Annotated in this window: 180 protein-coding genes, 5 tRNA genes and 1 pseudogene (1 of these 186 cut by a window edge); 117 read left to right on the top strand and 69 right to left on the bottom strand. The window is 67.0% G+C overall.

The annotated features are described in order from the left end of the window. Both BZF57_RS06660 and BZF57_RS06655 read left to right on the top strand, forming a co-directional pair. Positions 1-1,213 (top strand): annotated as a pseudogene (locus tag BZF57_RS06660) (IS3 family transposase); the annotation flags it as partial. 276 nt (positions 1,214-1,489) lie between these two features. Beyond that, positions 1,490-4,435 (top strand): DUF4082 domain-containing protein, encoded by a 2,946-nt coding sequence (locus BZF57_RS06655; protein ID WP_086735897.1) that lies wholly within the window; start codon positions 1,490-1,492, stop codon positions 4,433-4,435. Positions 4,436-4,560: 125 nt separating this feature from the next. Here BZF57_RS06655 and virB11 read toward each other — a convergent pair whose 3' ends face one another. The 8 genes from virB11 to BZF57_RS06615 are packed head-to-tail and all read right to left on the bottom strand — an operon-like array spanning position 4,561 to position 12,371. Then, positions 4,561-5,553, bottom strand: a complete 993-nt coding sequence (gene virB11 / locus BZF57_RS06650) for a P-type DNA transfer ATPase VirB11 (protein ID WP_086735895.1) — start codon at positions 5,551-5,553, stop codon at positions 4,561-4,563. Further along, complete coding sequence (locus BZF57_RS06645) at positions 5,550-6,620, bottom strand: TraB/TrbI/VirB10 family type IV secretion system protein (protein ID WP_240505877.1); 1,071 nt, start codon at positions 6,618-6,620, stop codon at positions 5,550-5,552. The genes virB11 and BZF57_RS06645 overlap by 4 nt, the downstream gene beginning before the upstream one ends. Beyond that, a complete protein-coding gene (locus BZF57_RS06640) occupies positions 6,617-7,297 on the bottom strand; it encodes a TrbG/VirB9 family P-type conjugative transfer protein (protein WP_240505876.1) in 681 nt (226 codons plus the stop codon). Before BZF57_RS06640 ends, BZF57_RS06645 begins: the two co-directional genes overlap by 4 nt. Then, a complete protein-coding gene (locus BZF57_RS06635) occupies positions 7,294-8,130 on the bottom strand; it encodes a VirB8 family type IV secretion system protein (RefSeq protein WP_086735893.1) in 837 nt (278 codons plus the stop codon). Before BZF57_RS06635 ends, BZF57_RS06640 begins: the two co-directional genes overlap by 4 nt. Positions 8,131-8,133: 3 nt before the next feature. Continuing rightward, positions 8,134-9,402 (bottom strand): TrbL/VirB6 family protein, encoded by a 1,269-nt coding sequence (locus tag BZF57_RS06630; protein ID WP_086735891.1) that lies wholly within the window; start codon positions 9,400-9,402, stop codon positions 8,134-8,136. Continuing rightward, complete coding sequence (locus tag BZF57_RS06625) at positions 9,402-11,792, bottom strand: VirB4 family type IV secretion/conjugal transfer ATPase (protein ID WP_086735889.1); 2,391 nt, start codon at positions 11,790-11,792, stop codon at positions 9,402-9,404. The genes BZF57_RS06630 and BZF57_RS06625 overlap by 1 nt, the downstream gene beginning before the upstream one ends. Next, positions 11,771-12,055: a VirB3 family type IV secretion system protein gene (locus BZF57_RS06620; RefSeq protein ID WP_086735887.1), complete on the bottom strand. Its 285-nt coding sequence runs from the start codon at positions 12,053-12,055 to the stop codon at positions 11,771-11,773. The genes BZF57_RS06625 and BZF57_RS06620 overlap by 22 nt, the downstream gene beginning before the upstream one ends. Before the next feature lies 1 nt (position 12,056). Next, positions 12,057-12,371 carry a TrbC/VirB2 family protein gene (locus BZF57_RS06615; protein WP_206073217.1) on the bottom strand — a complete coding sequence of 105 codons (315 nt, stop codon included), beginning with the start codon at positions 12,369-12,371 and terminating at the stop codon, positions 12,057-12,059. A 267-nt stretch (positions 12,372-12,638) separates the two neighbouring features. Here BZF57_RS06615 and BZF57_RS06610 point away from each other — a divergent pair, with 267 nt between their 5' ends. After that, the gene (locus tag BZF57_RS06610; protein WP_086735883.1) at positions 12,639-13,658 is read left to right on the top strand and encodes a helix-turn-helix domain-containing protein; all 1,020 of its coding nucleotides are present in this window, start codon (positions 12,639-12,641) and stop codon (positions 13,656-13,658) included. Between the two features lie 168 nt (positions 13,659-13,826). Further along, a complete protein-coding gene (locus BZF57_RS06605; RefSeq protein WP_086735881.1) occupies positions 13,827-15,785 on the top strand; it encodes a PKD domain-containing protein in 1,959 nt (652 codons plus the stop codon). A 100-nt stretch (positions 15,786-15,885) separates the two neighbouring features. Here the strand turns inward: BZF57_RS06605 and BZF57_RS06600 are convergent, their stop codons facing one another. Beyond that, complete coding sequence (locus tag BZF57_RS06600) at positions 15,886-16,521, bottom strand: TetR/AcrR family transcriptional regulator (RefSeq protein WP_086735880.1); 636 nt, start codon at positions 16,519-16,521, stop codon at positions 15,886-15,888. Between the two features lie 140 nt (positions 16,522-16,661). After that, positions 16,662-17,594, bottom strand: coding sequence for a LysR family transcriptional regulator (locus BZF57_RS06595; RefSeq protein ID WP_086735878.1), 933 nt, complete (start codon positions 17,592-17,594; stop codon positions 16,662-16,664). Positions 17,595-17,720: 126 nt separating this feature from the next. On the opposite strand from BZF57_RS06595, the gene BZF57_RS06590 reads away from it, so the two are divergent. The 6 genes from BZF57_RS06590 (at position 17,721) to BZF57_RS21780 (ending at position 21,119) form a co-directional block, all read left to right on the top strand. After that, entirely contained in the window at positions 17,721-18,272 is a 552-nt protein-coding gene (locus tag BZF57_RS06590) for a carboxymuconolactone decarboxylase family protein (RefSeq protein ID WP_086735876.1), read from the top strand. Between the two features lie 135 nt (positions 18,273-18,407). After that, on the top strand, positions 18,408-19,277 hold the full coding sequence (locus BZF57_RS06585) for an alpha/beta fold hydrolase (RefSeq protein WP_240505875.1): 870 nt from the start codon (positions 18,408-18,410) through the stop codon (positions 19,275-19,277). Positions 19,278-19,351: 74 nt separating this feature from the next. Further along, positions 19,352-19,753: a DUF427 domain-containing protein gene (locus BZF57_RS06580; protein ID WP_086735871.1), complete on the top strand. Its 402-nt coding sequence runs from the start codon at positions 19,352-19,354 to the stop codon at positions 19,751-19,753. Next, entirely contained in the window at positions 19,746-20,354 is a 609-nt protein-coding gene (locus BZF57_RS06575) for a pyridoxamine 5'-phosphate oxidase family protein (protein WP_086735869.1), read from the top strand. Before BZF57_RS06580 ends, BZF57_RS06575 begins: the two co-directional genes overlap by 8 nt. Continuing rightward, positions 20,351-20,815 carry a nuclear transport factor 2 family protein gene (locus BZF57_RS06570; protein WP_086735867.1) on the top strand — a complete coding sequence of 155 codons (465 nt, stop codon included), beginning with the start codon at positions 20,351-20,353 and terminating at the stop codon, positions 20,813-20,815. Before BZF57_RS06575 ends, BZF57_RS06570 begins: the two co-directional genes overlap by 4 nt. 58 nt (positions 20,816-20,873) lie before the next feature. Further along, positions 20,874-21,119 (top strand): TauD/TfdA family dioxygenase, encoded by a 246-nt coding sequence (locus BZF57_RS21780; RefSeq protein WP_143738394.1) that lies wholly within the window; start codon positions 20,874-20,876, stop codon positions 21,117-21,119. Here the strand turns inward: BZF57_RS21780 and BZF57_RS06560 are convergent. Both BZF57_RS06560 and BZF57_RS06555 read right to left on the bottom strand, forming a co-directional pair. Further along, positions 21,116-21,787, bottom strand: coding sequence for a response regulator (locus BZF57_RS06560; RefSeq protein WP_086735863.1), 672 nt, complete (start codon positions 21,785-21,787; stop codon positions 21,116-21,118). The genes BZF57_RS21780 and BZF57_RS06560 overlap by 4 nt on opposite strands. Positions 21,788-21,859: 72 nt before the next feature. After that, positions 21,860-23,767, bottom strand: a complete 1,908-nt coding sequence (locus BZF57_RS06555) for a sensor histidine kinase (RefSeq protein WP_086735860.1) — start codon at positions 23,765-23,767, stop codon at positions 21,860-21,862. Positions 23,768-23,980: 213 nt separating this feature from the next. Between BZF57_RS06555 and BZF57_RS06550 the strand changes: the two genes are divergently transcribed. From BZF57_RS06550 to BZF57_RS06540, 3 genes are all read left to right on the top strand, one after another. Beyond that, on the top strand, positions 23,981-24,298 hold the full coding sequence (locus tag BZF57_RS06550) for a hypothetical protein (RefSeq protein ID WP_086735858.1): 318 nt from the start codon (positions 23,981-23,983) through the stop codon (positions 24,296-24,298). Between the two features lie 46 nt (positions 24,299-24,344). Next, on the top strand, positions 24,345-25,178 hold the full coding sequence (locus BZF57_RS06545) for a hypothetical protein (RefSeq protein ID WP_086735856.1): 834 nt from the start codon (positions 24,345-24,347) through the stop codon (positions 25,176-25,178). Positions 25,179-25,333: 155 nt separating this feature from the next. Continuing rightward, positions 25,334-25,765 carry a copper resistance protein CopC gene (locus BZF57_RS06540; protein ID WP_086735854.1) on the top strand — a complete coding sequence of 144 codons (432 nt, stop codon included), beginning with the start codon at positions 25,334-25,336 and terminating at the stop codon, positions 25,763-25,765. A gap of 20 nt (positions 25,766-25,785) precedes the next feature. Here the strand turns inward: BZF57_RS06540 and BZF57_RS06535 are convergent, their stop codons facing one another. The 3 genes from BZF57_RS06535 to BZF57_RS06525 form a co-directional block, all read right to left on the bottom strand. Beyond that, positions 25,786-26,760: a winged helix-turn-helix transcriptional regulator gene (locus BZF57_RS06535; RefSeq protein ID WP_086735852.1), complete on the bottom strand. Its 975-nt coding sequence runs from the start codon at positions 26,758-26,760 to the stop codon at positions 25,786-25,788. A gap of 10 nt (positions 26,761-26,770) precedes the next feature. Further along, complete coding sequence (locus BZF57_RS06530; RefSeq protein ID WP_086735850.1) at positions 26,771-27,667, bottom strand: DUF1295 domain-containing protein; 897 nt, start codon at positions 27,665-27,667, stop codon at positions 26,771-26,773. 130 nt (positions 27,668-27,797) lie between these two features. Then, positions 27,798-29,252 carry a carotenoid oxygenase family protein gene (locus BZF57_RS06525; RefSeq protein WP_086735848.1) on the bottom strand — a complete coding sequence of 485 codons (1,455 nt, stop codon included), beginning with the start codon at positions 29,250-29,252 and terminating at the stop codon, positions 27,798-27,800. A gap of 137 nt (positions 29,253-29,389) precedes the next feature. Here BZF57_RS06525 and BZF57_RS06520 point away from each other — a divergent pair, with 137 nt between their 5' ends. From BZF57_RS06520 to BZF57_RS06510, 3 genes are all read left to right on the top strand, one after another. Continuing rightward, positions 29,390-30,304: an aminotransferase class IV gene (locus tag BZF57_RS06520; protein WP_086735846.1), complete on the top strand. Its 915-nt coding sequence runs from the start codon at positions 29,390-29,392 to the stop codon at positions 30,302-30,304. Next, on the top strand, positions 30,301-31,050 hold the full coding sequence (locus tag BZF57_RS06515; RefSeq protein ID WP_206073204.1) for a sulfotransferase-like domain-containing protein: 750 nt from the start codon (positions 30,301-30,303) through the stop codon (positions 31,048-31,050). Before BZF57_RS06520 ends, BZF57_RS06515 begins: the two co-directional genes overlap by 4 nt. 88 nt (positions 31,051-31,138) lie before the next feature. After that, a complete protein-coding gene (locus tag BZF57_RS06510) occupies positions 31,139-32,986 on the top strand; it encodes a hypothetical protein (protein ID WP_143738384.1) in 1,848 nt (615 codons plus the stop codon). A gap of 9 nt (positions 32,987-32,995) precedes the next feature. On the opposite strand, the gene BZF57_RS06505 is transcribed toward BZF57_RS06510, so the two are convergent. From BZF57_RS06505 to BZF57_RS06490, 4 genes are all read right to left on the bottom strand, one after another. Continuing rightward, positions 32,996-38,509: an AAA domain-containing protein gene (locus tag BZF57_RS06505; protein WP_240505874.1), complete on the bottom strand. Its 5,514-nt coding sequence runs from the start codon at positions 38,507-38,509 to the stop codon at positions 32,996-32,998. Beyond that, positions 38,506-39,687, bottom strand: a complete 1,182-nt coding sequence (locus tag BZF57_RS06500) for a M48 family metalloprotease (RefSeq protein ID WP_086735842.1) — start codon at positions 39,685-39,687, stop codon at positions 38,506-38,508. Before BZF57_RS06500 ends, BZF57_RS06505 begins: the two co-directional genes overlap by 4 nt. Positions 39,688-39,793: 106 nt before the next feature. Continuing rightward, positions 39,794-41,587, bottom strand: coding sequence for a DEAD/DEAH box helicase (locus BZF57_RS06495; protein WP_086735840.1), 1,794 nt, complete (start codon positions 41,585-41,587; stop codon positions 39,794-39,796). 274 nt (positions 41,588-41,861) lie between these two features. Continuing rightward, on the bottom strand, positions 41,862-42,824 hold the full coding sequence (locus BZF57_RS06490) for a threonine ammonia-lyase (protein ID WP_086735838.1): 963 nt from the start codon (positions 42,822-42,824) through the stop codon (positions 41,862-41,864). Positions 42,825-42,946: 122 nt separating this feature from the next. Between BZF57_RS06490 and BZF57_RS06485 the strand changes: the two genes are divergently transcribed. The 5 genes from BZF57_RS06485 to BZF57_RS06465 are packed head-to-tail and all read left to right on the top strand — an operon-like array spanning position 42,947 to position 47,213. Then, positions 42,947-44,173: a saccharopine dehydrogenase family protein gene (locus tag BZF57_RS06485; protein ID WP_086735836.1), complete on the top strand. Its 1,227-nt coding sequence runs from the start codon at positions 42,947-42,949 to the stop codon at positions 44,171-44,173. After that, positions 44,163-44,708: an O-acetyl-ADP-ribose deacetylase gene (locus BZF57_RS06480; protein WP_276206600.1), complete on the top strand. Its 546-nt coding sequence runs from the start codon at positions 44,163-44,165 to the stop codon at positions 44,706-44,708. The genes BZF57_RS06485 and BZF57_RS06480 overlap by 11 nt, the downstream gene beginning before the upstream one ends. Before the next feature lie 20 nt (positions 44,709-44,728). Then, a complete protein-coding gene (locus BZF57_RS06475; RefSeq protein ID WP_240505873.1) occupies positions 44,729-45,673 on the top strand; it encodes a peptidyl-alpha-hydroxyglycine alpha-amidating lyase family protein in 945 nt (314 codons plus the stop codon). After that, entirely contained in the window at positions 45,670-46,020 is a 351-nt protein-coding gene (locus tag BZF57_RS06470) for a DMT family protein (protein WP_086735830.1), read from the top strand. The genes BZF57_RS06475 and BZF57_RS06470 overlap by 4 nt, the downstream gene beginning before the upstream one ends. Then, on the top strand, positions 46,020-47,213 hold the full coding sequence (locus BZF57_RS06465) for a carboxynorspermidine decarboxylase (RefSeq protein WP_086735828.1): 1,194 nt from the start codon (positions 46,020-46,022) through the stop codon (positions 47,211-47,213). The genes BZF57_RS06470 and BZF57_RS06465 overlap by 1 nt, the downstream gene beginning before the upstream one ends. On the opposite strand, the gene BZF57_RS06460 is transcribed toward BZF57_RS06465, so the two are convergent. Continuing rightward, complete coding sequence (locus tag BZF57_RS06460) at positions 47,210-48,193, bottom strand: DUF3137 domain-containing protein (RefSeq protein ID WP_086735826.1); 984 nt, start codon at positions 48,191-48,193, stop codon at positions 47,210-47,212. The genes BZF57_RS06465 and BZF57_RS06460 overlap by 4 nt on opposite strands. A gap of 67 nt (positions 48,194-48,260) precedes the next feature. Here BZF57_RS06460 and BZF57_RS06455 point away from each other — a divergent pair, with 67 nt between their 5' ends. From BZF57_RS06455 to BZF57_RS06440, 4 genes are all read left to right on the top strand, one after another. Further along, the gene (locus tag BZF57_RS06455; RefSeq protein WP_206073203.1) at positions 48,261-48,800 is read left to right on the top strand and encodes a LemA family protein; all 540 of its coding nucleotides are present in this window, start codon (positions 48,261-48,263) and stop codon (positions 48,798-48,800) included. A gap of 228 nt (positions 48,801-49,028) precedes the next feature. Further along, entirely contained in the window at positions 49,029-50,234 is a 1,206-nt protein-coding gene (locus tag BZF57_RS06450) for a type III PLP-dependent enzyme (protein WP_086735822.1), read from the top strand. Between the two features lie 128 nt (positions 50,235-50,362). Further along, positions 50,363-51,412 carry a phosphotransferase family protein gene (locus BZF57_RS06445; RefSeq protein ID WP_086735820.1) on the top strand — a complete coding sequence of 350 codons (1,050 nt, stop codon included), beginning with the start codon at positions 50,363-50,365 and terminating at the stop codon, positions 51,410-51,412. 4 nt (positions 51,413-51,416) lie between these two features. Beyond that, a complete protein-coding gene (locus BZF57_RS06440) occupies positions 51,417-52,490 on the top strand; it encodes an Rv3169 family protein (RefSeq protein WP_086735818.1) in 1,074 nt (357 codons plus the stop codon). Between the two features lie 21 nt (positions 52,491-52,511). Here the strand turns inward: BZF57_RS06440 and BZF57_RS06435 are convergent, their stop codons facing one another. The 6 genes from BZF57_RS06435 to BZF57_RS06410 form a co-directional block, all read right to left on the bottom strand. Continuing rightward, positions 52,512-53,030 carry a pyridoxamine 5'-phosphate oxidase family protein gene (locus BZF57_RS06435; protein WP_086735815.1) on the bottom strand — a complete coding sequence of 173 codons (519 nt, stop codon included), beginning with the start codon at positions 53,028-53,030 and terminating at the stop codon, positions 52,512-52,514. A 56-nt stretch (positions 53,031-53,086) separates the two neighbouring features. Beyond that, positions 53,087-54,268, bottom strand: a complete 1,182-nt coding sequence (locus tag BZF57_RS06430; protein ID WP_086735813.1) for an acetyl-CoA C-acyltransferase — start codon at positions 54,266-54,268, stop codon at positions 53,087-53,089. Positions 54,269-54,292: 24 nt separating this feature from the next. Beyond that, positions 54,293-54,832, bottom strand: coding sequence for a carboxymuconolactone decarboxylase family protein (locus BZF57_RS06425; RefSeq protein WP_206073202.1), 540 nt, complete (start codon positions 54,830-54,832; stop codon positions 54,293-54,295). Between the two features lie 5 nt (positions 54,833-54,837). Continuing rightward, the gene (locus BZF57_RS06420) at positions 54,838-55,287 is read right to left on the bottom strand and encodes a MaoC family dehydratase (RefSeq protein ID WP_086735810.1); all 450 of its coding nucleotides are present in this window, start codon (positions 55,285-55,287) and stop codon (positions 54,838-54,840) included. A 112-nt stretch (positions 55,288-55,399) separates the two neighbouring features. After that, on the bottom strand, positions 55,400-56,782 hold the full coding sequence (locus BZF57_RS06415) for a DUF5935 domain-containing protein (RefSeq protein ID WP_086735808.1): 1,383 nt from the start codon (positions 56,780-56,782) through the stop codon (positions 55,400-55,402). After that, a complete protein-coding gene (locus tag BZF57_RS06410; RefSeq protein ID WP_086735806.1) occupies positions 56,775-56,990 on the bottom strand; it encodes a hypothetical protein in 216 nt (71 codons plus the stop codon). Before BZF57_RS06410 ends, BZF57_RS06415 begins: the two co-directional genes overlap by 8 nt. 91 nt (positions 56,991-57,081) lie before the next feature. On the opposite strand from BZF57_RS06410, the gene BZF57_RS06405 reads away from it, so the two are divergent. From BZF57_RS06405 to BZF57_RS06390, 4 genes are all read left to right on the top strand, one after another. Then, positions 57,082-58,335, top strand: coding sequence for a TIGR04063 family PEP-CTERM/XrtA system glycosyltransferase (locus tag BZF57_RS06405; protein ID WP_086735804.1), 1,254 nt, complete (start codon positions 57,082-57,084; stop codon positions 58,333-58,335). Between the two features lie 7 nt (positions 58,336-58,342). Next, positions 58,343-59,377 carry a hypothetical protein gene (locus BZF57_RS06400; protein ID WP_086735802.1) on the top strand — a complete coding sequence of 345 codons (1,035 nt, stop codon included), beginning with the start codon at positions 58,343-58,345 and terminating at the stop codon, positions 59,375-59,377. 276 nt (positions 59,378-59,653) lie between these two features. Continuing rightward, entirely contained in the window at positions 59,654-64,294 is a 4,641-nt protein-coding gene (gene gltB, locus BZF57_RS06395) for a glutamate synthase large subunit (protein WP_086735800.1), read from the top strand. A 110-nt stretch (positions 64,295-64,404) separates the two neighbouring features. Then, positions 64,405-65,841: a glutamate synthase subunit beta gene (locus BZF57_RS06390; RefSeq protein WP_086735798.1), complete on the top strand. Its 1,437-nt coding sequence runs from the start codon at positions 64,405-64,407 to the stop codon at positions 65,839-65,841. 45 nt (positions 65,842-65,886) lie between these two features. Here BZF57_RS06390 and BZF57_RS06385 read toward each other — a convergent pair whose 3' ends face one another. The 4 genes from BZF57_RS06385 to BZF57_RS06370 are packed head-to-tail and all read right to left on the bottom strand — an operon-like array spanning position 65,887 to position 69,322. Then, positions 65,887-66,270: a copper resistance protein CopC gene (locus BZF57_RS06385; RefSeq protein ID WP_086735796.1), complete on the bottom strand. Its 384-nt coding sequence runs from the start codon at positions 66,268-66,270 to the stop codon at positions 65,887-65,889. Between the two features lie 41 nt (positions 66,271-66,311). Continuing rightward, positions 66,312-67,193 carry a copper resistance protein B gene (locus BZF57_RS06380; protein ID WP_240505871.1) on the bottom strand — a complete coding sequence of 294 codons (882 nt, stop codon included), beginning with the start codon at positions 67,191-67,193 and terminating at the stop codon, positions 66,312-66,314. Further along, the gene (locus BZF57_RS06375; RefSeq protein WP_086736016.1) at positions 67,190-68,887 is read right to left on the bottom strand and encodes a copper resistance system multicopper oxidase; all 1,698 of its coding nucleotides are present in this window, start codon (positions 68,885-68,887) and stop codon (positions 67,190-67,192) included. Before BZF57_RS06375 ends, BZF57_RS06380 begins: the two co-directional genes overlap by 4 nt. A 12-nt stretch (positions 68,888-68,899) precedes the next feature. Then, on the bottom strand, positions 68,900-69,322 hold the full coding sequence (locus tag BZF57_RS06370) for a MerR family transcriptional regulator (protein WP_086735794.1): 423 nt from the start codon (positions 69,320-69,322) through the stop codon (positions 68,900-68,902). Positions 69,323-69,400: 78 nt separating this feature from the next. Between BZF57_RS06370 and BZF57_RS06365 the strand changes: the two genes are divergently transcribed. The 3 genes from BZF57_RS06365 to BZF57_RS06355 all read left to right on the top strand — a co-directional run bounded on the left by BZF57_RS06365 (position 69,401) and on the right by BZF57_RS06355 (position 71,499). Then, positions 69,401-70,150 (top strand): glutaredoxin family protein, encoded by a 750-nt coding sequence (locus tag BZF57_RS06365; RefSeq protein ID WP_086735792.1) that lies wholly within the window; start codon positions 69,401-69,403, stop codon positions 70,148-70,150. A gap of 54 nt (positions 70,151-70,204) precedes the next feature. Then, positions 70,205-70,528, top strand: coding sequence for a YnfA family protein (locus BZF57_RS06360; RefSeq protein ID WP_086735790.1), 324 nt, complete (start codon positions 70,205-70,207; stop codon positions 70,526-70,528). Between the two features lie 86 nt (positions 70,529-70,614). Further along, entirely contained in the window at positions 70,615-71,499 is an 885-nt protein-coding gene (locus BZF57_RS06355) for a DUF5694 domain-containing protein (protein ID WP_086735788.1), read from the top strand. A gap of 3 nt (positions 71,500-71,502) precedes the next feature. Here the strand turns inward: BZF57_RS06355 and BZF57_RS06350 are convergent, their stop codons facing one another. Next, a complete protein-coding gene (locus tag BZF57_RS06350) occupies positions 71,503-72,177 on the bottom strand; it encodes a nitroreductase (RefSeq protein WP_086735786.1) in 675 nt (224 codons plus the stop codon). A 61-nt stretch (positions 72,178-72,238) separates the two neighbouring features. On the opposite strand from BZF57_RS06350, the gene BZF57_RS20595 reads away from it, so the two are divergent. Then, a complete protein-coding gene (locus BZF57_RS20595; RefSeq protein WP_143738382.1) occupies positions 72,239-72,670 on the top strand; it encodes a hypothetical protein in 432 nt (143 codons plus the stop codon). Positions 72,671-72,673: 3 nt separating this feature from the next. Here BZF57_RS20595 and hemA read toward each other — a convergent pair whose 3' ends face one another. Both hemA and murI read right to left on the bottom strand, forming a co-directional pair. Beyond that, positions 72,674-73,894 (bottom strand): 5-aminolevulinate synthase, encoded by a 1,221-nt coding sequence (gene hemA, locus BZF57_RS06345; protein ID WP_086735784.1) that lies wholly within the window; start codon positions 73,892-73,894, stop codon positions 72,674-72,676. A 177-nt stretch (positions 73,895-74,071) separates the two neighbouring features. Next, positions 74,072-74,875 carry a glutamate racemase gene (murI, locus tag BZF57_RS06340; protein ID WP_086735782.1) on the bottom strand — a complete coding sequence of 268 codons (804 nt, stop codon included), beginning with the start codon at positions 74,873-74,875 and terminating at the stop codon, positions 74,072-74,074. A gap of 111 nt (positions 74,876-74,986) precedes the next feature. Here murI and plsY point away from each other — a divergent pair, with 111 nt between their 5' ends. The 5 genes from plsY to BZF57_RS21720 all read left to right on the top strand — a co-directional run bounded on the left by plsY (position 74,987) and on the right by BZF57_RS21720 (position 80,455). Continuing rightward, on the top strand, positions 74,987-75,574 hold the full coding sequence (gene plsY, locus BZF57_RS06335) for a glycerol-3-phosphate 1-O-acyltransferase PlsY (protein WP_086735780.1): 588 nt from the start codon (positions 74,987-74,989) through the stop codon (positions 75,572-75,574). A 16-nt stretch (positions 75,575-75,590) separates the two neighbouring features. Continuing rightward, complete coding sequence (dprA, locus tag BZF57_RS06330) at positions 75,591-76,727, top strand: DNA-processing protein DprA (RefSeq protein ID WP_086735778.1); 1,137 nt, start codon at positions 75,591-75,593, stop codon at positions 76,725-76,727. A gap of 118 nt (positions 76,728-76,845) precedes the next feature. Next, positions 76,846-79,416 carry a type I DNA topoisomerase gene (gene topA / locus BZF57_RS06325; protein WP_086735776.1) on the top strand — a complete coding sequence of 857 codons (2,571 nt, stop codon included), beginning with the start codon at positions 76,846-76,848 and terminating at the stop codon, positions 79,414-79,416. A 98-nt stretch (positions 79,417-79,514) separates the two neighbouring features. Beyond that, the gene (locus tag BZF57_RS21590) at positions 79,515-79,811 is read left to right on the top strand and encodes a hypothetical protein (protein ID WP_240505870.1); all 297 of its coding nucleotides are present in this window, start codon (positions 79,515-79,517) and stop codon (positions 79,809-79,811) included. 2 nt (positions 79,812-79,813) lie between these two features. Next, positions 79,814-80,455 (top strand): response regulator, encoded by a 642-nt coding sequence (locus BZF57_RS21720; RefSeq protein WP_276206599.1) that lies wholly within the window; start codon positions 79,814-79,816, stop codon positions 80,453-80,455. Positions 80,456-80,689: 234 nt separating this feature from the next. On the opposite strand, the gene BZF57_RS06310 is transcribed toward BZF57_RS21720, so the two are convergent. Then, a complete protein-coding gene (locus BZF57_RS06310; protein WP_143738380.1) occupies positions 80,690-81,001 on the bottom strand; it encodes a hypothetical protein in 312 nt (103 codons plus the stop codon). Between the two features lie 481 nt (positions 81,002-81,482). Between BZF57_RS06310 and BZF57_RS20585 the strand changes: the two genes are divergently transcribed. Next, a complete protein-coding gene (locus BZF57_RS20585) occupies positions 81,483-82,277 on the top strand; it encodes a hypothetical protein (RefSeq protein ID WP_143738378.1) in 795 nt (264 codons plus the stop codon). Between the two features lie 12 nt (positions 82,278-82,289). Here the strand turns inward: BZF57_RS20585 and era are convergent, their stop codons facing one another. The 3 genes from era to lepB all read right to left on the bottom strand — a co-directional run bounded on the left by era (position 82,290) and on the right by lepB (position 84,894). Further along, positions 82,290-83,225, bottom strand: a complete 936-nt coding sequence (gene era, locus BZF57_RS06305; protein WP_086736012.1) for a GTPase Era — start codon at positions 83,223-83,225, stop codon at positions 82,290-82,292. Between the two features lie 146 nt (positions 83,226-83,371). Then, positions 83,372-84,055, bottom strand: coding sequence for a ribonuclease III (gene rnc, locus BZF57_RS06300; RefSeq protein ID WP_086735771.1), 684 nt, complete (start codon positions 84,053-84,055; stop codon positions 83,372-83,374). Then, complete coding sequence (gene lepB / locus BZF57_RS06295; RefSeq protein WP_086735769.1) at positions 84,052-84,894, bottom strand: signal peptidase I; 843 nt, start codon at positions 84,892-84,894, stop codon at positions 84,052-84,054. Before lepB ends, rnc begins: the two co-directional genes overlap by 4 nt. A gap of 49 nt (positions 84,895-84,943) precedes the next feature. Between lepB and pgi the strand changes: the two genes are divergently transcribed. The 7 genes from pgi (at position 84,944) to BZF57_RS06260 (ending at position 92,702) form a co-directional block, all read left to right on the top strand. After that, the gene (gene pgi / locus BZF57_RS06290; RefSeq protein ID WP_086735767.1) at positions 84,944-86,494 is read left to right on the top strand and encodes a glucose-6-phosphate isomerase; all 1,551 of its coding nucleotides are present in this window, start codon (positions 84,944-84,946) and stop codon (positions 86,492-86,494) included. Positions 86,495-86,694: 200 nt separating this feature from the next. After that, positions 86,695-87,090: a hypothetical protein gene (locus BZF57_RS06285; RefSeq protein WP_086735766.1), complete on the top strand. Its 396-nt coding sequence runs from the start codon at positions 86,695-86,697 to the stop codon at positions 87,088-87,090. Positions 87,091-87,151: 61 nt separating this feature from the next. Next, a complete protein-coding gene (locus BZF57_RS06280; protein WP_143738376.1) occupies positions 87,152-87,559 on the top strand; it encodes a hypothetical protein in 408 nt (135 codons plus the stop codon). A gap of 236 nt (positions 87,560-87,795) precedes the next feature. After that, positions 87,796-89,400, top strand: coding sequence for a DEAD/DEAH box helicase (locus tag BZF57_RS06275; protein WP_086735762.1), 1,605 nt, complete (start codon positions 87,796-87,798; stop codon positions 89,398-89,400). 142 nt (positions 89,401-89,542) lie between these two features. Beyond that, on the top strand, positions 89,543-90,895 hold the full coding sequence (gene gorA, locus BZF57_RS06270; RefSeq protein WP_086736010.1) for a glutathione-disulfide reductase: 1,353 nt from the start codon (positions 89,543-89,545) through the stop codon (positions 90,893-90,895). A 62-nt stretch (positions 90,896-90,957) separates the two neighbouring features. Beyond that, entirely contained in the window at positions 90,958-91,980 is a 1,023-nt protein-coding gene (locus BZF57_RS06265) for an NAD-dependent epimerase/dehydratase family protein (RefSeq protein ID WP_086735760.1), read from the top strand. After that, entirely contained in the window at positions 91,980-92,702 is a 723-nt protein-coding gene (locus BZF57_RS06260; protein ID WP_086735758.1) for an SDR family oxidoreductase, read from the top strand. The genes BZF57_RS06265 and BZF57_RS06260 overlap by 1 nt, the downstream gene beginning before the upstream one ends. Here the strand turns inward: BZF57_RS06260 and BZF57_RS06255 are convergent. Continuing rightward, positions 92,699-93,805, bottom strand: a complete 1,107-nt coding sequence (locus BZF57_RS06255) for an NAD(P)/FAD-dependent oxidoreductase (protein WP_086735756.1) — start codon at positions 93,803-93,805, stop codon at positions 92,699-92,701. The two genes, BZF57_RS06260 and BZF57_RS06255, sit on opposite strands and share 4 nt — an antisense overlap. A 95-nt stretch (positions 93,806-93,900) precedes the next feature. On the opposite strand from BZF57_RS06255, the gene BZF57_RS06250 reads away from it, so the two are divergent. The 11 genes from BZF57_RS06250 (at position 93,901) to BZF57_RS06200 (ending at position 105,614) form a co-directional block, all read left to right on the top strand. Beyond that, entirely contained in the window at positions 93,901-95,433 is a 1,533-nt protein-coding gene (locus tag BZF57_RS06250) for an acyl-CoA carboxylase subunit beta (RefSeq protein WP_086735754.1), read from the top strand. A 103-nt stretch (positions 95,434-95,536) separates the two neighbouring features. After that, positions 95,537-95,767 (top strand): hypothetical protein, encoded by a 231-nt coding sequence (locus BZF57_RS06245; protein ID WP_086735753.1) that lies wholly within the window; start codon positions 95,537-95,539, stop codon positions 95,765-95,767. 4 nt (positions 95,768-95,771) lie between these two features. Then, positions 95,772-96,224 (top strand): methylmalonyl-CoA epimerase, encoded by a 453-nt coding sequence (gene mce, locus BZF57_RS06240; protein WP_086735751.1) that lies wholly within the window; start codon positions 95,772-95,774, stop codon positions 96,222-96,224. 104 nt (positions 96,225-96,328) lie between these two features. Next, positions 96,329-97,114, top strand: a complete 786-nt coding sequence (locus BZF57_RS06235; protein ID WP_086735749.1) for an enoyl-CoA hydratase-related protein — start codon at positions 96,329-96,331, stop codon at positions 97,112-97,114. A 105-nt stretch (positions 97,115-97,219) separates the two neighbouring features. Next, the gene (scpA, locus tag BZF57_RS06230; protein ID WP_086735747.1) at positions 97,220-99,373 is read left to right on the top strand and encodes a methylmalonyl-CoA mutase; all 2,154 of its coding nucleotides are present in this window, start codon (positions 97,220-97,222) and stop codon (positions 99,371-99,373) included. 128 nt (positions 99,374-99,501) lie between these two features. After that, positions 99,502-100,002 carry a lysozyme inhibitor LprI family protein gene (locus BZF57_RS06225; protein WP_086735745.1) on the top strand — a complete coding sequence of 167 codons (501 nt, stop codon included), beginning with the start codon at positions 99,502-99,504 and terminating at the stop codon, positions 100,000-100,002. Then, a complete protein-coding gene (bioB, locus tag BZF57_RS06220; RefSeq protein ID WP_086735743.1) occupies positions 99,989-101,023 on the top strand; it encodes a biotin synthase BioB in 1,035 nt (344 codons plus the stop codon). The genes BZF57_RS06225 and bioB overlap by 14 nt, the downstream gene beginning before the upstream one ends. 107 nt (positions 101,024-101,130) lie before the next feature. Next, positions 101,131-101,973, top strand: a complete 843-nt coding sequence (locus BZF57_RS06215; RefSeq protein ID WP_086735742.1) for an alpha/beta hydrolase — start codon at positions 101,131-101,133, stop codon at positions 101,971-101,973. A gap of 76 nt (positions 101,974-102,049) precedes the next feature. Continuing rightward, positions 102,050-102,703 carry a CPBP family glutamic-type intramembrane protease gene (locus BZF57_RS06210; protein ID WP_086735740.1) on the top strand — a complete coding sequence of 218 codons (654 nt, stop codon included), beginning with the start codon at positions 102,050-102,052 and terminating at the stop codon, positions 102,701-102,703. An 89-nt stretch (positions 102,704-102,792) separates the two neighbouring features. Beyond that, positions 102,793-104,847: an acetyl-CoA carboxylase biotin carboxylase subunit gene (locus BZF57_RS06205; RefSeq protein ID WP_086735738.1), complete on the top strand. Its 2,055-nt coding sequence runs from the start codon at positions 102,793-102,795 to the stop codon at positions 104,845-104,847. Between the two features lie 485 nt (positions 104,848-105,332). After that, a complete protein-coding gene (locus BZF57_RS06200) occupies positions 105,333-105,614 on the top strand; it encodes a hypothetical protein (RefSeq protein WP_086735736.1) in 282 nt (93 codons plus the stop codon). 10 nt (positions 105,615-105,624) lie between these two features. Here BZF57_RS06200 and BZF57_RS06195 read toward each other — a convergent pair whose 3' ends face one another. From BZF57_RS06195 to BZF57_RS06180, 4 genes are read right to left on the bottom strand one after another with little or no spacing between them, the layout of a single operon-like run. Then, a complete protein-coding gene (locus tag BZF57_RS06195) occupies positions 105,625-106,095 on the bottom strand; it encodes a GNAT family N-acetyltransferase (protein ID WP_086735734.1) in 471 nt (156 codons plus the stop codon). Between the two features lie 2 nt (positions 106,096-106,097). After that, positions 106,098-106,868: a cyclase family protein gene (locus BZF57_RS06190; RefSeq protein ID WP_086735732.1), complete on the bottom strand. Its 771-nt coding sequence runs from the start codon at positions 106,866-106,868 to the stop codon at positions 106,098-106,100. Continuing rightward, positions 106,865-107,983, bottom strand: a complete 1,119-nt coding sequence (aroB, locus tag BZF57_RS06185; protein ID WP_086735731.1) for a 3-dehydroquinate synthase — start codon at positions 107,981-107,983, stop codon at positions 106,865-106,867. Before aroB ends, BZF57_RS06190 begins: the two co-directional genes overlap by 4 nt. Beyond that, positions 107,974-108,543, bottom strand: a complete 570-nt coding sequence (locus BZF57_RS06180; protein ID WP_086735728.1) for a shikimate kinase — start codon at positions 108,541-108,543, stop codon at positions 107,974-107,976. Before BZF57_RS06180 ends, aroB begins: the two co-directional genes overlap by 10 nt. 38 nt (positions 108,544-108,581) lie before the next feature. Here BZF57_RS06180 and BZF57_RS06175 point away from each other — a divergent pair, with 38 nt between their 5' ends. From BZF57_RS06175 to BZF57_RS06155, 5 genes are all read left to right on the top strand, one after another. Beyond that, on the top strand, positions 108,582-108,776 hold the full coding sequence (locus BZF57_RS06175; protein ID WP_086735726.1) for a hypothetical protein: 195 nt from the start codon (positions 108,582-108,584) through the stop codon (positions 108,774-108,776). Beyond that, entirely contained in the window at positions 108,773-110,689 is a 1,917-nt protein-coding gene (locus BZF57_RS06170) for a hypothetical protein (protein ID WP_086735724.1), read from the top strand. Before BZF57_RS06175 ends, BZF57_RS06170 begins: the two co-directional genes overlap by 4 nt. Further along, the gene (locus tag BZF57_RS06165; RefSeq protein ID WP_086735722.1) at positions 110,689-111,579 is read left to right on the top strand and encodes a tyrosine recombinase; all 891 of its coding nucleotides are present in this window, start codon (positions 110,689-110,691) and stop codon (positions 111,577-111,579) included. Before BZF57_RS06170 ends, BZF57_RS06165 begins: the two co-directional genes overlap by 1 nt. A gap of 9 nt (positions 111,580-111,588) precedes the next feature. Then, positions 111,589-112,533, top strand: coding sequence for an acetyl-CoA carboxylase carboxyltransferase subunit alpha (locus BZF57_RS06160; RefSeq protein WP_086735720.1), 945 nt, complete (start codon positions 111,589-111,591; stop codon positions 112,531-112,533). Between the two features lie 103 nt (positions 112,534-112,636). Further along, on the top strand, positions 112,637-114,109 hold the full coding sequence (locus BZF57_RS06155) for a M48 family metalloprotease (RefSeq protein ID WP_086735718.1): 1,473 nt from the start codon (positions 112,637-112,639) through the stop codon (positions 114,107-114,109). A gap of 95 nt (positions 114,110-114,204) precedes the next feature. Here BZF57_RS06155 and BZF57_RS06150 read toward each other — a convergent pair whose 3' ends face one another. The 3 genes from BZF57_RS06150 to BZF57_RS06140 form a co-directional block, all read right to left on the bottom strand. After that, positions 114,205-114,381: a Flp family type IVb pilin gene (locus BZF57_RS06150; protein WP_086735716.1), complete on the bottom strand. Its 177-nt coding sequence runs from the start codon at positions 114,379-114,381 to the stop codon at positions 114,205-114,207. A 228-nt stretch (positions 114,382-114,609) separates the two neighbouring features. After that, the gene (locus tag BZF57_RS06145; RefSeq protein WP_086735714.1) at positions 114,610-114,786 is read right to left on the bottom strand and encodes a Flp family type IVb pilin; all 177 of its coding nucleotides are present in this window, start codon (positions 114,784-114,786) and stop codon (positions 114,610-114,612) included. 116 nt (positions 114,787-114,902) lie between these two features. Then, entirely contained in the window at positions 114,903-115,070 is a 168-nt protein-coding gene (locus tag BZF57_RS06140; protein ID WP_240505868.1) for a Flp family type IVb pilin, read from the bottom strand. A 114-nt stretch (positions 115,071-115,184) separates the two neighbouring features. On the opposite strand from BZF57_RS06140, the gene BZF57_RS06135 reads away from it, so the two are divergent. Continuing rightward, a complete protein-coding gene (locus tag BZF57_RS06135; protein ID WP_240505867.1) occupies positions 115,185-115,601 on the top strand; it encodes a (deoxy)nucleoside triphosphate pyrophosphohydrolase in 417 nt (138 codons plus the stop codon). A gap of 55 nt (positions 115,602-115,656) precedes the next feature. Continuing rightward, positions 115,657-115,733, top strand: a tRNA-Arg gene (locus BZF57_RS06130). A gap of 178 nt (positions 115,734-115,911) precedes the next feature. Here BZF57_RS06130 and BZF57_RS06125 read toward each other — a convergent pair. Further along, positions 115,912-116,313 (bottom strand): metallopeptidase family protein, encoded by a 402-nt coding sequence (locus BZF57_RS06125; RefSeq protein WP_240505866.1) that lies wholly within the window; start codon positions 116,311-116,313, stop codon positions 115,912-115,914. Positions 116,314-116,502: 189 nt separating this feature from the next. Here BZF57_RS06125 and folE point away from each other — a divergent pair, with 189 nt between their 5' ends. The 4 genes from folE to BZF57_RS06105 all read left to right on the top strand — a co-directional run bounded on the left by folE (position 116,503) and on the right by BZF57_RS06105 (position 119,045). After that, complete coding sequence (gene folE / locus BZF57_RS06120; RefSeq protein WP_086735708.1) at positions 116,503-117,129, top strand: GTP cyclohydrolase I FolE; 627 nt, start codon at positions 116,503-116,505, stop codon at positions 117,127-117,129. Between the two features lie 139 nt (positions 117,130-117,268). After that, positions 117,269-117,715, top strand: coding sequence for a hypothetical protein (locus BZF57_RS06115; RefSeq protein ID WP_086735706.1), 447 nt, complete (start codon positions 117,269-117,271; stop codon positions 117,713-117,715). Between the two features lie 139 nt (positions 117,716-117,854). Then, entirely contained in the window at positions 117,855-118,343 is a 489-nt protein-coding gene (locus BZF57_RS06110) for a c-type cytochrome (RefSeq protein ID WP_162290955.1), read from the top strand. After that, positions 118,344-119,045: a cytochrome b/b6 domain-containing protein gene (locus BZF57_RS06105; protein WP_240505865.1), complete on the top strand. Its 702-nt coding sequence runs from the start codon at positions 118,344-118,346 to the stop codon at positions 119,043-119,045. On the opposite strand, the gene BZF57_RS06100 is transcribed toward BZF57_RS06105, so the two are convergent. Together BZF57_RS06100 and BZF57_RS06095 are read right to left on the bottom strand one after the other, a co-directional pair. Further along, positions 119,038-119,445 (bottom strand): hypothetical protein, encoded by a 408-nt coding sequence (locus BZF57_RS06100; RefSeq protein ID WP_086735702.1) that lies wholly within the window; start codon positions 119,443-119,445, stop codon positions 119,038-119,040. The genes BZF57_RS06105 and BZF57_RS06100 overlap by 8 nt on opposite strands. A gap of 93 nt (positions 119,446-119,538) precedes the next feature. Further along, positions 119,539-120,018, bottom strand: coding sequence for a peroxiredoxin (locus BZF57_RS06095; protein ID WP_086735700.1), 480 nt, complete (start codon positions 120,016-120,018; stop codon positions 119,539-119,541). Positions 120,019-120,203: 185 nt separating this feature from the next. Between BZF57_RS06095 and ahcY the strand changes: the two genes are divergently transcribed. From ahcY to trxA, 8 genes are all read left to right on the top strand, one after another. Further along, positions 120,204-121,628, top strand: coding sequence for an adenosylhomocysteinase (gene ahcY / locus BZF57_RS06090; RefSeq protein ID WP_143738372.1), 1,425 nt, complete (start codon positions 120,204-120,206; stop codon positions 121,626-121,628). A gap of 101 nt (positions 121,629-121,729) precedes the next feature. Next, positions 121,730-124,090 carry a PAS domain-containing sensor histidine kinase gene (locus BZF57_RS06085; protein WP_086735696.1) on the top strand — a complete coding sequence of 787 codons (2,361 nt, stop codon included), beginning with the start codon at positions 121,730-121,732 and terminating at the stop codon, positions 124,088-124,090. Further along, positions 124,087-124,551 (top strand): tRNA (adenosine(37)-N6)-threonylcarbamoyltransferase complex ATPase subunit type 1 TsaE, encoded by a 465-nt coding sequence (tsaE, locus tag BZF57_RS06080; RefSeq protein ID WP_086735694.1) that lies wholly within the window; start codon positions 124,087-124,089, stop codon positions 124,549-124,551. The genes BZF57_RS06085 and tsaE overlap by 4 nt, the downstream gene beginning before the upstream one ends. Next, complete coding sequence (locus BZF57_RS06075; RefSeq protein WP_086735692.1) at positions 124,548-125,534, top strand: aminoglycoside phosphotransferase family protein; 987 nt, start codon at positions 124,548-124,550, stop codon at positions 125,532-125,534. The genes tsaE and BZF57_RS06075 overlap by 4 nt, the downstream gene beginning before the upstream one ends. 2 nt (positions 125,535-125,536) lie before the next feature. Next, entirely contained in the window at positions 125,537-126,247 is a 711-nt protein-coding gene (locus BZF57_RS06070) for a nucleotidyltransferase family protein (RefSeq protein ID WP_086735690.1), read from the top strand. Continuing rightward, on the top strand, positions 126,240-129,272 hold the full coding sequence (gene addB / locus BZF57_RS06065; RefSeq protein ID WP_086735688.1) for a double-strand break repair protein AddB: 3,033 nt from the start codon (positions 126,240-126,242) through the stop codon (positions 129,270-129,272). Before BZF57_RS06070 ends, addB begins: the two co-directional genes overlap by 8 nt. Further along, positions 129,269-132,796: a double-strand break repair helicase AddA gene (addA, locus tag BZF57_RS06060; RefSeq protein WP_086735686.1), complete on the top strand. Its 3,528-nt coding sequence runs from the start codon at positions 129,269-129,271 to the stop codon at positions 132,794-132,796. Before addB ends, addA begins: the two co-directional genes overlap by 4 nt. A gap of 68 nt (positions 132,797-132,864) precedes the next feature. Next, positions 132,865-133,185 (top strand): thioredoxin, encoded by a 321-nt coding sequence (trxA, locus tag BZF57_RS06055; protein ID WP_086735684.1) that lies wholly within the window; start codon positions 132,865-132,867, stop codon positions 133,183-133,185. 53 nt (positions 133,186-133,238) lie between these two features. Here trxA and BZF57_RS06050 read toward each other — a convergent pair whose 3' ends face one another. Then, positions 133,239-134,033, bottom strand: a complete 795-nt coding sequence (locus BZF57_RS06050; RefSeq protein ID WP_240505864.1) for an inositol monophosphatase family protein — start codon at positions 134,031-134,033, stop codon at positions 133,239-133,241. Next, entirely contained in the window at positions 134,030-135,271 is a 1,242-nt protein-coding gene (gene argJ / locus BZF57_RS06045; protein WP_086735682.1) for a bifunctional glutamate N-acetyltransferase/amino-acid acetyltransferase ArgJ, read from the bottom strand. Before argJ ends, BZF57_RS06050 begins: the two co-directional genes overlap by 4 nt. Before the next feature lie 250 nt (positions 135,272-135,521). On the opposite strand from argJ, the gene BZF57_RS06040 reads away from it, so the two are divergent. From BZF57_RS06040 to BZF57_RS06025, 4 genes are all read left to right on the top strand, one after another. After that, positions 135,522-136,043: an energy transducer TonB gene (locus tag BZF57_RS06040; protein WP_162290954.1), complete on the top strand. Its 522-nt coding sequence runs from the start codon at positions 135,522-135,524 to the stop codon at positions 136,041-136,043. A 67-nt stretch (positions 136,044-136,110) separates the two neighbouring features. After that, positions 136,111-136,386 carry a hypothetical protein gene (locus BZF57_RS06035; RefSeq protein WP_086735678.1) on the top strand — a complete coding sequence of 92 codons (276 nt, stop codon included), beginning with the start codon at positions 136,111-136,113 and terminating at the stop codon, positions 136,384-136,386. 125 nt (positions 136,387-136,511) lie between these two features. Beyond that, positions 136,512-139,268, top strand: coding sequence for a preprotein translocase subunit SecA (gene secA / locus BZF57_RS06030; protein ID WP_086735676.1), 2,757 nt, complete (start codon positions 136,512-136,514; stop codon positions 139,266-139,268). Positions 139,269-139,290: 22 nt separating this feature from the next. Then, a complete protein-coding gene (locus tag BZF57_RS06025; protein WP_086735674.1) occupies positions 139,291-140,046 on the top strand; it encodes a sulfite exporter TauE/SafE family protein in 756 nt (251 codons plus the stop codon). On the opposite strand, the gene BZF57_RS06020 is transcribed toward BZF57_RS06025, so the two are convergent. The 3 genes from BZF57_RS06020 to BZF57_RS06010 form a co-directional block, all read right to left on the bottom strand. Then, positions 140,043-140,984 (bottom strand): YeeE/YedE thiosulfate transporter family protein, encoded by a 942-nt coding sequence (locus BZF57_RS06020; RefSeq protein ID WP_086735671.1) that lies wholly within the window; start codon positions 140,982-140,984, stop codon positions 140,043-140,045. The two genes, BZF57_RS06025 and BZF57_RS06020, sit on opposite strands and share 4 nt — an antisense overlap. Positions 140,985-141,089: 105 nt before the next feature. After that, a tRNA-Asn gene (locus BZF57_RS06015) sits at positions 141,090-141,164 on the bottom strand. 146 nt (positions 141,165-141,310) lie between these two features. Next, positions 141,311-142,105: an NAD kinase gene (locus BZF57_RS06010; RefSeq protein ID WP_086735669.1), complete on the bottom strand. Its 795-nt coding sequence runs from the start codon at positions 142,103-142,105 to the stop codon at positions 141,311-141,313. A 177-nt stretch (positions 142,106-142,282) separates the two neighbouring features. Between BZF57_RS06010 and BZF57_RS06005 the strand changes: the two genes are divergently transcribed. Next, positions 142,283-143,095, top strand: a complete 813-nt coding sequence (locus BZF57_RS06005) for an EAL domain-containing protein (protein ID WP_240505863.1) — start codon at positions 142,283-142,285, stop codon at positions 143,093-143,095. A 49-nt stretch (positions 143,096-143,144) separates the two neighbouring features. Here BZF57_RS06005 and BZF57_RS06000 read toward each other — a convergent pair whose 3' ends face one another. From BZF57_RS06000 to BZF57_RS05990, 3 genes are all read right to left on the bottom strand, one after another. Then, positions 143,145-145,541, bottom strand: coding sequence for a TonB-dependent receptor (locus BZF57_RS06000; RefSeq protein ID WP_206073216.1), 2,397 nt, complete (start codon positions 145,539-145,541; stop codon positions 143,145-143,147). A gap of 187 nt (positions 145,542-145,728) precedes the next feature. Then, positions 145,729-149,229 (bottom strand): transcription-repair coupling factor, encoded by a 3,501-nt coding sequence (gene mfd, locus BZF57_RS05995; RefSeq protein WP_086735664.1) that lies wholly within the window; start codon positions 149,227-149,229, stop codon positions 145,729-145,731. Between the two features lie 161 nt (positions 149,230-149,390). After that, complete coding sequence (locus BZF57_RS05990) at positions 149,391-149,669, bottom strand: FAD assembly factor SdhE (protein ID WP_086735662.1); 279 nt, start codon at positions 149,667-149,669, stop codon at positions 149,391-149,393. A gap of 73 nt (positions 149,670-149,742) precedes the next feature. Here BZF57_RS05990 and recG point away from each other — a divergent pair, with 73 nt between their 5' ends. Next, positions 149,743-151,818: an ATP-dependent DNA helicase RecG gene (gene recG / locus BZF57_RS05985; protein WP_086735660.1), complete on the top strand. Its 2,076-nt coding sequence runs from the start codon at positions 149,743-149,745 to the stop codon at positions 151,816-151,818. A 6-nt stretch (positions 151,819-151,824) separates the two neighbouring features. Here the strand turns inward: recG and BZF57_RS05980 are convergent, their stop codons facing one another. From BZF57_RS05980 to BZF57_RS05970, 3 genes are all read right to left on the bottom strand, one after another. After that, entirely contained in the window at positions 151,825-152,328 is a 504-nt protein-coding gene (locus tag BZF57_RS05980; protein WP_086735657.1) for a low molecular weight protein-tyrosine-phosphatase, read from the bottom strand. A 164-nt stretch (positions 152,329-152,492) separates the two neighbouring features. Continuing rightward, positions 152,493-153,878, bottom strand: coding sequence for an ABC1 kinase family protein (locus BZF57_RS05975; protein WP_086735655.1), 1,386 nt, complete (start codon positions 153,876-153,878; stop codon positions 152,493-152,495). Between the two features lie 66 nt (positions 153,879-153,944). Then, complete coding sequence (locus BZF57_RS05970) at positions 153,945-154,718, bottom strand: SDR family NAD(P)-dependent oxidoreductase (protein WP_086735653.1); 774 nt, start codon at positions 154,716-154,718, stop codon at positions 153,945-153,947. A gap of 92 nt (positions 154,719-154,810) precedes the next feature. Between BZF57_RS05970 and BZF57_RS05965 the strand changes: the two genes are divergently transcribed. Further along, positions 154,811-155,287 carry a DUF3429 domain-containing protein gene (locus BZF57_RS05965; RefSeq protein ID WP_086735651.1) on the top strand — a complete coding sequence of 159 codons (477 nt, stop codon included), beginning with the start codon at positions 154,811-154,813 and terminating at the stop codon, positions 155,285-155,287. 121 nt (positions 155,288-155,408) lie between these two features. After that, complete coding sequence (locus tag BZF57_RS05960; RefSeq protein ID WP_086735649.1) at positions 155,409-157,742, top strand: EAL domain-containing protein; 2,334 nt, start codon at positions 155,409-155,411, stop codon at positions 157,740-157,742. 316 nt (positions 157,743-158,058) lie between these two features. Here the strand turns inward: BZF57_RS05960 and BZF57_RS05955 are convergent, their stop codons facing one another. Further along, on the bottom strand, positions 158,059-159,138 hold the full coding sequence (locus BZF57_RS05955; RefSeq protein WP_086735647.1) for an AraC family transcriptional regulator: 1,080 nt from the start codon (positions 159,136-159,138) through the stop codon (positions 158,059-158,061). Positions 159,139-159,418: 280 nt separating this feature from the next. On the opposite strand from BZF57_RS05955, the gene BZF57_RS05950 reads away from it, so the two are divergent. The 9 genes from BZF57_RS05950 to BZF57_RS05910 all read left to right on the top strand — a co-directional run bounded on the left by BZF57_RS05950 (position 159,419) and on the right by BZF57_RS05910 (position 170,546). After that, the gene (locus tag BZF57_RS05950; RefSeq protein WP_086735646.1) at positions 159,419-161,053 is read left to right on the top strand and encodes a TldD/PmbA family protein; all 1,635 of its coding nucleotides are present in this window, start codon (positions 159,419-159,421) and stop codon (positions 161,051-161,053) included. Positions 161,054-161,074: 21 nt separating this feature from the next. After that, on the top strand, positions 161,075-162,406 hold the full coding sequence (locus BZF57_RS05945) for a TldD/PmbA family protein (RefSeq protein ID WP_086735644.1): 1,332 nt from the start codon (positions 161,075-161,077) through the stop codon (positions 162,404-162,406). A 28-nt stretch (positions 162,407-162,434) separates the two neighbouring features. Beyond that, positions 162,435-163,166, top strand: a complete 732-nt coding sequence (locus BZF57_RS05940) for a DUF4159 domain-containing protein (protein ID WP_086735642.1) — start codon at positions 162,435-162,437, stop codon at positions 163,164-163,166. A 13-nt stretch (positions 163,167-163,179) separates the two neighbouring features. Beyond that, on the top strand, positions 163,180-164,187 hold the full coding sequence (locus BZF57_RS05935; protein ID WP_086735640.1) for an AAA family ATPase: 1,008 nt from the start codon (positions 163,180-163,182) through the stop codon (positions 164,185-164,187). A gap of 3 nt (positions 164,188-164,190) precedes the next feature. Next, the gene (locus BZF57_RS05930) at positions 164,191-165,087 is read left to right on the top strand and encodes a DUF58 domain-containing protein (protein ID WP_086735638.1); all 897 of its coding nucleotides are present in this window, start codon (positions 164,191-164,193) and stop codon (positions 165,085-165,087) included. Beyond that, complete coding sequence (locus tag BZF57_RS05925) at positions 165,084-166,226, top strand: BatA domain-containing protein (protein WP_086735636.1); 1,143 nt, start codon at positions 165,084-165,086, stop codon at positions 166,224-166,226. Before BZF57_RS05930 ends, BZF57_RS05925 begins: the two co-directional genes overlap by 4 nt. Further along, positions 166,223-168,337 (top strand): DUF4175 family protein, encoded by a 2,115-nt coding sequence (locus tag BZF57_RS05920; RefSeq protein WP_086735634.1) that lies wholly within the window; start codon positions 166,223-166,225, stop codon positions 168,335-168,337. The genes BZF57_RS05925 and BZF57_RS05920 overlap by 4 nt, the downstream gene beginning before the upstream one ends. Then, positions 168,337-170,139, top strand: a complete 1,803-nt coding sequence (locus tag BZF57_RS05915; protein WP_086735632.1) for a hypothetical protein — start codon at positions 168,337-168,339, stop codon at positions 170,137-170,139. Before BZF57_RS05920 ends, BZF57_RS05915 begins: the two co-directional genes overlap by 1 nt. Before the next feature lie 173 nt (positions 170,140-170,312). Further along, positions 170,313-170,546: a hypothetical protein gene (locus BZF57_RS05910; protein WP_143738370.1), complete on the top strand. Its 234-nt coding sequence runs from the start codon at positions 170,313-170,315 to the stop codon at positions 170,544-170,546. 177 nt (positions 170,547-170,723) lie between these two features. On the opposite strand, the gene BZF57_RS05905 is transcribed toward BZF57_RS05910, so the two are convergent. Then, positions 170,724-170,800: transfer RNA gene (locus BZF57_RS05905), tRNA-Pro, on the bottom strand. Between the two features lie 111 nt (positions 170,801-170,911). Between BZF57_RS05905 and thyA the strand changes: the two genes are divergently transcribed. From thyA to BZF57_RS05875, 6 genes are all read left to right on the top strand, one after another. Continuing rightward, positions 170,912-171,880, top strand: a complete 969-nt coding sequence (gene thyA, locus BZF57_RS05900; protein WP_086735626.1) for a thymidylate synthase — start codon at positions 170,912-170,914, stop codon at positions 171,878-171,880. A 115-nt stretch (positions 171,881-171,995) separates the two neighbouring features. Continuing rightward, the gene (locus BZF57_RS05895; protein WP_086735623.1) at positions 171,996-173,291 is read left to right on the top strand and encodes a thiamine pyrophosphate-dependent enzyme; all 1,296 of its coding nucleotides are present in this window, start codon (positions 171,996-171,998) and stop codon (positions 173,289-173,291) included. Then, positions 173,288-174,355, top strand: a complete 1,068-nt coding sequence (locus tag BZF57_RS05890; protein ID WP_206073200.1) for an alpha-ketoacid dehydrogenase subunit beta — start codon at positions 173,288-173,290, stop codon at positions 174,353-174,355. Before BZF57_RS05895 ends, BZF57_RS05890 begins: the two co-directional genes overlap by 4 nt. Positions 174,356-174,362: 7 nt before the next feature. Further along, entirely contained in the window at positions 174,363-175,652 is a 1,290-nt protein-coding gene (locus BZF57_RS05885) for a dihydrolipoamide acetyltransferase family protein (RefSeq protein WP_086735621.1), read from the top strand. A gap of 33 nt (positions 175,653-175,685) precedes the next feature. Then, entirely contained in the window at positions 175,686-176,252 is a 567-nt protein-coding gene (locus tag BZF57_RS05880; protein ID WP_086735618.1) for a YdeI/OmpD-associated family protein, read from the top strand. Between the two features lie 119 nt (positions 176,253-176,371). Next, positions 176,372-176,448: transfer RNA gene (locus BZF57_RS05875), tRNA-Asp, on the top strand. Between the two features lie 79 nt (positions 176,449-176,527). Here the strand turns inward: BZF57_RS05875 and BZF57_RS05870 are convergent. From BZF57_RS05870 to BZF57_RS05855, 4 genes are all read right to left on the bottom strand, one after another. Further along, entirely contained in the window at positions 176,528-176,752 is a 225-nt protein-coding gene (locus BZF57_RS05870; RefSeq protein WP_086735616.1) for a DUF2842 domain-containing protein, read from the bottom strand. Continuing rightward, positions 176,752-177,330 (bottom strand): 5-formyltetrahydrofolate cyclo-ligase, encoded by a 579-nt coding sequence (locus BZF57_RS05865; protein WP_086735613.1) that lies wholly within the window; start codon positions 177,328-177,330, stop codon positions 176,752-176,754. Before BZF57_RS05865 ends, BZF57_RS05870 begins: the two co-directional genes overlap by 1 nt. Before the next feature lie 426 nt (positions 177,331-177,756). Continuing rightward, complete coding sequence (locus tag BZF57_RS05860; protein WP_086735611.1) at positions 177,757-178,248, bottom strand: cell division protein ZapA; 492 nt, start codon at positions 178,246-178,248, stop codon at positions 177,757-177,759. Further along, complete coding sequence (locus BZF57_RS05855; RefSeq protein ID WP_086735609.1) at positions 178,248-178,463, bottom strand: hypothetical protein; 216 nt, start codon at positions 178,461-178,463, stop codon at positions 178,248-178,250. The genes BZF57_RS05860 and BZF57_RS05855 overlap by 1 nt, the downstream gene beginning before the upstream one ends. Before the next feature lie 203 nt (positions 178,464-178,666). On the opposite strand from BZF57_RS05855, the gene tkt reads away from it, so the two are divergent. The 6 genes from tkt to BZF57_RS05825 all read left to right on the top strand — a co-directional run bounded on the left by tkt (position 178,667) and on the right by BZF57_RS05825 (position 184,919). After that, positions 178,667-180,664 carry a transketolase gene (gene tkt, locus BZF57_RS05850; protein WP_086735607.1) on the top strand — a complete coding sequence of 666 codons (1,998 nt, stop codon included), beginning with the start codon at positions 178,667-178,669 and terminating at the stop codon, positions 180,662-180,664. 15 nt (positions 180,665-180,679) lie between these two features. Continuing rightward, complete coding sequence (gene gap / locus BZF57_RS05845; protein WP_086735605.1) at positions 180,680-181,687, top strand: type I glyceraldehyde-3-phosphate dehydrogenase; 1,008 nt, start codon at positions 180,680-180,682, stop codon at positions 181,685-181,687. A 133-nt stretch (positions 181,688-181,820) separates the two neighbouring features. After that, entirely contained in the window at positions 181,821-183,026 is a 1,206-nt protein-coding gene (locus BZF57_RS05840; RefSeq protein WP_086735998.1) for a phosphoglycerate kinase, read from the top strand. Between the two features lie 3 nt (positions 183,027-183,029). Beyond that, positions 183,030-183,455, top strand: a complete 426-nt coding sequence (locus tag BZF57_RS05835) for a DUF4440 domain-containing protein (protein ID WP_086735603.1) — start codon at positions 183,030-183,032, stop codon at positions 183,453-183,455. A gap of 2 nt (positions 183,456-183,457) precedes the next feature. Beyond that, positions 183,458-183,910, top strand: coding sequence for a PaaI family thioesterase (locus BZF57_RS05830; protein ID WP_086735601.1), 453 nt, complete (start codon positions 183,458-183,460; stop codon positions 183,908-183,910). 124 nt (positions 183,911-184,034) lie between these two features. Beyond that, complete coding sequence (locus BZF57_RS05825) at positions 184,035-184,919, top strand: fructose bisphosphate aldolase (protein ID WP_086735599.1); 885 nt, start codon at positions 184,035-184,037, stop codon at positions 184,917-184,919. A 13-nt stretch (positions 184,920-184,932) separates the two neighbouring features. Here BZF57_RS05825 and BZF57_RS05820 read toward each other — a convergent pair whose 3' ends face one another. Beyond that, positions 184,933-185,352, bottom strand: a complete 420-nt coding sequence (locus BZF57_RS05820; RefSeq protein WP_143738368.1) for a hypothetical protein — start codon at positions 185,350-185,352, stop codon at positions 184,933-184,935. 79 nt (positions 185,353-185,431) lie between these two features. Here BZF57_RS05820 and thiE point away from each other — a divergent pair, with 79 nt between their 5' ends. Beyond that, positions 185,432-186,070, top strand: coding sequence for a thiamine phosphate synthase (gene thiE, locus BZF57_RS05815; protein WP_086735595.1), 639 nt, complete (start codon positions 185,432-185,434; stop codon positions 186,068-186,070). After that, complete coding sequence (locus BZF57_RS05810) at positions 186,067-186,642, top strand: YdcF family protein (protein ID WP_086735593.1); 576 nt, start codon at positions 186,067-186,069, stop codon at positions 186,640-186,642. Before thiE ends, BZF57_RS05810 begins: the two co-directional genes overlap by 4 nt. 126 nt (positions 186,643-186,768) lie before the next feature. Here the strand turns inward: BZF57_RS05810 and BZF57_RS05805 are convergent, their stop codons facing one another. After that, positions 186,769-187,203, bottom strand: coding sequence for a hypothetical protein (locus tag BZF57_RS05805; RefSeq protein ID WP_086735591.1), 435 nt, complete (start codon positions 187,201-187,203; stop codon positions 186,769-186,771). Between the two features lie 187 nt (positions 187,204-187,390). Between BZF57_RS05805 and efp the strand changes: the two genes are divergently transcribed. From efp to BZF57_RS05780, 5 genes are all read left to right on the top strand, one after another. Next, on the top strand, positions 187,391-187,954 hold the full coding sequence (efp, locus tag BZF57_RS05800; protein ID WP_017664074.1) for an elongation factor P: 564 nt from the start codon (positions 187,391-187,393) through the stop codon (positions 187,952-187,954). A 13-nt stretch (positions 187,955-187,967) separates the two neighbouring features. After that, on the top strand, positions 187,968-188,786 hold the full coding sequence (locus BZF57_RS05795) for an inositol monophosphatase family protein (RefSeq protein ID WP_086735589.1): 819 nt from the start codon (positions 187,968-187,970) through the stop codon (positions 188,784-188,786). Positions 188,787-189,008: 222 nt separating this feature from the next. Beyond that, positions 189,009-189,093: transfer RNA gene (locus BZF57_RS05790), tRNA-Leu, on the top strand. A 101-nt stretch (positions 189,094-189,194) separates the two neighbouring features. Continuing rightward, the gene (locus BZF57_RS05785; protein ID WP_338029840.1) at positions 189,195-190,946 is read left to right on the top strand and encodes an SLC13 family permease; all 1,752 of its coding nucleotides are present in this window, start codon (positions 189,195-189,197) and stop codon (positions 190,944-190,946) included. 23 nt (positions 190,947-190,969) lie between these two features. Then, the gene (locus tag BZF57_RS05780; RefSeq protein ID WP_086735587.1) at positions 190,970-192,289 is read left to right on the top strand and encodes an amidohydrolase; all 1,320 of its coding nucleotides are present in this window, start codon (positions 190,970-190,972) and stop codon (positions 192,287-192,289) included. 108 nt (positions 192,290-192,397) lie between these two features. On the opposite strand, the gene BZF57_RS05775 is transcribed toward BZF57_RS05780, so the two are convergent. Both BZF57_RS05775 and BZF57_RS05770 read right to left on the bottom strand, forming a co-directional pair. Then, positions 192,398-192,583 (bottom strand): hypothetical protein, encoded by a 186-nt coding sequence (locus tag BZF57_RS05775; protein WP_086735585.1) that lies wholly within the window; start codon positions 192,581-192,583, stop codon positions 192,398-192,400. Positions 192,584-192,692: 109 nt separating this feature from the next. Next, on the bottom strand, positions 192,693-194,291 hold the full coding sequence (locus tag BZF57_RS05770) for an isocitrate lyase (RefSeq protein ID WP_086735583.1): 1,599 nt from the start codon (positions 194,289-194,291) through the stop codon (positions 192,693-192,695). Between the two features lie 178 nt (positions 194,292-194,469). On the opposite strand from BZF57_RS05770, the gene BZF57_RS05765 reads away from it, so the two are divergent. The 5 genes from BZF57_RS05765 to BZF57_RS05745 all read left to right on the top strand — a co-directional run. Then, positions 194,470-195,819: a helix-turn-helix domain-containing protein gene (locus BZF57_RS05765; RefSeq protein ID WP_086735581.1), complete on the top strand. Its 1,350-nt coding sequence runs from the start codon at positions 194,470-194,472 to the stop codon at positions 195,817-195,819. Positions 195,820-195,947: 128 nt separating this feature from the next. Then, on the top strand, positions 195,948-197,333 hold the full coding sequence (locus BZF57_RS05760) for a TIGR03013 family XrtA/PEP-CTERM system glycosyltransferase (protein WP_086735579.1): 1,386 nt from the start codon (positions 195,948-195,950) through the stop codon (positions 197,331-197,333). Further along, complete coding sequence (gene prsK / locus BZF57_RS05755) at positions 197,312-199,456, top strand: XrtA/PEP-CTERM system histidine kinase PrsK (protein WP_086735577.1); 2,145 nt, start codon at positions 197,312-197,314, stop codon at positions 199,454-199,456. The genes BZF57_RS05760 and prsK overlap by 22 nt, the downstream gene beginning before the upstream one ends. After that, entirely contained in the window at positions 199,456-200,820 is a 1,365-nt protein-coding gene (gene prsR, locus BZF57_RS05750) for a PEP-CTERM-box response regulator transcription factor (protein ID WP_086735575.1), read from the top strand. Before prsK ends, prsR begins: the two co-directional genes overlap by 1 nt. Beyond that, positions 200,804-201,083: the start of a tetratricopeptide repeat protein gene (locus BZF57_RS05745; RefSeq protein WP_143738366.1), read on the top strand. It continues 1,208 nt past the right edge of the window; 280 of the gene's 1,488 nt are visible here — the first part of the coding sequence; its start codon is at positions 200,804-200,806; its stop codon lies beyond the right edge, outside the window. The genes prsR and BZF57_RS05745 overlap by 17 nt, the downstream gene beginning before the upstream one ends.

Raw genomic sequence — 201,083 nt, 5'->3', positions numbered from 1 at the left:
CAGAGCTGTGCCGCAAGGAAGGCATCGCCCAGAGCCTGTATTACACTTGGTCGAAGGAGTTTATGGAAGCAGGTAAGCGCCGGTTGGCCGGTGATACCGCCCGTGCCGCGACCACTGGCGAGGTGCAGGATCTGCGCCGCGAAGCCCGCGCCCTGAAGGAATGCGTGGCCGACCTGACGCTGGAAAACCGTTTGCTCAAAAAAAGCATGATCGCGGATGGGGGCGACGAAGAATGAGGTATCCCGCATCCGAGAAGCTCGAGATCATCAGGATCGTCGAGCAGTCCCACCTGCCTGCCAAGCGAACGCTGGACCAACTCGGCATCGCCCGGCGGACGTTCTACCGCTGGTATGACCGCTACCTCGCAGGCGGCCCGGAGGCGTTGGCGGATCGGCCATCGGCTCCAGGCCGGGTGTGGAACCGGATCGCGCCCGAGGTGCAGGACCAGATCGTCGAAATGGCGCTGGAGCAGTCCGAGCTGTCACCGCGCGAACTGGCGGTGCGATTTACCGATGAGCGCCAATACTTTGTGTCCGAAGCTACGGTTTACCGCCTGCTCAAGGCCCACGATCTGATCACCAGCCCGGCATACGTCGTGGTGAAAGCGGCTGATGCGTTCCATACCAAGACGACCCGGCCGAACGAGATGTGGCAGACCGATTTTACCTACTTCAAGATCATCGGGTGGGGCTGGATGTATCTCTCCACCGTGCTCGACGACTTCTCGCGCTACATCATCGCCTGGAAGTTGTGCACCAACATGCGGGCCGAGGATGTGACCGACACGCTGGATGTAGCGTTGGTCGCATCCGGATGCGACAGCGCCACGGTGTTGCACAAGCCCCGGCTGCTCAGCGACAATGGTCCCAGCTACATCGCGGGCGAACTGGCTGAATACATCGAGGCCAACAAGATGAGCCACGTGCGCGGCGCCCCGATGCACCCCCAGACCCAGGGCAAGATCGAGCGCTGGCACCAGACCCTTAAAAACCGCATCCTGCTCGAGAACTACTTCCTGCCCGGCGACCTTGAGGCCCAGATCGAGACCTTCGTCGAGCACTACAACCACCGCCGATACCACGAGAGCCTAAACAACGTGACGCCCGCAGACGCCTACTTCGGCAGGGCACCAGCCATCATCAAACAACGCGAAAGGATCAAGCGACAGACCATTGAACATCGGCGCTTGCAACACCGTAAGCTCGCCGCCTAAAACCCAACAACAGACGAGGCCCGCACTCCGCTAATTTACGCCGCGACCTGTGCCAAATGTTCTGACGACGGACAGTTCTGAAAAATACTACATTCTATCAGAAGTTATATATAATAAAGTAAATAATATATTTTTCGATAATTGACCATTTCTAAACCATTTATAAAATATTCGATATCTTGCTACAATTTTCGTTTACCGCGTTCCTGTGATTGATCCGGTCTTGGCGACATTGTTACCCCTCGGGCCATCAAACCATCGCACGAGGAACAGGTAATGAAGAAAGCGCTTCTCTTGCTGCTGGCATCGGTGGCAACGCCAGCTGTCGCGCAGAGCTGCCCCGGTCAGTATTCCGATCTTTCGGCGCCGGTTGCGCTGCTCGACGGGCAAACGCCGGCCAATCCGGACGCGACCGACAACCAGCCCTACGAACTCGGGACGCTCGTGCAAGCCCAGACCGACGGGGTCATCACGCACCTGCGCTTCTTCCGGGCCACTTCGGAGCCGGGATCGCACATCGGTCGGGTCTGGTCGGCAGACACCGGGGAGGAACTCGCGCAGGTCGAGTTTTACCGTGAAAGTCCCGCCGGCTGGCAGATCGCGACCTTGCGCACCCCTGTAGTCCTGCGGGCAGGGCAGCGGGTGATCATTTCGGTCAACAGCAACGGCTACTTCCCGATCAGCCCTGGCGCCTTCGCACAGCCGATCACGCGAGGGGGCCTGATCGGTCTCAACGGTCTGTTCGGGCCGCAAGGGGCCGCGCCCTCCTCGAGCTACAACCAGTCGAGCTACTTCGTCGACGCCGTGTTCCGTGCCGGAACGGCCGCTGGCACCACGCAAGCGGGCGCTGGAAGCGAGCTATGCGTGACCAACCCGACCGGCGCCGTCGAATTGTCCAGCTTGTTCGCCGATCTGCAACCGGCCAATCCCGACGCGACCGACAACAAGCCCTATGAGCTCGGCACGGTCGTGACCCCTACCTCGGATGGGCAGGTCACCCAGGTCCGCTTCTACAAGGCCGCTTCTGAAACCGGCGCGCATATCGGACGCATCTGGTCGGCAACGACAGGGGCGCAGCTGGCCCAGGTCGCCTTCCAGAACGAGACGGCATCCGGATGGCAGGTGGCGACGCTCGATACCCCGCTCGAATTGCGGGCAGGCGACCGCATCGTCGTTTCAGTCAACAGCAACAGCCACTTCCCGATCAGCGTCGGCGGCCTGTCCGCGCCGCTGGCACGCGGCTATCTCGCAACGCCCAGCGACGGGGTGCCGAGCCTGTTCGGGCCTCCGGGCGCCTTACCCACCAACAGCTTCGAGAACTCGAACTATTTCGTGGACCTCGTCTACCGGGCTGAATCTACCCTGTTCGGCAACCGCGAGCCGACGCTCAGCAACGCTTCGGACAATGGCGCCAGTTACGAGCTCGGCCTGCGTTTCGTCCCCCAGCGCGACGGGATGATCACCGGCTTCCGCTACTGGAATTCGCCGAACGATACCGGCACGCACCGCGCGACCTTGTGGAGCAGCACGGGCGAGCAGTTGCTCACCACGGAATTCGCGGCCGAAACGGGCGAAGGGTGGAAGGCGCTGCGGCTCGCCACGCCTTTCGCAGTTACCGCGGGGCAGACCTACGTGCTCTCCGTCAACGCCAACGGGTTTTTCCCGATCACCTACAACGTCTTCAACAACGATCCGGTGACCTCGACCTGGCTTGCTGCACCCAACGACGGGCAGAACGGTCTTTATGGCGATGTCGGCCAGTTCCCGACCTCCACCTATGCGGCCAGCAATTACTTCCGTGACGTGATCTTCCGTCCGGGCAGCACGGCGACCCCGCCCGCGCCGATCAGCAATGCGGTCACGCCCACGCCGACGCTACCCCCCTCGGGCTCGACCGAGCCATGGGTGGTGCGCGGCTATCTCGGATGGATCCGCGACCTCGCCAGCCGTCCTTCGGCAGCCGACGTGCGCTGGCCGGATATCTCGATCGATGACGAATTGATCGCCGACTATGACCGGGCGGGTGACTTCCTCGTCAAGCACGGCGGAACGTCGATCCAGATCTGGGGGCTCGCAGCGGGCGGCACCGCCGGATCGCCCGGCTATGCGGTCGATGTCGAGAACACCGTCAGCCCGCAGCGCCGCGCGCAGCTGCGCCAGATCATCGACGGCCTCCATGCCAAGGGGCTCAAGGTCGTCGCGGGGATGGGCGGCATGTCGTGGGGCTTCGACCAGATCGTGCAGGCCAACCCGTCGATCCGGTGTTCCAACAGCCCCTATCTCGCCAACCCGCGGGTCGAACTGGCGTGGACCTACCAGAACCGGATCATCGACTATCTGATGAGCTTCGGGGTCGACGGCATCACCGTTCAACCGGCCGATCAGGGCGTCTGCGCCGAGGGCAATCCCAATGGGCAGAGCGAAGTCCAGTATCACGCTGCCATCGTCGAGCGTATCGGGGCCTATATCCGCAGCAGATACCCCAACGCGATCATCGGCAGCGCGAATTACGGCGCTGGCTTCGGCAATGGCTCTGACTTGCCCTACGTCCAGCAGTTCGCCCGCAATGTCGATTACATCGTCGATGTCAATGACACCGCCCTGCAGTCGGGCAGCGGATACCGCCAGCGCCTGACGGCTGCGATCGCGCCGACATTGCTCGGGCAGCAGGCCGATCCGGGGCCGATCGCGCCGGTCCATTTCGACCGCCTCTCGTGGTTCCTGCCGACCTTCCAGCGCACCATCAACAACCTGAAGCGGCTCTATGCCGACGGCGGGCGCGCGGCGGAGAACTTCATGCGCATGCTGGCGAACCCCGGCGACGAGGTAAGCGTGGCCATGATCCTGCAATACGAGCGCAATCCGGCGAGCGATCTCAACGCGAACCTGACGGCCTTCCTGCAAGAGACCTATGCCCCGGTCGACGCCGTGGCGCTCGAGGAGCTGCGGACACTCTTCGTCGATGCAGAGAACGCCTACTTCAACAACGCCTATTCGGAGAACTCGCTGGTCGAGGCCTATTACAACTTCTATGACCGCGGGCGGCCCTATCTGCGCGACAACATGTCGGCGCAGGGCCGGGCCAACTACCGGGCGGCGCTGGTCAGCCTGATTGCCCGGGCGCAGGCGCTTCAGGGCCGGGTGGGCAATTCGGCGAAGGTGGCGGACATCATCACCTGCATGCGTGCGGTGATCGCCCAAATCGACGAACTCCCGCGCTGAGTGCGGTGCATACTCCTGCGATGGGCCGCGGCCCTTCGCAGGAGATTTCATTCTGACAAGCAACGGCGCGGGCGGCACGGCTGCTCGCGCCTTTGCCGTTATGACGATAGCTGCAGATCGGGAGATCAGCCTGCCTGCGGCACCATGATCTCGGTAATGGCGCGCTTGCCGTCGCTGCGGCCGAGCTGGACGAAGATGTCGACCGCGCCGCGCACGTAATCGACGATGTCCTGCTTGTGCAGCTGGGTCCCGGATTGCAGCACTAGAAGCGCCAGTTGCTCGATCGCGCCGGCGGGGCTGTTGGCGTGGATGGTGCTCAGGGATCCGGGGTGGCCGGTGTTGATCGCCCGCAGGAAAGTGTAGGCCTCTACCCCACGCAACTCCCCGAGGATGATCCTGTCTGGCCGCATCCTGAGGGTTGCCTGAAGCAGGTCCTCCTGCGTCACCCGTGCCTCGCCCAGCTCGCCGCGCGTGGCGACGAGGCCGACCGCGTTGGCGTGGGCAAGTTGCAGCTCGGGGGTGTCCTCGATGATGAGTAGCCGCTCATCTGCGGGGATTTCTTTCATCAGCGCGTTGAGAAAGGTGGTCTTGCCGGTCGATGTGCCGCCTGAGACCATGATGGTCCGGCGCGCGCGGACGGCTTCGGCGAGATAGGCGTCGATCCCGTCGCCAGCAGGGGGCGGTGCGAGGCCGTCTCGCGATCCCTCGCCCACCCGCGCCTTCGCAAAGGCACCGCTTGCGGCATAATCCGCGAGCGTCAGGTCGGCGACGACATGCTTGCGGATGGCGATCGCCATCGTACCGCGCGTGGCGGGCGGGGCGACGATCTGGACGCGCGAACCGTCGGGCAGGCTCGCCGAGAGCAGCGGATGAGCGCGGCTGATCCCCTGATGGCTCACCGCCGCGATCTGGCGCGCGAGCCGCCAGAGCCTGGCTTCGGTGAGATCGGTGCACGCATGCCGCTCGATCCCGCCGCCGACGGTCTCGCACCACAATTCGCCCGGGCAGTTGATGTAGATGTCGGTCACATCGGTGCGCGACAGGATCGGCAGAAGCGGGCCGAGATAGGCGTCGAGATAGCGCGGCTCATCGACTGCGAAGTCGGAGGCGTCGCTCATTCGCGCGGCACCGTACCGCCGAAATCGAGGTCACGCGCCACGAAGATCGCGATCTCGGCCCCCTGTTTGACCTTGATCGTCGGGCTGGGATTGGCGTTGGGCAGCAGGGACTGGCCGACATTGGCAGCCTGGGCAGGGATGCCGACATAGACTGATCCCGAACGCGGCTGGGAGGCGAGGTTGACCCCTACCGTCAGCGCCGATTGCAGCACCGCATTGGCAAAGCGTTCGAAGAAATGCGTGTTCACCCGGCCCGCGACCCCGGCGCTGCCCAGCGCGTCGGCGGCTGGCGACCCGATCCGGATTGCCACGCCGTCGGGCCGGATGAGGCGCGTCCAGGTCACCAGCACCCGGCGCTGGCCCGGCGCAACGTCGGACTGATACTCCCCGATCAACCGGCTGCCGCGCGGGATCAGGATGCGGCTGCCGTCGAAACTGCGGGCATCGCGTGATACGATGGCACGGGCGAGACCGGGCTTGCTGCTGTCGATGGGCGTTTCGAGGACGGCGGCGATCAGGGTTCCCTGCGGCACTAGCGAACCGCGGTTGCGGATCAGGGTGGCGCGCACGGCGGTATCGTCACTCGCGCTGCCTGCGCTGCCAGCTGTCCCCGCAGCGCCCGGCTCGGCCGGGGTCAGATCGACGACCAGCGCTGGTTCGCTGCTGGCGGTCTGAACGCGCAGCGGCGGCGGAGCGACCGGCGGAACGGGAGGGAGAAAGGCGGGTGCCAAGGGGCGATAGACCGGCTGGGGCGCGTCCACCGGCCTGCCCGGGAGCCGGATGATCCGCTCGACGATTGTCGGCTCGGGCGACGGCGGTGCGGGCGGCAGGGCGAGGGGCGGGGCGGCGGCAAAGGCTCCGGCATCGGCCTCCGCCGGGCGCGTGGCACCGGGATCAAGGCGAGCCTCGCGACGGGCGTCGAGCATCCAGAACAGCAGCGCGCCCGAACAGGCCAAGCCAAACAGCGCGACGCCGATCGGCACGCCCTTGCGCGGCAGGGTCACAGCAGGACTGACGGTATCGAAGAGCGCGAGGCCCTCGCGCGGATCATCCGGAGACGCGGTCATTCACCCTCCTTCCTGCGCGCGACCGCCACCGCCTTGCCGAGCCGGAACACAAATCGCTCGGCGATGCCTTCGACGACATAGACCCCGTCGCGCACGATGCCGTTGACGATCTCTTCCTTGCCCCGGGCATTGACCTTGTAGACGGCAGGCATGGTCACGTCCGGCTCCCATACGATCGAGGTGAAGGTGCCGTCATCGGACATGGCCGAGGGCCACAGCGACTTCTCCCCTCCGAGGGCGTAGACCGTGATATTCGGCTCGACCACGACGTCGGGCGCGCGGTCGATCCCCGGATAGCGGAAGCTGACGGTGAACGGCAGATCGGGCTCGAGCCCGTCGGCCGGTACCAGGCGAAAATTGTAGCGCCGCACCTCGGTGATCACGGTCATGTTCGTGGTCACGCCGGGCTGCACCGGCTTGACGAACAGGTGATCGGCGCGGCGGTTGGGCATGGCCTGCCATGCGGCGCTGTTGCCGACCGCGACATTCTCGATCCGCTCGTCGGGGGAGAACTGGATCGTCACGGTATAGCCCGTAGCGACCCGCAGGGTGACGAGCTGGTCGGCGTCATAATCGACGGTCTGGATGTGCGGGTCACCGGGGCCCGGCCGCGGCAGGACATCGGCCGATGCCGAGACTGGCGCCAGCAGCAGGGCGACTATCAGCAAGCGCATCATGAGCCGCTCCCCGGCCCCTTGGTGCTGCCCGGCCCGGTGCTCGGGACCGGCCTGCCTGGCGCGGTCTTTGAGAGGACGCTGGCCGCCGGGCTCGCTACCGCCGGAGCGCGCGTTGCCGCCGGAGCTGGCACCAGCGCCTCGGCTTGCGCTTCGACCTCGGCCGATACGGCCTCTTGGTCGCGGCGATACTTCACCACCTGGAAGCCCAGCGGATTGATCAGCCGGTCCTCGATCGCCATCGGCGCGCCCGAATAGCGGTAGCGTATCACCGCGACATAAGCGGCGACCGGCCCGCCCGCCTGCTGCCCCTGGTCGATGCGCCGGGTTTCGAACCGGACCATCGCGACCCCCGGATCGGTCAGCGACACGCTGCGCACCGTGACGTTCACCGTGCTCGTGCGGGGGAGCCGGTTGAGCGGACTCTGCGGGTTGCTCGCCGGCATCAGCGCAAGGTAATCTCGCCGCGCGGAGTCGGCCGACCATAGCGCGACCTTGCGGTAATTGCCCTTGACGCCCGAAATCTCGAAGCCCTCGCGGGCGATGACATATTGCGCCAGCAGCGACTGGGTGAGCGCCTCGTCAGCCTGGATATTCCCGGCCTTGTCGCCCTCGATCGCCTGCACATAGCCCGTGTTGCGGTCGACCAGCAGGGTGTAGGGCACGACCGTTTTCAACGGGGCGAGCGCGAACAGCGCCAGCGCCTCGACCACCGCGACGCCGGTTGCGACGCCGGCCACGATCCACGCGACGCGCCGCGAGTTCCGAAGGCTCGCCTGCCGGTCATCGGCCCAGCGCGTGGCGCGCGCGTAGTAGGTGTCGGTTCCTTCGGTCATGTCCTATCCTGCTGCATCCCGGCGCTGAATGCTGGCAGCGCGGCGCGACCCGGCCGTGCGCCGATGGCTCTGGCCGAGGCGTTCGATGATCACCGGGCCGCTTGACGTCTGCACCGCATCCGCTGTCGCGGCAGGCCGGGCCCGCGTCGCCTGAGGGTTGCCGTCGGCCGTCTGTTCGCGCAGCAACTGGGCGTTGATCGCGTCGGCCAGCGCGACAGCGCGCGGGCGCTCGTCAGCCGCCGATGTGCCGCCTGCCGGTGCCGACGCGGTCTGGAGTTCGGAGGTCTCCCGGCGCCCCGAAGCTTCCGTGACCTGCCGCAGCGCGACAGCCACGGCGTCGGGAATGCGGAACCCTGCTGCAACCCTGGCCGCCGCCAGCACTGCCGCCAGCAGCACCAGCGCGAAGAGCCATGTGGTGACCAGCAACTGCCCCGGCATCGGACCCGCCTCGGCCGCATCGGGCCGGGCGGCGGCGGCAGCGAATGCAGCGATCTGCGGTTCGAGGATCGCGAGCTCGAGCGCGATTGTCGCGCCGGTTGCCAGCGTTCCGAGCATGGTTCCGGCTAGCGCCCGCACCCACCCTTCGAGCAACCCGCGCCACCCCGCGAATAGCAGGCATGCGACAAAGATCGGCCCGAGCGCCAGCATGATCCCGGCGATGATGCGGAAGGACAGTGTCGCCGCCAGCGTCGAGACGAGAAGCACGCCGCCCGCGCGGGACAGAGAGTTTTCAGCGCTGTCGTCGTTCTTGTTGCCGTGATCGGGCGCGGGCTGGAGCCCCGGGCCCTGCGCTGCGCCTGGCCCGGTCGGCGCCGCTACGGGACTCGTCGCGGCACCGGCGGGTGGCTTGGGCCGGGACAAGGTCTCCAGCCGATCCTGCGCGGTCTGGACGCGCGCGATCAGATCGGGTGCCTCGCCGCCCAGGCCTCCGGGCGCGAGAATGCGCCCCGCCAGGTCGGATGGCCCCTCGATCACGAGGTTGTAGACCAGCACCTGATAGGCCGGCCACTGGCTCGACAAAGCGATGACGAAGCCGATCTTGACCATCGCTAGCACCGCCTCGCGCAGGGTCAGCATATGGCCGAAGGCGAGCCGATAGCCGACAAGCGCGACGAAGATCACCAGCAGACCGGTGATGGTCAGCCCCGCCGCCGATCCGGTGCCGAGTGCGCGCCAGCCTTCCTCGCCGAGCGCCCGGGCGTGGCAGTCCACGAAACTGGTCAGGCCGGTGGCATAGGGGCCGAGCGGGTCGAAGGCGGGGCAGGCTGGCATCAGACCGCCTTCACCAGTTCGGGCATCCACGCCTCCGGATCATCGCCGGTCCGCTGCCGGATCTCGTCGAGCAGCCGAACGGTGCGTTCGCGACCCGACAGGATCGTCAGGATGTCGCCCTCGCCCGAGAGGTTGAGCCGCGCGACCACACTGTCGTTGCCGTGCTTGATCAGGAAGGCATGGGCGCTGTCGGGCAAGGCGCGCACCAGCTCGAATTCATGCGGTGTCAGCCCGAAGCCATCGATGTAATCTTCCGCCCGCGCCTTGGGATTGGCCATGAAGATCTGCGTCGCGGCCTGTTCGACGATGGTCGAGGCGATGCGGCTGGACAGGGCATCCTCGGCGCTTTGGGTGGCGAAGCCGACGATCCCGTTGCGCTTGCGGATGGTCTTTTCCCAGTCCTTGATGCGCTCGACGAACACGTCGTCGTCGAGCGCCTTCCACCCTTCGTCGATGACGATGATCGAGGGCGTCCCGTCGAGCCGCTCCTCGACCCGGTGGAACAGATACATCATCGCCGGCGTGCGCAGATCGGGCGTGTCGAGGATGCGCGTCATGTCGAAGCCGATGGTGGCCGCCGTCAGATCGATGCGATCCTCGCTGTTGTCGAACAGCCATGCGTGCGCCCCGTCGCCCCACCACGGGCGCAGCCGCGACCACAGGTCGCCCGGGTGCGGTCGGCTCTGTCCGCGGAAAAGGTCGACGAAATGCCGGAGGCGGCGGAAGGCGGGGTCGGCCTCGAAATTCGCGTCGACCGCGTCCTTGATCAGCGCCAGTTCCTCGGTCGATACTGCGACGCCGCCGGCGCTCGCGAGGCGGGTGACCCATGCGATCAGGAACTGCCGGTTGTCGGGGGTGTCGCCAAGCAACAGCGGATTGAGCCCCGCCCCGACCCCCGGTCGCAGCACATCGTAACGTCCGCCGATCGCCCTGATGAACAGCTCCGCCCCGCGATCCTTGTCGAAGAAGACGATGCGTGGATCGAACTTGCGGGACTGGGCGAGCAGGAAGTTGAGCACCACCGTCTTGCCCGATCCCGAGGGGCCGATCACGGTGAAATTGCCAAGATCGCCTTGGTGGAAGTTGAAATGGTATGGTCCCGCCGCGGTGGTTTCGAGCACGGTGACCGCCGGGCCCCAATGGTTGCCTGCCGCGCGTCCGATGGGGAAGTTGTGGCCGCTGGCGAGGCTTGCGAAGTTCCGGGTGGAGACCAGCGCACGGCGCGCGATATAGGGGAAATTGCCCGGGAACTGTGCCCAGAACGCAGGCTCCAGCCCCATCTCCTCGCGCACGGCGATGGCGCCGAGATCGGAGAGCGCGGCCTGCAATTCGGCAACGGCATCATTGACCGCCTCGGGCGCCGCGGCGCGCACCATAACCGTCATGTGGTGCTCGCCGAACGCCGCACGCCCGGCGGCCAGATCGTCCTTTGCGTTGGTGAGATCGTTGCGCAGGCTGATCGCTTCGTCGTCGGCCGCCCGCATCCGCCTGATCGCAAGGTTCATCCGCCCGAGCCCGCTCTGCCGGTCCACGAAGGCGAAGGATTGGCTCAGCACCATCTCGAAGGGCAGCCGCAAGAGATCGTCGAGCATCCCCGGCGTGGTGTGCCCCGGATAATCCTTGATCGAGACGATCGCGGCAAAATCGCGCGGGGTGGCACCGGCCGGACCAAGTTCCAGCATGTCCTGCCCGAAGGTCACCCTGCGATAGGGGAGATACTCGCCCACGTCCGCCTCGGGCAGGCGCACCGGTCGCAACTCGCCGTTGTAGAGCGACGAGAGGAACTCGAGCGGTTCGGAGCAGTGGCCGTGCGGGGTCTCGTAGGTGGAGAGGATCCGCGCGCTGTAGCTGCCGAGCGAGGCGAGCAGCTGTTCGCTGGCGGCATCGAGCGCGCGGCGCTCGGCGGCAAGGGCAGCGGCCCGTTCGCGCGCGCCGGACCCACGCTGCGCAAGATTGGCCAGCCTTTCGGCAAGGCCCGTGCGCCCCGGCAAAGGGCGGCGGACAATCGTGAGGAACAGCTCGTTGGTGTAGAGCGCCTTGGTCTCCAGCCGCCGGCGCCAGGCCTCGTCGAGCTCGCGCGAGAAGGGATCCGGAAACTGCGCATCCAGCAGCGGCTCCACCCGGCGGCGCACGACGTGGTGGTAGATTGCGAAGCGCGGCGATCCGATCGCCTGAAGCATCGCATCGCGCAGGGACTTGCGATAGTTGAGCTCGGCGGTGTCGGCGGTCTCGAATAGCAGACCGCCCAGGTGAAGCACCTGGCACAGCATCCCGTTGCGCAGCAGGACGGTGCGGTCGTCGATCTGCGCGGCATAGGGCAGCCGGCTGCCGGCCGTCTCCTCGCGCGCGAAGAACTGCGGATCCTGGCTCAGGCGCGGTACGAGTTGCATTGCCAGACAGCATGGTTGCGCACTCGCGGGCAGCGCGACACCTTCACGAACCACACGTCGAAGAAAGCCGGTTCCTTGAGGCACGCGAGATAGCCGATCGCGTGGATCATCAATGCGAACAGCAGCACCCACGGGCTTTTGAAGATGAGGAATAGCTCGGTCGACAGGACGCCGTTGATGACAAAAAAGCCGTAGGTGACGCCCGCGAACATTTGCGGGCGGGCGAGGGCCACGAACAGCTGATCTCGCTCCAGACTCTGCATCTTAACCGCCCAGCGAGGCTGCGGACTGGATGCCCCCGACGATGCTGGCCGCACCGAACAGGATGAAGCAGCCGATGATCACCGTCGCGCCGTAGCGCCAGTTCATCCTGCCGGTGAGCATCAGGAAGCCGACGCTGGCCACCGCCATCACGGCGACCACGGTGGCTACGGTTCCGAGCAGTGTCCCCTCGAGCCACTGCACCGCACCAAGGATCGGCCCGGAACCGGCCGGATCGGCAAATGACTGCGCATGTGCCGCGGAGGACGAACCCGACAGAACCGCCATAGCTGGCAGGTGCCGCAATCCTTGTCGCATCATGTCCCGCAAATCCTTCCAGTTCAATCTCGCGAGCCTGCCGTGCGCGAGGCCATCCTCGTTGCCAGCACTTCTGGGCGCGTATTTCGAAAAATCCTCGGGACGACCTTTAGTCAACGGACAGGCGTGCCCCGGGATCGAAAGGTCTAGGTGGTCCGCGTTGGTTAACGGCTTGGCAACCTATACTACAATGAGGAAAGAAAGTGTTCTGATTTTTCGGAGAAAAAGTATTTTCGTTACTTAAGTAACGTAATTCGCTCATCAAGAATGTCGCAAAAAATCACAAGCAAATCTTCGTTTGTATGTCGAATTTTCGAAAAACTATCGGATCTGCAGGAGGCAGGAAAACTCCGGAATAGTGAGGGTGGTTGGTTTGCAATGAGAGGAATTGGCGAGCCGCAGCGGTTCGATACCGGACTTCAAAGCATCGACTGCGTGGTCTACCGGCACGTGCCCGACAGCTTGTCGCTCGCGCCCCGCCATGGCGACATCACACTCTATCGCATTCTCGACTACGGCACCGCGCCGACCACGCAGGCGGATCGGCCTGCCGACGAGCACGATCTCCTGCTCCTGACCCGCGGGTCGGGTCAGCCGAACAGGGGAAAACTGGCAGGGACGCCGTTCTGCACCGCCGGCAATCGTGATCTGCGCGTGTCGTTTGTGCCGCAGGGCGCCGATGCCACTATCGAGTTCGGGACCAGCGCGAAGAGCATCAACGTCCTGTTCCCCAAGGGTTGTCTGGGGAGCCTGATCGGCGACCGCCTCCCGGGACCGACGGTACCGAGGGTGTTCGAGGACAACATTTTTCTGATCGGCCTCATCGGCGTGCTCGAGATCGAGCTGTTCCGGCCCGGTATCGTGGCGGACATGGTTCTCGAGCAGGCGATGCGCAGTATCGCGCTGATCCTCTCGAACATCGATCGCTACGGATTCAATCCGCAGTCAAACCGGATCACGATCGCCCCGGCTCGGCTCAAGCGGGTGCTCGACTTCATCGAAGAGCACTTGTCCCAGCCGCTGACGATCAGCATGCTGGCCGAGGTTGCCGGGCTTTCCATGTTCCATTTCTCGAGGGCCTTCAATCAGGCGACCGGGATGAGCCCTTACCGGTACGTCCGTGATCGGCGTCTCTATCTCGCCCAGCGACTTCTGATGGGTCACGATCATTCGCTGCGCGAAGTTGCCCTTGCCTGCGGCTTCCCGCGCCCCTCGCACTTCAGCAGCCTGTTTGCCCAAGCACGGGGCCTTGCTCCCAGCGAGTTTCGCAAGAGGTTTGCGCTCTAGGCAATGCGCGCCGGATCACGGTGCCGATGGTCATCGCGAGGCAAAGCCAGTTCCAAATTCTTGCGCAAAGCGATGTCTTAACCAATGCAGGAAAGGACCGGTTAAGCGTCGAATCATCACACTCTGCCCATCAAATGATAAAAAAATCATAGAGATAGGGGCAATTGAATGATCGGGACGCCAAAGCCATTTCGGCACTATTTCCTCCTCATGAGCGGGACAGCTCTGATTGCCGGATGCGGCGGGGGAGAGGAAAGCGGTCCGACCGTCGCCAACGCCAACGTCAATGCCGGTCCTGATGTGGCGATCGCCTTGCCAGACACCCGTACGGCACTCGCCGGCACCGCATCTGGCGGCACGATCCGCTGGAGCCAGGTGAGCGGTCCCTCGATCGTTGCGTTCCGCGATGCATCGAGCCCGGCAACCGCTGTCGCGATGGATAAGGCGGGTACCTATGTACTCCGGCTCAGCGTGACCGATGCGGCCGGCAAGACCATCGGATCGGACGATGTCTCCGTGACCGTCAATCCTAACCCCGTACAAATCGGCACCAACTCGACCCCGCTCGATCACCTCAAATCGTTCCCGCGCCCAGCGCTGAGGACTGGCAATACGATGTTGCCGCTCAGCCTGGCGAGCTGCGCGGTGTCATCCGACACGCGCGTTGAGCTGATGAAACACTGGGCCTATGGTGGACAGGTAAATGAAGGTACAAATTACGGTGAAGACAAAGTCTTTGCCGAGCTGCGAGCCAACCCCGGAAAGTATCCTTCGATTTATGACCAATCAAGTCTTTATGGTGTGTTCGATAATTATCAAGGGCAACGTCCCGACTATCCGACGCTCCCCCCGGAAACCTATATTCGCGATGCACAAGGGAACATAATTTTACGCGGCGGCCGCGTGACTGTCAGCCCTATCGCTCCTGACTCCGCTCTCGTCGCCGTAGGCAATTACATCGGCACCAATGCGCGCAGGCTTGAGCGCGATACTGGCCAGAAGTTTACGCTGATGAACAATGGCGGCGAAGCCGGATTCTGGATTCCCGGCGATAACGACGTGAAGGTTTTGTGGGGAATCGACCCACGCGTGACCGCCGCGATGCGCGCGGCTGGCTTCAATCCGGACAATTATGATGACTGGCACCGTTTCGCGAGCCGCCAGAAGGCGCGGCAGGAGCGGATTGTCAAGGAAACCGCCTATGCCAGTCTCCAGCTTGGCCGCCCGGTCGCCTACAGCTGGTATCAGGAAAGCTTCGGCGGCGAGCGAGGCCGCTGGTCGGGATGGAAAGGCTATAACTTCCTTTGGGACGAATTCATCGTCAACGGCAAGCCGGTCGTGTCCGATTATGCGTCACCCGAGATGTATTTCGCGCATGGAAACAAGGGCTGGACTGGATTTCTCGACTTCAACGTGCCGTGGGATGCACTAACCATCCAACTCCGCAACATCGGAGGGATGCGGACGCTGGGGCAAAGCCTCATCTATCCGTGGGTAAGCCAGGGATGGGAAGGAAGCGGCATTTCCGATGACGATACTTTCATCGGGGCAATGAAGGCGCTCTACACTGCGGGTGCGATAGGCGCGGTCTCAGGATACTTTGTCTGCGAGGGTGCACCCTTTCTGGCGATGGCCAAGAACAACCCAGTCGGCACGCAGGTGCCCGTCCAGATCCGGGGCATGGTCAACCTCGCCAAGGTCCATGCACTCTTTACCTTTCTCGAGCCCTTCCTGCGCAATGGCGATCTCCTGCCTGGGGACGGAAACCATCCCTACGACGGGTTCGACATCACCACACCGGCGATGGAGTTCAATCCAGTGGGTGAGGCAACACCACCTGCCGAATACTGGATCCCGCAGACTCGCCTCAATCGCACCGCGCGGGTGCTGGCGCGCAAGATGCGCAATGCCGATCGCTGGTTGGTCACGGCCTGGGCCAATACGGGGGAGGACCGCGATGTGAAGGTGACCATCGACCCCAAGCTCGGCCAGCTCACCCTGCGCGCACGCAAGGCCGGTTCGGTCTACATCGTCGAGCTTGAAGGCACGCAGGTAAAGCAGACGCTGGTGGACACCGACGGGATGAATCCCACGCGGAATCTGTTTCCGGACCAAGGGCCGTTATAGCTCCTTCGGGATTTGCCTAGGGACGGCTGTCAAACAAATGACGGCGCGCAGAATCCGCTTCTGTTCGAGCCGGCCTCAAGTGAATGACAGCAGATCACCTTTACCCCCTGTCGGCGGTGGTGTCGTCACGATGGGCGTTAGTGATCATTGCGATGCATGCATCGAGCGTGGCGAGCAAATCGCTGCGCTTGAAGCCGGCGCGTGCACGCAACGCCGCTGCGTAAATCGCATCATTGAAGATCGTGCCGAGAACCTGTGGAGGCAATGCTGATCGAAAATCCTCTTCTTCCATTGCCTTCCTGAAGCGAGCGGCAAACAGTTCGCCACTGCGCTCCATTGCAAGGCGCAGCTCCTCTCGAACATCCTGATCGGTCTTGGCTTCCACCACGGCGGTGGCAACCAGAAGGCAGCCGCGGGGATCGGAACCGCCGCCGACAAAATTGTCGATGGCACCGATCGCGGCCTGCTGTAGCGCGGTAGCAAGGTCGGAGTGGTTCAGACGCTCCTGCATCTTGGCAAAGCCCTCATCGTCATACTGGCGAAGTACGGCTAAGTAGAGCGCGAGCTTGTTGCCGAAGCCCGCATAGAGGCTGGGCTTGCTTATTCCCATAGCCTCGCAAAGCGCTTCGACAGATGTCGCGGAATAGCCAAGCTCCCAGAAGACCTTGCGTGCGGCCCCCAATGCCGTGTCGCGGTTGTACTCGCGCGGACGCCCCCGTGATCGTTTTTCTGCCATGCCTTTCCAAATCCCCTCGTGGCGCGAGAGTTTTTATACCGTTTGGCATAAAAATAAAGCCAGAGGGCGTCTACATTGCGGAAAGTCTGTGGCCGTCGGCAAATGCCCGCGGAACAGCGCAAGCGCGGTTTGGATCGGGTTCAAGCTTCAGATTGCGTCGCGTTGGTTATCTGCTCGATCTCGCCGAGGGTCGCAGCAAGGCGCGGGGCGGCAAAATCGAGAAACGCGCGGCGCTTCAGCGGTTGTACCCGCTGCGACTGGTGGACGAGGCTGACGGGGATCGGTTCACCCTCCCATTTGCGCAGGATCGTCCGCACCTCGCCGCGTGCCACCGCGCCTGCGGCCTGATAGGAAAGCAACCGTGCGATCCCGAGCCCGGCCGCCGCTCCTTCGATCACGGCCTCTGCCGTGTTGACCGACAGGCGGGGCCGGATCGGCACGGTCTGCGCCGATGGGCCCGTGCCTATGGTCCAGCTGCGATAGGTCTGTAGCCCCTCGAATGCGATGCAATCATGGTTGGCGAGATCCCGCGGCTCGGCGGGCATCCCTGCACGCGCAAGGTAGGCCGGGCTGGCGCACAGGACCCAGCGGATCTGGCCCGCTGTCCTGGCGATCAGATCGCTGTCGGGGAGCTTTCCGATCCGCACCGCGACATCGACATGCGCCTCGACCATGTCGATGACGGAGTCCGACAGGATCAGCCGGACGCTGACCTGCGGGTATGCGGCCAGAAACGCATGCACAATCGGTGCGACGTGGAGGCGGCCGAACAGGATCGGTGCGGTGACGACGAGTTCGCCCCGCGGTTCGCGATACTCGCCTGACGCCGCTCTCTCGGCCTCGCCAAGTTCCTCGATGATGCGCCGCGCGCTGACGACGAAGGCCTCTCCCGCTTCAGTCAGGATCAGCTTGCGGGCAGTGCGCACCAGCAACTGAGCGCCAAGATGCGCTTCAAGGTCCGAGACGCGGCGGCTGACCGTCGGCAGCGGTGTTCGCAGGCTACGCGAGGCGGCCGACAGGCTGCCGCCATCCACGGCGGCGAGCAGGGTGCGGATTGCTTCTAACCGGTCCAATTATGTTTCCATTTTCCGGAAGCCTACCTTCCGACTTTAGCGACTACTCCCGCAAATTGAAATATATCACTTTCGCCTTCGCCAGACGCCCACCTCAACCCCTGTCCGGCCAAAGGAACCCGTACGATGACTCGAATTGCCATCCCCGCCACCGTCGCCGATGCCCCCGAAGCATCGCGCCCGCTGCTCGATGCTGTCGCAAATCAGCTCGGCTCCGTCCCCAACCTGTTCCGCGCGGTTGCCGTCAGCCCGCAGGCGCTCGAAGGTCAGCTTGCGCTCGCCGGTGCGCTGGGCAAGGGCAGTCTGCCCGCTGCCACCCGCCAGCGCATCGCCCTCGCGGTCGCCGAGGTGAACGGGTGCGATTACTGCCTTTCGGCGCACACCTATCTCGCCCGCAATCTCACCAAGCTCGACGATGCCGAAATCACTGCCAACCGCAGCGGCGCTTCGAACGATCCCAAGGCCGATGCCGCCGTCCGCTTCGCCGCCACCGTGGCGCGCGAGCGCGGCCGCGTGAGTGATGCTGACTTCGCGGCGGTGAGGATCGCCGGATATTCGGACGCGCAGATCATCGAGATCGTCCAGCACGTGGCTCTCAACGTCTGGACCAACTTCTTCAACAACGCCTTCCAGACCGAGATCGACTTCCCGGTCGTGACCGCGCGCCGCGCGGCGTGACGCAAACCCAAGGACTTCGCCATGACCAAAATTCGCTTTTCGGCGGCCGCCACGTTTGCAGCAGCCGCGCTCTCTACACTGATGCCCCTGCATGCCGTTCCGGCAGCTGCGGCAGCTCCCGAACGGAACCATGCCATGACCCAGAATGCCTTCCCTGAAACCTACCACAGCGTGACCGTCAACGGCCGCCAGGTCTTCTACCGCGAGGCCGGCGACCCGGCCAAGCCGACGATCATCCTGCTTCACGGCTTCCCGACCTCAAGCTTCATGTTCCGCGGGCTCATCCCGCAGCTTGCAGACCGCTTCCACGTCATCGCCCCCGACTACATCGGGTTCGGCCAGTCGGACGCGCCCTCGGCCACCGAGTTCGCCTACACCTTCGACAACCTCACCGCGCACGTGACCGCTCTGATCGATCAGCTGGGGCTCAAGTCCTATGTTCTTTACATGCAGGATTTCGGCGGCCCGGTGGGTTTCCGCATCTTTGCCCAGCGCCCCGATGCGGTGAAGGGCTTCGTGATCCAGAACACCAACGCCTATATCGAGGGCGTGGGCGAGCCCGCCAAGCAGGTCTTCCTGCCGCTGTGGGAAAAGCGCACGCCCGAGAGCGAAGCCGGCGCGCGCACCTTGCTCGCCGCGGCAACCACGAAGTTCCAGTACACGGTCGGTGCCAAGAACGAGGCGGCGATCAGCCCCGACAACTGGACCCATGACCAGGCGCTGCTCGACCGCCCCGGTACCGATGCCTACGTCCTCGACCTGCTCGACGACTACAAGACGAACGTCGCGGCCTATGACAGCTGGCATGCCGCGTTCCGCAAGTATCAGCCCAAGACGCTGATCGTGTGGGGCAAGAACGATCCGTTCTTCACCCCTGCGGGCGCGGAAGCCTTCAAGCGCGACATCCCGCAAGCAAGGCTCGTGTGGCTCGATAGCGGCCACTTCGTCCTCGACGAGAACGCCGCAACCGTCGCTGCCGAAATCAAGGCAAGCTTCACCAACTGACCCTTCGGCGCTTGCCCGGGTGCCGTCTCCGGCCCCGGGCAAGCATCCCTGAAATCCATCACAGGAACGCCGCCATGGCCAAAACCTACCTGATCACCGGTGCGAGCGAAGGCATCGGCCTTGAAATCGCCCGTCAGGCCGCCACCCGCGGGCGTGCCGCGCAGGCTGGCACCATACTTGCCGAAAGCGACACGGCGTTGATCGTCGAGGAACAGGACCATGCACAGGTGGTTTACTTCCCGCCCTCCGATCTACGGCCGGGCGCGCTAGTGGCTGTGAGCGTGCCCGAGACCTTCTGCCCCTACAAGGGCATGGCACGCCACTGGGCAAGCGCCGCGGCGCCGGGCGTGCCCATCGCATGGAGCTATGATACGCCCTATGCCGAGGTCGCGGGCATCGCAAGTCATGTGGCCTTCTATCCGCACGCGGTTACAGTCGTTCCGTTGGGCGCTGCTGGGGAGATGATCGATGCCTGATCCCAACAGCGACATCGCCTTTACCCCTACCGTCAAGGCGATTCAGACCGAGCGCGGCTCGCGCGCTTCCTATGCCCGGATGGAGGAGCTGGGCGGTTTCCGAACCGCCATCGACGAACGGCTCATGGCTATGCTCGCCAAGGCGAACTCGGCCTATCTCGGCACCGCTACAGCCGAGGGCCAGCCCTATATCCAGCATCGCGGCGGCCCCCGCGGCTTCATCCGGGTGCTGGGTGAGCGCACGCTTGGCTTCGCGGACTATTCCGGCAATCGCCAGTACATTTCGACCGGGAACCTCGCCGACAATCCCAAGGCCTTCCTGTTCCTGATGGATTACGCCCGCAAGGCGCGCATCAAGGTCTGGGGCAGGGCGCGCTACAGCGACGATCCGGCGGTTTTCGCGCAGCTGATGCCCGATGGCTACAACGCCCGGCCCGAGGCTGCGCTGCTCTTCGACATCGAGGCCTGGGACATCAACTGCCCGCAGCACATCCCTCAAAAATTCGACGCCGACGAGGTTGTCGCAGCGCTCGCCGAGCGCGATGACGAGATCGCACGTCTCAAGGCCGACATCGCCCGACTGAAAGGAATTGAAACATGAGCCGCCCCCCGCTTCCGCCCTTCACCGACGCCACCGCTGCCGAGAAGGCGCGATTGGCCGAGGACGCGTGGAACAGCCGCGATCCGGCGCGCGTGGCGCTTGCCTACACGCCCAAGAGCCAGTGGCGCAACCGCGCCGAATTCATCACTGGTCGCGCTGAAATCGAGGCATTCCTGACCCGCAAATGGGCGCGCGAGCTCGACTACCGGCTGATCAAGGAGGTATGGGCGCACGCTGGAAACCGCATCGCGGTGCGCTTCGCCTACGAATATCGTGACGACAGCGGCAACTGGTTCCGCGCCTACGGCAACGAGAACTGGCAGTTCGATGCCGATGGGCTGATGGAACGCCGCATCGCCAGCATCAACGAACACCCAATCCCCGGTTCGGAGCGCAAGTTTCATTGGCCACTCGGTCGGCGTCCGGACGATCATCCAGGTTTGTGCGAGTTGAACCTTTGAACCGGACAAGCGCCCGTCAACTATCGGTACACGCGCGAGTTAACCTCGCTAAGCGGTCATCCATGCCGCATCGCTGCGCCACAAGGTGATCTTCTTCCGCGATCAGCACCTCTCGCCCGAAAGCCGTGGGCGCCTCGCCTGGCTGTTCGGCGAGCTCGAGACCCATCCGCTGCGTCCGAGCGCGCCCGGCTATCCACTCTGGATGTTCGTATTGCGGCTTTGCTGGCTCTTGGCTTGGGGATGCTGCTGGCTCAGGGATGAGGGGCCATTGCGCAAGGGTCGGCCGATCGACAGCGCCCTCTAGCCGCGGAAGGCCTCGCGGATGGCCTCGCTGCGCGAATTGACCTCGAGCTTGCGGTAGATCGCCTTGACGTGCGTGCCGACCGTGTGGGGCGAAATGCCGAGGACGCGCGCGGCTTCCTTGTAGCTTTTGCCTTCCGCAAAGGCGCGCAGCAGCTCGGTCTCGCGCTGCGTGAGGCGGTCGTCGGCCTCGCCTGCCGGAGCGGCCGGAGCAGCGGGCGCGGAGCCGCGCAACAGATCGAGCAGATAGACCGCCGCTGCTGGGCTCACCGGTGCACCGCCATCGAGCGTGATCGCGATGCCATCGAGGATCTGCTGCGGGGCGCTGTCCTTCAGAAGGTAGCCATCGGCTCCGGCGGACAGCGCCTTCACCACCGTCTCGCGGTCTCCGAAGGAACTGATGATCAGCACCCTCGCCGTGCAGCCCGCCTTGATCTCCGGCACCAGATCATAGCCGTTGCCGTCGGGTAGGCCGATATCCATCAGGAACAGGTCGGGCTGCAAGGCGATCAACCCGCGTCCCGTGGCGAGATCGGGGGCCATGGCGATCACGTCATAGCCTTCGGACATCGCCATGATCTGCATGAAGTAGCGTCGCACCGCGGGCTCATCCTCGATGATCGCGATGCGGACGGGGGCAGGGCCGGGAGCAGGTGGCGCGGAGTCGTTCATAGGGGGAGGGCTAACATCCGGGGCCCGCGCCGCCTATCCCATGACGGGCGGGCAGATATGGGATGCGCCGGTTCATTCCGCCGCCAATGCTGCGGGCTGGAGCAGGGCGAGCGTCACGCGCGTGCCCTTGCCGGGTTCCGATACCAGAGCATAGTCCGCCCCCACACCCCGCGCGCGGGCGCGCATGTTGGCAAGCCCGCGCCCTGCATCGGCTTCGCCCGCGCCGCCCTTGCCATCATCGGCAATCGCGACTTCTATCGCGCCATCGCTGCGTGCGGCGATCTCGACCGTGATCGCCGTGCCGCCCGAGTGCCTCAGCGCATTGGTCACCGCTTCCTGCATGATGCGGAACACCTGCAGGACATCGCGCGGGCCGAGGCTGGTCGGGGGCAGGCTTTCGGGCTGGCTCCAGCGGAACGCGAAACCCGCGCTCTCCACCCGCGGCTGGATCCGCGTGCGGAAGGTGGCGAGCGCGGCGTCGAGGCTTTCGCCGACCGAGTCCATCGAATCCACCATCAGGCGCATCTCGTCGATCACGCCTTGCAGGCCTTCTGCCACCTTGGGCGGATCGGCCTCGCCCAGCCGCGCGGTCAGCATCATCGTCATCAGCTGGCTGCCGAGCCCGTCATGCAGATCACGCATGATCCGCCTGCGTTCCTCGTCATGCGCCTGCGCGCGCACGAGAGCCTGTTCGCGCAGCGCCGCCTCGGCCAGTTCGGCCTCGCGCTGGGTTACCTTGGCCTGCAGCATGGCGTTGAGGGCGCCCTGCGACTGGAACAGCCGGAAATTGCGGGCGAGAAACGCAGCTGTCATCGCCAGCAGCAGGATCGCCGCGCTGTTGAGCAGGTTGCCGCTGCCCACAACCCCATCGGGATACCATTCGGAAATCGAATCGAAAACCAGCGCGGTTGCCATGACAGTAAGCAGCACGCTTTCGATGACCCGGTTCTCGGGCGCGGTGGCAAAGTGCCAGACCAGCCGCGCCATCACCAGCACCGCCGCGGCCATGAGATACCAGCCCCATATCTCGGCGGGCCGGTCGTAGCCCTCCGGCATGGCGACGGCGTAGATATGGAACGCGATCACCGCCACGGTCACCGCATAGACTGCGACCGCTCCGGGCTGAAGCCAGCGCAGCGGCCGCGCCGTCCAGCTGTCGACGAAACACGCGAGGGCGGTCGGCACGAACAAGTAGATCGCGAAAAACGCGAGCATCCGCCCCGCGCCGCTGAGCGGGGGGCTCGTCCACAAGGTGTAGATCATATAGGCGACAAAGCCGGCCGCGAGCGCGCTGAGCCAGGCGGAAAAGCGCCAGTCGTCCGAACGGAAGGTCATGATCGCCGCCAGCAGCCCGAGCATGCCCAGCACGGCGGCACACAGCGCATAGTATTCGTTCATGAAGAACAGGCGCTTGGCGCTGTAGGCTTCGAGCGCGTCATAATCGGCAATGATCGGGGGGTAGATGTCGGTGTAGGGAAACCCGTCGCGCACGGTGATGTAGTGCAGCTCGTTCATCCCGGGCCGCAGCACGCCCGCCGGGATGCGGGTGAGGAAGGTGCGCTGCCCGTCGAAGGTGACCGCGCCCGGTTCCACCGTCCCGCGCGCGAACAGGGTCGATCCGTTGACCGCGAGGCGGTAGTTGTCGACCTGCAGGGTGGATATGATGCCGAGCCCGTGGGCCGGCACGGTGTCGACCGCGAACTGCATCTTGACGCTGAAGATCGCGGGCTTGCAGCAATCGGTAAAGGGCAGTTCGACCGGCTTGTGGGGGGCTCTGGCAGCGGCCGCGAAGTCGGGCGTATCGAGCGGGGCGATCGCGGTGCTGGCGATGGCCAGCGGTGCCGGAGCGGCCGAACGGTCGGCACCGGTCAGGGGTTCGATCAGCAGCCAGTATGCCAGCTGCACCGCAATCAGCCCGGCCACGAAAACGGCAAGCTGCCGCCAATGCAGGCGCAGCCCGGTATGCTCTTCCCCGATCATGATTACCCCCTGTTATCCATGGCGATTGCCGCAATCCCGATGGTTTGGAAAGAGCCCCGCCGGCAATTTGCCACAGCGATTAGGCGCCATGGAATTGCCCATGTCCGGCGCCTCCGCATCCCATGATATGGGAGACACGGCGCGTGGGATGCCGCGCCGCGCGCCGCGCTCCTACTCCTGCTGCCACCGAATACCGGGCAACAGGAGGAAACCATGACCACCACCAACACCCGCAGCCGGCTGCTGATCGCCGGCACGTTGAGCCTTGCCAACCTCGCGCTGGTCGGCAGCCTGGCGCTGGCCGGCTTCGCCAGCCCGGCACAGGCGCAGGGCCAGAACCGCGAAGCCATCGTCAAGACCAGCAAGGCCGCCCCGTGCCCCTCGGGCTGGCGCACGCCCGATGGCGACACCAGCCGGTGCGAGCCGATGGGCACCATCGCGCCCAAGGTCTACGCCAAGAAGGAAAAGGAAACCTGCGCGGACGGCTACTACGAAGTCTACCGCGTGTGGTGTTCGACCAGGAAGCCCTGATCTGGCCCCGACCCGATTATTCGCGACCTTTCTGGAGTTTCGCACCATGAAGATGTTCACCACCCTTGCCGCCGGTGCGGCGATGGCGCTCACGGCCATTCCCTTTGCCAGCCCCGCGCTAGCGCAGGGAACGGTCGGGCCGATCACCCGCGTCGGCAGCGCCTGTCCGTCCGGCTACAGCCAGGGCAGTCCGGCTGCGCGCGCCACACCCAACCCCAATATCTGCTATCCCGGCAGCGATGCCCCGGCAGTCTATGTCAAGAATGGACCGTGCGCATCGGGCTATCGGTCGGACTTCGGCTATTGCACCGACAAGCCCGACGGCGCGGTCTACACCCCGCCCACCTATGGTTCGATCAAGAAGGCGAACCGGATGGATCGCTGTCCGGTCGGCTACTGGACTGACCAGAACGACATCACCTCCTGCGTCAGCCCCTATCAGGACAAGGCCCCTGCCTCGCGCCTGAAGAAGGGTACCGCCTGCGCGGCAGACGAGGTCGACGAATGGGGCGTCTACTGCACCTCGCGGCTCCACAAGCTGTCGCGCTCGGAGGCCGAGAACACCGCAGTGGCCGATGTGAACAACCTCTATGTCCTGTCCAATGGCGGCACCTCGCCGCAGGGCGCCGACTATGAGAACACCCCCGGGATCGTGGCCCTGTTCTCCGCAGCGAGCGCACCGCAGGCTAGCGGTCAAGCGTCTACCGCGGCCTCCGGCGATCAGGCTGCGGCCACCACCCAGACCGCGCAGTGCCCCACGGGCAACGGCTCGGCGACGGGCGCGGCGATCGGCGGTGCGGTCGGCGGCGAGGCCGGGGCGGCGCTGGGCGGAATGCTCGGCGGGCTCGGCAAGAAGAAGAAAAAGGCCGCCGGCTGCTGACAGCCGCGTCAGGAACTTGACCGGTCGCCGCATCTGACAGGCGGCGACCGGAACAGGTCCATGGGGCCCATTGCGACCCGTGCCCCGTGCGACACTTGCGGGAGCGCAGCAGAACGCGCGCTCCCGCCTTTTCCCGCCTGCAAAGGACACCCGCCATGCACATCATCCGCCTGCTGGCAGCCGCATTTGTAACCGCGCTGGTCGCCGCTCCCGCCTTGGCCGAACTGCCCGCGCCCGAACTGGTGGCCACCTTCCCGCCCGACCAGGCCAAGATCGAAGCCCCGCTTGGCGAGATCACGCTGATCTTCAAGGCCGAGGCCGATCTGGTATCCGTTGCCGTCATCACGCCGGACCAGCGCCGTCTGGTGCTGCATGACGCGATGGAAGGCGGCGAGGAGCGCAAGGGGGATGTCTTCGTCCTCAGCCTGCCCGAAGCCGTCAGCCTGCCCGGCACCTATCTGATCGACATCAGCGCCTCGGTGACGGATCTCACCGACAGCACGGCATCCTCGACCAGCACATACACGAGCTTCACCATTGCCGATGCCCCGGCCGGGGAGGAGGCGTCTCCCTCCGACGCCGGGTGAGCGAACGGTTCCGGATTGTGTCAGCCGGGCGCCGCTTCCACTGGCGCATGCCCCCGCACAAGCTGCACGGTGCCGACCGTCAATTCACCCTCGCACGCACCGCAGCCCGCCACCAGTTCGAGCGCGCCGCCGCAGGGGCGGTGCTTCAGAAGCACGGGCGGCCCATTGGCCGACCCGAAATGTCGATCCCCCCAGAGTTGGAGCATCAGCAGGATCGGCAGATAATCGAGCGACTTGGCAGTGGGGTAATAGCCGTAGCGGTCGGGCCGGGTCTGGTAGCGCCGCGCTTTCAGCATCCCGCGCTCGACCAGCCAGCCGAGCCGGTCGGAGAGGATGTTCGATGCCATCGCACTGTCGGCCTGGATCTCGTCGAACCTGTGGAGCCCGGTGAAGACCGAACGCAGCGCAAGGCCCGACCAGCGGTCGCCGAGGATCTCGGCCGCTTCCACGAACAGCATCGCGCTCTCGGCGATAACCGTGCGGTCGCGCTGCTGGCGGCGGCGGGTGTGATGCGGAACGATCCAGCCGAGGCCCGGGCCTTCCTGCCAGTCGATGTCCTCGGCCCGCACAGCCCCGCCGCAACTCCGGCAGCGCGGCACGGGCGTCGTTTCATGGCCGCAGGCGCTGTGCGTGATGCCGATTGCGAGGGCATGGCGGCGCGATGACCATTTGCGTTCCCAGAACAGCAGCATCATCGTCACCGGGAACAGGTCGATGCCCTTCTGTTCGAGCACGAATTCGTGCCGCACGGGACGCTCGCAATAGACCGACCGGCGGATGTAGCCCTGGGACTCGAGCGATTTGAGCCGCCCCGATATCAGCGGACGTGTCAGCGATGTGCGCGTGCAGATCGCCTCGAAGCGGTTGTCGCCCAGCCAGATCGCCTCGAGGATCAGGAGCGTGGGGAAGTCGCCCAGTTCCTCCAGCGCACGCCAGATCGAGCAGCTGCGGATCAGGCCCGGTTGCGGTGCGGTGCGGGTGAACGGCTGGGGCATGGCGGCACGATCAGGCCGACGGGATGGGCTTCGGGGGGCGGGGGATCAGCACAGATGTCCGCGCGCGGTAGGCGCGGTAGGCCGGATCATCGCCCCACTTCGCCTCGCCCGCGGCGTCGAGCAGATTGATCCCGCTGACCCGCGTCAGCAGGAGGAAGATCAGCAGCGGGGACAGGAACACGACAAAGGACGAACCCGACAACAGCGGCAGGGCCATGATCGCCATGCCGGTCCACATCATGATCTCCCCGAAATAGTTGGGGTGTTGCGACCATGACCACAGGCCGGTGGTAATGAAGCGGCCGCGATTGGCAGGGTCGGCGCGGAAGACAGCCTTCTGCCGGTCGGCGATCACCTCGATCGCGAAGGCGCCTGCCCAGATGGCCGCACCCGCCCAGAAGAACAGGTCGAGCGGCACGCGGTCGCGCGCGGAGATGATGACGATCGCGGCCGAAGCGGTGACGATCGCCCACACGGCCTGCAAGGTCCATGTGACGAGGAAACGCGGCGGATTGGTCTTGATCGCGTCGAACCGCCCGTCGATCCCGCCGGCCGCTCCGATCCGGCGGAACAGGAACAGCCCGAGGCGCGACGTCCACACGGTCACCATCGCAGCGGCAACCATAGCCCGCACGTCGAGCGGGGCGGACAGGATGCAGGCGAGCGTGATGATCGAGAGGAAGGTGAACGACCCCATCAGGTCGTAATATTTCTCCGTCCGCGCGATGGCCGCCGGGACGAAGGCGATCCAGTTCACCGCAAAAGCAAGGGCGGCACAGATAACGGAGACGGGGTAGCCGAAGGCCGACTTGCCGCCCTGCCCGGCGAGCCAGGCAAATCCGAGACCGATCCCCGCAGCAACCACGGTTATCGTCAGGCCTTTGGCCACCCGGCCGGAAGTCGTCATGTTCTTGTCCCTGTCACGAAGCTGCAATCCTGCGTGCCTGTCGCGGAAGCGTGATCCCCGCAAGCCCGGTTACGGCGGATTTCCTCATCGCGATGCAATCGCGGGGTTACCGGGTATGACGGCGGCCGCCCTAGAGCTCCGAGGCATCCGCCCAGGTGGCGTGCGTTCCGCTGCAGATGCGATGCGGCAGGATGATGCGGCACACCGGCTCTCGTTCGAGGTGCGCGGCATCGAAGACCACGCATTCGGAGCGGTCGAGCACCATGTCGGTCACGAAGCTCACCAGATAGCCGTCATCCTCGGCCGTGGCGCCCTTGCGGGGCACGAAGGGTGCTTCCGATCCGAAGCGGCCCTCGCCGAACATCACCTTTTGCGCGTTGCGCTGCTTCAGGTCGTGCTTGACCAGGCCGTTGAACAGGAACCAGCCCTTCTCTCCATGGGCGCTGTAAACATAGCGGTGCTCGCGGCCATAGTAGCGCGGGTTGATATTGCCGAACTCGACGTGCTCTTCATCGCACACGCGCTCCTCCAGCGTCTCGCCGGTCTTGAGATTGAAGCGGTAGCGATGGAGATGCGGGCGCAGCGAATGCAGATCGAGCCCCGCGCCGATGAGCTTGTAGCTGTCGGGCATGTTCTCGATCGGCGGGGGGAAGGGGTTCTTCTGGTGATAGCCCTCGAGCACCACCTCGTCCCCGTCTTCCCAGCAATTGGTCCAGTGCAGCACATAGGTCGGCTCGGCCTCGAACCACATGATGTCCTCGGGCGATCCATAGCGCGGCAGCACCGCGAAGCGCGTCTTCATGCTCCGGTCGAATTGCGGAATGAAGAAGCCGTTTTCGAGCGCTGCGGGAATGGGGAAGAGCGGAAAATCGTTGAGGATCGAATAGTTGTCGGAAATCGCCATGTCATGCGGCAGGCGCGTGCCCGGCAGGTCAATCGGAATGTAGTGCTTCAGGACATTGTCCGGCCCGACCACGCCGTAATGCATGTGCGGGGCCTTGTCGCCGTAGTTGAAGAACATCAGCTCGCCGGTCTTGTGATCCAGCTTGGGGTGGGCCGAAAGGCCTTCGGGCGGCGTCCAGGGTTCGATGCCCAGCGTGTCGAGGCTGGCGGGATCGAGCAGGTAGCCGTCACCGCACTGCCAGAAGGTCGAGAGGATCTTGCCCCCGCGCACCAGAACGTCGGTCGAGGAACTGTCGCGCATATGCGAGCCGATCCCGATGCCGGGGCGCTTGGACTTGACCGGCTGCTCGGTGAAGCCCGCCCATAGCGCCCGGCCGGCTTCGGCTTCGGCCTCGAAGCCCTTGGTGCGGATGAAGCGGTTCTTGTATTCCGCCTTCCCGTTCGAGAACTGCATCATGTGGAGCATCCCGTCGCCATCGAAGGGGTGATAGCGGCCGATGGGCCGGTGCACCGGGTTCTCGGTGTTGCGCACGTAGATGCCGTCGAGATCCTCCGGGATCGTCCCGATCACCTCCATGTCGTCCGCATCATACTCGTCGTAGTTCGGGGTCCAGGCACCGTTGAGATAGGGGTGGTCGTTTGGTTCGATCGTCGAGGTGATGCGGTTGACCAAGCGAGCCATGACGTGCCTCCAGTGAGTAAATTTATGCAACCGATAGCTTGCATAAGTTTACTGTCAAGCGGGCCAAGGCGCGCCGGGTTGTTCGCCGCGCGATTGTCCGATAGGCCCGGCCAAGGAACGCGCGAGAGAGGGCAGGCATGGCGGGCAGTCAGGACTTCACCCCGGATTCCCGGAACAGCGCCTTAATGGTGCTGCTCGACGGTGCGCTCGTCCCGGCGGAGCAAGCGCAAGTCTCGCTGTTCGATGCCGGCTTCGGGCTGGGGGACGGGGTCTGGGAAGGGCTGCGCCTGCACAAGGGCGCGCTGCTGTTTCTCGAGGCGCATCTGGACCGGCTCTATCGCGGGGCGGCGGCGCTGCGCATCGATATCGGGATGACCCGCGAGGCCTTGAGTGCCAGCCTCCACGATCTGCTGCGCGCCAATAGCATGGAGGACGGCGCGCATCTGCGGCTGATGGTGACGCGGGGGCGCAAGTCGACGATCAACCAGGATCCCCGCTTCGCTCTGGGTCCGCCCACGATCGCGGTCACGGCCGAGTTCAAGCGGCGCTCCGCCGAGGCGCGTCCGCTCGCGCTGGCGATGTCGACGATCCGGACATCGCCGCCCGAGATCTTCGACATGCATCTCAACACCCACAGCCGCGTCAACTACATCCGCGCGCTGCTCGATGTGATCGACACGGGAGCCGACGAGGCGATCATGCTGGACCATCGCGGCTTCGTGGCCAGCTGCAATGCGACCAACCTCTTCTGGGTGAAGGGCGGGACGGTCTTCACCTCGCGCGACGACTTCTGCTTCAACGGGATCACGCGGGGCAACGTCATCGCCCTGTGCCGCGAGGGCGTCGCCCCGTTGCAGCAGGGCGATTGGGCACCCGAGCACCTGCTCGCCGCGGACGAGGTCTTCGTGACCGGCACGATGGGCGGGATCACGCCCGCCGGCGCCATCGATGGCCGCGCTCTGCCGTCGACACCCGGGCCCGTGACGATCGCTCTTACGCAGGCCTATGAAGCGCTCAAGGATGCCTATGCGAAGGAGCACGCAGCACGATGACGATCCGGATCGCCATGTGGTCAGGCCCGCGCAACCTCTCGACCGCGATGATGCGCGCCTTCGAGAACCGCGCGGATTGCGTGGTCAGCGACGAGCCGTTCTATGCCGCCTATCTGGCCGAGACCGGGCTCGATCACCCGATGCGGGACGAGGTGCTCCGGTCGCAGCCGACCGATTGGCGCGATGTCGCCGCGCACCTGGCCGGTCCGCCACCGGGGAGCGGAGGCGGGGTCGGGGATGCGCCGGTCTGGTATCAGAAGCACATGACCCATCACATGCTGCCGGGCTTCGGTCTCGACTGGATGGGGGGTTTCCGCCACGCTTTCCTGATCCGCGCGCCGGCCCGCGTGCTCGCCTCCTATGTCGCCAAGCGCGTGGAGGTGGCCCTGTCCGACATCGGCCTCGTGCGTCAGGTGGAATTGTTCGACCGGTTTGCCGATAACGCCGGCGAAGCCCCGCCGGTGGTCGATAGTGACGCGCTGCTGCGCGATCCCGCAGCCGTGCTGGGCAAGCTGTGCGCCGCACTGCGGATCCCCTTCGACAGCGCCATGCTGAGCTGGCCCAAGGGACGCAGGGGCAGCGACGGCGTGTGGGCCCCGGCGTGGTACGCCTCGGTTGAGCAGAGCACCGGCTTTTCGCCGCCTGCGGCTGCCGGATTGCCGTCGCTGCCCGACCACCTCCAGCGCATCGCGGACGAGGCGCTTCCTTACTACGAGCGTCTCGCGGCCCACCGGATCACGGCCTGACTGACCGCCTTCATGGCTTTTCAATCCCTTCGCACTAGGTCTTTGGTTCTAAAGCCATCGCGTGTGGGGGTAGCGGCCAATGAGTTTCATGGGATCGGGGTTTGGCAGGTTCCGGCAGAACGCCGGTTTTGGACGCAAGACTGCGGGGCAAACGCCCGCACCCTCGGCCCCGTCCGCACCCGCCGCCCCGCCGCTGCGCGAGCGGCTGTTCGGACGCGGCCAGCCCGGTGCTTCCTCGGATAACTCCCCCTTTGCGCGGCATATGCGTGCGGTCGAGACCGAGCTGGCCTCGCGCCACGGCTACGAATCCTACCGCGCGACCAAGCACATGGCTGCGCTCTCGCCCGAGGAACGCGCCGAGTTGCTGGTCGATCTGGTGGGGCGCAACGGTGTCTACGGCTGGGTTCGCGAAAGCTCGCTCGAAACGACCTCGGCCTATAACGGCTACAGCACCGTGTGGGGCCACGAGATCGCGGTGGACAAGGAACACCTGCCCGCGCTGCTGCGCCACCTGCTCGACTGCCCGACCTATCGCAAGGAGTCCTATTCCGAGCACCAGCTCGGCAAGCTGCTGAAGCTGATCGGCGAGGCGATCAGGCAGGGCGGCTACCTCACCAGCGGCGATTGCGAGGCGATCGGCGCGATGGCGGCGGATATCCGCGCCACTGGCTCCTATCGCAAGGCGAACACCAAGAAGATGATCCAGCGCGCCGAGCGGCTGGAAAAGCTCGCGGGGGTCGAGGTCAGCGGCACCGAGCTGCTGATGCAGCGATGCGAGGGGGCGGAGAACCCGCACGCGATCGAGCCGCGCGAGCGCCCCAATGCGCAGTTCTGGGCCGATCTGCTGGCCGAGGTGACCACCGCGCTCGACCAGATCCGGCGCGAGACCAAGGGCGGCACCCGGGCGGCCTGGGCCAGCTCCGAAGCCGCCTTCGCCGCCGAATGGCCCGCCTGCGGCAGCGTGGAGCCGAGCCTGCAACGCTGGAAGGCGGGCGGGCAGCCGGTCGATTCCCTCAAGGCCGACAACGGCAAGCGCAACGGCTGGGCCGACCCTGCGGCCTATCGCCGCCTGCCGCAGATGCTTCCTCTGGCCGAGGCGCATTCGCGCTACCGCTGGAAGAGCGACCAGATTCCGGGGCTCGACGTGCTGGCTGATCTCGAGAACCCGGCGTGGACCGCGCTGGTCGAACATCTCATCACCCAGCGCCGCGCCCCGCGCGCGGTGAAGTCGTGGCAGAAAGAGGCGCTGGCGCTGTGCAAGCCTATCGGCATCGGCGAGGTCGAGGCGCGGCTGCACGACTGGCTGGCGCTGTTCCACAGTCCTGTGCTCGGACGGCAGGGCTTTACCGACACGGTCAATGGCGAGCGCTTTGCCGCCGCTATCGACCGGCTGGAGAAGAAGCACCCCGATTGGCCGCAGGCCCACGCCCACGATATCCGCGCGCTCGGCCGCGCGGTGGCGATCTGCGTCGCAAGCGGTGGCGATCACGGTCTGTGCGCCGATTTCCAGCCGCGGCTCGTGCGACTCGACGATCACATGTACAAGAACCGTAGCGCCACGACGGGCGTTCTGGGGCTGAGCAATCCCTCGTACAAGCACGAGAATGGCCACAGCACCTACGAGACCATGTCCTCGTGGATGCGCCTCAGCGTGGAGAACGAGGAGTTCCTGCGCGGTGCCCTGTGGCTGGTCGCGCTGATGCCCGACCGCGCGCGGGCGATCACCGCGCTGGAGCTCACCGCACTAAGCGCGGCGACCTATTGCTGGACCGGCGACGAGGGAATGCGCTCCAAGATCATCGCCAACGCCGCCATTGCGACGCTGATCGACCTCGACGGCCCCGATATCGACGCCGCCGTGCTGCGCCTGTCGAAGGGTGTCGAGCACCAGACGGTGCGCGCGCCCTTGATGGAATACCTTAACCGCGCCGCTTGAGGCGACCCGTCAGCTGACTTCCTCGTAGCCCTTGCGGGTCTTCTCGAGCGTCAGCTTGGTCGCCTCGCGCCGCGCGCGCTCAGCATCCTCGTAGCTCTTGACCACGCGCTGGCCCTTGGTGCCGACACGGCCGAATTCGACCACCAGATCGGTGCCGAACACGCCCACGCGCCAGAACTTGTTGGAGCTGCCCGCGACGAGGCGGAATTCGGTCATGCCTTCGGTGGACGCGGCTTCCGGCTCGGCGGGGGCAGGGGCGTCCTCCGCCACCGGCTGCTCGTCGGCGAAGGGTTGCACCACGCCCGGTGCCGAGGTTGCCGCGACGATCCCCGTGCCCGCCAGCGGATCGGGGTCGGCCAGATCCCAGCTCGAGCGCGCCAGCTCCTGCTCGATCCGTTCCACCACGCCCGCACGGTTGCGCAGCCAGCTGCTGACCGGCACGTCGAGCACCCGCCACCCGAAGGCGCGCAGGATCACCGGGCGGAACACGAAACGCTCCTCGATCGCACTCGCGCCGGTCCCGGCCCGGTCGAGCAGCACCGCGAGGCGATAGCCGCCGCCTGCCGGATCGACGATCGCGAGGTCGCAGCGGAAGCTCGCCCCGCCGACATGCTCGTGCACCTCGTGCCCGCGCGCCCGCAATGCCTCGGCGATGGCGCTGCGCACCGGATCGGGGGGCAGCTGTACATCGAAAGTGCGTGCGGCATCGGGGTTGAGCGTCGCCAGCACCGCCTGCGCCTTGTCCTGCGCGCCCGCGGACTGCGCCTCGGCATAGGCGAGGAAGCTGCGCAGCGCGCGGGCGCCGTCGTTGTGGACGTTGGTGATCGCCTCGGGCGGGATCGAGCTGACGATCCCCATATGCCGCTTGGCGCGGCTGAAGATCACGTTGAGGCGCTTTTCGCCCCCGCGCTGGTTGATCGGGCCGAAATTCATCACCATCCGCCCGTCGGGGCCGGGGGCGTAGCACACGCTCATCAGGATGATGTCGCGCTCGTCGCCCTGCACGTTTTCGAGATTCTTGACGAACAGCCCGGTGAACTGCCCGTCCTCCTCGCGCTCGATCTCGCGGGTGAGTGCCACGGAGAACGCCTCGTCCTCGGCGGCGAGCCGTTCGAGCGCGTCCTCGATCTCGGATTGCTGGGCTTCGGAGAAGGCGACGATGCCGATGCTGAGGCCGGTCTGGCGGCGCAGCAGCTCGCGCACCACGCCCGCGATGTAGCGCGCCTCGGGCAGGTTCGCGCGGCGTTCGTAGACGCCGTCGGCCATGCGGTGTGTGGTGATCGGCGCGGCGAGCAGGCTGTCGGCCCCGGCGATCCATGCCGCGTCATCGTCCGATACCAGCGGTCGGTCCGTCGCTGCCGGACGCAGCAGCAAACGGTCGGGGATCGTCACCAGCTCGCCCGCGTAGAAGGCGGCGTTGGAGAAGCTGATCAGCGCTTCGAACCGGCTGCGATAGTGCCAGGCGAGCAGTGTCGCAGGCAGGTTGCGCGCGGCTTGCGAAAGCAGGCTGTCGGCATCGAGCACGATCGCGATCCGCTCGCCATCCTCTTCGGCGAGGACTTCCATCTCCTCGTCGGTCTGCGAAGTGCTGAAGAAGCTGGTGGGCGGCAGCTGCATCTCGTCGCCCACGATCACCACCTGCCGCGCGCGGCACAGGGCAGGGACGGCGTCTTCGGTCGGCACCTGGCTCGCCTCGTCGAAGATCACCACGTCGAACAGGTCGGGCTGGAGCGGCAGGGTGTCCGAGACCGAGAGCGGGCTCATCAGCCACACGGGCTTCAAGTCGTTGACCACCCGCCCGCTGTCGGCGCTCGCCAGCTCGCGGATCGACTTGTAGCGCATGGTCTTGCCGAACTCGTGCTCAAGCTCGCGGCGGCCATTGGCGTAGATGCGCTTCAATTCGCGGCCTGCCGTGTCGAGCTGGGTGACCGAGGTTTCCGAGATGCGCACATTGTCGCGGAACTGGCGGTGGAGCGTCGCCCGGATCGCGGCGGCGTTCTGGTCGCGCAGCAACTCGCGCGCGGCGGCGGCACGGCGGGAGAGGCCGATCATCCGGTCGATATCGAAGCGGCGGATATCCGGATGCGCGCGCTCGCGGCCCGCGATCTCCTCGTCGACGATCAGCGCCTCGATCGCCGAAAGCGACATCGGCAGGCGGGTGAGGGTGGCCGCCACGGCACGAGGCGCCGCGTGGACCGGCGTGAGGTGGGGGAGAAGGTCAGGCAGATCCTCGAGGCTTTCGCGCAGATCGCGCAGGGTCTCGCCGATCTCGTCGAGGGTGAAGAATTCGGGCTGGTCGAGCAAGGCTGCGCACTGGTCGGCAAGCGCGTCCATCGCCGCTGCGCCTTGCGCGATCCGGGCGAGGAGCGTCTGGCCTTCGGCCGTGCGCGCCAGCTCCAGCATCCGCGCGCTCGGGCGGGCCGGGGTGCTGGCGACAAGCTGCGCGCGCAGCGCGAGCATGGCGGGCAGATCGGGCGTGCCGAGCCGCTGGGCGAGCGCGGTGCGGGCGGTCTCGAGGTTGCCGCGCGCCTGATGCAGCGCGGCCAGCTGTTCGAGCACGGCGGTGATCTTGGGCCGGACCGCATGGCCCGCGAAGTCGTAACGCGCCTGCACCGTCGCCTTCAGCGTCCGCCAAGCGCCGCTGAACACCGCGAGGAACGAACCTTCCTTGGCGCGCGCCAGTTCCAGCGCGGCGGCGGTGTCGGCGGGGCTGAGCGGATCGTGCCAGCCCTTCGCATCCTTCTCCGCCGCAGCCTGCGCGGCTTCGAGCGTGGCGATGGCGGCAAGATCGGTCTGCAAGGCGAGGGTCTCGGGCGAAACCGGATCGAGCAGCCCGGGCGAGCGGGCAAGGCCGGTCTCGACCAGCATTCCGGCCAGCAGCGCCGCCTCGCTCGCTTCGCCGAGCAGCGTGTCGCCCGATAGCGGCGTTGCCTCGTCCGCCAGCAGCGGGTCGAGCCGCTGGAGCAGCGCCTCGATCGCGCCGAGCGCAGCCTCGACCTCGGAATAGGGCCGCTCGCGCAGCAGCACGTCTGCACGCAGGCGGGCGAAGGGGTGCGAGGCGAGGTTGGGCGCTCCCGCAAGCTCGCGGAAGGCGCGGAAGGCGCGGGCGGCCATGTCGCGCTGGCTGTCCCATTGCGCGAGCGAGGGCAGGGCTTCGCGCGCGGCGGCGCCCATGCCCTGCGGTGGAGGCGGGAGCGCGGCAGCCCGGCGCACCAGATCGCGCAGGGGCAGCGCACCGCTCGCCGCATCGGCCGCGCCCACGGCGGCCTCGAACGCGGCGATCTGCTTCAGATGCTCGCTCAGCGCCGCCACGGTCTGCGCGCGGGCGGCCTGGGCATCGGCGAGGCCATCGGGCGTGCGGCCCCAGCGCTCGTAATGGTCGGCCAGATCGGCGATGAACGCCTTCTTGTCGTCCTGCGCGTCGTGGATGATCGTCGCAAGGCCATCGAGCCCCGCCTGCCCCAGACGGTGATACACCACGTCGAGCGCCGCGCGCTTCTCGCACACGAACAGCACGCGTTTGCCTTGCCCGGCATAGTCGGCGATCAGGTTGGTGATGGTCTGCGATTTGCCCGTGCCCGGCGGGCCCTGGATGATGTAGCTGCGACCCGTGCGCGCAAAGGCGACCGCCTGGTCCTGCGTCGCATCGCTCGCCACCACGCCCCACTGCTCGGCGGGCGGGATCGGCGGCGGCGCTTCCTCGACGAAAGGCCGCGGCTCGATCGAGAAGACCTGATCGAAGGCGGGCTGCACCTCGGGCGTGTCGATCAGCGCGTTGTAATCGCGCACCAGCGACATCTTCTTGTAGTTGAAGTTGGCGAGGGTGACGCAGGTGCAGTCGATCTCCCAACTGTACTTGTGTCCCTCGCCGCCGGCCTTGCCATAGGCCTGGCTCTCGGTCTCGGCGACCATCAGCTCGCGCTTGGGGGTGTAGCCCCCGCCGGTGGCGATGCGCTGCGGCAGCGGATCGGGCTTCACGAATTTCTCGAACAGGGCGAGGCCGAGCGGGCGGTAATCGTCGCGCGCATAGCTGAATTCGGCCTTGGCGCTGATCGTCTCGCGCGCGCCGGGGCGGCGGCGGTTGAACTTGTTCACGCGGGCGACCGCGCGCTGGAGGATCAGGCGGATCGCCGGACGCTCCTGCAACTCCAGCCGCACGCCGGGCTCGCTCTGGTGGATCTGGCGGCGGATCACCTCGTGCACCGCCTCGATCGGGGTCTGGGCAAGATCGACCGTCTCGGGCAGCTCGATCGCATAGAGCTGGCGCAGCATGTGGCGTAGCGCCGGGTTGAACTCGGCGACGGTCTCCGGGCAGCTCATCACATACTGGTCGCGCACGCCCTTGCGCTTGGTCACCTCGACCGGCAGCCACAGAAGGGGCGAACTGATGCGCTCCTCGGGGGCTTCCCTCAGGTTGTGCCAGTGGAGGAAGGCGACCGTCAGGCGCAAGCTGGAGAAGCCGTATTCGTTCCTGTTGCGGCGGTTTTCCTGGATGATCCGGTCGATCTGCGAGGGGATCTGCGGCTGGTCCTCGAACCGGAGCCAGCGGTTGAGCGGGACCGACTTGCCCCCCAGCACGTCCTTGGTGAAGGCGCCCTTCCACGTGCACAGCGCATCGGCGCGCACGCTTTCGATGCGCATCACGATCGGGATGCTGGCATCGGTGAAATTGATCGAGCTCTGCGTCGGGCGGAAGTGGATCAGGCGGTTGCGGCGCGAGAGGTCGAACAGGCGGTCGCGCAGGTGGCTGAGCACCGCGGTGCGCCGTCCGGGCACGCCGGTCGCCTCGGCCAGCACCCGCTCGACATCGATGCTGGTCGGCTGGTCGCGCCAGGTATCGAGCCGCTGGGCGAGTTCGGCGACATCCTTGGCGCGCTCGTGACGGTTGAGCTGCGTCGCCTCGAGGATCAGCGAGGCGAGCACCGGATGCAGGCGCGGGGCGATGGCGAACAGGTTGTCGCGGTTCATCGAGAAGCGCTGGAGATCCTTGGCGTCCTCGACATCGATCCCGCAGGCCAGCGCGGCCATGACCATGCCGAGCTGGAACACGTCGGTGATCTCGTCATGGTGGCCGAGCACGGTCTCCCAGCTGCGCAGGCCGGTGATGAAGGCGGGATGTTTGGGCTCGGGCGCATCGCCGTCGAGCACCATCAGATCGTCGACCTTGGTGCCGAGCTCCTCGTCCTGCGTGACGCGGTAATTGCCCACCAGCTTGAGCGCGCTCGAGACCTGCGGCTGCACCGCGTGGATCGCCTTGAGATTGCCGCGCGGGGGCACGCCGGCGGGATTGGCGAGGGCAAGCTGCCCGTCCTCGTTCTCGATCACGCTGTCGAGCCCGATCTGCGCGACGCGGCCCTGGGCGTGGAGGCCCGCCACCTCGCGCATCAGGCCGAGCATGGCGTGGACGAGATCGTCGGGCGTCAGGCGGTTGCCGTCGGCCAGCACCGCGCGCAGCAGGCGGGCAGGTGCAGGTGCGGCGGGCGCGGAGGGGAGGCCGGTCTCGTCGTGCATTTCGCTGCTCATGCTGCCTTCGCCGCCTGTGCCACCAGCCGGTCGGCGCGGGCCTTGGTCCATTTGAGATCGCGCCGCAGCGCCGCATTCAGCCGCTCGCTCGCGCCCATCGCCGCGGCGATCTTGGCGGCGGCGAGCATGCTCGCCTCGGTCGCGTCGGGATCGGCCATGGCAAGGTCGAACATCAGCGCGATGAAATAGTCGCGGGTGGCATCGTCGATCCGCTCGACGCCGATCTCGGCGAGGTCGAGCGGGGCCTCGGCGCTGCACCCGAAATCGGGAAAGACCGCACGCAGCTGGGTGTCGATCTCCTCGCTGGCAACCGCCAGTTCGGCCATGAACCGCGCGAGGAAGCCGCGGGTCATATCCGTAAGACGGCTCTGGCCGAGCAGGTCGAGCGCCTCGATCGAGAGCGGGCCTTGCAGCTGCTTTTCAAGCCATGCGGGCAGATCGGGATCATCGGCCCACCACAGCTGGAGCGCGCGGGCCCGCAGGTATGCCTCGGGATGCGACATCCCGCGCGATTTGCCGCTGGAAGCCTCCACCTCCTGCGCCTGGCGCAGATAGGCCTCGGGATCGACATTGGTGAGACCCGTCATCACCTTGACCAGCACCGCCACCGCCGGCCCCGGAGAGCCCGCCGCGATCGCCGCGCCGCGATCGGCGAAGAGCTCGGTGTTCAGGCTGAAGAGCCGCGCGGTCTCGCTGTGCGAGGGGCGCGCGTCGGGATAGGACAGGGCGTGGTCGAACACGCGCGAGGCGCGGTAATAGGCGCGCTCGTCCATCGACCACAGCAGGTAGTGCGACAGCTCGTGCCCCATCAGCGCGAGCAGCTCGTCGGGCGAGAGCTTCTCGAGGATCGGGCCGAAGAACACCAGGTGGATCTCGCCCGGCACATGGACGAGCGAGGCGTTCATCGTGCCGTCGTTCGCCTGATAGAGCGTCACCGGCGCCGCGATCCCGAGGCGTTCCATCGCGGTGTGGCAGGCCTCGAACACCGCGGGGTGGCCCTGCGGTTCGAGACGGTAGGTGTCGCGCAGCATCGCCTCGCGCACTTCGGCCACCTCCGGCGCGACCAGATCCGAGGCCGACCACTCCCACGCGTGCCGCTCGGCGCGCTTGAGATAGGCGATCACGTCCTGATGGTAGGCGAGCGGGGCGAGCGCCCTTGCGGGCAGGCTGTCGGACATCGGGTGGGCACTCGGTCGGAGGTGGAGCGACGCGGCCTATCACCGCACCGCTTAAGACCGTGTAACTTCGTGACTAACCCGAGTTCAAGTGCCCCTTTGCCCCCCCTCAGGGCTGCTTGAACTTGCGCTTGTGCTTGTGGTGGGCAGGCTTGCTCGGTTTCTGGCCCGGTTTCTGGCCGGGCTTGGGACCCGCGCCGGGCTTGGCGAAGCCGCGTGCGGGCGGCTTGGCCTTGACGAAGGCGTTGTCGGCGCTGCTGCGCGAGGGGCGGCGCTGGCGGTTGGTGCGTGCCGCCTCGCGCGGGCCGGCGTCGGAGCGCTCGATGTGAACCACTTCCTCGTCACCCTGCGCCTCGGCCGTGCGCGCGGCGGAGGCCGCATACTTGTCGGCGATGGCGCGGGGAATCTGGAAGTAGGTCTCGGCCTGCCCGATGCGGATCGCGCCGATCTCGTTACGGGTGATGTGCCCGCGGCGGCAGATCAGGGGCAGCAGCCAGCGCGGGTCGGCCCCGACGCTGCGGCCGATGTCCATGCGGAACCACACGGTGTCCTCGAAGCCGGGGCGGTGGCGTTCCTTCTGCGCTTCGCTGGTGTTGGCGGCGATTTCCTCAGGCTCGGGCATCCGCGCGCGGTGCGCCTGGACGAGCATCGCGGCGATATCCTCGGGGCTGCGTTCCTCGAGCAGCTGGTGGGCAAGCTCGCGATCGGCTTCGTCGAATTCGGTCGGGGCGAGCAGCTTGCCCAGCAGGCGCTCGCGGTCGCGGTGGGCGATCATTTCGCGGTCGGGCACGTCCTGCCACTCGGCATTGATCCGCGCGCGGTTCAGCATCGCATCGACCCGCCGGCGGGCGGAGAAGGGCACGATCAGCACCGCGATCCCCTTGCGCCCTGCGCGCCCGGTGCGGCCCGAGCGGTGCTGCAGGGTCTCGACATCGCGGGGGATTTCAACATGAACGACCAGGCTCAGCGTCGGCAGGTCGATCCCGCGCGCGGCGACATCGGTGGCGACGCAGACCCGGGCGCGGCCATCGCGCAGGGCCTGAAGTGCCTGATTACGCTCGGATTGCGAATGTTCGCCCGAGAGCGCCACGACCGCAAAGCCGCGCTCCTGCAGGGTCGCGTGCAGGTGCCGCACCTTCTCGCGCGTGGCGCAGAACAGGATTGCGGTTTCCGCCTCGTGGAAGCGCAGCAGGTTGACCACCGCATTCTCGACCTCGGGCGGGGAGACGGTGACCGCCTGATAGGCGATATCGCCATGCCCGCGGTCGCCTTCGGAGATGGTGGCGATGCGCAGCGCCTCGTGCTGGTAGCGCCGGGCGAGGGCTTCGATCGGGCGCGGCATTGTGGCCGAAAACAACAGGGTACGGCGCGTTTCTGGCGTCGCGTCGAGGATCGCTTCAAGCTCTTCGCGGAAGCCCATGTCGAGCATTTCGTCCGCCTCGTCGAGCACCGCAACGGCGAGCTGCGAGAGATCGAGCGCCCCGCGCTCGAAGTGGTCGCGCAACCGGCCCGGGGTGCCGACCACGATGGCGGGGCCGGAGTGGAGCACCTTGCGCTCGGCCGAGGGGTTCATGCCGCCGACACAGGTCGCCACGCGGGCGCCGGTGCGCTGGTAGAGCCATTCGAGCTCGCGGCTGACCTGCAGGGCGAGCTCGCGGGTGGGGGTGATGACGAGCGCGCGCGGCGCTTCGACGAAGCCGATTTTCCCTTCCGAACCAAGCAGTTCCGGCACCATCGCAAGGCCGAAGGCAACCGTCTTGCCCGAGCCGGTCTGGGCCGAGACGACCAGATCGCGCCCCGCCGCTTCGGGACGCAGCACCTCGGCCTGGACGGGGGTGGCAGCGGCATAGCCGCGCTCGGCAAGGGCGGCTTCGATGGTGGCGGGCAGGGCGGGGAATGTCATGGGGAGGCAAACTCGTCGGGAACGGCGCAAGAGGCCCGTTGCGGTAGGCGCGGCTGTTCCGGGTAATAAGAGGCGAAAAGCCGACAAGGCCCGCCTGTGCGAGGGCGCCCCATACGCGCATTCCGCGTTTTTGGCGCGCGAAAACTTCGCAGATGCGAAATTCGCCGTGTTTCACGTGAAACCCTGTCGCTAACCCTCCGCGAACAGGGGTCTGGACGGGTCTGGCGGGGGTCTGGAGGGGGTCTGGCGGGCGCTGGCGCGCGGCGAGAGCCTGTCAGGACGCCCCTGCGATCGTCGCCGCGAAGGCCGCCGGATCGGCATTGCCGCCGGTGAGCATGATCACCGTGTCCGCATCCACCGGCACCTTGCCCGCCAGCGCCGCCGCCAGCGCCGCCGCGCCGCCGGGTTCGACCACCAGCCGCAGGTTGGCAAAGGCAAAGCGCTGCGCCGCGCGCACCTCCTCGTCGGTGACGGTCACGCCCGGCTCTGACCGGCCACGCAGCACCGCGAGGTTGATCGGCTTGGTGACATTGGGCTGGAGCGCGTCGCAGATCGTCTTGGGCGCATCGGGCGCGGCATGGACAAGCTCGCCCGCGGCCAGCGCCTGCCCGACCATGTCCCAGCCCACCGGCTCGACCGGATGGACCGCGCTCTCCGGCGCCCCGAGCGAAAGCCCGGCGGTCAGCCCGCCGCCCCCGCAGCAGGCGACAATGCGCGAAGGCGCATGGCCGAGCTGCGCGGCGATCTCGATCGCGGCGCTGCCCTGTCCCTCGATCACCCAAGGATCGCCGAAAGCGTGCACCAGCGTGCCGCCGTTCTGCGCAATCAGCCCGGCGGCCACCGCATCGCGGTCCTCTCCGGGGCGTTGATAGAGCACCACTTCGGCCCCCAAAGCCTTCGTGTTCGCCAGTTTCACCTCGGGCGCATCATGCGGCATGACGATGGTCGCGCGGATGCCGAGCCGCCGCGCGCTCCACGCCACACCCTGCGCATGGTTGCCCGATGACACCGCGACCACGCCGCCCGCGCGCTCTTCCGGCGTCAGGTTCGACAGCCGCCACCACGCGCCCCTGATCTTGAACGAGCCGATAGGTTGCAGGTTGTCCGCCTTCACCCACGCGCGCACCCCGCCGATCTCGACGGGGAGCAGCGGGGTCGGCGGAAGGATCGCGGCCACGGCCCGCGCAGCAGCGCGCACCCCCTCGGCGGTCGGCATTTGCATTTCAGTCTGGATCATTTGTCCCGTCGGCTGCGTTGGATGTTTGTCGGTTGCATTGCCCCGTCCCGAAAACCGGTTCCCACTTTTCGGGGCAATGCTCTAAGGCGCGCGCAAGATTCGCATTACGAAAGGTTCTGATCATGTCGGCAGCAAAGTCCAGCACCGTCCTTGTCATTGGTGCGGGCGGGGTCAGCTCGGTCTGCGTCCACAAGATGGCGTTCAACCCGGACATCTTCCCCGAAATCCACCTCGCCAGCCGCACCAAATCGAAGTGCGACGCCATCGCCAAGAGCGTCAAGGAACGCTGCGGGCGCGATATCGCCACCTACGAGATCGACGCCGAGGAAGTCCCGGCGATGGTCAACCTGATCCGCAAGACCGGGGCGGGCCTCGTGGTCAACCTCGCGCTGCCCTATCAGGACCTGCCGATCATGGACGCCTGCCTCGAAGCGGGCGTCGATTACCTCGACACCGCCAATTACGAACCCAAGGACGAGGCGAAGTTCGAGTACAAATGGCAGTGGGCCTACCAGGAGCGCTACAAGGACGCTGGCCTGATGGCGCTGCTGGGTTCGGGCTTCGATCCGGGCGTCACCAGCGTCTTCACCATGTGGCTCAAGAAGCACAAGCTGAAGACCATCCGCCAGCTCGACATCCTCGATTGCAACGGCGGCGATCATGGCCAGCACTTCGCGACCAACTTCAACCCCGAAATCAACATCCGCGAAGTGACCGCCCCGGCGCGTCACTGGGAAAACGGGGAGTGGGTGGAGACGCCCGCCATGTCGAACAAGGTCGCCTTCGACTTCGAAGCCGTCGGGCCGAAGAACATGTACCTGATGTATCACGAGGAGCTGGAAAGCCTCGCCAAGTTCGTCCCCGAGCTCGAGCGCGCGCGCTTCTGGATGACCTTCGGCGACCAGTACATCACGCACCTCACCGTGCTCCAGAACGTCGGCATGACGAGCATCGAGCCGGTGCGTTATCAGGGGAAGGACATCATCCCCCTGCAATTCCTCGCCGCGGTGCTCCCCAAGCCCGAGACGTTGGGCGAGACCACCAAGGGCAACACCAACATCGGCGTGATCGCGACCGGCGAGGCCTTGGATGGCTCGGGTGAGAAGACGTTCTACATCAAGAACATCTGTTCGCACGAAGCGGCCTATGAGGAGACCGGCAATCAGGCCGTGAGCTACACCACCGGCGTGCCTGCGATGATCGGCGCGGCGATGATGGTGAAGGGCGATTGGCAGGGCGAGGGCGTGTTCAACATCGAACAGCTCGACCCCGATCCCTTCATGGCGATGCTCAACGCACACGGCCTGCCGTGGACCGTGGAGGAGCTGCCGGGGCCGGTTGGGTTCTGACGCCTTGCTGATCGGCTCCACCACGATCGAGGTCGTCACCGGCAACATCGTGACGATGCCCTTCGATGCCATCGTCAACGCCGCCAATTCGTCGCTGCTGGGCGGGGGCGGGGTGGACGGCGCGATCCACCGCGCGGCGGGGCCGGACCTTGTCCATGAGTGCCGCCTCTTGGGCGGATGCAAGACCGGGCAGGCCAAGGTCACCAAGGGCTACCGCCTGCCCGCGCGCCACATCATCCACACGGTCGGTCCGGTATGGCGCGGCGGCACCAATGGCGAGCCGGATCAGCTCGCAAGCTGCTATCGGGAAGCGCTGACCCGCGCCCGTGAGATCGGCGCGCGCAGCATCGGCTTTCCGGCGATCTCGACCGGCATCTACGGCTATCCGCTTGCCGCGGCGGCCGACGTGGCTGTTGCAACCGTTGTCGCCGAAATGCGCGCGCACCCGGCGGATTTTGACCGGATCGCGCTGGTCTGTTTCAATGCGGAGGCAGCGTCGGCTTTCGGCGCGGCGCTGGAGAGCGGGGCATGTTGAAGACAAAGCGGGCGGGTTTCATGGGCGCCGCCATCCTGCTCGCGCTCGCCGCCTGCAATCCCGCGCCGCCGCCGCGTGAGGAGGTGCCCAAGCTCGCCGTCGATGCCGGGTGGCCGACCATCCCGGCGGGCGCCAAGTTCGGGGAGGTCAGCGCCGTCGACGTGGACGGTGAGGGCAACGTCTGGGTGCTCCACCGCGCCGGGCGCAAGTGGGCCGAGCCCTTTCCCAAGGAGCCGATCCCCGAGCCCACCGTGTTCAAGTTCTCGCCCGAGGGCAAGCTGCTGGCGGAATGGGGGGCGGGGGTGTTCGTCATGCCGCACGGCATCTCGATCGCACCGGATGGCAAGGTCTGGATCACCGATGTGGCGCGCGAGCAGGTGATGCGCTTCTCCCCCGAAGGCGCGCTCGAGCTGACGCTGGGCGAGCAGGGGGTGACGAGGCAGGACGCCAGCCATTTCGGCCGTCCCGCCGACGTCGCCTTCCTGCCCGGCCGCGTGCTGGTCGCCGACGGCTATGTGAACACCCGCGTCGCCGAGTTCGCCCCCGACGGCGCATTCCTCCGCGACTGGGGCGACTTCAAGGTCGCGCACGCGGTCGCGGTGGACGACCGGCACATCTACGTCGCCGACCGCGAGCATGCGCGGATCGCGGTCTACGACCATGGGGGCAAGGAGGTCGCCAGCTGGCCTTCGCCTGCGGGCAATCACACCTACGCGATCAAGCCCCTGGGCGGCGGGCGGCTGCTTGCGGTCGAGGGCCGCGACGGGGCCGACCGCAACGGCGCGATCCTGCGCATCTACAGTGCGGACGGGAAGGTCGAGGCCTCCTTCGACATCGGCCTGCCCGGCGAGGACGCGAGCCTCGGGCACGACCTGGCGCTCGACGGCAAGGGCCATGCCTATGTCACCGACGTCAATGGCGGGCGCGTGGTGCGCGTGACCCTGCCGACGGGAGCCGCCAAGTGAGCCTCGCCGCGCTCTGGCCGATCCTGCTGCTGGCCGGGTCGAGCATCGTGATGAACGTCGCGTGGTATTACCACCTCAAGCAGCCCTCGCTCGGGATGCTGGCGGCGATCGGCCTTGCCTGGGGGATCGCGCTGCTGGAATATTGCCTTGCCGTGCCCGCCAACCGCATCGGTATCGCGCATTATTCGCTGCCCGAGTTGAAGACCATGCAGGAGGTCCTATCTCTCGCGGCCTTCGTTCTGGTGGCGTGGGCGCTGTTCGGCGAGACGCCGACGGTGAGCCAGATTCTCGGTTTCGCCCTCATCGCCGGGGGCGCCTACATGATTTTCAGGAGTCCTTTCGGCTGATGCAGACCAAGGCCGGTGATCCCGGGGCCTTTGCCCATTTCGACCTGTCGCGCGTCGACAGCCCCGCTTTCGTGGTCGATGCCGCACGCCTGCGCGCCAATTGCCGGGTGCTCGCCGCCGTGCGCGATGCCGCCGCAGCCGATGGCGCGGACATCAGGGTGTTCGCGGCGCTCAAGGCCTTCTCGATGTGGTCGGCCGCGCCGATCATCGGCGAGTATCTCGACGGCGTCTCCACCAGCGGCCTGTGGGAAGCGCGCCTCGCGAGCGAGTTCTACGACGGCGAGATCGCGACCTATTCCGCCGCCTTCAAGCCCGAGGAGATCGAGGAGATCTGCCGCCTCTCCGACCACGTGATCTTCAACTCGCCCTACCAGCACCAGCGCGCCCGGCTGATCCTCGAACAGGCGGCGGCGAACGGCGCGCCGGTCAGCGTGGGCCTGCGCATCAACCCGCAGGTAGCGACCGGCGAGGTCGCGAAATATGACCCCTCGGCCCCCGGCTCGCGCCTCGGCTTCCCGCTCGACCAGCTCACCGAGGAGCACATGGAGGGGGTCGAGGGGATCCACTTCCACAATCTGTGCGAACAGGATTTCGAGCCGCTGAAGGCCACGTGGGACCGCGTGTTCGACGTGATCGAGCCCTATTTCGGCCAGCTCAAGTGGATCAACATGGGCGGCGGGCACCACATCACCCGCGCCGATTACCAGCGCGAGGAGCTGGTCGAATTCCTGCGCGACGCGGCCGAGGACACCGGCTGCCAGATCATCCTCGAACCCGGCGAGGCGGTGGCGCTCGATGCGGGGATTCTGGTCGGCACGCTGCTCGACACCCATTTCAACGAAATGCCGGTGGGCATCACCGACATCTCGGCCACCTGCCACATGCCCGACGTGCTCGAGGCGCCCTACCGTCCGGCGATGCTCGGCGAACTGACCGACGAGGCCATGATCCCGATCCGCCTCGGCGGGCCCTCGTGCCTCGCGGGTGACGTGATCGGCGACTACCGCCTCCCCGTCGCGGCCGAGCCGGGGGCGCGTTTCGCCTTTCTCGATCAGGCGCATTATTCGATGGTCAAGACCAACACCTTCAACGGCGTCGCTCTGCCGTCGATCTGGATGTGGGACTCCGAGACCGACGCGCTCGATTGCATCAAGCGCTTCGACTACGAAGACTTCCGCGACCGGCTGAGCTAGAGATCGACCCGCGACTGCGGCCCGGGTTCGATCACCCGCCCGCGCTCGTTCTGGTTGATCGCGAGCGCCAGGCCCGCCAGCGCGCCGAACTGGCGCTGGGCGCGTTCGGCCTTCTCGCGGTCGGCGGCGGCGTCCATCCCGCCGCTTTCGAACAGGTTGCCCGCCTCGATCGCGATGATCACCTCGCCGCCGATGAACAGCGCCCGCAGCTCGCGCGCCTCGAACGCATCCTCGAGCCGCAGCAGGTGTTCGACATAGGAGGGGTGGACCAGCACCCGCGCCTCGACCTGATCGTCGGAATAGAGCGCGAAGGTTTCGGCAAAGGCGGGGTGGACCTGATCCACGCGGTCGAGCCGGTGGCCCTCGAAGCTCACGTGATCGCTCGCCCCGCCAAGGCCCAGCCACTTTCTGTGCTTGCCCGCGCGTTCGAGCAGGGTGGTCGAATGGAACGGGCGGCCGAAGCCCATGCGGATGATCGGGCCGCGGAACACCGTCACCCAGCGGCGGTTCTTGCCCGACCCGCGCTCCTCCTCGAGATGCGCCTCGTAGAGATCGAAGCCGTGCCCCTCGAGCGTGCCGTACCAGCGGTCCTCGAAGTCCGAACGGTCGTATGAAGGCAGCAGGCCATAGGTGCGCGCGGCCTCGAACTCGGTGCCGGGTTCGACCTCGGGGGAATAGGCAAGGCCGTAGCTGGCGGCGATGGCGGAATTGATGCCGACCTTGATCGCCTGCGTCGCGGCCGAGATCGGGCGGTAGCCCCACCAGATGCCGCCCGCGACCCCGCCCAGCGACACGATCGGCGCGATCGGGGTTTCGGCGGCGGGGCTGAACCACAGGAAGGCGAGCAGCGGCATGAGGATCGCCGCGCACCACACCCAGCGGCTGGTCGCCTGCTTCTTTGCGCTCTCGCGCATTTCATTCTGGCCGGCCAGCCAGTCGGCCAGACCACCGGTCATCAGGCCATCAATGTCGGTGCGCATTGCCTCTCCCGCGCGATTCTTTAACCAGTGTGAGCACAAATATCCGGCTCAGGTAAAGGGGATGCATATGGTTTGGGTGCTTGTGGTGTTCGTCGGGGTGGCGCTGCTGGTGGTGATCGGGATCTACAACCGGCTGGTCGGCCTCAGGCAGAGCGTGCGGCAGGGCGTCGCCGATATCGACGCGCAGCTGCGCCAGCGGCACGACCTCATTCCCAATCTGGTCGAGACGGTGAAGGGCTATGCCACCCACGAATCCGAGACACTCGAAGCGGTGATCGCGGCGCGCAATGCAGCGGCGCGCGGGCAGGGAGGCGAGGCGCAGCTGCGCGGTGCGCTCGACAACCTGCTGGCGCTGGGCGAGGCCTATCCCGACCTCAAGGCTTCGGCCAACTTCCAGTCGCTCCAGGGCGAGCTTGCCGATGTCGAGGACAAGCTGGCCGCCGCGCGCCGGGCGCTGAATGCGGCAGTCGCCCGCTTCAATGCCGCGCGCGAATCCTTCCCGGCGGTGCTGTTTGCGAACATGCTCGGATTCGCCGAGGCCGATTTCCACCGGCTCGACGCGAGCGAGCAGGGAACGGTCGATCAGGTGCCGCGCATCGGCTTCTGATTCCGGCTGCGAATGGGGCGGAAAACCGCGTGTTTTCCGTCACATTCCTGTCGTCTTTTCAGGGGTGTCTTCGAAAAGTAACATTTCGCCCGCGCGGGGTGCATTTTTCGTTTGCATTCCCCCCCCAAAGCCCTATCTGCGCGCTTCCGCTGCCCCAAGGGGACTTCCAAACCGCAAGGCAGCTTGTCGTTTTATGGTTCAACAGAGCCGTTTTGGGGGTCCCTTGAGTTGCACATCTATCCTGACGCACTGGCTGTAGTCCGCGACCTCCGTCCGGACGAACCCGTCATCCTCAACCGCCCGCACGCCGCGCGGCGCGCCGCCCGTTTCTTCGTCGAGAAGTTTCCGGGCAAGGTGCTCTATGCGGTCAAGGCCAACCCCGCGCCGGACCTCATCCAGGTCCTGTGGGATTCGGGCGTGACCCATTTCGATGTCGCCTCGATCACCGAGGTCCGGCTGGTGCGCGGCATCCTGCCGCAGGCCGTGCTGTGCTTCATGCATCCGGTGAAGACCCCCGCGGCGATCAGCGAAGCCTATTTCGAGCACGGCGTGCGCACCTTCAGCCTCGACACCTACGAGGAGCTGGAGAAGATCATCGACGCCTGCCGCAACCGCGCGACGGGCGAGGCCCCGCGCGACCTGCGTCTGTGCGTGCGCCTGCGCGTGTCGAGCGAGTATTCGGAGCTGTCGCTGGCCAGCAAGTTCGGCTGCGACCTGATCGAAGCGCCGCAGCTGCTCCAGCAGGCCCGCCAGCATTGCGACTGGCTGGGCGTGTGCTTCCATGTCGGCAGCCAGGCGATGACGCCGTTCGCCTTCGTGCAGGCGCTGGACCGCACCCGTGCGGCGATTGCCGAGGCTTCGGTCGTGATCGACATGATCGACGTGGGCGGGGGCTTCCCGAGCGCCTATCCGGGGCTCGAGCCGCCGCCGATGGAAGATTACTTCGCGATCATCGCCAAGCACTTCGAAAGCCTGCCGATCGCCTACAATGCCGAGCTGTGGTGCGAACCCGGCCGCGCGCTGTCGGCCGAGTATTCCTCGATGATCGTGCAGGTGAACAAGCGCCGCGGCGAGGAGCTCTACATCAATGATGGTGCCTATGGCGCTCTCTACGATGCGGCCCATGTCGCATGGCGCTTCCCCGTGCGCGCGCTCGAGGACGACCTGATCGAGGAGGAGGCGGATTTCGCCTTCTACGGCCCGACCTGTGACGATGCGGACTACATGAAGGGGCCCTTCGCGCTCCCCGCCGACATCCAGGCCGGTGACTATATCGAGATCGGGATGCTCGGCGCTTACGGCGCGGCGATGAAGACCGGCTTCAACGGCTACGGCAACGCGGTCGCTGTGACCGTGCAGGACGAGCCGATGATGAGCCTGTTCAACGGCACCCGCGTGCGCGAGGCGACCGACAACGTCGTCAGCTTGCGCTGATCCAGCTATCGCCGCTCTGCCTGTGACGGGCAGGGCGGCGCTTGCTGCTCTCCTCCATTCCCCTCCCTCTCAATAAGGCCGTTGCCCGCACGGGCGGCGCTGCTACGTTCGTGTGCGGAGAGGGACACATGGACGGATTTCCGGCGCATCCGGATACAATCACCGATGACTGGTGGCAGGCGGTTCTCGGCCGCGTGCCGGACGCGTGGCGCTGGGAGCCGATCGGCACCGGGCAAGTGGGCGATTCGGTGCGCTTCACGCTGGATTTTGGCGAGGAGACGGTAACGCTCGCGGGCAAGTTCGCCGCCGCCGATCCCACCAGCCGCGCGACCGCCGCGATGCTCGGGCTCTATGCCAAGGAGGTGCGCTTCTACCGCGATATCGCGCCGCAGCTCCCGGTCCGCACGCCGCGCACCCACGTCGCCGAGATCGCCGAGGACGGCGCGAGCTTCGTGCTGCTGTTCGAGGACCTCGGCCCGGCGCGGGGCGGCAACCAGCTGGCGGGCTGCACCCTCGCCGAGGCGCGGCTGGTGGTCGAGCAGGCCGCCGCGCTCCATGCGCCGGGGTGGCGCAATGAAGCGATCCTCGGGCTCGACTGGCTCCAGCCCAATCCCGCCGCCAATGCCCAGGTGAAGGCACTCTATCCGCAGGCGCAGGCGATCTTCCGCGAGCGCTATGCGGGCGTGCTCGAACCCGAATTCATGGCGCTGTGCGAGGAGCTGGCGGCAATCACCGCTGCCACCGACCGCCAGCATGACGCGCCCGTCAGCCTCGTCCACGGCGACTTCCGGCTGGACAATGTGCTGTTCGATATCAGGGGCGGGGCGGAACCCATTGCGGTGCTCGACTGGCAGACGCTCACAATCGGCAACGGCCTCACCGATATCGGCTACTTCCTCGGCTGCGGGATCGGCGACACGCTGCGACGCGAGGCCGAGAGCGAACTGCTCGATCTCTACTGCGCCGCCATGACCGCCCGCGGCGTGCCGCTGACGCGGGAGGCGATCTGGGACGACTATGTCCTCGGCGCGCTCCACGGGGTCTCGACCGCGGTGTTCAGCAGCGCCTTCGTGGTGCGCACCGAGCGGGGCGACGCGAACTTCCTGTCGATGGCGCGCGGGGCCTGCGCGCTCGCGCACCAGCACAGCAGCCTCGACCTTCTGAAGCGCAAAGGATGACCCGATGGCCTTGAGCAGGGGTGACGATTACCCGATCCACCAGACCCCCGATTCGGTCGCCTATTCCGGCACCGACCGCAATTTCTACGACCGCTATTTCTTCAACGGCTATGCGCCCGATGGCAGCAGCTTCTTTGCGGTGGCCTTCGGGGTCTATCCGAATCTCGACGTCGCCGACGCGCATTTTTGCGTCGTGCGTGATGGCGTCCAGCACTGCCTCCACGCCAGTCGCCGGCTCGGCATGGAGCGGATGGAGCTATCCTGCGGCCCCGTCCGGATCGAGGTGCTGGAGCCGCTCCAGCGCCTGCGGGTGGTGGTCGAGGGGGAGGGCATCGCCGCCGACCTCACCTTCACGGGCCGCGCCTTTCCCATTGAGGAGCCGCGCTTCACCTGGCGCGTGGGGCCGCGCACGGTGATGGACTACACCCGCCTCACCCAGAACGGGCATTACGAGGGCTGGATCGAGGTCGACGGGGGGCGCGAGGTGCTCCCCGCAGGCAGCGCCGGCACTCGCGACCGCAGCTGGGGCGTGCGGCCCATCGGCGCGGCCGATCCGCAGTTTGCGGGCAAGACGGTGCCGCAGTTCTTCTGGCAGTGGACGCCGGTGAACCTGCCGGGCCGCAGCCTGTTCTTCCATTTGAACGCCCATGCCGATGGCACGCCGTGGAACACCCGCGCGGTGATCGCGCCCGACGGGGCGGGGGCGGACGGCTTCCACGACGATCACGCGCCAGTGATGGCAACGCAGCTCGCAGACGGCACCCGCTGGCCCGCATCGGGCGAATTGCAGGCGGGGGGCGAGACCTTCCGCCTCACGCCGCTTGCGCGCTTCCAGATGCGCGGACTGGGCTATACCTCGCCCAAGTGGGGCCACGGGCTCGATCACGGGCTGCTCGAGGTCGAGCGCGAGACCATCGACCTTGCGACAATCGATCCCGCGCGGCCCGACAACCTGCACGTGCAGATGCTCTGCCGCGTCGAGGGACCGGGGGGTGAAAGCGGCCTCGGCGTGTTCGAACAACTCGCCATCGGCGACTATGCACCGCTTGGCCTTACGGGGATGACGGGGCGGGAGTGAACCTCCCGCCCGCGCGCGCTCTTACAGCCGCACCTCGGCGACCTTGTCCTTGTAGTCCTGCTTGGGATCGATCCCGATCAGCATCTTGATCCCGGCCACCAGCGAGGAGGCGTCGATCCAGATCTCGGCATCCTCGGGGTCGAGCCGGATGAGGGCGATCTTGGGATCGTCCTTGCCCTCGTACCATGCCGCGACAAAGCGGTTCCACAGCCGGTCGATGGTCGCGCGGTCGCGGGTGGTGGAGAGGTTGCCGTGGACCGTCGCCCAGACATCGTGGCCCTTGCTCACGAAATGCGCCATCGCGCGGGGGCTGGCATCGCCCAGTTCCTGCTGCTGGACCTGCCGGTAGAGCTGGTTGTCGGTCGCGGTGAAGAACCACACGGGCCCGCGATACTCGTCACCGTCAAACAGTTCGTCTTCCAGCTGCGCGGTCATCGGACGGGCGTGGCCGTCCTCGCCCTCGGCCAGGCCGAGGAACATCGTCATGTCGCTTTTGAGCGCTTTCCAGAACTTCGAACGGATTTCCGCGTCGGTCGCCATGCCTGTCTCCTGTGCTTGGGGACAGGCGCTAGCGCCGACGCGGAAAAAAGTTCCGCTTAGAAGACCTCGAAGAGACCAGCCGCGCCCATGCCGCCACCAACGCACATGGTGACGACCACATACTTGGCGCCGCGGCGCTTGCCTTCGATCAGCGCGTGGCCGGTGCAGCGCGCGCCGGTCATGCCATAGGGGTGGCCGATCGAGATCGAGCCGCCGCTGACGTTGAGGATGTCATTGTCGATGCCGAGCTGGTCGCGGCAGTACAGCACCTGCACCGCGAAGGCCTCGTTCAGTTCCCACAGGCCGATGTCGTCCATCTTGAGGCCGGTCTGCTTGAGCAGCTTCGGGATCGCGAAGACGGGGCCGATGCCCATTTCGTCAGGCTCGGTGCCCGCGACCGCCATGCCGACATAGCGGCCGAGCGGCTGTAGACCGCGCTGTTCGGCGAGCTTGGCTTCCATCAGCACCGCGGCCGAGGAACCGTCCGACAGCTGCGAGGCGTTGCCCGCGGTGATGTTCATGCCCGGGCCCATCACCGGGTTGAGGCTCTGGAGGCCTTCGAGCGTGGTCTCGGGGCGGTTGCCTTCGTCCTTGGTGACGGTGATTTCGCGCTGCGAGACTTCCTTCGTCTCCTTGTCGACCACGTTCATGGTCACGGTGACGGGGACGATTTCCGCGTCCAGACGGCCCTCAGCCTGCGCCTGCGCGGTGCGCATCTGCGACTGGTAGGCGTATTCGTCCTGCGCCTCGCGGCTGATGTTGTAGCGCTTGGCCACGGTCTCGGCGGTGCCGAGCATCGGCATGTAGACGTCCTTGTGCATCGCAATCAGCGAGCGGTCGGGCGAGACGCGCATCTCGGGGGTCTGGACCATCGAGATCGAGTCCTGACCGCCGCCGACGACGATATCCATGTTGTCGACGATGATCTGCTTGGCGGCTGTGGCAATCGCCATCAGGCCCGAGGAGCACTGGCGGTCGATGGTCTGGGCCGAAACGCCCACGGGGCAGCCGGCGCGCAGCGCGACCTGACGGCCGATATTGCCAGCCTGTGTCCCTTGCGTGAGGACCGCGCCCCAGACGACGTCGTCGATCTGGCCGGCTTCGATCCCGGCACGCTCGATCGCGGGCGCAAGGCTCAGCGCGCCGAGCGTGGCGCCGGGGGTGGCGTTGAAAGCGCCCTTGTAGGCGCGCCCGATGGGCGTGCGGGCGGTGGAGACGATAACGGCGTCACGTGCCATGTTGGGTATCCTTGTTGAAAGAAGTCAGTCGGGGAACCGTGCCGCCCCGTCTTCGAGCGGCAGGTCGAGCGCGCCGCAGATCAGCGACACGCCGTGATAGAAAGCGACAAGTTGCACCACTTCGAGCACTTCTTCTTCCGAGAAGTGCGCCCGAAGGTCAGCCCATTGAGCCTCAGACAGGCGTTTGTGGTCGAGCAGGGCGTCGACCCCGGCGATCAGTGCCGCTTCGCTCGCGGTCCATACCGGATCGGCGGCGGTGCCGTGCACCAGAGCGCGTTGCTGCGCTTCGTCGATCCCGGCCTTCTCCGCAAAGCCGCGGATGTGGACGCCGTATTCGTACTCGCAGCCGCAGCGCGCCGTGGTCCGGTCGATAACCAGCTCGCGGTCACGCAGGGACAGCGGGCCACGGTCGAGCATCGAGCCGGCGGTGAACTTCCCCCACGCCCGCTCGTGCTTGGCGAGGGTGGTGAACAGCTTCAGCGGCGGCGCGCCGCGCATGAGCACGGCCATCGCCCGGGCGAAAGGCTCGGGGTAAGGCTCGGCGAGGGGTTCGATGCGGGCCACGGGGCTCACACGAAGTATTGCGTGATCCACTCGCACATCAGGGCGGGCTTGTCCTCGCCTTCGATCTCGATGGTGATCTCGCAGGTCTGCTGCCACTGGCCGGGGCGCTTCTCGACCATTTCGGTGAGCTTCCAGACGCCGCGGATGCGCTTGCCGGCGCGGACCGGGGCGATGAAGCGCGTCTTGTTGCCGCCGTAGTTCACGCCCATCTTCACGCCGTCGATGCGCGGCGCGCCGCCGTTGGCGCCGAGATAGGGGATCATCGACAAGGTCAGGAAGCCGTGGGCGATGGTCCCGCCGAAGGGGGTCATCTTGGCCATCTCTTCGTTGACGTGGATGAACTGGTGGTCACCGGTCGCCTCGGCGAACTGGTTGATGCGCTCCTGGCTCATCTCCACCCATTCGCTGGTGCCGATCACTTCGCCAACCTTGGCGGCCAAATCCTGCGGGTTCATCGGGCTCCTCCTTTGTGTGTCGGGCGGCACGATCCGGGTGCCGCCTGCCTCGTTGCGCCGCGTGTCATGGCGCAACACAAGGGGGAGCGCAACGCTCCGAAGAAATGGCGCGCTATGCCGCTACGGCACCGCGCACCTGACCCGTGATCGCCTCGCGCCGCGCGGTGCTGCGATCGAGCAGCGAGCGGGCCGAATCGATCCGCAGGCAATAGGTGTGGAGCCCGATCTGGAGGCCGACCAGCATCAGCATCACCGGCTGATAGGCGATCCCCTGGAACAGCGCGCCAACGAGGTAGATGATCGCCCCCATCTGCAAGGCCGCGGCGAGCGGGGCGATCCAGCGGGTCGCCTCGTCCTCTTCCTTCTTCCAGCGCCGCTGGAGGCGCTCCATCTGCCACAGCCCGATGAAATGGAGAGAGAGCCACATGATCAGCCCCGGCCAGCCCTGCTCGCCGAGCATCTCGAACACCGAGGAATGGAACGCGCGGCCCTTGTCCTCGACCTCCTGGTAGGTGACCGTGGTGGTGTTCCCCGCCGTCTGCTTGACCGGCATGACATAAGCAAAGCGGTTGGAGCGGTAGGCATCGAACCCGCCGCCGAAGGGCTTTTCGGCGACGTAGTTGAGCGTCCATTCCCACACCGCCACGCGGGTCGAGGCGCTCTCGTCGCCGCCCGGCTGGGCGATGGTCGACATGCGGTTGTAGTAGGACTGCGGCAGGAAGGGCAGGGCGGTGAGGCCCAGCACCGCCGCGCCCGCGACGAACAGGAAGCGCCGCTTGGTGTAACGCAGCATCAGCCCCGCGAGCGCGGCGATGCACAGCAGGCCCGTGCGCGCCTCGGTGCCGATGGGGACGAGCAGGCAGGCGAAGGTCAGCGCCACCGCGAACACCGTCACCGTCCAGTGCGGCCGAAAGATCGTGCCGTGCCGCACGAACCACCACAGCATCGGGATCAGCCCGATCGCGACCGTGGCGAGGGTCGAGCTTTCGTAGATGCCGCTGTTGTCGTTCACGAAGAACTTGAGGTTCTGGTAGCCCCCGCCGCCGAGGATCGTCTTCATCCCCGTCCCGATCACGATCGTCGCGACCGACAGCAGCAGCACCAGCGCCAGCCCCTCGATCCGCGCGCGGGTGGTGAGGGTGAGCGGCAGGAAGATCGCGAAGAGCAGCGCCTTCCACACCCAGTCCCACTTGGTCTGGGCCTCGACCGGGAAATCGGCGTGGCCGGTGGTCCACCAGCAATAGACGAGCAGCGCCAGCATCAGCCCCTGCCGCAGGGTGAAGCGCGCCCCCTCCTTGCGGTCGAGGGCGAGCCAGCCGCCGAAGGCTGCGGCAAAGGCGATCAGCGAGACCGGGATGGTGGTGATCAGCGTAAAGCCGATCCGTTGCGGCGCGAGAATGTCGATATAGACATAGAGCAGCACCCACAGGAACGAGCGCCTGAGGCCGAGTACCAGCACATAGCCGATGAAGGCGAGGAGAACGAGATCAAGCACGCGCGTCGGTGCCGTCGGTCTGGCCATCCGCCCGCTCGCGGCGGGCCGCGTTGCGTCCGGCGACGCTGGTGGCCTTGCGATTGCTTGTCGTCTCGGCCTTGATCTCTTCGATCAGCGGATCGGTATCGAGCCCAGCGCGCATCACCAAGCGCAGCAGGGCAATGGCCAGAAGGCCATGTCCAAGAGCAAGCGCGAAGTAATCGATCATGGGGCGGGCGGCTTTCGGGGGCGGTGGGCTGCCAGCTTTACCCGCAGGCAGTTGACGCGGCGTTAAGCACGCCTGCGATAGGCAAGCGGCCATGACCCGCGTTCTCCACGTTCTCGACCACTCGCTGCCGCTCCACAGCGGCTACACCTTCCGCACCCGCGCGATCCTGAAGGCGCAGGAAGGGCACGGGGTGGAAGTGCGCGGGATCACCGGGCAGCGGCACAATCTCGAGGCGGCGGTGACGGGGCCGCGCGAAGAGGCCGACGGCCTGATCTTTCACCGCACCCCCGGCGTTCCCTCAGGCCCGCCGCCCTTGCGCGAGATGGGCGAGATCGAGGCGCTGACCGCCGCGATCATCCGGCTCGCCGACGAATGGCGTCCCGACATCATCCACGCCCATTCGCCCGCTCTGTGCGGCGCGGCGGCGCAGCGTGCGGCGCGCGCGCTCGGCGTGCCCTTCGTCTACGAGATCCGCGCCTTCTGGGAGGATGCGGCGGTCGGCAACCTGACGGGGACCGAGGGCAGCCTCAAATACCGCCTCACCCGCGCGCTCGAAACCCGCGTCGCCAAGGGAGCGGATGCGCTGTTCACCATCTGCCACGGCCTCAAGGACGATCTGGTCGCGCGCGGCATTCCTGCGGGGCGTGTCAATGTGATGCCCAACGGGGTCGACCTGTCGCTGTTCGGCGATCCCCCGCCGCGCGACGAGGCGCTTGCCGTAGAACTCGGCATCGCCCCCGGCGCGCCGGTGATCGGCTATATCGGCAGCTTCTATGCCTATGAAGGCGTCGACGATCTGATCGCGGCCATGCCGCTGCTGCGCCAGTCGCACCCCGAGGCGCGGCTGCTGCTCGTGGGAGCCGGGCCGATGGACGAGCCCTGGCGCGCCGCCGCCGCGCGCCTGCCTGAGCCCGAGGCCGTGATCTTTACCGGCCGCGTGCCGCACACGGCGGTCGAGCGCTACTATTCGCTGGTCGACGTGCTCGCCTATCCGAGGAAGGCCCAGCGCCTGACCGATCTGGTCACGCCCCTGAAGCCCCTCGAAGCGATGGCGCAGCGCCGGCTGGTCGCGGCCTCCAGCGTCGGCGGGCACCGCGAGCTCATCACCGACGGCGAGACCGGCACGCTGTTCGCGCCCGACGATCCCGCCGCCTGCGCCGCCGCGCTCGCGCGCCTGCTCGACAATCGCGACGGTTGGGAGGCGATGAAGGCGCGCGGTGTGGCCCATGTGCGCACCCGCCATGACTGGGCCGAAAATGCGCGCAATTATCTTCCTGTTTACCATCTCTTGCTAGCCCCGGGTAACGACGCCAGCGCGCATCGCGCGGCACAGATAACGGGGTAAACGTCGCATGAAATCGGGGCAGAAGGGTCTCTCGCAGCAGCGCAAGCGCAAGAGGGGCCGCAGTCCGGCGCGCGCGCCGCTTTCTGCCCACCGTGCTTTCGCGCCGCTGCTCGGGACATGGGGCGCAGCCCTCGGCGCCGGTGTGGTGATGGTGCTGCCCTCGTCGCTGGTTACCGAAGCGATGGACGGCACCCTGATCGGCACCTGGGGCGCGGGCGGGCAGATCTTCCTTGCCGCGACCGCCGCGAGCGTGCTGGGCGGCTCGCTTTACGCCTTGGCTTCGGGAATGAGCCGCCGCGCGCGCCGCAACAACAGCACGCCTTCGGTGGTAGAATTCGCGGTGCGGCAGGTGACGCCGATCAATCCGGCGCGCGATCTCGGCAGCCGCAGCCTCGACGAACCGCTCGAGGCCATGCCTTTCAGCACCCCCGCCTGGCGCGACGCCGATCTCGACACGCCGCGCCGCGCGCCCGAACCGCGTCCTGCACGGCAGGAGCCGGTGCGGCATTCTGAGCCTGTGGCGGAGACCGTCGCCGAAGCCGAAGTCGCTCCGGCACCGGTTGAGCTCGATCTGGCAGACTTCGCCGAGCTTCCCGGCCGCAATGCCGTTTGGGTGGACGAGACGCCCGCTCCCGAGCCTGCTCCCGCGTCCGAGCCCGTCGCTGCAACGCCTGCGCAGCCCGATCCGGTCGCCGATATGCGCGCCCGCCGTCTGCGCGCTGTCACCCCGCCGCCGCCCGCGCCGGGCACGGCGGCGCTGGCCCGCCTGCGCGCCACGCCTGCGAGCGAGCTGAGCCTCGTCGAGATGGTCGAGCGCTTCGCCGGCGCGCTTCACGAACACCGCGAGATGCCCGCGGGCCACGCGCCCAATCCGGCCGAACTCGCCGCCCGCGAAGCCGCGCTGGCCGAAGCGCTGCGCGCGCTCGCTGCTCTCAGCGGGGGCACGACCGCCGCGGCCCGCCGTCCCTCGCGTGAGGATCCGCTGCGCGCCGCGCTCGCCCAGCTCCAGCCGCGCCGCGAAATGCAGCACGGCCACGCCTAGGCGCGCGTGCGCGCAAAAGCTGCAACGGTTGGGGCCGCTGCATGCATCACGCGCAATCAACCTAAAGTCTGAATAGGTCTGCGAGAAATATTCCTTCACGCGGAGCCCTTGCCAAACCCGCTTCCTGTCGGCATGAGGGGCCCGAAAACGGGCCGGTGAAACCCCCAAAGGGGTGATCCAGCCCGCGTGACCTGCCCAAGGCGTGTTCCCTGCATGAGCGATCATGCAATCAAGGGTTCGCGCCTGTCGGCATCTGACAGAACGGACTTTTTGCCAATGGGATACCCCTCCTCCCAGGGTCTCTATGACCCCGCCAACGAACATGACGCCTGCGGCGTCGGCATGGTTGCGCACATCAAGGGAGAGAAAAGCCACGCGATCATCGCGCAGGCGCTGGAGATTCTCGAGAAGCTCGACCATCGCGGTGCGGTGGGCGCTGACCCGCTGCTGGGCGATGGCGCGGGGATTCTGATCCAGATTCCCGATCCGCTGATTCGCCGCTGGGCCGAGGCTGAAGGCCACGATCTGCCGCAGCCGGGCGAATACGCCGTCGGCATGTGCTTCCTCCCGCAGGACGAGCGCGCGCGCGCCTTCGTCAAGGAGCGGATGGAGGCCTTCACCGCCAAGGAAGGCCAGCGCTTCATCGGCTGGCGCGACGTGCCGACCACGCCCGCCGGTCTCGGTGCGGCGGTGATCGCCTCGATGCCGGTGATCGAGATGGCGGTGATCGGCCGCGGCGCGAACTGCCCCGATCAGGACGCCTTCGAGCGCAAGCTGCTCACGATCCGCAAGCAAGTGCAGAACCCGCTCGCCCAGCTTGCCGAAAAGCACGGTCTGCCCGGCGTGACCGAGACCTATATTCCCTCGTTCTCGACCCGCACGGTGGTCTACAAGGGGCTGCTTCTGGCGACGCAGGTCGGCTCGTTCTACGATGACCTGCGCGATCCGGCCTGCGTCTCGGCGCTTGGCCTCGTCCACCAGCGTTTCTCGACCAACACCTTCCCGAGCTGGCGGCTCGCGCACCCGTTCCGCTTCATCGCCCACAATGGCGAGATCAACACGGTGCGCGGCAACGTCAACTGGATGAACGCCCGCCGCCGCACGATGGAAAGCGAGCTGCTCGGGCCGGATCTCGACAAGATGTGGCCGATCATCCCCCATGGGCAATCGGACACGGCCTGTCTTGATAACGCCTTGGAACTGCTGATCGCAGGCGGATATTCCCTCGCCCATGCGATGATGATCCTCATCCCCGAAGCCTGGGCCGGCAACGCGCTGATGACGCCTGAACGGCGCGCCTTCTACGAATATCATGCCGCGCTGATGGAGCCGTGGGACGGCCCGGCGTCGGTGTGCTTCACCGATGGCCGCCAGATCGGCGCGACGCTCGACCGCAACGGACTTCGTCCCGCGCGCTTCTGCGTCACCAAGGACGACATCGTCTGCCTCGCCTCGGAAAGCGGCGTGCTGCCCTTTGCCGAGGCCGACATCGTGAGGAAGTGGCGCTTGCAGCCGGGCAAGATGCTGCTGATCGACCTCGAACAGGGCCGCATCATCGAGGATGACGAGCTCAAGGCCGATCTCGCCAATGCGCACCCCTATGCCGAGTGGCTGCATCAGGCGCAGTACAAGCTCGAGGACATCACCGACGTAGTGCCCGAACTCGCGGCGATCCCGGCCGAGGACGGCACGCTGCTCCAGCGCCAGCAGGCTTTCGGTTACACGCAGGAAGACATCACCCGCTTCCTCGAGCCGATGGCGGTGGATGGTGACGATCCCATCGGTTCGATGGGCACCGACACGCCGATTGCCGTGCTGTCGGACCGTGCGCGGCTGCTCTACGATTACTTCAAGCAGAACTTCGCGCAGGTCACCAACCCGCCGATCGATCCGATCCGCGAGGAACTGGTGATGAGCCTCACCAGCATGATCGGCCCGCGCCCGAACCTGCTGGGCCGCGACGCGGGGACGCACAAGCGCCTCGAGGTCGACCAGCCTATCCTGACGAACGAGGATCTTGCCAAGATCCGTTCGGTGGAGGAAGCGCTCGATGGCGCTTTCCGCTGTGCCACGATCGACATCACCTGGGATGCCAAGAGCGGGGCTGAAGGCCTTGAAATGGCGCTCAAGGAAATGTGCTGGGCGGCGACCGAAGCCGTGCTTCAGGACCACAACATCCTTGTCCTCAGCGACCGCGGCCAGTCCGAAACCCGCGTGCCGATGCCAGCGTTGCTGGCGACAGCGGCGGTGCATCACCACCTCGTGCGGCAGGGCCTGAGGATGCAGACCGGCCTCGTGGTCGAAACCGGCGAAGCGCGCGAGGTGCATCACTTCTGCGTGCTGGCGGGCTACGGCGCGGAGGCGATCAACCCCTACCTCGCCTTCGAGACGATCGAGGCCCTGCGCGCCAAGCGCCACCCGGAGCTGCCCGCCACCAAGGTGCAGCAGAACTTCATCAAGGGCGTGGGCAAGGGCATCCGCAAGGTCATGTCCAAGATGGGCATTTCGACCTACCAGTCCTATTGCGGCGCGCAGATTTTCGATGCGGTGGGGCTCTCTAGCGCCTTCGTCGAGAAGTACTTCACCGGCACCGCCACCACCATCGAAGGCATCGGCCTTGCCGAAGTCGCCGAGGAAGCGCTGCGCCGTCACGGGCAGGCCTACGGGGACAACCCGCTCTATGACGGGATGCTCGATGTGGGCGGGATCTACCAGTACCGCCTGCGCGGCGAGGAGCACGCCTGGACCCCGCAGAACGTCGCCCAGTTGCAGCACGCGGTGCGCGGCAATGATCCGAAGAATTACGAGGAATTCGCCAAGTCGATCAACGAGCAGTCCGAGCGCCTGCTGACGATCCGCGGCCTGCTCGAATTCAAGAAGGCCGACAAGCCGATCCCTCTCGACGAGGTGGAACCCGCCTCGGAAATCGTGAAGCGCTTCTCGACCGGCGCGATGAGCCTCGGCTCGATCAGCCACGAAGCGCACTCGACCATGGCGATCGCGATGAACCGCATCGGCGGGCGCTCGAACACGGGCGAAGGCGGGGAGGAGCCGTTCCGCTTCAAGCCGCTCGCCAACGGGGATTCGATGCGCAGTCGCATCAAGCAGGTCGCGAGCGGCCGCTTCGGCGTCACCACCGAATATCTCGTCAATTCGGACGACATCCAGATCAAGATGGCGCAGGGCGCGAAGCCAGGCGAGGGCGGTCAGCTGCCCGGGCACAAGGTCGACAAGCGCATCGGCGCGGTGCGGCACTCGACCCCGGGCGTGGGCCTGATCTCGCCGCCGCCGCACCACGACATCTATTCGATCGAAGACCTCGCGCAGCTGATCCACGACTTGAAGAACGTGAACCCGGTCGCGCGGATTTCAGTGAAGCTGGTGTCCGAAGTGGGCGTCGGCACGGTCGCGGCGGGCGTTTCCAAGGCGCGCGCGGACCACGTGACGATCGCGGGCTATGACGGGGGCACGGGCGCTTCGCCGCTGACCTCGCTGACGCACGCCGGATCGCCGTGGGAGATCGGGCTTGCCGAGACCCAGCAGACGCTGCTGCTCAACGATCTGCGTGCGCGGATCGCGGTGCAGGTCGACGGCGGGCTCCGGACCGGCCGCGACGTTGCCATCGGCGCGCTGCTGGGTGCGGACGAGTTCGGCTTTGCCACCGCCCCGCTGATCGCTGCGGGCTGCATCATGATGAGGAAGTGCCACCTCAACACCTGCCCCGTCGGCGTCGCCACGCAGGACCCGGTGCTGCGCGCGCGCTTCACCGGCCAGCCCGAGCACGTGGTCAACTACATGTTCTTCGTCGCCGAGGAACTGCGCCAGATCATGGCCGAGATGGGCTTCCGCACCGTCGCCGAGATGGTCGGCCGAGTCGACCGGCTCGACACGCGCCGGATGGAACGCCACTGGAAGGCGCGCGGGGTCGACCTGTCGCGCATCCTCCACCAGGTGCCCCTGAAGGACGGGGCCTCGCTCCGCCAGATCGGCACGCAGGACCACGGGCTCGAAGGCGCGCTCGACAACAAGCTGATCGCCGATTGCCGCACGGCGATCGACACGAAGCAGCCGGTGCAGCTCGAATACGAGGTGCGTAATGTCAACCGCACGGTCGGCGCAATGCTCTCGGGCGAGATCGCCAAGGCGCACGGGCACGAGGGCCTGCCGACCGACACGATCCGCATTAACCTGACGGGCGTGGCCGGACAGAGCTTCGGCGCATGGCTGGCCCACGGCGTGACGCTCGATCTGGTCGGCGATGCCAACGACTATGTCGGCAAGGGTCTCTCGGGCGGCCGCATCATCGTGCGCCAGCCCGCCGATGCCCCGCGCGCCGCGCAGGATAACATCATCGTCGGCAACACCGTCATGTACGGCGCGATTGCGGGCGAGGCCTATTTCAACGGCGTCGCGGGCGAGCGTTTCGCGGTCCGCAACTCGGGCGCCATTGCGGTGGTCGAGGGCACCGGGGATCACGGCTGCGAATACATGACCGGCGGCGTCGTCGTCGTGCTCGGCAAGACCGGGCGCAACTTCGCGGCGGGCATGAGCGGCGGGGTCGCCTATGTCTATGACCCCGACGGCGCCTTCACCGACCTCGTCAACCACGCGCAGGTCGATCTGCTGCCGATCGCGGCAGGGCCGGATGCCGAGGAAGGGACGGGCCGCCCGTCACAGCGTCCGCGCTCGGTCAACGACTTCGGCATGGGCGACATGCTGCGCCACGATGCCGAGCGGCTGCGCATCCTTGTCGAGCGGCACCAGCTCCACACTGGCTCCAAGCTGGCGGGCGAATTGCTCGCTGACTGGGACGCGGCGCTCGCCAAGTTCGTCAAGGTGATGCCGCGCGACTATGCGGCAGCGCTCAGGAAGCTCGAAGCGGAACGGCTCGAGGCCGAAAGCGTCGCAGCGGAATAAGGTGTTCCCACCCCCAACCCCTCCCGCAAGCGGGAGGGGAGCGAGACTTGGCGGCGCAGCCGCCTAGTCGCAGCGGGGTGGGCCTACGGAACATGAGAAGGTAACGACAAGTGGGCAAGGAAACCGGATTTCTCGAGCTGGACCGCCGCGAGCGGGATTATCTCGACCCGAAAGAGCGCCTGAAGAACTACCGCGAATTTGTCATCCAGCCGGATGATGCGACGCTGACGGGCCAGGCCTCGCGCTGCATGAATTGCGGCATTCCCTACTGCCATAACGGCTGTCCGGTGAACAACATGATCCCGGACTGGAACCACCTGGTCTACGAGGCGGACTGGAAGCGCGCGCTGGCGATGCTCCACTCCACCAACAACTTCCCAGAATTCACCGGCCGCATCTGCCCCGCGCCCTGCGAGGCGGCCTGCACGCTCAACATCATCGACCAGCCGGTCACCATCAAGTCGATCGAATGCGCCATCGTCGACCGCGGGTGGAAGGAAGGCTGGATCACGCCGCAGGTGCCTGCGAAGAAGACCGGCAAGTCGGTCGCGGTGGTGGGCTCGGGCCCGGCAGGCCTCGCCTGCGCCCAGCAGCTCGCGCGCGCGGGTCATTCGGTGACGGTGTTCGAGAAGAGCGACCGCGTCGGCGGGCTGCTGCGTTACGGCATCCCCGACTTCAAGATGGAAAAGCACCTCATCAACCGCCGCTGCGTGCAGATGGAGGCCGAGGGCGTCACGTTCAAAACCTCCAAGGAAGTCGGCGTCGACATCTCCTTCGCCTCGCTGCAGGAGAATTTCGACGCGGTGGTGCTGGCCGGCGGCGCGGAAGATGCGCGTTCGCTCCAGATCCCTGGCGCGGAAATGCCCGGCGTGCGGCTGGCGATGGAGTTCCTCACCCAGCAGAACAAGCGCGTCGCGGGTGACGACGAGCTGCGCGCCGCCCCGCGCGGCTCCTTGCTCGCGACTGGCAAGCACGTGGTCGTGCTCGGCGGCGGCGACACCGGCTCGGACTGCGTGGGCACCTCGAACCGGCAGGGTGCGCTCAGCGTTACCCAGCTCGAGATCATGCCCAAGCCGCCCGAGAAGGAAGACAAGGCGCTGACCTGGCCCGACTGGCCGATGAAGCTGCGCACCTCGTCCTCGCACCAGGAAGGCGTCGAGCGCGACTGGGCGGTCCTGGCCAAGCGCGTGATCGGCGATGGTGAGGCGGTGACCGGGCTCGAATGCGTGCGCGTCGAGTGGGTCGGCGGCCAGATGCAGGAAATCGCGGGCAGCGAATTCACGATTCCCGCCGATCTGATCCTGCTGGCGATGGGCTTCGTCGGGCCGAAAAAAGCCGGCCTGCTCGAACAGGCGGGGGTCGAGCTGACTGCGCGCGGCAATGTCGATGCGGACACCAACAGCTACGCCACCAGCGCTCCGGGCGTGTTCGCCTGCGGCGACATGCGGCGCGGGCAGAGCCTTGTCGTCTGGGCGATCCGCGAGGGCCGTCAGGCCGCGCGCGCGGTCGACGAGGCGCTGATGGGCGTCTCGGAACTCCCGCGCTGAATCAGAAGGCCGCGCCGACGAGCGTCGGGCGCGGCCTTCCGGTTGTTACTTCACGTCGAACTTGACCGTGCCGGCCATCGGGTGGCCGTCGCTCGCGGTGGCCTTCCAGCGCACCTCGTAGGTGCCGGCGGGCAGCGGCTTGGCGAGGCTCAGCGTCAGGGTCTTGCCATCGGCCGAGAAGGCGGGGGTGAAGTTCCGGATCGGCATCTCGCCGTGGTTCGGCATGCCCGGCATCGCGGTCATGATGATCGCGGCGCTGGTCTTGGCCTTGTCGACCGACTGGCTGAAGGTGAGGGTGACGGTCTTCGTCCCCTTGGCCGCCGCCGCACCGGCCGCGGGGGTCGAGGCGGTCAGCTGGACATGGGCCGAAAGCGCCGCAGGGGTGAGCGCGGCGAGGGCGAGGGCGGCGATGAGGGCAGGGGTACGCATGGGGGTTCGTATATCCTTCGTGTGGTCGGGGTTTGGGGTTGTCAGAACCAGAAGCGGATGCCGGCGACGAGGCTGGTGACGGAAGGGTCTTCGCCGCGCAAGCGCGCAAAGTCCGCGCCCTGTCCGATCCGCCATGATTGCTCGATGCCGATATAAGGCGCGAACTCGCGGGCGATCTCGTAGCGCAGCCTCACGCCAGCCTCGATCTGGTCGATGCCTGCGCCGATGCCAAGAGCGGGAATGTCCTGGCCTGCCAGATTGGCCTCGACGCGCGGCTGGAGGATCAGGCGCTGGGTGATGCGCTGGTCGATCTCGGCCTCGATCCGCGCGGTGACATCGCCGCGGGTGCTGAGGAACAGCGCCGCGTCCACCTCGAACATGTAAGGCGCAAGGCCCTGGATGCCGATCACGGCGTGGGTGGTATCGGCTCCTGCGAAATCGTGGCGGATACCGGCCTGCAAGTCCCAGAAGGGCCGGATCGCGGCGGAATAGAGCGCCTGCACCTCGCCATCCTCGGGCTTGCCACCCCATTCGCCTTCGCCCTCGGACTTGACCCAGAGGCGGCGCGTCGGCGTGCCGTACCAGCCCTGCACATCCCACAGATAGCCGTCGCGCCCCTCGCGAATGTGCGTCTCCAGCCGCTCGGCCTGGAGCCACAGCAGCGGGAAATCGCCGTGCATTTTCCTGAGATCCTCGCGCGAGGCGGCCATTGCTTCGGCGCCCCAGATCGCGTCGGCCGCGCGCGGCGGGCCGCTGCCGGCTTCGGGTGGGGGCGGGGTCTCCATCTCGGGGCCGGGGGAGACGGGGGCGTCCGGCTCGGCCGCCATATCGCCCATGTCGTGCCCCGCGTGGCCTGCGTGGCTTTCCTGCGCGGCGAGCGGCGCGGCGGCGGCGAGCGCGATCACGGGGAGGAGCGGCTTCACGCCTCCGGCCCCATCACCGTCACGGTCTGCATCATCCCGCCGTGCATGTGGTAGAGTAGGTGGCAGTGGAACGCCCAGTCGCCCGGCGCATCCGCCGTCAGATCGAACGTCGCGCTCGCACCCGGCTGCACGATCACCACGCTCTTGCGCGGCTGGTGCGCCGGCGCCTCGCCGTTCACCAGCGTGAAGAACATCCCGTGCAGGTGGATCGGGTGCGCCATCATGGTGTTGTTGACGAGCTTCACCCGCACCCGCTCCTTGTGGGCGAAGCGCAGCGGCTTGTCGGTGACGGCGGAGTACATCTCCCCGTCGAAGGACCACATGTAGCGCTCCATGTTGCCGGTGAGGTGGAGCTCGAGCAGGCGCGAGGGCTCGCGGGTGTCGGTGTTCGGCTCGAGCGCCGCCAACATGCGGTAGTTGAGCACACGGTGCTCCACATCGCGCAGGCCGAGGCCGGGATCGCCGAGCTTGTCGACCGGCTGCATCGCAACCATGTCGATGCCGGGGCCGACCTTCACATCGGGCGGCAGCAGCAGCGTGTCGCGCATCTTCATGCCCTCCATGCTGTGCGAGCCGCCGTCCCCGTGGTTCATGCCCATGTCGCCCATGTCGAGCAGCGGGGGCTTGCGCGGCGGCGGGATCGCGGCGCGCGCGCCGGGGCGGCTCGCCAGCGTCGCTATCGCCATGCCGGAGCGGTCCATGCTCTCCGCGACGATCGTATAGGCATCGGCGGTGGGCCGGATGATCACGTCATAGGTCTCGGCGGTGCCGATCTGGAACTCGTCGACCTCCACGGGGGCCACGTTCTGCCCGTCCGAGGCGATCACCGTCATCGGCAGGCCGGGAATGCGCAGATTGAAGAAGGTCATCGCCGAGCCGTTGATGACGCGCAGCCGGATGCGCTCGCCGGGGTTGAACGCGAACTCCATCCCCTCCTTCGGCCCGCGGCCGTTGGCGAGATAGGTGTAGGTCGAGCCGGTCACATCGGCGATGTCGGTCGCGGGCATGCGCATTTCCGCCCACATCCGCCGGTCCGCCGCCGAGAGCGGGTAGTCGTCAGCCCAGGCGGTCTGCTGGTAGTTGAAGTAGCCTTCGCCCTTCCTCAGCCGGTCCATGATCCGGTGGGGATGGAGCGGGGTGAACTCGCTCAGCAGCAGGATGTAGTCGCGGTCATAGTCCGCCGGCTCCGCGCCTGCCGGGTCGATCACCAGCGGGCCGTAATGCCCCTGCTGCTCCTGAAGGCCCGAATGCGAGTGATACCAGTAGGTGCCCGACTGCTTGATCGGGAATTCGTAGGAGAAGGTCTGCCCCGGCCTGATGCCCGGAAAGCTGATGCCCGGCACCCCGTCCATGTGGAACGGCACGAGGAGACCGTGCCAGTGGATCGAGGTATCCTCCGACAGGTGGTTGGTGACATTCAGGCGGACATTCTGGCCTTCCTTCAGCCGGATCAGCGGCCCCGGCACCGATCCGTTGACTGCCACCCCGTGCCCCTTGCGCCCCTGCACCACGCGCGGGCCATGCCCGACGGCAAGGTCGATCACCGTGCCCGACACCTGGTCGAAGCCCACACGGATCATCGCGCCGCCCTTCATCGCGTGGAGCGAATGGCCCTGCGCCCAGGCGGGCACGGCCGCCAGACCGGCCGCAGCACCGGCAGCGCGGACGAAGCCGCGGCGGGAGATATCGGACATGCTCATGTCACCCTATACGCGGCGCTTGCCGGCGGGGTTGCCAACATGGATGGTTTTCGCCGGAATGCTGAAGGCGCCAAGGATCGGGCAGGGGCCGTCCTCGCCGTGGGCGCATTCCCTCACGAGGGTCTTGAGCGCCGAACGCATCGTCTTCAGCGTCGCGATCTTCTCGTCGATCGCAGCGATCCGCGCCTCGGCGAGCGCGCGGGCGGCGGTGCGGTCGTCATGGTCGAGGCCAAGGAGGGTGGCGATCTCCTCGAGCGTGAAGCCCGCGGTCTGCGCCGCGCGGATCGAGAGCAGGCGTTCGAGATCGCCCTCGGTGTAACGCCGCGCACCCTCGCCTCGCGGCGGCTCGGGCAGCAGCCCGCGGCGCTGGTAGAAGCGGATCGTCTCGACCGATACGCCGCCTTTGCGGGCCAGATCACCGATTTTCATTTTGACCTCTTGAAACCGTACCACAGTACGGGACTTATATACGGGCCATCCGATGAACTTCAAGGGAACAAAATCGCGATGAGCAACGACCCCCGCACCGCCGTCCTCCACCGCATGGTGATGCCCGGCCACACCTGCCCCTATGGCCTCAAGGCGCGCCACCTGCTGCGCTCGCGCGGCTATGCGGTCGAGGACCACCACCTCACGACGCGCGAAGAGACCGACCGCTTCAAGGCCGAACTCGGCGTCGCCACCACGCCGCAGACCTTCATCGATGGCGTGCGGATTGGCGGCTATGACGACCTGCGCCGCTATTTCGGCCTGAAAGTGGCCGATCCGAACGCCACAACCTACCGCCCCGTGATCGCGCTCTTCGCCATGACCGCGCTGATGGCGATGGCGGCGGGCTATGCGGTCGACGGCACCGCGATCAGCATCCGCGCGGGCGAATGGTTCGTCGCCTTCTCGATGTGCGCGCTGGCGCTGCTCAAGCTCCAGGATGTCGAGAAATTCGCGACGATGTTCCTGAACTACGACCTGCTCGCGCGGCGCTGGGTGCCTTACGGGCGGATCTATCCCTTCGCCGAAGGGCTGGCGGGCGTGCTGATGGTTGCGGGCGCGCTTCGCTGGCTGTCGGTCCCGATCGCGCTGTTCATCGGCAGCATCGGCGCGGCGAGCGTGTTCAAGGCGGTCTATATCGACAAGCGCGAGCTCAAATGCGCCTGCGTTGGCGGCAGCAGCAACGTGCCCCTAGGCTTCGTCTCGCTCACCGAGAACGTGATGATGGTCGCGATGGCCGTGTGGATGATCGCCAAGCCGGGGATGTAGCGGGAGAGCGGCGGACGTGGCTCCGGTTCCCGCATCCTGCTAGGAGGGCAGGGCATGAGCCTTGCCCTCTACTTCCTTGCCGCAGTGGCCGAGATCGGCGGTTGCTTCGCTTTCTGGGCCTGGGCGCGCGACGACCGCTCGCCGCTGTGGCTGGTGCCCGGGCTGGCGAGCCTCGCGCTCTTCGCCTTCCTCCTCACCCGCGTCGAAAGTGCCCACGCGGGCCGTGCCTTTGCCGCCTATGGCGGCGTCTACATCGCCGCAAGCCTCGGCTGGATGTGGGCGGTGGAGGGCGCGCGGCCCGACCGGTGGGATATCATCGGCGGCGCAATGTGCCTCGCCGGCGCGGGGATGATCCTGTGGGGACCGCGCGGAGTGTAAGAGGATAGTGCAGACGGGCTCTGCCGGAAATTGTTTTCCCCCTTTGTGGTGTGTTAATGCAATAATGCACCAGTGGAGGGTGAAGCATGAAATTTCTGAAAACACTGGTCGGGATCGCAGCGCTGCTCGCCGCGCCTGTGCTGGCTCAAGAGCCGCCCCGACCGCAAGGCCCCTCCGACCGCACAGCCGCGCCGGTCCAGGTCATGATCCTGGGCATGTATCATTTCGCCAATCCCGGCCGCGATCTGGCCAATATGGACGTTGATGATGTGCTCGCCGCAAGGCGGCAGGCCGAGATTGCCGCTGTGGTGAACAGTCTTGCTGCGTGGGCTCCAACGAAGATCGCCGTAGAAGACGAGGCTGCGACGCCGTCGCTCGCCTTGCCCGACTTCGCAGAGACCGACACCCTGCTGAAGACGTCACGCAGCGAGAGCATCCAGATCGGCTTCCGTCTCGCGCGCCTGCTCGGCCATCATGCTGTTTACGGCTATGACGAGAGAGGGGGAGAGGGCGAGCCGGACTACTTCCCGCTCGATAAAGTCCAGGCCTTTGCCGAGGCGAACGGCATGGCCGATGAGCTTGCCGCGATTTTCGCCGAAGTCGAAGCCATGACGAGCGAGCAAAACGCACGGCTGGGCACCCAGTCGATCGCTGTGTCGCTCTTCGACCACAACGATGGCAAGGCCCTGGCGCTGTTGCACGACAGGATCTACTACGGCCTTCTCCGCTTCGGCGACGGCACCGTGCAACCCGGTGCAGAGCTCAATGCCTATTGGTACATGCGCAACGCGAAAATGTTCGCGAAGATCGTAATGGTTGCCAAGCCCGGCGACCGCGTTCTCGTCATTGCTGGCAGCGGTCACGCCACGTGGCTGAGGCACTTCGCACAACACACACCGGGCTTCGAGCTTGTCGAAACGATGCCCTATCTTGAACGCGCGGCCGAGCGTTCGCGGGCCGCTACGCCCTAGCCCTCAGTCGAACCCCACGAACCGCGCCGCCTCGCTCACCTCGCGGCGGGTGATCTTGACCGGGTTGGCGGGGAAATCGGGGTCGGGCCAGCCGAGCGCGACGGCCTTCATGATCACCTGATCCTCGGGGATGCCGGCGTGTTCGCGCACCACGGGGCTTTGCATGATCCCTTGCGAGTTGATCACGCAGCCCAGGCCCTTGCTCCACGCGGCATTGACCAGCGCCGTGGTGACGGCGCCGCAATCGAACACCGTGTCGTCGGCGTCGGAGAGCGCCTTGTCATAGGTGATGATGACGCAGACCGGCGCGTCGAACTGGCGGAAGCCGCGCAGCACCCAGTCCTGCCGCGCTGCCTTGTCATCGCGACCGATGCCCATCGCCTCGAATAGCTGGATCGCGCAGCCGACCTGCCGGTCGCGGTGGACACCCTCGAACGGGCGGCCCTTGCGGAACTCGCGGCTGTCGGGCTCGCCTGCAAGGATGCGCTCGGTATTACCCTTGCGGATGCGGTCGAGCGGCTCGCCGGTGATGACGTGGAAGTGATAGGGCTGGGTGTTCATCGACGAGGGCGAGCGCATCGCCATCGTCAGGATTTCCTCGATCAGTGCGCGTGGCACAGGCTGGTCGAGATAGCCGCGAATAGAACGGCGGCTGAGAACCACTTCTTCATATGTCATGGGAGTTGCCTTTTAAGTATAAAGACACATAATTGGGCGCGGAATAGCGAGAGGGGTGCGAATGTTCGAAATTCTGTCAATTTTGGGATCATTGGCATCAATTGCATCCTTGGCACAGCAAATCGGGCTGTCTGCCACTTCGGATGGAAGACCGGACGTATCGGATTTCATTCGGCGAGTTCGCGCCAGCCTCACGCCCGCACAGCGAAATGCCCTCTCAATCAAGGGCGCCGACGAAATCGTCGGTGTGCTTATTATTGACCCGGGTCTCCTAAAAGAAATCAGAAAGCAAATTGAAGGTTGTATCGAAAGATACAAGAAGGCCATGAGCCACCCGAGTCAGGCCGAAAGAAGCGTCGCTGACACACGTGCGGAACGGTGTGTTTGTGAATTCCTCAATAAGATCAAACGCCGGAATGATGGGGAGCTTCCTGCCGGCCAATTCAGGGACTGGTGGAAGTCATATCGCTGCGTTGACGATTACGAATACTGAAATTTAGGCAGCCTCCGCCAGCCCCAGCTCCAGCCGGTCCCAGATTTCGACCAGCGCCGCGGTCAGCTCGTCCATCATCTCTTCGGTGTGGTGCGGGCCGGGGGTGAAGCGCAGGCGCTCGGTGCCGCGGGGGACAGTGGGGAAGTTGATCGGCTGCACATAGACGCCGTATTCGGCGAGCAGGATGTCGCTGATCTTCTTGGCGCGCACCGGATCGCCGACCATCAGCGGGACGATGTGGGTGACAGAGTCCATCACCGGCAGGCCCGCCTCGGCGAACTTGAGCTTGAGCATCGCGGCGGCGCGCTGCTGGGCGTTGCGCTCGACGCTGCTCTCCTTGAGGTGCCGCACCGAGGCGAGCACGCCTGCGACCAGCACGGGCGAGAGCGAGGTCGTGAAGATGAAGCCCGGCGCGTAGGAGCGGATGCAGTCGACGACCTTGGCCGAAGCCGCGATATAGCCGCCCATCACGCCGAAGGCCTTGCCGAGCGTGCCTTCGATGATGTCGATCCGATGCGCCGCACCGTCACGCTCCGAAATCCCGCCGCCGCGCGCGCCGTACATGCCGACCGCGTGGACCTCGTCGATATAGGTGAGCGCGTTGTACTTTTCGGCAAGGTCGCAGATCGCGTGGATCGGGGCGACGTCGCCGTCCATCGAATAGACGCTCTCGAAGGCAATCAGCTTGGGCGTGTCGATATCGACGCTCGCCAGCAGTTCCTCGAGGTGGGCCACGTCATTGTGGCGGAAGACCTTCTTCTCGCAGCCCGAATTGCGGATGCCGGCGATCATGCTGGCGTGGTTCAGCTCGTCCGAGAAGATCACGCAGCCCGGCAGCAGCTTCGCCAGCGTCGAGAGCGTCGCGTCGTTCGAGACATAGCCCGAGGTGAACAGCAGCGCGGTATCCTTGCCGTGGAGGTCGGCCAGCTCGCGCTCGAGCTCGACATGGAGGTGCGTGTTGCCGCCGATGTTGCGGGTGCCGCCCGAGCCTGCGCCGACGTCGTGGAGCGCGGCTTCCATCGCACCGATCACCTTGTCGTGCTGGCCCATGCACAGGTAGTCGTTTGAGCACCACACCGTGATGGGCTTGGGGCCGTTGTGCCCGTGGAAGCAGCGCGCGTTGGGATAGGCGCCCTTGTTGCGCATGATGTCGATGAAGACGCGGTAACGGCCTTCCTCGTGCAGACGGTCGATCGCGGAATCGAAGATCTGGTCGTAGTTCACTCGCGTCTCGCTGCTCTCGCGGCCGCCATCTGGGAGGGCGGGCACGGGTTCCTGCCTGGGATCTTTTGTCCGGCCATAACGCCCGAAAGGGCGGTTGGTTTCGGCGCTATTTAAGGGCCGCGCAGCGCTTTTGCTATCCCGATCTTTGCGAGCGTTTCGCAAGGGGTGGTGCGGGAATCAGAACGCCTCGGCCGCTCCGAAACCGCGGGCGGCGAGCACGGGCTCGAGGCCGTCGGCACCGGAGATCGGCCCGGTGACCACGAAGCGGTTCGGGCCGGAGGAGGGCGCGAAGCTCTGCCCTTCGAGAAGGTGCGCGATCCGCCGCGCGATCCCTGCCGCACCGTCGACCTGCCGCACGTCCGCGCCGAAAGCCTGCGCCAGCTCCTCGGACAGCAGCGGGAAGTGGGTGCAGGCGAGCACCAGCGTGTCGATGTTCTCGCCACCCGCCATCGCGGTCAGGCGATCGCGGACGTCGGCGATCAGCGCGGGATCGACCGGCTGGCCCCGAAGCTTCGCCTCGGCCGCCTGCACCAGCCCCGGCGCGGCGACCCGCAGCAGGCGCTTGCCCTGCGCAAACTGCGCCTCGAGATCGTCGACATAGCGCTGGCGGATCGTCGCCTCGGTGCCGACGAGACCGATCGTGCCGGTCTGCGTCAGCGCCGCGGCGGGCTTGATTGCGGGGACGGTGCCGACCACCGGAATCTCCAGCACATCGCGCACCATGCCCAATGCGATGGTGGAAGCGGTGTTGCAGGCGATGCAGGCGAGCCGCGGCTGCCAGCGCTCCGCCATGCGGCCCAGAAGCCCTGCGACCCGCGCGGCGATCTGCGCCTCGGTCTTGGTGCCATAGGGCAGGCCCGCGAGGTCGGCGGCATAGATGACAGGCGCATCCGGCAGCACGGCGCGCAGGGCGTCATAGACCGTGAGGCCCCCGACACCGGAGTCGAACAGCAGGATGGGGGAGGAAGGGGCGTCCGACAAAAAACCTCCGTTCGGGCTGAGCTTGTCGAAGCCCTGTCTTTCTTTTGGCTTACTGCGCGCTAGAAGAAGTGCGGCCCTTCGACAAGCTCAGGGCGAACGGGATGGGAATTGATGAACGCTGTTTTCGCCGCCCTATTGGGCTTTGCCTTGGGCTCGATCCCCTTCGGCCTGATCCTCACCCGCGCGGCGGGGCTGGGAGATGTGAGGAAGATCGGCAGCGGCTCCATCGGGGCGACCAATGTGCTGCGCACCGGCAACAAGGGCCTCGCGGCGGCGACCGTGCTGCTCGATGCGGCCAAGGCGGTGATCCCGGTGCTGGTGGCCAAGGCCGTGTGGCCCGGCACGGAAGGGATCGCGGCCGTCGCGGCGGTGGCGGGGCACTGCTTCACCCCCTGGCTCGCCTTCAAGGGCGGCAAGGGCTTTGCGAGCGCCGCCGGAGCCCTCGGTGCGCTGGCGTGGCCCGCGATGCTCGCCTGCGCCGCGATCTGGGGGGCGACGCTGTTCCTGAGCCGGATTTCGAGCGTCTCCTCGCTCGTCAGCGTGATCGCCGCACCGGTGGTGGCCTGGGCGCTAGGCTATCCGCAGGTCATCGCACCGCTGCTCGCCATCGCCGCGATCGTCATCGTCCAGCACCGCGCCAATATCGGCCGCCTGATGCGGGGGGAGGAGCCGAAGGTCGGCTCCTCGGGCAAGACCTGATGCGGGGCCGCATCTGATGGAGAGCACAGGGTCGCAGCCAACGCTCTCTCAACAAGAGGCCTTCGCGCGCATCCGCCTGTTGCGCTCGCCCAATATCGGTCCGGTCAGCTACCGGCAGCTGCTGGCGCGGTTCGGGAGCGCAGGCGCGGCGCTCGACGCGCTGCCCGATCTCGCCAGCCGCGGCGGGCGCGCCTACCGCCCCGCCAGCGCGGAGAGCATCGAGCGCGAGGTGCTGGCCCTGCGCAAGGCGGGCGGGCGTTACCTGTTCCACGACCAGCCCGATTACCCCGCGCTGCTGGGCGAGCTCGACTCCGCCCCGCCGATCCTCACCTGCCGCGGCAACCTTGCACTGGCCAGCGCGCCCTGCGTCGCCCTTGTTGGCGCGCGCAACGCGAGCGCTGCTGCGGTGAAGCTGGCGCGCGATTTCGCTGCCGCCCTGGACGAGGCAGGCTTCACCGTCGTCTCGGGGCTGGCGCGCGGCATCGACGGCGCGGCGCACGAGGGCGCCTTTCCGCAGACCATCGGCGTGATCGCGAGCGGGATCGACATCGCCTATCCGCCGCAGCACGCCGCGCTTCAGGAGCGGATCGCGCAGGAGGCCCTGCTGATCGCCGAACAGCCCCCCGGCACCGAACCGCGCGGACGGCACTTCCCTTCGAGGAACCGCATCATCGCCGGGCTCGCCAGCGGCACGCTGGTGGTCGAGGCCGCGCCGCAATCGGGCTCGCTGATCACCGCGCGGCTGGCGGGCGAGGCGGGGCGCGAGGTGATGGCGATCCCCGGCTCCCCGCTCGATGCGCGCGCTTCGGGCTGCAACCAGCTGATCCGCGAGGGCGCGGTGCTGGTGCAATCGCCCGACGAGGTGGCCGAGCTGCTCCAGAGCTTCACCGGCGCACCGCGCTCGCGCTTCCGGGTGGCCGACGGACCGAGCGACTTCGACTATGCCGAACTCGCCCGGCTCGACTGGGGCGAGGCCCGCGCCGATCTCAGCCACGATATCGCGAGCCTCCTCACCACCGCACCCATCGGCATCGACGAGCTGATCCGCCAGTCCGGCGCCAGCGCGGCCGAGGTCCACATGGCGCTGCTCGAACTGGAGCTGGCCGGCGATCTGGTGCGCGAGGCCGACGGCGACGTGCGGCGGGCGGGGTAATCCCCCGTCATCCCGGACTTGATCCGGGGCAGGGGCACGGCACAACCCCCTTGACGCTTTCGCCGCTGCGGCCCCACCCTCGCGCGTACACACACGTAAGGGACCTCTCTCTCAGCCCATGCAGCTCGTCATCGTCGAATCCCCCGCCAAGGCCAAAACCATCGAGAAGTATCTGGGCAAGGACTACAAGGTCCTCGCCTCCTACGGCCATGTGCGCGATCTGCCGCCCAAGGACGGCAGTGTGAAGCCGGAGGACGATTTCGCGATGGAGTGGGAACTCTACCGCGACAAGCAGAGCCGCTTCAAAGAGATTGCCGACGCCGCCAAGTCTGCGACCCGCCTCGTGCTGGCGACCGACCCCGACCGTGAGGGCGAGGCGATCAGCTGGCACGTGCAGGAGCTGCTGGCCAAGCGCAAGGCGTTGCCCAAGCAGGTCGACCGCGTCACCTTCAACGCGATCACCAAGACCGCGGTGACCGAGGCGATGGCGAAGCCCCGCGAATTGGACCAGCCGCTGATCGACGCCTATCTGGCGCGCCGCGCGCTCGATTACCTGTTCGGCTTCACCCTCTCGCCGGTACTGTGGCGCAAGCTCCCCGGTGCCAAGAGCGCGGGCCGCGTACAATCGGTGGCGCTGCGCCTGATCGTCGAGCGCGAGCGCGAGATCGAGGCGTTCCGTGCGGAGGAATACTGGAGCGTGCTGGCGAAGATGCAGCACGACGGGACGGATTTCGACGCGCGCCTCGTCAAGTTCAAGGGCGTGAAGCTGGAGCGCCTCAGCCTCGGCAATCAGGGGATTGCGCTGGAGGCCAAGGCCGCGGTCGAGGCCGGTCGCTTCACGGTCGAGGGTGTCGAGACCAAGCCGGTCAAGCGCAACCCCGCGCCGCCGTTCACGACCTCGACCCTGCAACAGGAAGCCGCACGCAAACTCGGCTTCTCGGCGCAGCACACGATGCGGCTGGCGCAGAGCCTCTACGAGGCGGGTGCGATCACCTATATGCGGACCGACGGGGTGCAGATGGACCCGGGCGCGATCATGGCGCTGCGCGATGCCATCGCCGCGCGCTACGACAGCGCTTATCTGCCCGAAAAGCCGCGCTTCTACAGCACCAAGGCCAAGAACGCGCAGGAAGCGCACGAGGCGATCCGCCCGACCGATTTCACCCGCGAGCGGGCAGGGACGGGCGACGAGGCCAAGCTCTACGACCTCATCTTCAAGCGCGCGATGGCGAGCCAGATGGCGACCGCGCAATTGGAGCGCACCACCGTCACCCTGCGCGATGCCACGGGCCAGCACGAGCTGCGCGCCACGGGGCAGGTGATCCGCTTCCCCGGCTTCCTCGCGGTCTATCAGGAAGGCCTCGACGACAGCGAGGACGAGGATGGCGGCCTGCTCCCGCAGATGAAGGCGGGCGATTGCCCCGCCAAGCGCAGCGTCGAGGCGACCCAGCACTTCACCCAGCCGCCGCCGCGTTTCTCGGAAGCGAGCCTTGTGAAGCGGCTGGAAGAGCTCGGCATCGGGCGGCCTTCGACCTATGCCTCGACCATCCAGACCCTGCGCGACCGCGCCTATGTCCGGATGGAGAAGAACCGCTTCTTCGCGGAAGAAAGCGGCCGCCTGCTGACCGCCTTCCTTGAACGCTTCTTCCCGACCTATGTCGCCTATGACTTCACGGCCGGCATGGAGGACGAGCTCGACGTCGTCTCCGACGGGCGCGAGGAATACAAGGCGCTGCTCGCCCGCTTCTGGAAGGACTTCAAGCCCAAGGCCGACGAGGTGATGGAGAAGATGCCCTCGGAAGTGACCGAGGCGCTGGACGAATATCTCTCCGACTTCCTCTTCCCCCCCAAGGACGACGGCAGCGACCCGCGCGCCTGCCCGCTGTGCGCCACGGAAGGGCGCTCTGGCGGCAGGCTCTCGCTGAGGGGCGGGCGCTTCGGGGCCTTCGTCGCCTGCGCCAACTATCCGACATGCAAATACACCCGCCGCTTCGCCCAGCCGGGCGGCGAGGGCGAGGGCGGGGGCGAGGACGGCATCCTCGGCCAGCACCCCGAAACCGGCGAGAACATCCTGCGCAAGACCGGCCGCTTCGGCCCCTACGTGGAGATGGGCGAGGGCAAGGAGGCCAAGCGCGCCAGCATCCCCAAGGACTTGGACGATTTCGGGCTCGACTGGGCGGTGAAGCTGCTCGACCTTCCCCGCATCATCGGCGCGCATCCCGACACCGGTCTCGAAATCGAGGCGAATATCGGGCGTTACGGGCCTTACCTCAGGCATGACGGCAAGTACGGCAAGCTGACCAATACCCGCGAGGTGTTCGAGGTCGGCATGAACCGCGCGGTCGATATCCTCGCCCAGGCCGCCAATCGCGGGGCCGGCGGCGGCGCGGCGCGGGGCAAGGCGGAAGCCATCGCCAGCCTCGGCGCGCATCCGGTCAGCGGGGGCGAGATCAAGGTCATGCCGGGGCGCTATGGCCCCTATGTCACCGACGGCACCACCAACGCCACGATCCCGCGCGACATGAAGCCCGAGGACGTGACCCAGGCGCTCGCCATCGAGCTGATCGACGCGCGCGCTGCGAAAGGCCCGCCTGCCAAGGGCAAGGCCAAGAAGAAGGCCGCCCCCAAGAAAGCCGCCGCCAAGAAGAAGGCTCCGGCCAAGAAGAAGGCCGCTTCTGCGACGAAATGAGGCGCGGGGGGCTGCAAAACGCCCCCCGAACCGCCGCCGCGTTGACCAAACATAAAGCATTTGCCCGATAGAACCGGCGCCAGACAAAGGGCTGCGCCGTGATCGAAATCGAAGTCCAGAACGAAACCCATCAGACCCAGAGCCGGATCCGCTTCGCCGCGGTCCCCCGCATCGGCGAAGGCCTGCGCCTGCGCGAGCCGGACGGCATGTGGGCGAGCTACGACGTCCTCGACGTGTGGTACCAGAAGGCCGAATTCGGCGATGTCTGGATGCCCTATCTCCATGTCCGCGTGACCCCGGGCGAGGTGATCGGCACGATCGAATCCGATCCCTATTCCGATGATTACGCGGCACAGGCCTACGAACAGAACTACGCCGTAGGCGGGGGGCGCTAGACATGCAGAACCTGATCAAGCGCCACACGGGCCCCGCCCGTCGCACCCCGATGGAGGGCAAGACCCTCGCCGAAAAGCTCGCCCAGAACGAGAAGGCACTCGAAGCCGGGCTCGCCGCTGCCGAGGAAGACGCCGCGCGCGCCGCTGCGGCTGCTGCTGCCGCGCCGAAGCCGGCGGCTGCACCCGCCAGCGTCGAGCCTGACGAGACCGCCGCGATCGTCGCCGCCGCCAAGGCGATGCGCGACCGCTATCCCGGCCGCGAGGCCCAGCCCGCGCCGGCGCGCACCTGCCTCATCGTCGACGACAGCCGCGTGATCCGCAAGGTCTCGAGCAAGATCGCGATCAGCCTCGGCTATGTGCCGATCGAGGCGGAGAACGGCGAGGAAGCGCTCGCGCGCTGCAAGAAATCCATGCCCGATCTGGTGCTGACCGACTGGAACATGCCCGAAATGGACGGGATAGAGTTCGTCACCAAGCTGCGCTCGATCCCCACGCCCAAGGAGCCGGTGGTGGTGTTCTGCACCTCGAACGGCGAGGCCAAGGACATCCACGACGGCATCGCCGCAGGCGCGGACGACTACATCGTTAAGCCCTTCGACGAGGCGGCACTGAAGGCGAAGCTGGAGAAGCTGGGGCGGGGGTGATCGTCTCAACCCCTTCGCCCCGTGCCTGACACGGGGGCTCGGCTAGCTTCCATTCCGATGTAGCCGCAAGCAAGCGGGGTCTCGGGTCAAGCCCGGGACGGAGTCACTCGTCATTGCGAGGAGCGCAGCGACGAAGCAATCCATCGCCTGCCGCGCGAGCCGGAAACACCGGTCAATGGATCGCCGCGGCCCCGTGGGCCTCGCGATGACGGGCAAGGGCGGCGGCGCGGCGCGTCAGCGGACGGTCACATCCTCCGCAAACAGCACCAACGGCGCGTGGTGGTGGGCCGTCACGGCGCCGAAAGCTCCCCCGTGTACCGTCACCGTCCGGCGTACGGAGTGGCGTAGTCTCTCCAGCACCTCGGGGCTGTGGGAACTGACTTGCACCCGGTCGAACATTGCCGTGCCGTCGATGAATTCCCCGTCATCGGCGCAGACCGGGCTCGCCAGTTCGAGGATCAGCGCCACTTCGGGGGCATCACCCTTGGCGGTGCTCTCGTAATTCGGTGGCCCCGCGAAGACCTGGCGGGTGAGCCTGCCCGACAAGGTAGCCTTGGCCTCGGCGCCGCGTAGATCGAGGCACTGCTGCTGCGACTGTGATTGCGCCGTGCCTCCGCCCCCGATGAGGACAGCGGTGAATATGAGGAGGAGCGGGGTGCGGATCACAAAAAGATTTTCTCACGTTTCTCGCGCATTTTCAAAGCCGATCGGCGCAGCAGGGAAAGTCGAATTGCCAAGCGTTTCCTGACCTGCCGCGCCAGCCGGAATACCGATCAATGGATCGCCGTGGCCCTGCGGGCCTCGCGATGACGAAACTAGCGGCGGGGAGAAGCAGGGCGGAGGGTGGTTATCTCGACCCGTCGCCCCGCGCCCGACACGGGGCTTGGATGTTTGCTTTCTTTGTGATCGCCAAGGTAGCTAAAGTTAGCCCCATGCCTTTCGAAGCTCTAGCAAATTTCTTTGAAAAAAGCAGAAATTTCCAAACTATCTATACAGGGCCATCCTGAAAATTGCGAGCGTTTCTCTTTTGCAAGCGCTTGCGCAGGCATTTTCTGGAGCTAGTCTATCGATTATTGAAATGGGGGTGCACGTGATTGACTCTTGGGCGAGCGTTTTTAAGAAGTGGGTGGAAAAAGCGCCGTGGCAAGCGGTAATGGGCCTCGTGGTCCTGCTTTTGCTTGGGGTAATTGCCATCATCGTCACGGCACAGCCTTGTTCAAATCTAAACATACTTGGCCTGGCGCTCGACCAGACTAAGCAAGCTGCATGTTCATCAAAGGACGATGGAACGGCCAGCCCCTTGGCGCCAGCTACAGCTGAAACCAAGACTGGTGACGCTCCGGAGGTGGGCGTAAATCCAGCGCCACCCTCACCGGCGCTGTCTTTCGATGTGTCTTTTGAGGCAAAGGGTCGTGAAGACTTCAGAAAACGGCATGAGCTAAACATTGTGGAATTTGAAAGTGCGACATTATCTCAGACACCGGAGAACACATTCGGTTTCGCATACAGTGGATCGTTTGCTACCGTATGGAAGGATGATTTGGAATCTTTGACTGTCAGAGAAACCGCACGGTCAGTATACTTTGAAATTCAAAAAAGAGGCGGTGGCTCACTGTATATAGTTGGATTTATGCGCGGTGATAGTGCCAAAGAGTTAATCAGAAATGGATTTCCAAATAAGTTAATTAGACTTTATAGTGAAAGATATAAAGATAGTGACGCGATTGTCGCTGTTCCTATAAAAATGATAAAATCAGTGGGGCAATCTACTATCGATGTAAGTAGAGAGAAATACATTCCAGTTCTTGATTTGGGATTCTGAGGTCTGGATTTATCACCGCACCCAGTCCAGCCCGATTTCCTCGAACACTTCCTTGTCCTCGGCCCAGTTCTCCAGCACCTTGACGTGAAGATACAAGTGCACCTTCACGCCAAGCACCTCCATCAGTTCCGCCCTTGCCGCGGCGCCGATCGCCTTGATCTTCGAGCCGCCCTTGCCGAGCACGATCGCGCGCTGGTTGTCGCGGGTGACGACGATCTGCTGGTGGATTTCCACGCTGCCATCGGGGCGCACCTCGTATTTCTCGGGGCGCACGGCGCTGTCGTAGGGCAGTTCCTCGTGGAGCTGCTGGTAGAGCTGTTCGCGGGTGATCTCGGCGGCGAGCAGGCGTTCGGAGGCGTCGGAGACCTGGTCTTCGGGATACATCCACTCGCCCTCGGGCATCATCGCGGCCAGATGGTCCTTCAACTCGCCAACGCCTTCGCCGGTGAGGGCCGAGATGAAGAACACCTCGGAGAAGTCCACCTTGCCGGTGAGCTCCTGCGCCAGCACCAGCAGCGGCTCCTTCTTGGCGCGGTCGACCTTGTTGAGGACGAGGATCTTGCGCTCCGGGCGGGCGGCCAGGGTTTCGAGCAGGGGCTCGAGCTCGTGGCGGCGCTGCTTGATCGGGTCGACCATCAACAGCACGGCATCGGCGGCCTCGGCGCCCTCCCACGCGGCGCTCACCATCGCGCGGTCGAGGCGGCGGCGGGGGGCGAAGATGCCGGGGGTGTCGACGAGGATCATCTGGGTCGGCGCGCCCTCCAGTTCATGCAGGGCAATGCCGAGCATCCGCGCGCGGGTGGTCTGCGCCTTGGCGCTGGTGATCGCGACCTTCTGGCCGACGAGGGCGTTCACAAGGGTCGACTTGCCGGCATTGGGCGCGCCGAGCACGGCAACGACGCCGCAGCGGGTGGCGGGGGAGGGGGCGGAGCTTTCGGTTTCGGTCATGCGCGGGGCCATAGCCGTTCGGGCCGCGCTTGTCGAAGGCCAGCGCGGGCCAGACCCCGCCTAGACCCCTGCCAGACCCCCTCTAGACCCCTGTCAGACCCGCCTTGTGTGGCGTTTCACGTGAAACAATCGCCTCTGCGGGCCGGTCAGCCGAAGCGTTCGATGAAGGCCTTGGCGGCGAGCCTTTCGGCCTCGCCCTTGCTGGTCGCGGTCGCCTCGGCGCTGCCGACGTTGCGGATCGTGACGCGGACGGTGAAGCGCGCGGCATGGTCGGGGCCGGAGCGGTCGATCACTTCGTAGAGCGGGGTCGCCCGGCGATTGCCCGCAGCCCATTCCTGCAGCGCGCTCTTGGGGTGCTTGGCCTTGCCGACATCGCCCTCGAGCTCCTTGGCCCAGAGGCGGTAAATGAGGGCCTGCGCGGCATCGAAGCCATGTTCGATGAAGCAGGCGCCTATCAGCGCCTCCATCACGTCGCCGAGGATCTTGTCGCTGTCCGCCCCGCCATCGTCGCGCGCCTGCTTGCCGAGCCGGATATGCTCGGGAAGGCCGATTGCGCGGGCGATCCGGGCGCAGGTCGCGCCGCTGACGAGGGCGTTAAGTCGCTGGGAAAGCTTGCCTTCGGGCGCGTCGCCGGCGCGAAACAGCCAGGCCGCGACCGACAGGCCGAGCACCCGGTCGCCGAGGAATTCGAGCCGCTGGTAATCGGCCACCTCCGCGCCCGATCCGTTGAAGCTGCCGTGGGTCAGCGCTTCGAGCCAGGGGGCATCGCCCGCGGGCCGGAAGCCCTGCGCATCGAGCCAGGCACGCGCTTCGGGGGCGAGGGCGGTCACAGGCTGTCCCCGATCCGGTCCCAGCGCGCGGCGGCAAACCACGAGACGGGGTTGAGCCAGTCCGCGCTGCCATCGGTCGACCACACGATAAAGCTCGCGCGGCCCACCAGCAGGTCTTGCGAGACGAAGCCCACGCCCTGCTCGGCCTCGGCCGGAAAGCGGCTGTCGAGCGAGCTGTCGCGGTTGTCGCCCATCACGAACAGCGTGCCGGGGGGCACGGTCTGCTCGGCATAGCCATCTGCCGGCGTCAGGCCGAAATCGAGCACGGTGTAGGAGCGGCCATTGGGCAAGGTCTCGCGGAAGGCCTTGTAACGGCACGCCTCGCGCCCGCCGCCATCGGGGATCAGCACGGCATCGCCGCCCCAGGCGCAGCCGGTGTTCTCCGACAGCGGAACCAGCACGTCGGCCACCGGCACCCGCGGCACGCGCTTGCCGTTCAGCACCAGCTGCCCGCCGACCACCGCGATCCGGTCGCCCGGCAGGCCGATCACCCGCTTGATATAGTCGCGCCCGTCGACCGGGTGCTTGAAGATGACGATGTCCCCGCGCTCCGGCGTCGAGGCGAGCAGGCGCCCGCCGGGCAGGGCGAGGTCGAAAGGCAGCGAATGGCGCGAGAAGCCGTAGGGCCACTTGGCGGCGAGCAGGTAGTCGCCGTTCATCAGCCGCGGCAGCATGCTCTCCGAAGGGATAGAGAAAGGCGAGAATACGAATACCCGGAAGGCCAGCACCACCGCCAACAGCTTGACGAGGAACCAGACGAAGCTACCCCAGCCATCGCCCGAGCGGGCACCGGCTGCGACGGAAGGCGCGTCGCCGAGCGATTGGGTCTTTGCATCCATCGCCCATGCCCTTACCCGCACCGGCACAGTTGCGCAAAGGGGAACGGTAATGGGCGGAGTTACGGGCGGATCGACAGCGGCAGCTTGGGCGGCCTTGCGCGGATTGCCGCACCCGACGCTCGCCGAACTGTTCGCGGGCGACGCGGATCGCCCCGCAGCGCTCACCCGCCGGATCGCCTGGCCCGTCGAACCGGGCAGCGAGGCCGAGACCGGGATGCTGGTCGACTTCTCCAAGACCCATCTGGGCGATGAGGCGCTCGCCGCGTTCGAGGCGCTGACCGAGGCGGCGGGCTTTGCGGCCGCGCGCGATGCGCTGTTCGGCGGCGGGATCGTCAATCCCACCGAGGGCCGCGCCGCCACCCACGGCGCGCTGCGCGGCAGCGGCACCGAGGCGCAGGTCGAGGAGGCCGAGGCCCTGCTCGCCCGCATGGGCATGCTGGTCGAGGCGATCCACGAGGGCGCGCTGGGCGATATCAGGCACTGCATCGCGATCGGCATCGGTGGCTCGGCGCTCGGCCCGGCGCTCGCCATCGACGCGCTGACCCGTGACCTTGCGCTGGTCGATGTCCACGTGGTCTCGAACATCGACGGGCTCGCCCTCGAAGCCGCCTTCCGCGCCTGCGACCCCGCAACGACGCTGATCGCGCTCGCCTCCAAGACATTCACCACCACCGAGACCATGACCAACGCGGCGAGCGCCTTGAAGTGGCTCGCCGACAACGGCGTAGAGGACCCGGGCGGGCGCGTGGTCGCGCTCACCGCCGCGCCCGACAAGGCGGTCGAATGGGGCGTTGACGAGACCCGCATCCTGCCTTTCCCCGAAAGCGTGGGCGGGCGCTATTCGCTGTTCTCCAGCATCGGCTTTCCGGTGGCGCTCGGGATCGGGATGGACGAGTTCCGCCAGATGCTCGCGGGCGCCAAGGCGGTGGACGACCATTTCCGTGCAACCGAGGGCCGCGCCAACGCGCCGCTGCTCGCGGCCTATGCCGACCAGTATTACACCCGCCTGCGCGGTTGCCAGACCCGCGCGGTCTTTGCCTATGACGAGCGGCTGAAGCTGCTGCCCGACTATCTCCAGCAGCTCGAAATGGAATCGAACGGCAAGAGCGTGACCGCCCATGGCGCGCCGGTCGACGGGCCGACTGCGGCGGTGACCTGGGGCGGGGTGGGGACCGACGCGCAGCATGCGGTGTTCCAGCTGCTCCACCAGGGCACGCATCTCATTCCGGTCGATTTCATCGCCAGTATCGCGCCGGGCGACGATCTCGATCCGGCGCATCACCGCATCCTGCTGATGAACTGCCTCGCGCAAGGCGCGGCGCTGATGGCGGGCAAGACCTCGGACGATCCGTCGCGCGCCTATCCGGGCGACCGGCCCTCGACCACCTTCCTCGTCGAGGATTGCGATGCGGCGGCGCTCGGCGCGCTGATCGCCTTCCACGAACACCGCACCTTCGCCAATGCCGTGCTGATGGGCATCAACCCCTTCGACCAGTTCGGGGTCGAGCTCGGCAAGGCGATCGCCAAGCAGATCGAGAGCGGGAAGGGCGACTTCGATCCGAGCACAAAGGCGTTGATGGCGGCGGCGGGGCTCGCCTGAGGCAGCGAGTAATTTCTGTCGGGCCGCCGAACCTTTCGTTCGCGGCCCCGCACGAAGATTGCGGAGCGTCGTGCGCCCCGGCAAGATTGCGGCAATTTGCGCAGCCCGTCGCGTTCGAATTGCGCAGACGGCATTAACCCTTTAGGCGGGAGATCGACCGGCACGAGCCGGTCTCCGTTCCCCCGCACCAAGGCCTGCCGATGAAATCCGCGCTGCTTCTGTCCGCTCTCGCCAGCCTCGCGGTGCTTGCCGCGCCCGCATGGGCCGACGGTCAGGAAGAGAACGCCGCGCCGCAGGGCGCCGCAAGGCCGGCGCGTCTGATTGCCTTCACCGGCGAACAGGAACTCCTCAAGGAATCCTCGCGCCTCAGGGTCTGGCGCAGCGATCTCGATTACACGCTCGCGGTCGATCCCGCCGGCCGCCCGACGCATTGCGAGCTCACCGTGAAGTTCAGGATGAGCTACGTGAACGATCGCCTGTGCAGCGTATTGCTGCGCACCCACAGCTTCGAGCCTGCCCACGATGCAAGCGGCACGGCGATCGAGGGCACCTATGCGGGGCACCTCAACTATCTGGAAATGCGCGCAAAGGGTTGACGCGTCCCGTCGGTTCTGGGACGTCTTCGGCGTCCTTGGATCGCAGCAGGGGGATCGCCCGATGGGTCGTTTGCACTACCGTCTCGCAGCACTCGTCGCTTTGGCTGTCACCGCCCCGGTCGCGGGCGCGCAGGATAGCGAGCCGGCGGCCGATCCTGCCACGATCCAGCGCCCCACCGCACCGCGGCTGATTGCCTTCGAAGGGCTGCGCGAACTCACCGGCGTCGCCGCGCGTGTCGGGATGCTGTCGCAGCGGCTCGACTATACGCTCGAGATCGGAGCGGATGGCGTGCCCACCGGCTGCACCCTCTCGCGCAAGTTCAGAAGCGCGCTCGTCGCCAAGCAGTTCTGTGAGGTGCTGATGCGCCGTTCGCGGTTCGAACCGGCGCGCGATGCGTGGGGAACGGCGGTCACCGGGAGCTATGTCGGGCGCATCACCTTCGACATGCCGATCAAGCCGGACCGATAATCCTTTGACATTTCGCCCCGCATCCCCCATCTGCGCCCCATCGAAGCGCGCAAGCCATGCGTGAAGCGGCGGAATTCTGAAAGCATCCGCCCCGGCCGCGCCTCGGTTCTACCCCCAAGACTTCCCTTTTCACGCGGGCGGTTTCAACCCCCGCGCCGCGCGTGGCGTGCCTCGTGGACGTTTGTCGTCCGGCACGATCCAGCGCGCGTCGCAGATTATATGCGAGTACGCACAACATGAACACTTTCGCTGACCTCGGGCTGTCGCAGCCCGTGCTCCAGGCCCTCGACATGAAGGGCTATAACACCCCCACCCCGATCCAGCAGCAGGCGATCCCGCCCGTGCTGAAGGGCCGCGACCTGCTCGGCATCGCGCAGACCGGCACCGGCAAGACGGCGGCCTTCATGCTCCCCAGCATCGACCGCCTGCGCGAGGCCGACAAGCCGATCCCGTTCAAGTCCTGCCGTATGCTGGTGCTGGCGCCCACCCGCGAGCTCGCGGTGCAGATCGCCGACAGCGCCAAGGATTACGGCGCGCTTGCCGGGCTGAAGGTGCAGTGCATCGTCGGCGGCACTTCGGTGGGCAAGGACCGCAACAAGCTCCACCGCGGCACCGACATTCTGGTCGCGACCCCGGGCCGCCTGCTCGACCTCGTCGACCAGAAGGCGTTCAACCTTGCCGGTATCGAGATCCTCGTTCTCGACGAGGCCGACCAGATGCTTGACCTCGGCTTCATCCACGCGCTGAGGAAGATCCGCGAACTGGCCCCCAAGGAGCGCCAGACGCTGTTCTTCAGCGCCACCATGCCCAAGGCGATCAAGGAGCTGGTGAGCGGCTATTGCAACAATCCCGTGCAGGTCTCGGTGACGCCCGAGAGCACCACGGCCGAACGCATCGACCAGTATCTCTTCATGGTGCAGCAGGACGAGAAGCTCTCGCTGCTCCAGATGATCCTCCAGCGCCGCCACCAGGTGCCGGGGGAGTTCGAGCGCATCCTGATCTTCACCCGCACCAAGCACGGCGCCGACCGCGTGGTGAAGAAGCTCAGCCAGAGCGGGATCGAAGCCAACGCGATCCACGGCAACAAGTCGCAGCCGCAGCGCCAGCGCGCGCTCGACGAGTTCCGCAAGGCGCGGGTGCCGATCCTGATCGCGACCGACGTTGCCGCGCGCGGGATCGACATTCCGGGCGTGAGCCACGTCATCAATTACGAGCTGCCCAACGTGCCGGAACAGTACGTCCACCGCATCGGCCGCACCGCGCGCGCGGGGCGTGACGGGATCGCGATCGCCTTCTGTGCCGAGGACGAGCGCGCTTACCTCAAGGACATCCGCAAGACGACGGGCGCCGAGCTCGAGCGTCTGCCGCTCCCGGATAACTTCCGCGCGGTGGTCGAGGGCGAAGGGCCGGAGAAGCCCGCGCCGCGCCAGCCGATGAAGCGGGTGCAGCCGCGTCCGCTCGGCCAGCGCAAGCCGCAGGGCGAGCAGCGCCGCGAAGGCGGCGAGCGTCGCCCGCAGCAGGGCGACCAGCGCCGCGCTGCCGGTGGTCCCCAGGGCGAGCGTCGCCCGCAGGGTGATCGCCGTGCGCCGCAAGGCGACCAGCGCCGGGCCGAGGGTGCCCATTCGGGCGAACGCCGTCCGCAGCAGGGCGGCAAGCCCGCTCATAGCGGCAATGGCGGTGGCGGGCGTCCGCAGGGCGGCAACGGCGGCGGCCAGCGCCACGGCGGTCAGGGCCGTCCGCAAGGGCAGGGCGCAGGTGGCGGCAATGGCGGGGGCGGCAACCGCAACCGCGGACGCCGCGGCGGGGGCGGCGGTGGCCGTCCGCGCGCTGCGCAGGGCTGAGCCCGGCACGACAATCGGAACACGAAAAAGCGGGGGCGCAAATCCCCGCTTTTTTGTCTGAAATCAGGCTTTGCGGGTGCGCAAGCTTGCCGCTGGCCCTGCGCGCCGCCATATGCTTGCCGCCACGGACGGGAGCAGAGCGATGTCAGCCGAATACGATTATGACCTCTTCACCATCGGCGCAGGCTCGGGCGGGGTCCGCGCCAGCCGCGTCGCCGCAGCGCACGGTGCGCGCGTGGCGGTGGCCGAGGAATACCGCGTCGGCGGCACCTGCGTGATCCGCGGCTGCGTTCCCAAGAAGATGCTCGTCTACGGCGCCCACTTCGCCGAAGACCTTGAGGACGCCAAGAGCTTCGGCTGGACGATCGAGGGCAAGCGCTTCGACTGGAAGACCCTGCGCGATCACGTGCAGAACGATGTGACCCGGCTCGAGGGGCTCTACGGCCAGACGCTCGGCAACCACAAGGTCACGATCTACAACGAACGCGCGACCATCACCGGCGACCATGAGATCACGCTGGCGAGCGGCAAGACCGTCACCGCCAAATATATCCTCGTCGCCACTGGCGCGCGCCCGCACGTGCCCGAATTTCCGGGCAGCGAGCATGTCATCACCTCGAACGAGGCTTTCCACCTCGACGAGCTGCCGCGCCGCATCCTGATCGCGGGCGGGGGCTATATCGCCAACGAATTCGCCGGCATCTTCAACGAATTCGGCAGCAAGGTGACGATCGCCAACCGCTCGGACACGATCCTGCGCTCCTACGACGCGTCCCTGCGCGACCGGCTGCTCCAGATCTCGATGGTGAAGGGCATCAGCTTCCTGTTCCACGCCGAGTTCGAGCGGATCGACAGGCAGGCCGATGGCTCGCTGCTCGTGAGCCTGACCGGGCAGGAGCCGTGCGAATATGACGCGGTTATGGTCGCCACCGGCCGCGTGCCGAATGTCGAGGGGCTGGGGCTGGAAACCATCGGGGTCGAGCTTGGCCGCAAGGGCGAGATCGTGGTCGATGCCTTCAGCAAGACCAATGTCGACTATGTCTATGCCGTGGGGGACGTCACCGACCGGGTGCAGCTCACGCCCGTGGCGATCCGCGAAGGCCAGGCCTTTGCCGACTCTGTGTTCGGCCCGGGCGAGCCCTATGCGGTCGATCATTCCTGCGTGCCCTCTGCCGTGTTCAGCCACCCGCCCATCGCCGCGGTCGGCCTGACCGAGGGCGAGGCGCGCAACCAGCTTGGCAATATCAAGGTCTACCAGTCGGACTTCCGCCCGATGAAGAACGTGGTGGCGGGCCGCAACGAGCGCAGCCTCTACAAGATGATCGTCGATGCTGCGAACGACCGGATCGTCGGCATCCACATGATCGGGCCGGATTCGCCCGAAATCATGCAGGCCGCCGCGATCGCGGTGAAGGCGGGGCTGACGAAGGCGGACTTCGACGCGACGGTCGCGATCCACCCGACGATGGCCGAGGAGCTGGTGCTCTTCAAATAAGTTGCAATCTGAAACGTATCTGCTATGATCGCATGACATTCCGCAAGAAGGGGAGGGGACGCATGGCAGGCACGGTCCTGGTAACGGGGGCGACCGGCTACATCGCCGGAGAGCTGATCCGGCAATTGCTGGCAAAGGGCTGGACGGTGCACGGCACGGTCCGCAATGTGGCGAAGTCCGAGAGCGGCCTGCGCGCGCGGCTCGGCAATCCAACGGCAGAACGCTTCAAGCTGTTCGAAGCCGAGCTCATGTCGGACAAGGGCTGGGCCGAGGCGAGCGATGGCTGCACCCATGTCGCCCACGTTGCCTCGCCGATCCCGGCACAGGCCCCCAAGCATGAGGACGACCTGATCATCCCCGCGCGCGAGGGCACCCTGCGTGCGCTGCGCTTCGCCAAGGCGGCGGGGGTCACGCGCTTTGTCCAGACCTCCTCGACCGCCGCGGTGGTCTACGGCGTCGATCGCGGCGAATACACCTTCGATGAAAGCCGCTGGACGAACATCGACCATCCCGACGCATACCCCTACGTCAAATCCAAGACCCTCGCCGAGCGCGCCGCGCGCGAATGGGTGGCGGAAGAAGGGGGCGATATGGAGTTCGTCTCGGTCAACCCCGGCATGGTGCTCGGCCCGGTCGACAGCGGGGACTTCTCCGCCTCGGTCGAGCTGGTGCAGCAATTGCTGTCGGGCGCGATGCCGATGGCGCCCAATCTCGGCTTCCCGATCGTCGACGTGCGCGACATCGCCGCGCTGCATGTGCTGGCCTTGGAGACCCCAGGCCTTCCGGGCGAGCGCTTCCTGGGTGCGGGGCCGTTCCTCTCGGCGCTTGAGGTCGCGGCAATCCTGCGCGCGCGGCTGGGGGACAAGGCGCGCAAGGCCCCGACCCGGCCCATGCCCGATTGGGTGGTCAATATCCTCGCCCTGTTCAACGCCGAGGTGCGCGGTATCAAGACCGAGATCGGCAAGGTGCGCCACGTCAATGCGGGCCACGCGAAAGAGCGGCTCGGCTGGACCATGCGCCCGGTCGAGGACACGATTGCCGAATGCGGCGAGAGCCTCATCGCACATGGAGTGGTGAAAGTCTGATGGATGTAAACGGCAAGACGGTTCTGCTGACCGGCGGCAGCGCCGGCATCGGCCGCGAGATCGCGCGGCAATTGCAGGCCAAGGGCGCCATCGTGATCCTCACCGGGCGCGATCCTGCACGACTGGCCGCGATGCGGGGCGAGGGCTTCGAGGTGATCGAGGCCGATCTGTCGAACGCCGCCGGTGTCGATGCGCTGGTGGCGGCGTTGGGCGATCGCTCGATCGACATTCTCATCAACAATGCAGGCCTCGGCGTGCCGCATGACGTGCGCAATGCGATGCCCGATCCCGACGCGGCGGACGGCTGCCTCTACGCCAATCTCTCCGCGCCCGTGCGCCTGATCACCGCCTTGCTGCCGCGCCTGCGCGCGCGCCCCGAAGCGGCGATCATCAATGTGACGAGCGGCCTCGCGATTGCGCCCAACACCGCAAGCTCGGTCTATTGCGCGAGCAAGGCGGGGCTGCGCAGCTTCACGCTGGCCCTGCGCGCGCAGCTTGCGGGCGAGCCGATCCACGTGATCGAGGCCCTCCCGCCGGTGGTCGACACCCAGATGACCGCCGACCGCAAGACGAAGAAGCTGCCCCCGCAGGAATGCGCCCGCCAGATCATCGCCGCTCTGGAGAAGGGCCACGACGAGGCCAATGTCGGCATGGTGAAGGTGCTGCGAGCGGTCTATTCGATCTCGCCCGCCTTCGCGCGCAGCGTGATGCGGCGGTTCTAGGCTCCCAGCCTTGCCGGGCTGAACATCGCGAACGAAAGCCCCGCCGCCCCAGCATCCTCGGGGAAGGGCTGGCCGAGCACCGCCGCCGCCGCGATGCGCGAGAGGGCGGGGGCGGTCTGGAAGCCCGCGCCGCCTTGTCCTGCGCACCAGACAAAGCCGGGCACATCGGCAGCCGCGCCGATCACCGGCAGTTCGTCGGCCACGAAGCTGCGCAGGCCCGCCCAGCTGTGGCTGATCCGGCGGATGGGGAGGGTGGTCGCCTGCTCCACTCGGTCGGCAGCGATCGCCTTGTCGAGCTCCTCGGCCGCGGCATCGCAGGGCTTGGACGGGGTCTGGTCCATCGACGAGGCGAGCAATTGCCCGCGCCCCTCGGGGAGCAGGTAGAAGCCTTCGCCGACGGTCTTGGTGAAGGGCCAGGCGTGGACGTCCTCACCCTCGGGCGCAGGGAAGGAGATGACCGTGCGGCGGCGCGGCTCGATCCCCACGGGGCGCACGCCCGCCAGCTGTGCGATCACGTCCGCCCATGCCCCCGCCGCATTGACGAGGAGCGGGGCGGTGAAACTGCCGGCCGGGGTCTCCACCCGCCACGCCGCCCCCTCGCGCGCGATGGATTGCACCCGCGCGCCCGTCACCACCGCGCCGCCGCCTGCGCGCACCCCGGCCACGCAGGCCTGCAGCATCGCGTGGGTATCGAGCTTCAGCGAGCTGTGATCGATCAGCACCGCCGCGCAGGCCTCGGGCTTCAGCACCGGCACCAGCCCGCGCGCCTCCTCCGGCCCGGCGCGGCTGTAGTCGCAAGCGTAGTGGCGATGCACATCCTCCAGCGCATCGAGCGCCGCGATTTCGCCCGCCGAGGCTATATGGAGCGCCGCGTGGACCGAGCCATGCGCCGCCAGCTCCGCCATGCTCAGTGCGGTCAGGTCGCGCACCGGCACATTGCCGAGCCCGTAATGCGCAAAGGCGACCGAGCGGCCCGAGGCATGGTATCCCGGCGCGCTCTCGCCCTCCAGCACCACCACCTTCGCATGGGCCGCGAGCCGCGCCGCAAGGCTCAGCCCCGCGATCCCGCCGCCGATCACCACCACGTCCGCGCTCTGCATCATCGCCCTCGCACCCACCGCCACTTTTGCCACGTTGACGCTTGGCGCAGGCTAAGGCAACGCGTTGCGACAAGAGACCGGTTTAGAGAGGAACCTGCGTGTCCGCCAACATCGCCGAAATGGAACGCCGCCGCGAAGCTGCCCGGATGGGCGGCGGGGCCAAGCGCATCGAAGCCCAGCACGCCAAGGGCAAGCTGACCGCGCGCGAACGGCTCGACGTGCTGCTCGACGAGGGGAGCTTCGAGGAAGTCGACGCCTATGTCGAACATGACTGTGTCGACTTCGGGATGCAGGACCAGAAGATCCCCGGCGACGGGGTGGTGACGGGCAGCGGCACCATTAATGGCCGGTTGGTCTACGTGTTCTCGCAGGACTTCACCGTCTTTGGCGGCTCGCTCTCCAAGCGCCATGCCGAGAAGATCTGCAAGGTGATGGACACTGCGATGAAAGTGGGCGCGCCCGTCATCGGCCTCAACGATTCGGGCGGGGCGCGCATCCAGGAGGGCGTGGCGAGCCTCGGCGGCTATGCCGAGGTGTTCCAGCGCAATGTGCTGGCAAGCGGCGTCGTCCCCCAGATCAGCCTCATCATGGGGCCCTGCGCGGGCGGTGCGGTCTACTCGCCTGCCATGACCGACTTCATCTTTATGGTGAAGGACAGCTCCTACATGTTCGTCACCGGCCCCGATGTGGTGAAGACCGTCACCAACGAGGTCGTGACGCAGGAGGAGCTGGGCGGGGCGATCACCCACACCACCAAGACCTCGGTTGCCGACCTCGCCTACGAAAACGATGTCGAGGCGCTGCTCGCCACCCGCCGCTTCTTCGACTTCCTGCCGCTCTCGAACCGTGAGGAAGGGCCGACGCTCCCCACCAGCGACCCGTGGGACCGGCTGGAGATGAGCCTCGACACGCTGATCCCCGACAACGCCAACCAGCCCTATGACATGCACGAGGTCATCACCAAGGTGCTGGACGAGGGCGATTTCTTCGAGATCCAGCCGGCGCATGCGGGCAACATCATCTGCGGTTTCGGCCGCGTCGAGGGCCGCACCGTGGGCGTGGTGGCGAACCAGCCGATGGTGCTCGCCGGCGTACTCGACATCAATTCCTCGAAGAAAGCCGCACGCTTCGTGCGCTTCTGCGATGCCTTCGAGATCCCGATCGTCACCTTCGTCGACGTCCCCGGCTTCCTCCCCGGCACCGCGCAGGAACTTGGCGGGATCATCAAGCACGGCGCGAAGCTGCTTTTCGCCTATGCCGAGGCGACCGTGCCCAAGATCACCGTCATCACCCGCAAGGCTTACGGCGGGGCCTATGACGTGATGGCCTCCAAGCACCTGCGCGGCGATTTGAACTATGCGTGGCCCACGGCGGAAATCGCGGTGATGGGCGCGAAGGGCGCGGTGGAGATCATCTTCCGTCAGGAAAAGGACGACCTCGCCAAGATCGCCGAGCGGACCAAGGAATACGAAGACCGCTTCGCCAATCCCTTCGTGGCGGCACAGCGCGGCTATATCGACGAGGTGATCTACCCGCACTCGACCCGCAAGCGGATCGCGCTGGGGCTAAGGAAGCTGCGGACGAAGCAGTTGGAGAACCCGTGGAAGAAGCATGATAATATTCCGCTGTGAAACGGAGTTGCTAACCATCGTCACCCTGAACTTGTTTCAGGGTCTATACCGCCGCAAGCACCGGCGGAGCGGGCCGCAGAATGGATGCTGAAACAAGTTCAGCATGACGGTTTCAGAGAGAAGGGATGCCACGGTGGAGTATTGGTTTCTTGTGCCCTTCATGCTCCTCACTGCGATCGATGGCTGGTTCAACCTGAATGAGCAGCCTGACCTCATTCAAAGATTGTCGCGTCGTCTCGATCCGACCAATCCAGAAAGGCTTCGACGCCCGTTTGGCTTGGCGCTCATGCTGCTCTCGATCGCAGCCTTGATCGTGATTGTTTTGGAGCATTGATCAAATGAAACTCGGCCGTCTCAACCACATCGGGGTCGCCACGCCCTCCATCGCGGACTCGATCGCGTTCTACCGCGACGTCATGGGCGCGACGAAGATCCACACGCCCTTCGATCTCGAGGAGCAGGGCGTGAAGGTCTGCTTCGTCGATACGCCCGGGGCGGACGGGGCGCTGAACGGCACCCAGATCGAGCTGATCGAGCCGCTGGGGGAGAACTCCACCCTCGCGGGCTTCATCGCCAAGAACCCGCTCGGGGGCCAGCATCACCTGTGCTTCGAGGTGCCCGACATCGCCGAGGCGCGCTCGGAATTCGAGAGCCTCGGCAAGCGCATCCTCGGCCCCACGCGCATCGGCGCGCACGGCACCCCTATCTTTTTCGTCCATCCCAAGGACATGGGCGGCATGCTTACCGAGATCATGGAGACGCCCAAAGAGGGCACGCACTGGTCGAATTGAACGGCTTGTCATTCCCGCGAAAGCGGGAAACCAGAGCGGCACGCAGTGCCTTTGGCCCTGGGTCCCCGCTTTCGCGGGGATGACAGAACTGGAGAGAGAGAAGAATGTCCTACGAAACCATCCGCGTCACCCGCGAAGGCCCGCTGCTCGTCATCACCCTCAACCGCCCCGAGCGGCTCAACGCGATGCCGCCGCAGATGGCGGACGAGCTGGGACAGGCGTTCTATGACCTCGGCGACGCGCGCGCGGTGCTCATCACGGGTGAGGGCAAGGGCTTTTGCTCGGGCGCGGACCTTTCGGCGCGCGGCGATGGCTCGGCGCTGGGCGGCAAGGGCGGGAGCCACGAGGCGCTGATCAACCACTACAACCCCGCCATCAGCCAGGTGGTGCGCGCGAGCGTGCCGGTGATCTGCGCGGTCAATGGCCCGGCGGCGGGGGTGGGGTGCTCGCTCGCGCTGGCGGCGGACTTCACGATTGCCGCCAAGAGCGCATACTTCCTACAGGCCTTCGTCAATATCGGCCTCGTGCCCGATGGCGGATCGACCTGGCTGCTCACCCGCGCCATCGGCCGCGCGCGCGCCACGCGGATGATGATGCTGGGCGAGAAGATCAGCGGCACGCAGGCCGAGGAATGGGGCCTCGTCTACAAGTGCGTCGAGGACGCCGACCTGATGACCGAGGCCCGCGCGCTCGCCGAGAAGCTCGCCAACGGCCCGACCGTCGCCTACGCGACGATGAAGCGCAATATCGCCACGGCGCTCGATCAGAACCTGCAGATGGTGCTGCTCGCCGAGGCCGAGGGCCAGCGCATCGCCGGCGCGACCAAGGACGCTATGGAGGGCGGCATGGCCTTCCTCCAGAAGCGCAAGGCGGAATTCAAGGGGGAGTAGGAGGCTCGTCATCCCCGCGTGAGGCGGGGATCCAGCTCCTTCTCCCGCGCGTTACCCGACCAAGCTGGACCCCGCCTTCGCGGGGGTGACAATCTAGGCATAGATATGACCCAAAAACCCACCCTCTCCGACTGGAACGCCCTCGCCGCCAAGGAAGTGAAAGGCCGCGACCTCACCTGGCACACGCCCGAAGGTTTCGCGATCAAGCCGCTCTATACGGCGGAAGATCACGCGGGCTTCGACCCGGGCCTGCCCGGCTTTGCGCCCTTCACGCGCGGGGTGAAGGCGAGCATGTATGCCGGCCGCCCCTGGACGATCCGGCAATATGCGGGCTTCTCCACCGCGGAGGAATCGAACGCCTTCTACCGCCGCAACCTCGCGATGGGGCAGAAGGGCCTGTCGGTCGCCTTCGACCTTGCCACCCACCGCGGCTATGACAGCGATCACCCGCGCGTCGTCGGCGATGTCGGCAAGGCGGGGGTGGCGATCGACACGGTCGCGGACATGGAGATCCTGTTCGACCAGATCCCCTTGGATTCCATGAGCGTCTCGATGACGATGAACGGCGCGGTGATCCCGGTGCTCGCCTTCTTTATCGTCGCCGCCGAACGTCAGGGCGTGTCGCAGGAAAAGCTCGACGGGACCATCCAGAACGACATTTTGAAGGAGTTCATGGTCCGCAACACCTATATCTACCCGCCCGAGCCTTCGATGCGGATCATCTCGGACATCATCGCCTATACCTCGGCCAACATGCCGAAATTCAACTCGATTTCGATCAGCGGCTACCACATGCACGAGGCCGGGGCGACGGCGGTGCAGGAACTCGCATTCACCATCGCCGACGGCAAGGAATACGCCACCCGCGCGATGGCAGCGGGGCTGGATATCGACGCTTTCGCGGGCCGCCTCAGCTTCTTCTTCGGCATCGGCATGAACTTCTTCATGGAGATCGCCAAGCTGCGCGCCGCGCGCACCTTGTGGTGGCGGGTGATGGACGGGCTGGGCGCGAAGGACGAACGCTCCAAGATGCTGCGCACCCACTGCCAGACCTCGGGCGTGAGCTTGCAGGAGCAGGACCCCTACAACAACGTTATCCGCACCACGGTGGAAGCGATGGCGGCGGTGCTCGGCGGCACGCAGTCGCTCCACACCAACGCGCTCGACGAGGCGATCGCGCTCCCCACCGATTTCTCGGCGCGGATCGCCCGCAACACCCAGCTGGTGCTGCAGGAGGAAAGCGGCATCACCGCGGTCGTCGATCCGCTCGGCGGCTCGCATTACATCGAGGCGCTGACCAAGACCCTCGTGGACGATGCCTGGGCGCTGATCGAGGAAGTCGATGCCGCAGGCGGCATGACCGCCTTCGTCGCCACCGGCGCGCCCAAGGCCGCGATCGAGCGGGCGGCGGCGGAGAAGCAGACCAAGGTCGACAAGGGCGAGACGGTGATCGTCGGCGTCAACAAGTATCGCAAGGAGAGCGAGGACGCGCTCGAGACGCTGGAGGTCGACAACCAGAAAGTGCGCGCAGGGCAAATCGCCCGCCTCGCCAAGGTGCGTGAGGGCCGTAACGAAGCGGCCTGCCGCGCGGCGCTGGCGGCGCTGACCGAGGGCTGCTCGTCGGGCGCGAACCTGCTCGCGCTCGCCGTGGAAGCCGCGCGGCACGATGCGACCCTCGGGGAAATCTCCTCGGCGATGGAAGAGGTCTTCGGCCGCCACGACGCCACCCCCGCACCGGTCACGGGCGTCTACAAGAGCGCCTACGAATTCGACCGCCGCTGGGCGCAGGTAACCGACGGCGTCGAGGCCGTGGGCCGCCGCCTGGGCCGCAAGCCCCGCATCATGATCGCCAAGATGGGGCAAGACGGCCACGACCGCGGCGCCAACGTGATCGCCAGCGCCTTCGGCGACATGGGCTTCGAGGTGATCTCCGGCCCGCTGTTCCAGACCCCTGAGGAAAGCGCCAAAATGGCGCTGGCGCACGATGTCGACGTGGTCGGCGCCTCCAGCCTCGCCGCGGGCCACAAGACCCTGATCCCCGAACTGATCCGCCTCCTGCGCGAAGCCGGTCGCGGCGACATCAAGGTCACCGCCGGCGGCGTCATCCCCCCGCAGGATTACGACTTCCTGCGCGAGGCAGGGGTGCAGGGGATCTACGGCCCGGGCAGCAATGTGGTGGAGTGCGCGGCGGATATCCTCGTGCTGCTGGGCCACAACATGCCGCCGCTGGGTGAGGGGCTGGACGAGGCGGCGGAGTAAGGTCTAATCCCTCGTCATTGCGAGCGCAGCGAAGCAATCCAGCTTCGAACGGTGCACCAAGAGCGAACGGCAGTCGCTGGATTGCCGCGTCGCCTGCGGCTCGTCGCAATCACGAAAGGGAGCCAGTAATGCGTGATGGCTACCTGCTGCTGATCACTGCCAGCCTGTTGTTTGCAAGTTGTGCGCGTGAAGAACGCGAGCCGGTCAGCCTTGAAACCGCTGTCCGCGCTGCAACGACCACTCCGTATGGAGAATCAGAAGACTGCGCCGACACACCCGACAATGTCTCCTACCGGGAGTGCTTCACGCAGCTGGCGGTTGCGGTGCGGGCAGAGGTCGACACCGAGCTGGCCAAGGCCCGAAAACTGGTCGAGGCGGCAGATGAGGAATACAGCCATTATCAGCCGGAATCCTTGACGGCTGACGATAAGACGCAGCTCGCGCGCCATCTCGTCATGTCGCAAGAGAATTGGTTGCGTTATGTGGATGGACAGTGCGAACTCGAAGCCACCGCCGCGCGTGGCGGAAGCGGAACGGATACGCTCAGACAGAAATGCCTCTTGCGTCTCGCGCGCCTGCGGCTAGCCGAATTGCGCGGCGCCGAGGCGCTGATTGATGGAAACAGGTAGGAAGAAGCTTTTGACTCACACGCCCCGCACCGACTGGACCCGCACTGAAATCGCAGCCCTTTTCGACCTCCCGTTCACCGAGCTGCTGTTCCAGGCCGCCAGCGTCCACCGCGAATATCACCCCGCGACCGAAGTCCAGCTGTGCACGCTGCTCTCGATCAAGACCGGCGGGTGCACGGAGGATTGCGGCTATTGCTCGCAGTCGGTGAAGGCTGACAGCGGCGTCGAGGCCACCAAGCTGATGGACGTCCAGGCCGTGCTCCAGCGCGCGGCGCAGGCGAAGGATGCGGGCTCGCAGCGCTTCTGCATGGGCGCGGCGTGGCGCAATCCCAAGGACCGCGACATGCCCGCGATCGTGGAGATCGTGAAGGGCGTCCGCGCCATGGGCCTTGAAACCTGCATGACGCTGGGGATGCTCGAGCCGCATCAGGCCGCAATGCTCGCCGAGGCGGGGCTCGATTACTACAACCACAATATCGACAGCTCGCCCGAATATTACGAGCGCGTCATCTCCACCCGCGATTTCCAGTGCCGGCTCGATACCCTCGATCACGTCCGCAAGGCGGGGATCAACGTGTGCTCCGGCGGGATCGTCGGCATGGGCGAGACGCGCGAGGACCGGGTGGGCTTCGTCCACACCCTCGCCACCCTGCCGCAGCACCCCGAGAGCGTGCCGGTCAATGCGCTGGTGCCGGTCAAGGGCACGGTGCTGGGCAACATGCTCGCCGACACGCCGCTCGCCAAGATCGACGATATCGAGTTCGTCCGCACCGTCGCGGTCGCCCGCATCACCATGCCGCGCTCGATGGTGCGGCTCTCGGCGGGGCGCGAATCGATGAGCGAGGCGACGCAGGCGCTGTGCTTCCTTGCGGGCGCGAATTCGATCTTCACCGGCGACAAGCTGCTCACCGCCCCCAACGCCGGCGACGACAAGGACGGCGCGCTGTTCGCCAAGCTCGGCCTCACCGCGCTGAAGGGCGAGGAGCCCGCGCGTGCGTTCAAGAGCGCGGTGGAGGCATAATTTCCGTTCGCCCTGAGCTTGTCGAAGGGCCGTCTTTCTCTCAGTCTGGTGCCGGAAGGAAGAAAGACAGTGCTTCGACAGGCTCAGCACGAAGGGGTTTATAGCTGATGCCGTTCACAATATTCGCAGCCGCCGCGCTCGCCGCGGCTGCTTCTGCGCCCGCTGCCGAACCCCAGCCGCTCGTCATCGGCCAGACCGTGACGCTCGAAGCGCTCGGCCAGAGCCGCGAGGTCAATGTCGTCCTGCCGCCCGACTATGACAAAGACCCCGCCAAGCGCTGGCCGGTGATCTACCAGCTCGACGGAGCGCTGCGCCAAGACCTGATGATGGGCACTGGCTTGATGCGCTGGGGCGCGCTGTGGGGGCGGAGCGCGGATGCGATACTTGTGGGGATCGAGACGAGGGACCGCCAGCGCGAACTGCTCCCGCCCACCGGCGATGCCAAGGAGCGGGAACGCTATCCCACCGCGGGCGAGAGCGCGCTTTTCCGCGAGTGGCTCGCAGACACGGTCAAGCCGCTGATCGAAGCCCGCTACCGCACCGATGGCCGCGCATTCCTTGTGGGCGAGAGCGCCGCGGGGCACTTCGTGGTCGAGACGTGGGCGACATCGCCCGGCCTCTTCACCGGCTACGCCGCGATCAGCCCGAGCCTGCAATGGGATTTCGAGGCGTTGAGCCGCAAGCCCTTGGATGCGGGCCCGCGCCCCCCGCTCTACATCAGCCTCGCCGACGAGGGCGGCGCGACCGAGAGCGGCATGATGCGCCTCCTCGCCGCGCTCCCCGCCAGCCAGCCCTATTGCTTCTCCGACCGCCGCACCGAGCTCCACCACGCCACCGCGCTCCACGGCCTCTTTCCCGAGGCGCTGCAATATCTGCTCCCCACCAAGGCCGATTGGCTGGAGGAATACGGCATGGTGCTCAGGTGCGAGAAGCGGGGCGGAGAGGGATAGCTGCGGCGGGGGCCATCGCCGCTCGACAAGGCACGCCCGTGATCCCATAACCCTCTGCAAATAGGAGAGCTTCGGGATGATCGCAGCATTCGTGGCACTGGGCGGGGCGGCGCTGGTGGTAGCCTTGAAGGCGCGGGGCGTGTTCGGCGAGGGCCTGGCTGCGCGAGTGCGGGCTGCCGCGGGGCTGTGGCTGGTCGCTGCCGCCGGGTTCTGGCTGGCGCTGGAGCAACCTGGTTTCGACACGGCGCGGATCGGCCTTACCACCTTCGGCTGGAGGCAAGCGGGGCTGGGGGTGCTGTTCGGCGTCCTCGGCATCGCGACCATGCCGCTCTACATCCTCGCTGCCCGCAAGCTGGGCGGGGCCGCGCACAATGCCGAGGCGCTCGCGACCATCGCGGCCGCGCCCTTGCCGCAGCGCCTGTTCCTGCTGGCGACCGCCGGGATCATCGAAGAGGTGATCTTCCGCGCCGTCGGCATCGGAGCGCTGATCGCGGCGGGCTGGCCCCACGCGCTCGCCGCGGCGGTGCCGCTGGCGGTGTTCGTGGTGCTGCACAAGTCGTCCTGGGGCGCGGTGCATCTGATCTTCGTCGCGGTGGCAGGAGGGTTGATGACCGCCGCCTTCCTGCTCGGAGGGCTGTGGTCGGCGATTGTCGCGCATCTGATCGTCGACGCGCCGATGTTGCTCGCGGGCAAGGCGATGGCGCGCCGCGGCACGCCCGCGCGCGCCTGAGGCCCGCACCAAATCCGCTAGCTTGCTTGCCGCGCAATCCCTCGGCATAGCCGTAGCCAAGAAATGCCCCCTGGAGAGAGGCCCACACCTTGTTTGCGAAAATCCTGATTGCCAACCGCGGCGAGATCGCCTGCCGGGTTATCACCACCGCGCGGAAGATGGGGATCAAGACCGTTGCGGTCTATTCCGATGCAGACGCCCGCGCGCCCTTTGTGGCGATGGCCGACGAGGCGGTGCATATCGGGCCGTCGCCTGCAGCCGAATCCTATCTGATCGCCGACAAGATCATCGCCGCCTGCAAGCAGACCGGGGCGGAAGCCGTACACCCCGGATACGGGTTCCTCTCCGAGCGCACCTCCTTTGCCGAGGCGCTGGCGAAGGAAGGCATTGCCTTCATCGGCCCGCCGGTGGGCGCGATTGCCGCGATGGGGGACAAGATCGAATCCAAAAAGCTCGCCAAGGAAGCGGGCGTCAATGTCGTCCCCGGCTTTGTCGGCGAGATCGAGGATACCGAGCACGCAGTGCGCATCTCCAACGAGATCGGCTATCCGGTGATGATGAAGGCCTCGGCTGGCGGCGGGGGCAAGGGGATGCGCCTTGCCTATAACGAGGCCGATGTGCGCGAGGGCTTTGAAAGCGTGAAGCGCGAGGGGCTCAACAGCTTCGGCGATGACCGCGTCTTCATCGAGAAGTTCATCCTGAACCCGCGCCACATCGAGATCCAGATCCTCGGCGACCAGCACGGCAACATCCTCTACTTGAACGAGCGCGAATGCTCGATCCAGCGCCGCCACCAGAAGGTGGTCGAGGAAGCGCCGTCGCCCTTCGTCACGCCCAAGATGAGGAAGGCGATGGGCGAGCAGTGCGTCGCTCTGGCGCGCGCGGTGGGATACTACTCTGCGGGCACGGTCGAGCTGATCGTCAGCGGCGCGGACCCGACGGGGGAGAGCTTCTTCTTCCTCGAAATGAACACCCGGCTTCAGGTCGAACACCCCGTCACCGAAGCGATCACCGGCATCGACCTGGTCGAGCAGATGATCCGCGTGGCGGCGGGCGAGAAGCTCAGCCTGACGCAGGACGATATCGGGATCGACGGCTGGGCGATCGAAAACCGCGTCTATGCCGAAGACCCCTATCGCGGCTTCCTGCCCTCCACCGGGCGGCTGGTGCACTATCAGCCGCCGGCCGCGGGCTGGGTCGAGGACGAGACCGTGGCGGGCAAGCCCCGGCGCGGGGTCGCCAAGGGCACCGGCTCGGTGCGCGTCGATGACGGCGTCTACGAGGGCGGCGAGGTTTCGCGCTTCTACGACCCGATGATCGCCAAGCTGATCACCTGGGCGCCCACGCGCGACGAGGCGGCGGATTTGCAGATCGAGGCGCTCGACAAGTTCCGCATCAAGGGGCTCGGCCACAATGTCGATTTCCTCAGCGCGATCATGCAGCACCCGCGCTTCCGTTCGGGCGAACTGACCACGGGCTTCATCGCCGAGGAATATCCCGAGGGCTTCCACGGCGCTGCCAGCACCGAGGATTTCCGCCGCATCCTTGCCGCCGTTTGCGCAGGCAACGAGTTCACACTGCAAAGCCGCGCGCGCCGGATCACCGGCCAGCTCGATACGCCCCAGCCTGTCACTAGCGAATGGCTGGTGAAGCTGGGTGACGAGCGGTTCCACGTGCAGCTGGGCGAAGGCCACGCGCTGGTCGATGGCGTGCGGGTCGACGGCACCTGCAACTGGCTGCCGGGCATGGTGCAGGCCGAGGCGACGGCCGCGGTCGCCGGCGGGGCCGAGCAGCGCTTCGGCCTGATCGTCGAGCGCATCGGCAACCAGTGGAAGGTGACCACGCGCGGCGCGGCGCACACCGCGCTGGTGATCCCGAAGCGTCTGGCGCGGCACGAATCGCTGATGCTCGAGAAGGTGCCGCCCGATCTCTCGCGCCTCTTGATCTGCCCGATGCCCGGGATGCTGGTGAAGCTCCACGTGGCCGAGGGCGAGACCGTGCAGCCCGGCCAGCCGCTCGCCACCGTCGAGGCGATGAAGATGGAGAACATCCTGCGCGCCGAAAAGGAGGGCGTGATCGCCAAGATCAACGCCGCCGAGGGCGAGAGCCTAGCGGTGGACGCGGTGATCCTCGAACTGGAGTGATCGGGTGAAGCTGCGTCCAACCGGGCGCAGCGGCGCGATGTTGGATCGGGGCGGGGCCGGGCTGGCGCGATGTCGGAATTGGCCTCGGCAATTCCGACACGGCATTGCCGCGCGGGCGGGTGAGCGAGATTCTGGTGCGTCCCAGATGGCTTCCAGACCCCGCCAGACCCCCCTTAGCCTCGTCAAGACCCCCTCTTGACCGCTTTCGGCGCGGTCCAGATGCCTGTGTAAAGCACCGAATATGCCTACATCGGCGCAGTAGGCGCCCCCAAGGCCGACGCCGGTTTTCGCGTCTGACCGAAGCAAAACTGCGCCGTTCGGCAAGATCGTTCCAAAATCTGTTGTAGTTTTGCGTCAGATTAGTGATTTCAGACGGAAAATTGCAGCGCGCTCTGTCCTACAACCCCCTTCGTGAGAAACTCTGTCCTTGCCGAGTCGCGGTATTTCCCGCGCGAGGGATTGAATCTCAGTGGGAGGATTTGATCATGGCACATACGGGTACCGGGTTTTTTGACCGGAAGGGCCACTTCTTCAAGACGGCGCGCGATGCGACGGTGAGCGATCTGGCGGCATTGCTGGGGCAGATCGGCGAGGGTGAGAGCCTTGCGCCGGGGATTGCCTATATGCTGCTCGAACGGCGCGCCGAGATCGAGCGGCTGTTCGCCGAGCATGATGCCATGCTCGAAGAGGAAGCGGCGATGAAGGCGGCGCGCGGCACGGAGGCGCGCGACAATATCGCCAAGCTGCCGAGCCGTCCGGCGCATTGAGGCTGGCGGACTAGTCCAGTGCCAGATGCAGGCACTGGTTGAAGTCGGTCAGCACGTAGTCGGCAAAGGCGGGGCCGTTGGCGAAGCCCCGGCGGCGGTAGAGCGCCAGCGCGGGCTCGAAGGCGGGGCCGCTACCGGTCTCGAGGCTGAGTGTGGCGAGGCCCAGCGCGCGGGCGTGAGTGATGATGGTTTCAAGCAGGGCGGCGGCAATGCCCTGTCGCAGGAAATCCGGATGCGTGCGCATCGATTTGATTTCGCCGGAATTTTCGTCAAGCCGCTTGAGCGCGCCGATCGCTGCGACCCGCTCGCCGACATAGGCCGCCCAGACCGTCACCCCCTCGGCCCGAAGCCCGCTGAGGTCGAGCGCGAAGCTCAGTCCGGGGGGCGAGCCTTCCAGCATGGCTTGCTGGTGGAATGAAATAAGCTCTTTAATTTGCCTGTGTTCAAGATCGGCAATGGCGATCCGGGGCGAGGCGGGCATGGTCATTCCTCCACCATCGCCACCGCGCGGATCCACCCTGCGCTGGCGCGCTCGATCTTGACCGGGAAGCAGCTGACGGTGAAGCCGAAGGGCGGCAGGCTTGCGAGATTGGCAAGCTTTTCAATCTGGTAGTAGGGCCGGATGCGCCCGGCCTTGTGACCCTCCCAGATGATCGCCGGATCGCGGGTCTCGGCCCAGCGCCGCGCGGTGTGGCTGAAGGGCGCGTCCCAGCTCCAGGCGTCGGTGCCGACCACCTCGATCCCCTGTTCCGTCAGCCACAAGGTCGCCTCCGCGCCGAGGCCGACGCCCTGATCGGTGAAGCCCTCGGTCCCGTAGATCGCGCCCGATTGAACCAGAACGATATCAAGCGGTTGCAGCGTGTAACCGATGCGTGCGAGTTCCGCCTGTACCTCGGCCGCGCTGACGACATGGCCGTGAGGGAGGTGGCTGAAATCGAGTTTCACGCCGGGCCGGAAGAAGCGGTCGAGCGGGGCCTCGTCGATGCTGGGGGCGGGGGAGGCGCCGCTGTCGGTGGTCGAATGGAAGTGCCACGGCGCGTCCATGTGGGTGCCGTTATGCGTTGATAACTCGACGAATTCCACCGCCCAGCCTTCGCCATCGGGCAGGTCCTCTTGGCTAAGGCCGGGGAAGAACATCGCGATCTGCTCCCACGTGTTTTCGTGGGTCATGTAGGTGACCTTGGGCCGCATCACCTCGGGATCGGAGATCACATCATTGGTGATCGGGATCGAGAGGTCGATGAAGCGGGTCATCCAGCCAGTTCTCCGTCAAGAAATGCCGCGATATCAGCCAGATCGACGTCGCGGGCCACGTATGCCTCGCCCAGCTGCCGCAGCAGCAGGAAGGGCAGAGTGCGCCCTTCGGCCTTCTTGTCGTGCCTCATGTGATCGACCAGCGCGGCCCCGTCGCAGGTGAGCGCCAGGGAGGGGAGCGAGGCGGGCAGCCCCGCCGCGCCAATCGCGCCCTCGGCCCGCGCGGCATCCGCAGCAGAAATCTCCCCCCGGCGGGCGGAGTATTTCGCCGCCAGCACCATGCCCAGCGCCACCGCCTCGCCATGCAGCAGGCGGTCGGAAAAGCCGGTCTCGGCCTCCAGCGCATGGCCGAAGGTGTGCCCGAGATTGAGCAGCGCGCGCAGGTCTTCCGTCTCGCGCTCGTCTGCGGCGACGATCCGCGCCTTCATCGCGATGCTGGTGGCAATGGCATGTTCGAGCGCGGCAGGTTCGCGCGCCAAGACCTTGTTTCCGTTGGCTTCGAGCCACGCGAAGAAGGCGGCATCGCCGAGCAGCCCGTATTTCAGCACCTCGGCAAAGCCGGCGCGCATCTCGCGGTCCGGCAGGGTCGCGAGCACCAGCGGATCGATCAGGACCAGCGAAGGCTGATGGAACGCGCCGATCAGGTTCTTGCCCGCGCGGGTGTTGATCGCGGTCTTCCCGCCGACCGAGGAATCGACCTGCGCCAGCAGGGTCGTCGGCAGCTGCACGAAGCCGCAGCCGCGCTTCACCACCGAGCAGGCAAAGCCGACAAGATCGCCCACCACGCCCCCGCCGAGCGCGAAGACATGGTCCTTGCGGGTGACGCCGAGCGCCAGCAGCCAGTCGCACAGCTGTTCGAGCACGGCCCAGGACTTGGCGTCCTCTCCCGGCGCGACGACGAACCACTCGGCGGCAAGCCCGTGCGCGGCGAGATGCGCGTCGATCCCGGAGGCAAACAGGCGGTGAGTGTTGGTATCGGCGACGAAGGGCACGGGGCGGCCCGCGCCATAGCCCTTCTGAAAAGGCGCGGCGGCTTCGGCGAGGCGGGCGAGCAGCCCCTCCTCGATCACCACCTCATAGGCGCGCCCGGCCAGCGCGACGGGAATTACAGCCATTGGTCAATCGCCTCGATGATCGCGCGGGCGGTGTCGGCGTGGGGGCCGTTCTCGCTGACGACGCGGATATGCGCCTCGCCGTAGAAGGGTGCGCGCTCCCGCGCCAGCCGGGTGAGGATCTCGCGCGGGTCGCCCTGCTTCAGAAGCGGGCGGTTGGCGCGGCGCGAGGTGCGCTCGACCAGCGTGTCGATATCGCAATCGATCCACACCGCGATGCCCTTTTCCAGCACCGCGGCGCGGGTCTGCGGATCGACGAAAGCCCCGCCGCCGGTGGCGATCACGCCGTGGCCCTCGTCGATCAGGCGGGCGATCACGCGGCGCTCGCCATCGCGGAAATGGGCCTCGCCGAAGGTTTCGAAGATCTCGGGGATCGAGCGCTGGGCGGCCTCGACGATGGCCTCGTCGGCATCGACGAAATCGCGGCCGATCAGGTGCGCGAGCTTCCGGCCCACGGTCGACTTGCCGACCCCCATCAGCCCCACCAGCACCACCGGACGGGTGATGCGCGCGGCGATGGCGGCAAGATCGCGATCAGGAGGGGAGGGGCACGCGGCGGACATTGCCGCAAGGCCTATAGATGGGCTAGGGCACGCGCAATATGGCAAACTCGCGGCGTCAGCGTCTCTCCCCCACCGGCCTCGAACAGGCGCCCGCGCCGCGCCTGAGGCCGCGCTGGCCGTGGGTGGCGGGTGCGGTGGCGGCGGTGCTGCTGGCGCTCGCGTGGTTCGACGGGGGCGAGGAGGCGCTGCATCCGATCGCACAGGACGTCGCCCTGCCGGAGCAGGCGCAATGAGCGGCAAGCGGTTCGGCTTCGGGGCGAGCGTCATCGCCATCGGCCTTGTCGGCGCGCTGGGCGGGGCGGGGCTGAGCGGCTTCGTCGCCGCGCAGGGCAAGCCCGAATCGCTGCTGCCGCCGGGCTTCGACGATCCCGCCCCCGCGCCAACCCCGCGCCAGAACCCCGCGCCCGGACAGCGCCCGCCTGTAGCATCGGCCCCCGGTGCGCCCTTGCCGCCGCCAGGAGCGGCGCCTGTGCCCGGCGCACCAGTCGATCCCTCGGCCCTGCCGCAGCTCCCCCCGATCACCCGTGACGATCTCGCGCGGTTGCCGAGCCTCGAGAAGCTCGAGAACATGTCGACCGAAGAGCTCGACGCGCTGCTCGGCCTCAAGCCCAAGAGCGACATTCCCCCCGGCGCGCAGCGGGCGCTGACCCGTGTCGGCGTGCTGGCGGTGGACGAGGGCGGGCTGCCGCCGATGGCGCTCGCCAACCAGTCGGACAAGCTGGTTCGCGCGGTGCTGGCGGGCACCAATGGCCCGATGGTCTCGCGCTGGGGCCACATCCTCATGCGCCGCGCATTGGCGAGCCGCCTCGCTGCGCCGCTGGGCATGGACCCGATCGAATTCGCCGCCCTGCGCGTGGGCGTGCTCAACCGCATGGGCGAATTCGCCATCGCCCGCGCGGTGGTGCAGGATATCGACACCGCCAACTGGTCGCCTGCGCTGACGCAGGAGGCGCTGAACGCCTATCTCGCGAGCGGCGACATCACCGGGGCCTGTCCCGCCGTGCGCCTCCAGGGCTCGCAGCGCGAGGATGGCGAGTGGCAGATGTGGCAGGCGATCTGCAACGCCTATGCGGGCGAAAGCGCACTGGCCGCGACCCAGCTTGACCGCGCGCTGTTCCGCGGGGTGGCGCCGCGGGTCGACGTGCTGCTGGCGCGGCGCTTTGCCGGCGCGGCGGGGCGCGGGCAACGCGGCGTCAATGTCGAGTGGAACGGGGTCACCGATCTCAACCACTGGCGCTTCGGCCTTGCGAGCGCGCTCGGCGAGCCGCTGCCCGATGGTCTGCTCGATGCCGCGATGAAGGACCGCGGCGGGGCCTATTACGCCCGCTCCGCCGCGCTGCTGCCGATGCTGCCCGCGGCGGCCCGCGCGCCCTTCTCGGGCCGTGCGGCGCGCGAGGGGATCCTCTCGGCCGATGCGATGGTCGATCTCTATGCCGAGGTCTATGCCGATCCGGCCGCCAAGGGTGATCCCCAGACCCATGCCGCAGCCCTGCGCGAAGCCTATCTCGCGACCGACCCTGCTGCCCGCATCGCCGCCATGCAGCGCCTGTGGGCGGATGGCGCGAAGCTCGGCGGCGGGGACGGCTACGGCGCGCGGGTCCTGACCGCCTATGCCGCCGCGCGCATTCCGGCGAGCGAGGCCCATGCCGATGCCGCGGGCGATCTGATTGCAGCGATGCTGGCCGCAGGCCTCGACCGCAATGCCGGGCGCTGGTCGAACCTCGTCGAGGAAGGCTCGCTGGGCTGGGCGCTGATCACGCTGTCGGCGGGCAGCGGCAATGCGGTCTCGCAAGGCGCAGTCGAGAGCTTCATGGGCGACGACAACAGCGAGGGCAGCCGCAAGTCGGCCTTCCTCGTCGCCGGCCTCGCCGGGATCGGACGGCTCGATCAGGGCGATGCGTCCTCGCTCGCGGGCGATCTCGATTTCGATCTCGCGCGCCAGACCCGCTGGACCGCCGCGATCTCGCGCGCGGCCGAGGTGGGCAATCCGGCGCTGGTGGTGTTCCTGGCCGGGCTGGGGATGCAGGGATCGAGCTGGAAGCAGATGACGCCGCTGCATCTCTATCACATCACATCGGCGCTGACCCGCGTGGGGATGGTCGCCGAGGCCCGCATGATCGCCGCCGAGGCGGTGGCGCGCGGGTAATGTCCGCCGCGACCGAGGCGTTCCTCGCGATGCTCGCGGCGGAACGCGGGGCGGCTGCCAATACCCTTGCAGCCTACCGCCGCGACCTTGCTCAGGCCGAGGAAGCCATAGGCGATCTTGCCGCGGCCGACCGCGATGCCGTCGGCAGCCTTGCGGGCGAGTGGTCGAGCCTTGCTCCCGCCAGCGTGGCGCGGAAAGCGTCGGCCCTGCGGCAGTTCTTCGGCTTTGCCATCGACGAGGGCTGGCGGGGCGACGATCCTTCCGGCGCGCTGCCTGCCCCGCGCACCCGCCGCCCGCTCCCCAAGGTCATGGGGCACGACCAGATCGCTAAGCTGTTCGCCCGCGCCGAGGAGGAGGCATCGGGCGAAGACCCTGCGGCGGTGCGTCTGCTGGCGCTGATCGAGCTGCTTTACGGATCGGGCCTGCGCGCTAGCGAGCTGGTCAGCCTGCCGCTCTCCGCCGTGCCGCGCGATGCGCCGTTCATCACCGTGACGGGGAAGGGCGGGGCAAGCCGCCTCGTCCCCGTCGGCACCCGCGCCTTGGAAGCGCTGGGCCGCTGGCTCGCTGTGCGTCCGCAGGAACCTGCTTCGCGCTACCTTTTCCCCTCGCGCGGGAAAGAGCCCTTCCTCAGCCGCGTGCGCTTGTTCCAGCTGCTCAAGGAACTGGCGGCGCGAGCGGGGCTCGATCCTGCCGCGATCAGCCCTCACGTACTGCGCCACGCTTTTGCCACGCACCTGCTCGAAGGCGGCGCGGATCTGCGCGTGCTTCAGACCCTGCTCGGCCATGCGGACATTTCGACCACCCAGATCTACACCCATGTCGATGCCGCAAGGCTGGTTGCCCTCGTCAATTCCCGTCACCCGCTTGCAACACGGGCAACATCCGACTAGCCCCGCGCAATGATTTCCTACCTCGATTTCGAGAAGCCCGTCGCCGCGCTGGAAGAGCGCATCGCCCAGCTGCGCAGTGTCAACGCGCTGCATGACGTCGATGTCGCGAGCGAGATCGGCCGGCTCGAGAGCAAGAGCGCCGAGCTGCTTGCCAGCACCTATGCCTCGCTTTCGCCCTGGCAGAAGACGCAGGTCGCGCGGCACCCGCAAAGGCCGCATTTCCGCGATTATGTGGCGCACGCCTTTACCGATTTCATGCCGCTGGGCGGTGACCGGCTCTATGCCGATGACCTTGCGATCATGGGCGGCTTTGCGCGCCTGAACGGCCGCCGGGTCATGCTGATCGGGCACGAGAAGGGCCACGACACCAAGACGCGCATCGCCCACAATTTCGGAATGGGCAAGCCCGAGGGCTATCGCAAGGCGATCCGCCTGATGGAGCTGGCGAGCCGATTCGGCCTGCCGGTGGTGACGCTGGTCGATACCTCGGGCGCCTTTCCGGGGATCGAGGCGGAGGAGCGCGGCCAGGCCGAAGCCATCGCCCGCGCGACCGAGGCCTGTCTCGCCATCGGCGTGCCGATGGTCGCCGCGATCGTGGGCGAGGGCGGTTCGGGCGGCGCGGTCGCGCTCGCCTCGGCCAACAGGGTGCTGATGATGGAGCACGCGGTCTATTCGGTGATCAGCCCCGAAGGCTGTGCCTCGATCCTGTGGCGCACCTCGGAAAAGGCGCCCGAGGCGGCGCAGGCGATGAAGGTGACGGCGCAGGATCTGAAGCGCATCAACGTGATCGACCGCATCGTGAAGGAACCCGTTGGCGGCGCGCACCGCGATCCGGCAGGGGCCGCGAAGATGCTCGGCGCAGCGCTGGGCGAAGAGCTCGACGCGATGGCCGGCAAGAGCGCCGACCAACTGGTCGCCGCGCGCGAAGCCCGCTTCCTCGCCATCGGCGGTTGAGCGGCCATCCCAAGTTAAGGTTCCGTTTGCCACGTCCCTGATGCATGAAGCTTGGCCGGCAAGCCGCGAAACGCGGACCGGGACAGGCGGAAAGGGACTGAATATGGCACGATTTTCTCGCAAGGCGCTGATGTTCGGCGCGGCATCTCTGACGCTCGCCGGATGCATGACGGCCGGGGCCGCGATTCCCACGGCATCGACTCCGATCACCCCTGCCGAAGCCCAGCAGGGTGCGCAGGCGCACCCGCAGCTGCTCGCCGAATTTGGCGGCGCGATGAGCGGCTCGCAGGCGACCTATGTCGAACAGGTCGGCAAGAACATCGCGGTGCAATCGGGCCTCGGCAACGCGCGCGAGAGTTTTACCGTCAGCCTGCTCAACTCACCGGTGAACAACGCTTTCGCCATTCCCGGCGGCTATATCTACACCACCCGCCAGCTGGTCTCGCTGATGAACAACGAGGCGGAGCTCGCCGCCGTGCTCGGCCACGAGGTCGGCCATGTCGCCGCGCGCCATTCGCAGCGGCGCCAGAAGGCGGCGACCAAGAACACGATCATCGGCGGGGGCCTCGCGATTCTCTCCGGGCTGCTGCTGGGCGATTCGGGGCTGGGGCAGACGCTCTCGCGCGGGTTCCTGCAGGGCTCGCAGCTGCTGACGCTCAAGTTCTCGCGCAAGCAGGAGCTTCAGGCCGATGATCTGGGCATCCAGTATCTCGGCAAGGCCGGTTATGACCGCCGCGCGATGGGAACGGTGCTGGCAAGCCTTGCCGCGCAGAACAGCCTCGACGCGCGCCTTTCGGGGCAGAACGCGAGCGTGCCCGAATGGGCCTCGACCCACCCCGATCCGGCAAGCCGCGTCCAGAGCGCGCTTGCCAAGGCCGGCACCGCGACAGGCGGCCTGACCAATCGCGACACCTTCCTCACCCGGATCGACGGGCTGCGCTATGGTGACGATCCGGCGCAGGGCCTGATCGAGGGCAGCAACTTCATCCATCCCGAACTGATGCTGACATTCGCCGCGCCTCAGGGCTTCTACATGGTCAACGGCACCAAGGCAGTGTCGATCCAGGGGCAGGGCGGCCAGGCGCAGATGACGAGCGCGGCCTATGGCGGCAATCTCGAGACCTATGTCCGGCAGCAGTTCACGGCACTCGGCGGGCAGAACAGCACGCTCGCGCCGCAGACGATCGAGCGGACGACGGTGAACGGGCTGCCGGCGGTCTATGGCACGGCGCGGGTCAACAACGGCAACACGCAGGTCGATCTGGTGGTCTTCGCCTATGAGTTCGCGCGTGACCGGGCCTACCACTTCATCGTGATGGCCCCGGCAGGCCGCGCGGCGACTTTCAATCCGATGTTCCAGTCGATGCGGCGAATCACCCAGACCGAGGCCAATGCGGTGGTTCCGCGCAAGCTGCAGGTGGTGACCGTGGCGCGCGGCGATACCGTGGCGAGCCTCGCACGGCGGATGGCCTATGACACGGCGCAGGAAGATCGCTTCCGGGTGCTCAACGCGCTCGGCAGCGGCGATACGGTGACGCCGGGCCAGAAGGTCAAGCTTGTGGTGCGCGCGCGCTGAACCTCTCGCCGGGCGTCTCCGGCGCTTCGAAGCACAAAAGAAAACGGCGGGGATCGCTCCCCGCCGTTCGCTTTTTTTGGCTGAGGTGCCGCGGATTACGCGCCGGCGCCCGGAGCCATCTTGTCGTTGACGTTCTGGAAGGTACCCGAGAGGGTGCCGCCCAGCGAGGTCATGGCGGTGATGGCGGCGACGGCGATCAGAGCGGCGATCAGGCCGTATTCGATGGCGGTGGCGCCCTGTTCGTCGCGGACGAGGTTCTTGAAGAAGGTCATGTCTAGTCTCCTGAATGGGTATTGTGGACCCGATGCCCCCCGGTCGCGGTGGACTATCCTTGTGCTAAACCGGCACAGGTTGATAATTTCCTAAAGCGGGACGAAAAGTCTCGTCGTCTGCGAATTTTTGCAGATATTACTCCTGCCGCGCCATCGCCGCGGGCGGCGGACAAAGAAAAACGGCGGGGATTGCTCCCCGCCGTCTTCTTTTCGCTTTCGCGGCGAGGCTTACGCGCCGGCGCCCGGAGCCATCTTGTTGTTGACGTTCTGGAAGGTGCCCGAGAGGGTGCCGCCCAGCGAGGTCATGGCGGTGATCGCGGCAACGGCGATCAGAGCGGCGATCAGGCCGTATTCGATGGCGGTGGCGCCCTGTTCGTCACGGACGAGGTTCTTGAAAAAGGTCATGTCTGGTCTCCTGGTTGGTCTTCGGTACCCGTGCCCCCCTAGTCACGGCGGGCTGTCTGTTTGTTACGTTGCTAACTATTGATAAGTCCCTAACGATGTAAAAGTTTTTTACTTCGTCAATTCGTCATTGCTGCAACGCTTTCACTCTCGACCCGATTCCACATCTGGATGGTGGTGCCCGCCACATCCTGAAGGGCAACCGACATCACAAGCGCGATGAGGGCGAGGATCAGTCCGTATTCGATAGCGGTCGCTCCCGACTGGTCGCCGACGAGCTTCTTCATGAATGTCGACAACATCGGGGAACCCCCTAATCCCTGCGAACTGACAGGCACAGAATCACCCCTGCGGGTTAAGAAAAGGTTGAGATCGGCATCAGGGATGGAAAGAAAACCGACATGACGACAACATGGATGTCGGTGGTGGCCGCGGCGCTGCATCGCGATGACGGGCGCTGGCTGATGCATCGCCGTCCCGAGGGCAAGCACCACGCAGGACTGTGGGAGTTCCCCGGCGGCAAAGTTGAACCTTCTGAAATGCCGAGAGATTCGCTGATGCGCGAGCTTGGCGAGGAGCTCGGCATCAGCTGCGAGGCGACTGACCTTGTGCCTTGCGGATTTGCCGAAAGTGACAGCAATTCCAACGCGCGGCCGCTTGTCATCCTGCTTTACACGCTCGCTTCCTGGGAGGGCGCGCCGCAGGCGCTGGAAGGCGGCGCGATCGGATGGTTCACGCCGGCCGAGGCGCTGACGCTCCCGAAGCCTCCGCTCGATGTCGAACTCGCCGCACGGCTCTTCGCAAATATCGAGATTTAGGGCCAACCCCCCTTGCCAAGCCTGAACGACCCCCCTAAAGGCCCCCCCACAGCGCGCACCCGTAGCTCAGCTGGATAGAGCACCAGACTACGAATCTGGGGGTCAGAGGTTCGAATCCTTTCGGGTGCGCCAACAAGGCCCGTCGCCACACCAGTGGCGGCGGGCCTTGTTGGTTCTACCCAGGAAGGTTCGGGCCCGTTCGGAATCGGAGCGATGAAGCCGCCCAGCGGCGGCGCAATCCTTTCGGCTGCCGCGCGTCAGGCTCTACCCTTTCGTCCGGCCCGAGGCTCAACGGACCCCGCGCCCGGTCTCAATCCTCGACGCTGTCCTCGAGCGCGTGCATGTCGTCATCCGACAGGCCGAAGTGGTGCCCGGCCTCGTGGATCACCACGTGCCGCACCAGTGCTCCGAAGGTCACGCCGGTTTCCTCCATCTCGGCCAGCAGGGGCTGGCGGAAAAGCGTGATGACAGGGGGCAGCCCCTCGCTGTCCCACTGCGACCTTTCCGTCAGCGCGACACCTTCATAGAGTCCCGTCAGTTCCCACGGATCCTCGATCCCGAGCGAATCGAGCTGTTCGTCGGTCGCGAATTCCTCCACCCGCAGCACGACGCCCGCCAGTTCGCGGCGGAACACTTCGGGCAGCTTCGCCAGCACCGCGGCGGCGGCAGCTTCGAATTCGGCAGCACTCGGCTCGTGCATGGCGATTTTCATCCTTTCGCCCGGCAAGGGGGTGAATTGCGGGAAATCCCTATTACATCTGCATAGGTGGGGACGGCATCCATCCGGCGCAATTGGCGTATCTTTCGAGGAACGCCTGCGATGGTGGATGGTTGACGTCACTCGGGATCGACAGGCGAGGGGGCTCCGCAAGAGCCGATGAACGAGAAAGACACGACACCCATGAATTACATCTCCGCCCACGATCATGACGACGAGTTCGATCCGGAAAACCCGCTCGGCAAGCCCGAGGTGCCCGAGAACGTGCAAGCCGCGATCCGCACGCTGATCGAATGGGCGGGCGATGATCCGGCGCGCGAAGGGCTGCTCGATACCCCCAAGCGGGTCGGACGCGCGTGGCTCGAGTATTGCGAAGGCTACCGCGAGGATCCCTCGATCCACCTGACCCGCCAGTTCAGCGAGGTCGGCGGCTATGACGAGATCGTGCTGCTGAAGGACATTCCCTTCCAGTCGCACTGCGAACACCACATGGCCCCGATCATCGGCAAGGCGGCGATCGCCTATCTGCCGCGCAACAAGGTGGTCGGCATCTCCAAGCTCGCGCGCGTGCTGCACGGCTATGCGCGCCGCCTCCAGATCCAGGAGCGCCTTACCGCTGAGGTTGCCCAGTGCATCTGGGACCATCTCGATCCGCACGGCGTTGCGGTCGTGATCGAGGCGCAGCATGGCTGTATGACCGGGCGCGGGGTCAAGACCCCGGGGGTGGGCATGATCACCAGCCGCATCCTCGGCTGCTTCCTCGACAATGACAGCAGCCGCAAGGAAGTCATGAGCCTGATGGGCTACTGACCTGCAGCAAACGGCAGATTGAGCGCGCACACCTGCGCTTGAGAAAAACGCAATCTCCCCTGCTTGGAGGCGGCTCCATGCGATGATATCTTGCATCATCGACGGCCAAAAAGGCCGCGACCAAGCAGGAGAGACCATCATGATGAAACGTGCCCTCATAGGGGCGGTGCTGGCCGGGTGCATTGCCTCGCCTGCGTTCGCGCTCGAGCATGAAGTGGTGATCGACCATGTCTCCGGCCCGATTGCGGCCGATTACACCGGAGCCGTCACGGTCGAGACCCGCCAGACCGGCACGGTTGGCGTTGCGGGGCGTCCGAGCACGCTGCGCTGCGAATGGACCGCCAGCCTTACCGTCGAACGGACGGCCAAGCTGGGCGAGACGGTGAGCTCGCGCCGCACGCTCACCAGCGAGGACGTAGCCAGCGGCTCGCGTCCGGGCTGGTGCGAGACCCAGACCAAGGCGATCGACAAGCTGGTCGAGGCGCGGCGTGAGAGCTTCCGCGGCGCGATGCTCGCCATGGTCGAGCAGGACCGCGCGGCGCTGCTCGCCGAGGCCGACAGCTCGGCGGCAGGCAACCGCGGCTGATCTTCGATCAGGCTGAAACCGATGGCGGGGCGTCTCTCCCAGCTGAGGGCGCCCCGTTTTCGCGTTTGCTGTCAGCGACAAAGCGGCTTAGCCTCGCTGCCGGGATCAGCCTTGAAGGGCCCTTACGAGGAGAATGCCGATGTCGCGCCTGCCAGCCCCCCGCCTTCTGCTTTCCGCGATGCTAGTCTGCGGGCTTGCCGCCTGTTCCGGCGGTGACAGCGCGCCTACCAAGGAGCCGCCGCCGATCATCAAGGAGCGGCAGGCCAACTTCAAGGCGATCGGCGGAGCGTTCAAGGCCGTGCGCGGCGAGCTCGAGAGCGATGCTCCCGATTTCGCGCTGATCGCGGCCAAGGCGAACGACATCAACGCGCGCGCGCAGCAGATTCCGAATCATTTCCCCGCGCTCACCAGCACCGAGGACGACTACGATACCGAGGCGCTGCCCGCGATCTGGAAGAAGCCCGAGGAATTCAAGGCCGCAGCCGCCAAGCTCGCCGACGAGAGCGCGAAGCTGGCGACCCTTGCGGGCGGGGGCGACAAGGAAGCGGTCGGCGCACAGGCGATGGCGATGGGCGGCGCGTGCAAGGGCTGCCACGACCAGTTCCGGTTCGATGACGAGAAGAAATAGGTGAGTGACACTCAGCCGCCGCTGGCGGCACGCTATCGCGCGACACCGCCCGACGTCAGCGTATGGGACCCGCTGCTGCGGCTCACCCACTGGAGCTTTCCGCTGCTGATCCCGGCCTTGTGGTGGACGGCGGAGAACCACAAATACGCGCTGCACAAGCGCCTCGGGCTCGTGCTGCTTGGACTGCTGGTGTTCCGCCTCTTGTGGGGTTTCTTCGGCCCTGAGACTGCGCGCTTTGCGCAATTCGTGAAGGGACCGAAGGCGGTGCTGGCCTATCTGCGTGGCGACCGGAGCGCAGGGCCGGCTGTCGGTCATTCCCCGCTCGGCGGGTGGAGCACGCTTGTTCTGCTGCTTGCCATGCTGGCGCAGGTCAGCCTTGGCCTGTTTGCGGGCGATCCCTTTGACGGCGCGACCGGTCCCTTGAACGGACTGGTCGGCGCGCGCCTCGCCGACACGATCACCGAACTGCACGAGACGCTGTTCTGGGCCATCGCCGGGCTGATCGGGCTGCATCTCGCCGCGATCTGCTTCTATGCGGCCAAGGGCGATGATCTCCTGAGCCCGATGGTGGGCGGGGCGATCCCGCCGGCGGAAGGCGTCACCGGGATCGGGCCGACGCCTTGGGTGAGGGGGGTGCTCGCCTGCGGCCTCGCAGCCGGGCTGGCGCTTTGGGTCGCCTATGGCGCGCCGCCGATCAGTTGACGGGCGGCACCTCGACGGGATCGGTCGGGAGGGCACTGTATCTAGGGTGAACCATGATGATCACCTCCTCCAGCCGGCCCGCGTCGTCGCGCTCGAAGGTGGCTTGCAGGGTCTGCGTCACGGTCGCGCCGTCGCCGAATTTTGCAATCACCACGATGTCGCACTCGGGCCAGTGATCTGAATGATAGGCGCAAGTGGCGCTTGCGATCCGTACCAGACTTGCAGACTCGCCGGTGCGACCGGCAAAGCGCGCCACTCTCGCACCCCAGTCCCACCAGTTATCCGCTGCATAGGCGGCGATCTCGTCGGTGTCCGGCAGGGGTATGGCGGGATAGGGATCGGCCTGTGCCGCCGGTTCGGCGGCGGTCAGGGCGAGGGGAAGAACAAGGAACTGCATCATGGCCCTTTGCCTCCTGCATCAGCCCCTTTGTCAGCGCCTTCCGGCGCCGCTGCCTCCCCATCCTTTCGGGACGGGGAGGGCTTGGCTCAACGCCTAGAGCTGACCGAGCATATGCTCCGCGCTCGAGACGCGGAAGTCGCCCGGTTCCTCGACGTTGAGCTGCTCGACCACGCCGTCGTTGATCACCATCGAGAAGCGCTGGCCGCGGGTGCCCATGCCGAAGCCCGAGCCGTCCATCGTCAGGCCGACCGCCTTGACGAAATCGGCATTGCCGTCGGCGAGCATGGTGATCGCGTCCGAACCCTGCGCCTTGTTCCAAGCGCCCATCACGAAGGCATCGTTGACCGCGGTCCCGACGATCTCGTCGACGCCCTTGGCCTTGAGGTCCTCGGCCTTCTCGACGAAGCCCGGCAGGTGCTTGGCCGAGCAGGTCGGGGTGAAGGCACCGGGAACCGAGAACAGCGCGACGCGCTTGCCGGCGAAATATTCGGAGGACTTGACCGCCTGCGGGCCTTCCGGGGTGGCCTTGACCAGGGTGACTTCGGGGATCTTGTCGCCAACGGAGATCGTCATTGTGGATGCATCCTCTCTTGGGGGTGTGTGCCGAGGCTCTCTATATCGGGGACGGTCAGGGGGCAACAAATAGACATATAAAGATAAGTTTATATTTGCCCTGAAGGCGATGTGCCGCTAGGGAGCCAGCGATAAGCAGACCGCTCGCCCCCGCGAGCGCGTTTCTGCGTTTAGGAGACAACATAATGGCCACCCTCGCTGCCGCCCCGACCCACGAATACGTCATCAAGGACATCGCGCTTGCCCGCTTCGGCCGCGACGAGATCCAGATCGCCGAAACCGAGATGCCCGGCCTGATGGCCCTGCGCGAGGAATATGGCGCGTCGCAGCCCCTGAAGGGCGCGCGCATCACAGGCTCGCTCCACATGACGATCCAGACCGCGGTGCTGATCGAGACCCTCGTGGCGCTGGGTGCCGAAGTCCGATGGGCGACCTGCAACATCTTCTCCACCCAGGACCACGCCGCCGCCGCCATCGCCGAGCGCGGCATTCCCGTGTTCGCCATCAAGGGCGAGACGCTGGGCGAATACTGGGACTATGTCGGCCGCATCTTCGACTGGGCTTCGGAAGCCGATCCGGACCTCACCGCCAACATGATCCTCGACGACGGCGGTGACGCCACCATGTTCGCCCTGTGGGGCGCGCGCATCGAAGCGGGCGAGGAAATGGGCGAGCCGACCAACGCCGAGGAAATCGAATTCCAGCGCGCGCTCAAGGCCTTCGTCGCTGCCAAGCCCGGCTACCTCACCAAGACGGTGAAGGCGATCAAGGGCGTCTCGGAAGAGACCACCACGGGCGTGATGCGCCTCTACCAGATCGCCAAGCAGGGCAAGCTGCCGTTCCCGGCGATCAACGTGAACGATTCGGTCACCAAGTCGAAGTTCGACAACCTCTACGGCTGCAAGGAATCGCTGGTCGACGCGATCCGCCGCGCGACCGACGTGATGCTGGCCGGCAAGGTCGCCTGCGTTGCCGGTTACGGCGATGTCGGCAAGGGCTCGGCCGCCTCGCTGCGTGACGGCGGCGCCCGCGTGATGGTCACCGAGATCGACCCGATCTGCGCGCTCCAGGCGGCGATGGACGGCTTCGAGGTCGTCACCATGGAAGACGCCGTGAAGCGCGCCGACATCTTCGTCACCGCCACCGGCAACGAAGACGTGATCACCGCCGCGCACATGCAGGCGATGAAGCCGATGGCGATCGTCTGCAACATCGGTCACTTCGACAGCGAGATCCAGATCGCGGCCCTTTCCAACTACGAGTGGAAGGAAATCAAGGAAGGCACCGACCTCGTCACCTTCCCCGATGGCAAGTCGATCATCGTCCTCGCCAAGGGCCGCCTCGTGAACCTCGGCTGCGCTACCGGCCACCCGAGCTTCGTGATGAGCGCGAGCTTCACCAACCAGACCCTCGCCCAGATCGAGCTGTTCACCAAGGCCGAGCAGTACGACAACGATGTCTACGTGCTGCCCAAGCACCTCGACGAGAAGGTCGCCGCGCTGCACCTCGCCAAGCTCGGCGTGCAGCTGACCCAGCTCAGCCAGAAGCAGGCGAGCTACATCGGCGTGCCGCAGGCCGGCCCGTTCAAGCCGGACCATTACCGCTACTAAGCCATGCAATCCGCCCGCCTCGCCCCGTTTTATCACGGGGTTGAGGGCGGGCGGACTGTCACCCGTTGCACTCGCGGCGCTGCGCGCATAGCGGTTGAGCTATGGACGTCTCGCCCCTTTCGCTGGTGCTGATCGCGCTCGTTCTTGCCGCCTGGGCGGTGGGGGCGGGCGTTGTCGTTCTGCGCGCGAACCGGAGCGTGAAGCGCGCCAAGGCGATGCGCACCAGCCTCAAGCGGATGCAGACCCTGCTCGACGTCGCGCCCGCGCTGCCGCTGCTGGTGCGGGTCGATGGCCGGATCGAGGCACCCGACAAGCTCGCGCGGATGCTCGGGCTGGCGGCGATGCCGAAATACCTTTCTGAACTGGTGGCCTCGCCGGGCAATCTGCGGGCCGGCGGGCTCGCTCAGGCCCAACTCGACCAGCTCTGGAGCAAGATCCAGACCACACAGAAGAGCGCCGCGCCGTTCCGCATGGCGCTCAATCTGCCGGGATCGCACCGCAGCCTCGCGCTCTACGGCACGCTTGCCGATCCGCAGGTCTCGCCCGGCGGCGCCGCGCTGGTGTGGGTGTTCGATTTCACAGAGAGCCACTCCGAAATGGCGCGCCTGCGCGCGGCTGCGGCACGCGCCACCGGCGACTTCGCGGCACTGGTCGGCCTGATCGAGGCCGCGCCCATGCCGATGTGGTTCCGCGATGCCGATCTCAAGCTCCAGCTCGTCAACCAGGCCTATGTCGATGCCGTGGGCGCCCTGAGCGCGGCCGAGGTGGTGCAAGGCCAGATCGAACTGCTCGAGGCCGAGGAAGGCCGCCCGCCCGCCGATATTGCCCGCGCCACTTTGCAGAGCCAGGACAAGTCCGAGCGTATCGTCACCGCCACGATCCACGGCGCGCGCCGTACCTTGCGCGTCTCCGACCTGCCGCTCGGGCAGGAGGGCGTGGCGGGCTATGCCATCGACATCGAGGAGCAGCAGCAGGTCGCGCGCGAATTCCGCGCCTTCCGCGAGGCGACCCGCGCGCTGATCGACCAGCTTTCGGTCGGCGTCGCACTGTTCGACGGCGAGGAGCGCCTGACCTTCGCCAACCGCCCGTTCCGCCGCCTGTTCAGCCTGACCGAGGAAGCGATCGAGGCCCACACGCCCTTTGAACGCTTCCTTGCCGAAGCGCGCGAGCGGGGACGAACCCCTGAAGTGCGCGACTTCCCCGAATGGCGGCGTGAGCGCGGTCAGTGGTTCGGAATGCGCGAATCGGTCGAAGAGGCCTGGCCGCTCCCCGGGGGCACGCATCTGCGCGTCGTCGCCCAGCCCATGCCCGATGGCGGGCTCGTGCTGCTGACCGAGGACCGCACGGAGAGCCTCGCGCTCTCGGCCGTGCGCGACACGCTGCTGCGCACCCGCACGGCGACGCTCGACAGCCTGTTCGAAGCGCTCGCGATCTTCGCCCCCGATGGCTCGGTGCAGCTGTGGAACCGCAGCTTCGCGGGCACCTGGGGCCTCACCACCGAATTGCTCGATCAGCACCCGAGCGCCGACGAACTGCTGACCGCGATCGGGCGCAATCTCGTGAACCCCGCCGATGCCAGCCTGATTGGCGCTGCCGTGCGTGCGGCAACGCTCGACAGGCGCGAGAAAGAAGGTCGGGTGGAGCTGGCCGACGGGCGCACGCTGCGCTTTGCCGGCATTCCGCTGCCCGATGGCAACGGGCTCCTCACCGTGCTCGATATCACCGCCTCGCAGAAGGCCGAGCAGGCTCTGCGCGAGCGGGCCGAGGCGCTGGAGGAGGCCGATGCGGTCAAGGCCAAGTTCCTTGCCAACATGAGCTACGAATTCCGCACGCCGCTCACCACCATCGGCGGCTATGCCGAACTGCTCAAGAGCGGCGCGGCGGCGGACCCTGCGGCGGCGGGCGAATATGTCGACGCGATCCTTGCCGCGGTCGAACGTTTGACCGAGCAGGTCGAGAACGTGCTCGACCTGTCGCAGAGCGAGGCGGGGCTGCTGCCGATCCGCAAGGAGCGCCTCGATCTGCTCGATTTCCTCACCACGCTGGTGCGCGAGCGCGAGGCGGCGATCATCGCAGCGGGCCTCAGCCTTGATCTCAAGGGCCGGCGCGGCCGCATCATCGCCGCCGACCCGCGCCAGATGGGCCGAGCGATCGGCAACCTCCTCGACAACGCGATCGGGCATACGCCGGAGGGCGGGCGGATCGTGATCGAGATCCGGCGCCCGACTGACGGGTCCGAAACCGGGGTCGAAATCCGCATCGCCGATAATGGCCGCGGCATGAGTGCACAGGAACTTGCGCTGGCGCAGGGAGGCTTGAAGCCGGGAGGGGAGGGCGCGCCCGAGCGTCGCACCGGCCTCGGCATCCCGCTCGCCCGCCAGTTGATCGCCGCGCATGACGGGACGCTCGATATCGTCAGCCGCAAGGGCACCGGCACGACCGCGACGATCAGGTTGCCGTGACCGAAACGCGCGAGGCTCTGCCCGATCTGGCGGCGATGGCAGCCTATGGCGCGCGCATCGCGGCGAGGCTGCGGGCGGGTGATGTGGTCGCGCTCGAGGGCGGGTTGGGGGCGGGCAAGACCACGCTTTCCCGCGCGATCCTCGCGGCGCTCGGCCACGAGGGCGAGGTGCCTTCACCGACCTTCACGATCATCGAGACCTACGATGCGCCGCCGCTGCGGTTGCCGGTGGTCCATGCCGATTTCTACCGGCTCGAAGACCCCTCGGAACTCGCCGAGATCGGTCTCGACGACTATCGCGAAGGCGCGGTGCTGCTGGCCGAATGGCCCGATCACGCGGGCGGTTTCGGGCATGAGCCGGGGTGCCTTTCGATTGTGCTCGAACCGCTCGGAGAAAGCGGGGAAGGCGGTCGGATTGCGATTGCCCGCGGCGGCGTTGATTGGGTAGGGCGGATGCCATGAGCGATTTGCCTGAAGGCCTTGCCGAATTCACTTCTCGCGCCGGATGGGGCGACGCGGATGTCGCCCCGCTGCCGGGCGATGCTTCGTTCCGTCGCTATTTCCGGCTCTCGCGCGGCGGACAGAGCGCGATGCTGATGTACGCCCCGCCGCCGCATGAAGACCCTGCGCCCTTCCTCCACGTCGCCCACTGGCTGAATGCGCATGGCATGCGCGCGCCCGGCATCCTCGCCGAAGATGCAGCGGCAGGCTGGGTGCTGACCGAGGACTTCGGCAACGACCGGATGCGCGACTGGCTCGACCTGCATCCGGGCGACGAGCGCGCGGCTTACGAAGCTGCCGTGGAAGCACTGGCAGCGCTGCACCGCCTGCCGCCCGGTCCTTTCGCGCCCTACGACATGGCCGTCTACCAGCGCGAGGTGGCGCTGCTGACGGAGTGGTATTGCCCCGCACAGGGCCTCACCGTCGAGGTTGAGAGTTATGCCGCGGCCTGGGCCGAGGTGATGGCCCCCGTCCTGGCCCGCCAGAACCCGGGCGTGACGGTGCTGCGCGACTACCATGCCGAGAACATCATGCTGCTCGGAGGCAAGGCGACCGCACCGCAGGGGCTGATCGACTTCCAGGACGCGCTGGTGGGGCATCCGGCCTATGACCTCGTCTCGCTCCTTCAGGACGCGCGGCGCGACGTGGACGTGAACCTCGAGACTGCGATGCTCGTGCATTACGCGCACCATGCCGGTATCGACGACGATGACTTCATCGCCGACTATGCCACGCTCGGTGCGCAGCGGAATGCCAAGATCGTTGGGATCTTTACCCGTCTCAACGCGCGTGATGGCAAGCCGCGCTACCTGTCCATGATCCCGCGCGTGTGGGCGGCGCTCGAACGCGATCTCGCGCACCCTGCGTTGGAGCCGGTGGCACGCTGGTTCGATTCCAACATTCCCGAGGAGCTGCGGGCCGCCAACGGAGCCTTCGCCGCGTGACGATGCTCGCCTCGGACACCGCGATGATCCTTGCTGCCGGGCTCGGCAAGCGCATGCGCCCGCTTACGGCGAGCCAGCCCAAGCCGCTGGTGCGGGTGGCGGGCAAGGCGCTGATCGACCACGCGCTCGACCGTCTGGCCGAGGCGGGCATCGGCAAGGCCGTGGTCAACGTCCACTACCTTGCCGACGCGCTCGAGGCCCACGTGCTCGCCCGCAAGGCACCGCAGGTGACCGTCTCGGACGAGCGCGCACTGTTGCTCGAGACCGGGGGCGGCATGACCAAGGCGTTGCCGCAGCTGCCCGATCCGTTCTTTGCGCTCAATGCCGACAATATCTGGCTCGACGGGCCCAAGAGCGCGTTCCACGATCTCTCGCGCCGCTGGGACCCGGAGGAGATGGACGCGCTGCTGCTGGTGGTGCCCCATGCGCGGGCGATGAACTTCAGCGGGCCGGGCGATTTCCATATGGACCCGATGGGCCGCCTCTCGCGCCGCCGCCCAGGGCGGATCGCGCCCTTCATCTACACCGGCATCCAGCTCGTCAGTCATCGCCTGCTGCGCGACGCGCCGGAGGGGCCGTTCTCGACCAACATCCTCTGGAACCGCGCGATGGAAGAGGGGCGGCTGTTCGGCCTCAGCTTCACCGGCCTGTGGTTCGAAGTCGGCACGCCGCAGATGATCCGCCCGACCGAGGAGGCGCTGACGGGTGGCTGACCAGCGCGAAGGTGGTCTGAGCGTCTATTCGATCGCCGCACATCGCGGCTTTGCCGATGCGCTGGTCGCCGGGCTGGTGCCGCGCTACCGCGAGGAGGGTTTCGGCCTCGCCCGGCTGACCCTGCTGGTCCCCTCGAGCCGCGCCGCGCGCACGCTGTCGGAGGCCTTCATCCGCCAGGCGGGCGAGGGCGGCCTGCTGATGCCGCGCATGATCGCAGTCGGCGACCTCGATCTCGATGAAAAGCTCGGCGCGGCACTCGATCCGCTGGGCGCATCGGACATCCCGCCCGCCTGCGATCCGGTGCGGCGCTGGCTGACGCTTGACCGCCTGATTGCCGAGGAACGCGTCCGGGAGGGGATGGAGCCGCTCCCCGCCCGCGCAAGGCTCAGCCTCGCACGCGAGATGGCGCGGACGATGGACCGCCTGCTGGTCGAGGAGAAGGAGGTCACCGACCTGCTCGGCGAGGCGGTGATGGACAGCGTCGCGGGGCTGGCGGAGCACTGGAAGCGCGCGATCCGGCTGTTCGGCCTCGTCAATGTGCGCTGGCAGATGGAACTCGATGCGCGCGGCGAGGTCGATGCCGCGACACGCCGCAACCTGCTGTTCGACCGTGCCGCGAAGCGTTGGCGCGAGACGCCGCCGCCGCATCCGATCGTTGCGGTCGGTGTCACCAGCGCCTCGCCAGCACTGGCGCGGCTGCTGCGGGTGGTCGCCGGCCTGCCGCAAGGCGCGGTGGTGCTCCCCGATCTCGATCTGGCGCTGGGTGATGCGGCGTGGGAAGAACTCGGTCTTGCCGGGGCCGCGAGCGAACCGGGCGGGCCGGTGTTCGGGGCGGATGATGCGCTGAGCCATCCGCAATACCACCTCAAGCTGCTGCTCAACCGCATGGGCGTGAACCGCGCCGAGGTGCAGCAATGGCACCGCCGCGGAATGGCTGCAGCCGATCCGGCGCGCGCGCGGGCGATTTCCTCGCTGTTTCTCCCCCCGCAGGCGAGCCGCGCGTGGGGCACGCTCGAGGCCAAGGACCGGCGACTTGACGGGGTGCGGCTGATGGCCAGCGCCAGCATCGAGGAGGAGGCGCAGGCCATCGCCCTGCTGGTGCGCCAGACGCTCGAGCAACCGGAGAAGCGCATCGCCGTCGTCACCGCCGACCGCGGCCTTGCGCGGCGGGTGGCGCAGTATCTCGAGCGCTGGAACATCATCGCCGACGATTCCGCTGGGCGGCCGCTCGCCCTGACACCGGCCGGACGACTGTTCGGGCTGCTCGCCGAGATTGCCGGCAAGGGCCCCGATCCCGCAGCGCTGATTGCGGCTTTCGGCCACCCGCTGGTGCGGGGCTGGGATGGAGAGATGCGCGGCGCGTGGCTCAAGGGCCTACGCGCTTTTGACCGCCAGCTGCGAGGGCCCGCGCCTGCCCCCGGCATGGAGCCGCTGCGCACGGCGGCGGCCAAGGCGGGTGTCGAGGCATGGTGGGAAGAGGCTGAGGCCCTTGTGACCCCGCTCGCCGACTGGCCGCAACAGGTCCCGCTGGCCGAGGCACTGACGACGCTGTCCGAAGTCGCCGAAGCGCTCGCCCGCACGGCGATCTGGGAGCGCGAGGATGGCCGTGCGCTCGGCCAGATGGTCGAGGACCTGAGGGGGACGGCCGAAGCGCTCGGTACGCTTATCGATACCGCCGATCTCGCGGGCGCGCTGCGCGATGCGATGGAGGCGGTGGCAGTGCGCCCGGGCTATGGCGGACACCCGCGTGTGGCGATCTACGGCCTGCTCGAAGCACGCATGGCCCGCGCCGATCTGGTGATCTGCGGCGGGCTCAACGAGGGAAGCTGGCCGCAGCCGCCCGGTGCCGACGCCTTGCTGGCACCGGCGGTCCTGCGCGCGCTGGGTGTGCCGGGCGCCGAGTTCCGCATCGGTCTTGCCGCGCATGACCTCGCGGGCGCGATGGGCGCGCCGCAGGTGGTGCTGTCGCGGTCCCTGCGCGATGCCGAGGGGCCGACCCTGCCTTCGCGCTTCCTGCTCAGGGTCGAGGCGCTGCTCGGCGACGATCTCGACAAGGAGCACCGCGAGCACACGATCCCGGCGATCCTGCCGCATCTGGACCGTAAGCGGCCCGCCGCACCCGAGTACCCGCGCCCCGCGCCCGATCCCGGGCCCGCCTTGCGCGACGTGCCGATCAAGGTCACCGCGCTCGACCGGTTGCTGGGCGATCCGTACCAGTTCTACGCGCAGGCGATTCTCCAGCTGCGCCAATTGCAACCGCTCGCCGCCGATCCTTTCAGCGACCCGGCGCTGCGCGGGACGCTGGTGCATGACATCCTCGACAAGTGGCACAAGGCAAAGGCGGACCAACCGGGTCTCGCGCTCGCCCCCTTCGCCGCAGCGCATTTCGCGGCCGAGCGCGTCCACCCGCTGTTCCGCGCGCTGTGGCAACCGCGCCTGATCGCCGCGCTCGAGCGGTTCGAGGAATGGATCGCCGCGGATGAAACCGAGAAGGGCCGCACGGTGTTTGCGAGCGAGATTTCCGGCGAGATGGAGGTGGACGGCGTCAAGGTGCAGGGCCGCGCCGACCGGATCGATCGGCTGGCGGACGGCACGCTCGGGATCGTCGACTACAAGACGGGCCGCGTGCCCTCCAAGGCCGAGGTCGAGGCGGGCTTTGCGCTCCAGCTTGGCCTGCTCGGCCTGATCGCCGAACATGGGCGCTTTGCCGACAAGCGCACCGGCAAGGTGGTGGACGGCGCGGCCACCGCCTTCGAATACTGGTCCTTCGGCAAGAAGGACGAAGGCTTCGGCAAGCGTATGAGCCCGATGAAGAATTCCTCGCGCGAGGGCGGGCTCGAACCCGACAGGTTCCTGCCGCATCATCTCGAGAAGCTGCACTTCGCGATCCGCGAGTACATCAAGGGCCGCACGCCGTTCCGGGCGCGCGAGAACCCCGACTACAAGGGCTACACCGAATACGACCAGCTGATGCGCCTTGAGGAATGGCTCGTGCGCATCAACGACAAGGAGGCCAAGCCATGAGCGGCGGGAATGGCCTCGTCTTCCCGTTGCAGGAAAACCAGCTGCTTGCAGCCAATCCTGACGACAACGTCTGGCTGTCCGCCTCGGCGGGGACGGGCAAGACCCAGGTGCTTTCCGCGCGCGTGCTGCGCCTGCTGCTGCGCGAGGATGTGAGTCCGTCGCAAATCCTCTGTCTGACCTTCACCAAGGCGGGCGCGGCGGAGATGGCGAACCGCATCAACGCGGTGCTCGCGCGCTGGGTGCGGCTGGGCGAGGTGCAACTGGCCAAGGAGCTCGGCTATCTCGGTGCGGATATCGACAAGCCGACAATCGAGCGCGCCCGCACGCTCTTTGCCAGCGTTCTCGATTGCCCCGGCGGGGGTCTCAGGATCGACACGATCCATGCCTTCGCGCAGTTCCTGATCGGCAACTTCCCCGAGGAAGCGAACCTCGCCCCCGGCACCCGCGTGATGGACGACCGCAGCCGCGAATTGCTCGCGCGCGAGGTGCTGACCGATCTGTTCGAGGAGGCCGAGCGGACCAGCGATGTGCGGGTGCTCGATGCGCTCACCCGGTTCACCACCCGCAAGGACCCGGCCGCGCTCCACGGCTGGCTGATGCGCGCGGCCGATGCGCAGGAGATGTGGGAGGGGCCGGGCAGCTGGCAATCCCCGATGGGCGCGCGTGTGCGCCAGACGCTGGGGATACCTTCTGATGCGGGGGAGGAATGGGCCGGCGAGATCCTCGATACCGATCTGTTCCCCGACGACATCCTGATGGGCATGCTGCCCGCGCTCGACGGATGGAAGGCGAAGACCGGCACGGAGACGGCGGCGTTCATCCGGCAGTGGATCAACCTCGGCCTTGCCGACCGTGTCGGTGTCGTCTCGCGCTTCTATGACACCGTCCTCAAGAAGGACGGGACGCCGCGAAAGATGGACGGGGCTGCCAAGATCGACCCCGATTTCCCGCGTTATCAGGAGAACGTCGCCGAGGCGCTGGCCGAATATGAAACCCGCCGCTCTCTCCTCGCCTGTGCCGAAGTCGTCACCTCCGCGCTCGAGATCGGCCGCGCCTTCGCGCTGCGCTGGGAGGCGAGGAAGGCCCGCGAGGGCCTGCTCGACTTCGGCGACCTGATCCGCAAGGCCGCCGCGCTGCTCGAACAGTCCGACGCCGCCGACTGGATCCGCTACAAGCTCGACCGCCACTTCGACCATATCCTGATCGACGAGGCGCAGGACACCAACCACAGCCAGTGGGACATCGTCGAGGCGCTGATCGACGACTTCTTCGCGGGCGAGGGCGCGCGCGGCGACAAGCTGCGCACGATCTTCACCGTGGGCGATTACAAGCAGGCGATCTTCGGCTTCCAGGGCACCAGCCCCGAAAACTTCGCCAAGGCCAAGCAGCGCATCCACGCGCGGATCGAGTCTGCGCGGCAGGGCATCCGCCAGAGCCGCACCAACCGCCGCGAGCCCGGCTGGCAGGACCTCGACCTCGGCCGCTCGTTCCGCACCGCCCACATCGTGCTCGGCTTCGTCAACCGGGTGATCGGGATGCTCGGCTTTGCGGAGTTCGGCCTCGACAAGGAACCGGCCGAACATGTCGGCGCGGAGCGTCCCGGTCTCGTCACGCTATGGCCGCCGGTGGTGCCGGAGAAGGCCGATGGTGCAGTCGAGGAAGACGAAAACGAAGAGGAGGAGCAGAGCTGGCTCCCGCGCCACGACACGCTGCTGGCCGAGAGAATCGCCGAGCAGGTCCGGCGCTGGGTGAGCCTCGAGGAACCCTTCGTGCTCGCCAAGGGCACACGCCGCCATGCTACGGCGGGCGATGTGATGGTGCTGGTGCGCCAGCGCAAGGAACTCGCCGCGCAGATTGTCGCCAAGCTCCATGCGCGCGGCGTGCCGGTTGCGGGGATCGACCGTCTGCGGCTCGGCGCGCCGCTGGCGGTGAAGGACGTACTGGCCGCCTTGCGCTTCGCCGCACAGCCGCAGGACGATCTCAGCCTTGCCAACCTGCTCGTCTCGCCGCTGGTCGGCTGGACGCAGGACGACCTGCTCGCCCACGCGCCGCGGCCGGACAAGGTGCGCCTGTGGGATCATCTGAAGCGCAAGGGCGCGCCGCCCTTCGTGGCGGAGACGGCGGAGCGTCTCAGGGACTTGCTCCGCCGCGCGGATTACCAGACCCCGCAGACCCTCGTCTCGTGGCTGCTCACCGGGCCGTGGCAGGGCAGGGCGCGGCTGGTCGAGCGGCTGGGGGCGGAAGCCAATGATCCGCTCGACGAGCTCATCAACGCCGCCTTCGCCTACGAAGCCGAGCACTGGCCGAGCCTCGCGGGGTTCATCGCCTGGTTCGATGCTGGCACCGGCGATCTGAAGCGCGATTCGGACAGCGCCAGCGGGCAGGTCCGCGTGATGACCGTCCACGGTTCCAAGGGCCTGCAGGCCCCGATCGTGATCCTCGCCGATGCCACCGGCGCGCCCGGCGAGGCGGGCGATCTCGCGCTCGAGGACGACCCGCTCGAACTCAAGCCCGACCGCCGCCGAATGGTGCCGCTTCCCCCGCTCTCCAAGGACGAGAAGAAAGGTCGCATCGCCGAGGCCGAGGAGGCCAAGCAGCGCGCGATGCTGCAGGAGCACTGGCGGCTGCTCTACGTCGCCATCACCCGCGCGGAGGAAGCGCTGTTCATCGGCGGATCGCTCGGCAAGCGCGAGGCCGACAAGGGCGTGCCCCACGAGGACAGCTGGTACGCCCGCCTTTCGCCGCTGTTCGAAGAGGCGCCGATCGACGATCCCCTCTGGCTCACCCGCCGCGAATGGGGCGAGCGGGCCGAGCCGCTGGTGCCCGATGAGGGCGCGTCGACTGCCGGAGCGGACGACGTCATTCTCCCGCGTTGGGTGACCACGCCGATCGGCCCCGAGCCGCGCCCGCCGCGCCCGCTCGCGCCGTCTTCGGCGGGCGAGGACAAGGGGGGCGAGCCGCCGCTCCCGCCCGAGGCCGCGCGCCATGCTGCAAGGCGCGGGAGCCTGATCCACGCCCTGCTCGAACGCCTGCCGGATGTCGCGGCCGAAACGCGTGCCGATGCAGCGCGCGGATGGCTGGCGCGGCAGGCTGCCGATCTGCCGGAGGCCTTGCGCGAGGAGATGCTCGCCGCCGCGCTGGGCGTGCTCGATCACCCCGGTTTCGCCCCGATCTTCTCGCCGCAAGCGCTCGCCGAGGTGCCGCTCGCCGCGACAGTGGACGGTGTGGTGGTCGCTGGCACCGCCGACCGGCTGCTGATCGAGGACACCCGCATCACCGTGGTCGACTTCAAGACCACCCGTCGCCCGCCCGAAAGCGCCGACGCCATTCCGCTCGCCACGCTGCGCCAGATGGCCGCCTATGTCGCCGCGTTGGAGGCGATCTACCCAGGCCGCGAGGTGCGCGCCGGCGTGCTCTACACCCACGCGCCCGTGCTTTTCGATCTCGCCCCCGAGACGCTCGGGTTACACAAGAACGCGTTGCAGGCCCCGCAGCAATCCTTGTCGCTCCCCGATATTGAGTGAAAAGCGTGAGCCACTAGATTGCAATCCGATGACCGGCGCTCCAATGCTCCGGCAAAAGGAGACAGAACATGGCAACCGTCAACGTGACCGATGCGAGCTTCGAGGCCGACGTGCTGGGCAGCGATACCCCCGTGCTGGTCGATTTCTGGGCCGACTGGTGTGGCCCGTGCAAGATGATCGCCCCCGCGCTGGAGGAGATCAGCGAAGAGCTCGCCGGCAAGGTCAAGATTGCCAAGATCGACATCATGGAGAACACCGACATCGCCGCGAAGATCGGCGTGCAGTCGATCCCGTTGATGGTGCTGTTCAAGAACGGCGAGGCCGTGGCCCAAAAGCTGGGCGCCGCGCCCAAGGGCCAGCTCAAGGCTTGGCTCGAAAGCGAACTCTAAGAAAGGCGGCGCCCCGGACCTGATCCGGGGCTGCTTGCCGGGGTATTGGCCGGTTAGCCGAGTACCCGCGCGACGAATTCGTCCCAGAGCGCCGGCGATGATGCGCCGACCAGTCCCGGCGCATCGTGCTGGTCGACACGGTAAGCGCTGCCATCGAGCCGCGCGGCCTTGCCGCCCGCTTCGTTGAGCCACAGCACGCCCGCGGCATGATCCCAGGCGAGCGTGCGCTTGAAGCTCGAGATGTCGTTCTCGCCCAGCCCGAGGCGCGGATATTGTTCGGCGGCGCAGCGCGGGATGTCGACCAGCGTGTAATGCGGGGCGAGCTTCGCATCGACCATTGCCGACTGTTCGGGGGTGAGGAAGATGCGGCTCACCGCCGTCACCGGCGGCACGCTTCCGGTGGTGCGCGCCGCGATCCGCTCGCCGTTGACGTACGCGCCTTCGCCCCGCTTGGCGTGGCAGAAGCGGTCCTTGTTGGGATCATAGATCCACCCCGCTACCGCCTCGCCCGCGTCAGCCAGCGCGATGATGATGCCGAAGGGCTCCTTGCCTTCCGCGAAGTTGGCGGTGCCGTCGAGCGGGTCGATGATCCAGCACTGGCCCTTGAGGTGATCGAGCACGCTCTTGTCGGCGTGGACCGCTTCCTCGCCCACCACGGCCACACCGGGGGCGAGTTTGGTCAGCGCCTCGGTGAGGAAGGCCTCGACCTCGCGGTCGACGATGGTGACGGGATCGTCGGCGCCTTTCATCTCGACTTCGCCCGCGGCCAGATTGCGGAAGCGCGGCAGCATCGAGCGCTGCGCGGCAAAGCGCATCAGGTCGCGAATCTCGTCGTCGAGCGCGCTCAAGAGCGATAGTCCGCGTTGATTGCGATGTAGCCGTGGGTGAGGTCGCAGGTCCACACCGTGGCGCGGCCCCCCTCTTCTCCATTGGCGCCGAGGCCGAGATCGACCGCGATGTCGATCTCCTCGCCCTTCAGGTGTGCGGCTACGGGGGCTTCGTCATACTCCTCGACCGGCACGCCGTTGCGCGCGGCCCAGACGCCGCCGAAGGCGATCGAGAGCTTGTCGCGGTCGGCCGGTTCGCCGGCTTTGCCGACCGCCATGACGACGCGGCCCCAGTTGGCGTCCTCTCCCGCGATCGCGGTCTTCACCAGCGGGGAGTTGGCGATGGCAAGGCCGATGGTGCGCGCGCTGGCATCGCTCGCCGCGCCCGAAACCCGGATGGTGATGAATTTTCGGGCACCCTCACCATCGCGCACCACCAGCTGCGCAAGATTGCGGCACACATCGGCGAGGGCTGCGGCAAAGGCGTCCGCACCGGGGCTATCCCAGCTTTCGATCCGCGTGTTGCCCGCCTTGCCTGTCGCAAAAATCATCACCGTGTCGCTGGTCGAGGTGTCGCCATCGACCGTGATGCACGAAAAAGTGGCAGCATTGGCGCGCTCCAGCGCCTCTTGCAGGAAGGCCGGGGCGACATTGGCGTCGGTGAAGATGTAGCCGAGCATCGTCGCCATGTCGGGCGCGATCATCCCCGAGCCCTTGATGATCCCGGCGAGTTCGACGCGATAGGGCCCGACCATGGCGCTGGCGCCCGCGCCCTTCGCGAAGGTGTCGGTGGTGCCGATGGCGTTCGCCGCATCCTCCCACCCGCAGGGCTCGGCGGTGAGCGCAGCGGCGATCCCGGCCTGCGCCTTGTCGACCGGCAGCGGCACGCCGATCACCCCGGTGGAGGAGACGAACACCTCGTCGAGCGTGCAGGCGAGGGCCTCGGAGACCTGCGCCCGGATCGCCTCGACCGCCGCGCGGCCGCGCCGTCCGGTGAAGGCGTTGGAATTGCCCGCGTTGACGATCAGCGCCCGCGCACGCCCCAGCTTCACCGCCTCGCGCCCAAGCTCGACCTCGGACGAGGCGCAGGCGCTTTTGGTGAAGACGCCGGCGACGGCGGTGCCCTCGGCCAGCTCCGCGAAGGTCAGATCGCAGCGGTCCCACGTCTTGTAGCGCGCCCGCGCGACGCGCAGGGTCGCGCCTGCGATCTGCGGCATGTCGGGGAAGGGGCGGGCGAGGGGCGAGCGGTCGATCTGCATGGCGCACGCCCGTAATGGGCAATCGGTTGCGCTGCAACGCTACGCTTTGCCGCTTGGCGCGGGGCGGGCGGATGGGATAGGAGAGTAAGCTATGCAAATCAGACCATTGCTCGCCGCCGCTATCGGGATTGCGCTAACCCTTCCGGCCCATGCTCAGAAAGCGCAAGAGCGCCCTCGGGAGCCTGCTCCCGCGGTAGCATTGCTTGCCGATCAGGTTGGCCCTGAGCCCATCGGGTCGCCGTATGACTGGTTGAGCAACGCCGATTACCCGATCGAGTCCTGGCGAAACCGCGAAGAGGGCGATGTGAGTTACGCCCTCTCTGTCGACACAACGGGCGGCGTGACGGACTGTACAGCCGAAGGCAGCGCATCTCCTGCACTCAAAGCGGAAACCTGCCGCCTCTTGCGCGAGCGTGCCCGGTTCGAACCTGCCACAGACCGCAAGGGAAAAGCCGTCTCCGCAACCTATTCCGGTTTTCACCTGTGGCAGCGGCGCGAGCCCGAGTTCGGGAACGGCAGCTTCACTCTGAAGGTGGGTTTCACGCTCGACGAGCGGGGCAACGTCAGCAATTGTCGGGTCATTGAACGATCCGGTGAGGTCTCCGAAGATCTGAAGCGAACCTTCGAGAGGAACCCGTGCCCCGTGGGCCGACGCGGTAACCCCGCGCGTGATGCCGAGGGGCGTCCAGTGGCGCGCGACGTGGTGCTGACGGTGTCCGTGGAGAGCACGCCTGCCGCTACCGCTTCCGCCCCCGCGCCGCAGGGCAATTAAGCTCTCGCACAGCTTGTCGCGCTATGGTGGTGGACGAATTGGCGCTTAGGCTCTATCTGAAAGCATCATGACCCGGCGTTTTCTAGCCCTTCTGGCCCTGCTGACCAGCCTTGTCGCTCTTGGCGGCACGGCGCAGGCGTCCTTGGCGGAAGCGCTGGCATGCTCCTCGAGCATCGCCGCAGCGAGCGGGGACGAGCGTTCGGGTGCGGAAAGCGTCGCGGTGCAGCCTGCACCGGCCACGATCAGCGCCACCCGCGCGGCCGAGACGCCGTGCCCGCCGCCGGCCGCGCCTGCCAGCCTGCGCCTGCCGGTGCTGATGGGGATCGAACGCGCCTACGAATAGGCGCGCTTTCCGCATAACTCCCTGATGTCCGCGCGCCGTGGCCCATGCCCGCGCGCGCTTTACCCCATCCTTCGCGCAGCGCCCGCTCCGGCAGGGCCTCGCTCTTCGAATCAAAGGCTTACCCCATGCTCAACACCCTCGTGAAATCCGTTTTCGGCTCGGCCAACGAGCGCTACATCAAGTCCGCGCGCAAGATCGTCGCGCAGATCAATGCGCTGGAGCCGCAGATCCAGGCACTCACCGATGAAGAACTCCAGGGTCAGACCGCCAAGCTGCGCGGCCTGATCGACGGCGGCGCCAAGCTCGACGAGATCCTGCCCGAAGCCTTCGCCACCGTGCGCGAGGCATCGGTGCGCGTCTTCGGGATGCGCCACTTCGATGTGCAGCTGATCGGCGGCCTCGTGCTCCACCGCGGCGAGATCGCCGAAATGCGCACCGGCGAAGGCAAGACCCTGATGGCGACGCTGGCGGTGTATCTCAACGCGCTCGAGGGCAAGGGCGTTCACGTCGTCACCGTGAACGACTACCTCGCCCGCCGCGACGCGGCCGAGATGGGCAAGCTCTACAACTGGCTCGGCCTCACCGTCGGCGTGATCGTTCCCGGCATGCCGGAAGAGTTCAAGCGCGACGCCTACAACGCCGACATCACCTACGGCACCAACAACGAATTCGGCTTCGACTATTTGCGCGACAACATGAAGCACGAGCGCAGCCAGATGGCGCAGCGCCCGTTCAACTTCGCGATCGTCGACGAGGTGGACTCCATCCTGATCGACGAGGCGCGCACCCCGCTGATCATCTCCGGCCCGACCGAGGACAAGTCCGAGCTCTACGTCGCGCTCGATCAGGTCGCGCGCGAGATCCCCGTGGAATGGCTCGACATCGACGAGAAGACCAAGCGCGTGCAGCTGACCGAAGAGGGGCTCGAGGAGGTCGAACAGCTGCTCGTCGCCAAGGGGCTGCTCGCCAGCGATAACCTCTATGATGTCGAGAACACCCAGGTCGTCCACCACCTCGACCAGGCGCTGGTCGCCAACTTCGCCCGCAAGCGCGACACCGATTACATCGTCAAGGACGGCAAGGTCGTCATCATCGACGAGTTCACCGGCCGCATGATGGATGGCCGCCGCTGGTCGAACGGTCTGCACCAGGCGGTCGAGGCCAAGGAAGGCGTGCGGATCGAGCCGGAAAACCAGACGCTCGCTTCGATCACCTTCCAGAACTACTTCCGCATGTATCCCAAGCTCTCGGGCATGACCGGCACCGCGGCGACCGAGGCGGCGGAGTTCTGGGACATCTACAAGGTCGGCGTGGTCGAAATCCCGACCAACCTCCCCGTCGCGCGTATCGACGAGGAAGACGAGTTCTACAAGAACACCGCCGACAAGTTCGGCGCTATCGCCAAGGCCATCAAGGAAAAGCAGCTGATCGGTCAGCCGGTGCTGGTAGGCACGGTCTCGATCGAGAAATCCGAACTGCTCAGCCAGTATCTCGATCAGGAAGGCGTGCGCCACGCGGTGCTCAACGCCCGTTTCCACGAGCAGGAAGCCCATATCGTGGCGCAGGCGGGCCGCTATGGCGCGGTCACCATCGCCACCAACATGGCGGGCCGCGGCACCGACATCCAGCTGGGCGGCAATGTCGATTTCCGCATCAATGACGAGCTCGCCGAAATGCCCGAAGGGCCCGAGCGCGATGCCGCCATCGCCCGCATCAAGGCCGAAGTCGCCGAGGAGAAGGAGCGCGTGAAGCAGGCCGGCGGCCTGTTCGTGCTCGGCACCGAGCGGCACGAAAGCCGCCGCATCGACAACCAGCTGCGCGGACGTTCGGGCCGTCAGGGCGACCCGGGCCTGTCGCGCTTCTACCTGTGCCTCGAGGACGATCTGCTGCGCATCTTCGGCCCCGACACGCTGTTCTCGAAGATGATGAAGTCGAACCTTGCCGATGGCGAGGCGATCGGCAGCAAGTGGCTCTCCAAGGCGATCGAGACCGCGCAGAAGAAGGTCGAGGCGCGCAACTACGACATGCGCAAGCAGGTCGTGCAATACGACGACGTGATGAACGACCAGCGCAAGGTGGTCTACGAGCAGCGCGCCGAGATCATGGACAGCGAGGCGGTCGACGATGTCGTGGTCGACATGCGTCACGACACGATCAACGCCCTCGTCGGCGCCGCGTGCCCCCCGGGCTCCTACCCCGAACAGTGGGACATGGCCGGCCTCAAGGCGCGCACCGAGGAAATCTTCGGCTTCCTGCCGCCCTATGACGACTGGCTGGCAGAGGACGAGGTCGAGCCCGAACTGCTCGAGGAGAAGCTGCGCGATCTCACCGACCAGATGATGAACGCCAAGATGGGCGAACAGGACGCCTCGATCTGGCGCATGGTCGAAAAGGACGTGCTGCTGCGCCAGCTTGACCATCACTGGAAGGAGCACCTCTCCACCCTCGATGCGCTGCGGCAGGTGATCTGGATGCGCGGCATGGCGCAGAAGCAGCCGATCAACGAGTACAAGCAGGAAGCCTTCGTGCTGTTCGAGACTATGCTCGACACGCTGCGCGAGGAAGTGACCAAGATCCTGTTCCGCGCCGAACTGCGCTTCGAGGAGCCGGCCCCGCAGGCGCTGCCCGAGCTGCCCGATTTCCTCACCGGCCACATCGACCCGCTGACGGGCCTCGACGATTCGGCGGACTTCGACGGGTCGGAAATGCGCCCCGAGCTGTTCGGTTCGCTCGCCGGTGCGCCGGGTGCAGACGTGGGCGCGGCGGGCGAGGGCGATCCCTTCGCCAATCTCGGCCTCAGCCGCAATGCGCCGTGCCCCTGTGGCAGCGGGCAGAAGTACAAGCACTGCCACGGCGCCCTGTCGCCGCGCGCGATGGTCTGATCGCAGCGGCGGGGGCTGAGGCATGATCGGCGCGGTCCCGGTGATGCTGGCCCTCGCCTTCCTCGTCACCGCGCTGCTCTATGCCAGCGTCGGTTTCGGGGGCGGGTCGACCTATTCGGCGCTGCTGGCGCTGTCGGGGCTCGATTATCGCCTGCTGCCGCTGGTGAGCCTTGCCTGCAATATCGTGGTGGTGAGCGGATCGAGCATCCGCTTCGCCCGAGCCGGGCTGACCCCGTGGAAGAAGGCGGGCGTGATCGTCGCGCTGGGGGCGCCGATGAGCTTCCTTGGCGGGCTGACCCCGGTCAAGGAGGCGACCTTCCTGATGCTGCTCGGCGGCAGTCTGGTGCTGACCGCGCTGTCGATGCTGATCCCCGTTCGCGAGAATGCTGCGGGCGCGCCCACCAAAGCGGCGCGCTTCATGCCGCTTGCCGCTGCGCCGCTCGGCTACTTTGCCGGGCTGGTGGGAATCGGCGGCGGGATTTTCCTCGCGCCCCTGCTGCACCTAGCGCGCTGGCACGAGGCCCGCGGGATCGCGGCGACGGCGAGCCTGTTCATCCTCGTCAATTCGCTGTTCGGCCTTGCCGGGCAAATGGTGAAGAACGGCCCGGGCCTGTTCGGTGCGGCGCTCAGCGCGTCGCTGCCCTTGCTGGTCGCAGTGGTGATCGGCGGGCAGATCGGCAGTCTGATGGCCGCGCGCCTGCTCCCGCCCAAATGGATCCGCTGGCTGACCGCGCTGCTGGTCGCGGTGGTCGGCGTGCGGCTGTTGTTCGGGGTCTAGGCCCCGTCAGGCACGGCGCGATTGCGGATCAGCAGCGCTATGAACAGCGTCGCGGTAAAAGCGGCATAGCCTGCGAGCAGGTTGGGGAGCAGCAAGGGCACCCCGGTGAACAGCATCGCGTCGTTCCCGCCCGGCACCAGGGTTGCGCCTACGCCCATCAACAGACCGCCCGCCGCCGCACGCAGCCATTGCCGCGCGTTGCCAAGGCGCAGCGCGAAGCTGCCGCCCGCTATCGAGGCGATCGTCATTCCTCCGATCAGTGCCGCTAGCCCGATCACGGCCGACACCGCCCAGCTCTTGCCATAGGCGATCTCCGCGATGCGGCTCGTATAGACCCACTGCCTGTCGAGCGCGAAGAGGAGGCCCGATGCGGTGCCGATCACACCCATCGCGACCAGCGGCGACCAACCGCCGCGCGGGGCGTTGAAACCGATCCGCCGGTAGATGTAGCTTGCCGCCACCAGCGCCGCCGTCCCGCCGACCGCCAGCGTCAGAGCGACATTCCCCGCGAGCGGCGAGAGCAGGGGCGTGCGCTCGGGCAGCATCAGCGCGGCGCTCGACATGTTCGGGCCAAGCAGCAGCGCCGCGACGAACATCGCCGCGATCGAGGCCGCGCGCCACAGCTCGCCTACGGTGAGCCCCGCGAGCAGTCCCATCGCGCAATGCCCGGCGAGAAGAGAACCCAGTCCGAACAGCACACCACCGGCGATGCTGAGCACGTCGGGAGCGTTGCCGGGGATCGTCACGAAGGGACGCGCGCCGAGCCATTCGGCCAGCCCCATCACCACCATCGCGCTCGATGCGGCGAGTATGAACCCTGCGATCCGGTGAAACCGGCGCCGCTCGATCACCTCACGCACGGCCCGCACCATGCACACGCCCGCGCGCTGGCTGGCATAGCCGATCAGGAACATGAGGGCTGCGGTGACGAAGCTCATCCAGCGGGGGTTACCGCACCTCGGGACGAAGGCAACCGGCGGACCCACACGGCAAAGCGCGCCGCGCGTGGATCGCGAAAGAAATGGCAATAATCGGTAAGGAAATGGCTCCCCGAGTAGGATTCGAACCTACGGCCAAGTGATTAACAGTCACCTACTCTACCGCTGAGCTATCGGGGAGCAACTCTTCCAAGCGGTCTAAGGAAGAGCGGAAGCGCGCCTATATGGGGGGCGGAATCGGATTGCAAGAGGGTTTTGACACCGCTGCGCCTCGATCCTCAGATCGGTCGCCCAGCGACCGCAAGGCCGGAGGGCGTGCGCAAAAACTAGGACGTTATGAACTGCTCGGCCACGATCCGCTCCTCGAGGCTCTGGCCCGGGTCGAACAGCAGCGTCAGATCATTGTCGTGCGCGATGTCGAGCCGGACTTCGGCGATGTCGCGCAGCTCCTTCTGGTCGGCCACTGCCGCGACCGGGCGCTTGGCCGGATCGAGCACCTTGAGGATAATCTTCATCCGGTCAGGCAGGATCGCCCCGCGCCAGCGACGCGGGCGGAAGGGGCTGATCGGGGTGAGGGCGAGCATCTTGCTGTCGAGGGGCAGGATCGGCCCCTGCGCTGAGAGGTTGTATGCGGTGGAGCCCGCCGGCGTTGCCACCAGCACCCCGTCGCACACCAGCTCGCGGATCCGCACGCGGTCGCCCACGGTGACCTCGATCTTGGCGGTCTGGCGGGTTTCGCGCAGCAGCGAGAGTTCGTTGATGGCGTTGAGCACATGGGTCTCGCCATCCTGCGTCACCGCCTCGACGCGCAAGGGCGAAATGGTCCAGCGGCGCGCCTTGTTGACCCGCGAGAGCAAGGCGGCGCGCTTGTCGTAGCGGTTCATCAGGAAGCCGACCGTGCCTAGGTTCATCCCGTAGGCCGGGATCACGCGGCCCGCATCGAGCATCGCGTGGAGCACCTGGAGCATGTAGCCATCGCCGCCGAGCACGACCACAGCGTCGGCTTCGGACAGCGGCACCCATTCGCCCTGTGCAAGCAGCGCCGCGTGCGCTTCCTGCGCGCGGTCGGTATCCGACGCGAGCAACGCCAGTCGCTGGTAGGTCACGCCATTGCTCGCCATTCATTCCCCTCCGACAGCATGGCTGGGGCCTACGACCTTATCCCCGGCGCCGTGCTAGGCGGTTGCCCTGATGTGCCATATCGGCTCGGATTGCAATTGATGCGCGCGGTGCAACGCGGCAAAGGCTAAAGGGAACCTCGGGGCAAGAGGAACACGATGGAACAAGGTCGGACATCCTTGCGTGGAGCACCCACGCGCGGGCGCCTTCCGGGTGTCAGCCCCGGCGTGCTCGAGGCCGATCTGTTGCGCGCGCTCGACCGGCGCGAGATAGAGGTGCTGTTCCAGCCGCAATTTTCCTGCGCGAGCGGCGCAGTGGTCGGGGCCGAGGCGCTGGCGCGCTGGCGGCACCCGACATTGGGCGCGATCGGCGCGCGCGATCTGTTTGCGGTGGCCGAGCGCGCGGCGCTGGTTGCTCCGCTGTCGCGCCACGTGGTCGCCCGTGCGCTGGAGGATGCCGCGACCTGGCCCGAGGGGCTTACGCTCTCGCTCAACATCACGCCCGAGGAACTGGGCGACCCGCGCTTCGCTGCCGATTTTGCCGCGCTGATCGGGCAGTCGGATATCGCGCCCGAGCGGCTGATGCTCGAGATTACCGAGGACGTGCTGCTGCGCAATCTCGCTCAGGCGGCGAGCGCGCTGAAGGCGCTGCGGGGGCTCGGCTTCCGCACGGCGCTCGATGATTTCGGCGCAGGGTTCTGCAACTTCCGCTACCTGCGCGAGCTGCCGCTCGATGTATTGAAGCTCGACAAGGCGATGGTCGAAGGCGTGCCGGCCGATGCGACCGCGCTTGCCGTGCTGCGCGCGATCGTGGCGCTGGCCAAGGCGCTCGGCCTTGCGGTCTATGCCGAAGGGATCGAGGACGAGATCCAGCGCGCCGCGATCACGGCGGAGGGCTGCGATTACTGGCAGGGCTTCCTGCGCGCCCAGCCGATGCCGAGCGAGCGCGTCGTGGCACTCGCCCGCACCGCGCGCGGGATGGGCCACGGATAAGACGGAGGAGCGGCGGCGAGCGACCTGAGCCGCCCGCCGCCTTTTTGCCTCAGAACGTCTGGCGCGCCGTCACCCCGAAAGTGCGCGGCTGACCGACATTGAACCCGAGCCGCGCGCGGCCACCGCGTTCACGGTCGAAGCTGAGCAGCGGGTTCTCGTCGAACAGGTTGTTGACATAGGCCGTCAGCGACAGGCCGCTGTCGAGCTCGACCCCGGCGCTGAGATTGACCAGCTGGTAATCGGGCAGCTCCAGATCGACCGTGGTCGCCGCGGTCAGCGGCGCGCCGCCGAAGGGCAGGCGGTGCACGAAGGTGCGCGGGTTGTTCTCCTGGTCGGCCGGCTGCGTGTAGCGCGACCCGACGTGCTGGAACGAGCCGCTTACGAAAGCGGTGGTCGAGCTGTTCAGATCCCACTCGTAGCTGCCGCTGGCGGACAGCTGGAATTCCGGCACCGAAGGCAGGCGGTTGCCATCGCGGATCCCGGTCGCGCTCGCCAGCACGCCCGGCAGAGTGCTGTTGAACTCCGACTTGATGTAGCTGCCCGAGAGGTTGAAGTTCAGCCCCGGCGAAGGCTCGACACCCAGCTCGGCCTCGATCCCGGCGGCGAAGGCCTCTGGCACGTTGAACACGATGCGCGACGAGCACGACCCCGCATCGAGCGTGACCTGAAGGTTGCTGATGTCATTGTAGAAGGCCGCCGCGTTGAAGGTGAAACCGCGGCCTTGCGTCTTCACGCCCAGCTCGTAGTTCCACAGCTTCTCGTCGTCGTAATCCTGGAAGCCGCCGAACAGCGCGAGGTCCTGCGCGTTGCAGAGCGGGGTGTTGAGCGGATCGTTGACCCCGCCAAGCCGGAAGCCCTGCGCGGCCTGCGCGTTGATGGTGACATCGTCGCTGGCCTTGTAGCTCAGCAGGAAGCGCGGGGTGAAACCGTCCGATGCGGTGCGGTCGACGACGCCCGCATCGCCATTGGCGAAGAGGCCACCGGTGGTGATGACGCGGGTTTCCTTGAAGTCGTAGTAGCGCCCGCCCGCCGTGAAGGTCAGCCTGTCGGTGATCTCGTAATTCGCCTCACCGAACACCGCGAGCTGTTCGATGTCGAACGGCAGGTCGGAGTTGAAGGGCGAGTTGGCCGGGAAGCCGTTCGCCGCGCCCGCCGCCGTGCCGGCGCCCAGCGTCGCATCGGTGAAGGCGTCATAGCCCGGGGTGGGCAGGCGCTGGCGATAGTCGCGGTTCACGTTGGAATAGAACCCGCCGATGAGCCACTGGAACGGTCCGTCATAGTCCGACGCAAGGCGCAGTTCCTGCGTGAAAGTCTTGAGGTCGGTGGTGTCGCGCAGGTTCGAGGGCAGCACCACGCCCGCATCCGGGAAGCCCAGATCGACCGAGACCGAACCCGTGAGCGCGCTCGCATCGCGGCTGACGAGGATGCTGCGGTCGATGTAGGAGGTCACCGAGGTGAGATCCATGCTGCCCAGCCCGACCTTGACGGTCAGGTCGGCGATGAAGGTCTCGTCCTTGAAGGCTTCGGGCAGCATCAGGAACTGCTGCCGGTCCTCGAAATTCACCCGGGTGCGGGTGGTGGTGAAGTTGTTGCCGAGCAGGTTGTAGATTTCCTGCCGGTTGAAGCCGTTGGCGGTGATCTTCTGGTAGATCACGCGCGGGGTGATCGAGAGCGTGTCGCTCGGTTCGAAGGTCAGCGCGATGCGGCCGCCGTAGCGCTCGCCGTCGTTGACGTTCTTGCCGCCGCCCGGCCCGAGCGCGTCGATGAAGCCGGCATAGCGGGTGTAGTAGCCGACCGCGCGGATCGCGGCGCTGTCACCCAGCGGCAGGTTGATCGCGCCCTTGATGTGGCTTCCGGCATTGCCGCCGTCGATGATGTTGACGTTGGTTTCGACCTGTCCCTCGGTCACGCCCAGCCGGGGCTGGTTGGTGATGTAGCGGATGGTGCCGCCGACCGAGCCCGAGCCGAACAGCGTGCCCTGCGGACCGCGCAGGGTTTCGACGCGGTTGAGATCGAACAGGTCGATGTCGGGGGTGAACAGCGAGAGCGAGATCACCGATTCGTCGAGATAGACGCCGACCTGCTCCTTCACGCCGGGCTGGTCGCGCACGACTTGCCCCGCGGAGATGCCGCGCACCGAGACCTGGCTCTGGCCGGGCCCGAGGTTCTGGATGGTGAGACCCGCAACATTGCGCGACAGGTCCTCGAGCGTCACCGCGCCCGAGCGCTGGATGTCTTCCTGGGTCTGCGCGTTGATCGAGAAGGGCACGTCCTGGATCGTCGTGTCGCGCTTGGTCGCCGACACGATGATGACATTGCCCTCGTATTCGTCGGCCTCGGCCGCGGGCGCCTGTGCGCTGTCCTGCGCGAGGGCGGGGTTGCTCCACAAGATTGCGGCGGCGCCTGTCAGCAGCAGGGTGCGGCGCAGGTTACGGCTAGCGATCATGCCCGTCATGATGTTCTCCTGTGAGCCGGAGGTTTGCCTCCGGTATTTTTTCACCAAGAACAAAAGCTTGTCACAATGCCCAAGGACCGACAAGCCGCGCACGGCGGCGCGCGCAATTGCGCGGGAGACTTGTGGCCTTTGCGCATCATGCACGTAACCGTGCAGGTAAGCGGGGCCGGCAGCGCCGTCAGGCCGCTTTCTTCGCCTTCGCCGCCTTGCGGACGATGCCCGACAGCCCCTTGGTCAGCTGGAACAGCCCGTTCAACCGGCTCAGCGGATCGCTCCAGGCGCGGTTGATGACGAGCTTCATGTCGGGCCGCAGCTTTGCCGTGTCCTTCCCGCCCTCGTTGAGGCGCGATACATAGGCAATGAGGCCCGCCGGATCGGGGAAGTCGTCCTGGTGGAAGCCCACCAGCGTGCCCCTTGCGCCGACATCGATCTTGGCGATGTTGGCGATGATCGCCTGATGCTTGATCTCGATCAGGCGGATGAGGTTCTTGGTCGGCTGCGGCAGATCGCCGAAGCGGTCGATCATCTCGGCGGCGAGGCTTTCGATCTCGTGCTGCCCCTCGGCCTGGTTGAGGCGTCGGTAGAGCGCCATGCGGACGGCGAGATCGGGCACGTAGTCCTCTGGGATCATGATCGGCGCGTCGACCGTGATCTGCGGGGTGAGCTTGTCGCGCGGCCGTTCGAGGCCCATCTCGCCTGCCTTGGCGGCGAGGATCGCCTCCTCGAGCATCGCCTGATAAAGCTCGAAGCCGACCTCGCGGATGTGGCCCGACTGCTCGTCGCCAAGCAGGTTGCCGGCCCCGCGGATGTCGAGATCGTGGCTGGCCAGCTGGAACCCTGCGCCCAGCGTATCGAGATCGCCCAGCACCTTGAGCCGCTTCTGCGCGATTTCCGACAGGGCCACGCCGGCCTCGTGCGTCAGATAGGCATAGGCGCGCAGCTTTGCCCGGCCCACACGCCCCCGCAGCTGGTAAAGCTGGGCAAGCCCGAAGCGGTCGGCGCGGTGTATGATGATGGTGTTGGCGCTCGGGATGTCGAGCCCGCTTTCGACTATGGTGGTCGAGAGCAGCACGTCATACTTGCGGTCGTAGAAGGCGCCCATGCGTTCTTCCACTTCGCCCGGCGCCATCTGGCCGTGGGCCGAGACGGGTTTGATTTCCGGCACGTTCTCGCGCAGCCATTCCTCGACATCGGCCATGTCGGAGATGCGGGGGACGACGATGAAGCTCTGCCCGCCACGGTGATGTTCGCGCAGCAGCGCCTCGCGGATCACCATGTCGTCCCATTCCATGACGTAGGTGCGCACCGCGAGGCGGTCCACCGGGGGCGTCTGGATGGTGGAGAGTTCGCGCAGGCCGCTCATCGCCATCTGGAGCGTGCGCGGGATCGGCGTGGCGGTGAGGGTGAGCACGTGGACGTCAGCGCGAAGCTGCTTCAGCTTCTCCTTGTGGGTGACCCCGAAGCGCTGCTCCTCGTCGACGATGACGAGGCCGAGGTTCTTGAACTTGGTGGACTTCGAAAGGATCGCATGGGTGCCGACCACAAGGTCGATGTCCCCGCTCTCCAGCCCCTCGCGGGTTTCTGCGGCTTCCTTGCTCGTGACGAGGCGTGACAGACGGCCGACCTTAAGCGGGAAGCCCGCGAAGCGTTCGGCGAAGTTCTGGTAGTGCTGGCGGGCGAGCAAAGTGGTCGGCGCGACGACCGCGACCTGCTGGCCGTGCATCGCTGCGACGAAGGCGGCGCGCAGCGCCACCTCGGTCTTGCCGAAGCCGACATCGCCGCACACGAGGCGGTCCATCGGGCGGCCGCTTTCGAGGTCCGAGAGCACGTCGGCGATGGCGCGTTCCTGATCCTCGGTCTCGGACCACGGGAAGCGGTCGGTGAACTGGCCGAGGGTCGCGGGATCGGCGGGGAGGGCGGGGGCCTGCCTGAGCGCGCGCGCGGCGGCGACCTGCATCAGCTCGCCCGCGATGGCGGTGATCCGCTCCTTGAGCTTGGCGCGCCGCCGCTGCCACGCCTCGCCGCCCAGCTTGTCCAATGCGACGGCGTGCTCGGACGAGCCGTAGCGGGTGAGGACGTCGATATTCTCGACCGGAATGAACAGCTTGTCCCCGCCCGCATACTCCAGCGCGACGCAATCGTGCTTGCTCTTGCCGACGGGGATCGCTTCGAGCCCGAGATATTTGCCGATCCCGTGCTCGACATGGACCACCAGATCGCCCTGCGAAAGCGCCTGAAGCTCAGCAAGAAAGGCATCGGAATCCTTGCGCTTCTTCTTGCGCCGCACCAGCCGGTCGCCGAGGATGTCGGCCTCGGTGAGAATTTCGAGCGCGTCGCTGGCAAAGCCGGTTTCGAGCGGGAGGATAACCACGGCGGTGGTCTTCTTCGCCGCGAGGCCCAGCGCCTGCTGCCAGTTGTCGGCGAGCGCAGTGGGGGCGCCCGCTTCGTCGATGATCGCGGCGATGCGGCGCGCGCTGCCGGTCGAATAAGCCGCGACCAGCGACTTCTTCGCGGACTTGCCGACCGACTTGAGATGCGCGGCGGCGGCTTCGTAGACATTCTCCCCGCGCCCGCGCTCCGGCGCGAAGTCGCGGGCCGAGCGGAAGCCGAAATCGACCACGCCGTCCTTTTCTTCCGAAGCAAAGCCGGTGGCACGGTGGGCGGGCATGGCGACGAGCGCGGCGTCGAACTCGGCGCGGACGAGATAGAGCGCGTGCGGAGCGAGCGGACGGTACGAGCCCTTCTTCTCGCTGGCGATCCGGCCGCGCTGTTCGTGATAGTCGCTGATGTCGGACAGGCGCTCCTCGGCCGCACCGAGTGCGCTCTGGTCGATTACGACGACATCGTCCTTGCCGAGGTGATCGAACAGGGTCGCGAGCTTGGTCTCGAACAGCGGGAGCCAGTGCTCCATGCCCGCTAGGCGGCGGCCCTCGGAGACGGCCTCGTAAAGCGGATCCTGCGTCGCATTGGCGCCGAACAGCTCGCGGTAGCGGGTGCGGAAGCGCTTGATGCTCTCCTCGTCGAGCAGGGCCTCGGAGGCGGGGAGCAGCAGGTGGCTGTCGATCCGCTCCACCGTGCGCTGGGTGGCAGGATCGAACAGGCGCAGGCTTTCGAGTTCGTCACCGAAGAAATCGAGCCTGAGGCCAGCCTCCAGCGACGAGGGGAAGATGTCGACGATCGATCCGCGCACCGCGAATTCGCCGTGGTCGATCACCGTATCGGTGCGGCTGTAGCCCTGCCGGGTGAGGAGCGCAGTCAGGCTCTCCTGCCCGATCTGGGTACCGACGCGGAACTCGCGCACGCTCTCGCGCACCCGGAAGGGGGTGAGCACGCGCTGGAGTACGGCGTTGACGGTGGTCACCAGCAATTGCTGCGCGGTCCCCGGCTGCTGGAGCTTGTGGAGTGCGGCGAGCCGCTCGGCGCTGATCGACAGGGCGGGGCTGGCGCGGTCGTAGGGTAGGCAGTCCCACGCGGGGAAGGTCACCACTTCCACCTCGGGCGCGAAGAAGCGCGCCGCCTCGGCCGCCGCGCGCATCGCCGCATCATCGGGCGCGATGAACACCGCGCGGCGCTTGGCGGCGCGGGCGAGATCGGCGAGCACCAGCGGCACACTCCCGCGCGGGAGCGAGGCGAGGGTCAGCGGATCGCGGGCCGCCAGAATGCGGTTCAGGTCGGGCATCGGGTCACTTCACTTGTGCCAGAGGGCAACGCAGGAACACCCCCAACTCGAAACGAGGAGGGGGTTAAGTGGGGGGCAGGTCGCCCTTGCCAAACAGCAGAGGCGCAGGATTTGTTCCGGGCCTTAGACGGGTCCGGGCCGCTTGTCGAACAATCCGCCGCTCAGCGCGGAATGTCGACGTAATCGAGCTTCTGCATGGTCGCCAGCAGATCGCCGGCGAGATGTTCGGGCGGGGCCTGCGTGCCCAGAGCCCATGCCATCACGTCGACATCATCCTCGTCGAGCAGGGCCTCGAACCATGCAAGCTCGGCCTCGCCCCATCCGGCGTGGTAGCGATCGTAATAGCCGCCGATCATGTAATCGGCCTCGCGCGTGCCGCGGTGCCACGCGCGGAACTTGGCGCGGGCGAGACGGGTTTCGAAGGAGGGGGCATCGGTCATGCGGATCACCTAGCCACAGCTTCGCAAGCCTTCAACTCGCAAAGACGCAAGGGCGGTGGTAGCCCTTGCAACCATGCGCCCCGAGGCTCTCAATCCGCTCTTCGCCGAAGTCGAGACGCTCGAAGGTGTCGGCCCCAAGCTGATGAAGCCGCTCGAGAAACTCGGTCTCACGCGGATCAAGGACGTGGCCTACCACCTGCCCGAGCGCTTTGTCAGCCGCCGCGCGGTGGCCGATCTCGATTCGGCTTCCGAGGGCGAGCAGGTGATCATCGCGCTGACCGCAATAGAACACCGCGCCCCGCGGGCGGGCAGCCGCGGGCCCTATCGCGTGCTGGCGCAGGACGCGGCAGGCAATGTCTGCTCCCTCAATTGGTTCGGCAAGGCCGCCTACAGCGCGAAGAAGCTGGTGCCGGTGGGCGAGACGCGCTGGATCGCGGGCCGCCTCGATCGCTATGGCGACATGCTCCAGATCGTCCATCCCGACCATATCGAGGAGGCGAGCGCGGCGCACATGGCGCGCATGTCGGAGCCGGTCTATCGCCTCTCCGAAGGCCTTACCCAGCCGCGCATCGCCGATTTCGCCGATCAGGCCTTGAAGCGCTTGCCCGATCTCCCCGAGTGGATCGAGCCCGGCCAACTGGAGCGCGCCGGGTGGCCCTCGTGGCGCGAGGCGCTGCGGCTCGCGCATGAAGGCACAGAGCCCAAGGCGCGCGACCGGCTTGCCTATGACGAGCTGCTGGCGAACTCCCTCGCGCTGCTGCTGGTGAAGGCCGACGGCCGCAGGCGCAAGGGGCAGGCGCTGGCGGGCGACGGTTCGCTCAGGGCGAAGCTGCAATTGCCCTTCGGCCTCACCGGCGCGCAGCAACGCTCGATTGCCGAGATCGCGGACGACATGGCGCAGGAGGCGCCGATGCTGCGCCTGCTGCAAGGCGATGTCGGCGCGGGCAAGACCGTGGTGGCATTGAACGCGATGCTGATCGCGGTCGAGGCGGGCAAGCAGGCCGCGCTCCTCGCCCCCACCGAGATCCTCGCGCGCCAGCATTTCGAGACGCTGCGCAAGATGCTCGGGCCGACGGGGGTGGAGATCGCGCTCCTCACTGGCCGCGCCAAGGGGCGGGAGCGCGAGAGCATTCTGATGGGGCTGCTGGATGGCTCGATCCAGCTCTTGGTCGGCACCCATGCGATCTTTCAGGACACGGTGAATTATCGCGATTTGGGCCTCGTGGTGATCGACGAGCAGCACCGCTTCGGGGTTGCGCAGCGCCTTTCCTTGGCAGCGAAAGGCCGCCGTGCACCGCATACCCTCGCCATGACCGCGACCCCGATCCCGCGCTCGCTCACCCTCGCGCAATATGGCGAGATGGACGTGAGCCGCCTCGACGAACTGCCCCCCGGACGGCAGGCGATCGACACGCGCGTGGTGGCGATGGAGCGGATCGACGAGGTGGTCGAGGGCCTCGCGCGGCACATCGCCGGCGGGCAGCAGGCCTATTGGGTGTGCCCGATGGTGCGCGAGATCGACGGCGTGCCCGACCTGGCCGACATCGCCGCCGCCGAGGCGCGGTTTGCGGCGTTGCAGGAGCGTTTCGGCGATGCGGTCGTGCTCGTCCACGGCCAGCTACGCCCCGAGGTGAAGGACGCCGCGATGGAGCGCTTCGCCAGCGGGCAGGCGCGGCTGCTGGTGGCAACGACGGTGATCGAGGTCGGGGTCGATGTGCCTTCCGCGACCCTCATGGTGATCGAACAGGCCGAGCGTTTCGGCCTTGCCCAGCTGCACCAGCTGCGCGGGCGGGTGGGGCGGGGCGCGGAGAAATCGACCTGCCTGCTGCTGCGCTCGGGCGCCCTGTCCGAGACCGGCCGTGCGCGCCTTGCCCTGATGCGCGAGACGCAGGACGGGTTCCGGATTGCCGAGGAAGATCTGGCCCTTAGGGGCGGAGGCGAGCTCCTCGGCACGCGGCAATCGGGCGAGGCGGGGTTCCGCATTGCCGATCTCGAACAGACCCAGCGGCTGCTGCCGGTGGCGCACGGCGATGCGCGGTTGCTGATGGAACGAGACGGGGGCCTCACCTCGCCAAGGGGCGAGGCGGCGCGGATCCTGCTCTATCTGTTCGAGCGCGACTGGGGCGTCCAGTTGCTGCGCGGCGGCTAGGCCGGGTCAGGCGCGGCGCTGTGTCTGGCTCTCGAGCAGCAGGCGGGCGGTCCACGCCTCGACCCCGAGCGCAATCACGCTCCACGCCGTCTCGAAAGCCTGGGTGTTGCCATAGTAGGGATCGGCGACAGGTTCGCCGCGACGACCATCGACGGCATCCATCAGCATCGCCAGCCGCGCCGTGCCATCGCGCGGGGCCTTGCTGCGCAACCCTTCGAGGTTGGCGCGGTCCATCGCGATGATGTGGCTGAAGCGGTAGAAATCGTCCCGCTCGATCTGGCGGGCGGCTTGTCCGGCAATGTCGATCCCGTGGAGCGAGGCGACCGCGATCGCGCGCGGATCGGGTTGGCTGCCGACGTGGTAGGAGGCGGTGCCGGCGGAATCGACGAGGCACGAAAGCCCGCGTTGCTCCGCCACCGCGCGGAACGCGCCTTCGGCCATCGGTGACCGGCAGATATTGCCGAGACACACGAACAGCACACCCAACTTGTGTTCAAACCCCCCATGCATGTCGGCGCGTTAGACCATATGATACCTTGTGTCCACCGCCTATCATGTTGGTTTCACGTGAAACATCGGCCTTTCCGCGCCAAGGCGGGGCGAAACGTGCCTAACATCGGCCTAACGGGGGTCTGGAGGGGGTCTGGACCCTGTCTGAGGGCGTCTGGCCCGACTCAGGCGGCGGCTGCGGGACGGGGGGTGGTGGAGGCCAGAACCTCCTCCACGATGCGCCGGATGTTCACCTTCGCCTTCAGCCGCGCCCCCAGCAGCGCCGTGCCCGAGACCTTGCGCTGCACGAACAGCGTCTCGATCGGCGGGAAGGCCCAGGTGTCCTTGTCCTGCGCGATGGCATAGCCTTCCTCGCGCAGCAGCGGGATGAAGGCGCGGTCGCCGAAATCGAAGGGCGCATCGGCGCGCATCTCGTTGATGACGATATCGATCATCCGGTTCACCCGATCGGGGTGCTTTTCGGCGACGATCGGCATCATGAAGCCGGCTTCGATCGTGGCCTTGAGCACGTCGGCGGCGTTGCCCTCGAGGCCCGCCTGCAGCATCTTGCGATAGCCGTTCGCCACCGCCGGATCGACCGGACGGCAGGCGCCGAAATCGAGCAGCACGATCTCGCCTGTCTCGCGCCGGTAGCGGAAATTGGCGAAGTTGGGATCGGTCTGCATCACCCCGAAATCGAACAGCTCGCGCGTCACCAGCCGGATCAGCCGCGCGAAGACCGCGTCGCGCCGCTCGGGGCTTTCCTTGCCGAGTTCCTCGATGCTCACGCCTTCCTCGAAGCTCATGGCGAGGATCGATCCGCGCGTGAGCCCGGCGTGGAGCCTGGGCACCACGAAGCCCGGCGTATCGGCGAGCTTGGTGCGGTAGAGCTCCATCTGCGCGCCTTCGCGCTGGTAGTCCGCCTCCTCGTGGAGCTGCTGCTTGGCCGCCGCCATCAGCTTGTCCATCTCGAGCTCGGGCGGAGCGAAACCGGCGATCTTCAGGAGCGTCATCACATTGTCGACATCGCTGTCGATGCTCTTGGCGACGCCCGGATACTGCACCTTGATCGCCAGCTCCTCGCCGTCGCGGGTCAGAGCCTTGTGCACCTGCCCGATGCTGGCGGCGGCGATGGGGCGGGGGTTGAACCAGCGGAATTGCTTGCGCCAGTCCGGCCCCCACTCGCTGCGCAGCACCTGGTCGAGCTGCTTGGTCGGCATGAAATTGGCCTGATCGCGCAGCGTGGCGAGGATCTTCGACAGCTCCTCGGGCAGGAAATCGCCTGCATCGAGGCTGATCATCTGCCCCATCTTCATCGCCGCGCCGCGCAGGTGGCTGAGGCGGTCGGTCAGGCGCTGGACGTTGCCGGGGGTGAGGATCAGGTCGCGCGGATTGATGCCTTCGCCGCTTGCGAGCCGCCGCGCGCCCTCGGCCACCATGCCGCCCGCGACCCCGCCGACCAGCCGGCCGAAGGTGCCTAGCCGCGCGATGCGCCCGGCCGGCACCGCGCGCTGGCGGCTGCGGTCTTCGGGGAGCCTGTCGAAATCGGGAATGCTGTCGTCGTCGGACACGGGGGAGGGGTTTCCGGATGGGGGAGGGTCAAGGGCTAACGGTCAGGCAGGTTCGTCGTTCCCCTGTCAGGAGATGCACAGGCCGCCGTCGACTGGCAGGCATTGTCCGGTGATGTAATCGCTGTGGGCCGAGGCGAAGAACACCGCGAGGCCCTCGAGCCCTTCGTGATCGCCCGGGCGGCGCAGCGGGATGCGGCGGCTCATCCATTCGGCGAATTTCGGATCGGCCTTGGCGGTGATGTCGGTCTCGTAGAAGCCGAAAAGGAGCGCGTTGGCGGTGATCCCGTAGCGCGCCAGCTCGAAGGCGGCGGCGCGGGTTAGGCCGTTGAGAGCAGCCTTGGATGCTGCATAGTCGGACGAGCGGTTGACCCCCATGATCGATTGGCCCGAGGAGGTCGCGATCAGCTTGCCGCCGGCATCGCCTTCCCTGGCGCGGGCGATCATGTGGCGGGTGACATGCTTGTAGACCAGCGCCGCCCCGCGGGTGTTGACGGACATGGTATGGTCCCACCCTTCGGCGGTGATGTCGGGGATCGCCGTGCCCGCGCCCGAAATGCCCGCATTGGCAAAGCAGCTGTCGATCCGCCCGAAAGCACCGAGCACCTTGCCGATCGCATCTTCGATCGCGGTGTCCTCGGCCACGTCGCAGGTGAGCGCGAGGACATCGCCTGCGCCGAGGCCGCGCAGTTCCTCGACCGCGGCGGCGTTCTTGGCTTCATTGCGCGCGAGGATCGCGACATTGGCGCCCGCCTTGGCGAGCCCGCGGCCCATCGCAAGGCCGAGCCCGCCATTGCCGCCGGTGATGATGGCCGTGTGGCCGGTAAGATCGAACAGGGTCATGGCCGATCAGTTGGCGCAAAGCCGCAGGGCTCGCAAGCGGGCGTGCATGTTTTGACGGGAACCGGCGCGCAGGCCCCGCAGTTACCCGCCGCATGGACGGACACAATTCGACTTCCCAGCCCTCGCTTTCACCGGCGGCACGCGCGCTCGGCTATGCCGGGCTGCTGCCGCAGATCCTGTGTATCGCCATGATCGTGACGGAGCACGAATGGCGCTATGCCGCGCTTGCCGGCGGTTTCGCCTATGCCGCGGCGATCTTCAGCTTTCTCGGCGGCGTGTGGTGGGGGCAGGCCGTGCAGAGCGGTCGCGCGACCACCGGCGCTTACGTCCTGGCGGTGATGCCGAGCCTGCTGGCGGTCGCGCTGTTCCTTCCGTGGACGCTCGGGTGGGAATGGCCGGGCCCGGCGCTGTTCTATCTGGGTGCGCTGATCCTCGGCTCGCCGCTGGTGGACCGCGCGCTGGGCTTTGCCGCGCCCGATTTCCTGCGCCTGCGCTGGCACCTGTCGCTGGGTCTGGGGAGCCTCACGATCGCGCTCGGCCTGTTGGCACCCCGGGTGATCGCAATCTGACGACGCGATTGCGCGCTATGCAATCTTTGCGATGAATTAACCACTACACCCTAGGGAGAAGCTTGGGTTTCCCGACGGGATAGCGCGCTTGATAAACGCAAGGCTTCAGTCACTGGCCGCCATGATGCGGCGCGCGCTCGATGTTTCCGGCGGCGAACCGGCTGTTATCCCGCAGAAAAACTCGCGCCGTTCGGCAGCTGAGCTGCTCGCGGGCAAGCGCGTCAAGGTCGCGATCTTCGCTGTGCTGTTCGGCGTGGTCTCCGCTTTGATCGAACTGCCGCTGCCGGCCGACGATGCCTACACCGCCGCACGCGCCCAGCTGCGCGTGCGCGCCGCGCCGCAGGACATCGCGATGATCGCAATCGACGATGCGACCCTCAACGAACTCCGCGTCCTTCTGCCCAACCGCGAGCAAAATGCCGAATTGATCGACCGCCTGGCTGCTGCCGGTGTCAGCAAGATCGTGTTCGACCGCGCCCACGCCGATCCCGAAAACCCGGCGAACGATGCCAAATTCGCCGCCGCGCTCGAACGGCACAAGGGGTTGGTCTGGCTCGGGATGGCGCCGAAGGTGGAAATCGGTTTCCAGCAGGTCGATCCAATCTTGCCGCTGCCTGCCTTCAGAGAGCGGGCGCCGATGGCATCCATGCTCGGCATTTCCCACCCGTTCGGCCTCGCAGTCGATTTTTCGACCCGCGACGAGTTTGAAGGCAAGTCTTATCCCGCGATATCCGCCGTGCTCGCCGGCTATCGGGGCCGGACGGTGGTCTACAATCCCGACTTCGCCTTCAATCCCAAAACCGTGCCGACCTTCCGCTATGTCGATGTTCTGCGCGGCCGCGTGGGCCCTCGCGAGCTTGCCGGCAAGAGCGTCATCATCGGGACGACCTTCATCAACTCGACCGACGTCTATCGCCACCCGCTCTACGGCAAGGTCTCGGGATCCTACTACCACATCATCGGCGCGCACACGCTGAAGCGCGGCACCCCGATCGATCTGGCATGGTATCCCGGTCTGCTGCTGGCGGCGGCGGCGATCCTGATGCAGGCCCTCAGCCCCCGCCGCACGTCGCGTCCGTTGTGGATCACTGCCGCGGTCCTGCTCGCAGCTCCGTTCCTGCTCGACGAGCTGACCATCCATGTCGAGATCATGTCGGGCCTGCTCGCGATGGCCGGCGCGTCCTTCGGGTTCTACCGGATCAACCGGAAGTACTATAGCAGCGACGTCGACGCGATGACGACCTCGGCGATCAGCTCCAACCGGCCGAGCGGGGCGTGCGATGTCTATGCCCTCAAGATCGCCAACCTCGCCGAACTGTCGGAAGAATGGTCGGCGCGCGAGATCGGCGATTTCGTCAACACGCTGATCTCCTATGTCCGCGGGCCGGGAGAGGTGGGCGATGTCGCCTTCGAGCGCGATCTGCTGGTGTGGCTCGCGCCGCGCATGGAGACGGTCGAGCTCGAGCGCCACGCTGATGGTCTCGCCATGATGCTCAAGACCGCGATCAGCCACGACTGGCAGTCCTCGCAAGGGGCGCCGGCGCTGGGCGTCGACACCAACCACGATCTGCCCGTCACGCTGCGCATCAAGAAGGCCATGCAGGCTGCCGAGGAGGCTGCCACCCGCGGCGTGCGCTTCATCATCAACGACGCTGCCCATCTCGAGGCGCGGAACCACCGGCTCGAGCTGATCCGCGTGCTCGAGAAGGGCCTGCGCGATCGCGATATCGGGGTGGCCTACCAGCCGAAGATCGATCTCGCCTCGGGCCGCATTGTCGGCGCCGAGACCCTGATCCGTTGGCAGCCGGACGGCGGCGAATTCGTCAATCCGCAGGATCTGGTGCTGGCCGCCGAGGCGGGCGACCGGATCAACGAGCTGACGCTGGTGGTGATGGAAAGCGCGCTGATCGACGGCAAGCAGGCGATCACGCTCGACCCGCGCTTCAAGCTCGCTGTCAACATGTCGGCCAAGAGCCTGTCGGACACCCACCTGCTGTTCGACATCATGACCCTGCTCGGCCGCTACGATTTCCCGCCCGAGAACCTCACGCTCGAACTGACCGAGACCGCCAAGCTCGAGGACCACCGGATCGCTCCGCAGATCGCGGCACTGAAGGCGCGCGGGATCGGGCTGTCGATCGACGACTTCGGCACCGGCCAGTCGAACCTCGAGTATATCGAGAAGCTGCCGAGCTCCGAGCTCAAGATCGACAAGCGCTTCGTGCAGCACATGGCGCATTCCGAGGAGAGCCGCGCCGTGGTGCGCGCGACGATCGAGATTGCCCATTCGCTGGGCAAGACCGTGGTCGCCGAAGGAGTCGAGGATTTCAGCGTCGCGGCCACCCTGCGCGCGATGGGCTGCGACCAGGCGCAGGGCTATCTTTTCTCGCGGGCGATCGCGATGCCCGAGCTGCTTGCGATGATGGGAGGCGGACGCGCTGCTCTTAACGCTTGATTAAGGTTAATAAAGTGTTAAACGAACCCTACAGCATTTGGCGCTGATAGGAGATTCGTTATGTGGGCGTACATCGCTGATCTTTTCGGCACCCGGTAATTTTACCACTGCCACCAAACAGGAAAGCCCCGGGAAACCGGGGCTTTTTTCGTTTCTGATCAAGACCTTTTCGAGGGCGGCGGGGCGAAGTGTCCGCTCCGTCCGGAGCCGCGCCGATGCTGGCTGCGGCTTAGGCTGGCGAGCGCTTCGAGGCGCGGTAACCTTAATGCACTGATTCGCGCAGGATGCTCGCTCCGGGGCGCGTGCGGTGGCTCGTCTAGGCGTTGCCGGCGATGCGCGCGCGTTCGCGGAACTCGCTCGGGCTCAGCCCTGCCTGCCGGCGGAAGGCACGGGCGAAAGACGCGCCGTCATACCACCCGCAGCGCGCCGCAACGATGTTGACCGGCATGTCGGGAGCGCCTTCGAGCAGCATCTTCGCGCGGTCGATCCGCAGCTGCGTGATCATGTCGGACACGCTCGTCCCGGCTTCGGCAAAGGCGCGGTAGAGCGTCGCGCGTGAACAGCCGAGCTGCGTCAGCAGCGCGCGAGCATCGAAGCCGGAGCGGCCGATATTCTGCTCGATGATCGAGCGCGCTGCCGACAGCAGGTCGCGGCGTGGCGGCGTGCGGGCGGGCAGGGTGGCGGTCGCGGTTTCGCATGCGAACAGCGCCAGCTGCATCAGCTGCACCAGCAGGAATTCGCGCTCCTGATCCTGCGTGTCCGCCATGTGGCGCGCGGCCAGCTGGATCTGCCCTTTGAGCACCTGCCCGATGCGGGCTTCCTCGAGCACGCGCATCATTTCGGCAGGCTCGGGGATCGTGCGGCCGATCCGCTGTTCGAGGTCCGCGCGCGGCACCGAAATCTGCACGGCGCTGTGATCGCTCCATTCCACCCGCGAATGCCAGCGGTTGTCGAACACGAAGAACTCGCCCGCGCGCGAGACGACGGGGCGGGCGCCTTCCTGTTCGTAGCGCCTCTCGCCCGCGATCACGACGCCGAGCGTGTAGGTCTCGCGGTCCTTCGCCTTGTCCGCCGGCAAGCCGCGCCCGCTCACCGCGCTCGAACGGTAGTGCAGCAGCTGCACCGGATCGGTGATGAGGCACTGGGTGCGCGCGCAAAAGGCCCGCGCGGCCTCGGGCGGGAGGGGATCGCCCTCGAAGCTGTAATAGAGCAGGTTGCGCCACATCTCGTAGCGGTCTTCGGCCGGGAAGGGGTCGGTCGAGACGTCGAAGAAGACCGGCGTCTTGGGCATCCCGAGTTCGAGCGACCAGCGCACATTGTCGGCGGTCCATGCCCATTGATCGGGCGACCACGACCACAGGCCGGCGGCCTTGGCCCTATGCCATTCCTGACCCATGTTCCCCCCATCGGTTCTGCATGCCACTGCAGGCCGCCAGACTACGCCAACACGGGGCCAGCGCAAGCAAATCCGTAGCCCGCAGGGGGAAACGCTGCGCCATTCGGGCACGGTGTTCCGTTCGTCGATAACATCCTGCGTTTCGTCGTCTGTTCCGCCCAAAGGCCCGCGCACGGTTGCTAGGGATGGGGCATCGGGGCATCGTCCCGCGTCGCATGGCAATCGGCGGACAGGCTCCGGATATCCCGGAGCGGCGACCGGCCGGATTGGGAGGTTTCAGGTGGACAGACGGGATTTCTTGGCGCTCAGCACCTTCTTCACGGGTGCCGCGCTCTCTCCCAACATCTTCGGCAAGGCGATCGCTGCCAGCCAGTTGCAGGAGACGATCGACATCGCGGTCAAGAAGCGGCTCGCCGATGCGGGTCTGGCTTCGGCGAAGGCGGCAGGGGCAAGCTATTGCGACGTGCGCGTCGGGCGGTACCTGCGCCAGTTCGTCATCACCCGCGAGCGTAATGTCGAGAACATCGTCAACACCGAATCGACCGGCACCGGCGTGCGCGTGATCGCCGACGGCGCATGGGGCTTTGCCGCCACCAACGCCATGACCGAGGACGCCGTGGCCGAGGCCGCGCGCCAGGCGACCGCGATCGCCAAGGCCAATGCCCGCACCCAGACAAAGCCGGTGCAGCTCGCCCCGACCCCGGGCGTGGGCGAGGTCAGCTGGCGCACGCCGATCAAGAAGAACGCGATGGAAGTGCCGATCGCCGACAAGGTCGATCTGCTGATGGGCGTCAACGACGCCGCGCTCAACGCGGGCGCCAACTTCGTCAACGCGTTGCTGTTCCTCGTCAACGAGCAGAAGTATTTCGCCTCGTCCGATGGTTCCTACATCGATCAGGACGTCCACCGCATCTGGGCGCCGATCACGGTCACCGCGGTCGACACCACCACCGGCAAGTTCCGCTCGCGCGAGGGTCTCTCGGCGCCGATGGGGCTGGGCTGGGAATACATGGACGGCCGCGCGGAGGACAAGTTCGTCCTCTCGAACGGCCTCACCACCTACGGCAATTCCTACGACATGAAGGAAGATGCCATCGCCGCGGCGCAGGACGCGCAGGCCAAGCTCAAGGCGCCGTCGGTGAAGCCGGGCAAGTACGATCTCGTGCTCGATCCCAACCACCTCGGCCTCACGATCCACGAAAGCGTCGGCCATCCGCTCGAGCTCGACCGCGTGCTGGGCTACGAGGCGAACTACGCCGGCACCAGCTTCGCCACGATCGACAAGCGCGATGCCAAGTTCAAATACGGCAGCGACATCGTGAACCTGTTCGCCGACAAGACCCAGCCCGGCTCGCTCGGCGCGGTCGCCTTTGACGATGAAGGCGTGAAGACCAAGCGCTGGGATCTGGTCAAGGACGGCGTGCTCGTCGATTACCAGTCGATCCGCGACCAGGTGCACATCCTCGGCAAGAGCGAATCGGACGGCTGCTGCTATGCCGACAGCTGGTCCTCGGTGCAGTTCCAGCGCATGGCCAATGTCAGCCTAGCGCCGGGCAAGACCAAGATGAGCCCCGCCGACATGATCGCGGGCGTCGACAACGGCATCTACATCGCCGGCCGCGGCTCCTTCTCGATCGACCAGCAGCGCTACAACGCGCAGTTCGGCGGGACGGTGTTCTACGAGATCAAGGGCGGCAAATTGGGCCCGATGATCGAGGATGTCGCCTACCAGATGCGCACCCCCGAATTCTGGGGCGCGTGCTCGGCGATCTGCGACGAGAGCGATTACCGCCTGTTCGGCTCGTTCTTCGACGGCAAGGGCCAGCCGAGCCAGGTTTCGGCGGTCAGCCACGGCTCCTCGACCACCCGTTTCGACGGGATCAACGTCATCAGCACCGCACGGTCGCTCGGTTAATTGCGCGCAGGAGAAGCCAACATGACCATTCTGACAGAAGCGCAGGCCAAGGCCATTCTCGACAAGGTTATCGCCTTCTCGACCGCGGACGAGACCATCGCCCAGCTGGCCGGCGGCACGCAGGGCAACGTCCGCTTCGCGCGCAACGACATCTCCACCTCGGGGATCGTCGATGACACCGACCTCGTCGTGCAGGTCGCTTTCGGCAAGCGCGTGGGCACCGCCACCATCAACCAGTTCGACGATGCCTCGCTCGAACGCGTGGTGCGCCGCGCCGAGGACCTTGCCAAGCTGGCGCCGGAGAACCCGGAGTTCATGCCGGCGGTCCAGAAGCAGACCTACACGCCGACCAACACCTACAGCGAATCGACCGCGGCCCTGACCGCCGAGGCCCGCGCGAAGATCGCCGAGGCTTCGATCGCGCCGTGCCGCGACAAGGGGCTGATCGCGGCCGGTTACCTCGAGGATGGCACGACCTTCTTCGCCCACGCCAACTCGAACGGCAATTTCGGCTACCAGGCCTCCACTGGCGCCGACTACACCTGCACCGTGCGCACCGAGGACGGTCGCGGATCGGGCTGGGTGGGCACCAACGTGCAGGACGTTGCCACCTTCGATGCGGGCAAGGACGTGCAGATCGCCATGCGCAAGGCGGCCGCCTCGGTCGAGGCGCAGGCGCTCGAGCCGGGCAAGTACACCGTCATCCTCGAACCGGCGGCGGCCGCGGGGCTCATCAGCTTCATGATGAACTTCTTCGACGCGCGCTCGGCCGACGAGGGGCGCAGCTTCCTGTCGAAGCAGGGCGGCGGGAACAAGATCGGCGAGCAGATCATGGACTCGCGCGTCAACATCTACACCGATCCGTGGAACCCGGTGGTCCCCGTGCTGCCGTGGGACGGCGAGGGCCTCCCGCGCGAGCGCACAAAGATCATCGATGCGGGCAAGGTCGCGAACCTCGAATACTCGCGCTACTGGGCGAGCAAGCAGGGCAAGCCCGAGACCGCGGGCTGGGGCAACGTCATCATGGAAGGCGGCACGAAGTCGACCGCCGACCTGATCGCGGGCACGGAGCGCGGCATCCTCGTCACCCGCACCTGGTACATCCGCATGGTCGATCCGCAGACCGTGCTGCTCACCGGCCTCACCCGTGACGGCACCTTCTACATCGAGAACGGCCAGCTGAAGTACCCGATCAAGAACTTCCGCTTCAACGAAAGCCCGGTGATCATGCTCAACAACATCGACGAGCTGGGCCGTGCGGTGCGCGTCAAGGCGGACGAGGGCAGCTCGATGATGCTGCCGCCGATGAAGCTGCGGGACTTCACCTTCACCTCGCTCTCCGACGCGGTCTGAGGGCAAGACAAAGGCAGGCGCGGGCGACATGAGCGGCACAGCCATGACCCGCGCCGGCTTCCTGCGTCTCGCCGGCGGCGCGCTGGCGGGCGCGCTGCTGCCCGGCCCGCTCGCCGCCCAGCGCGCGGGCGGCGCGGCGGCAAGCGGCTATGATTTCTGGTTTACCCGCCTCAGATACAATTCGGGCGACTGGGACGTCGACCAGCGCATGCCGGCCAACCTCCTGACCTCGCTGGTCGATTACACCACCTTGCGGGTCGATCCGAAGGAGCACGTCGTCGCGCTCAGCGATCCGGCGATGCTTGCCGCCCCGTTCTGCTATCTCGCCGGGCACAAGGCGGTCGAATTCTCCGACGCCGAGGCGCGCAATTTCGAACGCTACGTCCGGAACGGCGGCTTCGTCTTCGTCGACGATTGCAACCACGATATCGATGGGCTTTTCGCCAAGTCCTTCGAAGCGCAGATGGCGCGCATCTTCGGGGCCGAGGCGCTGAAGAAGCTCCCCAAGGATCACCCCGTCTACACCAGCTTCTTCAAGTTCGACGGGCCGCCTGCAACTTCCTTCGAGCTCAATGGTTGGGGCGATGACCTCATCCACGATTACCTCAAGGGCATCACCATCAACGGCCGCCTCGGCTTGCTCTACAGCAACAAGGATTACGGCTGCGAATGGGACTACGACTGGCGCAACAAGCGCTTCCTCGCCGTCGACAACACCCGCTTCGGGGTGAACATCGTCATGTACGCGCTGACCAATTGAAGGGTTCGAACAGGTGACACAGCAGGCTCCGGCAGATGCGGCGGCGATCGAGGCGCGCGTGGGCAAGCTCGACGATCTGCGCCGCGCGATCGCGACCGCGATCGTGGGGCAGGGCGATGTGGTGGAGCAATTGCTGATCGGGCTGCTCGCGGGCGGGCACTGCCTGCTCGAAGGCGTCCCCGGCCTCGGCAAGACGCTGCTGGTGCGCACGCTGGGCGAGGCGTTGAAGCTCGATTTCCGCCGCGTGCAGTTCACCCCCGACCTGATGCCGAGCGACATCCTCGGCACCGAATTGCTGGAAGAGGACCACGGCACTGGCCACCGGTCCTTCCGCTTCCAGAAGGGCCCGGTCTTCACCAACCTCCTGCTGGCGGACGAATTGAACCGCACGCCGCCGAAAACGCAGGCCGCGCTGCTGGAAGCGATGCAGGAAAAGACCGTCAGCTATGGCGGGCAGACCTACCAGCTCCCCAAACCCTTCTTCGTGCTGGCGACGCAGAACCCGCTCGAACAGGCGGGCACCTATCCGCTGCCCGAAGCGCAGCTCGACCGCTTCCTGCTGCTGGTGCGCGTCGGCTATCCGACCGCGCAGGAAGAGCGCGACATTCTCGCCATGACCACCGGCAAGGCGGGCGATGCGGTGCCCTGCGTGATGGAGGCGGCCGATGTGCTCGCGCTCCAGGCCGATGTGCGCGGGGTCTATCTTTCCGATGATCTGCTCGAATGGATCACCACGCTGGTGCGCGCGACGCGCCCGGGCGATCCGGCGGCGCCTGCCGCTGTGGCCGACTATGTCCGCTGGGGCGCAGGCCCGCGTGCGGGGCAATCGCTGGTGCTCTGCGCCAAGGCGCGCGCGCTGCTCCACGGGCGCTTTGCCGCCACGCGCGAGGATATCGCCGCGCTCGCCGCCCCCGTGCTGCGCCACCGCCTGCTGCTGAGTTTCGCGGCCGAGGCCGAGGGCAAGAGCGCGGACGATATCGTCGCCAGCCTGCTCGCACACCTGCCGCCGCCCGCCGCCTAAGCGATGGCCCGCGCGCCGCTCACCATCCCGCCCGAGGTGCGCAGCCGTTTGCGGCGGCTCGCCCTGCGCACGCGGCGCGATCTGGGCGACCGCGGCTTCGGGATGCACGCGAGCCGCAACAAGGGCTCGGGCCTCGAATTCGCGCAATACCGCGCCTACGAGCCGGGCGACGAGCCGCGCCGGATCGACTGGAAGCTGTTCGCGCGCTCGGACAGGTTCTTCGTGCGCGAGGCGGAGCAGGAAAGCCCGGTCTCGGTCTGGGTGCTGATCGATGCGAGCGCCTCGATGGCGCAGGCCGACCGCGCCCGGCCCGAGTGGTCGCGCTTCGATGCCGCGCGGCTGCTGGCGCTGTGCGTCGCGGAGCTCGCCATGATGCAGGGCGACCGCTTCGGGTGGATGACCCTGCAGGAAGGCGCGCTGGGCGTCGCCGATCCGCACCGCGGGCGCGCACAGTATGACCGGATGCAGGTCGAGCTTTCGCGGATCGAGCCGGCGGGCGGCTTCGCCGACAGCGCGACCCTCGCGCCGCTGTGGGAGCGGATTTCGGCGCGCGATCTGGTCTTCTTCTTTTCCGACTGTTTCGACGAGGCGGGCATCGCCATGATCGAGCGCCTCGCCAAGGCGGGGCGCGAGGTGCTGGCGGTGCAGCTCCTGACCGTCGAGGAGCGAGACTTTCCCTTCGACGGCGGCTTCCGCTTCCGCGATCAGGAAACCGCCGAGGAGCTGGTGACCGACGGGGCGGCGCTGCGCGAGACCTTCCTCACCCGCTTCGCCGCCGCGCGCGCGGCGCTGGACGAGCGGCTCGATGCGGGCGGCATCCGGCACACGGCCTATGTGCTCGACGAGGCCATCGATGCGCCCTTGCAGGCCTTCTTCGGGCGGCGGGGCAGGGCGCCGTGACCCCGCTGCTGCTCGCCCCGCTGGGCCTTGCCGCGCTGGCGGCGCTGATCGTCCCGCTCGTCATCCACATCCGCCGCCGCACCGAGGAGGTGCCGGTCGATTTTGCGGCGCTGCGCTGGCTCGATGCGAAGCCGCGCCCGAGGAGCCGCTTGCGGTTCGACGAGTGGCTGCTGCTGGCGCTGCGGCTGCTGATCGTGGCGTGCCTCGCGCTGCTGCTTGCGCGCCCGGCGGTTCTGGGGTGGGAGGGCAATGGCCCCCGCATCCTCGCCGCGCCGGGGGTGAGCGCCGAAGCCGCGCGCAAGGCGGCAGGGCCGGAGGCTGACCTGCGCTGGATCGCGCCGGGCTTTCTCGAGGTGGGCGAGGGCAGCGCGCCTGCGGGTGCCTCGCTCTCCAGCCTGATCCGCCAGTATGACGCCGAACTGCCCGAAGGCGCGGCGCTGACGATCCTTGTCCCACCGGTGCTGGACGGCGTGGATGCCGCGCCGCTGCGCCTCACCCGCAAGGTGACGTGGCGCGTGGTCGAGGGCTCCGCCGCGAGCCGCGCTCCCGAAGCGCCCGCTGCCCCCGCGCTGGCGCTGCGCTATGCCGAGGGGCAGGGCGGGGCCGTCCGCTACTTCCGCGCCGCCGCTGCCGCGTGGAGCGATGCGCCGCGGTTCGAGGCCTCGACCGCCAGCGACCTCCCTCAGCGTGGCGCCGTGCTCGTCTGGCTGAAGCCCGGACGCGTGCCCGCCGCCGTCACCGACTGGGTGAGCGCGGGCGGCACCGCGCTGCTGGGCTCGGCTGTCGAGGTCGCGATGCCCGCCGCCACCGCCCCGCTGTGGCGCGACGAAACCGGCGGCACGCTCGCCGAGGGCGGGGTGCTCGGCAAGGGCCGGATCATCCGCTTCACCCGCCCGCTCGAACCGGCGGCGATGCCCGACCTGCTTGCGGGCAGTTTCCCCGCGAATCTGCGCGACCTTGTCACGCCTCCCGCACCGCCCCCCGCGCGGGTCGAGGCCGCCGCCTTCGCGCCAGTCGCGGGCGTCGCCCCGTTCCGGCTTCCCCCGCACGAGCTTTCCGCGTGGCTCGGCGTGCTGATCGCCGCGCTGTTCCTCGCCGAGCGCTGGCTTGCGAGCCGCAGGCGGAGGTTTGCTGCGTGAGCACCATCGCCGACTTCACCGACTGGCTCGCCCCCGCCCGCCGCCGTGCCGCGGTTGACACGGCGCTGGTCTGGGCGCCGCTGGTGCTGGTGCTGGCGACGCTCGGCTTTGCGCTCGGCGAGGCGCCCGCCGCCATCGCCGCGCTGGTCGGTGGGAGCCTCAGCCTCGCATGGGCCGCGCGCCAGGCTGCCGACCGCCTCGACCGCCACTGGCTCGTCCGCCGCCTCAATGCGCGCGAGACAGCCCTCGAAGACAGCGCCGCGCTGGTCTTCGCCGCCGGTGACCTTGCCCCGATGGAGCGCCTCCAGGTCGAACGCATCGCCGCGCGCGTCGCCGCGATCGATCCGGCGAGCCTGGCCGATGCGTGGTCGCAGCGCCGCATCGCGATTGCCTGGGCGATGGGCCTCGCCGCCATCGCCGCGATCCTTGTGTGGCAGGCACGGGCCGACACCCCGCCGCCGCTCGCACCCGTTGCCCCCGGCACTGCCGCCGCGCCCGGAGAGCCGCGCCTCACCGGCCAGCGCGTGCGCATCGTCCCGCCTGCCTATACCGGCCTGCCGCCGCGCTATGCCGACAGCCTCGACATCCGCGCGCCGCAGGGCTCGCGTATCGAGTGGACCTTCGGCTTCGACCCGCAGCCGCGCGCGGCTGCGATCCAGCTCGTCGGCGGGCAGGCGATCCCGCTCGCGCGCGGGGCCGAGGGATGGGGAGGGGCGCTGCGGCTCGACATCCCCTCGCTCTACCGCGTCACGGCCGAGGGGATGCGCGCGCAGCAACCCGCCTACCGCCTGGAGCCCATCGCCGACGAGCCCCCGCAGGTGCGCGTGATCGAACCGGCCTCGGGCCTTGCCACGATGACTGCCGGACAGCGCAGCTGGCGCGTGGTGTTCGAGGCGGCGGACGATTACGCCGTCGACAGCCTCGCCCGTGTCACCATCACCACCGCCATTGGCGAGGGCGAGAATGTGCGCTTTTCCGAGCGCAGCCAGAGCGTCACCGGCACCGGCGACCCGCGGCGGCGGCGCTTCACCATCGACTTGCCCCTCGCCCCCTACGGGCTCCAGCCGGGGAGCGATCTGGTGGTGCAGCTCACCGTCGTCGACACCCGCTCGCCCGGGCCGCAGGCCGTGCGCGGCCCCGGCGTGATCCTGCGCTTTCCGCCGCCGAAGCCCACCGAGGTCGCGGGCCTCGACATGATGGCCAAGCAGCAGATGCCCGCCTATTTCCGCAGCCAGCGGCAGGTGATCATCGACACCGAGGCGCTCATCAGACAGCGCCGCAGCCTCTCCGCGGACGAGTTCATGGTCCGCTCCGACACCATCGGCGTCGACCAGCGCCTGCTGCGCCTGCGCTATGGCCAATTCATGGGAATGGAGGCCGAGGAGACCCCCAAGCCCCCGCTCCCCGTCTCGGACAAGGACGACGCTGCCCCGGCAGAGCCCGAGCATCACGACGGCGACGGCCACGATCACGGCACCGCGCCCGAAAGCCCGGTGTTCGGCAGCCTAGGCAATGTCCTTGCCGACTATGGCCACACCCATGACGAGAGCGAGGCGGCAACCCTGCTCGATCCCGATACCCGCGCGCTGCTCAAGCTCGCGCTCGATGCGATGTGGGAGGCCGAGGTCAATCTGCGCACCGGCAAGCCCGAGGCCGCGCTGCCCTTCGAGAACAAGGCGCTCGATTACATCAAGCGCATCCAGCAGGCGACGCGCATCTATCTGCCGCGCGTGGGCACGCAGATCCCGCCGGTCGACATGACGCGGCGGATGACGGGCAAGCGCGAGGGGATCGTCGGGCGCGGGGCGGAGCTGACCCCCTTCGCGATCGAGGATGCAGTCCCCGCCACCGCATGGCGCGCGCTGGCATCCCCGGGGGCGATCGACCTCGTCGGGCTCGACCGCTGGGTGCGGAGCAATGCCGCGCGGCTGCGTGATCCGCTGGCGGTGCTCGCCGCGATCGACGGCCTCAGAAGCGCGCCCGGATCGCGCGCCGCGCGCGAGAAGCTGCGCGCGCAGCTGTGGAGCGTTCTCACCCGCCCGCCCGCGCAGGTGCGGCGGCGGCCCGATGGCGGCGACATGGGTCGCCGCTACACCGGAGCCTTACGCTGATGCCCGCGCCCGAGACTCTCGCCGCGGTGCTGATCGCGCTCGCGGCGCTGGCGGCGGCGGCGCGCTGGCTGCTGATGCGCCGCGATGCCAAGACCGCTGCACTCGCCGCCCTGACGCTGGCGAGCGGGGCGCTGCTCTACCTCACGCTGTTCCCGCCGCACCTAGCGGTGGGAGGCGAGACGCTGCTGGTCGCCACCGCCGAGACCCCTCCAGGCACCAAGGCAGGGCCGGGCGAGCGGCTGATCGCGCTGCCCGAAGCGCCGCGGCTCGAAGGGGCCGAGCGCGTGCCCGATCTCGCCACCGGGCTGCGCCGCCACACCCGCACGCAGGCGCTCCGCATCCTCGGGCGGGGGCTGACCGCACGCGACCGTGACGCGGCAGCCGGTATCCCGGCCACATTCAAGCCCCTACCGCTGCCGCGCGGTCTCGTCCGTCTCGATCCCCCTGCCGATACGCCCGCTGGCGCGATATTCGCGCTCGGCGGGGAGGCGGCGGGGATGGAGGGCGGATCGGCCGAACTGCTCGATCCCTCGGGCGCGCGGGTCGACCGGCGGGTGATCGCGGGCGAGGGAGTGTTTACCCTAGGCGCGGCGGCGCGGGCACCGGGCCTTGCGCTATTCACCCTGCGGCTGCGGGGCAAGGACGGCGCGATCGTCTCCGACACCCCCGTTCCCCTGCGCACCCTTGCCGCGCCCGAGCCTCTGAAACTGCTGCTGGTCGGCGCGCCTTCGCCCGAGGCCAAGTACCTGCGCCGCTGGGCGGAGGATTCGGGCATCGCGCTCCAGAGTCGCCTCGCGGCGGGCGGCGGTGTCGATCTGGGCGATGCACAGGTGAGCCTCGATGCGGGCGCGCTCAAGGATCTCGACGTGGTGGTTATCGACGACCGCACGCTGGCAGGGCTCGGCGGCGGATCGCGCGCGGCGCTGGCGCAGGCAGTCGCGGGCGGGCTCGGAGTGGTGGTGCGGATGACGGCGCCGGCCACGGCGGGCAGCCGCGAGAGTTGGCGCGCGCTCGGCCTCATGGTCGAGGGCGGGGGCGATGTCGCGCCGGTCGCGCTCGCGCCGCTCGCCGCGGATCAGGAGGCGCTGGAGCAGCGCCGTGGCCCTGCCGCGCCCGATGTGCCGGATGATCTCAACGCGCTCGAAGACCCCGCGCCCGATCTTGGCCGGTGGACCGTCAAGGCCGGTGCGGATTTCGTGCCTGCGGTGACCGATGCCGAGGGCGCGGTGATCGCCGGATGGCAGCAGCGCGGGCAGGGGCGGGCGGGGCTATGGACCCTCGCCAACAGTTTCGCGCTGGTGCTCTCCGGGCAGGAGGAGCGCTACTACCAGTGGTGGAGCGCGATGGTGAGTGCGGTGGCACGGCCGGGCCGGGAGTTCCGCGCCGAGGTGCCGCCGCTGGTGATCGCGGGCGAGCGTACGGCGTTGTGCGGGCTGACCGGATCGCCGCGAGTGAGAGCACCCGATGGCGCCGAGGTCGCGCTGGCGATCGACCCCGCCGCCGGCCCGCGAGGCTGCGCGACCTATTGGCCCAAGGCAGAGGGCGTCCACACCATCATCCAGCCGGGCAAGGAGGGCGAGCGCAGCTTCGCCTTCGCCGTGCTGCCCGCCGCCGGTCTCGACGCGATCGCCAAGCGCGAGACCGCCGAGGCCACCGCGCGCTGGGCGGCGGCGCAGAGTGCCTCTCAGCCGCGCGGTGCGCCCGAACGGCGTGGCCCGGCCTGGCCGTGGCTCCTCGGATGGCTGGCGTTGAGCGCGGCCCTTTGGTTCGCCGAGCACCGCTGGCGCGTCTCTCCCGCCTGATCCTGCTCTTGGGCTGATCGCGCCCGCCTCTGCCTCTGCGCGAGGGCGGGGGTGCTTTTTCGTTTGGTCCTCGGGAGTTATCCTGTAGGTTAACAACACCCTACAGGGATTTGGCAAAAGCGGTTGCCGGTCAGCCACTTGCGTCAGTCCAAAAGATAAGGGGACGCAAGAGGATGCAGGGTACGATGGTTGGCGATGGCGGCGTGACGAACGATCCCCCTCCCGATTCCGCAGCACGTTCTGCGGGCGAGGGCGAGCTGCGGCGCCGCAAAAAGCGGGTGAAGGTCCGGCGTCAGCAGCAGGACAAGCTGTCCCGGCGCGCACAGATCGCGCTGTGGATCGCCTTGCCGGCGTTCCTGTGGGCGACGATGTACCTTCTCTACGAGGCCCTGTCCTGGATGAGTTGACGCTGCGGGCCTCGTCGCAGACCGGCGCTTGCGGCGGCCCGACGGGGCTCAGATAGGGCTCAGACCCCCGTCAGACCCGTCTTGACCCCTGCCAGACGCGCCTCGCGCGCGGGTTTCACGTGAAACACCGCTTGAGCGGACGAAAGCTGGGAAAGGCGGCTTGTGACAAGCCGGAATTGGTCGGGGAGAGAGGATTCGAACCTCCGGCCCCTGCCTCCCGAAGACAGTGCTCTACCAGGCTGAGCTACTCCCCGACCGTGTCGGCTCCGAAGGTCCCGAAGGGCCTGCGGATCGAGGCAAGGCGCGCCCTATAGGTGTGGATGAGCACAGTGGCAAGCGGGCAATTGCGGCCTATAGTCACCGGCATGGCCAGCACCGTGATTCCCCTCTCTTCCCCCGCGCAAATCCACCCGGAACAGCAGTATCTCGATCTGATGCGGCAGATCTGGGAGACAGGGAGCGAGCGGATCGACCGCACCGGTATCGGCACCCGCTCGGTGTGCGGGGCGGTGCTGCGATTCGATCTCGGCGGCGGGGCGATGCCGCTGCTCACCACCAAGCGCGTCTACTGGAAGACCGCGACGCGCGAATTGTTGTGGTTCCTCACGGGGGAAACCAACATCCGCCCGCTGGTGCTGCAAGGGGTGAAGATCTGGAACGAATGGCCCCACGCGCGCTACGTCCGCGAAACGGGCGAGCAGGTGAGCCTCGAGGATTTCGTCCAGCGAATCGCCGATGACGAGGCTTTCGCGCGGCGCTGGGGCGATCTCGGCCCGGTCTATGGCAAGCAGTGGGTCGACTGGCCTACCTACCGCTACCGCCCCGACGGGCTCTACGAGAAGGGCGAGGGGATCAACCAGGTCGCCGCGGTGATCGAATCGCTGCGCACCTCGCCCGGCAGCCGCCGCCACATCATCGAGGGCTGGAACGTCGCCGAGCTCGACCGGATGGCGCTGCCGCCGTGCCACAAGACCTACCAGTTCCATGTCGCGGGCGAGGGCGCTGACGCACGGCTCAATTGCGTGCTCTACCAGCGCAGCTGCGATGTCGCGCTCGGCCTGCCGTTCAACCTGTGGTCGGCGGCGCTGCTCACGCGGATGATCGCACAGCAGGTGGGGATGGAGCCGGGCGAGCTGGTGTGGATGGGGGGCGATGTACACCTCTACCTCAACCACGCGCATCTGATCGAGGAACAGCTCGCGCGCCAGCCGCAAGGGCACCCAAGGCTCGAGATCACGCGAAAGCCGGAAACAATTTTCGACTACGTGATCGAGGATTTCGTGGTGCATGATTACGCGCCGCTCCCGCCGATCAGCGCACCTGTTGCGGTGTGACGGACCTTCGCGCACCGCGCTTGACCGCTCCCTGCGCTTGAAATAAAAATACGTATTCAAGCAATGATCGCATCCGCTTACCGCGTGGTCGATCACCACGGGGAGAGCGCGAGAGATGGCCGATCCAAGGGCACCGTCAGACAGCAACCGCCCGGCGCTGGCGCTGCACGTGCCCGAGCCGAAATACCGGCCTGGCGACACAGCCGACTTCTCGCATATCGACATCGGCGCGCCCGGCGACCAGCCGCGCCCGGACGAGGGCATTCACCCCTCGCAGATGGCAGGGCTCGCCTATGGCCTCGTGCGGGTGCTGGGCGACGACAACCTCGCCCACGGCCCGTGGAACCCGCGCCTCAGCCCCGATACGCTGCGCACGATGCTCGGCCACATGGCGCTGGTGCGTGCCTTCGACGAGCGGATGTTCCGCGGCCAGCGCCAGGGCAAGACCAGCTTCTACATGAAGTGCACCGGCGAGGAGGCGACCTCGATCGCGCCTGCGATGGCGCTCGCCAGTGACGACATGATCTTCCCCTCCTATCGCCAGCAGGGGATTCTGATCGCGCGCGGCTATCCGCTGATCGACATGATCAACCAGATCTATTCGAACAAGGCCGACAAGCTGAAGGGCCGGCAGCTGCCGATCATGTATTCGAGCCGCGAGCACAGCTTCTTCTCGATCTCCGGCAACCTCGCCACCCAGTGCCCGCAAGCGGTGGGCTGGGCGATGGCGAGCGCGGTTCGCGGCGACAGCCGGATCGCTGCGAGCTGGGTGGGCGAGGGCAGCACGGCCGAGGGCGACTTCCACTCGGCCTGCACCTTCGCTGCCGTCTACAACGCGCCGGTGATCCTCAACGTGGTCAACAACCAGTGGGCGATTTCGAGCTTCTCGGGCTTCGCCGGAGCCGAGCGCACCACTTTTGCCGCGCGCGGGCTCGGCTACGGGATTGCGGCCCTGCGGGTCGACGGCAATGACCCGCTCGCCTGCTACGCCGCCGCCGAATGGGCCGCCAACCGCGCCCGCGGCAATCACGGGCCGACCCTGATCGAATACTTCACCTACCGCGCCGAGGGGCACTCCACCTCCGACGACCCCTCGGGCTACCGCTCGGCGCAGGAGCGTGAGGAATGGCCGCTGGGTGACCCCGTCACGCGGCTCAAGAACCACCTCATCGCGATTGGCGAATGGGACGAGGAGCGCCACGCGGCGATGGACCTCGAATGCGCCGAGCGCGTGAAGACCACCACCAAGGAGGCCGAGAAGAACGGCATCCTCGGCCACGGCCTCCACCACCCGTTCCACACCATGTTCGAGGACGTCTACGAGGAACTGCCCTGGCACCTCGAGGAGCAGGCCGAGCAGGCCATCCGCGAGCGCATCGCCAAGTTCGGCACGGAAAGGCCCTTCGGATGAGCCCCGAACCTTCAAGCGCACCTGCCACCCTCGGCGAGAACGTGATCGATGAGCGACGCCTCAACATGATCGAGGCGATCAACGAAGCGCTCGACATCATGCTCACGCGCGATCCCGACGTGATCATCATGGGCGAGGATGTCGGCTATTTCGGCGGCGTGTTCCGCGCCACCGCCGGGCTTCAGGCCAAGCACGGCAAGACCCGCGTGTTCGATACGCCGATTTCCGAATGCGGGATCATCGGCGTCGCGGTGGGGATGGGGGCCTATGGCCTGCGCCCCGTCCCCGAAATCCAGTTTGCGGACTACATCTACCCCGGCCTCGACCAGCTGATCTCGGAAGCCGCGCGGCTGCGTTACCGTTCGGCGGGCGACTATATCGCGCCGATGACCGTGCGCTCGCCGTTCGGCGGGGGCATCTTCGGCGGCCAGACCCACAGCCAGAGCCCCGAGGCGTTGTTCACCCATGTCGCGGGCCTCAAGACCGTGATCCCGGCGACCCCCCACGACGCCAAGGGGCTGCTTATTTCCGCCATCGAAGACAATGATCCGGTGATCTTCTTCGAGCCCAAGCGCATCTATAACGGCCCTTTCTCGGGCTATTACGACAAGCCGGTCGAGCCGTGGAAGAAGCACCCAGATTCTGTCGTGCCCGAGGGTTATTACAAGATCCCGCTCGGCAAGGCGCGCACCGTGTGCGAGGGCGAGGCGCTGACCGTGCTCGCCTATGGGACGATGGTCCACGTCGCCGAGGCCGTGTGCCGCGAGAAGGGCGTGGATGCGGAAATCCTCGACCTGCGCACGCTGGTGCCGCTCGACATCAAGGCGATCGAGGCCTCGGTGGAGAAGACCGGCCGCTGCCTGATCGTCCACGAGGCGACCCGCACCTCGGGCTTCGGCGCGGAGCTTTCGGCGCTCGTCACCGAACGCTGCTTCTACCATCTCGAAGCCCCGGTCGAACGCGTCACCGGCTTCGACACGCCCTATCCCCACAGCCTCGAATGGGCCTATTTCCCCGGCCCCGTCCGCATCGGCGAGGCAATCGACAAGCTTCTCAAGGACTGACCGACGCATGGCCAAGTTCATTTTCAAGATGCCCGACGTGGGCGAAGGCGTGGCCGAGGCGGAAGTCGTCGAATGGCACGTGAAGGTCGGCGACCGGGTCGAGGAAGACCAGCACATCGTCGACGTGATGACCGACAAGGCGACGATCGACATCGAAAGCCCGGTATCGGGCACGGTGACGACGCTCGCGGGCGAAGTCGGCGATGTGGTCGCGATTGGCGCGATGCTGCTGGTGATCGAGACCGAAGGCGAGGTTTCCGAGGAGGAAGCCGAAGCGGCGGCCGAGCAGATCGAGGATGACATGTCCGATGCGCCGACCACCGAGGAGGTGGCCGAGCGGATCGAGGTCGAAACTCCCGACGCATCCGAGGCGGAAGTCGCGGCGGCCGCCGCACCTGCGCCTGCGCCTGCGCCCGAACACCGGGCCGAGACCAAGGTGCTCGCCAGCCCCGCCGTACGCCAGCGCGCGCGCGATCTGGGGATCGATCTGGCACAGGTGAAGCCCGCCGCCGATGGCCGCGTGCGCCACGCCGATCTCGACGCCTTCCTCGCCTATAACGGCGGCTTCGGTGCGGCCGGCAGGGCCCGCGCGGACGAGACGATCAAGGTCATCGGCCTCAGGAAGCGCATCGCCCAGAACATGGCCGCAGCCAAGCGCCACATCCCGCACTTCACCTATGTCGAGGAGTGCGATGTCACCGATCTGGAAGACCTGCGCGCGCAATTGAACGCCGCACGGGGCGACCGGCCCAAGCTCACCATGCTCCCGTTGCTGATCACCGCGATCTGCAAGGTGATCCCGCAATATCCGATGATCAATGCGCGCTTCGATGACGAGGCGAATGTCGTCACCCGCTACGGCAGCGTGCATCTCGGCATGGCGGCGCAGACCGACAGCGGTCTGATGGTGCCGGTGATTCGCGATGCGCAGGCCAAGAACCTGTGGCAGCTCGCACGCGAGATCGGGCGCCTGGCCGAAGCCGCGCGCAGCGGCAAGGCGACCTCGGAGGAACTCTCGGGCTCGACCCTCACTGTGACCTCATTGGGGCCGCTAGGGGGTGTTGCGACCACGCCAGTCATCAACCGGCCTGAAGTCGCGATCATCGGCCCCAACCGCATCGTCGAGCGCCCGATGTTCGTCCCCGACGGCATGGGCGGCGAGCGCATCGCCAAGCGCAAGCTGATGAACATCTCGATCTCCTGCGATCACCGCGTGGTCGACGGGCACGATGCGGCGAGCTTCATTCAGGGCGTGAAGAAGCTGATCGAGACGCCGGCGCTATTGCTGGTCGACTGATTGCGGTAATGTCGGGGCCGGGAGGTGCCCGACATGACCCGTGATCCGCGCATCGACGACTACATCGCCAAGGCTGCCGATTTCGCGGAGCCGATCCTCACCCACGTCCGCGCGCTGGTGCATCAGGCGCTGCCGGAAGCGGAGGAGACCATCAAGTGGGGGATGCCGCACTTCATGGTCGGGGGTAAGAACGTCATCGGCCTCGCCGCGTTCAAGGCCCATGCCTCGGTGGTGATCCATCACGAAGGGCGCAGCGGGGAGGGGATGGGGGCGCTTGGCAAGCTCGAGAGCCTTGCCGATCTACCGCCGGATGACGCGCTGATCGCGCGCTTTCAGGCAGGGCACGCGAACCTCGCGAAGCCAAGGCCCAAGGGCGCGCCCAAGCCCGAATTGCCCGTGCCGCCCGCCTTTGCCGCTGCGCTCGATGCAGCCCCGGCGGCGCGCGCGACCTTCGATGGCTTCGCCCCCTCGCACCGCCGCGAATATGTCGCGTGGATCGCTGACGCCAAGCGCGAGGAAACCCGCGACAAGCGTATCGCACAGTCGGTCGCGTGGCTTTCCGCGGGGCGCAAACGCAACTGGAAGTACGAGAATTGCTGAGCGCGTTTCGGGCGTCGCATTTTTGCCGATATGGCCGTTGACAGCCCCAACCGACGGCCCTAATGGCGGCGCTCCACGAGCGGGACGGCATCGCCGGAATGCTCGGAAGGACAAGATGCGCGGGTGTAGCTCAGTCGGTTAGAGCGCCGGCCTGTCACGCCGGAGGTCGCGGGTTCGAGCCCCGTCACTCGCGCCACTTGTTCCTCAAGGACAGCCCGCAAGGGCAAGGCAAGGCGGGCTTCGGTCCGCCTTTTCTTTTGCCCGGGCGCAGGGCCTTATTCGGGCGGGCTCCAGCGCCCGGTCTCCATCCAGATCAGGAAGCGCCGCAAGGGTAGCAGCCAGATCAGGCCGAGGGTCACGTAGACCACCGTCTGCGCACCGCCCGACCAGCCGCCGATGATCGAGGGTGCATAGCGCGCGATCACCACGCCATAGACCATCAGCGCTGCAAACAGCGCGAAGATGCCGAGGGGGATTCGCCAGGTCGGGGTCTCGCGCATCAGGTCAGTCCATAAATCCGGGTGGGGGTGACGACCGCGTCGAGCGGCTTGTCATGGGCTTCGGTGGGCAGGGCGTCGCAGGCTTGCGCGTCCCATGCGAGGCCAACGGCGAGCGCGGGGGGATGTTCCGCGAGCCAGCGGTCATAATGCCCACCGCCTTGCCCGAGCCGTGCGAGCGCCGGGGTGAAGCCGACCAGCGGCACGAACAACACGTCGGGCACCAGCGCCTCGGCGCCGGCTTCGGGCTGGAGCATGCCGAAGGGGCCGACTTCCAGATCGCTCTCCGCATAGGGATCGCTGTGACGCGCGAAGGTCATCGGCGCGCCGCGTTCTGCAAAGCGGGGGAGGGCGAGGGTGTGCCCGGCCTCGTGAAAGAAGCGCGCATAGCCGCCCGCGGGAGCCTCCAACGGGGCGGCGTGATAGAGCCCGATCACCGCCTCGTCCCCGATCCGTGCAAGCAGCGGGGCGGGTGGGCGGTGGAACAGCAGGCCGCGGATCGAATCCGGCAACGCCTCGACATGCGCACGGCGCGCGGCGCGAAGCTGCTTGCGGAGTTGGTCTTTAGTTAGATCGCTCATTGGCTCAAGCGGTAGAAGCCGAAGAGCCTAGCGGCAAGGCCAACCGCCGCTCGCCCCTCCACCGCCTTCGGTGGTCCCCCTCCCCTGAAGGGGAGGATTATCGGCCGCAGGCCGCAAGGCCGAACGGCCGCCCGGAAGGGTGGCCCCGCAGGGGCCGAGCCCCTGGAGGAGATCGCATCGCGGAGGCGATGCGGAAAACAAAAACGCCCTCAAGCAGCGAAGCGGTAGGGCATCAATAAAGTGGCGGAACCACCATGGGTCGTTTGCGCTAGAAATCCTCTGACGCCTTTAACGTCAGGTGGGCGCCGTATACCCGAGACCCCGGGACGAACCCGTGAACCCGGATAGGGACAGCTCCCATTGGATTGCTTATAGCCTCAGGGATATTCAATCGGCTCGTGCCGGGCAGTCCCGCCGCTTGCCAATCTAGGCGCTCGGGACGGCCGCTTCAAGCGCAGCCGCATTCGCCTCGGCCCGCTCGGCAAGGGCTTCGAGGCGGGCGGCGATCTCTTCGGTGTGCGGATCGGGTGCCGCAGCGCCGCCGAACAGGTCGAATTGCGGAGTCGCGGGTGCCGGAGCCGGGGCAGGGCGGGCCGCTGCCTCGCGGGCGGCGGCCAGGTCGGCCTCCAGCGCGGCGATGGCGTTCTGCAGCGCGGCGAGCGCCTCGGGATCGACCGGCTCGGCCGCAGGGGCCGGCTCGGGCTTTTCGGCGAGGCGCTTTCGGGCCTGATCGAGCTCGTCGGCCATGAACAGCGCGGCGAAGAGGAGGTTCTCCGCCTCCAGCGGCGCGCGGGCCGACCCGAGCTGCGCGTATTTCTCCGCGATCATCGCGCCCAGCGCCTTGATGTGCGCTTCCTGCCCGTCGGCACAGGCGACGGTGTAGCTCTTGGGGCCGATGCTGAGAGTGACGGTGCTCATCAATCCTCCAGCTGGGCCAGCAGATCGTCAAGTTCGCGAAGGCTTTCTGCGACTTGTTCGCGCAGCTTCTCATGGACGTTGACGAGTTCGACCACCCGTGCCGAAGCGCTGCCGCCGCGCGCATCGCCCGAAGCAGCCGCCTCGCGCGCCGCATCGATGCGGGCCATGGCGGCCTCGATCCGGGCAAGGGCAGCGGCGATGCGGTCGGCACTCATGGGCCATATCGATACCAACAGAAGGAAGCTTGCGCAAAGCCTTGGGCGGGGCTGTTGATAAGTGTGCGGACCGGCGCGGGCGACGAACTGCGCGCGCAAGGTTGACCTCCCCCGTCCCCTCGGCAATGGCACAGCCGACCTAAACCGGGGCTCGAATCGCACGCGCAAGGCGCGCAGGGCTCCCGCAGGAGAACAGCGTGCCGATGAGCCTCGATGCCGCCCGTCTTCAGCCGATGGCCAATGCCATCCGCGCCCTTTCGATGGACGCGGTCGAGGCCGCCAATTCGGGCCACCCGGGGATGCCGATGGGCATGGCCGATGCGGCGACCGTGCTGTTCACGCAGCATCTGAAGTTCGATCCGGCCGCGCCCGACTGGGCCGACCGTGACCGCTTCGTGCTGAGCGCCGGTCACGGCTCGATGCTGATCTACAGCCTGCTCTATCTGACGGGCTATGCCTCGCCGACGATTGACGACATCCGCAATTTCCGCAAGCTCGGCAGCCCTTGCGCGGGTCACCCCGAGAACTTCCTGATCCCGGGCGTCGAATGCACCACCGGCCCGCTGGGGCAGGGCCTCGCGATGGCGGTGGGCATGGCGATGGCCGAGCGGCACCTCAATGCGGTCTATGGCGACGAGCTGGTCGACCACCGCACCTGGGTGATTGCGGGTGACGGCTGCCTGATGGAAGGCATCAACCACGAGGCGATCGGCCTTGCGGGGCACCTCAAGCTCGGCCGCCTCAACGTGCTGTGGGACGACAACCGCATCACTATCGACGGGGCGACCGACCTGTCGTCCTCGGAGGACATCAAGGCGCGCTATATCGCGACCGGATGGCACGTGACCGAGTGCGACGGGCATGACTTCGCCGATATCGACCGTGCGCTCGCCGAGGCGAAGGCTGATCCGCGCCCCTCGTTGATCGCCTGCCGCACGCTGATCGGCAAGGGCGCGCCCAACAAGCAGGGTACCAGCGGCGTTCACGGCGCGGCGCTCGGCGGGGCGGAAGTGGCCGCCGCGCGCGAGGAGCTGGGCTGGTCGCACGAGCCTTTCGTGGTGCCGTCCGAAATCCTCGCCGACTGGCACAGCGCCGCAGAGCCGGGCCGCGCCGCGCATGGGGCATGGGCCGGGCGGCTCGAAGCTTCGGCCAAGAAGGACGAATTCCTCGCCCAGCTCGCGCCGATCACGCCCCGCGTGCCGGCCGCGATCGAGGCCTATGTGTGCGGGCTTGCCACCAACCCGCAGAAGGTCGCGACCCGCAAGGCGTCCGAAATGGCGCTTGGGCCCCTGACCGCCGCGCTGCCGCAGCTGGTGGGCGGCTCGGCCGACCTTACCGGCTCGAACAATACCAAGACGCCCTCGACCCTGCCGATGAGCGCCGACGAATATTCGGGACGCTACATCTATTACGGCATCCGCGAGTTCGGCATGGCCGCGGCGATGAACGGCATGGCGCTGCATGGCGGGATCGTGCCCTATGGCGGCACCTTCCTGATCTTCTCCGACTATTGCCGCAACGCGATCCGCCTCTCGGCGCTCCAGCAGACCGGCGTGGTCTATGTGCTGACGCATGACTCCATCGGCCTTGGCGAGGACGGGCCGACCCACCAGCCGGTCGAACAGGTGATGAGCCTGCGCCTGATCCCCAACCTCAATGTTTATCGCCCCGCCGACGTGATCGAGACGGCGGAGTGCTGGGCGTTGGCGCTCTCGACCCCCGAGACCCCTTCGGTGCTGGCGCTCACCCGCCAGAACCTGCCGCAGCTGCGCGGGGAAGGGGACGAGGCGTGGACTCAGGACACCAACCGCAGCGCCAGGGGCGGCTATCGCCTGCGCGAGGCGATGGCGGAGCGCAAGGTCGTGCTGGTCGCCACCGGCTCGGAAGTCGCGCTTGCGATGGAATGCGCCGAGGCTCTGGAAGCGCAGGGGATCGGCGCCGACGTCGTCTCGATGCCCTGCACCGAGCTGTTCGACGCCCAGTCTGAAGCCTACAAGGCCGACATCCTCCCCGCCGATGCTCTGATCGTTTCGATCGAGGCAGGCTCGACCCTCGGGTGGGAACGCTACACCGGCCGCAGCGGCCTCAATATCGGGCTCGACACCTTCGGCGCTTCGGCCCCGGCGGAAGACCTGTTTGCCCATTTCGGTTTCACCGCGGACAAGATCGTTCCGCAAATCCTGAGCAAGCTCAAGAACTAAGCAGGAGTACCTCTCATGGCTACCAAAGTCGCCATCAACGGCTTCGGCCGCATCGGCCGTCTCGTCGCCCGCGCCATTCTCGAGCGCACCGACCACGATCTCGAACTGGTCGCGATCAACGACCTCGCCGATGCCAAGGCCAATGCGCTGCTGTTCGCCTTCGATTCGGTCCACGGCCGCTTCAACGGCGAAGTGACCGCCGATGGCGACGCGATCCTCGTCAACGGCAAGCGCATCGCCGTGACCAAGGAGCGTGACCCCGCCAACCTTCCGCATGCCGCGATGGGCATCGACATCGTGCTCGAGTGCACTGGCTTCTTCCAGTCGGACGAGGCGAGCCGCCCGCACCTCGCCGCGGGCGCCAAGCGCGTCGTCATCTCGGCGCCCGCGACCGGCGTGTCCAAGACCATCGTCTACGGCGTCAACCACGAGACGCTGACCGCCGAGGACGTGATCATCTCCAACGCAAGCTGCACCACCAACTGCCTCGCGCCGGTGGCCAAGGTGCTCAATGACGCGATCGGGATCGAGCGCGGCTTCATGACCACGATCCACTCCTACACCAACGACCAGCGCATGCTCGACCAGATCCACTCGGACCTGCGCCGCGCCCGTGCGGGTGCGCAGAACATGATCCCGACCACCACCGGCGCCGCGCGCGCGGTGGGCCTGGTGCTGCCCGAACTGAAGGGCAAGCTCGACGGTTCGTCGGTGCGCGTGCCGACCCCGAACGTCTCGATGGTCGACCTCGTCTTCGTGCCCTCGCGCGACACCACCGCCGAGGAGATCAACGCTGCATTGAAGGCCGCTGCCGAGGGCCCGATGAAGGGCGTGCTCGACTACACCGACCAGCCGCTCGTCAGCTCGGACTTCAACCACTACCCCGCGTCCTCGACGGTCGACAGCCTCGAGACCTCGGTCATGGAAGGCAAGCTCGCCCGCGTCGTCAGCTGGTATGACAACGAATGGGGCTTCTCCAACCGCATGATCGACACCGCCGGCGTGGTGGCGAAGTTCTTGTAAACCCATCACCCCTCCCGCTTGCGGGAGGGGCCGGGGGTGGGCGCGTGCATCATCTCCCACCCCGCTGCGACTAGCCAGCAAGCTGGCAAGTCTCGCTCCCCTCCCGCAAGCGGGAGGGGGTCAGGAGATGAAAATGCCCAAGTTCAAGACCCTCGATGATCTCCCCGCCGATCTCGCCGGCGAGGTCGCGCTGGTGCGTGTCGACCTCAATCTGCCGATGAAGGACGGCTCGGCCACCGACGTCACCCGGGTCGAGGCGGTGAAGCCCACCATCCTCGAACTGTCGGAGCGCGGCGCGAAGGTGCTGCTGCTCGCCCACTTCGGCCGCCCTGGCGGTGCGCGCTCCTCCACGCTTTCGACCAGCATGGTGATCGGCGATGTCGAGCGGGTGATCGGCAAGGAGATCATGTTCATCCCCGAGATCGCGGGCCCCGTGGTCGACCAGGCGGTGACGTCGATCCTGCGCGCGGGCGACATTGCCCTGCTCGACAACACCCGCTTCTGGCCGGGCGAGGAAAAGAACGATCCCGAACTGGCCAAGGCGATTGCCGCCCACGGCACGCTCTACGTCAACGACGCCTTCAGCGCCGCGCACCGTGCCCACGCGACCACCGAGGGGCTGGCGCACCTGCTGCCGGCCTATGCGGGCCGCTCGATGGAGGCAGAGCTCAAGGCACTGGACGCAGCCCTCGGCACGCCCGAACAGCCGGTGGCGGCGGTCGTCGGCGGGGCCAAGGTCTCGACCAAGCTTGCCGTGCTCGAAAACCTCGTCGGCAAGGTCCAGCACCTGATCATCGGCGGCGGCATGGCCAACACCTTCCTCGCCGCGCGCGGGGTGAATGTCGGCAAGAGCCTGTGCGAGCATGACCTTGCCCCGACGGTCGCAAAGATCATGGACGAGGCGGACGCCCAGGGCTGCACCGTGCACCTGCCCTATGACGTTGTCGTCGCGAAGGAATTCGCCGCCAACCCCGCCTCCCTGCGGGTCTGCAATGTCCACGAGGTTGCCGAGGACGAGATGATCCTCGATGTCGGCCCCACCGCGGTCGAAGCGCTGGCCGATGTCCTCAAGACCTGCCGCACGCTGGTGTGGAACGGGCCGATGGGCGCCTTCGAGACCGAGCCCTTCGATGCCGCCACCGTCGCGCTCGCGCGCACGGCGGCCGCGCTGACGCTGGAAGGCTCGCTTACCAGCGTGGCCGGGGGCGGGGACACCGTCGCGGCGCTCGCCCATGCGGGGGCCTCGGAGGATTTCACCTATATTTCAACCGCTGGGGGCGCATTCCTCGAATGGATGGAAGGCCGCATCCTGCCCGGCGTCGCCGCGCTCGAGGGCTGATCCGTGGCCGTGGGCGAAGCCGAGATCGAAGCGCTGGTGCTCGGGCAGATGCGCGCCTGGGTCGCGGGCGATCCCAAGGCGATGAAGAAGCTGCTGGCGCGCGATTTCATGATGCTGGTTGGCAGCACGCCGCCGCAACTGCTTGATCGGCCGAGTTTCCTCGAGGCGATGGGACGCGGCTTTGCCTGCACCCGTTTCGCCTTCCGCGAGGTGGTGGTGCGCCGCCACGGCAAGAGCGCGTGGTTCGTTGCCGGCGCGGAACTCGAACTCGCATTCGGGACCAGGGTCTGGACGGGCGGGTTTCTCGTCACCGACCTGTGGCGCAAGGGCGCGATCGGCGGGTTCAAGCTGGCCGAGCGCAGCATCGCCCGGCTCGATCCGGACGACAGCATCGCGGTCGCCGTCAGCAAGCTCCAGCTGTGGAAGTGAACATGAGCGACGCCAACGAACAGAGCTTCGGCCAGCTGACCACCATGCAGGAGGGCGAATTCGCCGGGTGGCAATATTGGCTGGGCGATCCTTACGAGACCCGCTCCGGTCCGTTCTTCCACCGGCGCGAGGCGGACGGCTCCTACGTCAGCGCCTTCCGTGCCGAGGCCCGCCACATGAACGGCGGCGGCTTCATGCATGGCGGCTGCATGCTGACCTTCGCCGATTTCGCGCTCTTCGCCATCGCTACCGACGAGCTGAAGGGCGACCATGCGGTGACATTGAACCTCTCGGGCGATTTCCTCGGCTCGATCAACGAAGGCGCGCTGGTCGAGGCGCGCGGCGAGGTGACGCGCGGAGGCGGGAAGACGATCTTCGTGCGCGGTTTGGTGACGGGCGACGGCAAGCCCGCGCTCAGTTTCACCGGCATTATCCGCAGGCTCGCGCGGCGCTGAGTTCTTCGCGGTTGCAGCATCCCGCGGTGCTCGCTAAGTGCGCTTCAAACGGTCTGTGCATAGGTATGCATAGACGGCAGACGGGCCGCACACCCAACCCATTTGACGCCGGAGAAAGCCAGCCATGAACACCCTCGACATGACGACCCGCATCGCCACTGGACAGGGGTTCATCGCCGCGCTCGACCAGTCGGGCGGCTCGACCCCCAAGGCGCTGCGGGGCTACGGGGTGGAGGATTCGGAGTGGTCGGGTGACGAGGAAATGTTCGCCCAGATTCACGCCATGCGCGCCCGCGTCATCACCGCGCCGTGCTTTTCCAGCGGCAAGGTGATCGGCGCGATCCTGTTCGAGAAGACGATGGACGGGATGGTCGACGGCAAGACCACCGGCGATGCCCTCAAGGCGCGCGGGATCGTGCCCTTCATCAAGGTCGACGAGGGCCTCGCCGATGAAGCCGACGGCGTGCAGCTGATGAAGCCGATGGTGAAGCTCGCCGCGCTGCTCGAAAAGTCGGTGGCGGCCGGCATGTTCGGCACCAAGATGCGCTCGGTGATCAAGTCCGCGAACCCCGCCGGGATCGCCGCAGTGGTCGCCCAGCAGTTCGAAGTCGGCGCGCAGATCATCGCGGCAGGCCTGATGCCGATCATCGAGCCCGAATACGACATCACCGCCGAAGACCGCGCCGAGGGCGAGGCCATCCTGCTCGCGGAAATCACGAAGCACCTCGACGCGCTGCCCGAGGGCCAGCAGGTGATGCTCAAGCTCTCGATTCCGGCAACCGCCGGCCTCTACACCCCGCTCGTCAATCACCCCAAGGTGCTGCGCGTCGTCGCGCTGTCGGGCGGGTTCTCGACCGAAGAGGCCTGCGCGCGGCTCGCCAACAACCCCGGCATGATCGCGAGCTTCAGCCGCGGGCTGCTCCAGGACCTGCGCAAGCAGCAGTCGGACGAGGAATTCAACACTGTGCTCGGCAAGGCAATCGACCAGATCGCCAGCGCGAGCGTCTAACGCATCCCGCCGGTCACTTCATTTCATACGTGAAGCGGTAGGCCTCCTTCGGGGTCTCCTGACCTTCGCCCGCCATCTTCCCCGGCTCGCCTGAGACCAGCGCGAGGACGAGGCCGTGGGTGCTCCACGGCTCGCCCAGCGTCAGGTCGGCGGTGTCGCGCCAGCCGGGGCCGTCGATGCGGGTCTTCACCACCAGCCGCCCGGCCCAGATGCAGCGCGCGTTGATCGGGCAGCGGCTGTCCTCGACCACCTCCATCGGGGTCGCGACCACGCTGCCGACCTGCACCGCCTGTCCGAGCGCCACGGCGCTCCCCTGCGGCACGGCGACGCTTTCGGGGCGTGGCGCATCGGGGATCACCGCGCAGGCGGACAGGCCAGCAAGGAGCAGGGCGGGGGCGGCAAAACGAAGGGGGGTGCGGAGCATCTGTGTCATGCCCCGCTTAAGGGCCCGCGTGGCTGACGGTCGCCTGAACAGGTGACATTCGCGCGACAAATCACTAGCGCAGCGCGCCATGACCCAGACCCAGCTCTATCTCATCAGCCCGCTCGATGTCGGCGGCGAGTTTCCTGCAAAGCTCGAGCGCGCGCTCGCCGCAGGGGCGCGGCGGCACGGCGATCTTGTCACCGCCTTCCAGTTCCGCGTGAAGGATATCGACCAGCACGAGGCCGCCCGCCTCGCCGCGCCGCTTCAGGCGATCTGCGCCGCGCATGACGTGGCCTTCATCGTCAACGATTCGGTCGCGCTGGCGAAGCGCCTCAAGGCCGACGGGGTGCATCTCGGGCAGGATGACGGCTCGCCCAAGGACGCCCGCGCTCAGCTCGGCCGCGAGGCGCAGATCGGCGTCACCTGCCACGCCAGCCGCCACATGGCGATGGAAGCGGGCGAGGCGGGGGCGGACTATGTCGCTTTCGGAGCCTTCTTCCCCTCGTCCACCAAGGACAAGGGCGACGCCGAGCGCCCGACGCCCGAGCTGCTGAGCTGGTGGACGCAGCTGTTCGAAATCCCCTGCGTCGCCATCGGCGGGATCACGCCGGAGAACTGCAAGCCGCTGGTCGAGGCGGGCGCGGACTTCCTCGCCGTCAGCCACGCCGTGTGGGGCGGGGACGAGGTCGCCGCGATCGAGGCTTTTGCGAAGGTCATGCGGGGGTGAAGCGCCGCCTCGCCTTGGCGATGGTGGCGATTGTCCTGTGGCTCTGCGCGGTGGCCGTTTGGATCGCCATCGGCCCCGCCCTCACCGGCACGGAGCGCGGGGAGACCGCCATCGTGCTCGGCGCGGCGGTGATCGGCGATGCGCCCTCGCCGGTGTTCGCCGCGCGGCTCGACCATGCCGCAGCGCTTTACCGGGAGGGCAGGGCGGCACGCGTTCTGGTGACCGGCGGTCGCTCGCCCGAAGACATCCTGTCCGAGGCCGCGGCGGGCGCGGCCTATCTGCAAGCGCACGGCGTGCCCGATGCGGCGATCCTCAGGGAAGAGCGCTCGCGCACCACCCGCGAAAACCTTGCCAACGCCCGGGCCGTGCTAGGCGAAGAAGCGCGTGCAACGGTGCTGATCGTGTCCGACCCGCTCCACATGCGTCGTGCCATGGCGATGGCGGCGAGCGAGGGGTTTGCCGCACAAGCGTCGCCCACACCCACCACACGCTACCGCAGCCTCGGCACGCAGCTACCTTTTCTCGCGCGCGAAGTTTGGTTCATGCATGTCCACTGGCTTGCGGGGCGGTGAGGGCGGCGATGCCAAGGACACCATTACCTCGGACGTGATCTGGGGCTCTGCAAGTTTCGTGCGCGGCTGAAGAAGCGGGGTCCCGGCTCAGGCGCGGGACGGCGGTCGCTTGCGACCAAGCCAAGCTCAGTTCCCGTTGCTCACCCGCGTGCAGATCAGCTTGCTCGGGCTCCCGTCGGGATTGAGCTTCTGCATCGTGTTCTCGCCGAGCACGCGGAAGCGCTGGTCCTTCTTGGGGCCGCGGGTAAAGAGCACTTCGGTGCCGCGCATCAGGTAGATGCCGTTACCCGCCGGGCTCTCGTAGCTCGATGCCGTGCCGGTGCGGAAGGCTTCGGCGGGCACTTCGATGAAGGCCTCGCCGCCCGCATCGCCGGGGAGCGCGCATTGCCAGTCGCCGTGACGCAGGATGCCCAGCACGCCGCCTGTCGCCGGGCCGGTGCCCGCTTGCGGGCGCGAGGCTTCGCGGTTGGTGGGGGCGGTCTGGCCCTGTCCCCTGGCGGGCAGCAGGGCCGCGGCCGCCGCAGCGCTGACGACCAGCAGGAAGATGTAACGCGTCTTCATGAGCCCGCCTCTATCACCGCCTGAACACGCGCGCCATGTCCTTAACCATGACACGAGGCGAGAGGGCGGCGCACCGCTTGCCGAGCCGCCGCTGCTCGGCTATGGGCGCGCATCCTTTCGCAGGCGCGGCGCCTTTCCGGCTGCCCGCTGGCACGCTCTTTCCACCTCCGAAAAAGGCCTGAAGCCCATGAAGATCAGCGGCGTCGATATCCGCCCCGGCAACATTCTCGAATACGAAGGCGGCATCTGGAAGGTCGCCAAGATCCAGCACACCCAGCCGGGCAAGGGCGGGGCCTATATGCAGGTCGAAATGAAGAACCTGCAGGACGGCCGCAAGACCAACGTGCGCTTCCGCAGCGCCGACACGGTCGAGCGCGTGCGCCTCGACACCAAGGACTTCCAGTTCCTCTATGCCGAGGGCGACGATCTCGTCTTCATGGACAACGACACCTACGACCAGATCACCCTGCCGGGCGACCTCTTGGGCGATGCGCGTCCGTTCCTTCAGGACGGGATGCAGGTCGCGCTCGAACTGTGGGACGAAAAGCCGATCTCGGTTGAACTGCCCGCGCAGGTCGAAGCCACCATCGTCGAGGCCGACGCGGTGGTGAAGGGGCAGACCGCCTCGTCGAGCTACAAGCCCGCGATCCTCGACAACGGCGTGCGCATCATGGTCCCGCCGCACATCGGCAGCGGCACGCGCATCATCGTCGATGTCTACGAGCAGGCCTATATCGGCAAGGCCGGCTGAGGACTGACAGATCATGGCAGCTATTTCCGGCCTCATCCGCGTCATGGAACGCGCCGCGCGCAAGGCGGGCGGGCGTCTGCGGCGCGATTTCGGCGAAGTCGAGCACCTTCAGGTCTCCCGCAAGGGCCCGGCCGATTTCGTCAGCAAGGCCGACATGCGGTCCGAGCGCACGCTCTATGACGAACTGCTCGCGGCCCGTCCGGGCTGGGGCTTCGTGATGGAAGAGGCGGGCGTGATCGAGGGTGACCCCGGCATGCCGCGCTGGATCGTCGATCCGCTCGACGGCACCAGCAACTTCCTGCACGGCATCCCGCACTTCGCGATTTCCATCGCTGCGCAAGAGCCTCGCCCCGACGGCAAGGGCTGGGGCGACGTCGTCGCGGGCGTCGTCTATCAGCCGATCACCGACCAGACCTTCTGGGCGGAGAAGAGCCGCGGGGCATGGCTCCACGATGCGCGCCTGCGCGTGTCGGCCCGCTCGCGCCTGTCGGATGCGCTGGTGGCGACCGGCGTTCCGTTCTTCGGCCACGGCGATTTCTCGGAATGGACGCGGATCTTCGGTGCCATCGGCCCCGAGGTGGCGGGCATCCGTCGCTTTGGCGCAGCGAGCCTCGATCTCGCCTATGTCGCGCAGGGGCGCTTCGACGGGTTCTGGGAGAGCGGCCTTTCGGACTGGGACACGGCCGCAGGCTGCCTCCTGGTGCGCGAGGCGGGCGGGTTCGTCAGCGATTTCCGCGGGCGCAGCGAGCAGATCCACTCGGCGCAGGTGCTGGCGGCGAACGACGCGCTGCATTCAAAGCTGCACAAGCTGCTGGCGGGCGCGCTGCGGTAAGGAGGCGCGTCACCCTTGCCGCGCGCTGGGGTGACGTAAAGGCTGGCCGCTGTCGCACGGTCTTCGCCCCGCTCTCGCGCGCACTAGACCCCCGCTCGACCCCCTCCAGACCCCCACTAGACCCCTACCAGACCCCCTTCAAAACGGGGTTTCACGTGAAACATCGCCGGATGGCTTGAAGCGGGCGGGAACCCGGTCTAACAGCCGCGGTCTGCGCAGGCTGCCCCTGTGGTGGAATTGGTAGACGCGACCGACTCAAAATCGGTTATCGAAAGATGTGCCAGTTCGAGTCTGGCCAGGGGCACCACCAATCCATGTTAGGCTGATAGCGGTTGTGCCGCGTGACGGAGGCTCTAGCGTCGGCGGGCGCCTATGCTGGAAGCCCCCTCCCTACATGCGATAGCGGCGATGGCGGTGACGATCGCGATGTTCGTCGCCTTCGCCCGCGGACAATACCGCGAGGAGATCGTCAGCCTCGTCACCATCGCGGTGATCGGCGTAGGATTGTACTTCGCTCCGCTCCCTGGAACGCGCCCGACCGACGGGCTGGCGCTGGCCTTCGCCGGGTTCGGCCATTCCGCTCTGATCACGATCTGCGCGCTGATGATCATGGGCCGCGGACTGGTGGTGACCGGCGCGCTCGATCCCTTTGCGGCGGTCCTCGAAAAAGTGTTCAGGATCAATGGACAAGCGGGACTTTTGGTGGCGCTGCTGCTGGCGTTTTTCCTGTCGATGTTCGTCAACGACACCCCCGTGATGGTGCTGCTGATCCCGATCGTGGTGGCGATTGCAGCCAAGGGCCTGATGCCGTCCTCGAAGGTGCTGATGCCGCTCAACACCGCGGTGCTGCTGGGCGGCATGTCGACCACGATCGGCACCTCGACCAACATCCTCGTGGTCAGCATTGCCGACGATCTGGGGATGGCCCCCATCGGCGTGTTCCAGTTCACCCCGCTGGTGATCGTCGCCGGAGCGGTCGCGCTGCCCTATCTGTGGCTGGTGATGCCGCGGATGCTGCGCGACAACAGCGCGGCCCCGCAGACGGGCGCGCGGATCTTCCACACCCGCCTGCGCGGCGGCGATGCGGTGGGTGCAAGTGACCGAATTCCCGAGGGAATCACGTTCCACACCCCTGTCGGCGCAGGGCATGAGCACCTCCACATTTCCGGCACCCACGCCGCCATCGAGGAGGCCGCCCGCGCGCTCAGGGGCGAGCTTGCCCCGGTATGGATCGTCGAGCGCATCCGGCGGCAATCGAAGGAGAGCGGAGCGGATATCGTCGCGGTCGAGATGACGGTGACGGCGGATTCGCGGCTCGTCGGGCGCACGCTCGCCAGCTCGGGGATTGCCGATCTCTACGGCGTCGCGGTGATCGGCATCCACCGCCCGGGCCTGCCGGTCGAAGCGGGGGAGGGCAATCCGGTGATCCGCGAGGGCGACGTGCTGCTGGCCATCGGGATCGACGAGGATCTGGGCAGTTTCGCCCGCAGCGACGGCCTGCTGCGGCTCGAAGGCGCGCGCGAATTGCCGCGGCGTTCCAAGGCCTTGCTGGCGGGTGCGATCATGCTCGGCGCGATTGCCACGGCCTCGATCGGCCTGCCGTGGTTCTCGGGCGGAGCCTATGCGCCGATCAAGCTGCCCATCGCGATCTCGGCGCTGGCGGGCGCGATCCTGATGTTCGTCACCGGCTGCGTCCAGTTTGACCGCGTCGGCCGCGCGCTGTCGGCCAAGGTGATCGTGCTGATCGCGGCGAGCCTCGCCATCGGCCGCGTGATCGACGCGAGCGGGGCTGCGGCATGGCTGGGCGAGGCGCTGTCGCTGGGGCTGGGCTATCTGCCACCGGCGCTGGTGTTGGCGGCGATCATGCTGTTCGTGACGATCCTCACCAACTTCGCCTCGAACGCTACGGCGGCGACCATCGGCACGCCGATCGCGTTCAACATCGCGAGCCAACTCGGCCTGCCGCCCGAGCCGCTGGTGCTGGCCGTGCTGTTCGGCTGCAACCTGTGCTACGCGACCCCCATCGCCTACCAGACCAATCTCCTGATCATGTCCGAGGGCGGCTACGACTTCCGCGATTACGTCCGCGCAGGCGCGCCGCTGGCGGCGCTAATGGTGATGGTGCTCTCGGTCCTGCTTGTCCTATGGTACGGGCTGTGACCGGATCGGAGAGGACAAAGGGCATGACGCGGGTGATCACATGGGCGGGCGCGAGCCTGCTGGCGCTGGGGGCAGCCCCAGCGCAGGCCGACGAACTGCGCGATGCGGTGGCAGCGCAGATGCCCGATCTGACCGCGCTCTACCGCGATCTCCATGCCAATCCCGAACTCAGCTTTCAGGAGGTCGAGACGTCGAAGAAGCTCGCCGCCCGCGCCCGTGCGATGGGCTTCGAGGTGACTGAGGGCGTCGGCAAGACTGGCGTGGTCGCGGTGCTGCGCAATGGCGAGGGGCCGGTGGTGATGCTGCGCGCCGACATGGACGGGCTGCCGGTGGTCGAACAGACCGGGCTCCCCTTCGCCTCGAAGAAGCGCGCGGTGGCGCAGAACGGGACCGAGACCGGGGTGATGCACGCCTGCGGGCACGATACGCACATGGCCGCATGGATCGGCACGGCCAAGCTGCTGAGCGAGCGCCGCGATCAGTGGTCGGGTACGCTTGTGATGGTGCTCCAGCCCGCCGAGGAGATCGGGCAGGGGGCCAAGGCGATGCTCGATGACGGGCTGTTCATCCGCTTTCCCAAGCCCCGCTATGTCCTCGCCTTCCACGACGCGGCGGTGCTTCCAGCGGGCGAGATCGGCTACACCCGTGGCTTCGCGCTGGCGAATGTCGATAGCGTCGATCTGGTCGTGCCCGGCATCGGCGGGCATGGTGCCGCACCGCAAAGCACCCGGGACCCGGTGGTGATCGCGGCCGCGATCGTCATGCGCCTGCAGACGCTGGTGAGCCGCGAGCAGAATCCGTCCGATCCGGCGGTGGTGACGGTGGGCAGCTTCCAGGCCGGTTCCAAACACAACATCATCCCCGACGAGGCGCGGCTCCAGATCACGGTTCGCAGCGCCAGCGACGGGACGCGCAAGCGCTTGCTCGACGGTATCGCCCGCGTCGCGCGCGGCGAGGCGATTGCCGGGGGAATGCCCGACGACAAGCTGCCGCGCATGACGGTGCAGGAGCCCTATACGCCCGCGACCTACAACACACCCGCTCTCACCGACCGGGTGGTCGCAGCCTTCGGCGCCCGTTTCGGCGAGCGGGTGCAGGCCCTGCCGAGCGCAATGGTGGGCGAGGATTTCAGCCAGTATTACCGCGCCGACAAGACCAATGTCGAAAGCCTGATCTTCTGGGTCGGTGGTGTCCCCAGGGAACAATGGGACAAGGCGCAAAGGGGCGAGATCACGCTGCCTTCGCTCCACTCGTCGTTCTGGGCCCCCGATGCCCCGGCGGTGATCGCCACGGCGACCGAGGCTATGACCGCGGCGACGCTCGATCTGATGGCCAAGAAGTAGGTTCTGCGCGCCTCTTGTGAGAACCCCAAAAAAGGCGGCCGCCGGAGCGGGCCCTTGCGGGACGCTCCGACGGCCGTTTCTCCTCCCCAGGAGAACTGTTGTGCCGGGTTACTCGCCCGACGGAACGTAGGTGCCGAGGCGGTGGTGCAGCGCGTTGATCTTGGCGAGCTCCTCGCGGTCCTCGGTGTTGCGCGCGTGGCTTTCCAGCGCGCGGCGCAGCAGCTTCATGTCGGCGGTCGAGAGCAGCGCGCGGGCGCGGGCGGGCTCGGTCTTCGGGGTATCGGTATCGGTCATGTCACTCTCCGCTGGGTGATCTCACCCGGAGGCTCTTAGGCGGCTTTCGGGCATCCCGGAAGGCCGGATTATCCGATCCTCCCGGGATTCTCTCCCACCCTTGCGAGGCTTATGCGGCCTCGAACTGGTTCATGGTGTTGTGGACACCGCCGGCCTTGAGCGCGGCCTCACCGGCGAAGTACTCCTTGTGATCGTCACCGATGTCGGAGCCCGACATGTTCTGGTGCTTCACGCAGGCGATACCCTGACGGATTTCCTCGCGCTGCACGTTCTTGACGTAGCCGAGCATGCCGGCCTCGCCGAAGTATTCGCGGGCAAGGTTGTCGGTCGAGAGCGCGGCCGTGTGATAGGTCGGCAGCGTGATGAGGTGGTGGAAGATGCCGGCCCGCGCAGCGGCGTCGCGCTGGAAGGTGCGGATCTTCTCGTCGGCTTCGTCCGACAGCTCGGTGCCGTCGTAGTCGACGCTCATCAGCTTGGCGCGGTCATAGGCCGACACGTCCTTGCCCGCCGCTTCCCAGGCATCGAACACCTGCTGGCGGAAGTTCAGCGTCCAGTTGAAGCTGGGCGAGTTGTTGTAGACCAGCTTGGCGTTCGGCACGACTTCGCGGATGCGGTCGACCATGCCGGCGATCTGCTCGACATGGGGCTTCTCGGTCTCGATCCAGAGAAGGTCGGCGCCGTTCTGGAGCGAGGTGATGCAGTCGAGCACCACGCGGTCCTCGCCCGTGCCGGGGCGGAACTGGTAGAGGTTCGAGGGCAGGCGCTTGGGGGCGAGCAGCTTGCCGTCGCGGCTGATGAAGACCTGGCCGTTGGTGATGTTGGCCGGATCGACCTCATCGGCATCGAGGAAGCTGTTGTACTGGTCGCCGAGGTCGCCCGGCTCCTTCGAGAAGGCGATCTGCTTGGTGAGACCGGCGCCAAGCGAGTCGGTGCGGGCGACGATGATCCCGTCTTCCACGCCCATCTCGAGAAAGGCATGGCGGCAGGCGCGGATCTTCTGGAGGAAGTCCTCGTGCGGCACGGTGACCTTGCCGTCCTGGTGGCCGCACTGCTTCTCGTCCGAAACCTGGTTCTCGATCTGGAGGGCGCAGGCGCCCGCCTCGATCATCTTCTTGGCGAGGAGGTAGGTGGCTTCCGCATTGCCGAAGCCTGCGTCGATGTCGGCGATGATCGGCACGACGTGGGTTTCGTAGTTGTCGATCGCGTTCTCGAGGCGCTTGGCTTCGACCGCGTCACCGGCCTTGCGGGCGGCATCGAGGGCGCGGAACATCATGCCGAGCTCGCGGGCGTCGGCCTGCTTGAGGAAGGTGTAGAGTTCCTCAATCAGCGCGGGCACCGAGGTCTTTTCGTGCATCGACTGGTCGGGCAGGGGGCCGAACTCGCTGCGCAGCGCGGCGACCATCCAGCCCGAGAGGTAGAGGTAACGCTGCTTGGTGGTGCCGAAGTGCTTCTTGATCGCGATCAGCTTCTGCTGCGCGATGAAGCCGTGCCAGCAGCCGAGCGACTGGGTGTACTTGGCGGGGTCCGCGTCATAGGCGGCCATGTCGGCGCGCATGATCTTGGCGGTGTACTTGGCGATGTCGAGGCCGGTGGCGAAGCGGTTCTGGATCGCCATGCGCGCGGCGCTTTCGGGATCGATCGCGGCCCAGCTCGGCCCGTTCGCGGTGACGATGTCGCGCATCCGGGCGATGGTGTTCTGGTAGGTCATAGCGTTCTCCTGTCCAATCCTGGGGAGTGGAGCGAGGCCGTGGGACTCGCGCCGCTGGATGGACACGCTCTGCCGTGGTGCGGCGCAGCATGACAGGGAAACTTACAGAAAATCGTGTCGCTATGCGGACAATTGCCCGTGATCTTGTGTCAATCAGTAAAGAAGTTTACAAAGCGCCATGGCCGACACCAACCTCCTTGCAGGGCCCGCCCTGCGCCGCCTGCGCAAGCGCGAGGGCCTGACTCAGGCGAACATGGCGAGCCTGCTCGGCATCTCGCCCTCCTATCTCAACCTGATCGAGCGCAACCAGCGCCCGCTTTCCGCCCGCGTGCTGGTGCAGGTGATCGAGCGCTTCGACTTCGATCCGCGATCCCTGCGCGAGGATGACGCGATCGGCGGGCTCGATGGCCTCGTGCGCCGCATGGCCGACAAGCGCTTCGCCGATCTCGGGATCGACCGCGAGGAGGTGCAGGAATTCCTCGCCGCCGCCCCGCAGGTCGCCGCAGCCTTCGCGCGGCTCTATGACACAAGGGGAGGGGGCGAGCGGATCGTGGTTGAGGATGCCGCCGCCTCCGCCCGCCGCGCGGTCGAGCGCTGGCAGAACCACTTCGCCGATCTCGACCATGCCGCTGAAGACCTCGCCGACGAGCTGCGCCTGAGCCGCGGAGAGATCAGCGCCGCCCTGTCCGAGCGGCTGCGCGAGAAGCACCAGCTGCAGGTCCGCATCCTTCCCGCGGAGGTCATGCCGGGACAGGTCCACCGGCTCGACCTGCACGCCCGCCAGCTCCAGCTCTCCGAGATGCTTCCGGGCGCTGCCCGCCGCTTCCAGATCGCCCGGCAGGTCGGGCAGCTCGAAATGCGCGAGGGCATCGAGACGCTGGTGGCGGGCGCCAACCTCGCCAGTATCGAGGCGCGCGATGCCCTGCGCGAGCATATCGCCGATAACCTCGCGGGGGCACTTTTGCTGCCCTATCGCCGCTTCCTACGCGCCTGCGAGGCGACGGGATACGATCTTGCGGTGCTGCAACGCCGCTTTGCCGTCAGTTTCGACCAAGTCGCCCAGCGGCTCACCACGCTTGGTCGCGTCGGCGAGCGGGGGCTGCCCTTCTTCATGGCCGTGATCGACCGGGCGGGGCGGATGACCCACTTCACCGCCGGCGGCAGCGGCGCGCTCTACCCGCTGGAGGGCGCGCGCTGGCCCGCTTGGGTGCCCTATGCAGCCTTCGAGCGTCCGGGGACTCTCCTCACCCAAGCGGTGACCTTCGGCGAGGGCGAGGCTGCGGCGCGCCACTGGTTCACCATCACCCGCACGGTCGATGGCGACGGCGTGATGTGCTCGGGCCGCCGCGCGGTGGTCCTCGGGATCGAGGCGCGCTTTGCCGGCGACATCGCCCATGCCCGCGGCGTCTCGCTCGACCGCGCCGATGCGGTGCCGCTCGGCGTGCCATGCGGGCGCTGCGGCAAGGCCGAGTGCCTGACCCCTGCGCCCGCCCGTCTGGCCAGCACCTTGCCCCGTCCGCGAGGCTGATGATCAGCGCGGCATTAACCCTCGCAACCCGCAGGAAAGCGCGGGTGCGCGAGCGGGTGTAAAATTTACCGACACTTAAGGTCTCGGGCCTAGAAGCGCGCAGGCATGCACCAGAGGCCCGCCGCAAAATGATCCGCCTGTTCAAGCACTATATCCCGCACGCCGTGCTGCTGCTCGGCCTGCTCGATCTCGGCTTGCTGGTGCTGGCGAGCGAGCTTGCCTGGCAGTGGCGCGCGCACCAGATCGGGCTCGATCTCGGTACGCTCAGCGGGCGCGGATGGGCGCTGTTCGGCACCTCGATGGTGATCTGGCTGGCGATGATCGCGGTTGGGGTCTATGGCCCCTACGCGCTGCGCTCCCTGCGCTTTGCGGGCGCGCGGGTGCTGGTGGCGATCAGTCTCGGCATCATTGCCCTGGCGGTGGTCGACTTCGTCATTCCGAGCGACCTGTTCTGGCGCTCGACGCTGCTCTACACGATGGGTCTTGCGATCCTGGTGCTGATCGCCGACCGGCTGCTGCTCAATTCCTTCCTCGGCTCGTCGGCCTTCCGCCGCCGCGTAATGGTGCTCGGCGCGGGCGACCGGGCGCAGCGCCTACGCGAACTTGGCGAGAAGCCCGAGACCGGCTTTGCCATCGTCTCCTACATCGCCATGAGCGACGACAACCGCGTGGTCGAAGAAGCAATCCCGCGCTCGGCAATCCACGATCTTGGCCGCTTTGTCGAGAATCTCGGCGTGTCGGAAGTGGTACTGGCGCTGCAAGAGCGCCGCAACGCGCTGCCGCTCAAGGACCTGCTGCGCATTAAGACCAAGGGCGTCCACGTCAACGACTTCTCGAGCTTCATCGAGCGCGAGACGGGGCGCGTCGATCTCGACACGATCAACCCCAGCTGGCTGATCTTCTCCGACGGCTTTTCGAGCAGCCGGATGTTCTCCAGCGCTTCCAAGCGTGTGTTCGATATCGCCGCCAGCCTGATCCTGCTTGCGCTGACCTTCCCGATCATCATCCTCTTCGCCGCGCTGGTGAAGCTCGACAGCAAGGGGCCGGCTTTCTTCCGCCAGCAGCGCGTGGGGCTCTATGGCGAGCCCTTCACGCTCATCAAGCTGCGCTCGATGCGCACCGATGCGGAGAAGGACGGGGCCAAGTGGGCCGAGAAGAACGACCCGCGCGTCACCCGCCTCGGGCGCTTCATCCGCAAGGTCCGCATCGACGAGCTGCCGCAGACCTTGAGCGTGCTGAAGGGCGAGATGAGCTTCGTCGGCCCGCGCCCCGAAGTGCCTTCCTTTGTCGAGAGCCTCGAGGAGGAAATTCCCTTCTATGGCGAGCGGCACATGGTGAAGCCGGGGATCACCGGTTGGGCGCAGATCAACTATCCCTACGGCGCGTCGGTCGAGGATAGCCGCTGCAAGCTCGAATATGATCTCTACTACGCCAAGAACTACACGCCCTTCCTCGATTTCGTGATCCTGCTTCAGACCTTGCGGGTGATCCTGTGGCCGGAGGGCGCGCGGTGATCTGGCCGGGCACGCTGCTGCCGCTGGTGACGCTGACCGCGTGGATCGCGGGCGCGTGCCTGAGCGCGGGGGCGATGCTGTGGATGTGGCGCAATGGCGAGCGCGCACGGCCTGACCGCATCGGGCTGATGGTGGCTTCCGGCGTAAGCGCGCTGTGGTGCGCGCTGGGTGCGGCTCTCGGGGCCGAGCACGGCGCGGTCGTGATCGCCGCTGCGGTCCGCAACCTTGCACTGATCGCCACGATGTTCTGCCTGTTTGCCGCCGATGGCCGCACGGCCAGTCTGAAGCCGGTGCGTCCCGTGATCGTGGCGCTGGTGCTGGTGCAACTGCTTCAGCCCGTGGTGGTGCTTGTCGGCAATCCCGTGGCGGGGACATCCCCCGGCGCCCATGCCGTGTTCGAGGCGCGCCTCTTGATCGACATGCTGGTGGCGATCGGCGCGCTGATGCTGCTGCACAACCTCTACGCGGGCGCGGCGAGCGCGCTGCGCCCCGTGCTGCGCTGGACCGGGATGGCGCTGACCGGCATCTTCGCCTTCGACCTCAACCTCCACACGCTCGCCTATCTTGGCGGCGAAATGCCGCAATTGCTGGGCGATCTGCGCGGGCTGTTTGCCGGCGCGATGGCGGTGCTTTTCGCGCTTGGCATGAGTGCAGCCGGGCCGCGGGTGCAGTTCAGCCCGTCGCGCACGGTCACCTTCCGCACGCTCTCGCTGCTGCTGATCGGCGGCTATCTTGCTGGCCTTGCCGTGGTGACGAAGTCGCTCGCGCTGATCGGCGGCGATGTGGCGCGCACCAGCCAGGTCGTGTTCGTGCTGGTGGCCATTCTGGTCGCCGCGCTGGCGCTGCCCTCGACCCGGCTGCGCGCATGGCTGCGGGTGACCGCAACCAAGCATCTGTTCCAGCACCGCTACGATTACCGCGAGGAATGGCTGCGCTTCACCCGCACCATCGGGCGCGGGGGCACCGGCGGCGCGAGCCTCGAGGAGCGCGTGGTCAAGGCGCTTGCCGACATCACCGAAAGCCCCGCGGGCCTGCTGCTGATGCCCAACGAGCAGGCGCAACTGGAACTCACCGCCCGCTGGAACTGGCCGACCATCGCCGTGCCCGCTGTGGCGGGGGAATTCGCGCTGTCGGGCCTGCTCGAACAGCACAATCTCGTCCTCGCGCTCGACGAGGCGCGCGGCGGCATCGATCATCAGGGCGAGGCCGGGCTCGTGCCAGAATGGCTGATGGAGGCTGAGGACGCCTGGGCGCTGGTGCCGCTGATCCACTTTGACCGCCTAGTAGGGGTGATCGTGCTCGCTCGCCCACGCAATCCGCGCCAGCTCGACTGGGAGGACTTCGATCTCCTGCGCGTCGCCGGGCAGCAGCTCGCAAGCTATCTCGCCGAACAGGCCGGGCAGCAGGCGCTGATGGACGCGAGCCGGTTCGACGAGTTCAATCGGCGCATGGCCTTCGTGATGCACGACATCAAGAATCTCGTCAGTCAGCTCTCGCTGCTCGCCGCCAATGCCGAAAAGCACGCCGACAACCCGGCCTTCCGTGCCGACATGCTCGTGACGCTGCGCAATTCGGCTGACAAGCTTTCCGCGCTTCTGGCGCGGCTCGGCCGATACGGGTCGGGTCAGGTCGCGGCGCTGGCGCCGATCGATCTGGTCGAGCTCGCCCGCAACATCGCCGCGCGCTTTGCTGCCGCCCATCCGGTCGCGCTCACCCGAGAGACGCCGGTGCGGGTGATGGGCAACCGCGAGGCGCTGGAACAGGCGCTGATCCATCTGGTGCAGAACGCCATCGATGCGAGTGAGGCTGGCAGTCCGGTGTTCCTCGATGTCTCTTCCGAGGGGCTCAACGGCACGATCGAGGTCGTCGATGCGGGCAAGGGCATGAGCCCGGAATTCGTGCGCACCGGCCTGTTCAAGCCCTTCGTCTCGTCCAAGCAGGGCGGCTTCGGGATCGGTGCTTTCGAGGCGCGCGAGCTCGTCAAGGCGATGGGCGGCCGGATCGCGGTCGAGAGCCGCGACGGGCTCGGCACGCGCTTTGCCGTATCCCTTCCGCTCGCCGAAGCGGTGCGTCTGCTGGGCGCGGGCAAGGATGACATTTCTACCGGTCAAGAGGTCGCGTGATGGCTGACAAGAAACCCGTTCTGCTGGTGATCGAGGACGATCCCGGCCTCCAGGCCCAGCTCAAGTGGGCCTATGACGATTTCGAGGTGGTCATCGCGGGCGACCGCGACAGCGCCATCGCTGCGCTCCGCTCGGAAATGCCGGGCGTGGTGACGCTCGACCTCGGCCTGCCGCCCGATCCGGACGGCACGACCGAAGGCTTTGCCGTGCTCGATGCGATCATGGCGCTGAAGCCCGATACCAAGGTGATCGTCGCAAGCGGCCACGGTGCCCGCGAGAGCGCCTTGGCCGCCATCGCGCGCGGGGCTTACGACTTCTACCAGAAGCCGATCGACATCGACGCGCTCGGCCTGATCGTGCGCCGCGCCTTCAACCTGCGTGCGATCGAGGAGGAGAACCGCCGCCTCGTCGCCTCCGCCAGCGCCGACAAGACCGTGCTCGGCCGGATGATCACCGGCGCGCCGGAGATGGTGAAGGTCGCGCGCACCATCGAGCGGGTGGCGCGCACCTCGGTTTCGGTCATGCTGCTCGGCGCGAGCGGGACTGGGAAGGAGTTGCTCGCCAAGGGCCTCCACGATGCGAGCGACCGGGCGAACGGGCCGTTCGTGGCCATCAACTGCGCCGCGATCCCCGAGAACCTGCTTGAGAGCGAACTGTTCGGGCATGAAAAGGGCGCCTTCACCGGCGCGGTCAAGACCACCGAAGGCAAGATCGAGAGCGCTGACGGGGGCACGCTGTTCCTCGACGAGGTGGGCGACATCCCGCTGCCGCTCCAGGTCAAGCTGCTGCGCTTCCTGCAGGAACGCACCATCGAGCGCGTCGGCGGGCGCAAGGCGATTGCTGTCAACACCCGGATCGTGTGCGCGACCCATCAGGATCTCGAAAGCATGATCCAGCAGGGTTCCTTCCGCGAGGACCTGTTCTACCGCCTGGCCGAGATCGTGGTGCGCATCCCCGGCCTTGCCGAGCGCCACGGCGATCCGGTGCTGCTGGCCAAGGCCTTCCTGAAGCGCTTTGCCGCCGAGATGAACCCTGCCGTCACCGGCTTTGCCCCCGATGCACTCGCCGCAATTGACGCACATGACTGGCCGGGCAATGTCCGCGAACTGGAAAACCGTGTGAAGCGCGCGGTGATCATGGCCGATGGCAAGCTTGTCGCGGCCGAGGATCTCGATCTGGGCGGTGTCGAGGAGGAAGACGCCGACGTTCTCAACCTCAAGGCCGCGCGCGAGGCGGCCGATCGCCGCGTGATCCGCCACGCGCTCGCCCGCAGCGAGGGCAATATCTCGAGCACCGCCAAGCTGCTCGGGATAAGCCGTCCGACGCTGTATGATCTGCTCAAGCAGTATGACCTGCAGACCTAAAGCTGTCGCCGCGCTGGCCGCGCTGGCGGTGGCGGTGCTGGCGGGCTGTTCCAGCGGGGCAGACAATCTGCCGCGCCGGGGGCTGGGGGAGGGGACGCCCGCCTTCAAGGCTCTGCTCGGCGATGCCGACAAGGCTATGGCGGACGGTGCGCTGGCCGATGCGGGGCGCAAGCTCGACGAAGCACGCGGTCTTGCGCCCGAAAGCCCCGATCTCTGGCTCGCCATCGCCCGGCTGCGGCTGCGCGGAGGCGAGCATCTGACCG

This window comes from Erythrobacter colymbi, assembly GCF_002155685.1.
Classification (GTDB): domain Bacteria; phylum Pseudomonadota; class Alphaproteobacteria; order Sphingomonadales; family Sphingomonadaceae; genus Erythrobacter; species Erythrobacter colymbi.
Note: the sequence above shows the minus strand (reverse complement) of the source record. Positions and strands in the feature narration are given on the sequence as shown.

Coding starts and splice junctions, on each gene's coding strand:
- BZF57_RS06460 (WP_086735826.1), bottom strand. CDS start 48,193: ATGCGCACCGACATTGATGGCCTGATGACCGGTGGTCTGGCCGACTGG.
- virB11 (WP_086735895.1), bottom strand. CDS start 5,553: ATGAGCGACGCCTCCGACTTCGCAGTCGATGAGCCGCGCTATCTCGAC.
- BZF57_RS06085 (WP_086735696.1), top strand. CDS start 121,730: ATGGACGTCTCGCCCCTTTCGCTGGTGCTGATCGCGCTCGTTCTTGCC.
- BZF57_RS05795 (WP_086735589.1), top strand. CDS start 187,968: ATGGCAGCTATTTCCGGCCTCATCCGCGTCATGGAACGCGCCGCGCGC.
- BZF57_RS21720 (WP_276206599.1), top strand. CDS start 79,814: ATGCAGAACCTGATCAAGCGCCACACGGGCCCCGCCCGTCGCACCCCG.
- BZF57_RS05890 (WP_206073200.1), top strand. CDS start 173,288: ATGAGCCCCGAACCTTCAAGCGCACCTGCCACCCTCGGCGAGAACGTG.
- BZF57_RS06645 (WP_240505877.1), bottom strand. CDS start 6,620: ATGACCGCGTCTCCGGATGATCCGCGCGAGGGCCTCGCGCTCTTCGAT.
- BZF57_RS06265 (WP_086735760.1), top strand. CDS start 90,958: ATGGCAGGCACGGTCCTGGTAACGGGGGCGACCGGCTACATCGCCGGA.
- BZF57_RS05760 (WP_086735579.1), top strand. CDS start 195,948: ATGATCCGCCTGTTCAAGCACTATATCCCGCACGCCGTGCTGCTGCTC.
- BZF57_RS05830 (WP_086735601.1), top strand. CDS start 183,458: ATGAGCGACGCCAACGAACAGAGCTTCGGCCAGCTGACCACCATGCAG.
- BZF57_RS06605 (WP_086735881.1), top strand. CDS start 13,827: ATGATCGGGACGCCAAAGCCATTTCGGCACTATTTCCTCCTCATGAGC.
- aroB (WP_086735731.1), bottom strand. CDS start 107,983: ATGGCTGTAATTCCCGTCGCGCTGGCCGGGCGCGCCTATGAGGTGGTG.
- gorA (WP_086736010.1), top strand. CDS start 89,543: ATGTCAGCCGAATACGATTATGACCTCTTCACCATCGGCGCAGGCTCG.
- topA (WP_086735776.1), top strand. CDS start 76,846: ATGCAGCTCGTCATCGTCGAATCCCCCGCCAAGGCCAAAACCATCGAG.
- BZF57_RS06200 (WP_086735736.1), top strand. CDS start 105,333: ATGGCACATACGGGTACCGGGTTTTTTGACCGGAAGGGCCACTTCTTC.
- BZF57_RS06560 (WP_086735863.1), bottom strand. CDS start 21,787: ATGAACGACTCCGCGCCACCTGCTCCCGGCCCTGCCCCCGTCCGCATC.
- BZF57_RS06260 (WP_086735758.1), top strand. CDS start 91,980: ATGGATGTAAACGGCAAGACGGTTCTGCTGACCGGCGGCAGCGCCGGC.
- BZF57_RS06000 (WP_206073216.1), bottom strand. CDS start 145,541: ATGATCGCTAGCCGTAACCTGCGCCGCACCCTGCTGCTGACAGGCGCC.
- trxA (WP_086735684.1), top strand. CDS start 132,865: ATGGCAACCGTCAACGTGACCGATGCGAGCTTCGAGGCCGACGTGCTG.
- BZF57_RS06610 (WP_086735883.1), top strand. CDS start 12,639: ATGTCGCAAAAAATCACAAGCAAATCTTCGTTTGTATGTCGAATTTTC.
- BZF57_RS06115 (WP_086735706.1), top strand. CDS start 117,269: ATGATGAAACGTGCCCTCATAGGGGCGGTGCTGGCCGGGTGCATTGCC.
- BZF57_RS06635 (WP_086735893.1), bottom strand. CDS start 8,130: ATGACCGAAGGAACCGACACCTACTACGCGCGCGCCACGCGCTGGGCC.
- BZF57_RS05960 (WP_086735649.1), top strand. CDS start 155,409: ATGATGCGGCGCGCGCTCGATGTTTCCGGCGGCGAACCGGCTGTTATC.
- dprA (WP_086735778.1), top strand. CDS start 75,591: ATGGAGAGCACAGGGTCGCAGCCAACGCTCTCTCAACAAGAGGCCTTC.
- BZF57_RS06100 (WP_086735702.1), bottom strand. CDS start 119,445: ATGATGCAGTTCCTTGTTCTTCCCCTCGCCCTGACCGCCGCCGAACCG.
- BZF57_RS06035 (WP_086735678.1), top strand. CDS start 136,111: ATGACCCGGCGTTTTCTAGCCCTTCTGGCCCTGCTGACCAGCCTTGTC.
- lepB (WP_086735769.1), bottom strand. CDS start 84,894: ATGGATGCAAAGACCCAATCGCTCGGCGACGCGCCTTCCGTCGCAGCC.
- folE (WP_086735708.1), top strand. CDS start 116,503: ATGAATTACATCTCCGCCCACGATCATGACGACGAGTTCGATCCGGAA.
- gap (WP_086735605.1), top strand. CDS start 180,680: ATGGCTACCAAAGTCGCCATCAACGGCTTCGGCCGCATCGGCCGTCTC.
- prsR (WP_086735575.1), top strand. CDS start 199,456: ATGGCTGACAAGAAACCCGTTCTGCTGGTGATCGAGGACGATCCCGGC.
- BZF57_RS06575 (WP_086735869.1), top strand. CDS start 19,746: ATGCCTGATCCCAACAGCGACATCGCCTTTACCCCTACCGTCAAGGCG.
- BZF57_RS05880 (WP_086735618.1), top strand. CDS start 175,686: ATGACCCGTGATCCGCGCATCGACGACTACATCGCCAAGGCTGCCGAT.
- BZF57_RS06195 (WP_086735734.1), bottom strand. CDS start 106,095: ATGCCCGCCTCGCCCCGGATCGCCATTGCCGATCTTGAACACAGGCAA.
- BZF57_RS05970 (WP_086735653.1), bottom strand. CDS start 154,718: ATGACCCTGTTCGATCTTACCGGCCACACGGCCATCATCACCGGCGGC.
- BZF57_RS06640 (WP_240505876.1), bottom strand. CDS start 7,297: ATGATGCGCTTGCTGATAGTCGCCCTGCTGCTGGCGCCAGTCTCGGCA.
- BZF57_RS06225 (WP_086735745.1), top strand. CDS start 99,502: ATGCGTGATGGCTACCTGCTGCTGATCACTGCCAGCCTGTTGTTTGCA.
- BZF57_RS06430 (WP_086735813.1), bottom strand. CDS start 54,268: ATGGCACGTGACGCCGTTATCGTCTCCACCGCCCGCACGCCCATCGGG.
- BZF57_RS05840 (WP_086735998.1), top strand. CDS start 181,821: ATGCCCAAGTTCAAGACCCTCGATGATCTCCCCGCCGATCTCGCCGGC.
- BZF57_RS20595 (WP_143738382.1), top strand. CDS start 72,239: ATGTTCGAAATTCTGTCAATTTTGGGATCATTGGCATCAATTGCATCC.
- BZF57_RS05930 (WP_086735638.1), top strand. CDS start 164,191: ATGGCCCGCGCGCCGCTCACCATCCCGCCCGAGGTGCGCAGCCGTTTG.
- BZF57_RS05940 (WP_086735642.1), top strand. CDS start 162,435: ATGAGCGGCACAGCCATGACCCGCGCCGGCTTCCTGCGTCTCGCCGGC.
- BZF57_RS06580 (WP_086735871.1), top strand. CDS start 19,352: ATGGCCAAAACCTACCTGATCACCGGTGCGAGCGAAGGCATCGGCCTT.
- BZF57_RS06275 (WP_086735762.1), top strand. CDS start 87,796: ATGAACACTTTCGCTGACCTCGGGCTGTCGCAGCCCGTGCTCCAGGCC.
- BZF57_RS06445 (WP_086735820.1), top strand. CDS start 50,363: ATGGACGGATTTCCGGCGCATCCGGATACAATCACCGATGACTGGTGG.
- BZF57_RS05915 (WP_086735632.1), top strand. CDS start 168,337: ATGCCCGCGCCCGAGACTCTCGCCGCGGTGCTGATCGCGCTCGCGGCG.
- plsY (WP_086735780.1), top strand. CDS start 74,987: ATGAACGCTGTTTTCGCCGCCCTATTGGGCTTTGCCTTGGGCTCGATC.
- BZF57_RS06110 (WP_162290955.1), top strand. CDS start 117,855: ATGTCGCGCCTGCCAGCCCCCCGCCTTCTGCTTTCCGCGATGCTAGTC.
- BZF57_RS06600 (WP_086735880.1), bottom strand. CDS start 16,521: ATGGCAGAAAAACGATCACGGGGGCGTCCGCGCGAGTACAACCGCGAC.
- BZF57_RS06655 (WP_086735897.1), top strand. CDS start 1,490: ATGAAGAAAGCGCTTCTCTTGCTGCTGGCATCGGTGGCAACGCCAGCT.
- argJ (WP_086735682.1), bottom strand. CDS start 135,271: ATGCAGATCGACCGCTCGCCCCTCGCCCGCCCCTTCCCCGACATGCCG.
- BZF57_RS06255 (WP_086735756.1), bottom strand. CDS start 93,805: ATGATGCAGAGCGCGGACGTGGTGGTGATCGGCGGCGGGATCGCGGGG.
- BZF57_RS06135 (WP_240505867.1), top strand. CDS start 115,185: ATGACGACAACATGGATGTCGGTGGTGGCCGCGGCGCTGCATCGCGAT.
- BZF57_RS05820 (WP_143738368.1), bottom strand. CDS start 185,352: ATGACACAGATGCTCCGCACCCCCCTTCGTTTTGCCGCCCCCGCCCTG.
- BZF57_RS06485 (WP_086735836.1), top strand. CDS start 42,947: ATGTCGGCAGCAAAGTCCAGCACCGTCCTTGTCATTGGTGCGGGCGGG.
- BZF57_RS06405 (WP_086735804.1), top strand. CDS start 57,082: ATGACCCGCGTTCTCCACGTTCTCGACCACTCGCTGCCGCTCCACAGC.
- BZF57_RS05885 (WP_086735621.1), top strand. CDS start 174,363: ATGGCCAAGTTCATTTTCAAGATGCCCGACGTGGGCGAAGGCGTGGCC.
- BZF57_RS05855 (WP_086735609.1), bottom strand. CDS start 178,463: ATGAGTGCCGACCGCATCGCCGCTGCCCTTGCCCGGATCGAGGCCGCC.
- BZF57_RS05770 (WP_086735583.1), bottom strand. CDS start 194,291: ATGACCTACCAGAACACCATCGCCCGGATGCGCGACATCGTCACCGCG.
- BZF57_RS06540 (WP_086735854.1), top strand. CDS start 25,334: ATGCACATCATCCGCCTGCTGGCAGCCGCATTTGTAACCGCGCTGGTC.
- bioB (WP_086735743.1), top strand. CDS start 99,989: ATGGAAACAGGTAGGAAGAAGCTTTTGACTCACACGCCCCGCACCGAC.
- BZF57_RS05775 (WP_086735585.1), bottom strand. CDS start 192,583: ATGACCGATACCGATACCCCGAAGACCGAGCCCGCCCGCGCCCGCGCG.
- BZF57_RS06505 (WP_240505874.1), bottom strand. CDS start 38,509: ATGAGCAGCGAAATGCACGACGAGACCGGCCTCCCCTCCGCGCCCGCC.
- BZF57_RS06245 (WP_086735753.1), top strand. CDS start 95,537: ATGACGGTTTCAGAGAGAAGGGATGCCACGGTGGAGTATTGGTTTCTT.
- BZF57_RS06165 (WP_086735722.1), top strand. CDS start 110,689: ATGTCCGCCGCGACCGAGGCGTTCCTCGCGATGCTCGCGGCGGAACGC.
- BZF57_RS05945 (WP_086735644.1), top strand. CDS start 161,075: ATGACCATTCTGACAGAAGCGCAGGCCAAGGCCATTCTCGACAAGGTT.
- BZF57_RS06535 (WP_086735852.1), bottom strand. CDS start 26,760: ATGCCCCAGCCGTTCACCCGCACCGCACCGCAACCGGGCCTGATCCGC.
- BZF57_RS06160 (WP_086735720.1), top strand. CDS start 111,589: ATGATTTCCTACCTCGATTTCGAGAAGCCCGTCGCCGCGCTGGAAGAG.
- BZF57_RS06210 (WP_086735740.1), top strand. CDS start 102,050: ATGATCGCAGCATTCGTGGCACTGGGCGGGGCGGCGCTGGTGGTAGCC.
- BZF57_RS06285 (WP_086735766.1), top strand. CDS start 86,695: ATGAAATCCGCGCTGCTTCTGTCCGCTCTCGCCAGCCTCGCGGTGCTT.
- addA (WP_086735686.1), top strand. CDS start 129,269: ATGAGCGGCGGGAATGGCCTCGTCTTCCCGTTGCAGGAAAACCAGCTG.
- BZF57_RS06235 (WP_086735749.1), top strand. CDS start 96,329: ATGTCCTACGAAACCATCCGCGTCACCCGCGAAGGCCCGCTGCTCGTC.
- BZF57_RS06630 (WP_086735891.1), bottom strand. CDS start 9,402: ATGCCAGCCTGCCCCGCCTTCGACCCGCTCGGCCCCTATGCCACCGGC.
- BZF57_RS05860 (WP_086735611.1), bottom strand. CDS start 178,248: ATGAGCACCGTCACTCTCAGCATCGGCCCCAAGAGCTACACCGTCGCC.
- gltB (WP_086735800.1), top strand. CDS start 59,654: ATGGGATACCCCTCCTCCCAGGGTCTCTATGACCCCGCCAACGAACAT.
- BZF57_RS06360 (WP_086735790.1), top strand. CDS start 70,205: ATGAGCCTTGCCCTCTACTTCCTTGCCGCAGTGGCCGAGATCGGCGGT.
- BZF57_RS06215 (WP_086735742.1), top strand. CDS start 101,131: ATGCCGTTCACAATATTCGCAGCCGCCGCGCTCGCCGCGGCTGCTTCT.
- BZF57_RS06280 (WP_143738376.1), top strand. CDS start 87,152: ATGGGTCGTTTGCACTACCGTCTCGCAGCACTCGTCGCTTTGGCTGTC.
- secA (WP_086735676.1), top strand. CDS start 136,512: ATGCTCAACACCCTCGTGAAATCCGTTTTCGGCTCGGCCAACGAGCGC.
- BZF57_RS06175 (WP_086735726.1), top strand. CDS start 108,582: ATGGCAAACTCGCGGCGTCAGCGTCTCTCCCCCACCGGCCTCGAACAG.
- BZF57_RS06170 (WP_086735724.1), top strand. CDS start 108,773: ATGAGCGGCAAGCGGTTCGGCTTCGGGGCGAGCGTCATCGCCATCGGC.
- BZF57_RS06590 (WP_086735876.1), top strand. CDS start 17,721: ATGACTCGAATTGCCATCCCCGCCACCGTCGCCGATGCCCCCGAAGCA.
- BZF57_RS06125 (WP_240505866.1), bottom strand. CDS start 116,313: ATGAAAATCGCCATGCACGAGCCGAGTGCTGCCGAATTCGAAGCTGCC.
- BZF57_RS06355 (WP_086735788.1), top strand. CDS start 70,615: ATGAAATTTCTGAAAACACTGGTCGGGATCGCAGCGCTGCTCGCCGCG.
- BZF57_RS05785 (WP_338029840.1), top strand. CDS start 189,195: ATGGCGGTGACGATCGCGATGTTCGTCGCCTTCGCCCGCGGACAATAC.
- BZF57_RS06550 (WP_086735858.1), top strand. CDS start 23,981: ATGACCACCACCAACACCCGCAGCCGGCTGCTGATCGCCGGCACGTTG.
- BZF57_RS05870 (WP_086735616.1), bottom strand. CDS start 176,752: ATGCGCGAGACCCCGACCTGGCGAATCCCCCTCGGCATCTTCGCGCTG.
- BZF57_RS05865 (WP_086735613.1), bottom strand. CDS start 177,330: ATGAGCGATCTAACTAAAGACCAACTCCGCAAGCAGCTTCGCGCCGCG.
- BZF57_RS06625 (WP_086735889.1), bottom strand. CDS start 11,792: ATGCAACTCGTACCGCGCCTGAGCCAGGATCCGCAGTTCTTCGCGCGC.
- BZF57_RS06385 (WP_086735796.1), bottom strand. CDS start 66,270: ATGCGTACCCCTGCCCTCATCGCCGCCCTCGCCCTCGCCGCGCTCACC.
- BZF57_RS06515 (WP_206073204.1), top strand. CDS start 30,301: ATGACGATCCGGATCGCCATGTGGTCAGGCCCGCGCAACCTCTCGACC.
- efp (WP_017664074.1), top strand. CDS start 187,391: ATGAAGATCAGCGGCGTCGATATCCGCCCCGGCAACATTCTCGAATAC.
- BZF57_RS06510 (WP_143738384.1), top strand. CDS start 31,139: ATGGGATCGGGGTTTGGCAGGTTCCGGCAGAACGCCGGTTTTGGACGC.
- BZF57_RS06145 (WP_086735714.1), bottom strand. CDS start 114,786: ATGACCTTTTTCAAGAACCTCGTCCGTGACGAACAGGGCGCCACCGCC.
- BZF57_RS05825 (WP_086735599.1), top strand. CDS start 184,035: ATGAACACCCTCGACATGACGACCCGCATCGCCACTGGACAGGGGTTC.
- BZF57_RS05895 (WP_086735623.1), top strand. CDS start 171,996: ATGGCCGATCCAAGGGCACCGTCAGACAGCAACCGCCCGGCGCTGGCG.
- BZF57_RS06350 (WP_086735786.1), bottom strand. CDS start 72,177: ATGACATATGAAGAAGTGGTTCTCAGCCGCCGTTCTATTCGCGGCTAT.
- BZF57_RS06495 (WP_086735840.1), bottom strand. CDS start 41,587: ATGACATTCCCCGCCCTGCCCGCCACCATCGAAGCCGCCCTTGCCGAG.
- BZF57_RS05990 (WP_086735662.1), bottom strand. CDS start 149,669: ATGACCGATGCCCCCTCCTTCGAAACCCGTCTCGCCCGCGCCAAGTTC.
- BZF57_RS06140 (WP_240505868.1), bottom strand. CDS start 115,070: ATGAAGAAGCTCGTCGGCGACCAGTCGGGAGCGACCGCTATCGAATAC.
- BZF57_RS06075 (WP_086735692.1), top strand. CDS start 124,548: ATGAGCGATTTGCCTGAAGGCCTTGCCGAATTCACTTCTCGCGCCGGA.
- BZF57_RS06500 (WP_086735842.1), bottom strand. CDS start 39,687: ATGTCCGACAGCCTGCCCGCAAGGGCGCTCGCCCCGCTCGCCTACCAT.
- BZF57_RS06025 (WP_086735674.1), top strand. CDS start 139,291: ATGATCGGCGCGGTCCCGGTGATGCTGGCCCTCGCCTTCCTCGTCACC.
- scpA (WP_086735747.1), top strand. CDS start 97,220: ATGACCCAAAAACCCACCCTCTCCGACTGGAACGCCCTCGCCGCCAAG.
- recG (WP_086735660.1), top strand. CDS start 149,743: ATGCGCCCCGAGGCTCTCAATCCGCTCTTCGCCGAAGTCGAGACGCTC.
- BZF57_RS06465 (WP_086735828.1), top strand. CDS start 46,020: ATGCAGACCAAGGCCGGTGATCCCGGGGCCTTTGCCCATTTCGACCTG.
- BZF57_RS06150 (WP_086735716.1), bottom strand. CDS start 114,381: ATGACCTTCTTCAAGAACCTCGTCCGCGACGAACAGGGCGCCACCGCC.
- BZF57_RS06070 (WP_086735690.1), top strand. CDS start 125,537: ATGCTCGCCTCGGACACCGCGATGATCCTTGCTGCCGGGCTCGGCAAG.
- tkt (WP_086735607.1), top strand. CDS start 178,667: ATGAGCCTCGATGCCGCCCGTCTTCAGCCGATGGCCAATGCCATCCGC.
- BZF57_RS06435 (WP_086735815.1), bottom strand. CDS start 53,030: ATGGCGACCGACGCGGAAATCCGTTCGAAGTTCTGGAAAGCGCTCAAA.
- BZF57_RS06455 (WP_206073203.1), top strand. CDS start 48,261: ATGGTTTGGGTGCTTGTGGTGTTCGTCGGGGTGGCGCTGCTGGTGGTG.
- BZF57_RS05980 (WP_086735657.1), bottom strand. CDS start 152,328: ATGCATGGGGGGTTTGAACACAAGTTGGGTGTGCTGTTCGTGTGTCTC.
- mce (WP_086735751.1), top strand. CDS start 95,772: ATGAAACTCGGCCGTCTCAACCACATCGGGGTCGCCACGCCCTCCATC.
- BZF57_RS05805 (WP_086735591.1), bottom strand. CDS start 187,203: ATGAAGACGCGTTACATCTTCCTGCTGGTCGTCAGCGCTGCGGCGGCC.
- BZF57_RS05910 (WP_143738370.1), top strand. CDS start 170,313: ATGCAGGGTACGATGGTTGGCGATGGCGGCGTGACGAACGATCCCCCT.
- BZF57_RS06440 (WP_086735818.1), top strand. CDS start 51,417: ATGGCCTTGAGCAGGGGTGACGATTACCCGATCCACCAGACCCCCGAT.
- BZF57_RS06400 (WP_086735802.1), top strand. CDS start 58,343: ATGAAATCGGGGCAGAAGGGTCTCTCGCAGCAGCGCAAGCGCAAGAGG.
- pgi (WP_086735767.1), top strand. CDS start 84,944: ATGGGCGGAGTTACGGGCGGATCGACAGCGGCAGCTTGGGCGGCCTTG.
- BZF57_RS06475 (WP_240505873.1), top strand. CDS start 44,729: ATGGGCGCCGCCATCCTGCTCGCGCTCGCCGCCTGCAATCCCGCGCCG.
- BZF57_RS06410 (WP_086735806.1), bottom strand. CDS start 56,990: ATGATCGATTACTTCGCGCTTGCTCTTGGACATGGCCTTCTGGCCATT.
- thyA (WP_086735626.1), top strand. CDS start 170,912: ATGGCCAGCACCGTGATTCCCCTCTCTTCCCCCGCGCAAATCCACCCG.
- BZF57_RS06525 (WP_086735848.1), bottom strand. CDS start 29,252: ATGGCTCGCTTGGTCAACCGCATCACCTCGACGATCGAACCAAACGAC.
- BZF57_RS06190 (WP_086735732.1), bottom strand. CDS start 106,868: ATGACCCGCTTCATCGACCTCTCGATCCCGATCACCAATGATGTGATC.
- BZF57_RS06620 (WP_086735887.1), bottom strand. CDS start 12,055: ATGCAGAGTCTGGAGCGAGATCAGCTGTTCGTGGCCCTCGCCCGCCCG.
- BZF57_RS06520 (WP_086735846.1), top strand. CDS start 29,390: ATGGCGGGCAGTCAGGACTTCACCCCGGATTCCCGGAACAGCGCCTTA.
- BZF57_RS06095 (WP_086735700.1), bottom strand. CDS start 120,018: ATGACGATCTCCGTTGGCGACAAGATCCCCGAAGTCACCCTGGTCAAG.
- ahcY (WP_143738372.1), top strand. CDS start 120,204: ATGGCCACCCTCGCTGCCGCCCCGACCCACGAATACGTCATCAAGGAC.
- BZF57_RS06530 (WP_086735850.1), bottom strand. CDS start 27,667: ATGACGACTTCCGGCCGGGTGGCCAAAGGCCTGACGATAACCGTGGTT.
- BZF57_RS06570 (WP_086735867.1), top strand. CDS start 20,351: ATGAGCCGCCCCCCGCTTCCGCCCTTCACCGACGCCACCGCTGCCGAG.
- BZF57_RS06180 (WP_086735728.1), bottom strand. CDS start 108,543: ATGTCCGCCGCGTGCCCCTCCCCTCCTGATCGCGATCTTGCCGCCATC.
- BZF57_RS05955 (WP_086735647.1), bottom strand. CDS start 159,138: ATGGGTCAGGAATGGCATAGGGCCAAGGCCGCCGGCCTGTGGTCGTGG.
- era (WP_086736012.1), bottom strand. CDS start 83,225: ATGACCGAAACCGAAAGCTCCGCCCCCTCCCCCGCCACCCGCTGCGGC.
- BZF57_RS06375 (WP_086736016.1), bottom strand. CDS start 68,887: ATGTCCGATATCTCCCGCCGCGGCTTCGTCCGCGCTGCCGGTGCTGCG.
- BZF57_RS05765 (WP_086735581.1), top strand. CDS start 194,470: ATGGCCGACACCAACCTCCTTGCAGGGCCCGCCCTGCGCCGCCTGCGC.
- BZF57_RS06020 (WP_086735671.1), bottom strand. CDS start 140,984: ATGAGCTTCGTCACCGCAGCCCTCATGTTCCTGATCGGCTATGCCAGC.
- BZF57_RS06615 (WP_206073217.1), bottom strand. CDS start 12,371: ATGCGACAAGGATTGCGGCACCTGCCAGCTATGGCGGTTCTGTCGGGT.
- BZF57_RS06155 (WP_086735718.1), top strand. CDS start 112,637: ATGGCACGATTTTCTCGCAAGGCGCTGATGTTCGGCGCGGCATCTCTG.
- thiE (WP_086735595.1), top strand. CDS start 185,432: ATGACCCAGACCCAGCTCTATCTCATCAGCCCGCTCGATGTCGGCGGC.
- BZF57_RS06010 (WP_086735669.1), bottom strand. CDS start 142,105: ATGGCGAGCAATGGCGTGACCTACCAGCGACTGGCGTTGCTCGCGTCG.
- BZF57_RS05780 (WP_086735587.1), top strand. CDS start 190,970: ATGACGCGGGTGATCACATGGGCGGGCGCGAGCCTGCTGGCGCTGGGG.
- BZF57_RS06545 (WP_086735856.1), top strand. CDS start 24,345: ATGAAGATGTTCACCACCCTTGCCGCCGGTGCGGCGATGGCGCTCACG.
- BZF57_RS06370 (WP_086735794.1), bottom strand. CDS start 69,322: ATGAAAATCGGTGATCTGGCCCGCAAAGGCGGCGTATCGGTCGAGACG.
- BZF57_RS06555 (WP_086735860.1), bottom strand. CDS start 23,767: ATGATCGGGGAAGAGCATACCGGGCTGCGCCTGCATTGGCGGCAGCTT.
- mfd (WP_086735664.1), bottom strand. CDS start 149,229: ATGCCCGACCTGAACCGCATTCTGGCGGCCCGCGATCCGCTGACCCTC.
- BZF57_RS06420 (WP_086735810.1), bottom strand. CDS start 55,287: ATGAACCCGCAGGATTTGGCCGCCAAGGTTGGCGAAGTGATCGGCACC.
- BZF57_RS06490 (WP_086735838.1), bottom strand. CDS start 42,824: ATGATCCAGACTGAAATGCAAATGCCGACCGCCGAGGGGGTGCGCGCT.
- BZF57_RS05965 (WP_086735651.1), top strand. CDS start 154,811: ATGGACGGACACAATTCGACTTCCCAGCCCTCGCTTTCACCGGCGGCA.
- BZF57_RS06365 (WP_086735792.1), top strand. CDS start 69,401: ATGAGCAACGACCCCCGCACCGCCGTCCTCCACCGCATGGTGATGCCC.
- BZF57_RS06585 (WP_240505875.1), top strand. CDS start 18,408: ATGACCCAGAATGCCTTCCCTGAAACCTACCACAGCGTGACCGTCAAC.